This is a genomic window from Sphingobacterium sp. UGAL515B_05 (assembly GCF_033097525.1).
In the GTDB taxonomy this organism is placed as follows: domain Bacteria; phylum Bacteroidota; class Bacteroidia; order Sphingobacteriales; family Sphingobacteriaceae; genus Sphingobacterium.
On record NZ_CP109907.1, the window covers coordinates 865,073 to 1,095,758 of the forward strand.

At 39.8% G+C, this 230,686-nt stretch carries 187 protein-coding genes and 1 other RNA gene (2 of these 188 cut by a window edge); 100 read left to right on the top strand and 88 right to left on the bottom strand.

Going from position 1 to position 230,686, the window contains the following annotated elements:
• The 8 genes from OK025_RS03390 to OK025_RS03425 all read left to right on the top strand — a co-directional run.
• Nucleotides 1-36, top strand: the 3' portion of a protein-coding gene (locus OK025_RS03390; protein ID WP_317668340.1) for a beta-ketoacyl-ACP synthase III. 954 nt of this gene lie to the left of the window's left edge; only the last 36 of its 990 coding nucleotides appear in the window; the start codon falls outside the window, past its left edge; it ends in the stop codon at nt 34-36.
• 74 nt (nt 37-110) lie between these two features.
• A complete protein-coding gene (gene accB / locus OK025_RS03395) occupies nt 111-590 on the top strand; it encodes an acetyl-CoA carboxylase biotin carboxyl carrier protein (RefSeq protein ID WP_309364379.1) in 480 nt (159 codons plus the stop codon).
• Nucleotides 591-663: 73 nt separating this feature from the next.
• On the top strand, nt 664-2,019 hold the full coding sequence (gene accC / locus OK025_RS03400; RefSeq protein WP_046672273.1) for an acetyl-CoA carboxylase biotin carboxylase subunit: 1,356 nt from the start codon (nt 664-666) through the stop codon (nt 2,017-2,019).
• A 76-nt stretch (nt 2,020-2,095) separates the two neighbouring features.
• Nucleotides 2,096-2,956, top strand: a complete 861-nt coding sequence (tatC, locus tag OK025_RS03405; protein WP_317668341.1) for a twin-arginine translocase subunit TatC — start codon at nt 2,096-2,098, stop codon at nt 2,954-2,956.
• 12 nt (nt 2,957-2,968) lie between these two features.
• Complete coding sequence (rpiB, locus tag OK025_RS03410) at nt 2,969-3,415, top strand: ribose 5-phosphate isomerase B (RefSeq protein WP_088160307.1); 447 nt, start codon at nt 2,969-2,971, stop codon at nt 3,413-3,415.
• A 178-nt stretch (nt 3,416-3,593) separates the two neighbouring features.
• The gene (locus OK025_RS03415; protein WP_317668342.1) at nt 3,594-5,168 is read left to right on the top strand and encodes a M28 family peptidase; all 1,575 of its coding nucleotides are present in this window, start codon (nt 3,594-3,596) and stop codon (nt 5,166-5,168) included.
• A 154-nt stretch (nt 5,169-5,322) separates the two neighbouring features.
• The gene (locus tag OK025_RS03420) at nt 5,323-6,255 is read left to right on the top strand and encodes a J domain-containing protein (RefSeq protein ID WP_317668343.1); all 933 of its coding nucleotides are present in this window, start codon (nt 5,323-5,325) and stop codon (nt 6,253-6,255) included.
• A gap of 4 nt (nt 6,256-6,259) precedes the next feature.
• The gene (locus OK025_RS03425) at nt 6,260-6,550 is read left to right on the top strand and encodes a chaperone modulator CbpM (protein WP_317668344.1); all 291 of its coding nucleotides are present in this window, start codon (nt 6,260-6,262) and stop codon (nt 6,548-6,550) included.
• Nucleotides 6,551-6,572: 22 nt separating this feature from the next.
• Here OK025_RS03425 and OK025_RS03430 read toward each other — a convergent pair whose 3' ends face one another.
• The 5 genes from OK025_RS03430 to OK025_RS03450 form a co-directional block, all read right to left on the bottom strand.
• Nucleotides 6,573-7,463, bottom strand: coding sequence for a hypothetical protein (locus OK025_RS03430; protein WP_317668345.1), 891 nt, complete (start codon nt 7,461-7,463; stop codon nt 6,573-6,575).
• A 16-nt stretch (nt 7,464-7,479) separates the two neighbouring features.
• Nucleotides 7,480-9,213 (bottom strand): energy transducer TonB, encoded by a 1,734-nt coding sequence (locus OK025_RS03435; RefSeq protein ID WP_317668346.1) that lies wholly within the window; start codon nt 9,211-9,213, stop codon nt 7,480-7,482.
• A 30-nt stretch (nt 9,214-9,243) separates the two neighbouring features.
• Nucleotides 9,244-9,612 (bottom strand): BlaI/MecI/CopY family transcriptional regulator, encoded by a 369-nt coding sequence (locus OK025_RS03440; RefSeq protein WP_317668347.1) that lies wholly within the window; start codon nt 9,610-9,612, stop codon nt 9,244-9,246.
• 150 nt (nt 9,613-9,762) lie between these two features.
• Nucleotides 9,763-10,167 (bottom strand): alternative ribosome rescue aminoacyl-tRNA hydrolase ArfB, encoded by a 405-nt coding sequence (gene arfB, locus OK025_RS03445; protein ID WP_317668348.1) that lies wholly within the window; start codon nt 10,165-10,167, stop codon nt 9,763-9,765.
• Nucleotides 10,164-10,883 carry a DUF1003 domain-containing protein gene (locus OK025_RS03450; RefSeq protein WP_317668349.1) on the bottom strand — a complete coding sequence of 240 codons (720 nt, stop codon included), beginning with the start codon at nt 10,881-10,883 and terminating at the stop codon, nt 10,164-10,166. The genes arfB and OK025_RS03450 overlap by 4 nt, the downstream gene beginning before the upstream one ends.
• Nucleotides 10,884-11,235: 352 nt before the next feature.
• On the opposite strand from OK025_RS03450, the gene bshA reads away from it, so the two are divergent.
• The 4 genes from bshA to OK025_RS03470 all read left to right on the top strand — a co-directional run bounded on the left by bshA (nt 11,236) and on the right by OK025_RS03470 (nt 14,961).
• Nucleotides 11,236-12,378, top strand: coding sequence for an N-acetyl-alpha-D-glucosaminyl L-malate synthase BshA (bshA, locus tag OK025_RS03455; protein ID WP_317668350.1), 1,143 nt, complete (start codon nt 11,236-11,238; stop codon nt 12,376-12,378).
• A gap of 74 nt (nt 12,379-12,452) precedes the next feature.
• Nucleotides 12,453-13,157, top strand: a complete 705-nt coding sequence (gene pyrH / locus OK025_RS03460; RefSeq protein ID WP_075991132.1) for a UMP kinase — start codon at nt 12,453-12,455, stop codon at nt 13,155-13,157.
• A gap of 29 nt (nt 13,158-13,186) precedes the next feature.
• A complete protein-coding gene (gene frr / locus OK025_RS03465; RefSeq protein ID WP_317668351.1) occupies nt 13,187-13,750 on the top strand; it encodes a ribosome recycling factor in 564 nt (187 codons plus the stop codon).
• Nucleotides 13,751-13,977: 227 nt separating this feature from the next.
• Entirely contained in the window at nt 13,978-14,961 is a 984-nt protein-coding gene (locus OK025_RS03470) for a sugar phosphate isomerase/epimerase (protein WP_317668352.1), read from the top strand.
• A 44-nt stretch (nt 14,962-15,005) separates the two neighbouring features.
• Here the strand turns inward: OK025_RS03470 and purE are convergent, their stop codons facing one another.
• The 8 genes from purE to glyA form a co-directional block, all read right to left on the bottom strand.
• Nucleotides 15,006-15,515 (bottom strand): 5-(carboxyamino)imidazole ribonucleotide mutase, encoded by a 510-nt coding sequence (gene purE, locus OK025_RS03475; RefSeq protein ID WP_088160297.1) that lies wholly within the window; start codon nt 15,513-15,515, stop codon nt 15,006-15,008.
• Nucleotides 15,516-15,523: 8 nt separating this feature from the next.
• Nucleotides 15,524-16,666, bottom strand: coding sequence for a 5-(carboxyamino)imidazole ribonucleotide synthase (locus OK025_RS03480; RefSeq protein ID WP_317668353.1), 1,143 nt, complete (start codon nt 16,664-16,666; stop codon nt 15,524-15,526).
• A gap of 31 nt (nt 16,667-16,697) precedes the next feature.
• Nucleotides 16,698-17,201 (bottom strand): NADH-quinone oxidoreductase subunit B, encoded by a 504-nt coding sequence (locus tag OK025_RS03485; protein ID WP_411567689.1) that lies wholly within the window; start codon nt 17,199-17,201, stop codon nt 16,698-16,700.
• A 2-nt stretch (nt 17,202-17,203) separates the two neighbouring features.
• A complete protein-coding gene (locus tag OK025_RS03490) occupies nt 17,204-17,794 on the bottom strand; it encodes an NADH-quinone oxidoreductase subunit A (RefSeq protein ID WP_075991126.1) in 591 nt (196 codons plus the stop codon).
• Nucleotides 17,795-18,128: 334 nt separating this feature from the next.
• A complete protein-coding gene (ffh, locus tag OK025_RS03495; protein WP_317668354.1) occupies nt 18,129-19,469 on the bottom strand; it encodes a signal recognition particle protein in 1,341 nt (446 codons plus the stop codon).
• 133 nt (nt 19,470-19,602) lie between these two features.
• Nucleotides 19,603-20,298 (bottom strand): zinc metallopeptidase, encoded by a 696-nt coding sequence (locus tag OK025_RS03500; RefSeq protein WP_317668355.1) that lies wholly within the window; start codon nt 20,296-20,298, stop codon nt 19,603-19,605.
• 459 nt (nt 20,299-20,757) lie between these two features.
• Nucleotides 20,758-21,354, bottom strand: a complete 597-nt coding sequence (locus tag OK025_RS03505; protein WP_075991123.1) for an RNA polymerase sigma factor — start codon at nt 21,352-21,354, stop codon at nt 20,758-20,760.
• Between the two features lie 533 nt (nt 21,355-21,887).
• The gene (gene glyA / locus OK025_RS03510) at nt 21,888-23,159 is read right to left on the bottom strand and encodes a serine hydroxymethyltransferase (RefSeq protein ID WP_046674046.1); all 1,272 of its coding nucleotides are present in this window, start codon (nt 23,157-23,159) and stop codon (nt 21,888-21,890) included.
• A gap of 285 nt (nt 23,160-23,444) precedes the next feature.
• Between glyA and OK025_RS03515 the strand changes: the two genes are divergently transcribed.
• The 7 genes from OK025_RS03515 to OK025_RS03545 all read left to right on the top strand — a co-directional run bounded on the left by OK025_RS03515 (nt 23,445) and on the right by OK025_RS03545 (nt 31,186).
• Nucleotides 23,445-23,795 (top strand): HesB/IscA family protein, encoded by a 351-nt coding sequence (locus tag OK025_RS03515; RefSeq protein WP_046674047.1) that lies wholly within the window; start codon nt 23,445-23,447, stop codon nt 23,793-23,795.
• Nucleotides 23,796-24,008: 213 nt separating this feature from the next.
• Nucleotides 24,009-27,422 carry an isoleucine--tRNA ligase gene (ileS, locus tag OK025_RS03520; protein WP_120333468.1) on the top strand — a complete coding sequence of 1,138 codons (3,414 nt, stop codon included), beginning with the start codon at nt 24,009-24,011 and terminating at the stop codon, nt 27,420-27,422.
• Between the two features lie 3 nt (nt 27,423-27,425).
• Nucleotides 27,426-27,812, top strand: coding sequence for a TraR/DksA family transcriptional regulator (locus OK025_RS03525; RefSeq protein ID WP_046674049.1), 387 nt, complete (start codon nt 27,426-27,428; stop codon nt 27,810-27,812).
• A 55-nt stretch (nt 27,813-27,867) separates the two neighbouring features.
• On the top strand, nt 27,868-28,518 hold the full coding sequence (locus OK025_RS03530) for a lipoprotein signal peptidase (protein ID WP_294184090.1): 651 nt from the start codon (nt 27,868-27,870) through the stop codon (nt 28,516-28,518).
• A gap of 88 nt (nt 28,519-28,606) precedes the next feature.
• Entirely contained in the window at nt 28,607-29,551 is a 945-nt protein-coding gene (locus tag OK025_RS03535) for a M20/M25/M40 family metallo-hydrolase (protein ID WP_075991119.1), read from the top strand.
• A 178-nt stretch (nt 29,552-29,729) separates the two neighbouring features.
• The gene (locus tag OK025_RS03540; protein WP_317668356.1) at nt 29,730-30,644 is read left to right on the top strand and encodes an NAD(P)-dependent oxidoreductase; all 915 of its coding nucleotides are present in this window, start codon (nt 29,730-29,732) and stop codon (nt 30,642-30,644) included.
• Nucleotides 30,645-30,658: 14 nt separating this feature from the next.
• Nucleotides 30,659-31,186 carry an acyl-CoA thioesterase gene (locus OK025_RS03545; protein WP_120261652.1) on the top strand — a complete coding sequence of 176 codons (528 nt, stop codon included), beginning with the start codon at nt 30,659-30,661 and terminating at the stop codon, nt 31,184-31,186.
• A gap of 110 nt (nt 31,187-31,296) precedes the next feature.
• Here the strand turns inward: OK025_RS03545 and OK025_RS03550 are convergent, their stop codons facing one another.
• The 4 genes from OK025_RS03550 to OK025_RS03565 form a co-directional block, all read right to left on the bottom strand.
• A complete protein-coding gene (locus OK025_RS03550) occupies nt 31,297-31,704 on the bottom strand; it encodes an EVE domain-containing protein (RefSeq protein ID WP_075991117.1) in 408 nt (135 codons plus the stop codon).
• A 26-nt stretch (nt 31,705-31,730) separates the two neighbouring features.
• A complete protein-coding gene (gene gldC, locus OK025_RS03555) occupies nt 31,731-32,081 on the bottom strand; it encodes a gliding motility protein GldC (RefSeq protein ID WP_088160288.1) in 351 nt (116 codons plus the stop codon).
• Between the two features lie 104 nt (nt 32,082-32,185).
• Nucleotides 32,186-32,431, bottom strand: coding sequence for a hypothetical protein (locus tag OK025_RS03560; protein WP_075991115.1), 246 nt, complete (start codon nt 32,429-32,431; stop codon nt 32,186-32,188).
• A 6-nt stretch (nt 32,432-32,437) separates the two neighbouring features.
• Complete coding sequence (locus OK025_RS03565) at nt 32,438-33,808, bottom strand: DEAD/DEAH box helicase (RefSeq protein ID WP_286770814.1); 1,371 nt, start codon at nt 33,806-33,808, stop codon at nt 32,438-32,440.
• A gap of 176 nt (nt 33,809-33,984) precedes the next feature.
• Between OK025_RS03565 and OK025_RS03570 the strand changes: the two genes are divergently transcribed.
• Together OK025_RS03570 and OK025_RS03575 are read left to right on the top strand one after the other, a co-directional pair.
• Complete coding sequence (locus tag OK025_RS03570; protein WP_317668357.1) at nt 33,985-36,123, top strand: S46 family peptidase; 2,139 nt, start codon at nt 33,985-33,987, stop codon at nt 36,121-36,123.
• A 118-nt stretch (nt 36,124-36,241) separates the two neighbouring features.
• Nucleotides 36,242-36,421 carry a hypothetical protein gene (locus tag OK025_RS03575; RefSeq protein ID WP_046674057.1) on the top strand — a complete coding sequence of 60 codons (180 nt, stop codon included), beginning with the start codon at nt 36,242-36,244 and terminating at the stop codon, nt 36,419-36,421.
• A gap of 58 nt (nt 36,422-36,479) precedes the next feature.
• On the opposite strand, the gene OK025_RS03580 is transcribed toward OK025_RS03575, so the two are convergent.
• From OK025_RS03580 to OK025_RS03610, 7 genes are all read right to left on the bottom strand, one after another.
• Nucleotides 36,480-37,271 (bottom strand): GLPGLI family protein, encoded by a 792-nt coding sequence (locus tag OK025_RS03580; RefSeq protein WP_317668358.1) that lies wholly within the window; start codon nt 37,269-37,271, stop codon nt 36,480-36,482.
• 1 nt (nt 37,272) lies between these two features.
• Entirely contained in the window at nt 37,273-39,990 is a 2,718-nt protein-coding gene (locus OK025_RS03585; RefSeq protein ID WP_317668359.1) for an outer membrane beta-barrel protein, read from the bottom strand.
• Between the two features lie 253 nt (nt 39,991-40,243).
• Nucleotides 40,244-41,032, bottom strand: coding sequence for a GLPGLI family protein (locus OK025_RS03590; protein ID WP_317668360.1), 789 nt, complete (start codon nt 41,030-41,032; stop codon nt 40,244-40,246).
• 18 nt (nt 41,033-41,050) lie between these two features.
• Nucleotides 41,051-43,774 (bottom strand): outer membrane beta-barrel protein, encoded by a 2,724-nt coding sequence (locus OK025_RS03595; protein ID WP_317668361.1) that lies wholly within the window; start codon nt 43,772-43,774, stop codon nt 41,051-41,053.
• Between the two features lie 181 nt (nt 43,775-43,955).
• The gene (locus OK025_RS03600; protein WP_317668362.1) at nt 43,956-44,270 is read right to left on the bottom strand and encodes a hypothetical protein; all 315 of its coding nucleotides are present in this window, start codon (nt 44,268-44,270) and stop codon (nt 43,956-43,958) included.
• 31 nt (nt 44,271-44,301) lie between these two features.
• On the bottom strand, nt 44,302-44,853 hold the full coding sequence (locus OK025_RS03605; RefSeq protein WP_120333476.1) for an RNA polymerase sigma factor: 552 nt from the start codon (nt 44,851-44,853) through the stop codon (nt 44,302-44,304).
• Nucleotides 44,854-44,860: 7 nt separating this feature from the next.
• A complete protein-coding gene (locus OK025_RS03610; protein WP_317668363.1) occupies nt 44,861-45,175 on the bottom strand; it encodes a hypothetical protein in 315 nt (104 codons plus the stop codon).
• A gap of 107 nt (nt 45,176-45,282) precedes the next feature.
• Between OK025_RS03610 and OK025_RS03615 the strand changes: the two genes are divergently transcribed.
• The 16 genes from OK025_RS03615 to OK025_RS03690 all read left to right on the top strand — a co-directional run bounded on the left by OK025_RS03615 (nt 45,283) and on the right by OK025_RS03690 (nt 62,871).
• Complete coding sequence (locus tag OK025_RS03615) at nt 45,283-46,653, top strand: dipeptidase (RefSeq protein WP_317668364.1); 1,371 nt, start codon at nt 45,283-45,285, stop codon at nt 46,651-46,653.
• Between the two features lie 61 nt (nt 46,654-46,714).
• Nucleotides 46,715-47,617: a LysR family transcriptional regulator gene (locus OK025_RS03620; protein WP_075991106.1), complete on the top strand. Its 903-nt coding sequence runs from the start codon at nt 46,715-46,717 to the stop codon at nt 47,615-47,617.
• Between the two features lie 80 nt (nt 47,618-47,697).
• On the top strand, nt 47,698-48,678 hold the full coding sequence (locus OK025_RS03625) for a c-type cytochrome (protein ID WP_317668365.1): 981 nt from the start codon (nt 47,698-47,700) through the stop codon (nt 48,676-48,678).
• Nucleotides 48,679-48,709: 31 nt separating this feature from the next.
• Nucleotides 48,710-49,180: a DsrE family protein gene (locus tag OK025_RS03630; protein ID WP_317668366.1), complete on the top strand. Its 471-nt coding sequence runs from the start codon at nt 48,710-48,712 to the stop codon at nt 49,178-49,180.
• A gap of 5 nt (nt 49,181-49,185) precedes the next feature.
• Entirely contained in the window at nt 49,186-50,100 is a 915-nt protein-coding gene (locus OK025_RS03635; protein ID WP_317668367.1) for a substrate-binding domain-containing protein, read from the top strand.
• 66 nt (nt 50,101-50,166) lie between these two features.
• A complete protein-coding gene (locus OK025_RS03640; protein ID WP_317668368.1) occupies nt 50,167-50,958 on the top strand; it encodes a lysophospholipid acyltransferase family protein in 792 nt (263 codons plus the stop codon).
• A complete protein-coding gene (locus OK025_RS03645; protein WP_286896789.1) occupies nt 50,940-51,698 on the top strand; it encodes an ABC transporter ATP-binding protein in 759 nt (252 codons plus the stop codon). Before OK025_RS03640 ends, OK025_RS03645 begins: the two co-directional genes overlap by 19 nt.
• Nucleotides 51,699-51,820: 122 nt before the next feature.
• Nucleotides 51,821-52,042 (top strand): DUF2795 domain-containing protein, encoded by a 222-nt coding sequence (locus OK025_RS03650; protein ID WP_028072584.1) that lies wholly within the window; start codon nt 51,821-51,823, stop codon nt 52,040-52,042.
• Nucleotides 52,043-52,193: 151 nt separating this feature from the next.
• On the top strand, nt 52,194-52,661 hold the full coding sequence (locus OK025_RS03655) for a hypothetical protein (RefSeq protein ID WP_317668369.1): 468 nt from the start codon (nt 52,194-52,196) through the stop codon (nt 52,659-52,661).
• Between the two features lie 350 nt (nt 52,662-53,011).
• On the top strand, nt 53,012-54,001 hold the full coding sequence (gene trpD, locus OK025_RS03660; RefSeq protein WP_286896792.1) for an anthranilate phosphoribosyltransferase: 990 nt from the start codon (nt 53,012-53,014) through the stop codon (nt 53,999-54,001).
• Between the two features lies 1 nt (nt 54,002).
• Nucleotides 54,003-54,629: a phosphoribosylanthranilate isomerase gene (locus OK025_RS03665; protein ID WP_317668370.1), complete on the top strand. Its 627-nt coding sequence runs from the start codon at nt 54,003-54,005 to the stop codon at nt 54,627-54,629.
• Entirely contained in the window at nt 54,626-55,810 is a 1,185-nt protein-coding gene (gene trpB, locus OK025_RS03670) for a tryptophan synthase subunit beta (protein WP_317668371.1), read from the top strand. Before OK025_RS03665 ends, trpB begins: the two co-directional genes overlap by 4 nt.
• Nucleotides 55,811-55,813: 3 nt before the next feature.
• Nucleotides 55,814-56,575 (top strand): tryptophan synthase subunit alpha, encoded by a 762-nt coding sequence (gene trpA / locus OK025_RS03675; RefSeq protein WP_286896795.1) that lies wholly within the window; start codon nt 55,814-55,816, stop codon nt 56,573-56,575.
• A 180-nt stretch (nt 56,576-56,755) separates the two neighbouring features.
• Complete coding sequence (locus tag OK025_RS03680) at nt 56,756-59,221, top strand: phosphocholine-specific phospholipase C (RefSeq protein ID WP_317668372.1); 2,466 nt, start codon at nt 56,756-56,758, stop codon at nt 59,219-59,221.
• A gap of 378 nt (nt 59,222-59,599) precedes the next feature.
• Nucleotides 59,600-60,019 (top strand): HYC_CC_PP family protein, encoded by a 420-nt coding sequence (locus OK025_RS03685; RefSeq protein ID WP_286896798.1) that lies wholly within the window; start codon nt 59,600-59,602, stop codon nt 60,017-60,019.
• A gap of 269 nt (nt 60,020-60,288) precedes the next feature.
• Complete coding sequence (locus OK025_RS03690; RefSeq protein WP_317668373.1) at nt 60,289-62,871, top strand: TonB-dependent receptor domain-containing protein; 2,583 nt, start codon at nt 60,289-60,291, stop codon at nt 62,869-62,871.
• A gap of 54 nt (nt 62,872-62,925) precedes the next feature.
• Here the strand turns inward: OK025_RS03690 and OK025_RS03695 are convergent, their stop codons facing one another.
• Both OK025_RS03695 and OK025_RS03700 read right to left on the bottom strand, forming a co-directional pair.
• Entirely contained in the window at nt 62,926-63,504 is a 579-nt protein-coding gene (locus tag OK025_RS03695; protein ID WP_317668374.1) for a Maf family protein, read from the bottom strand.
• 2 nt (nt 63,505-63,506) lie between these two features.
• The gene (locus tag OK025_RS03700; RefSeq protein WP_286896804.1) at nt 63,507-64,025 is read right to left on the bottom strand and encodes a KdsC family phosphatase; all 519 of its coding nucleotides are present in this window, start codon (nt 64,023-64,025) and stop codon (nt 63,507-63,509) included.
• 874 nt (nt 64,026-64,899) lie between these two features.
• On the opposite strand from OK025_RS03700, the gene OK025_RS03705 reads away from it, so the two are divergent.
• The 8 genes from OK025_RS03705 (at nt 64,900) to OK025_RS03740 (ending at nt 74,142) form a co-directional block, all read left to right on the top strand.
• Nucleotides 64,900-65,463: a hypothetical protein gene (locus OK025_RS03705; RefSeq protein WP_317668375.1), complete on the top strand. Its 564-nt coding sequence runs from the start codon at nt 64,900-64,902 to the stop codon at nt 65,461-65,463.
• 59 nt (nt 65,464-65,522) lie between these two features.
• Nucleotides 65,523-68,324 carry a hybrid sensor histidine kinase/response regulator gene (locus tag OK025_RS03710; RefSeq protein WP_317668376.1) on the top strand — a complete coding sequence of 934 codons (2,802 nt, stop codon included), beginning with the start codon at nt 65,523-65,525 and terminating at the stop codon, nt 68,322-68,324.
• A gap of 17 nt (nt 68,325-68,341) precedes the next feature.
• The gene (locus OK025_RS03715) at nt 68,342-69,151 is read left to right on the top strand and encodes a CheR family methyltransferase (RefSeq protein WP_286896810.1); all 810 of its coding nucleotides are present in this window, start codon (nt 68,342-68,344) and stop codon (nt 69,149-69,151) included.
• A 6-nt stretch (nt 69,152-69,157) separates the two neighbouring features.
• Entirely contained in the window at nt 69,158-69,718 is a 561-nt protein-coding gene (locus OK025_RS03720; RefSeq protein ID WP_317668377.1) for a chemotaxis protein CheB, read from the top strand.
• A gap of 22 nt (nt 69,719-69,740) precedes the next feature.
• Entirely contained in the window at nt 69,741-71,342 is a 1,602-nt protein-coding gene (locus OK025_RS03725; RefSeq protein WP_286896815.1) for a response regulator, read from the top strand.
• A 175-nt stretch (nt 71,343-71,517) separates the two neighbouring features.
• On the top strand, nt 71,518-72,051 hold the full coding sequence (locus OK025_RS03730) for a plastocyanin/azurin family copper-binding protein (RefSeq protein ID WP_075991088.1): 534 nt from the start codon (nt 71,518-71,520) through the stop codon (nt 72,049-72,051).
• A 212-nt stretch (nt 72,052-72,263) separates the two neighbouring features.
• The gene (gene lpdA, locus OK025_RS03735; RefSeq protein WP_317668378.1) at nt 72,264-73,670 is read left to right on the top strand and encodes a dihydrolipoyl dehydrogenase; all 1,407 of its coding nucleotides are present in this window, start codon (nt 72,264-72,266) and stop codon (nt 73,668-73,670) included.
• Between the two features lie 67 nt (nt 73,671-73,737).
• Entirely contained in the window at nt 73,738-74,142 is a 405-nt protein-coding gene (locus OK025_RS03740) for an acyl-CoA thioesterase (protein WP_075991086.1), read from the top strand.
• Nucleotides 74,143-74,229: 87 nt separating this feature from the next.
• On the opposite strand, the gene OK025_RS03745 is transcribed toward OK025_RS03740, so the two are convergent.
• Entirely contained in the window at nt 74,230-74,529 is a 300-nt protein-coding gene (locus OK025_RS03745) for a DUF3817 domain-containing protein (RefSeq protein WP_046674086.1), read from the bottom strand.
• 245 nt (nt 74,530-74,774) lie between these two features.
• Here OK025_RS03745 and lpdA (OK025_RS03750) point away from each other — a divergent pair, with 245 nt between their 5' ends.
• Nucleotides 74,775-76,163, top strand: coding sequence for a dihydrolipoyl dehydrogenase (gene lpdA / locus OK025_RS03750; RefSeq protein ID WP_317668379.1), 1,389 nt, complete (start codon nt 74,775-74,777; stop codon nt 76,161-76,163).
• 81 nt (nt 76,164-76,244) lie between these two features.
• On the opposite strand, the gene OK025_RS03755 is transcribed toward lpdA (OK025_RS03750), so the two are convergent.
• From OK025_RS03755 to OK025_RS03770, 4 genes are all read right to left on the bottom strand, one after another.
• Complete coding sequence (locus tag OK025_RS03755; RefSeq protein WP_286896824.1) at nt 76,245-77,249, bottom strand: LacI family DNA-binding transcriptional regulator; 1,005 nt, start codon at nt 77,247-77,249, stop codon at nt 76,245-76,247.
• A 127-nt stretch (nt 77,250-77,376) separates the two neighbouring features.
• Nucleotides 77,377-77,907: an HAD family hydrolase gene (locus OK025_RS03760; protein WP_317668380.1), complete on the bottom strand. Its 531-nt coding sequence runs from the start codon at nt 77,905-77,907 to the stop codon at nt 77,377-77,379.
• Nucleotides 77,908-77,984: 77 nt separating this feature from the next.
• Complete coding sequence (locus OK025_RS03765; protein ID WP_317668381.1) at nt 77,985-78,464, bottom strand: hypothetical protein; 480 nt, start codon at nt 78,462-78,464, stop codon at nt 77,985-77,987.
• A 29-nt stretch (nt 78,465-78,493) separates the two neighbouring features.
• On the bottom strand, nt 78,494-79,144 hold the full coding sequence (locus OK025_RS03770) for an ABC transporter ATP-binding protein (RefSeq protein WP_317669755.1): 651 nt from the start codon (nt 79,142-79,144) through the stop codon (nt 78,494-78,496).
• Nucleotides 79,145-79,316: 172 nt separating this feature from the next.
• Here OK025_RS03770 and sucC point away from each other — a divergent pair, with 172 nt between their 5' ends.
• The 3 genes from sucC (at nt 79,317) to OK025_RS03785 (ending at nt 83,047) form a co-directional block, all read left to right on the top strand.
• Nucleotides 79,317-80,510 (top strand): ADP-forming succinate--CoA ligase subunit beta, encoded by a 1,194-nt coding sequence (sucC, locus tag OK025_RS03775; RefSeq protein WP_077437873.1) that lies wholly within the window; start codon nt 79,317-79,319, stop codon nt 80,508-80,510.
• Nucleotides 80,511-80,831: 321 nt separating this feature from the next.
• The gene (gene asnS / locus OK025_RS03780) at nt 80,832-82,277 is read left to right on the top strand and encodes an asparagine--tRNA ligase (RefSeq protein WP_317668382.1); all 1,446 of its coding nucleotides are present in this window, start codon (nt 80,832-80,834) and stop codon (nt 82,275-82,277) included.
• A 149-nt stretch (nt 82,278-82,426) separates the two neighbouring features.
• The gene (locus tag OK025_RS03785; RefSeq protein ID WP_075991081.1) at nt 82,427-83,047 is read left to right on the top strand and encodes an L-threonylcarbamoyladenylate synthase; all 621 of its coding nucleotides are present in this window, start codon (nt 82,427-82,429) and stop codon (nt 83,045-83,047) included.
• A 366-nt stretch (nt 83,048-83,413) separates the two neighbouring features.
• Here the strand turns inward: OK025_RS03785 and OK025_RS03790 are convergent, their stop codons facing one another.
• The 7 genes from OK025_RS03790 to tilS all read right to left on the bottom strand — a co-directional run bounded on the left by OK025_RS03790 (nt 83,414) and on the right by tilS (nt 88,522).
• Nucleotides 83,414-83,848 carry an SRPBCC domain-containing protein gene (locus OK025_RS03790; RefSeq protein ID WP_317668383.1) on the bottom strand — a complete coding sequence of 145 codons (435 nt, stop codon included), beginning with the start codon at nt 83,846-83,848 and terminating at the stop codon, nt 83,414-83,416.
• A 262-nt stretch (nt 83,849-84,110) separates the two neighbouring features.
• Complete coding sequence (locus OK025_RS03795; RefSeq protein WP_317668384.1) at nt 84,111-84,674, bottom strand: Crp/Fnr family transcriptional regulator; 564 nt, start codon at nt 84,672-84,674, stop codon at nt 84,111-84,113.
• A gap of 11 nt (nt 84,675-84,685) precedes the next feature.
• Nucleotides 84,686-85,012, bottom strand: a complete 327-nt coding sequence (locus OK025_RS03800) for a DUF721 domain-containing protein (protein WP_070560660.1) — start codon at nt 85,010-85,012, stop codon at nt 84,686-84,688.
• On the bottom strand, nt 85,005-86,108 hold the full coding sequence (gene recF / locus OK025_RS03805; RefSeq protein WP_317668385.1) for a DNA replication/repair protein RecF: 1,104 nt from the start codon (nt 86,106-86,108) through the stop codon (nt 85,005-85,007). Before recF ends, OK025_RS03800 begins: the two co-directional genes overlap by 8 nt.
• Nucleotides 86,109-86,141: 33 nt before the next feature.
• Nucleotides 86,142-86,462 carry a DUF4834 family protein gene (locus OK025_RS03810; RefSeq protein ID WP_088160261.1) on the bottom strand — a complete coding sequence of 107 codons (321 nt, stop codon included), beginning with the start codon at nt 86,460-86,462 and terminating at the stop codon, nt 86,142-86,144.
• A gap of 89 nt (nt 86,463-86,551) precedes the next feature.
• Complete coding sequence (locus tag OK025_RS03815; RefSeq protein ID WP_317668386.1) at nt 86,552-87,046, bottom strand: hypothetical protein; 495 nt, start codon at nt 87,044-87,046, stop codon at nt 86,552-86,554.
• Between the two features lie 144 nt (nt 87,047-87,190).
• Nucleotides 87,191-88,522, bottom strand: a complete 1,332-nt coding sequence (gene tilS / locus OK025_RS03820) for a tRNA lysidine(34) synthetase TilS (protein WP_317668387.1) — start codon at nt 88,520-88,522, stop codon at nt 87,191-87,193.
• 99 nt (nt 88,523-88,621) lie between these two features.
• Here tilS and OK025_RS03825 point away from each other — a divergent pair, with 99 nt between their 5' ends.
• Nucleotides 88,622-91,150 (top strand): OstA-like protein, encoded by a 2,529-nt coding sequence (locus tag OK025_RS03825; protein ID WP_317668388.1) that lies wholly within the window; start codon nt 88,622-88,624, stop codon nt 91,148-91,150.
• A gap of 163 nt (nt 91,151-91,313) precedes the next feature.
• Here the strand turns inward: OK025_RS03825 and OK025_RS03830 are convergent, their stop codons facing one another.
• On the bottom strand, nt 91,314-91,889 hold the full coding sequence (locus OK025_RS03830) for a non-canonical purine NTP diphosphatase (protein ID WP_317668389.1): 576 nt from the start codon (nt 91,887-91,889) through the stop codon (nt 91,314-91,316).
• Nucleotides 91,890-92,055: 166 nt separating this feature from the next.
• On the opposite strand from OK025_RS03830, the gene OK025_RS03835 reads away from it, so the two are divergent.
• On the top strand, nt 92,056-92,256 hold the full coding sequence (locus OK025_RS03835) for a hypothetical protein (protein ID WP_293956387.1): 201 nt from the start codon (nt 92,056-92,058) through the stop codon (nt 92,254-92,256).
• A gap of 72 nt (nt 92,257-92,328) precedes the next feature.
• On the opposite strand, the gene OK025_RS03840 is transcribed toward OK025_RS03835, so the two are convergent.
• The 3 genes from OK025_RS03840 to OK025_RS03850 all read right to left on the bottom strand — a co-directional run bounded on the left by OK025_RS03840 (nt 92,329) and on the right by OK025_RS03850 (nt 95,640).
• The gene (locus tag OK025_RS03840; protein WP_317668390.1) at nt 92,329-92,991 is read right to left on the bottom strand and encodes a hypothetical protein; all 663 of its coding nucleotides are present in this window, start codon (nt 92,989-92,991) and stop codon (nt 92,329-92,331) included.
• A gap of 90 nt (nt 92,992-93,081) precedes the next feature.
• On the bottom strand, nt 93,082-94,062 hold the full coding sequence (locus OK025_RS03845) for a deoxyhypusine synthase family protein (RefSeq protein ID WP_046674101.1): 981 nt from the start codon (nt 94,060-94,062) through the stop codon (nt 93,082-93,084).
• A 480-nt stretch (nt 94,063-94,542) separates the two neighbouring features.
• Nucleotides 94,543-95,640 carry a dipeptide epimerase gene (locus OK025_RS03850; protein ID WP_317668391.1) on the bottom strand — a complete coding sequence of 366 codons (1,098 nt, stop codon included), beginning with the start codon at nt 95,638-95,640 and terminating at the stop codon, nt 94,543-94,545.
• A 306-nt stretch (nt 95,641-95,946) separates the two neighbouring features.
• Here OK025_RS03850 and gltB point away from each other — a divergent pair, with 306 nt between their 5' ends.
• A complete protein-coding gene (gene gltB, locus OK025_RS03855; RefSeq protein ID WP_317668392.1) occupies nt 95,947-100,461 on the top strand; it encodes a glutamate synthase large subunit in 4,515 nt (1,504 codons plus the stop codon).
• A 17-nt stretch (nt 100,462-100,478) separates the two neighbouring features.
• The gene (locus OK025_RS03860; RefSeq protein WP_317668393.1) at nt 100,479-101,939 is read left to right on the top strand and encodes a glutamate synthase subunit beta; all 1,461 of its coding nucleotides are present in this window, start codon (nt 100,479-100,481) and stop codon (nt 101,937-101,939) included.
• A 153-nt stretch (nt 101,940-102,092) separates the two neighbouring features.
• Here OK025_RS03860 and OK025_RS03865 read toward each other — a convergent pair whose 3' ends face one another.
• Nucleotides 102,093-103,385: an esterase-like activity of phytase family protein gene (locus OK025_RS03865; RefSeq protein WP_317668394.1), complete on the bottom strand. Its 1,293-nt coding sequence runs from the start codon at nt 103,383-103,385 to the stop codon at nt 102,093-102,095.
• 339 nt (nt 103,386-103,724) lie between these two features.
• Between OK025_RS03865 and OK025_RS03870 the strand changes: the two genes are divergently transcribed.
• The gene (locus tag OK025_RS03870; protein WP_317668395.1) at nt 103,725-106,766 is read left to right on the top strand and encodes a VIT domain-containing protein; all 3,042 of its coding nucleotides are present in this window, start codon (nt 103,725-103,727) and stop codon (nt 106,764-106,766) included.
• Between the two features lie 50 nt (nt 106,767-106,816).
• On the opposite strand, the gene OK025_RS03875 is transcribed toward OK025_RS03870, so the two are convergent.
• The 3 genes from OK025_RS03875 to tgt all read right to left on the bottom strand — a co-directional run bounded on the left by OK025_RS03875 (nt 106,817) and on the right by tgt (nt 110,055).
• Nucleotides 106,817-107,728 (bottom strand): DMT family transporter, encoded by a 912-nt coding sequence (locus OK025_RS03875; RefSeq protein WP_317668396.1) that lies wholly within the window; start codon nt 107,726-107,728, stop codon nt 106,817-106,819.
• 96 nt (nt 107,729-107,824) lie between these two features.
• Nucleotides 107,825-108,901: an LptF/LptG family permease gene (locus OK025_RS03880; RefSeq protein WP_411567696.1), complete on the bottom strand. Its 1,077-nt coding sequence runs from the start codon at nt 108,899-108,901 to the stop codon at nt 107,825-107,827.
• 23 nt (nt 108,902-108,924) lie between these two features.
• Nucleotides 108,925-110,055 (bottom strand): tRNA guanosine(34) transglycosylase Tgt, encoded by a 1,131-nt coding sequence (gene tgt / locus OK025_RS03885; protein WP_075991063.1) that lies wholly within the window; start codon nt 110,053-110,055, stop codon nt 108,925-108,927.
• Between the two features lie 277 nt (nt 110,056-110,332).
• On the opposite strand from tgt, the gene OK025_RS03890 reads away from it, so the two are divergent.
• A complete protein-coding gene (locus OK025_RS03890; RefSeq protein WP_317668398.1) occupies nt 110,333-111,475 on the top strand; it encodes a glycosyltransferase in 1,143 nt (380 codons plus the stop codon).
• A gap of 22 nt (nt 111,476-111,497) precedes the next feature.
• Nucleotides 111,498-112,133, top strand: coding sequence for a 16S rRNA (guanine(527)-N(7))-methyltransferase RsmG (rsmG, locus tag OK025_RS03895; RefSeq protein ID WP_317668399.1), 636 nt, complete (start codon nt 111,498-111,500; stop codon nt 112,131-112,133).
• A 308-nt stretch (nt 112,134-112,441) separates the two neighbouring features.
• Here rsmG and OK025_RS03900 read toward each other — a convergent pair whose 3' ends face one another.
• Nucleotides 112,442-112,723 carry a hypothetical protein gene (locus tag OK025_RS03900; RefSeq protein ID WP_317668400.1) on the bottom strand — a complete coding sequence of 94 codons (282 nt, stop codon included), beginning with the start codon at nt 112,721-112,723 and terminating at the stop codon, nt 112,442-112,444.
• 76 nt (nt 112,724-112,799) lie between these two features.
• The gene (locus tag OK025_RS03905) at nt 112,800-113,033 is read right to left on the bottom strand and encodes a hypothetical protein (protein WP_293905108.1); all 234 of its coding nucleotides are present in this window, start codon (nt 113,031-113,033) and stop codon (nt 112,800-112,802) included.
• 261 nt (nt 113,034-113,294) lie between these two features.
• Between OK025_RS03905 and dprA the strand changes: the two genes are divergently transcribed.
• The 5 genes from dprA (at nt 113,295) to accD (ending at nt 117,725) form a co-directional block, all read left to right on the top strand.
• Nucleotides 113,295-114,413, top strand: a complete 1,119-nt coding sequence (gene dprA / locus OK025_RS03910) for a DNA-processing protein DprA (protein ID WP_317668401.1) — start codon at nt 113,295-113,297, stop codon at nt 114,411-114,413.
• 118 nt (nt 114,414-114,531) lie between these two features.
• The gene (locus tag OK025_RS03915) at nt 114,532-116,037 is read left to right on the top strand and encodes an MFS transporter (protein ID WP_317668402.1); all 1,506 of its coding nucleotides are present in this window, start codon (nt 114,532-114,534) and stop codon (nt 116,035-116,037) included.
• On the top strand, nt 116,030-116,257 hold the full coding sequence (locus OK025_RS03920) for a DUF6814 family protein (protein WP_201666325.1): 228 nt from the start codon (nt 116,030-116,032) through the stop codon (nt 116,255-116,257). The genes OK025_RS03915 and OK025_RS03920 overlap by 8 nt, the downstream gene beginning before the upstream one ends.
• A gap of 305 nt (nt 116,258-116,562) precedes the next feature.
• Nucleotides 116,563-116,660, top strand: an RNA gene (gene ffs, locus OK025_RS03925) — signal recognition particle sRNA small type.
• 222 nt (nt 116,661-116,882) lie between these two features.
• Nucleotides 116,883-117,725: an acetyl-CoA carboxylase, carboxyltransferase subunit beta gene (accD, locus tag OK025_RS03930; protein WP_088160245.1), complete on the top strand. Its 843-nt coding sequence runs from the start codon at nt 116,883-116,885 to the stop codon at nt 117,723-117,725.
• A 166-nt stretch (nt 117,726-117,891) separates the two neighbouring features.
• Here accD and OK025_RS03935 read toward each other — a convergent pair whose 3' ends face one another.
• Entirely contained in the window at nt 117,892-118,227 is a 336-nt protein-coding gene (locus tag OK025_RS03935; RefSeq protein ID WP_201666327.1) for a hypothetical protein, read from the bottom strand.
• Between the two features lie 187 nt (nt 118,228-118,414).
• On the opposite strand from OK025_RS03935, the gene OK025_RS03940 reads away from it, so the two are divergent.
• The gene (locus tag OK025_RS03940; RefSeq protein WP_046674120.1) at nt 118,415-118,750 is read left to right on the top strand and encodes a MerR family transcriptional regulator; all 336 of its coding nucleotides are present in this window, start codon (nt 118,415-118,417) and stop codon (nt 118,748-118,750) included.
• 299 nt (nt 118,751-119,049) lie between these two features.
• Nucleotides 119,050-119,358, top strand: coding sequence for a cupin domain-containing protein (locus OK025_RS03945; RefSeq protein WP_120333520.1), 309 nt, complete (start codon nt 119,050-119,052; stop codon nt 119,356-119,358).
• Nucleotides 119,359-119,375: 17 nt separating this feature from the next.
• Here OK025_RS03945 and OK025_RS03950 read toward each other — a convergent pair whose 3' ends face one another.
• A complete protein-coding gene (locus OK025_RS03950) occupies nt 119,376-119,870 on the bottom strand; it encodes a metallophosphoesterase family protein (protein ID WP_088160241.1) in 495 nt (164 codons plus the stop codon).
• 3 nt (nt 119,871-119,873) lie between these two features.
• Nucleotides 119,874-120,581: a tRNA1(Val) (adenine(37)-N6)-methyltransferase gene (locus OK025_RS03955; RefSeq protein WP_317668403.1), complete on the bottom strand. Its 708-nt coding sequence runs from the start codon at nt 120,579-120,581 to the stop codon at nt 119,874-119,876.
• A gap of 97 nt (nt 120,582-120,678) precedes the next feature.
• Between OK025_RS03955 and OK025_RS03960 the strand changes: the two genes are divergently transcribed.
• A complete protein-coding gene (locus tag OK025_RS03960; protein ID WP_317668404.1) occupies nt 120,679-121,836 on the top strand; it encodes a hypothetical protein in 1,158 nt (385 codons plus the stop codon).
• A gap of 204 nt (nt 121,837-122,040) precedes the next feature.
• Here the strand turns inward: OK025_RS03960 and mutS are convergent, their stop codons facing one another.
• The gene (gene mutS, locus OK025_RS03965) at nt 122,041-124,647 is read right to left on the bottom strand and encodes a DNA mismatch repair protein MutS (protein WP_317668405.1); all 2,607 of its coding nucleotides are present in this window, start codon (nt 124,645-124,647) and stop codon (nt 122,041-122,043) included.
• Nucleotides 124,648-124,784: 137 nt separating this feature from the next.
• Between mutS and mtgA the strand changes: the two genes are divergently transcribed.
• On the top strand, nt 124,785-125,549 hold the full coding sequence (mtgA, locus tag OK025_RS03970) for a monofunctional biosynthetic peptidoglycan transglycosylase (RefSeq protein WP_317668406.1): 765 nt from the start codon (nt 124,785-124,787) through the stop codon (nt 125,547-125,549).
• A 118-nt stretch (nt 125,550-125,667) separates the two neighbouring features.
• Here mtgA and OK025_RS03975 read toward each other — a convergent pair whose 3' ends face one another.
• From OK025_RS03975 to OK025_RS04050, 16 genes are all read right to left on the bottom strand, one after another.
• Nucleotides 125,668-126,123, bottom strand: a complete 456-nt coding sequence (locus tag OK025_RS03975) for an ABC transporter ATPase (RefSeq protein WP_317668407.1) — start codon at nt 126,121-126,123, stop codon at nt 125,668-125,670.
• Between the two features lie 193 nt (nt 126,124-126,316).
• Nucleotides 126,317-126,862 (bottom strand): DUF420 domain-containing protein, encoded by a 546-nt coding sequence (locus OK025_RS03980; protein ID WP_317668408.1) that lies wholly within the window; start codon nt 126,860-126,862, stop codon nt 126,317-126,319.
• Between the two features lie 7 nt (nt 126,863-126,869).
• Nucleotides 126,870-127,598 carry an SCO family protein gene (locus tag OK025_RS03985; RefSeq protein ID WP_317668409.1) on the bottom strand — a complete coding sequence of 243 codons (729 nt, stop codon included), beginning with the start codon at nt 127,596-127,598 and terminating at the stop codon, nt 126,870-126,872.
• 9 nt (nt 127,599-127,607) lie between these two features.
• Nucleotides 127,608-127,985 (bottom strand): cytochrome C oxidase subunit IV family protein, encoded by a 378-nt coding sequence (locus OK025_RS03990; protein WP_075991045.1) that lies wholly within the window; start codon nt 127,983-127,985, stop codon nt 127,608-127,610.
• A 26-nt stretch (nt 127,986-128,011) separates the two neighbouring features.
• Complete coding sequence (locus OK025_RS03995) at nt 128,012-128,746, bottom strand: cytochrome c oxidase subunit 3 (RefSeq protein ID WP_046674128.1); 735 nt, start codon at nt 128,744-128,746, stop codon at nt 128,012-128,014.
• 9 nt (nt 128,747-128,755) lie between these two features.
• A complete protein-coding gene (locus tag OK025_RS04000; RefSeq protein ID WP_075991043.1) occupies nt 128,756-129,337 on the bottom strand; it encodes a heme-copper oxidase subunit III in 582 nt (193 codons plus the stop codon).
• Complete coding sequence (gene cyoE, locus OK025_RS04005; protein WP_070563553.1) at nt 129,337-130,242, bottom strand: heme o synthase; 906 nt, start codon at nt 130,240-130,242, stop codon at nt 129,337-129,339. Before cyoE ends, OK025_RS04000 begins: the two co-directional genes overlap by 1 nt.
• 73 nt (nt 130,243-130,315) lie before the next feature.
• Nucleotides 130,316-131,359, bottom strand: a complete 1,044-nt coding sequence (locus tag OK025_RS04010) for a COX15/CtaA family protein (protein ID WP_070563550.1) — start codon at nt 131,357-131,359, stop codon at nt 130,316-130,318.
• A 77-nt stretch (nt 131,360-131,436) separates the two neighbouring features.
• A complete protein-coding gene (locus tag OK025_RS04015; RefSeq protein WP_172462307.1) occupies nt 131,437-133,308 on the bottom strand; it encodes a cbb3-type cytochrome c oxidase subunit I in 1,872 nt (623 codons plus the stop codon).
• A gap of 28 nt (nt 133,309-133,336) precedes the next feature.
• Nucleotides 133,337-134,674, bottom strand: coding sequence for a cytochrome c oxidase subunit II (locus OK025_RS04020; RefSeq protein ID WP_075991042.1), 1,338 nt, complete (start codon nt 134,672-134,674; stop codon nt 133,337-133,339).
• A gap of 43 nt (nt 134,675-134,717) precedes the next feature.
• The gene (locus OK025_RS04025; protein ID WP_070563545.1) at nt 134,718-135,953 is read right to left on the bottom strand and encodes a quinol:cytochrome C oxidoreductase; all 1,236 of its coding nucleotides are present in this window, start codon (nt 135,951-135,953) and stop codon (nt 134,718-134,720) included.
• Nucleotides 135,954-135,972: 19 nt separating this feature from the next.
• Nucleotides 135,973-136,611, bottom strand: a complete 639-nt coding sequence (locus OK025_RS04030) for a c-type cytochrome (protein ID WP_286833372.1) — start codon at nt 136,609-136,611, stop codon at nt 135,973-135,975.
• On the bottom strand, nt 136,595-137,131 hold the full coding sequence (locus OK025_RS04035) for a DUF3341 domain-containing protein (RefSeq protein WP_075991040.1): 537 nt from the start codon (nt 137,129-137,131) through the stop codon (nt 136,595-136,597). The genes OK025_RS04030 and OK025_RS04035 overlap by 17 nt, the downstream gene beginning before the upstream one ends.
• Nucleotides 137,132-137,137: 6 nt before the next feature.
• Complete coding sequence (gene nrfD, locus OK025_RS04040) at nt 137,138-138,622, bottom strand: NrfD/PsrC family molybdoenzyme membrane anchor subunit (protein WP_046674137.1); 1,485 nt, start codon at nt 138,620-138,622, stop codon at nt 137,138-137,140.
• A gap of 29 nt (nt 138,623-138,651) precedes the next feature.
• A complete protein-coding gene (locus OK025_RS04045) occupies nt 138,652-141,666 on the bottom strand; it encodes a TAT-variant-translocated molybdopterin oxidoreductase (RefSeq protein WP_317668410.1) in 3,015 nt (1,004 codons plus the stop codon).
• A gap of 37 nt (nt 141,667-141,703) precedes the next feature.
• Nucleotides 141,704-142,966, bottom strand: coding sequence for a cytochrome c3 family protein (locus OK025_RS04050; protein ID WP_286767326.1), 1,263 nt, complete (start codon nt 142,964-142,966; stop codon nt 141,704-141,706).
• A 458-nt stretch (nt 142,967-143,424) separates the two neighbouring features.
• On the opposite strand from OK025_RS04050, the gene OK025_RS04055 reads away from it, so the two are divergent.
• Nucleotides 143,425-143,868 carry a methionine-R-sulfoxide reductase gene (locus OK025_RS04055; protein WP_411567697.1) on the top strand — a complete coding sequence of 148 codons (444 nt, stop codon included), beginning with the start codon at nt 143,425-143,427 and terminating at the stop codon, nt 143,866-143,868.
• Here the strand turns inward: OK025_RS04055 and OK025_RS04060 are convergent.
• A complete protein-coding gene (locus tag OK025_RS04060) occupies nt 143,858-144,868 on the bottom strand; it encodes a LacI family DNA-binding transcriptional regulator (RefSeq protein ID WP_317668412.1) in 1,011 nt (336 codons plus the stop codon). The genes OK025_RS04055 and OK025_RS04060 overlap by 11 nt on opposite strands.
• Before the next feature lie 147 nt (nt 144,869-145,015).
• On the opposite strand from OK025_RS04060, the gene OK025_RS04065 reads away from it, so the two are divergent.
• The 4 genes from OK025_RS04065 (at nt 145,016) to OK025_RS04080 (ending at nt 150,501) form a co-directional block, all read left to right on the top strand.
• A complete protein-coding gene (locus OK025_RS04065; protein WP_317668413.1) occupies nt 145,016-147,298 on the top strand; it encodes a GH92 family glycosyl hydrolase in 2,283 nt (760 codons plus the stop codon).
• A gap of 77 nt (nt 147,299-147,375) precedes the next feature.
• Nucleotides 147,376-147,702 carry a DUF493 domain-containing protein gene (locus OK025_RS04070; RefSeq protein WP_046674143.1) on the top strand — a complete coding sequence of 109 codons (327 nt, stop codon included), beginning with the start codon at nt 147,376-147,378 and terminating at the stop codon, nt 147,700-147,702.
• A 358-nt stretch (nt 147,703-148,060) separates the two neighbouring features.
• Nucleotides 148,061-148,816, top strand: a complete 756-nt coding sequence (locus OK025_RS04075; RefSeq protein WP_317668414.1) for a hypothetical protein — start codon at nt 148,061-148,063, stop codon at nt 148,814-148,816.
• A 23-nt stretch (nt 148,817-148,839) separates the two neighbouring features.
• Entirely contained in the window at nt 148,840-150,501 is a 1,662-nt protein-coding gene (locus OK025_RS04080; RefSeq protein ID WP_317668415.1) for an IPT/TIG domain-containing protein, read from the top strand.
• Between the two features lie 118 nt (nt 150,502-150,619).
• Here the strand turns inward: OK025_RS04080 and pnp are convergent, their stop codons facing one another.
• The 3 genes from pnp to OK025_RS04095 all read right to left on the bottom strand — a co-directional run bounded on the left by pnp (nt 150,620) and on the right by OK025_RS04095 (nt 155,058).
• Entirely contained in the window at nt 150,620-152,806 is a 2,187-nt protein-coding gene (gene pnp / locus OK025_RS04085; protein WP_317668416.1) for a polyribonucleotide nucleotidyltransferase, read from the bottom strand.
• Between the two features lie 657 nt (nt 152,807-153,463).
• Complete coding sequence (gene rpsO / locus OK025_RS04090; protein ID WP_046674145.1) at nt 153,464-153,742, bottom strand: 30S ribosomal protein S15; 279 nt, start codon at nt 153,740-153,742, stop codon at nt 153,464-153,466.
• Between the two features lie 104 nt (nt 153,743-153,846).
• A complete protein-coding gene (locus OK025_RS04095; RefSeq protein ID WP_317668417.1) occupies nt 153,847-155,058 on the bottom strand; it encodes an acyltransferase family protein in 1,212 nt (403 codons plus the stop codon).
• Between the two features lie 382 nt (nt 155,059-155,440).
• On the opposite strand from OK025_RS04095, the gene OK025_RS04100 reads away from it, so the two are divergent.
• The 11 genes from OK025_RS04100 (at nt 155,441) to OK025_RS04150 (ending at nt 176,749) form a co-directional block, all read left to right on the top strand.
• Nucleotides 155,441-158,746: a SusC/RagA family TonB-linked outer membrane protein gene (locus tag OK025_RS04100; protein WP_317668418.1), complete on the top strand. Its 3,306-nt coding sequence runs from the start codon at nt 155,441-155,443 to the stop codon at nt 158,744-158,746.
• A gap of 17 nt (nt 158,747-158,763) precedes the next feature.
• Nucleotides 158,764-160,518, top strand: coding sequence for a SusD/RagB family nutrient-binding outer membrane lipoprotein (locus OK025_RS04105; protein WP_317668419.1), 1,755 nt, complete (start codon nt 158,764-158,766; stop codon nt 160,516-160,518).
• Nucleotides 160,519-160,673: 155 nt separating this feature from the next.
• A complete protein-coding gene (locus tag OK025_RS04110) occupies nt 160,674-161,837 on the top strand; it encodes an ROK family transcriptional regulator (protein ID WP_317668420.1) in 1,164 nt (387 codons plus the stop codon).
• Nucleotides 161,838-161,862: 25 nt separating this feature from the next.
• Nucleotides 161,863-165,234, top strand: a complete 3,372-nt coding sequence (locus tag OK025_RS04115) for a SusC/RagA family TonB-linked outer membrane protein (protein ID WP_317668421.1) — start codon at nt 161,863-161,865, stop codon at nt 165,232-165,234.
• Between the two features lie 12 nt (nt 165,235-165,246).
• Complete coding sequence (locus OK025_RS04120) at nt 165,247-166,848, top strand: SusD/RagB family nutrient-binding outer membrane lipoprotein (protein WP_317668422.1); 1,602 nt, start codon at nt 165,247-165,249, stop codon at nt 166,846-166,848.
• A 199-nt stretch (nt 166,849-167,047) separates the two neighbouring features.
• Nucleotides 167,048-168,223 carry an ROK family protein gene (locus OK025_RS04125; RefSeq protein ID WP_317668423.1) on the top strand — a complete coding sequence of 392 codons (1,176 nt, stop codon included), beginning with the start codon at nt 167,048-167,050 and terminating at the stop codon, nt 168,221-168,223.
• Between the two features lie 531 nt (nt 168,224-168,754).
• The gene (locus tag OK025_RS04130; protein WP_317668424.1) at nt 168,755-171,979 is read left to right on the top strand and encodes a SusC/RagA family TonB-linked outer membrane protein; all 3,225 of its coding nucleotides are present in this window, start codon (nt 168,755-168,757) and stop codon (nt 171,977-171,979) included.
• A gap of 12 nt (nt 171,980-171,991) precedes the next feature.
• Nucleotides 171,992-173,575, top strand: a complete 1,584-nt coding sequence (locus tag OK025_RS04135) for a SusD/RagB family nutrient-binding outer membrane lipoprotein (protein ID WP_317668425.1) — start codon at nt 171,992-171,994, stop codon at nt 173,573-173,575.
• A 74-nt stretch (nt 173,576-173,649) separates the two neighbouring features.
• A complete protein-coding gene (locus OK025_RS04140; protein WP_317668426.1) occupies nt 173,650-175,086 on the top strand; it encodes an alpha-L-fucosidase in 1,437 nt (478 codons plus the stop codon).
• A gap of 161 nt (nt 175,087-175,247) precedes the next feature.
• Nucleotides 175,248-176,282: a sialidase family protein gene (locus OK025_RS04145; RefSeq protein WP_317668427.1), complete on the top strand. Its 1,035-nt coding sequence runs from the start codon at nt 175,248-175,250 to the stop codon at nt 176,280-176,282.
• Nucleotides 176,283-176,347: 65 nt separating this feature from the next.
• Entirely contained in the window at nt 176,348-176,749 is a 402-nt protein-coding gene (locus OK025_RS04150; protein WP_317668428.1) for a hypothetical protein, read from the top strand.
• On the opposite strand, the gene OK025_RS04155 is transcribed toward OK025_RS04150, so the two are convergent.
• The 3 genes from OK025_RS04155 to OK025_RS04165 all read right to left on the bottom strand — a co-directional run bounded on the left by OK025_RS04155 (nt 176,750) and on the right by OK025_RS04165 (nt 180,954).
• Nucleotides 176,750-179,113 carry a glycoside hydrolase family 3 N-terminal domain-containing protein gene (locus OK025_RS04155; protein WP_317668429.1) on the bottom strand — a complete coding sequence of 788 codons (2,364 nt, stop codon included), beginning with the start codon at nt 179,111-179,113 and terminating at the stop codon, nt 176,750-176,752.
• A 404-nt stretch (nt 179,114-179,517) separates the two neighbouring features.
• A complete protein-coding gene (locus OK025_RS04160) occupies nt 179,518-180,012 on the bottom strand; it encodes a hypothetical protein (RefSeq protein ID WP_317668430.1) in 495 nt (164 codons plus the stop codon).
• A gap of 93 nt (nt 180,013-180,105) precedes the next feature.
• On the bottom strand, nt 180,106-180,954 hold the full coding sequence (locus OK025_RS04165) for a glycerophosphodiester phosphodiesterase family protein (RefSeq protein WP_317668431.1): 849 nt from the start codon (nt 180,952-180,954) through the stop codon (nt 180,106-180,108).
• Between the two features lie 558 nt (nt 180,955-181,512).
• On the opposite strand from OK025_RS04165, the gene OK025_RS04170 reads away from it, so the two are divergent.
• The 5 genes from OK025_RS04170 to OK025_RS04190 all read left to right on the top strand — a co-directional run bounded on the left by OK025_RS04170 (nt 181,513) and on the right by OK025_RS04190 (nt 192,497).
• On the top strand, nt 181,513-183,903 hold the full coding sequence (locus tag OK025_RS04170; RefSeq protein WP_317668432.1) for a TonB-dependent receptor: 2,391 nt from the start codon (nt 181,513-181,515) through the stop codon (nt 183,901-183,903).
• Between the two features lie 335 nt (nt 183,904-184,238).
• The gene (locus tag OK025_RS04175; RefSeq protein ID WP_317668433.1) at nt 184,239-187,439 is read left to right on the top strand and encodes a TonB-dependent receptor; all 3,201 of its coding nucleotides are present in this window, start codon (nt 184,239-184,241) and stop codon (nt 187,437-187,439) included.
• A 121-nt stretch (nt 187,440-187,560) separates the two neighbouring features.
• On the top strand, nt 187,561-189,264 hold the full coding sequence (locus OK025_RS04180) for a RagB/SusD family nutrient uptake outer membrane protein (protein ID WP_317668434.1): 1,704 nt from the start codon (nt 187,561-187,563) through the stop codon (nt 189,262-189,264).
• 2 nt (nt 189,265-189,266) lie between these two features.
• Nucleotides 189,267-191,195, top strand: a complete 1,929-nt coding sequence (locus tag OK025_RS04185; RefSeq protein WP_317668435.1) for a heparinase II/III family protein — start codon at nt 189,267-189,269, stop codon at nt 191,193-191,195.
• 45 nt (nt 191,196-191,240) lie between these two features.
• Nucleotides 191,241-192,497, top strand: a complete 1,257-nt coding sequence (locus OK025_RS04190) for a glycoside hydrolase family 88 protein (RefSeq protein WP_317668436.1) — start codon at nt 191,241-191,243, stop codon at nt 192,495-192,497.
• 67 nt (nt 192,498-192,564) lie between these two features.
• Here the strand turns inward: OK025_RS04190 and OK025_RS04195 are convergent, their stop codons facing one another.
• Together OK025_RS04195 and OK025_RS04200 are read right to left on the bottom strand one after the other, a co-directional pair.
• Entirely contained in the window at nt 192,565-194,667 is a 2,103-nt protein-coding gene (locus tag OK025_RS04195; protein ID WP_317668437.1) for a polysaccharide lyase 8 family protein, read from the bottom strand.
• 20 nt (nt 194,668-194,687) lie between these two features.
• Complete coding sequence (locus OK025_RS04200; protein WP_317668438.1) at nt 194,688-196,097, bottom strand: sulfatase-like hydrolase/transferase; 1,410 nt, start codon at nt 196,095-196,097, stop codon at nt 194,688-194,690.
• A gap of 110 nt (nt 196,098-196,207) precedes the next feature.
• Between OK025_RS04200 and OK025_RS04205 the strand changes: the two genes are divergently transcribed.
• Nucleotides 196,208-196,858, top strand: coding sequence for a hypothetical protein (locus tag OK025_RS04205; RefSeq protein ID WP_317668439.1), 651 nt, complete (start codon nt 196,208-196,210; stop codon nt 196,856-196,858).
• A 13-nt stretch (nt 196,859-196,871) separates the two neighbouring features.
• The gene (locus OK025_RS04210; RefSeq protein WP_317668440.1) at nt 196,872-197,954 is read left to right on the top strand and encodes a Gfo/Idh/MocA family oxidoreductase; all 1,083 of its coding nucleotides are present in this window, start codon (nt 196,872-196,874) and stop codon (nt 197,952-197,954) included.
• A gap of 108 nt (nt 197,955-198,062) precedes the next feature.
• On the opposite strand, the gene OK025_RS04215 is transcribed toward OK025_RS04210, so the two are convergent.
• The 3 genes from OK025_RS04215 to OK025_RS04225 form a co-directional block, all read right to left on the bottom strand.
• Complete coding sequence (locus OK025_RS04215; RefSeq protein ID WP_286778510.1) at nt 198,063-199,307, bottom strand: YdcF family protein; 1,245 nt, start codon at nt 199,305-199,307, stop codon at nt 198,063-198,065.
• Nucleotides 199,308-199,324: 17 nt separating this feature from the next.
• Complete coding sequence (locus OK025_RS04220; protein WP_317668441.1) at nt 199,325-200,845, bottom strand: RagB/SusD family nutrient uptake outer membrane protein; 1,521 nt, start codon at nt 200,843-200,845, stop codon at nt 199,325-199,327.
• Between the two features lie 135 nt (nt 200,846-200,980).
• Complete coding sequence (locus OK025_RS04225) at nt 200,981-204,232, bottom strand: TonB-dependent receptor (RefSeq protein ID WP_317668442.1); 3,252 nt, start codon at nt 204,230-204,232, stop codon at nt 200,981-200,983.
• A 249-nt stretch (nt 204,233-204,481) separates the two neighbouring features.
• Here OK025_RS04225 and OK025_RS04230 point away from each other — a divergent pair, with 249 nt between their 5' ends.
• On the top strand, nt 204,482-204,832 hold the full coding sequence (locus OK025_RS04230; protein ID WP_317668443.1) for a helix-turn-helix transcriptional regulator: 351 nt from the start codon (nt 204,482-204,484) through the stop codon (nt 204,830-204,832).
• A gap of 29 nt (nt 204,833-204,861) precedes the next feature.
• Here the strand turns inward: OK025_RS04230 and OK025_RS04235 are convergent, their stop codons facing one another.
• From OK025_RS04235 to OK025_RS04265, 7 genes are all read right to left on the bottom strand, one after another.
• Nucleotides 204,862-205,668: a hypothetical protein gene (locus OK025_RS04235; protein ID WP_317668444.1), complete on the bottom strand. Its 807-nt coding sequence runs from the start codon at nt 205,666-205,668 to the stop codon at nt 204,862-204,864.
• A gap of 89 nt (nt 205,669-205,757) precedes the next feature.
• Nucleotides 205,758-206,129: a hypothetical protein gene (locus OK025_RS04240; RefSeq protein ID WP_313239631.1), complete on the bottom strand. Its 372-nt coding sequence runs from the start codon at nt 206,127-206,129 to the stop codon at nt 205,758-205,760.
• Nucleotides 206,130-206,247: 118 nt separating this feature from the next.
• Complete coding sequence (locus OK025_RS04245) at nt 206,248-207,009, bottom strand: hypothetical protein (protein WP_313239632.1); 762 nt, start codon at nt 207,007-207,009, stop codon at nt 206,248-206,250.
• 14 nt (nt 207,010-207,023) lie between these two features.
• Nucleotides 207,024-207,677 carry a hypothetical protein gene (locus OK025_RS04250; protein WP_317668445.1) on the bottom strand — a complete coding sequence of 218 codons (654 nt, stop codon included), beginning with the start codon at nt 207,675-207,677 and terminating at the stop codon, nt 207,024-207,026.
• Nucleotides 207,661-207,993 carry a hypothetical protein gene (locus OK025_RS04255; RefSeq protein ID WP_317668446.1) on the bottom strand — a complete coding sequence of 111 codons (333 nt, stop codon included), beginning with the start codon at nt 207,991-207,993 and terminating at the stop codon, nt 207,661-207,663. Before OK025_RS04255 ends, OK025_RS04250 begins: the two co-directional genes overlap by 17 nt.
• A 16-nt stretch (nt 207,994-208,009) precedes the next feature.
• On the bottom strand, nt 208,010-211,507 hold the full coding sequence (locus OK025_RS04260; RefSeq protein WP_317668447.1) for a DEAD/DEAH box helicase: 3,498 nt from the start codon (nt 211,505-211,507) through the stop codon (nt 208,010-208,012).
• Nucleotides 211,504-213,246, bottom strand: a complete 1,743-nt coding sequence (locus OK025_RS04265; protein ID WP_317668448.1) for a hypothetical protein — start codon at nt 213,244-213,246, stop codon at nt 211,504-211,506. The genes OK025_RS04260 and OK025_RS04265 overlap by 4 nt, the downstream gene beginning before the upstream one ends.
• Nucleotides 213,247-213,822: 576 nt before the next feature.
• Between OK025_RS04265 and OK025_RS04270 the strand changes: the two genes are divergently transcribed.
• The 11 genes from OK025_RS04270 (at nt 213,823) to OK025_RS04320 (ending at nt 230,036) form a co-directional block, all read left to right on the top strand.
• The gene (locus tag OK025_RS04270) at nt 213,823-214,893 is read left to right on the top strand and encodes a S41 family peptidase (protein ID WP_286727321.1); all 1,071 of its coding nucleotides are present in this window, start codon (nt 213,823-213,825) and stop codon (nt 214,891-214,893) included.
• Between the two features lie 52 nt (nt 214,894-214,945).
• Complete coding sequence (locus OK025_RS04275) at nt 214,946-216,019, top strand: DKNYY domain-containing protein (RefSeq protein WP_317668449.1); 1,074 nt, start codon at nt 214,946-214,948, stop codon at nt 216,017-216,019.
• A 252-nt stretch (nt 216,020-216,271) separates the two neighbouring features.
• Nucleotides 216,272-216,751: a hypothetical protein gene (locus OK025_RS04280; protein ID WP_317668450.1), complete on the top strand. Its 480-nt coding sequence runs from the start codon at nt 216,272-216,274 to the stop codon at nt 216,749-216,751.
• A gap of 127 nt (nt 216,752-216,878) precedes the next feature.
• Entirely contained in the window at nt 216,879-217,406 is a 528-nt protein-coding gene (locus OK025_RS04285) for an RNA polymerase sigma-70 factor (RefSeq protein WP_112373850.1), read from the top strand.
• Nucleotides 217,407-217,502: 96 nt separating this feature from the next.
• Nucleotides 217,503-218,450 carry a FecR family protein gene (locus tag OK025_RS04290; RefSeq protein WP_317668451.1) on the top strand — a complete coding sequence of 316 codons (948 nt, stop codon included), beginning with the start codon at nt 217,503-217,505 and terminating at the stop codon, nt 218,448-218,450.
• Nucleotides 218,451-218,517: 67 nt separating this feature from the next.
• Entirely contained in the window at nt 218,518-221,865 is a 3,348-nt protein-coding gene (locus tag OK025_RS04295) for a TonB-dependent receptor (protein ID WP_317668452.1), read from the top strand.
• A 180-nt stretch (nt 221,866-222,045) separates the two neighbouring features.
• A complete protein-coding gene (locus tag OK025_RS04300; protein WP_317668453.1) occupies nt 222,046-223,566 on the top strand; it encodes a RagB/SusD family nutrient uptake outer membrane protein in 1,521 nt (506 codons plus the stop codon).
• Nucleotides 223,560-225,413: an alkaline phosphatase gene (locus OK025_RS04305; RefSeq protein ID WP_317668454.1), complete on the top strand. Its 1,854-nt coding sequence runs from the start codon at nt 223,560-223,562 to the stop codon at nt 225,411-225,413. The genes OK025_RS04300 and OK025_RS04305 overlap by 7 nt, the downstream gene beginning before the upstream one ends.
• A gap of 164 nt (nt 225,414-225,577) precedes the next feature.
• Nucleotides 225,578-227,371: an alpha-L-fucosidase gene (locus tag OK025_RS04310; RefSeq protein WP_317668455.1), complete on the top strand. Its 1,794-nt coding sequence runs from the start codon at nt 225,578-225,580 to the stop codon at nt 227,369-227,371.
• 212 nt (nt 227,372-227,583) lie between these two features.
• Nucleotides 227,584-229,479 carry a PAS domain S-box protein gene (locus OK025_RS04315; RefSeq protein WP_317668456.1) on the top strand — a complete coding sequence of 632 codons (1,896 nt, stop codon included), beginning with the start codon at nt 227,584-227,586 and terminating at the stop codon, nt 229,477-229,479.
• A gap of 149 nt (nt 229,480-229,628) precedes the next feature.
• The gene (locus OK025_RS04320; RefSeq protein WP_286778496.1) at nt 229,629-230,036 is read left to right on the top strand and encodes a response regulator; all 408 of its coding nucleotides are present in this window, start codon (nt 229,629-229,631) and stop codon (nt 230,034-230,036) included.
• Between the two features lie 103 nt (nt 230,037-230,139).
• Here OK025_RS04320 and OK025_RS04325 read toward each other — a convergent pair whose 3' ends face one another.
• Nucleotides 230,140-230,686: the final stretch of an aminopeptidase P family protein gene (locus OK025_RS04325; RefSeq protein ID WP_317668457.1), read on the bottom strand. The gene runs 1,229 nt beyond the window's last position; only the last 547 of its 1,776 coding nucleotides appear in the window; the start codon falls outside the window, past its right edge; the stop codon is at nt 230,140-230,142.

Consider the following 230,686-nt stretch of genomic DNA (forward strand, 5'->3'; position numbering starts at 1 on the left):
ACCTGGGGATCCATCTATTTAAAATGGGCGTATTAATTGTCCATTTTATGGTATAATTTATTACTTTTGACAGTTAGAATTTTTTAGAAACAAACAAAACCTAGAATACTATGGGTATGGATATCAAACAAATTCAGGACTTGATTAAATTCGTTTCAAAATCAGGTGTGAATGAAGTCTCAATTGAAGAGCAAGATTTTAAAATTACAATAAAAACAAATCAAGAGCCTACGTATGTGACAGCTACTGTTCCCGCTGTTGCTCCTATCGCTGCTCCTCAAGTTGCGCAAGCAGCGGCACCAGCTCCTGTGGCTAGCCCTGCAGCACCAGCGGCAAACGCTGACGCAAACTTGATAACAATCAAATCACCAATGATCGGTACATTCTACCGTTCGGCTGGACCAGGTAAACCATCTTTCATCAATATCGGTGATGATATCAATACCGGTTCTGTTTTATGTATCGTTGAAGCAATGAAATTATTCAACGAAATTGAATCTGAAGTTTCAGGTAAAATCGTTAAGATTTTGGTAGAAGATGCTCAACCTGTTGAGTTTGACCAACCATTATTCTTAGTTGAGCCTAAGTAATTTACAACTACGTAAATGAATACATGTAGCCTCCAAAGGGCTACATTTTTTGCAAACTTCATAATTCAAGACAATGTTCAAAAAAATATTAATTGCAAATAGAGGCGAGATTGCCCTGCGCATTATCCGTACCTGTCGTGAAATGGGTATTAAGAGTGTTGCAGTATATTCGACTGCTGACAGAGACAGCTTACACGTGAGATTTGCGGACGAAGCCGTTTGTATTGGTCCTCCACCGAGTAGAGACTCTTACTTAAACATTCCAAATATTATTTCTGCAGCTGAATTGACAAATGCAGATGCGATTCATCCAGGATACGGCTTCTTATCGGAAAATGCACGCTTTTCAGCAATCTGTGCAGAATATGGTATCAAATTTATTGGTGCTACTGCAGAACAGATCGAAAAAATGGGTGATAAATCCCGTGCTAAGGATACCATGAAAAAAGCTGGTGTTCCTACCGTTCCAGGATCGGATGGTTTGATTTCAAACGTAAAAGAAGGTATTACATTAGCGAATGAAATCGGCTACCCAGTAATCATCAAAGCAACTGCTGGTGGTGGTGGTCGTGGTATGCGTATCATTTGGAAAGACGAAGAGTTCGAACCAGCTTGGGATTCTGCGCGTGTTGAATCTGCTGCGGCTTTCGGTAACGATGGCATCTACCTTGAAAAATATGTAGAAGAACCGCGTCACATCGAATTCCAAATTGTGGGCGATCAGTTCGGTACAGTATGTCACTTATCGGAACGTGACTGTTCAATACAACGTCGTCACCAAAAATTGATCGAAGAATCTCCATCCCCATTTATGACCCCTGAGTTAAGAGCTGAGATGGGTGAAGCTGCTGTTAAAGGTGCCAAAGCTGTAAATTATGAAGGTGCAGGTACCATTGAATTCTTGGTTGACAAACACCGTAATTTCTATTTCATGGAAATGAACACCCGTATACAGGTAGAACACCCTGTTACGGAAGAAGTTATCAATTTTGATTTGATCAAAGAACAGATAAAAGTGGCTGCAGGGATCCCAATTTCAGGAAAAAACTACGAACCAGGAATGCATGCGATTGAATGTCGTATCAATGCGGAGGATCCTTTTAACAATTTCCGTCCATCACCAGGTAAAATCACCAACTTCCACTCTCCAGGGGGGCATGGTGTCCGTGTAGATACACATGTTTATTCAGGTTATTCAATTCCGCCTAACTATGATTCTATGATTGCTAAATTGATCACTGTTGCGCAAACACGTGAGGAAGCAATTTGTACCATGGAACGTGCATTAAGCGAATTTGTCATTGAAGGGATCAAAACAACCATTCCTTTACATTTGAGATTGATGCGCGACCCTAACTTTAGAGCCGGAAATTTCACGACAAAGTTTATGGAAACTTTCGACCTAACGGAATATCCAGCAGAAGATTAAATAAAATTATCTTTACATACATAAAAAATACCATTCTTTACAATAAGAATGGTATTTTTGTTTCCAAACAATTTTTATGAGTACACCTAATTCGAAAGATCTTATACAAGCTATTAAAGATAAAGGGAAGAATTTAGAAGCAGAAATGTCCTTTTTCGACCACCTTGAGGTTTTAAGATGGCATCTAGTGCGTTCAGCAATTGCGATCTGTATCTTTGCAGGTATTGCCTTTACATTCTACGATTTCGTATTCAACGATATCATCATGGGCCCAAAGAATCTAAATTTTTGGACGTATCGTATGATGTGTAAGGCTGCAGATGCTTTCAATTTGGCAGATTTCTGTGTGAAGAAAATTCCTTTTAATATCATCAATACTGAACTAGCAGGTCAGTTTATGCTTCAGATAAACTCCTGTTTATTGATGGCTTTGATGATGGGATTTCCCTACCTTCTTTTTGAAATTTGGTTATTTGTAAAACCAGCATTGACCGATGTAGAAAGACGCTCAGCACGTGGGTTTGTATTTTACTCGTCTTTATTGTTTATTTTAGGAGCGCTATTCGGATATTACATCGTTGTACCCTTATCCATCAACTTTCTGGCAAATGTATCCCTAAGTGATGAAATCGTCAACCAGATCACTATTGATAATTACCTTTCTACGATAGCAACATTAACATTGGGTTGTGGGATTGTTTTCCTACTTCCAATATTGGTATTTATTCTCTCTAAAATAGGCATTATGACACCTGAATTTATGCGGGCCAGCCGTCGTTATGCAACTGTAATTATTTTAGTGATAGCCGCTGTCATTACACCTTCTGCAGATATTATCACGATGTTGACCGTTGCAGCGCCAATGTTCTTATTATATGAAATCAGTATCATGGTTTCTGCGGATGTCAAAAGAAAAAAATTAGCACAAGAAAAATAAAATAACAATAAAATGAGCAGCGTAAAGAAAATTGCGATTGGAAGCGACCATGCCGGTTTTGAATATAAAACAGCTTTGGTAAGTTTTTTGAATGAACTGGGTTATGAAGTAACAGACTTTGGTACAAACTCTCCAGATTCAGTTGACTATCCAGATTTCGCACACCCAGTAGCATCAGCAGTAGAAAATAAAGAAGCTGATGCCGGAGTCTTAATTTGTGGAAGTGCAAATGGAGTTGCGATCACAGCAAATAAACACCAAAATATCCGTGCTGCTATCTGTTGGTTGGAAGAAATATCTGCTTTGGCCCGTCAGCACAACGATGCTAACGTGGTCTGTATCCCAGCACGTTTTATTGATCTTGACCTTGCTAAAAAGATCGTCAATACATTTATGAATACGGAATTCGAGGGTGGCCGTCACGCCAACCGCGTTAACAAAATAGCTTGTAGCTGTTAATAAATTAACATATTTTAAGAAGCGGATGAAAGGTAAATAACACTTTTCATCCGCTTTTTTTTATATCTTGTACAGATACCGACACCTATTAGACGAATTAGACAGTTGGCACCCGTCTGATTGGGTCGATTAAAATGATAAAATAAAGCGCTGAAAGTCGCACTAGTAAAAATAAACAATGAAGAAAATATACAACCTGCTTTGGATCGCATGCTCCCTGATGAGCTGTGCACAAGCACAGGACGTAAACAGTAAATATGCGGAGGAAATCACCGTAGAATCTACCCAAAAGCATCTACGCACTTTAGCCTCTGTCGATTTCGAAGGCAGAGGAACTGGACAAAAAGGTGGTCGCTTGGCAGCTGAATATATTGCCAATGAATTTAAAAAATATGGTCTCAGTGCGCCCGTCAATGGATCCTATTTCCAACCCCTGCAGCTTATTCGTAACAGCTTTAAGGTAAAGCAATTTAGTATTAACGATAGACCCTTCCAACATGGTAAGGACATTTTTGTCATTGGTAACAATGAGAACAAGTTCTTCGAAAGCAATGAAATTGTGTTTATTGGCTATGGGATAGATGATCCCAAGTATTCGGATATCTCAGGCATGGATCTCCATAATAAGATCGTTATGCTGATCAATGAGAATGAGCCAACAGATGAGAAAGGGAATTCATGGATTACCAGCAAAAAGACTGCTTCGGACTGGGCAACAACCCGAAATAAAAAAGTCAAGGAAATCCTTAAACACAGTCCCAAAATGGTACTAGCCATTAATAGTCAGCTGTCTCAACTTTTGGAGGATGCAGGAGACCGTGCTATTGAGGGCCGTTATAATTTGGCGGTGGATCAACCTGCGCCGGAAAAGTCACCCATGATCCCTGTGGTCAATATTACAGACCATGCAGCAAATTATATTCTAAACCTGGCGAGAACCAATCTTGCTACTGTGGTTGCAAAAATTAATCGTACGGGACAACCAAATTCCTTTGCTATTTCAACAAATTTTAAAGCTGAGTTTGGCACCAATGCGGCTCCATTAGCCGATCCTAATATTCTTGGCTACCTGGAAGGAACAGATAAAAAAGACGAAATCGTTGTGATCGGAGGCCACTATGACCACGATGGAATGGATTCCAAAGGAAATATCTTCTTTGGGGCCGATGACAATGCCTCGGGCACAACAGCCGTCCTTGAATTGGCACGCGCTTTTTCTAAAGCCAAATCGACCGGAAATGGTCCACGACGCAGTATTTTGTTCATCACCTATGCGGCAGAAGAAAAAGGTTTACTGGGTTCCAAATTCTATACAGAAAATCCCATATTTCCATTGAAAAACACCGTTGCCTGCATTAATATTGATATGATTGGCCGTGTTGACGACAAACATCTCAAAGGTAATCACGATTATATCCATGCGATCGGTTCAGATAAATTGAGCTCGGAGTTATATCAGATCAATAAAAATGAGAATGAAAAACATACGAAACTGGAGATTGACTATATGTATGACAATCCAAAGGATCCTATGCGCCTCTACTATCGCTCCGATCATTATAATTTTGCCAAGAAAGGTATACCATCTGTATTTTACTTTTCGGGCTTGCATCCGGACTACCACACACCTGCGGATACCTATGACAAGATCGACTTTCCACTGATGGTTAAACGTGAAAAGCTCGCATTTTACACCGCATGGCAAATAGCCAATCGGGAAAATCGCCTGGTGGTTGACAATAATAAAGAGTAAGATCAAATTATCGTTTGTAAAAAGGATTACTTTATACTATATAAAAAAGCAAGTAAATGATTGTTTACTTGCTTTTTTATGTATTAAAATGACCTTTAGCATAAACCTTTTATCCACAATTATTGTTATCTTTAATACAAAACAAGTATAATTTATGGCTTTTGTAGATTACTATAAAGTGCTTGGCATTGATAAAACAGCTTCAGCTGATGAGATCAAAAAAGCATATCGAAAACTAGCCCGTAAATACCACCCTGATGTCAACCCCAATGACAATGAGGCCAAACAACGATTTCAGGAGATTAATGAGGCAAATGAAGTATTATCCGATCCCGAAAAGCGCAAAAAATATGACCAATACGGTGAACATTGGCAACATGGAGAGGAGTATGAAAAAGCGCAACAACAATACCGTCAGTCCCAATCCACCGGAGGAAACCCATTCGGAGCTGGGGGAAATCCATTTGGTAGCGGCGGCTCCCACGAGTACACCGGAAACTTTGATGATGGGCAATTCTCGGATTTCTTCGAACAGATGTTTGGCAGCAGACGCGGGGGAGGTCGCCAAAGTACATTTCGTGGACAGGACTTTAATGCCGAGCTCAGCTTAACTTTACAAGAAGCTTACACGACACATCAACAGACCTTCAATATCAATGGAAAAAGTATCCGCATCACGATTCATGCTGGAGTGGAGGATGGTCAGAAAATCAAACTGAAAGGATATGGCAGTGAGGGCATCAACGGGGGGCCAAAGGGAGATCTCTATATCACAATTAATATCATACCAGATGCCCGTTTTAAACGCCAGGGGAATGACTTATACACTACACTTGATGTAGACCTCTATACAGCTATTTTAGGCGGCGAAGTGACCTTAGATACGTTCGGTGGAAAAGTTAAACTGAAAATTAAAGCCGAAAGTCAAAATGGCGCAAAAATGCGACTTAAAGGAAAAGGATTCCCCTTATACCGAAAGGAAGGTGAATTTGGCGACCTTTATGTCACATTGAATATCCAAATGCCCAATAATCTATCTGCCGAAGAAAAGGCATTGTTCCAACAGTTGAAGGATTTAAAACAATAATCTTATGGAAACGACACTCATTAAAGTCATCGACTTCTGCCAGTCCAGAAAGGTTGAAACAACGTTTCTGCAAACCATGGAGGAATATGGGCTCATACACATCGTAATTCAACAGGAAGAACAATATATCGATGAAGAAGAACTCCAAAAGTTGGAACGCTTTTCGAATCTCTATTATGACCTTGAAGTAAATCCTGCTGGAATTCAGGTGGCCAGCCATCTATTGGAGAAAGTCGAACAGCTCCAAAATGAAATTTTGCATTTAAAGAATAAATTGAAAGCCCTGGATTATTGATCCAAGGCTTTCAATTTATTCTTTAGAATTCGACATCCCGCTCTGTATTCACCTTGGTCTGCCAAACAATTTTGTCTTGCAATGTGGTATACAGAATTTCATAATCTCCTTTGCAGGTCACAAAGGACCCATAAAAATCACCGGGCTTCATCACGCGGTAAACAACCAGTTTTCGTTCTCCGTCAACTTCACCATAAGCTTTCATTAACATATAGCCTGTTTTATTCACCTTTTCTTCAGGGATTTTATAATCCAAATGCGAACGGCTACTACCATCATCAGGGCATAAAATCTCTGTGCGGCTCGGGGTAAATTTATAACGATCGCGATACATAGCAACATTCGACATGACTACATCCTTTGCCCACGCAATGTCGGTAAAATCCTCGGGTACGAGAAAGATAAGAGACACCATTTTCTCCTGCCAAAGTCGTCCATTAAAAGGAATTACAAAATGAAGCAGCTTTTGTCCCTTAAAAGTTGTAGTCGTATAAAAATATCGTCCTTCTTTATTCTGCTCCCGTTGAAAAGAACTTAGATCAAGTAAATGGTTTTTCTTTCCTTTTATATTTGGCGAGTTGTTCACTACAGCAAGCATATCATACTGATATTTTCCTTCCAGATGTCCAGAAAACAAAACCTGATACGCGGTATCTGAATAACGTAAATAACGCAATACACGACGAAATCGAAGGTCAACCTGATGTGCATTAATCGGACTCGAATTGCCCTGCCAATTTTTGCTTTCCATAATATCATCCCCGAGGAATACCGTGAGCTCTTTGTTTATATTAACAAAATACTCATCTCCTTGTACTGCAAAACCGTTGGGAACTACTTTATAGGACTTACAGGAAGAAAGCATGGCCACAACCACAATAAAATAGAAAATTTGAATGAATCTGCTCTGCATATTTATGATCTAATCTTTACTTCTTTAAATTTAAACGAATCGGCAATGTGTAAGCCACGCGTACCGGTTTACCGTTGACTAATCCCGGTTTCCATTTTTTCGCACCTTTTAGGAGCTCCAATGCCGCCTCTTTGGTTCCATAACCAAGATCTTTTTTTACATCAACATGGGATAAACTACCATCCTTTTCGACAATAAAAGCCACTTCAACAATACCAATAACCTCCCGTTTAATTGCTGCTTCAGGAAAAACAAAATTATCGCCTACCCAAATCATAAAAGATCGCATTCCCCCAATAGGTGTTGGTTGCACCTCAACTTTATCAAAAGTTACTAAATCGGACTGAAAATCCAACGAAAGATTCCAGCGGTCGCGCTCATCTTCTGTCCTTATCGATTTTACTTCCTTGAGTTGTTTTTCTGTGTCTTCACCAGGTTCAGCACCTGGGAATGAATGAGATGACATCCGAGCCTTTCTGCCCAATGTGTCGGTTTCCTCCCAATAATAAGTTGTTTTTCCGCCAACGGTAACGGGCAAGGAAAGCAGCGATCGAACGACCTTTCCATTGACGATTGCAGGTTTCCATTTCCCACTTGCTTTTACAGCATTTTCCACAGCTGATGCCAGGCCATAGCCCAAATCATTCTTAGCCTTTATATGGCTCAAATCACCGTTTTTCTCCACGATGGCTGTGATAACAATTACCCCGATCACATTATTCTTGATTGCTTCATCACTCACCTGGATTCTACTGGCCAATCCCATGACATACTTTTTCATTCCTCCAGCTGGAATAGCCAATACCTCCGGATCTTTGTAGACCTTCCTGTCTTCATTTACCTGTTCGTTTTTTAACTCCTCAGGTTGTTTCGATAATGTCTGCTCATCAATCACAGTTAACCTATTGACGCTTTCTTCAACATCTGCTACCATATCCTTGGCCCTACTCGTATTAAAGACCAACGTAGACCCCGATACCACCAATAGCATGGGCAACACAATCACATATAACAAGCGTTGTCTCTGTACAGATTTAACTTTAAATAACATCGTGATGCGCTGCTTTAAAAAAGAATGGTTGGAAAACTCATGTGAAAAAGCCAATTGATCTGTACGTAATGCATGAGCAACCAGCATTTCTGCATAAGCCACTTTATCGGTCGAGCAAATTTCATCTACAATATACTCGTGTTGAAACCTGATTTCTTTTTGAAAGAAATACACAACAGGATTGAACCAATTAAAAATTTTCAGCAGCTCAATCAACACCAAATCGTAGGAATGCCCCTGCGCAGTATGGACCTGCTCATGCCATGCAATATTCTCCTTGTTTTTAATCGATTTTCCAATCACGATCCTATTAAAAAAAGAAAAACTCAGGTATTCAGGAGAAGAGCGCAATACTCGAACAAGTTGCCTGATGCGCACCACCAGGAAAAAAAAGGCGACGCCCACTCCTATCCAATAGATCTTGGTAAGAATATCCAATAGAAAAAGAGGTTTTTCTTCGATCGGGCTCCCGATTTCGACATCCATATATGTTCCTAAATCGACCTGTGGAATATGATTGGAAATCATCTCTGTCTTGGGCAATTCAATAAAAATACCCACGGGAGCTAATAAAGAGAATGCAACCATTCCAATCAGATAGATCCGATTCCACTGAAAAAAAGTAAGTTTTCTAAAAATCAGTTTGTAGAGCACAAAACTGATAATCAATGAAATATTGACAATCAATAAGTAAATCATAATCAAAAGTTTATAAAAGAGGATTGGTTGTTATTTATTACGTTCGATGATGGACAAGATGTCATCAAGTTCTTTGATGTCCAACCTGTTCTCTTCCAAAAAATAAGAGAGCATACTTTTGGGCGAATTATCAAAATAATTGGTTAATAACTTACCTGTAATACCTTTCTTATATTCCTCTTTTGAAATCTTTGGTAAATATCGATGACTTTTCCCAAAAGATTCATGCGTTACAAAGCCCTTTGTTTCAAGAATACGAACGATGGTCGAGACCGTATTGTAAGCCGGTTTCGGTTCCGAAAGTCGATCAATAATCTCTTTGACAAAGCCACGGCCCATCTCCCAGAGCTCTTGCATAATCTGCTCCTCAGCTTTCGTTAACTCTTTAAAATCCTCCATAACTCCTCAAGAATAAAATAAATACCTGAATAATAAATCAATAGACAAGTTATAACTAAAAACATAGTTTAACAACTAATAAATTAGTTTAATAATCAATAAACTGATAATCAGTGTATTATTTTTTTTCAATACGAAATATTGTCATATTTATTCATCGAAATTCTTTTTCCTTGAAGCTTTCAATTGCGACTGTTGTTTCTTTCGATCCAGCCTTTTGAGAACACTCGAATACGGAGTTTTGGTTTTCTTACGAGGTTTTGCTGGCACAAGTGCGGCCGTCAATATACGCTTAAAGCGATCGATTGCGATTTCTTTATTGCGGATCTGCGACCGGTCAATATCGCATTCCAGTTGCAGTATTCCTTCTTTATTTATACGGTTTGTCAACACGGTGAAAATCATCGCTTTTTCTTCGACAGAAACAGCTGTCGAAAGCGCTACATCCCACTGCAGCAATACTTTGGATGACACCTTGTTTACATGTTGTCCCCCTGCTCCGCCCGACCTGGAAAACTTAAACGTAAGTTCTCCTATTACACTTTCTAAATTCATTTATCTTTAAATGCTTCTTCTATTTTTTCCATCTTTTTTAATAGGAACCCCAATTTCTCCACTTGATCCCGCTGTACCTCAACCAGTTCCTGTTCTTTGCGAATAATAAGATGATCTATTTTCTCATGCAATTCCCTAATTTCGAGTTCAGCCTTCAAATTGACGACATAATCGTTTCGAGCACGCTCACGGTCTTTGTCTTCTTGCCGATTTTGACTCATCATGATAACGGGAGCCTGTAAAGCAGCTACACAGGACAAAATAAGATTAAGCAAAATAAAAGGGTAAGGATCAAATCCTTTATTGTTCAACCAATAGATATTCGCTGCAATCCAAACAACTAAAAACAGCATAAAGGAAATAATAAAGGTCCAGCTTCCGCCAAACTCAGCTACTTTGTCTGCAACCCGTTCTCCCAGGGTTAAACATTCTTTGCTATCACCATCCAAACTTGCGCTGATTACTCTATTTTCCCTAAAACTATCGATCACTTGCTGGTCCAATTGGCTTAATTGCCCGAATTCATCTTTTAGAAATTCGGCTATATAAGCTTCTTTATATTTCATCAACTCCGTAGCTGCAATATATTTATCCTTACTAAAACTTGGATATTCCTTTTTGACCAGCTTAAAAATGGGCTGTCGAATCGAAGCGCCCAAAATACGTTGCTCTACAGGAAATTCTTGCCCTGAAATAGCACTGACGAAGTTCTCCATATAATGATTAAATATGTATTTAAAGATAATGTTTTTTAAGCATTCAAAAAATTCACAAAACTATGGCAATTGGTTTTTGTTATTTTACGCATAAATAGTCGAAATTTGCAACACAAAATTCAGGAGTAAGTATCCTAATTTTTCATGTTATCATCTTAAGAAGACAATTGTTAAGCAAAATAACATCGTCCGTGCTTCACGAACACTATAGCTTATATGCGAAAGGCATCAGATGTCTTAGACGACAACATACAGAATACTAACACGAGGTTCCTGAGAACCTTTAAACAAAATTAAACAGCGCTTCTTACGGGATGCCATTAAAAATATACGCTCAGACATAATTACGCAGATGAAAATAGGAATTGTTTGTTATCCCACCTTTGGTGGAAGTGGTGTAGTTGCAACCGAACTAGGAAAGGCTTTGGCCGCTAATGGACATGAGATCCATTTTATCACCTACCGACAACCCGCACGTCTGGATTTCTTCTCTGAAAACCTATACTACCATGAGGTAGCTGTTTCACAGTACCCCCTTTTTGATTTTCTACCCTATGAATCTGCATTAGCCAGCAAATTGGTTGATGTAGTTCGTTTCGAAAAGTTGGATTTGATCCATGTGCACTATGCCATTCCACACGCATCAGCGGCATTTATGGCAAAACAAATTTTACTCACTACGTATGGCATTAATATTCCCGTAGTGACCACCTTACATGGTACAGATATTACACTGGTTGGTAAAGACAAGAGTTTTAGTCCTGTTGTTACATTCTCCATCAATCAATCCGATGGCGTAACTGCGGTATCACAGAATCTGAAAGATCAAACGCTCCAATACTTTGACATTACCCGAGACATCAAAGTAATCCCAAACTTTATTGATCTGGATAGGTTCAGCAATAAAGATCGGTCACATTTCAAAAAAGCCATTGCACCGGGCAATGAACGTATATTGGTTCATACCTCCAACTTTAGGAAAGTTAAGAATACAGAAGATGTTATTCGTATTTTTAAGAAAGTACATGATGTAATCCCTTCCAAATTATTAATGGTAGGTGATGGTCCCGAGCGTCGAAATGCAGAGGAGCTATCCAGAGAACTTGATGTATGCAAAGACGTCCGTTTCTTGGGGAAACAAGACGCAGTGGAAGAAATATTGTCTGTATCGGATCTTTTCCTAATGCCTTCAAGCTCGGAAAGCTTCGGGCTTGCAGCCCTAGAAGCCATGGCCTGTCAAGTTCCGGTCATCTCTTCCAATACCGGAGGTTTACCTGAACTAAATGAAAACGGTGTCACTGGATTTCTGAGTGCGGTGGGTGATGTTGATGATATGGCAAAAAATTCGATTTATATCCTGGAAGATGGAGAGCGCTTAGAGAAATTTAAAGAAGCAGCTTTAAATCATGCGAAAAAATTCCAATTGTCTAATATTATGCCTTTGTATGAGCAGTATTATCAAGAAGTCATCAATCAAACAATAAAAGCACAATAAATATCACTTTAAGGCTTAAGGGATAAAAAAAATATTTTATCTTTGACCTTTGGAAAATTTCCAAAAAAACAATTATGAAATACAAACGTATCTTATTAAAACTTAGCGGTGAATCCTTAATGGGTGACCAAAGCTATGGTATCGATATTAACCGTGTATCACAATACGCTAATGATATCAAAGAAATTCACGATCAAGGTTTAGAAATTGCAATTGTTATCGGTGGCGGTAATATATACCGTGGTCTAAGCGCTGAAAAATCAGGCATGGACCGTGTTCAAGCAGACTATATGGGCATGCTTGCCACAGTCATCAACAGCATGGCTCTTCAGGATGCGCTTGAGAAAGTTGGGAAAAAGACACGTTTGCTTACTGCGATCAAAATGGAGCAAATTTGTGAACCTTTTATTCGTAGAAGAGCCGTTCGCCACCTGGAAAAAGGCCGTATTGTTATTTTCGGAGCTGGTACTGGAAATCCATATTTCACCACAGATACTGCAGCATCCTTGCGTGCAATTGAGATCAATGCCGATGCAGTATTGAAAGGAACACGTGTAGATGGTATCTATACTGCAGATCCTGAAAAAGATCCTAGTGCAACAAAATTTGAAGAAATATCATTCACAGAGGTTTATGAGAAAGGATTAAATGTCATGGATATGACTGCCTTTACCCTTTGTCAAGAAAACAAATTACCGATCATCGTATTTGATATGAACAAACCAGGCAATTTATTAAAACTTGCCAATGGTGAACATGTCGGAACTGTGGTTAAATAATTTTAAATCTGTAAAAAACGTAATCTTATATGAACGAACTAATTTCAATTGAATTGGACGATTGTAAAGACAAGATGTCCAAAGCAGTTGCTCACACCGAATCCGAATTAACTAAAATTCGTGCGGGTAAAGCTTCTCCATCTATGTTAGATGGAATTTCAGTAGACTATTATGGCAGCGCCACTCCGCTTTCACAAGTGGCCAACATCAATACAACTGATGCACGGACTATTGTTATCCAACCTTGGGAAAAATCGCTCATCAACGCAATTGAAAAAGCTATCACAGACGCTAACCTAGGAATTAACCCACAGAATGACGGCATCGTTATTCGTCTGAATATCCCTCCTTTGACAGAAGAAAGAAGACGTGATTTGGTTAAGAAAGTAAAAGAAGAAACTGAAAGAGGCCGTATTGGTATTCGTAATATCCGTAAAGATACAAACGAATCCATCAAAAAATTAAAAAATGACGGCGCTTCTGAAGATGAGATCAAAACTGCTGAAGGTGAGGTTCAAAAATTAACGGATGCATTCATTGTAAAAGTTGATAAATTGGCTGAACTGAAAGAAAAAGATATCATGACTGTTTAAGTTTTCCTACTTGAATAGAAAAAAGGTCTGAAAAATATTCAGACCTTTTTTTGGTATAAAGACCTCCCTACTCCCCTTAAAACGGGCACTTACCGACATACAATAGCTTGGCTCTCCGAAGATTTTATCGTTTATAAAATCAACATACTCTTCAAAAATATTCCTTGTTACACCATTGATTTCTGAACAAATAATTGTACATTGTACACTAACAAGTAATCAATTATATGATGAACAATTCTCGCCGTCAATTTTTAAAGCAAGCTGGAATAGGTCTTTCGGCAGCTTATCTGGTGCCCAACTTTATATCTTGTCAAAATAAAGCCGGAGCAATCAGCGACAATCCATTACAGAATATAGGCGTGCAGCTCTATTCCATTCGTGATTTAATGGATAAAGATCCGAAAGGATCTCTGGAACAAATTGCCAAAATTGGGTATAAACATGTTGAGCTCTATGGCATAGACGCCACAGCCAAACAGTTCTGGAAATTACCCTACAAAGAGTTGAAGAAAATATTGGATGATAACGGTCTAAAAACACATTCAGGCCATTATGATATGTCCAAATACCTTAGTAAAGCTCATACCGACAAAGAGGATCTTGCGGTTTATTTTGATGCAGCAAAAGAACTTGGTCAAGAATATGTAATTGCTCCTGTAACACCGATGTTTGATCTGAATGCATTGAAAAAAGACGATTATCTCTATGCTGCAGAGCAATTGAATAAGGCTGGTGAACAGGCTAAAAAATTAGGTTTAAAAGTTGCTTATCACAACCATTTCTGGGAATTTAGGGATCTAGGCAATAATACGACGGGTGAAGAGGTTATGTTAGCATTCACCGAACCCGACTTGGTCGATTTTGAATTAGACCTTTTCTGGGCAGAAAAAGCGGGTAAAAACCCGATAGCTTTGTTTGAAAAATTCCCCAACCGCTTTAAACTTTGGCACGTTAAAGATATGGATAAAACAAAATCCAATCCTATTGAATGGCCTAAAGATGGAAAATTGCCTATCGAACAAATCTTCAACGATATCAAATATACCGAAGTGGGAACCGGAAGCATCAATTTCCCTGAAATTGTTAAAGAAAAGAGCAAATCAGGACTTAAATATGCTTTTGTTGAACAAGATAATATTTATATGCCCAATAAGATGGAAAGTCTTAAAAAGAGCTACGATTATGTTCAGACAAATCTTACAAAATAAAAAAGGGAGCAATGCTCCCTTTTTTATTTTGTAAGATTGTCAGCTTAAAATTCGGTATCTTCTACCTCCACTGCGGTCTCGATTACTTTTCTCGCCAACTCTTCTTTAAATTCGATGATATTCTTGCTGATTGTTTCATCATGTGTACCAAGAATCTGAGCAGCCAATATACCTGCATTCTTCGCCGCATTTAAAGCGACAGTTGCTACAGGAATACCATTGGGCATCTGAAGAATAGAAAGTACCGAGTCCCATCCATCAATGGAATTTGATGATTTTACAGGCACGCCTATTACAGGTAAATGTGTAATAGAAGCGACCATTCCTGGCAAATGCGCCGCACCACCAGCTCCAGCAATAATAACTTTCAAACCACGAAATGCTGCATTTTTCGCATAATCAAACATACGTTGTGGTGTACGATGTGCTGAGACGATCGTTACCTCAAATTCCACTCCAAGGGCTTTGAGCACATCTATAGCATCCTGCATAACAGGAAGGTCTGATTTGCTTCCCATGATAATGCCTACCTGGGCCTTATTATTGACTGACATAGTATTGTTTAAGCTTTAACTTTTAATATTTCTTGTACTTTTCTTGCGTTGGAGATCGCTTTCTCCCGATCATCATTGATGATACAAACATGGCCCATTTTGCGGAATGGCTTTGTATATTTCTTACCATACAGATGGATATATACACCTTCCATAGCCAGCACCTCTTCAACCCCCTCATACTTAGCCAACCCTTCATAACCGGCTTCCCCCAAAAGGTTAATCATAACGGCATTCGTTCTGCATCTGGTATCACCTAACGGTAGATTGAATATAGCCCTTAAGTGTTGAGCAAATTGCGACACATAGTTACCCTCTATTGTCTGATGACCACTATTATGCGGGCGCGGAGCCAATTCGTTGACCAGAATATCACCATTTTTCGTTAGGAACATCTCTACAGCCAATATACCTACGATCTGCAAATCATCGGCAATCTTTTTTGCTATCGCCTCCGCGCGTTGTTGAATCTCTACACCATACAAAGACGGCGCAATCAAAAATTCCACCAAGTTAGCCTGAGGATTAAATTCCATCTCCACCATTGGAAATGTAGACACCTCACCCTTATCATTCCGGGCAACAATGACCGCAATTTCCTTTTCAAAATCTACCCATTCTTCAATTAAGCTAGCTTCTTCGAACGCCTCTTGTATATCCTGTTGGGTAACAATCTTCTTCACCCCTTTTCCATCATATCCATCCTTACGTAATTTCTGGATATACGGTAAGTTTAACGAGGCATTTACTAAATTATCCTTATTGGATATCAATTGAAACGCCGACGTTGGTATATCGTTTTGTTTAAAAAATTGCTTTTGTAGACCTTTATCTTGAATCAGACGAATGATACGTGATTGCGGGTACACGATTACTCCCTCGCCTTCCAGTTTCTCCAAAGCATCTACATTCACCTTCTCGATCTCGATCGTGATCATGTCCAAATCCTTACCGAAATTATAGACCGTTTCAAAATCGCCCAATGAACCACATTCAAATTTATTGCACAACTTACGACAAGGAGCATTCTTATCCGGGTCCAATACATGAACATTTACATTGTAATTAATGGCTTCCTGGATGAGCATTCTTCCCAGTTGACCACCGCCAAGAATACCCAATTGCAATTCACCATAAAAATCTTTTGCCATAATTGATTTAAAATCTTATAAAATTTATTTTTTAAGCTTTTCCGTTGAACAATTGCTCACCTAACAAGCTTTCTTTGTCTATCTTTTTTTGCAATTCAATAAAAGCACCAATTAGTGCCTCTGGACGTGGTGGACATCCCTGGACATAAACATCCACAGGGATAACGCGATCTACCCCCTTGACCACATGATAACCATGCTGCCAATAGGGACCACCACAGTTGGAACAAGAGCCCATCGAAATAACATATTTAGGATCTGGCATCTGTTCATATAGTTTCTTGATTCGATCGGCCATCTTAAAGGTAACCGTTCCAGCAATGATGATCACATCGGATTGCCTTGGAGAAGGCCTTGGAAATACGCCAATCCGATCTAAATCGTAAGTTGAAGCCATTGCCCCCATCATTTCAATGGCACAGCAAGCAATACCAAAGCTCATAGGCCACATCGAAGATAATCTTGCCCAATTCAGCAAATCATCTAATTTGGCAACAATAACACCATTATTCTGCAATTGACTATCTAAACTCATGCTTACTCAGGTTTTTTAAATCGAGGTTTAAAGGCTGGTTTCGGCGTCGACACCTGTTCATCTACCGTTGTTTTGTGCGCGACAGTTTCATCTACAACCAGTGCATAATCACGCACCTGATAAGTCTTGCTATTCAGGCTTGCATAGGCGCTATCCGGGATAGGTACAGGAACTTTAGGTAAGGACACATTCGGTTTAACCCATTCTAGATCGCCCTTTTTCCAGACAAAAACCAATCCTAGAATTAAAATACCAATGAACATAGCCATTTCTATCATGGTAAACCACCCCCACCTTCCATCTGCTGCAATATATTCGGACTGTCCAAATACAGTGGCCCATGGAAAAATAAAAATAAGCTCCACATCAAAAAGTAAAAATACGAGGGCGATCACATAAAACCGTGGATTAAACTGAACCCAAGAAGAACCAATGGGATCCTCTCCACATTCGTAGGTACCAGATTTGATGGGATTATTCTTTTTCGGAGAGATTAAACGTGCAAGAAAAATGGTCGCACAGACTAACAGCGCCCCTATCAGAAGAATGATAAGGATTTTGCCGTATTCCGATAATTGCGCGGGGTCATCCATAATAATTACAAATTTAACAAATATTTCGTTCACTCGGGTGCGGAACTTGAAATTACAAATTATTTCTTTAAAAACAGTTCGAATTTACGGAATCAACCACCAGTATCCTGTCCGCAAGAAACCTAGATTCATCATCCACAGCGCATAGTAGAACCGAAAAAATTAATCAAAAAGGCAATGCAATGATCAAAACCTGCATGGCTTCTTAGACACCAAAAACAATGAAAGCCGACTGAAGGTTCTTTCTGGCCAATAAGACCAGACACTTTCAGAAAAAAAAATAGGGCATCGTATAAAACGATGCCCTTCTTATGATGTAACTATTCTCTAAAAATTACATTTTTCCTGGCATTTTGGGCATATTACGCATCAATTTAGCTGCCATAGCTGGATTAGACATCTGCTTCATGACTTTGCGCATATCACCAAATTGTTTCAATAATTTATTCACTTCATTGATATCAGTACCTGATCCTTTCGCAATACGTAAACGACGTTTTTGATCAATAACATCCGGATTTTCGCGTTCAAAAGGTGTCATGGAATCGATAATCGCTTCAATGGGTTTGAAAGCATTGTCATCTACTTCAATATCTTTCATTGCTTTACCAACACCAGGGATCATTCCCATGAGGTCTTTCATATTACCCATTTTCTTAATTTGTTGAATCTGGGATTTAAAATCGTTGAAATCGAATTTATTCTTACGGATTTTCTTTTGGAGCTCTGCAGCTTGCTTCTCGTCAAACTGTTGCTGCGCACGTTCTACTAAGGATACGACGTCACCCATACCCAAAATACGGGATGCCATCCGATCGGGGTGGAATACATCCAATGCATCCATCTTTTCACCTGTACCAATAAACTTAATGGGCTTATTAACGACAGATTTAATCGATAATGCAGCACCACCGCGTGTATCACCATCCAACTTAGTCAATACTACACCTGTAAAGTCCAGACGGTCGTTGAACGTTTTAGCTGTATTCACGGCATCTTGACCAGTCATTGAATCCACAACAAATAGGATTTCGTCTGGTTTTGTCGCTTCTTTAACTGCAGTAATCTCTACCATTAAAGGCTCATCGATCGCCAAACGACCAGCTGTATCGATGATTACGACGTTATTTCCATTACGTTTTGCTTCTTCCACACCGGCTTTGGCAATGGCAATAGGATCGTTAGATTCACGATTCACATACACTGGTACGCCCACTTGTTCCGCGAGCACTTGCAATTGATCGATCGCTGCAGGACGGTAAACGTCACCTGCCACCAATAATGGTTTTTTATTCTTTTTATCTTTAAGGTACAAGGCCAACTTACCTGAGAAGGTTGTTTTACCAGCACCATTCAAACCCGCAATTAAAATGACTGTTGGATTTTTTCCAGTCTCAAGCTCTGTAACAGATCCGCCCATCAAAGCTGTCAACTCATCATTCATGATCTTCGTCAACAATTGGCCTGGGGAAATACTTGTCAGTACATTTTCGCCTAAAGCTTTTTGTTTAACATCGTCGGTAAAAGTTTTGGCAGTTTTATAATTCACATCGGCATCCAACAACGCTTTGCGAATTTCTTTCATCGTTTCTGCAACGTTGATCTCGGTAATACTACCTTGTCCTTTTAATACTTTAAAGGCCCTATCTAACTTATCTTGAAGATTTGAAAACATAAAATCTGAATCTTATTCTATATAAACAGCAAAGTTAAAAAAATTGTCTATAGTAACCTCATTAACACACCATAAAAAATGCGACTATAGAAAATAATCGCATTTTTGTAGGATAAAGTTACAATACCCGTATTTAATCACTTCTACGGCCACCGAATAAAATCGATGCATAGTATAAAAGTGTTACCAACGCACTTAACGCTGCTACAACATACGTCATCGCTGCCCATTTCAAAGCATCTTTTGCACCGTCATGCTCCTCACCATTATAGGTTACACCAGCATGGTTTAACCATTCCAGCGCGCGGTTCGACGCATCAAACTCGACGGGCAAGGTGATAAAAGAAAATAAGGTCGTAATAGCCAGCGCCCCAACTCCAATAGCTAAAAGCCATGGGTTACCACCTTTAGAAAAAGCAAACAGCATAACGCCCAACATCAATACCCATGATGTCAATTTGGAAGCCGCATTCACCATCGGTACCATTGCCGAACGGAATCCCAACCATTTATAGGCTTTAGCATGCTGCACAGCATGACCACATTCGTGCGCCGCTACCGCTGCCGCTGCAACACTGCGACCACTGTAAACTTCAGGACTTAAATTAACGGTTTTATCTGACGGATTATAATGATCTCCCAAACGATCTGGGATAGACAATACCTTTACATCATATATACCGTTATCATTTAACATTTTTTGCGCAATCTCAGCTCCAGACATCCCGTTGCTCAAAGGCATCTCGGAGTATTTCTTAAATTTGTTTTTGAATCTTGTTTGGACAATTAGGCTTACCACCATTATTCCAATAAATAAAATCAAGTACATAGCTATTCAATCGTTTTATAGTTATAATATGACTATCAAACCTTATTCCAATCGTTGAAAAAAGGCGTATACATAAATTTCTAAGATAAAAAAAGTCTTTGACCTGACAAAAAGAACAGATTCTTCTGATCTCCACATGACATAATTACCATAATAATTGGACAAATAACCCTGCTTTTGGCTACGCTGCAACGAAACACTTACACTGATTAACAAGAATTCAAACTGATTAACAAGAATTCAATACGTATACCCACCGGTCATTTCTGAAGGCGCGCAGTTATTTTAAGTTCGATCAGGGAGATTATTTAAAGAAATGGCTTTTGAATATAGGATGCGCAAAGGATTGTAGCATTGCCTTGTTATAAACACAGGGTGGCAAAATACAAAAACAGCGAAACTCCCTGTGATCCCATTTGAATATAAATAAAAATGGGCGTTTTGTAACGCCCATTTTTATTATAAATAGCCCATTTGCAGGGTAAGATCGGTACCTTCAATCATCTTACGTAAATTGCTCAATGCGTAACGCATTCTCCCCAGAGCAGTATTAATACTTACTTCGGTTATTTCCGCAATATCTTTAAAACTCATATCACAAAAGTGCCGCATAATGAGCACCTCTTTTTGATCGTCCGGAAGTTTTTGGATCATTTTCTTAAGATCAACATCAACCTGTTGTTTGAGCATTTTTGACTCTGCGCTTTCATCACTAAATTCGAGCACCTCAAAAATATCAAAGCCATCCGCATTCACAATATTTGGAGCACGTTTTGCTTTTCTAAAAAAGTCAACAATCATATTGTGCGCTATACGAATAGCCCAAGGTAAAAATTTACCCTCTTCATTATATTTACCGGATTTTAATGTGTTGATGATTTTAATGAAAGTCTCCTGGAAAATATCTTCAGCAAGATATTCATCTTTTACTTTCATATATATAGAAGTATATATTTTCGATTTATATCGATTCAACAATGCCTCTAGACCGGACTCTTGGCCACCGACATACATTTGGATCAACTCTTGATCGCTTTTACCTTTTAGAAGTCTCATACGTCACTTACTTTTTTAGCAGTTCGCAAATAAATTATCAGTTCTGTGTTAAAATGTAAATGTTTGCCGTATAAACTATCCTTTCTTATTGTAAAACAATCAATTAATCTAAAACCAAATTACCGCAAAATAAATGAGTAATCAAATTATTACAATTTATTTTAAGGTTTTTTAACATTTAAAAATAAGTTATCTGCCTCACATTTCCAAACCGAGCTCTTAAGGCAGTTCTCCTAATCCCTCCGAAACAAGCTGGAGCCAGCAGTTGTACATGAGAAAGACAACACGCCAATGAGGCATTATTTAATCCGAACTTTATAGGGAGTTAATAGGGACCTCATAGGGACCTCATTCGGTTGAGCCCCTATTTGAACCTTATAAAATACGGATCAGGTTATTATATAATTCCCGTGATAAGTTAAATTGGTACGGACGTATACCATACATGTTACGCTGAAAATAGCTGTAAGAAAATAAAAAAGCGGAACCACCGCATCGGTGATTCCGCTTTTTTTTATTCCTAGGGGAATTCCTTATTTATACAATGGGAACTCAGCCATCATTGCTTTTACTTTACCATGGATCAAATCCAGTTGAGCATCGTTAGATGCATTTTTCAATGCCTCATCGATCAATTCGCCGATTTGTATAATTTCATTCTCTTTAATACCACGTGTTGTAATTGCAGCAGTACCAAAACGTACACCTGAAGTCACAAAAGGAGAACGTGTGTCGAAAGGAACCATGTTTTTATTTGTTGTGATACCGGCTTTACCTAATACAGCTTCCGCTTCTTTACCAGAAATATCTTTGTTGCGAAGATCCACCAACATCAAGTGATTGTCTGTACCACCCGAGATGATCTTGTAATCTCTTTCTACAAAGAATTGTGCCAATGCAGCTGCATTTTTCTTTACCTGAACGATATATTCCATATACTCATCGGATAAAGCCTCACCGTAAGCGATTGCTTTCGCTGCAATTGTATGCTCCAAAGGACCACCTTGTGTACCTGGGAATACAGCTAAATCCAATAATTGCGTGATTGTACGGATTTCACCTTTAGGTGTTTTGATACCCCATGGATTTTCAAAATCTTTACCGACCATAATCATACCACCACGTGGACCACGAAGCGTTTTGTGTGTCGTTGTCGTAACGATATGGCAATGTGGAAGTGGATCATTCAATAAACCACGAGCGATTAAACCTGCAGGGTGAGAAATATCAGCCATTACGATAGCACCAATTTCGTCAGCAACTTTACGAATGCGCGCGTAATCCCAATCGCGAGAATAAGCCGAAGCACCACAGATGATCATCTTTGGTTTTTCACGAAGCGCTGTTTCTTCCAATTGCTCGTAGTCAATTAGGCCTGTATCTTCTTTTACACCATAAAATAATGGTTGATAGATCTTACCAGATAAGTTCGCTGGTGAACCGTGTGTCAAGTGACCACCGTGAGATAAATCAAGACCTAAAATTTTGTCGCCAGGTTTGATTGTCGCCAAAAAAACAGCCGCATTTGCTTGAGCACCAGAGTGAGGCTGAACATTTACCCATTCTGCGCCAAATAATTGTTTTGCACGATCAATTGCGATGGTTTCAATCTCATCCACAACTTCACAACCTCCATAGTAACGTTTTCCTGGGAGGCCTTCTGCATATTTATTTGTCAACACTGAACCAGCAGCTTCCATCACTTGTTTTGAAACAAAGTTTTCTGAAGCAATTAATTCAATACCTTCTTCTTGGCGTTTAAGCTCATCAGCTATTAAATTAAAAATGGCTTGATCTCTTTCCATTGTTTTTAAATGTTGTAAAGTAAATTTTGTAGTTTATTTTAATGCCTCAAAGATAGCATATTCCATAAAGAATATCGACAAAAAGTCCTATTTAATTAAATGTTCTTAGAAAAACAGCCTTATTTATGCGAATTACCTAATTAGGCCAAGATCATTTTATGGTGCTATCGGACCGAATAAGCGTACGAAGAATTGAATGTTTCGAAAATGTCAAAAAATCCCGGTCAAGCAATTTGCCATTAAAAAAATGTATTTTTGTATTGGATTGGCTAAAACACTATTACAATGAGTACAGAACATACAGCAGTTGCTCCTGTTTCTTTAACAGAAGGGGCAATCAAAGAACTAAATAAATTAAAGGATCAACAAGAAATCTCTGATGATTTTGGTTTACGTGTCGGTGTTGAAGGCGGTGGTTGTTCCGGTATGAGTTATATCTTGGGCTTTGACCAGAAAAAGGACGGCGATAACGAATACGAAATTCAAGGAATTCGCATCTTTATGAACAAAGCACATGGCCTCTATCTTGCCGGTATGGAAATCGACTTCAAATCGGGACTCGATGCAAGGGGCTTCACATTCAATAATCCCAATGCAACAAGTACCTGCGGTTGCGGAAGCAGTTTTTCAGCATAACTGAATTTCAGCACGAATGAAATAACAAAGGGACTGCCATAGGTAGTCCCTTTGTCGTAGCAGATGCTTCCATCATTTTAGCCAGTTGATCGAGTGAAGATTTCAAAAAGTTCAACCTCGATTTAATGATATAAGCACAACAAAGCCCTCTTTCATTTTCCATCATAAATCACTAAATTAGCGACCTTTAGAAAAGAAGCATACAACAGTCTGATGTACAAAGAATATAAGCAGTTAAATTTACCCGAGATAGGTAAAGAGATTTTGACCCGTTGGGAACAGGAAAAAATATTCGAAAAAAGTATCAATAATCGTCCTGAAAGCAAGACCTATACATTTTTTGAAGGTCCGCCTTCTGCAAATGGAATGCCTGGAATTCACCACGTGATGGCACGTACGATTAAGGATATTTTCTGTCGTTACAAGACTTTGAAAGGTTACCAAGTGAAACGAAAAGGCGGCTGGGATACCCATGGTCTGCCCATTGAACTTGCTGTCGAAAAAGCTCTTGGAATCACAAAAGAGGATATCGGCAAAAAGATTACCGTAGAACAATATAATGACGCTTGTCGCAAGGAGGTAATGAAATATACCGATGTATGGAATGACCTAACCACCAAAATGGGCTATTGGGTTGACCTTGAACATCCTTATATTACTTACAAGAATGAATACATCGAAACCTTATGGTATTTATTGAAAGAACTTTACAAAAAAGGTCTTTTGTACAAGGGTTATACGATACAACCTTACTCTCCGGCAGCAGGTACAGGATTGAGTTCGCATGAACTTAACCAGCCCGGCACCTATAAAGATGTTAAAGATACCACCATCGTTGCAGAATTTAGACTGATCAAAAGTCAGCTTCACCCAGCTATAGAAAAATTAGTTGACGACGATGCGGAGGATGTAGCATTCATTGCCTGGACGACCACGCCATGGACTTTGCCGTCCAACACAGCCTTGGTTGTAGGCAAGAAAATAAATTATGTTAAGATCCGAACTTTCAATAAATATACCGGTGCTCCTGTATCTGTCGTATTAGCGAAAGATTTGATCAGCAAACATTTTAAAGCGGAAGGAGAAAATGCATCCTTCCAAGACTATAAATTGGGCGACAAAGTAATTCCCTGGGAGCTGGCAGCAGAATTTGTAGGCGAAGAGCTTGTTGGCTTGCGCTATGAGCAATTGTTACCCTATATCACCAACGAGGACTTACAAGAAAATGCTTTCCGCGTTATTCCAGGCGACTTTGTTACGACTGAAGACGGTACCGGTATCGTCCACGCTGCTCCTACTTATGGTGCGGATGACTTTCGTGTAGCAAAAGAACATGGTGTACCGGGCATCTTGGTGAAAGATGAAAATGGAAAAGAGGTACCTACTGTTGACCGTACTGGACGTTTTGTAAGTGAAATCACAGATTTTGCCGGAAGATTTGTCAAAGAGGAATATTACAGCGCTGAGGAACGTTCAAAAGAAGACTTCAAACCCACAGACGTGTTGATCTCTATCAAACTAAAAGAGGACAACAAAGCTTTCGATGTCAAAAAATATGAGCATACCTATCCACATTGTTGGCGTACCGACAAACCTGTTCTATACTATCCATTAGATAGCTGGTTTATCCGCACGACAGCAGTGAAGGAAGATTTGGTTGCATTAAATAAAACCATCAACTGGAAACCTGAAGCAACCGGTACCGGCCGCTTTGGAAACTGGTTAGAAAACTTAGTAGACTGGAACCTTTCGCGTTCGCGTTACTGGGGAACTCCACTTCCTATCTGGCGTTCAGAAGACGAAAATGAAGAGGTTTGTATCGGTTCCTTACCTGAATTAAAGTCTTTATTGGAAGCTTCTTTGACCTCTGATGTTTTGTCTGACGATGAAAAAGCGAAGAATAAAGCTTACTTGGATAAATTCGACACCGAGCAACTGGATCTTCACCGTCCATATGTGGACGATATCGTTCTTGTTTCTGATGCCGGACAAAAATTATTCCGCGAACCTGATCTGATCGACGTCTGGTTTGATTCGGGGGCAATGCCTTATGCGCAATGGGGATTGGATCACGAAAAATTAGCCAAAGGTGAAGAGTTTCCTTTTAAAGCTGGATTCGATCATGCATACCCGGCAGATTTTATCGCTGAAGGAGTTGATCAAACACGGGGTTGGTTTTTCACCTTGCATGCGATTTCTACGATGATGTATAAATCGGTTTCCTTCAAAAACGTGGTTTCCAATGGCTTGGTGTTGGATAAAAATGGAAATAAGATGTCCAAACGCCTAGGCAATGGTGTTGATCCATTCTCAACGATCGATCAATACAGTGCCGATGCAACACGCTGGTATATGATCAGTAATGCCGCACCATGGGACAACCTTAAATTCAATATGGAAGGGTTGGATGAAGTCCGTCGTAAATTCTTTGGTACTTTATATAATACCTACGCTTTTTTTGCATTGTATGCCAATATCGATAAGTTCTCGTATTCAGAACCAGATATTGCTTTGGAAAAACGTCCTGAAATTGACCGCTGGATTATCTCCTTGTTAAATTCGTTGACCAAGGAAGTAGATGAATACTTAGCGGATTACGAGCCTACAAAGGCCGCGCGCGCTATTCAAAACTTTGTTGATGAACATCTCAGCAACTGGTATGTCCGTCTTTGCCGTCGTCGTTTCTGGAAAGGAGATTATACAGAAGATAAAATTTCGGCCTATCAAACACTTTATACCTGTCTTGATACGATTGCGAAATTAATGTCGCCAATATCACCTTTCTTCTCGGATAGATTATTCCTGGATTTGAATTCAGCCACGAACAAGGAACAAGTTGAATCTGTTCACCTGGCGAATTTCCCGGTTTATAATGAAAGTCTAGTCGATAAAGATCTGGAAGAACGCATGGCTTTAGCGCAGGATATCTCATCGCTGACACTTTCTTTACGGAAGAAAACTTCCATCAATGTACGTCAACCATTAAACAAAATTTTGGTTCCGGTACTGGATAGTGCTTTCCAAGAAAAGGTAGAGAAAGTAAAAGATCTGATACTTTCTGAAACCAATATCAAAGATATCGAGTTCATTACAGATACCACTGGTATTATTAAGAAAAAAATAAAACCAAATTTCAAAGCTCTTGGCGCGAAAGTTGGTAAGGATATGAAGTTAGTTTCTTCGTCTATCCAATCGTTGACTATAGATCAAATCAGCACGTTGGAATCAACAGGCGAATTGGCCCTAGCAGGCACGCCATATACGATTTTACTGAGCGATGTAGAAATTATAGCAGAAGACGTTGAAGGATGGCAGGTAGCAAATCTAGGTAAATTGACCGTAGCATTAGATGTACATATCACCGAAGAATTGAAAAAAGAAGGTTTGTCAAGAGAATTGATCAACCGCCTACAAAATCTAAGGAAGGATAAAGGATTAGAAGTCACTGATAGAATTAACGTAAAGTTAACAGCTGCTTCAGAAGTGGTCAATGCTGCCAACGAAAATTTATCGTATATTTGCACCGAAATTCTGGCCGATTCATTGGTATTTGAAGATTCACTAACTGAAGGAGAGACCATCGAGATCGATGGCAAAGAACTTAAGGCATTAATCCAAAAAAATTAAATTATGGCAAACAACAACGAGAAAACACGCTATAGCGATTCAGAATTACAAGAATTCAAAGATATTATCTTGGACAAGCTTAGAATAGCAAAAGAAGAGCTTTCCTCGTTGACCGCAACGCTCAATAACAGTAATGCTAATGGTACCGACGATACTGCTGGAACGTACAAGACATTGGAAGACGGTTCAGCTACTTTAGAGAAAGAGCAAACAAATCAATTGGCTGCTCGTCAAAAGAAATTTATCGACAACCTAGAAGCGGCGTTGGTGCGCATCGAGAACAAAACGTATGGTATCTGTAGAGAGACCGGAAAACTGATTCAAAAAGAACGTTTGAAAGCTGTTCCACATACAACGTTGAGCATCGAAGCGAAAAACAAACAATATTAATTTTAGGCATTAAATATATGGTCTTTGCTTAGGCAAAGACCATTTTTATAACACAATGAAGGGTTATACGAAACCGATCGCGCTCATTATAGCGATACTTTTAATAGATCAATTGTCAAAAATATGGGTTAAGCTCACAATGACAATTGGACAAAGCCACCATGTATTGGGCAAATTTTTCCAGATTCATTTTATTGAAAACAATGGAATGGCCTATGGAATGGAATTTGGCGGTGATTATGGAAAATTATTTTTGACGGTATTTCGTATTTTAGCCGTAGCTGGTATTGGATACGGCCTACATTACATGATCAAAAATAAATATAACCGTGGTTTCATCTTAAATGTTGCCCTAATTCTTGCCGGTGCCTTAGGAAATATCATCGATTCTGCTTTTTACGGTGTCATCTTTAGTGAAAGTACCTGGTATGATAAAGCGAGTTTATTCCCCGCAGGTGGTGGTTATTCTTCCTTCCTGCACGGAAAAGTAGTCGATATGCTTTATTTCCCATTAATTCAAGGCAACTTCCCTTCTTGGGTACCCTTTTGGGGCGGTGAAGAGTTTCTCTTCTTCCGACCCGTATTCAACATTGCCGACTCGGCAATTTCTGTTGGGGTGGTTTTGATCCTGTTATTTCAAAAACGGTATTTCAAAACAGAAAAAGAAGAGAAATCCAGCATCCACAGTGAAATCGTTGAAGATTAACGAAATATCCTTAAAAGCCTTGTTAATCCCAAGGCTTTTATTTTTTGTACATATAACCCGATACAACTATCTAAACTCTACTATTAGCATGAAAAACATTAGCCTACTTCTGACATTTTGCTGCCTACTAGGAATCCAAATAGCACAGGCACAGCAGATCGAAGTTTCCAACTTAAAGAAACATATTTATTACCTCGCTGACGACAAAATGCAGGGACGGGGAACGGGCAGTAAGGAAGTATTTAAAGCTGCAGATTATATTGAAAAGGAATTCAAAAAATACAAACTTGAGCCTAAAGGTGAAAAAGGGTACCGCCAATCCTTCAAGGCCAAAGTCTGGAAAGTAAAAGTTGCAGACAGCATTCGCAATGCCGATAATATCATTGGATTTATTGACAATGGTGCAGATTTAACAGTTGTTATAGGCGCACATTACGATCACTTGGGAACAGGTCGTCAAGGAAGCTCAAAAGATTCCTTAGGAGTAGGCAAAATCCACAATGGAGCCGACGATAATGCCTCCGGTACAGCTGGTTTATTGGAGCTCGCACGTTACTTTAGCAGCAACAATGAAAAAGAACCCTACAACTTGTTGTTTATTGCTTTCGGAGCGGAAGAATTGGGATTAGTTGGTTCCAAATATTTTACGGAACACCCTACCCTACCATTGGAGAAAATCACAGCCATGCTCAATATGGACATGATCGGCCGCTATAATCCCAGCAATGGCCTTGCTGTCATCGGCTATGGAACAAGTAGTCAATGGCCAGCTATATTCAAAGATGTTCAGGCACCTATAAAATTTAATCTTAGCAAGGATGGCAACGGCGGATCTGACCAAACTTCATTCTACAAAAAGAATATACCGGTGTTGTTTTTCCATACTGGTGGACACCCGGACTACCATATGCCGACCGATGATGCCGATAAAATTGATTATAACGCTTTAAAGTCCATTTTAGATCTAGAAAAAACAGTAGTTGAAAATATCATGAAACAATCCAGTAAAATGGATTTTATATGGACCAACTAAAACAAAAAAGGCGGGTTTGTGTCTAACAAAATGTGATCATCTAGCTTTTTATATGCTCAAATGCTATAACAGCGATTAGTAAATTAGTTTGTAGACACGAATAAACTAAACAGCACACTTAAGACCCCGCAAACGAGTCTTTATAAACAGGTGCTTGAATACCATTTAATTATTGTTGATGAAAAAAATTCTAGTGACAGGATCCAATGGATTCCTTGGCCAAAAAGTCGTTGATTTACTTGCTAAAAATGACCAATATGATGTTGTTGCCATTTCAAAGGGTCCAAATCGTAACCCGAATCAAGTGAATTATGCTTTCTTTCAGGTAGACCTATCGGATCGGGAAAAATTAACAGATTTTTTATCTGCACAAACTTTTGATGCAATTGTACATACAGCAGCCATGACCAGTGTGGAAGCTTGTGAAGCGGATCAAGCAGCATGTCAATTGCTTAACGTCGATCTCGTAGCCTATTTGGCTTCCTATTGTACCGCACATCAGACCCAACTGATCCACTTATCTACGGACTTTGTATTTGATGGCAAAAAAAATGCGCCTTATGATGAAACAGATCTCCCCAATCCACAAAGTGAATATGGGAAGAGTAAATACGCTTCCGAACAAGTGCTTGTACAATCCAACTGCAATTATGCCATCCTTCGCACGATATTAGTATATGGGATCAATGCTGACCCCAATCGTTCGAATCTAGTATTATGGGCTAAAAGTAAGTTGTCGCAAAATGAACCTATAAAAGTAGTCAATGACCAATGGAGAATGCCTACCTTTGTGGATGATTTAGCTTATGCATGCCAACTCGCGATTGACCGAAAAGCGCAGGGAATATTTCATATTTCAGGAGCAGAATTAATGTCGATCAGTGAGGCTGTCTACAAAATTGCGGACTATTGGCAGCTAGACAAAGGATTGATTTCGGAGATCAGTGCTGCCAACATTGGACAGGCGGAAAACAGGCCACGGCAGACAGGCTTTGATCTGACTAAATCTAACGCTGAATTGGGTTATGTGCCGACGTCATTTATGGATTCTTTGGCAATTATAGATAATCAATTCAAAACGTTTGGACGATAATGACAAATAATGATATGATAGAAAAATTTGCGCGAGAGTCATACACTGAGATGAACGAATTGGTATTACCCAACGACACAAATACTTTTGGGAATTTGATGGGTGGCCGTTTATTGTACTGGATGGATATTTGTTCGGCTATTGCTGCCCAAAAACACTGCAGCAATGTCGTCGTAACAGTATCAGTCGACAATGTATCTTTTAAGCGCTCCATTAAACTTGGTGAGGTCGTCACGATACAAGCTCAGGTAACGCGTGCGTTTAATAGTTCTTTGGAGGTACGCATGGAAATTTTCGCTTCTAATTTACCGGAAGGCACCCGTGTAAAAACCAACGAAGCGTATTATACCTTTGTTGCTGTTGATGCGGATAACAACCCTAAAGCTGTGCCTGTATTAATTCCGGAAACAGAGTCAGAACACAAAGCATACGAAGATGCACTACAACGAAGAGAACTGCGTCTTATTCTCGCAGGGAAATTAAAGCCTGAAAATGCAAAAAAATTAAAAGCGCTGGTCAGTCTTTTTAGCCAAAAGAACTAATGCTTGATGTTCATGACTTACATACCGTGTAAATAATCAAAAAGGGAAAACGAACGTTTTCCCTTTTTGATTTATATCCCCATACACTGGGTTGATTTATTCGCGATAGCTTACGCGTTGCCAAGCGCTAAAATCCGATCAAATTCTTCTGGCTTCAAAGGCATGACAGACAAACGTCCTTGTCTGACCAAAGCGATATCCTGCAACTGCTCATCAGCCTTAATGGTTTCCAACGTAACGGATTTCTTCAGCGTCTCAACAGGTGCCAGATCCACAACGACCCAACGCTCATCATCTGTTGTCGGATCTTGATAAAATTCCTTGACGACTTTCGCCACCCCCACAACTTCTTTTCCTTCATTGCTATGGTAGAACAGGACCAGATCCCCTTCTTTCATAGCTTTGATATTATTCCTAGCTTGATAATTACGAACGCCATCCCAAAATGTACGGCCATCTTTATTAAATTGTTCCCAGCTATATTTAAATGGTTCAGATTTTACTAAGAAGTATTGCATGGTCAAATTTCTGTTAAGCGTTAAAACTATTGTTGTGGCATTAAAACTTCCATTTTATCTGCAAAATGCGCACAGTAATCACGCAAGTCGCCAATAACTTTTTCCGCCATCGGATCACCGCCTGAAGAACGGATAAAAGAGTCGCCCAATGTTTGTAGCGTTTCATAGAAAAAACGTTTCATCTCATCGTAGGGCATATCTTTAGTCCAAAGGTCGATACGCATTGAATTTTTATAATGAGAATCCCATAGGGCTAAAAACATCGCTTTTGCAGGTAATTCCTCCGCATTATTTCCATCTGTAGAAGACCACATGATATTTTCAGGTACGTTGTTTTCATCTAACTCTACCTGTAATTTTATTTCAGCTTTTTTCATTTTAATATTATTGAGCTATTTATATTGAGCTATGTTTTTTGAAACAGGAACTATATTTGCCATCGATTCACAACCTAACTCTTCTTTATTTTTAATTTTACCTCTTACCCAAAGGTTACTTTGACAATTAAACTGGTGACACAAACGACGACCAAAAATGCCAACTGTAATAACCACATTTTTTTATTTGGCTTTACAAAGACCCTAAATACAATATCAATGACTGTCAATATCAACAACAATAGGATAAATGCGCCCCAAGTAAATAAGGCCTTTTCGTCATTGGGGTTTTCCATAACAAACCAGGCAACAAGGCATGCACTAGCGATATTTAGTGGTGTAAAGCGCACAATAAATTAACGTTTTTTAAAATTACGATTTGTTCCTCCCGATTTTCCGCCTGCAGACTTACTTTTACTTTTTGCTTTTGGTTTAAATCCGGAAGCTCGTTGTGCCTCCCGCACTTCTTTCTGTTTGATAACGTATTTTTTCTCGTGAAAAGCACCTTGAAAATCAGGATCATCTTTTCGCTTTTGATTATCAATCTCGCGCGCAATATCCTGTTTTTCATGAAAGGGTGTTTTCTCTATAAAGACATCCTCTGGGAGTGCATGGACAGGGATACTTTGTTTGATCAATTTTTCGATTTTGCGAACATAATATTTCTCGGCCTCATTACAGAACGTGATAGCATCCCCTTCATTGAAAGCTCGCCCGGTACGTCCAATGCGATGTACATAATCTTCTATCACAATAGGTACTTCAAAGTTGATCACATGGCTTACATTAGAAACGTCTAGTCCACGCGCCGCCACATCCGTTGCGACCAAAATACGAATATTCCCTTCCTTAAACGCATTGATGGAGTTGATACGTGTATTCTGACCTTTATTGGCATGAATAACACGAACCTCATCTTTACCATATTTACGTTCTAAAAAGTGAAAGACATTATCTGCTACCTGCTTTGTTTTACAGAAAACAATCAATCGACTAAACGCTTCATCATCTTTCAAGAGGTGTTGAAGTAAATTCAATTTTGTCTTTTGGTTTGGAACGACATATAGCGCCTGACTTACCGTCTTGGCTGGTGTAGCTTGTTCAGATACCTCAATAATGGTTGGAAACGCCAAGAAATCACCTGCAATTTTGCGAACAAGCTCACTCATTGTTGCTGAGAACAATAAGTTCTGACGTTTGCGTGGCACAATTTCAAGTACACGATGGATCTTACTAATAAAACCCATATCCATCATCTTATCGGCCTCATCCAAGACCAAAAATTTGAGTGATTTGACAACAATGTGCCCTTCCAGGTACAAGTCCAAAAATCGACCTGGTGTTGCAACGATAATATCCACTCCTTTTTCGAGTGCTTCTATTTGAGTTTTTGGTCCTAATCCACCATAAAGTACCACTGAACGCAAATCAAGATAAGTAGAAAACAGTTTAATATTTTCTTCGATCTGCATGGCCAATTCTCTCGTTGGTGTCAAAATCAACGCACGCGCATCATTTCCCTGAGCATATTTTAGCTTCATCAGCATCGGCAAAACGAATGCCGCTGTTTTTCCTGTTCCAGTCTGAGCGATTCCCATCACATCCTGCCCGGCCAATATTGGAGTAATTGCCTTTTCTTGGATCTCTGTCGGTTGTTGATACCCCGCCTCCGCTATCGCATTTAAGATCTGTTTATTGAATTTAAAATTTTCAAATGATTGCTGCATCTTGCAAAGATAAGGAAAAGAGTCCATTTGACTTTCCTTGACAACCAATACGGTACACATTTACTTTCAATTGACATAAAAATTGGTAAAAAGCATATTATAAAGTCTAATATTTTGGTTTTTAAGAGAATTAAAGCATTTTTGTAGGGTATAAACAAACTTTTTATCAGGTTGATATGAAAAAATTATGGATGTGTTTGTTGTTTATCACAACAAGCTTTGCTGCATTTGCCGATGAGGGAATGTGGTTTTTAATGTATCTAAAGCGTCTGAATGAGTCAGATATGCAGAAAAAAGGACTTCGCTTAAGTGCCGAAGAAATCTACAGCATTAACCACTCTAGCTTAAAGGATGCAATCGTTCAATTCAATGGTGGTTGTACTGCAGAGATCGTTTCTGATCAAGGCTTGGTATTCACCAACCATCACTGTGGATATGGTGCTATTGCTGAACTTTCGACACCAGAAAATGATCATTTAACAAATGGTTTCTGGGCCAAATCCAAAAATGAAGAGTTAAAGCCCAAATCTTTGTCGGTTCGCTTTTTCGTACGCATGGATGATGTTTCAAAAAGAATCTTAGGTTTGGTCAATAACAAAATGTCTGAAGATGAACGAAAAAAAATCATTGCTGCTGAAATTGCCAAAATTCAAAAAGAGAATAGCGAAAATGGCAAGTATGTAGTTGAAGTAAAATCATTCTACCAAGGCAATGAGTATTATTATTTTGTATACCAAGATTACAATGACGTTCGTCTGGTAGGGACTCCTCCAAACAGCATCGGAAAATTTGGCGGTGATACGGATAACTGGGAATGGCCACGTCATACCGGCGATTTCTCAATTTTCCGCGTTTACGCCGATAAAAATGGTAATCCAGCGGAGTATGCACAAGACAATGTGCCTTTGAAACCTAAACATTTCCTACCTGTCAGCTTAAAAGGTGTTCAAGAAGGAGATTTCGCGATGATCTTAGGCTATCCAGGTCGTACCAATCGTTGGATGCCTTCTGGAGGAATCAATCAGAATGTTAAATTCGCTTATCCAGCTTGGGTAGAAGCGTCTAAAACAGGTATGGATGCCATGAAAAAATTCATGGATCAAGATCAGGCTGTAAAATTGAATTACGCTTCGAAATACTCTCAGGTAGCTAATTACTGGAAAAACCGTCAAGGGATGATTGATGCGTTGACATTACATAAAACTGCGGAATCTAAAGCAAAAGATGAAGCTAAATTTGACAAATGGGCAAATAAAGGTGCCAACAAAGCAGAATACGGTGATGTCATCAAAACAATCAACGAATTTTATGCTTCGACAAATGAGAAAGCTAGACATGACAACTATTTAATGGGTATGTTGCGTTCTAGTGCAATTGCAGCTTTACCGAACACAATTGGATCAGGTTTAGAAATATATACTGCTGGAGATGAAGCCAGAAGAAATGCCATTCTTCCACGTTTGAAATCTGCCATCGATGCTGGATATGAAAAAATGTACATGCCGCTGGAAGAGCAAGTATTGATTGACGAATTGAATCTTTATGCTAAAAAAGCAGGAAATATTGCTCCTTATGTTGCAGAATTGGCGGCTAAAAATAATGGTGACTTTACGGCTTATGTCAAAGAATCTGTGAAGAACAGCATCTTCGCTTCTGCTGAACGTTTGAACAATTATCTGGAGAACCCTAACGCTGAAATTTTAGCCAATGACCCATTGTATAAACTTTCTTCAGCTTTGCTTAACAGATACCGCCAAGTAGATCCGAGCTGGAAAGCACAAGACGACAAATTTGAAGGTGCTTATCGTAAATATGTTGCTGGAGTGTTGGCTTCAAATCCAAAAGGAAAATTCTATCCAGATGCGAACAGTACGTTACGTTTAACCTACGGCTCGATCAAAGGCCTACCACAAGACCGCCGTAATGATGCGGACAAGAACTTTTACACAACGTTGAAAGGCACTATTGCGAAGTACAAAAAAGGCGACGAAGAGTTTGATTTACCACAGCGTTTGATGGATCTGTACAATAATAAGGACTATGGTCGTTATGCGGACAAAAAAGGATATTTACCTGTAAACTTCCTAAGTGACAATGACATAACAGGCGGAAACTCGGGGTCACCAGTAATAAATGGCAACGGTGAATTAATTGGCCTAGCTTTTGATGGGAATATTGAAGCTATGGCTGGTGATGTGATCTTCGACCACAAGCTACAACGTACAATTTCGGTTGATATCCGTTATGTATTATTTATCATCGATAAATTTGCTGGAGCAACTAACATTATTGACGAACTTAAGATTGTTGAATAGTTTTTTTTAAGCTTTTTCGATAAAAAAAAACGAAATTTATTTTCTATTTGATTCGTTTTTGTATATTTAAGGAGTGTTTAGGAAAAACCATAAAAACTAAAATTATAATTATAAAAAAATGGAAAACTACGTAAAATTAAAAGAGTTAGTAGCTTCTATCGAAGCTGATGCAGACAAGTTCTTCAACAATGGTAATTCTGCAGCTGGTACACGTGTACGTAAAGGATTACAAGAAATCAAAACTTTAGCACAAGAAATTCGTAACGAAGTTACTGCTAAGAAAAACGACGGAAAATAGTCTTTTCGGAGTTAACATAAAAAAGGCCTTTCATCTGAAAGGCCTTTTTTTATGTCCTTTATAGAAAGGTACAGGCCATCACCAAATTGTAAATCTTAATACCCAGGTAGTCTCCGAAAGAGGCCTTGAGTTTATCATAAACCTGCTTCCTGGTCAAGGGTTTATCTTTCTTCTTTAACAATATTGCCGATGAAGGGTTTACGGCTCCCAACTCCACCTTCGTTGCAAACATATTGTAATGCAGCTCTGGAACCGCCAAACCGAGAATCATTCCTGGCAGACCATTAAAGGCCGAGGGACCTCCTGTAACGGGGATTTGATCCGTATAAAAGGCGACAGCATAAATGGAATCCAGAACAAGTCCATTAGCCCTGCGGCAGGGGTAACCTGCGATTTCACGGTATTCATTCGTGATTTTCCACTTGATCTTTAATGTCGAATCTGCCACGACAACCCGCTCCCCGCCCAACTCAAAAACGGAATTAAATGCTTTACTTTTCAGATTCTGATAGCCGCTTATACCCGACTCAAAAATTCCAGACCGCATCAGCCCACTGACAACATCCGGATACTCTTCAGCAATATGCTCATAGAGGACCTCATCGTTCGAAAATGTCAGTTTCTTTTTCAGTACCTGATTTTCGGGAATCTGCCCGATCATTTCTTTGATGGAGTTGCGTGTATCCTCGTCTTTTGCATAGGCGGCATAGCGCTTGAGCAGGTTTCTAAGAAACACGGTCTTATCATAGGTAATTGTGCCTTGCGTAGGAAAATAAGCATATTGTCCAAATGCTGTGGCTCCCCAGAAAAAGACAAACAATAGGACGAGCAAATTTTTGATATCTTTCATTTTATTTCGATTTTACGAGCATTTTATTGATTTCCCAAGTGAGCTTAACCATATAATATCTGCTGATTGTATTATACCGACGTTCGGTCAGCAATGTTCCGTTTTGACTTCTGTCAAAACCTACATTCTGTTTGAAAAGGTCATTAACCATAAAGGTCATTTCCAGCTTTTCATCCTTTCTGAATTTTTTTGAGAGTGCTGGACTCAACACAAATCGTTCAAATTTTTCACTATAGACGGCTGTGGGAGCCTGATAACTATAGCTAAAATCTGCTCGCACAATAAATTTAGCTGGCAAAAAATACTTTAGATTCCCCTCAGATGAAAACGTGAATCCCTTACTATCTTCCATAGCCCCTATAGAATTATCTTGGATAAGATATCCTGGAGATAACTCGACACCAAAGTCCAAACCTTTCGTTGTCGATCGCTGTAGACTATAATTCATCCCATAACGCTGCACTTTAGCATTCGCCAAAACAGTATTGACATAGTTATAACTGTTACTAAAAGATACCGAGGGCCCTCCACCATGTCTGAGTTGAAACTTTTTCCACAACTTACCATAATACATTGGATTGATGCCAATTTGATTGTTGCTATTATGATTCAAATTTCCCCACACAAATGTCGTCTTACCCAGTGAATCAATCGTTGTATTTTGCACCAAAGCATTGTTTGTACGTGATGCACTTAAAAATATACCTATAAACTTATCTTCCAATACCGAATAGGTTCTATAGCTTAGATTCAAATTATTGGTGTAGGACGGTTTCAGATTTTCATTCCCTAAATACTCGTTCAAAGGATCCAAATTAGATCGTAAAGGTTGGATCTGGTTTAAGGAAGGTAAACCATTTGTACCCTGATATCTCAAATTGATTGATTTATTTTTTTGAATCTCATAAGTGACATCGACGGCTGGATTATAGACAAAAAATGAACGTGAAAGTTTCGAATTTTCCATCCGATTTAATTGCGACAGATTACTATTTTCGAATTTATTCGAGGCATTGACGACGAGCTTTTCCAGGGGCTTGTAATTAATTGCAAAATTATACGTGTTTTTTATCGTTTTATATAAGAAGTCATTGCTATACAAACTATCTAATCTATCAAAAGTACCGGTATTCTGATTTTTATCGAAAGACCTAACTGCGTTGTTATCCCTGTTAAGATTCAACCCATATTCAAAAGAAAAGATAATCTTTTTTGAAATCGGTTCGGAATACGCAATTTCACCACCTGTAGAAAATGAGCTATTTTTCACAAACTTCTTCTGGTTGAGAATTGAATCTCTTTCAGCATTCCCTTCTTTGTAAAATGTAAGTTTAGAAAATAAATCTTGCTCACCATCCTGTTTATTGCCCGATGTAAAATAGTTGAATGATAACGAACGGCCTTTCTTTTTAAAACGTCTTACATAGAGTGCAGAGGCATTATACTGTTCTGATCTAGAATCATTCTTAAACTTTCGCATGTTATCGTTGATCTTTTGATCAAATTGATTTACAGTCGTTGATTGGGTCTCCGAAGAATTGTTATCCTGTCTTTTGTTTGCACCTGCCCAAACTGTTAAATCCGACATCGAATCGACCTTAAATTCGTATTTCAAACCGATATTATGCTTTCTGTTTTCGTTTGATGCCAATGTGCTGCTATTGCTGGTCAATATCGTATCGCGTGCTGCATTGCGCGTGAACACGCTGCGATTTAGATCAACATCGGATCGGATATGCTTATAGTCGATCCGCCAAGCATGTTTTTTGTTTGCCGTTTTATCCGAATATAAAAATCCTGTATTCAGGGATTTGGGAATACCTTCGCCATTAAAATTATCACCTCCATCGTAATCTCCCCCCATACTATTCACCTCATCATAGCTGAGCCCGTTCTTCCCGGTATTGCTTGCAATAAAATAAGCTGAAGCTTTAAACGACTGATTAAAATAGTTCAAAAAACCCTGTCCAGCATAAAACTTATCAGTCCCTCCACCAACATCTACTTTCCCGAATATTCCGCGTCTAGCTTCCTCTTTTAGCTTCACATTGATTGTCTGCGTACGTTCACCATCATCAATTCCTGTTTTCTCAGCCTTATCAGACTTCTTTTCATAGACCTGAATTTTGTCGACCATGTCAGAGCGAATATTCCGGCTTACTAAAATGGGATCATCACCAAAGAACTCCTCCCCGTCAACAAGCATTTTCTTCACTATTTTTCCTTGGGCGGTAATTTTACCCGAGGCATCGACGGTAATCCCGGGTAAGACTTTTAACAAGTCTTCCACTTTGGCATTTTTTTCCACCTTAAAGCTTCCGGCATCATATTCCGTTGTATCACCCTTGATACTAATGGGCACGCGTCCCGTAACAATGACTTCCTCCAACAAGGTTGTGCTACTGGTCATTCCAATGGACATGTTATTGTAACGCTTCCCTGGCAGGATCTCCGCGTAATATTCTCCGTACTTCGGATAGGTTACAATAATAAAATAGTGTCCAGTATCAGGCCGCTCAAGAGAGAACTTGCCATTTTCATCTGAACGGGTAAAATTGGTCAAAATGGAATCTTTTGCTGTTAACAACATAATAGTTGCATTGTGCAACTTAAGTTGATCTTTTACGTCACTGATTTTTCCTTCAATTCGGGATTGAGCATGAACTATTCCGCATAAACAGAATAAAATAAGTAAAAGTAGTTGCCCAACTCTTTTCATAATATGGTTTTGGATAATATATAATTATATAAATAATAAAATTCGTGCACAAAACTAATATTTTGTTTCAGTTAATCTTAGTGTATCTCAAAAAAAATACAAGCCATAAAAAGCCACTAAAAACAAAACAAAAAAATTGATTAACAACACAATACAGGCGAAAAACCATAAAAAAAGCCCCTCAAAAGAAGAGCTTTTTTATCTAAACAGTTATAAATAAACAACAAATTGTATCAACAGCATCCTGTGATCTTTATAAATTGCCAAGTTCCATAATAAATTGAACAGTTTCTTTATTCATGTGCTGAGACAGTACACTTGTAATCTGATCTGTCATGGCCTTTCTCGTCATTCGTTTGACCTTGGTATTTTCAAATTTCTTTTTGTCCATCACAACGGTATTGCTGAGTTCGACTTTTGTTGCAAAATAGGAAACGTGCTGACTAGGTACAACTAAGCCTAAAATCATTCCCGGAAGACCATTGATGGACTCTGGGCCGCCGCTGATAGGAATTTCATTGCAATAGTATCCAATAACATAAATGGAGTCCGGAGTAATACCATTAGCTCTCCTGCAATTGTAGCCAGCGATCTCACGGTATTCATCTGTGATTTTCCATTTAATACGCTTCATGGAATCCTGAACGATAATTTTTTCACCTACAATATCATTGTATCTCAAAAAAGATCGGTTAGACATATTTGAAAGCGTCGCTGCATCAAAGTCTAGCGCAAGCATCATAATATACTGCTTAATCTCGGCGTCCAGGCTCTCGTCTTTTACCGACTCGAACAAAGTCTCCGTGGTATTGAATTTCATTGATTTCTTTAATACGGCACTTTCTGGTAATCTCGGTATTATACGCTCAAAAAACTGTTTAGAGTTATCATCGGCCTTAGCGATGAATTTTTTACTTACGATATTCTTCATATACATCGTCTTATCGTAGGAAATAGTTCCCGATCGACCAAACAATGTATACTGAGCTTTAAGACCTAAGGCTGAACAACAGAAGAAGAGAAAAAAGATATATTTTAACATTGTATTTCGCTTAATATTTTATAAAAACATTTTTGTAAAATCCCATGATAGTTTAAGCATATAATATCTGCGTATCGTATCATATCGACGTTGTGTAAAGACAGAAGTTGATGCCGAACGACTAAAGCCCTTGTTTTGGTTAAGAACATCGTTGATCATAAAATCCAATACCAACGATTCATTTTTCAGGAATTTCTTGCTTACACCCGGATGCAACAAAAACTGCTCAAACTTCTCATCAAAAGCTTTGGTGGCCGCCTCGTACGAGTAGGTATAATTGGTATAAACCTTAAATGTTTTGTTGAAAAAATACTCTACACTTCCGTTTGAAGCGAAAACAAAACCATTACTGTTGGTATTGCGTTCCAAACTTGATTTCATCAAACGATATTGTGGACTAAAGTTCAGGTCAAAATTTAAACCTGTCTTGGTATCTCTTTTGAAATTATACGTAAAATTAAAGTTCGTTGTATTTACTTTATTCAATTGGTGATTGAACATATTATAATTATCACTCATATTCACATAAAACTGTGGTGAGTTGGATAGGCCAAGTTTTTTGCTCAACTTGAAATAAACGCCAGACCATACGTTCAGGGAAGTATTTGTCTTACCATCAACATTATTCCAAGTATATGTATTGATCCCTTTTAGGGTATCAATATTCTGCGTAATCGGGTTCTTTTCTGTAGAAATATTACCACCGACATAGACATAGTTTCCGGTCAACACACGGAAGGAATTATAGTTCAGATTTAGTGAGTTCCTAAACGATGGTTTTAAATTTTCATTTCCCAAATAGCGATTAATCTGGTCTGAGTTATCTAAGATCGGTTGGATTTGACTTAATGAAGGCAATTGATTTTTACCGGTATAATTCATCCATAACCCCTTGGTTTTTGTAAAGGAATAGCCAGCACTTACATTTGGATTGTACGTAAAGTAACTTCTTGTAATACCTTCACTTGTATAATTATTAAACTGTTTCAGTTTGTCATTATTGAAATTATTGGCCACAGTGAACTTAAATTTTTCAGTTGTATGAACTACAGCCAATTTGTACCTATTGCTGCTTCTATCGAAATCATAGTTATTACTGAAGCGACGATCTAATTGCGTATAATTTCCGGCTCCATCAATATTGAAAGACTCCACGATGGAACTACTATTACTTTGCTCAATTCCCGTTCCCACAACAAGGTTCCAAATTTTGGATAAAGGTTCGGTATAGGAAATTGAAGCGCTTAGCACGTCACTGGTATTGTTACGCACCTTACTTTGATCTGTAGTTGAATCTGTTTTTAAGCTATAATTTCTCAGGTCCGACTTTAAATGACCAGTGCCTTTCATCTCATTTCTTTTCCATTGGCCATCGAATGTAAAAGAACGTCCTTTTTTCTTGAATTTGTGCGTAAAATAAGTGCTAAAATTAAATTCGTTGATATTATTTTTCACCAATTCACGCGTATTCTCAGCAATAGTTGTATCTGCATTTTGGCCAAACTGATAAGCTTCACGCTTGTTATCTGACCAAAGGTTCTTTCTTGATGCCCCGCCCCGTATGGTCAGGAGATTTAACGAATCTAATTTCAGGTCATATTTCAGATTAGCACGATGCTGGTCATTTTCAGAATCTACATTCTTCACTGATTTGTTATTGATCAAACCGGTCGTAATCGTTTCATCATTTCCATCGCTGCTCAATCTTCCATATTTATAGTTAATGTTGACTGTATGTTTATCCTTATCAAATTTATCCGAGAAGTTAACGCCCGAATTTATGGCCTTAGGTACACCAATAACTCCTTGTCCAGAAAAAGGATCCGTAAAATTAGACCAGCTCATCGATCCGTCATCACCATAGGACACACCTGAATCACCACCATACTTTTGTGCATCCTGCCAGTTCATGCTCGTAGTACCATTATTACCGAAAAGCCCATAAACTGATATTTTCTGCGATCCCTTAAACTTGTTCAACATCAATTGCCCCATATAGTAGTCGTCGGTTCCACCGCCAAGAAGCGCTTTTCCGAACATGCCATTTTTAGAGCCTTCTTTTAGCTTTACATTGATCGTTTGCTCACGCTGACCATCATCCACTCCTGTTCGCTCTGCCTGCTCGGATTTTTTCTCGTAAACCTGAACTTTATCCACCATATCCGATCGGATATTTCGTGTCACCAGTGTCGGATCATCACCGAAAAATTCTTCACCATCTACCAATACTTTTTTGACTGTTTTACCTTGTGCAGTAATCTTTCCAGATGCATCAACCGTGATGCCAGGCAAAGCTTTCAACAGGTCCTCAACCTTGGCATTCTTTTCAACTTTAAAACTGCCGGCATCATATTCTGTGGTATCACCTTTAATGGTGATTGGGATACGTCCAGTGACGATGACTTCTTGTAATAATGTGGCTGTATTTGTTAGGCCAATAGCCAATTTGGAGTAATCCACTCCAGATTGAATCTCCGTATAAAAATCGCCATACTTGGGATAGCTCACAATCAGTACATAATTTCCAGTATCAGGTCTGGCTAAGGAAAACAGACCATTTTCGTCCGATCGCGTAAAGCCTGTTAGTATGGAATCTTTAGCGGTCAACAACATGACTGTTGCGTCTGATAACTTTAGTTGGTCCTTTACATCACTTATTTTCCCAGCAATCTTGGATTGTCCCGAAGCCAAACCAGGAATAGCAAGAATGAAAAATAAGAGAATTCGTAAAACTCTTTTCATAAAATTGTTGGATAGTAAATTAATATCAATATATCATTAGTAGATAAAACCAATGTTTTGTTACAGTAAATTTAATTTTATTTCTTAAAAAAGAATTTTAACACCTAAGCCCCTCTTACAAGCAAAATAAGAGGCTCTTTTTGAGAAGCCCATTTCCTACACATGTATATAGAAAAATTCACTATGCTTGATAATGCCTCTTCTGTTGCATATTGATCAAACGCCACAACTGAAGACAGAAAAAGCATATCAAAACAGCAAAAGATAATTGGCCCCCAATTGCACTGTAATTTTTAAGATCCGGGGCTATGTCTGCAACTTGAATTTTGGCCATCAGATAATTATTGAACATCATGCCGCATACAGTCCCCAGAAGAAAAAATGTAATCGCATACTTTTTATTTACCAGGGCTTTCTCTTTATCTTTCTCGAGCGCAGCGATACCGTTCATGATACGTTGTTCAAAATCGTCAAATGGTATTTCTATTTTACTCATTTGCATAATTTTTTTGAATCTTTCCTGTTCCTTATCCATAATACTCCGCTTTTTTAATTAACTGACTTAAAATGATCTGCATATTTTTACGGGCCCGGTGCAAGATCACTTTCGTATTCGCTAATGTCCAGCCCATAATTTCTTTAATTTCATCCATCGACTGTTCTTCGAGATAGAACAGGCGTAATGCAACAGACTCGCGAGCGGGCAAAATAGTGAGTGCATCGTTTATCATTTCTTTTCTTTCGTGGTCTATTATTTCATCCAATACAGAATCTTCATGCGACATGTCATGATGGGATAGATCAAAATTGACCAGCTCCAGTTTCTTATGACGAATAGCATTAAAAGCAACATGCACAACAATTCGGTAAAACCAGGTACTAAATTTCGATTTCCCTTTAAAGGAAGACAGCGATTGATAGCATTTTATAAATGCATCCTGAACGACATCTTCTGCCAAATGCTCTTCCTTCACAATGGAAAGAGCGACAGAAAATGCCATATCCTTATACGTTTTTATAAAATAACGATAGGATTCCACATCGCCTGATAGAACTTTTCGAATATAGATTTCATCCATTGGCGGGTTAAATATCGCGTTTTTTATCCAATCGGTTAGCAATTATCATTGCAACACCCGCAGAAATAATCAAAATTGCGACGGCAAGTGAATCGGGCAAATCAGTATTCATGTAGTTGTCCAAAATTCCCACAATGAACAATCCTATGCCTATACCAAGCACCAAAATCCCGGGCTTTTGCCAATCTAGCGACTCTCTTTTCTTATGTTCACCCGGAATCTGAACAGCGACACTCCGATACCGCATAATAAAATAAACACATAAGGTGATACATGTAAATAGTCCGATTCCTAAAATGGCTCCTACTGTTTGCTTTTCCATAATGATTTGAATTAGTTTTCACATTAGTCGCAACCATTCCCGAAAAGGTTACAACAAATTGAGTTAAATGTATCGATTTGTGTAAATTTGTTTCAAACACAAACAATATGCAAAACATTAAAGAATATGTAGAAGCAAACAAGCAACGTTTTTTGGATGAGTTGTTTGATTTATTGCGTTTACCATCAGTAAGTGCCGATCCTAAATTTAAAGGAGATGTCGAAAAGACTGCTGAATTTGTTGCTCAGAAATTGCGTGAAGCCGGAGCCGACAATGTAGAAGTTTGTCCTACCGCTGGTAATCCAATCGTTTATGGAGAAAAAATCATCGATCCGGCACTTCCTACAGTGTTGACATATGGTCATTACGACGTACAACCTGCTGATCCATATGAGTTGTGGGATACCCCTCCTTTCGAACCGACAGTCCGTGATGGCAAAATCTATGCACGTGGGTCTGCCGATGATAAAGGTCAGTTTTACATGCATGTAAAAGCCTTCGAATACATGATTAAAAATGATGCATTAGCATGCAACATCAAATTTATGATTGAAGGAGAAGAGGAAGTAGGCTCGGTCAATTTGGGTACCTTCGTAAAAGAAAATACTGAAAGACTGAAAGCCGATGTTATTGTGATTTCTGATACATCGATGATCAGCATGGCCCAACCATCGTTAGAAACTGGCTTACGTGGACTTTCTTATGTTGAAGTTGAAGTCACGGGGCCTAATAGAGATTTACACTCCGGCGTATATGGTGGAGCAGTAGCCAATCCGGCGACGATATTGGCAAAACTGATTGCATCATTACATGACGAAAATAATCATATCGCTATCCCTGGGTTTTATGATGATGTTGTCGAATTGACGGCTGAAGAACGTAAAGCATTAAATGAAGCACCTTTTGACATTGAAGAATACAAAACCGACCTGGGTATCCAAAATATCTGGGGAGAAAAAGGTTACACGACATTGGAACGCACCGGTATTCGACCAACCTTAGAAGTAAATGGCATTTGGGGTGGTTATATCGGTGAAGGCGCCAAAACGGTATTACCTTCAAAAGCGAATGCAAAAATTTCAATGCGTCTTGTACCTAACCAAAACTCGCACCGTATTACGGAGCTTTTCAAAAAACATTTTGAATCTATTGCACCAGATTATGTGAAAGTAGAGGTTAAACCTCATCATGGTGGTGAGCCTGTCGTCACACCGACCGACAGTGTTGCGTACAAAGCGGCAGAAAAAGCCCTCCATGACACCTTTGGTGTTAAACCTATTCCAACGCGCGGTGGTGGTTCGATCCCAATCGTCGCTCTTTTTGAAGAAGTATTGGGTTTAAAGACTGTACTCTTGGGCTTCGGACTAGATAGTGACAACCTACATTCTCCAAATGAAAAGTATGGTATTGAAAATTACCTTATGGGCATATCAACAATTCCTTTATTTCATAAATATTACGCGGAACTAAGCAAATAATTTAGTTTTTCATTAGATAAAGGGTTATTTTTAAATTTTAGAAATAACCCTTTATCGTTTTATGGATTTTGATTTTCGTTTAATTGTATTTTACACTGCGGCTCAGCACCTTAATTTCACCAAAACGGCCTCGGCCCTTTTCATCTCACAACCAGCTGTAAGCAAAAACATCCAGGAACTAGAGAAGAAACTTGGTGTACCACTCTTCGAAAGAAAGGGCAACAATCTTAATTTAACCGATTCAGGTCAAATTCTCTATAAATATGCCCAACAGATTATCAATCTGTATAACCAGGCGGGCCAGGAAATACAGGAGTTGCAGGAAGGGCGAAAAGGAAATCTGGTCTTAGGAGCCAGCACAACCATTTCCCAATATGTTTTACCTGCTCTGCTTGCCGATTTTCTATCCCAATATCCCAACAACCGTATCCAGTCTTTTCAATCCAATAGCCGCAGTATTGAGGAACAGCTTATCGACAAAACATTGGATTTAGGTATCACGGAGGGATCTACCGACAACCGGGCGCTGAAATACATTCCTTTTATGAAGGATGAGCTAGTTCTGGTCACAAATAGCCAAAACCCACTATTAGCTCAATTAAAAAATCCAATACTATCCGATATCACACGCTTACCTTTGGTACTACGCGAGCAGGGCTCGGGTACACGAACAATTATTGAGAATGCACTAAAAGATAAAAGCATTAATCTATCCGAAGTACAGATAGAAATGATCTTGCCTTCAACAGAGAGTATCAAAGGCTACCTTGCACGTCGCAACAGCTTTGCTTTTTTATCGATTCATACAGTGCAAAAAGAAGTGTTAAATAATCTATTGACCATTGTTGATATCCCACAATTGACAATAGAACGTTATTTCTATTTTACCCATTTATATGGAGGACTTGCCGGTACGCCCAACCAGTTTCTGCAATTCTGTCTGCGGCAAAACTTCAAGTTATAACCAAATGTTATATCTCATAAACAAACTTCGTTTTAATTCCAGATTTGAGGCGGCTAGATTTGTACAAATGAATTAGCGTAATGGAATATAAAAAACTAACAGATTATTTAAAGGCACTCAGCTGGATCATTGTAGCATTGGTTATTACATGTACGACCTTATGTGTATTTCCACTAAAACATGATGAAAACAAAAAGCAAACAGATTCTCTTGAATTGCGCAATGACTCGCTTATTACGCACGTTTCCCAATTTAAGGAAATCTCATTCAAAGATAATCCTGAAGGTAAAATGGCCAGTTATGGTGAAAAGCTAATCAAAAATACATACGATTATTTCTATGATGGGGAGGTCAAAATCGGAAACAAGCTTGCCTGCAGCAGCTGCCATCTCAATGGAGGCACAAAGGCTTTTGCTGCCCCTTATGTCGGGCTCACCAATGTCTTTCCAACCTATATTGGACGAGAAAATAAGGTTGAATCACTTGAAGAGCGTATCAACGGTTGCTTTGAGAGAAGCATGAACGGCCGAGCCATTCCTGAAAATAGCAAGGAAATGAGAGCCATTATCACCTATATCAAAAACATCAGCATAAATACAGTTAATAAAGGTCGGTTGGCAGGCCAAGGATTTATAAAAATGGATATCCCCAACCGTGCCGCGGACTTGAAACATGGTCAATTGGTCTTTGAGAATAAATGTACAAGTTGTCATGGAAAGGATGGTCAGGGGCTACCACAAACAGCGGGAAAAGGATATCAATATCCACCCTTATGGGGAAAAGACAGCTACAATGATGGTGCTGGAATGGCACGATTGCTTACCGCGGCTCGTTTTATCAAAGCTAATATGCCTTTAGGCGCAACTTATGATGCACCTCTGTTGAAAGATGACGAGGCCTATGATGTCGCAGCATATATCAATTCTTTCGATAGACCTCAAAAAACAAACAAGCAATTGGACTATCCCAATCTAAGCAAAAAACCCAAAGATAGCCCCTACCCACCTTATGCCGATAACGTTAGTTTAGAACAACATAAACTCGGACCTTTTAATTTTTAAACATAAATACCCCATTAAATCAATAATAAATATGAAAAAACAATTTACAATCGCTTGCATTTTAGTAGCGATAACGACTATTCAAGCGAAAGCACAGGACAATAAATTGTTGCTCAATAACCATCAATACAGCGGTGCCGTTGCTAAGAAAAAAGCGTATAAAGCCATTTATCAGCTGGACAGCAATGATCCAAAAACAATTGAAAAAGCAATCCGTAATATTAACAATGTCTTGAAAGACCCACGGTTAAAAGGACACTTACAGATTGAATTGGTTGCATTTTCCGGTGGTACCGAAGCTTACCTAAAAAAGAACAGCCAATACGAGAAACCATTGAAAGACCTCGTCGAGAAAGGCGTTATCGTTGCACAGTGCCTGAATACGTTGGAAGAGAAACATATTGCCAAAGATGAACTATTTGATTTTATAGGCTATGTTCCTAGCGGAAATGGTGAATTAATCTTAAGAGCAAATGAAGGTTGGGTTATCGTTAAACCATAAGTATAATGAAAAATTTTCTACCGCTTGGTCTAACAATAGCATTATTGGGAGCCCAGGAAATTAAGGCACAGGAACATCGTTTTGATCCCCCCTGGAATAATCCACCAGAATCGGCTTTAAATTTTACGGTACCCGGGATAGACAATATTCCAGATCTATATGGTGATATCGAGAATCCGCAGCTTACCGTTTTTTTCGCTGGCAATCAATTTATGGTTGTCGATGATCTACTTGCATCATTCAAAAAAGAATATCCACAATACGAACGTATTTTTGTTGAAACCCTGCCGCCGGGCATTTTAGCGAAACAGATTAAAGGCGGATCAATCACGATAGGCAATCTACGCATTACGCATAAGCCCGATATTTATACAGCGAGCAAACGAGCGATCAACGAGATGGCAGATTACTTCAGCCATACACAGGTTTATTGCTACAACAATATCTGTTTGATGATCCCAAAAGGTAATCCCGCTAATATCAGAACATTGAATGATCTGGGGAATGACAAAGTTCGTATCAGCATGCCTAATCCCCAATGGGAAGGAATTGGGGAGCAGATCAAAGCATCTTATAAAAAAGCCGGGGGCGAGCAACTCGTCAAGAAAATCATGGATGATAAGGTCAAAGATGGCAGCACTTATCTGACCAAGATCCATCATAGGGAAAGCCCCATGCGTGTATTGGATGGACAGGCCGATGCGGCTCCCGTTTGGGCTTCCGAAGTCGTTTACCAAAAACTAATTGGCCATCCAGTTGAAGGGATCACCATTCCTGATGCGCAAAATACAACGGCAACTTACGTTGCTGCAAAGCTTAAAAACGCACCCCATACGCAGGCTGCAGATGACTTTTTAAAATTCATGGACTCGCCAACAGCCAAGAATATTTACAAGAAATATGGTTTCACAGTAGACTAAAAAAGAAAATGGATAATTAATTATCCATTTTCTTTCTTTACTTTAGGTCAAAATTAGTTGACTTGTATGATCCTATTGCTCAAAAAACTCCATCGGTATTGGTATTTTATCAGCGTTCTACTTGTTTTTCTTCTGTTTTTCCCTTACATCTATTTTTTAGCACGGCGTCCCGAAAAAAACTATGCTCGAATCGCCCGCATGCGACGCTGGGTTTCGGTTAGTGGTTCGGCCCTAGCTGGTGTATTTTTTAAGGTGAGCTATGAATCAAAAATAGATTGGAACCGTTCCATGGTATTGTGTCCCAATCATACTTCGGTCTTGGATATAACAGCCCTCACCTATTTGTGCCCAGCTCCTTTTTCATTTATCGGAAAAGCTTCATTGCTTAAAAATCCGGTTACACGTATTTTTTTTAAAACAATAGATATCCCGGTCACAAGAAGAAGTAAAGTATCTTCTTTCAAGGCCTTCCAACGTGCCAATGAACTCGTCAGAAATGGCAGAAGTGTGGTCATCTTTCCAGAAGGAAAAATCGACGATAGTTTTCCGCCACAGATTCACGCATTTAAATCCGGAGCCTTTCGAATCGCTATTCAAAATGACGTTCCCGCAGTACCCATTATCATAGAAAATGCCTGGGATATCTTTTTCGATGACGGTTCGAAAAGAGGATCTCGGCCGGGAATAGTTAAAATACATGTATTCAATCCCATAGAGACAAAAGATTTTAACGATGATAATGCATCAGAACTAGAAAAAGTTGTATATGACAAAATGCATTCCTATTGGATTATGAAGAATAAATCGTATTTTCATAACCTAGAGAACCTCCAAAAAATATGTCAGGAAAGATCTTAATCGAAATCAAGGATATTGCCAGAGAATACCAAATTGGTGCGGAAACAATTCATGCCTTAAGCTCTGTTACTCTCAACATCCACAAAGGAGAATTTGTTGCCTTAATGGGACCTTCAGGATCGGGCAAATCCACGTTAATGAATATTCTCGGTTGTTTGGACACGCCTAGCCGAGGAGAATACATCCTCAACGGGATTAATGTCAGTGACATGACGGAAGATGAACTCGCCGAAGTAAGGAACAAAGAAATTGGTTTTGTCTTTCAAACTTTTAACCTACTACCAAAAAATACAGCACTTGAGAACGTTGCTCTGCCCTTAATTTATGCAGGTTATGGTAAGGTTAAACGGGAGGAAAAAGCCACAGCGGCATTGGAAAGTGTTGGCCTAGGGCATCGTATGGATCATAGGCCTAACGAGCTCTCAGGAGGACAACGACAACGTGTTGCTGTTGCTAGGGCATTGATCAACGATCCTTCCATTATACTTGCCGATGAGCCGACAGGAAACCTTGACACCAAAACCTCCATTGAAATTATGGGCCTACTGGAAGAAATTCACTCCAAAGGCAATACCATTATTCTAGTGACACATGAAGAGGATATCGCATTACATGCACATCGCATTGTGCGCATGCGAGATGGCTTGATCGAAAATGATTATCCAAACCCCGACATCAAATCCGTGTCACCAAGACTGAATGCGTTAAACGAAAAGGGAAGTGACTTTGAGAATATCTAAAAATATTATAACTCTAGCAATCAACGACTTACATTAATACGGCAAAAATAACACGTGATTTACTTGCTTAAGTTAAATTAAATGATAGTTTTGCGAAAATAGAGAACTTAAATTGTTTTTATATGTATTGGACATTAGAATTAGCTTCGCATCTAGAAGATGCACCATGGCCAGCAACAAAAGATGAATTAATCGATTACGCTATTCGTTCGGGTGCACCTGTTGAGGTGATTGAAAACTTACAATCTCTTGAGGACGATGGTGAGCCATATGAAAATATCGAAGAAATTTGGCCCGACTATCCAACAAAAGACGATTTCTTCTTCAATGAAGATGAATACTAAAAAATAAAAAACGCCTTTATTCAAAAGGCGTTTTTTATTAAAGGCATCCCCCTCTTTGCGGAAACAACTCAGTACGGTTTATATCCATAAGCTCACGAAGGTTTTTATTCCAGAGTTTTAATCCATTTTGATGAAGACAAGTCTTACAGGTATGAAAATTAAATTAAAGTTAGTGTTGCTCATGTTTATTGGCTGTTTAGTCAGCCAAGGCCTATTTGCTCAGGAACAACAAACTCCCAATGACTATGTTGTTGTTTTAAAAAGATTTGTTCAACGTTTACATGATCCAGATCTAGCTACTGATATAATTCTAAGTCAAGACCTCATAACATCAAAAAAATTGGACGAAGATCTACAGGACTACTTATTGGCTAGCATCGATGAAATCAGGATAAATGTACAGAGCAAGGATATCAACCAACTGGAATATCTTAGCTTTGCTCAAGCTGGAAGAAAAGAAACCAGTGATATCGATCTCGAAGGTATCGATCCACAACAAGTCTACTTTGTCAAATACCTCAAGCGTTTTGTATTTGCGGCAGTCATTCGTGATAAGAAAATTGCATCTTTTACATTAGTCTCCAAAGGCAACAATAAAGCGCATTTTGTATTCTATTAGTTTTCATCGCCCCTATTTTATCAGACGCTTGCTCTTAGAATCCCTAAATATCACGCTTAGTCTTAAATAAATGCACGCTTATCAGGTTTTATTTTACGGTATATTTGTGAGCAATATTAAGCCAATGATGCTTTCTTAAAAATTTTTCAATAAAAACACTTGCATTTTATAATTCTATCAACCATATTTGTATTAATAAAAATAACAATGATAACAACTGTATCAAATAAAGCTTGGTGGTGGCACAACGAATAACGTTGTGGCAAACTCCTATTGCATTATTTGATTAATACGTCAAGATATGATGGGCTTGCCTAAATAAGGTAAGCCCTTTTTTTATTTAAATTACCATGAAAGAAATTTTAGCGCATTTATTTGAATACAAGACATTTTCTCGGCAAGAGGCCTACGAGATTCTAACCAACATTGCCATGGGCAAATATGACAGTCACCAAATTGCGGCATTTATGACGGCTTATGGTATGCGCAGTATTCGCGTTGAAGAGCTTGGCGGGTTTAGAGATGCGATGTATGATTTATGCCTCAAGCTGGATTTTAACGGTTATGATTTAATTGACCTTTGCGGTACAGGTGGGGATGGTAAAAATACCTTCAATATCTCGACAATAGCATCCTTTGTCACCGCTGGAGCTGGTTATCATGTCGCCAAACACGGTAATATCGGGGTATCTTCGAGCTGTGGTTCATCCAATGTCATGGAATATTTAGGCTATCAGTTCAGCAACGACAAGTCGGAACTACAACGCCAGCTTGATGAAGCCAATATCTGTTTCCTACATGCACCATTGTTTCACCCTGCCATGAAAACCGTTGCCCCGATACGTCGTGCATTGGGTGTTAAGACTTTCTTTAACATGCTGGGACCATTGACAAATCCTTCCAATCCCAGATTTCAGTCCGTTGGTGTATTTAGTTTAGAATTAGCGCGACTGTATGGTTATCTATATCAAAACACCAACAAACAATATTCCATTATTCATGCCTTGGACGGTTATGATGAAATATCCATGACCGGTGATTTTAAAGTAATCAACAACCAAGGAGAGAATTACTACAACATGGAAGAACTTGGTTTTACCCCAGTCTCAGCTCAGGAGTTGACGGGAGGTGAAACGATAGCAGATGCGGCCCAGACATTCTTATCTATATTGAACAATCAGGGTACAGATGTGCAGAACAATGTTGTTTTGACCAACGCCGCATTTGCAATTAAGACCTTTAACCCCGAAAAAACTTTTGGCGACTGTTTTTATGAAGCAGAAAGTTCATTGATGGGAGGTAAAGCTTTGCGCAGTTTCCAAAAACTAATCAAAAAATAAAATGGCGATCAAAGTAAAAGTTTGTGGCATGAAATATCCCGACAATATAACGGCTGTAGCCTCCCTGGGCATCGATTATATGGGATTTATATTTTATGATCAATCCAAACGTTATGTTGGTCAAAGCTCCTCCGCATATATTAAGGATCTTGACAGCCTAAGTAAGGTCGGAGTTTTCGTTAATGCCAGCCTTTCAGAAATTCTAGATAAAATAACTGAATTCCAATTAAATGCAATTCAACTGCATGGAAATGAATCTGCAGAATTCTGTCTTGAATTGAAAGAAAAATCAGCAGTTAGCATCGTGAAAGCCTTCGGAGTCGATCAAAACTTTGACTGGATACAGCTGGATCTTTACGCTAAAATTGTAGACTACTTTTTATTTGATACAAAAAGTAGTTCCTATGGTGGTACAGGAGTGCAATTTGACTGGTCCCTATTGGACCAATACAAACTTACCACCCCCTATTTTCTCAGCGGCGGTTTAGATCCCGAAAATATCAAAACAGCGCTAGAAAGAAATGATCCACGGCTATATGCACTGGATTTAAATTCAAAATTTGAAGTAGAACCCGGCTTAAAAGATATTGAGCTATTAAGCCAAAGTATAAATACTATTAGAAAATGAGTATATATCAAGTCAATGAAAAAGGATACTATGGTCCCTTTGGAGGAGCCTATATCCCTGAGATGCTCTATCCAAATGTGAAAGAGCTACGTGAAGAATATCTCAAAATTATCGAAGAAGAGAGCTTTCAGGAGGAATTTAACCAACTGCTCAGTGATTATGTCGGACGTCCTTCTCCATTATATCATGCCAAGCGTCTTTCTGAAAAATATGGAACTACGATTTACTTAAAACGGGAGGACCTTAACCATACCGGAGCGCATAAAATCAACAATACCATTGGCCAAATTCTATTGGCGGAACGCTTGGGTAAAAAGCGCATCATTGCGGAGACAGGCGCAGGACAGCATGGCGTTGCCACAGCTACCGTTTGTGCGCTGAAAGGTATACAATGTGCAGTGTACATGGGAGAAGTTGATATTCAACGTCAAGCTCCAAATGTAGCACGGATGAAAATGATGGGTGCCGAAGTTATTCCTGCGACATCGGGCTCCAAAACGCTAAAGGATGCCACCAATGAAGCTTTGCGAGATTGGATCAACAACCCTGTCGACACCCATTATATCATTGGGTCTGTTGTGGGACCACACCCTTATCCCGATATGGTTGCTCGCTTTCAGTCGATTATTTCTGAAGAAACGAAAAAACAGCTTTTGACAAAAACAGGAAGAGAAAATCCAGATATCGTATTGGCTTGTGTCGGAGGAGGCTCCAATGCGGCAGGTATGTTCTATCATTACTTAGATGAAGAATCGGTTCAATTGTATGCCGTAGAGGCTGCAGGCCACGGTGTTGATTCAGGCGAATCCGCTGCGACAACAGCATTAGGAAAAGAGGGGGTTTTACATGGAAGCCGATCTATACTGATGCAAACAGCGGATGGCCAGGTCATAGAACCTTACTCCATATCAGCAGGACTTGACTACCCCGGTATTGGCCCCCAACATGCTTGGTTATTCAAATCTGGCAGAGGTAACTATGTCAGTGTGACCGACGACGAAGCGATGCAGGCCGGTCTTGAGCTTACGCGACTAGAAGGTATCATACCAGCTATTGAAAGTTCTCACGCACTGGCTTATTTGGAAAAAATACCTTTTAAAGGTGATGAGACTGTCGTTGTCTGTCTTTCTGGACGTGGTGACAAGGATCTAGATAATTATATGAAATACTTTGATTTTTAAGGCATGAATACAATTGAAAAAAAAGAAGGTACTCCCCTTTTATCGATATATTTTACCGCTGGATATCCAACATTGGACAGCACAATAAGTATTGCAAAGAAATTGGAAGAAGCTGGCGCGGATTTTTTGGAAATCGGGTTTCCTTATTCCGACCCAGTGGCGGATGGACCTGTCATTCAGCACAGTTCAGAAGTTTCTTTGGCGAATGGCATGACCGTAGAAAAACTGTTTGATCAATTGATTGACCTCCGCAAACATGTCAGCATCCCCGTATTTTTGATGGGCTACTTTAATCCAGTGCTCCAATTTGGTGTTGAAAGATTCTGTGAAGCATGTAAGAATGTAGGCGTGAACGGTGTCATTATACCTGACCTACCCATGGATGAATACGAAGAACTTTACAAAGAGACGTTCGAGAAAAATGGGATTGCAAATATATTCATTGTAACACCACAGACTTCTGAAGAACGAATCAGAAAAATAGACAGCCTTTCAAGAAGCTTTATTTATTTACTTTCTTCCAATGCAACGACGGGTAAAACGCTTGATGTTGGAGACAATACAGCAGCTTACTTCAAGCGGATACATGATCTTCAATTAAAAAACCCATTGATCGTTGGTTTCGGTATCTCCGATAAACCTACCTTTCAAAAAGCAAGTAAGCATACGGCCGGTGCCATTATCGGTACAGCATTTGTCAAACGGCTAAAAGAACCGGATTATCTTGCACAGATTCCAGCATTTATTGCGTCTATCAAAGCTTAATATGTAGGCTAGAAATTAGCAAAGCGTTAATTTTTTAATAAGAGTTCGGTCTAAAGTCTTTTTTCTTGGATCGAACTCTTATTTTTAAGACAGTTTTCGAAAATATGATTTTTCGAAGAGACTTTGTTGCCTTGATCAACCAAGCAATAGGCAGCCAATCAAATCAATACTGATATAACCATGGATACGCGAAGAGATTTTTTAAAGAAAGCAGCTATGCTTGCTGGGGGAGCTTCTATCTCCCATGTTATTCCATCCGCCATTGCGAAAGCGATGGCTATTAATCCAGCATTGGGCAGCACGTTTTATGATGCCGAACACGTTGTTTTATTAATGCAGGAAAACCGTTCATTTGATCATGCCTTTGGAACATTACGTGGTGTAAGAGGCTTCAATGATCCTAGAGCTATCCGTCAACCCAATCGGAATAAAGTCTGGTTTCAGACGCAAAAATCCGGCGAAACATTTGCTCCCTTCCGATTGGATATCAAAGATTCGAAAGTCACCTGGATGGGTTGTCTTCCCCACAACTGGACCGATCAAACAGATGCACGCAATAAAGGCAAGATGAACAAATGGCTGGATGTAAAACACTCCGGATTTAAAGAATTTTCGAATCTACCGTTGACCATGGGGCATTATAGCCGCGAAGATATTCCATTTTACTATTCTCTCGCGGACTCTTTCACAATCTGTGACCAACACTTTTGTTCGAGCATCACCGGCACGAATCCGAATAGGCTTTATTTCTGGACCGCCAATATACGGGAAAATCTTACAGGAAAGGCCTTAGTTTGGAATGGTGACTCCGAGTTTAGCGGGAAAGCAACATGGACGACTTTCCCCGAACGCCTTTCGGAATTAGGCGTAGACTGGAAAATCTATCAAAATGAAATTTCTTCAAGCAGCGCTGGCTATAGTGGTGAAGCAAACAGCTGGCTCGCCAATTTTGGTTGTAATCCGATGGAATACTTCCCCCAATATCAAGTCAAATACCATCCACGCTATCGTCAGCTCCTGACATTAAAAAAAGAGGATCTCGAACGTAAAATTAGCGAAACAACAACTGGCGAAGCACTTGAAAATTTAAAGAAAAATCTCAAACATACGCTAGAAGAATTACAGCTATATACTGCCGAGAACTTTGAAAAGCTCGATGAGCGGACAAAAGATATTCATCGCCGTGCTTTTGTTAACAACAGTGCACAGCCTGATTATATGGAATTGGAAACAATGCATTATCAAGAAGGGGGGCAACAGCGCGAGTTACAGATCCCTAAAGGAGATGTCCTGTATCAATTCCGAAAAGATGTCGCGGAAGGTAAACTTCCAACCGTATCATGGCTGGCTCCACCGCAGCTTTTTTCTGACCATCCCGATTCTCCTTGGTTTGGCGCATGGTATGTTAGCGAAATCATAGACATTCTTACCCAAAATCCAGAAGTTTGGAAAAAAACAATTTTTATACTTACCTATGATGAGAATGATGGGTATTTTGATCACTTTGCACCCTTTACGGCGCCGAATCCTGATGATACAGAAAGCGGAAAAGTATCAGCGGGAATCAACCCTGGATTAGAATTTGTCCGCCGCGATGAGCAATATTATCCTGAAAGCGGAAGAGAAGGCAATATCGGTCTTGGCTATCGTGTACCGATGATCATTGCCTCTCCATGGACCAGAGGGGGTTGGGTCAATTCGCAAGTATTTGACCATACCTCCAGTTTACAATTCCTGGAGAAGTTTATTAATCACAAAACCAATAAAAATATAAAAGAAACCAACATCAGCAGTTGGCGACGTACCGTATGTGGTGACTTAACTTCGGCATTTAGGCCCTATCATGGCGAAACCATAAACAAACCTATGGTACTAGAACGGGAACCTTTTATCCAAGAGATTCACCAAGCCAAGTTCAAAGGCCTTCCCATGGGCTTCAAAGCGCTCAGCGAAATGGAGATCAAACAAATAGAGAAAGACCCCAGCAGTTCACCCTATTTCCCAAAACAAGAAAAAGGGCTCCGGGATTCCTGTATCCTTCCCTATGAACTTTATGTGCATGGCGAATACCAATCCAAAGGGGATTACTTGGTCACATTTGAAGCTTCAAATAAAATTTTTGGCAAACACGCTGCGGGCTCACCTTTTACAGTCTACCATGCTGCTAGCTACAAAGGAGAAGTTGGAACCTCAAGAAATTATGCTATTTCTCCCGGAGATCGTGTAACGGACCAATGGTCGCTAGACGCCTTCGATAAAAAAATGTACCACCTCGAGATCTATGGCCCAAATGGATTTTATCGAGCATTTAAAGGTGACACAAACAACCCTGAGTTAAAGGTCCGCTGTACCTATGAAAAAAGTAAAAATGAATCCGCGTTTACCGGGCGTTTGTCTTTTTCATGTACAAACAATGGGAAAACAACCCAGCAACTTGTTTTTGAGGACGCCAGCTATGGAAAAGAAAAAAAGAATCTGCAACTTAAGGGGGGACAATCCATTAAGATACATTTTGATTTGGCTAAGCAAAATTTTTGGTATGATTTCCGCCTCACCTGCGCTGGTTTCTCAAACTTCGAGGAACAATATGCGGGGCGTATAGAGATTGGAAATGCAGGAAAAAGTGATCCCTTATTAAGCCGATAAACAAAGTAAATGGGAGTGTCTAAATAAATACTCCCATTCTTATCATGTCTTACCTGAATAGTTAAAATTCAATGAATAATCCTTACATGCTGCTATCTTAGAAGAAACAGCACATATTCAAGCTACTAACAGTATCCGAGAATAAGGTCTAATATATTGTTTTATTCCTGTATACGACGAGCGAGATGGTAGAATCCTTTGTACAATAAAACTGCCCCGACAATCAAAAGGATAGCTAATAAATAGGAGCTGACGGGATTAATAAATAATAAATACATAACTCTGGTAATTTTTGGTTTTTCATTTGTTACTACAAGTTATAACATTTATCCAAAATATTACAAAAAAAAATTACATATTTTCTCTATTTTTGCTTCAATGAAGAAAATCGCACTATTTATCGGCTTATTTTTCTATTTGCTCGCTGCAAGTGGTGCCTCACTGCATCTTCATTTTTGCCAAGGAGAAACAAAAAGTGTATCGTTATCGGAAAGCCATAATATGGCCTGCCCTCTTTGTGCCAAGTCTGCAAAAAAACAGCAGAACCACTGTCATGAAACAGGAAGCTGTAAAGATGTTAAGATCGAAGCACAAAAAGTCGATCACTTCAGCCGAGTAACACAAAATCTTGATTTTAACACTTTTTCTCCCGCAATAATTACGCGTCATTGGATACTTAATTATTATCATTTCTCTGAGGAGGAAGACGATTTTTCTAAACTAAAGTATACCGTTTTTGCGAGCGATAATAGACAGAACCCACCTGTTTTTATTCTCAATCAAAATTTTAGGATTTAATATCACCTCTTTTCACCGAACACAGTTCAATTTCTTGAATTGACCGAAGTCCAGTATAATTTTTATATTTCGTAAGAATGGCAGACTGTCATTCCCAACATTGATCTTTCCGTCGCTTGTCACGGAACTAAAAACAGTGGATTTTAAATCATTCAGCAAAAATAGTAGTAGAACTGAAAAAATAGATCCGTTACCCATAAATGCGGTCGCGCGATATCATGAAAGTAAAAATTAAATGCTAGTTGAAGCGAATACTCTTAATTAAAACGATGAATCAAATTTTCAAAAAAATATATACGACAACCATTCTATCCTTATTTTTTCTGGCATTTGTACAGGCACAGACCGACAGTACGAGGACGCTTACAGTGGCCGGAAATTGTGCCATGTGTAAAAAACGTATTGAAACTGCCGCGAAAATGAATGGTGTAGAAATGGCTGTTTGGAATGCCAGCGACAACCTGTTACAGATCAAATATAATCCTCAGAAAGTACAACTGGAGTCTATTAAGAAAAACATTGCGCATGTTGGTCACGATGTAGACAACCTGGTTGCCGATGAAGAATCCTATGCTAAACTTCACGAATGTTGTATGTATCCACGCTTGGAAAATGGCAAAATCCCCGAAAAGAAAATTGTAACAACCGATAGCCATGACCATCCACATACTGTTACCGGTGTTGTCGTTGAAGAAAACGAAAAGGGGGATCTTAAGCCCATTATTGGCGCCAATCTACACTGGGCCAACCTTCCAACCAAAAACACAAGAACAAACGAAAATGGTGTTTTTAAATTGGACCATAAAGAAGGATTCAACAAATTGGTTGTAAGTTACGTTGGGATGAAACCTGACACCATCACCGTCAAAGATCTCCATGAAGTCATCATGATTACAGCAAAGGGAAATGTGTTGATGGAAGTCGAGGTTAAAGGAACACGACGCTCAAATTACATCGACCGTATGACACCTGCACGACTGGAAGTTCTTACAGGAAAAGAGTTATTCAAAGCCGCTTGCTGTGATTTAAGCGAGAGCTTTGAAACCAATGCCTCCGTCGATGTCGTCAGTGCTGATGCGGTAACAGGCAGCAAACAGATTCAAATGCTGGGCCTTAGTGGTATTTATACCCAATTAACCGTTGAAAATTTACCCGGACCTCGTGGGCTCGCTTCTCCTTTAGGTTTAAATTCTATTGCAGGAACATGGATTGAATCAATTCAAATCGCGAAAGGTATCGGTTCCGTAGCCAACGGTTTCGAAAACATGGCCGGACAGATCAACGTCGAATTGAAAAAACCGCAAAATTCAGAAAGATTGTTTTTTAATGCCTATGCTAACAACATGGGACGCACAGATGTCAACTTAAATCTTTCACAAAAAATTGGTCAGCATTGGTCCACCGCAGTTCTGTTGCACGACAATTTCATGTACAATAAATCCATGAACTTTAGTCACAACGGATTTAGAGATGTACCTGTTGGCAATCTATTCTCTGGTGTCAACCGTTGGTTTTATGAAAACGGAAAAGGACTTATGGTACAATTTGGGGTAAAATATCTCAATGACGACCGTACAGGTGGGCAGATTGATTTTAACGAAAAAACAGATAAGGGTACAACGAATCGCTATGGTTTAGGGTTTGATATTGAACGTGTAGAAGGTTTCGCTAAAATTGGTTACGTGTTCCCCGAAAATAAGCACCGCAGCATAGGTCTCCAGCTTGCAGGATCAAATTACAATCAAAAAAGCTATTTTGGGCTCAATAACTACAATTCGGACCAACAAAATGGATATGCTAACCTCTTATTTCAAGATATTATCGGTACAGTCGCTCACAAGTATCGCGTTGGTGCCTCCATTAATTATGACAATTACAATGAGTGGTATTTAAAAGATCAAAACTTCAAAAGGAAAGAAGTGGTTTCGGGAGCATTTGCAGAATATACCTATAGTCCATCAGAAAAATTTGATGCCATTATCGGTCTCCGCCAAGACTATAATTCCCTATATGGTTGGTTTACAACGCCACGCATCCATTTACGTTATGCACCGATTGCGGGAACAACGGTTCGAGCTAGCTCAGGAAGAGGCCAACGTACAGCAAATATATTTGCAGAGAATACGGCCGTCTTGGCAAGTAGTAGAAAATTGGTTATTCAATCGCCTAATATATACGATAAAGCTTATGGCCTACAACCTGAAGTCTCCTGGAATAGCGGAATAGCGATAGACCAAAGTATGCGAATCTTTGGACGTGAGGCTTCGGCATCCGTTGAATTTTTCCATAACAGCTTCTCTAATCAGGTCGTGGTCGATTACGAAAACCCCCGAGAGATCAATTTTTACAATTTGAATGGGAAGTCTTTCTCCAATAGCTTACAAACAGAATTTCGCTTTATGCCAGCACCACATTTTGAAACGAGATTGGCCTATCGCTTACTTGATGTCCAAACTGATTTTGAAAGTGGCAGAAAGACCAAACCGCTATTGGCCAAACACCGTGGCTTTGTCAACCTAGCATATAATCACCATTCTGGCTGGAGTGTAGACTATACGCTGAATGTAGTTGGACAAAAACGCATTCCATCAACAGCAGAGAACCCCGTTGAATATCAAATGCCTACAGCATCAAAAGCTTATGCGACCATGAATGCGCAGATTAGCAAAACTTTTGGGAAAGACAAAAACTTCACTGTATATGTGGGCGGAGAAAATCTGTCTAATTATTTCCAAAATATGCCAATACTTGCAGCGGATCAACCCTTTGGAAACTATTTTGACACTTCGATGCTTTGGGGACCATTAACAGGACGCATGTTCTACACTGGGGTTCGTTATTTCATCAAATAACAGCTCAACTAAAAAATCAAGGGATAAAAAAAAAGCGGCAAAAGCCGCTTTTTTTTACATTAACTTTTTCAATTCTTGATAAAGCTTTGCCGTTGGTAATCCGACCACATTATTATATTCTCCCTCAATTTTTTTTACGGCGATTAAGCCGATCCATTCCTGTATTCCATAAGAACCGGCTTTATCTAATGGTGAAAATTTAGTAACATAATGATCGATTTCATCCGCATCTAATTCGTAAAAATAAACAGTTGTCGTTTCGACGAAAGTACTAATCTTACCCTCCCATAAGATCGCTACGGCAGTCAATACCAAATGTTTCTTACCAGCCAAGTTTGTTAAAGTTGTCCTGGCTTCCTGTTCATCTTTGGGCTTACCTAAAATTTCGCCTTTGTCCGAAACGACAATAGTATCGGCACAGATAACCAAACAATCGTCTTTATCTCTAAATGCCTCCGCTTTACGAATAGCGATTTGGCGAACCACCTCTGCAGCCGATAAATTCGGATCCACGTATTCATCCGTCTCCCGAACGTCGACTTCAAATGTCAGCCCAAGCCCTGCTAACAGCTGTTTTCTCCGTGGAGATTGAGACCCTAATATAATTGTTCTATTTTTTAGATTTTTCAACATCCTTATATACTTTTCACTGTTTCATCCTCATACCAATTGCCTTGTACTTTCATGACCTTTTCAATCAATTCACGCACAACTCCCTTTCCACCACAAAAACCAGACACATAATGCGAAATTTTCTTGATCTCTTCTACTGCATCTGCCGGAGAAACCGCTACGCCAACAGACTTCATGCAGCTAAAATCAGGGATATCGTCACCGATGTACATCAACTGATTTAATTCAAGCTTATAATCATAAGCAAGTTCTTTCATTTTAGAAAGCTTGTCAGTAACTTTTGAATACACTTCTTTGATTCCCAAACCTTTCATCCGCTGCTCGACCCCCTTCGAACCTCCACCTGTGATGATAAAAATAGGATAGCCTTTCTTGATCGCCAACTGCATCGCATAGCCATCTTTTATATTAAATGTACGTAATTGATGCCCTTCTTCATTAACTTGTACAGTACCATCAGTCAATACACCATCTACATCCAATACAAATGCTCTTATCGCTTTAAATTCGGTCAATACCATAAAAATATATTTTTGTAAATGTAAGGCATTTCGAGTAATTATTCGCGCAGCGATACCGATCTAATTGACGAGGCTGTCAGATAATTATTCAGATAAGCCAAAATATCATTTGTGTGTCACAACATAGTTGTATTAGCAACTTATTCGAAAAAATATTTGGATACTACTGTATATTTACCGTATCTTTGTTGAAGATAATTAAAGGTTATCTCACTATGAAACACTAACAATATGCAGTCAGAGAAGTTATTTGCTCGAAACGTGCATAAGATTTAAAAAACAATCATTTTTAGTTTTCATGGAATAACACGGCAACTAATTTAGTTTAGAAGCCCTTAAAGAGTCTTTTCATAATTTAGGTTTATAATTGGTTAGTAACGAACCCTGGTGCCCATCATCAGGGTTTTGTTTTTATAAGCATTTTTTCTTCTTCTATTTAATAGACCTGACTGAACCATCTCCCTACCAATACGTAGCTAATAACAATATTCGATCAATTTTTAGACAGTGATTAGTCACTGGTTATTCAGTCTATACTGAGTGATCACTGAACAAGCACTGAACAATCACTGAACGAGCACTGAACAAGTACTGTTAAAAGACCCAATTTGATCATTACTTGATCCCAATTTATCCAGACTAAGAAATAAAGGACACACATGCCATAAGCTGCACTTACATTAACAAAAACTCGCTATTACACGCTAATCGATTATTTTGGGATACCTCCTGACTGTTTATAGGTTTGTTTCTATGCTGACTTTTGATTATTTTAGGAATAGCAAGTTTTTTTGTTATTTTACATATATCTTTTTCCCCAGGTACCATCGAAATACAATACCTACAGAAAAGTAAACGATAAACTCATTCTAACATGGATCGAAAAAATTATAGAAAGCAAATTACCATAGGAGTGATAATTTCTTTTTCGCTTATCTTCCTTTCGGCCCTATATTTTTTCATATCGCTGCATCATAACTTAAATAACGAGCGAAGTATTGTTCGTGTTGCCGAAAATAGATTCAATATCATTAATGAAATTAAATCAAGTGTCGACGAGGTAAATGATATCAAACTGGATTACCTGAATAAGAAAGACGCTTCTCTATTTATTCCTTATAAAATGGAATTAAAAAAAATGGACGAACTGTTGCGATCTTTAAGTCTGAAAGATGATTTCTATCATGTTCAACCAAACAGCACCGAAAACATCCGCAAAGATATTGTTGCATTTTATAACTTTGAGCAGGATATCGATCACACAAAGGAAACTCAATCCATATCCCATAATATTCATGAACGAAAAGCTTCGATATTAAATCAGATCGATCTCATGTCGAGAGACTTATTGGATCAACGGGCAAGACTCTTAGAAAAATCTAGAAATGAACTGCAACTGCCCAGTACATTACTTACCTTTTCATCGCTATTGGCTTAAGTGGGTTCTTCTATATTCTCGCTAAAATTTCCTCGATCTCTAGATTTCTGAGGTCTACAGTGAAAAGTCAACAAGAATCCAATAAAAGTCTCCAACTATTGCAAGAACAGACCAACAGTGATAACTGGATTTTGAATGCGATTAATGGCATCGACGAACAGTTACGCGGTGACTATACAGACAAGAAAATTGCCGAAATAAGCCTACATGTTATTGCTTCCACGACAAAAGCATTAGGTGGAACGATTTACATTTTCGATGATAACTATCAGGAGTATCAGCTTTGCCACAAAATTGGTATTTCCTCCACACAGTATATCAAACGAACGTTTAAAGAAAACGATGGCATTTTGGGCGAAGTCGCAAACAATCATGAAGTCGTTAAAATAAAAGACGTCGACCACAAGCATCTTATCTTAGAAACCTCGTTATCCGATCGCTTAGACGCTGAGATCTATATTGTTCCCTTCTCTTATGAAAGCCATTGTGTCGGTGTCATGGAAATCTGTTGCCCCATTGTCAATGAGAAAGACGAGCAACTACGATTTAACTTCCTGGATAAAGCAAAAGATAACATTGCCGTTATCATCAAAGTAGCCCAAACTCATGGAAAGCTTGCCGATCTTTATGAGGAACTTCAACAACAGACCGAGGAATTAGAGACGCAACAGGAAGAATTGAGAACAACAAATGAGGAGTTAATCCATAAGACACATTTGTTGGAAGCTTCTGAGGAAGAGCTTAGAGTACAGCAGGAAGAACTTATCCAAACCAATAACGAGCTGGACGAGAAGGCCAAATTGCTATTTGCACAAAATGAAGATCTGGAAAAAGCCCGTCAGGCCATAGCGCAAAAAATAGAGGAAGTAGAGCTGTCCAGCAAATATAAATCTGAATTTATGGCCAATATGAGCCATGAACTGCGGACACCACTTAATAGTATTCTCATTCTTGCCAAATTACTTCAGGATAATAAAAAGAAAAACCTCAGTGAGGACCAAATAAAGTATGCTTCTGTTATTCACAGTGCCGGTTCAGATCTCCTCCATTTAATTAACGAATTGTTGGATCTGGCAAAAATTGAATCCGGTAAAGTTGAAGTCCAAAAAGAACGTATCAACACAAACTACCTTGTCAATTATATTAAAGATTTTTTCAATGATACCGCAGCGTCGAAAAATATTGACTTCCTACTCGATGTCAATGTAAATGCACCGCAGGAATTCATCGGTGATGAACATCGTATACAACAAGTCCTCAAGAATTTATTATCCAATGCGTTCAAGTTTACAGGTGAAAAGGGCGAAGTCTCTTTAGCGATAGAAGCTGAAGCTGAAAATCTTCTTTTTACGGTTAAAGATAGCGGTATTGGCATTGCTCCTGAAAAACAAGAGCTAATCTTCGATGCTTTTAAACAAGAAGATGGCTCAACGAGTCGTAAATATGGTGGCACTGGTTTAGGCTTATCGATATGCCGCGAAATTGCTAGCTTATTAAAAGGGAAAATAAGCTTATCCAGTAAGGTTGGTGAAGGCAGTATCTTTACCTTCAGTATCCCGCTGGAGCAGGAAATTCCAGTCCCGAAAGTAACATCGATCGAAAAAGAAATTGATCCGCCGTCACAAATGCCGAAGGAAAATCCCATAGTCGAAAAAACGAAGTCGATCGACAACGATGGAAAACACAATAAACTTCTGATTATTGAGGATGATTTTATTTTTGCAGATATTCTAAAAGACTACGCCGAACAAAACGGCTACGATGTATACATTAGCTATGATGGGCAAGATGGGTTACAAAAAGCACAAAATTTACGACCTGCCGCAATTATCTTAGATATTATGTTGCCTAAAATGGATGGTTGGGAAGTTCTTCGTAACCTCAAAAAAATTGACAGCACCAAGGAGATTCCCGTACACATGATGTCGGCAGGAACATTTTTACATGATGAACCTATTTCTGCCGGAGCCATCGGATTTATGGCTAAACCTGTTTCAGAAGAATCTTTGGCTGAAACATTCTTAAAAATAAAAGCGTCGACTAGTCATCCATTGAAAAAAATTCTGCTGGTGGAAGATCAGGAAATCCAAAGCGATTTTATCAAACAATCTTTAGAAGAACAGCATATTCAGATATTTCAGGCCTTCAATGCGAAACAAGCCCTCGATCTATTAGATCAAGAGAAATTGTTTGACTGCATCATTATGGACCTGAATCTCCCCGATAAATCAGGCATTGAACTCCTAAATGAGATCAAATCGAACACTCAATTTAAGGATTTACCCATTATCATCAATACGGCAATGGAACTCACTACAGAGCAGACTTCCGAAATTCTGCATCATAGCCAGGCGATGGTCCTTAAATCAGCTAAATCAAATAATCGTCTGATTGATGAAGTTAATTTATTCTTAAATAAAATCCGCAGCAATAAGCACGAATACACGATGTTCAATCATTCCGGAGCCTCTGTAATTGCGGAAAACAATTTAGCTTCCAAAACCGTACTACTGGCAGATGACGATATGCGGAATATTTTTGCCCTGAGCACGGCGTTTGAAAGCTATGATATGAACATTGAAATCGCTAACAATGGTCAGGAAGCGTTGGATATTCTTGAACGAAATAAACAGATTGACCTTGTCTTAATGGATATCATGATGCCCGTTATGGATGGTTATGAGGCTATTGAAAAAATTAGGGCAAACAAGAAATTTGCAAACCTTCCTATTATTGCTGTGACAGCGAAAGCAATGAAAGGGGATAGAGAAAAAACAATTGCTGTCGGAGCAAACGATTACATTAGCAAACCGGTTGATGTCGACAAATTAATATCCCTAATGCGCGTATGGCTGAGTTAACCGATAAAAGAGTAGTAATGATAAGTTTTGAAGAGTTGGAAGAAGTTATTGATATAGTCAAAAATCTACACGGCTATGATGTATCCGGTTATACAAGAGCTTCTTTAAAAAGACGGGTGACTAGAATAATGGAACTTAACAAGCTCAATCTACAGGAGCTAAAATCCAATTTAATCAATCAACCCGGATTCAGCACCTATTTCCTGCAGGAAATTACAGTTAATGTGACTGAGATGTTTAGGGATCCCGATTTTTATAAAGCTGTAAAAACAGATGTATTTCCCTATCTCGCAACTTATCCGCATATAAAACTGTGGAGTGCCGGTTGTTCTACTGGCGAAGAAGTTTATTCGCTGGCCATCTTGTTAGAAGAAGCAAATCTTTACCCACGTGCGTTTATTTATGGCACCGACATTAACGGCAAAGTGTTAGAAAAGGCAAAACGTGGTATCTATTCTCTTGCAAAAGTGAAAGAATACTCGGAAAATTTTATTAAAACGGAGCCAAAAAACTCATTGTCGGATTATTATACAGCAATGTACAACGCCGCTACCATTAATAATAGTCTTAAAAAAAATGTCCTTTTCTCCATGCATAGCTTGGTATCCGATGGCGTTTTTAATGAATTTCAACTGATTACCTGCCGTAATGTATTGATCTATTTCGACACCGAATTGCAAAATAAAGTCCTGGATCTATTCTATCATTCACTTTGCCATTTGGGCTTTTTATGCTTGGGAGCGAAAGAATCTTTAATCAACTACAAAGACGCTGCTAAATTTAAGATCGTAAACAAGAAACAGAATATTTACCAAAAAATTGGGTAATACGTGATGGAAAGAAAAATTCTTTTGTTAGCGGGGTCTGCAGGTGGATTTAGTGTCATTCTAAATATCTTGAAGTCATTGGAACGGCCAATCCTTATACCCGTTATTGTCATTGTACATCGAAACCCCAAATATGCTTCTAGTATTGAGGACACGCTTTCCAAAGCACTTGTTCAAAAAGTAAAAACTGCAGATGATAAGGAAGCGATAGCAAATGGGACTATTTATTTTGCCCCTGCTGGCTATCACCTTTTAGTTGAACCAGATTATAGCTTTTCTTTGGATATCTCAGAACCTGTTCAATACTCAAGACCATCAATTGATGTGACTTTCGAATCCGTGGCCGAAATATATAAAGAAAATTGTACAGCTATCTTATTCTCTGGAGCGAATCAGGATGGTGCACAGGGATTATTAATGATAAAACGATACGGCGGGACGACTTTTGTACAAGACCCTGCCACGGCTGAAGTTCCCATCATGCCCGAAGCAGCTATTCAACTCGATGCACAGGAACGCATTTTGACCATTCAAGAAATAAAAGATTACATCAAGCAATTGACTTAAAATTGTATTTAGATTTGCTATAATGAAGAAGATAAATATATTGATTGTCGATGATAAAATTGAAAATATTATCAGTCTTACAGCACTGCTGGAGGATATCGAAAATATAAATATAGTGACGAGCACAGATCCCAACGAAGCTTTAAAAATCTGCTGGAAAGAGGATATTGATTTGGCGCTCGTTGACGTGCAGATGCCAGAGATCAATGGTTTTGAATTTGTTTCCTTCCTAAAGAAGAATCCGAAAACAAACCATATCATCCCCATTATGGTAACAGCGATTTCAAAAGAAGACAAATACCTCATTCAGGGACTTAATAGCGGCGCTGTGGATTATCTATATAAACCGCTTAACCCTGAAGCAACCATCGCGAAAGTAAAATCTTTTGTGCAGCAATTACTGATACAGCAGGAAATTAAAGAAAAAAACATTGCCTTAGAAGAATCAAAACAGGCTATTCTCAAAGCGAAAGAAGAGGCCGATCTTGCTCGAAAATCCAAGGAAACCTTTTTAGCCAATATGAGCCATGAGATCCGTACACCTATTAACGGTATTATGGGCATTACACAGATGCTAAAAAATTCTCAACTGACGCTAGAACAAGAAAACTGGATTAACAAGCTGGATTCTGCCTCGCAAAATCTGCTCACTATTATCAACGATATATTGGACCTATCGAAAGTCGACTCAGGTATGATGAAACTTAACATGGAGTCAACATCAGTGCACGATATTACCGATGATCTAAACAACCTCTTTATTGATAAAGCCATCTACAAAGGGCTGAATTTTTCCATTGATGTGGACGATCGGATCACAAGTTATTTTCTGACAGATCCACTACGGTTGAAACAAATATTGACCAACTTTATATCAAATAGTTTCAAATTCACCTCGGAAGGTTCTGTTGTATTAAAAATTCAGCTCCTAACTGAAGATAACCATAGCATCTGTTTACGATTTCAGGTGATAGACACAGGAATCGGCATCGTAGAAGATGCCCTGGAAAAAATATTTATTGCGTTTGAACAAGGAGAAGATAGTATAACCAAAAAATTTGGCGGTACTGGATTGGGCCTCGCAATTGTAAAACGTATTGCTGCGCTGCTCAACGGTCGGGTTTTTGCATCGAGTGAATATGGTAAAGGGAGTATTTTCTCTTTTGAATGTACTTTCGACAAAATCAAAGATAAACCCGTAGAAAAAGAAACGCAGATACTCTATACGGAATTGCCCAAGTTCAACTTCCCGATGGTGCTCATTGCTGAGGACAATGAATTAAACAGCTTTATGCTCGCGAATATCCTCAAAAGCTGGAATTGCGAAATTACTTTGGCGACGAATGGACTCATCGCACTAGAAGAAATCAATAAGAAAAAAATCGACCTGGTGTTTATGGATGCCCATATGCCGCTCATGAGTGGTTTTGAAGCGATCAAGGAAATACGTCGAAACGCGAATCCGATAATCGCAAACATGCCGATTATTTCCATTTCAGCCTCTGTGCTCCAAGCCGAACAACAGGAAGCGCTCGATGCTGGAGCCAATGAAGTTGTCGGAAAACCATTCGATCCTATCAAATTGTATAAAACAATTGATACTTTATTGTCAAAATTGAAATGATAGTTTCAATTTAGCAATGAAATCATTAATTTTAGAACATAATCAAGATGTTTGATGTTATTTCTCATGAACGTGCATACAAAAAGGAATTACGTTCGTCATAACTTCATCACTAAACCGCTAAAGGCTGCGGAAATGCCTACAATAAATAAAAGATAAACAAACAATCATTCTAATGAAAAAACTTTTTATGATACCAGCAGTTGCAGTTGCTTTATCAATTGCGTCTTGTGGTGGAAACAGTGACAAGTCTGAAAAATCAACTAGTACAGAAGCGACAACTTCAACAGAAAGCCAAGCAACAGAAACAGTGCCTGGAATTGAAAACGTGGCTATTTCCAACAGCTTATCTTTAGAAGGTAACGATCAAATGAAATATAATAAGGATTTATTCCGTGTAAAAGCGGGTGAGCCAGTAGAATTATCTTTCAAAAATGCAGGTACTATGCCAAAAGAGTCCATGGGACATAACGTAGTTATCCTAAAACCAGGTGTTGACCTGCCAACTTTTGGTGCTGAGGCTGCTGCAGCTGCTGCAGACGAATATATTCCAAAATCAGCTTTATCTTCAATTGTTTCCCACACAAAATTATTGGGACCTGGAGAAACTGATAAAATCACTTTTACACTTGAAAAAGGAGTTTATACGTTTATTTGTAGCTTTCCTGGTCACTATGGTGTCATGCAAGGAAAAATTGTTGCAGAATAACTAATAAGTAAAAAAGGATATTCAAAATATGAATATCCTTTTTTGATTTATACCCAGGCAGGCATCACTACATTTCTCCCTACGGTGCATAATTTCCCTTCTTTTATCAAAAAAATGTAAAGTAAGGCCCTTTGGCCACAAATCGTAAGTTTTGATTTCCTATCCCATTAATAATCATTAAATTTGTGGTACAAAAAAATAAAACGTAATCAATGCAATACGACGTAATTGTAATCGGAAGTGGTCCAGGCGGATATGTAGGAGCTATCCGTTGTGCCCAATTAGGATTAAAAACAGCTGTTATTGAAAAATATAGCACATTTGGTGGTACTTGTCTTAACGTTGGATGTATTCCTTCAAAAGCGCTTTTAGATTCTTCGGAGCATTACCACAATGCTGCGCATAATTTTGATGCATTTGGCATCAACTTAAAAGACCTGAAAGTAGACATGGCAAAGATGATTGCTCGTAAAGACGATGTCATTGCCCAAAATACTGCCGGTATCACCTTCTTATTCAAGAAGAATAAAATTGACAGTTTTCAGGGTGTGGGTTCATTTGTGGACAAAAACACCATCAAAATAACGAAAGCAGATGGTTCGACAGAGCAGATCACTGGTAAAAATGTAATTATCGCAACGGGATCGAAACCGACTTCATTGCCTTTCCTACCTGTAGATAAAAAAAGAATCATTACCTCAACCGAAGCACTTAACCTAAAAGAGATTCCAAAACACCTTATTGTCATTGGTGGTGGTGTGATAGGTTTGGAACTAGGTTCTGTTTATGCTCGTTTGGGTTCAAAAGTTTCTGTTGTTGAATTTGCAAAATCTATCATCGGTACAATGGATGGTGGCTTAGGAAAAGAACTACAACGTGTTTTGAAAAAATCATTGGGCATGGAGTTCTATTTAGGCCATAAAGTGACCGGAGCTTCCGCAAAAGGTAAAGTCGTAAAAGTAACTGCTGAAGATCCAAAAGGACAAGAAGTCACTTTAGAAGGCGACTATTGTATCGTAGCCGTTGGTCGTACCGCATATTCTGAAGGCTTAGGACTAGAAAATATCGGCATCACAGTAGAAGAAAGAGGCAAGAAAATCCCTGTTAATGCCCATCTGGAAACAGCTGTACAAGGAGTCTTCGCAATTGGTGATGTGATCACTGGAGCAATGTTGGCACACAAAGCTGAGGACGAAGGTGTCTATGTTGCAGAATATATTGCAGGTCAAAAACCACATATTGATTATAATTTGATTCCAGGTGTTGTTTATACCTGGCCTGAAGTTGCTTCTGTTGGAAAGACTGAAGAGCAACTTAAAGAGGCCGGTGTAAAATACAAAGCTGGATCATTCTCGTTCAAAGCTTCTGGTCGTGCAAAAGCATCGGGTGACACAGATGGTTTTGTGAAAGTCCTAGCTGACGCTACTACTGATGAGGTATTAGGCGTACATATGATTGGACCACGTGCGGCAGATATGATTGGTGAGGCTACTGTAGCTATGGAATACCGCGCATCTGCAGAGGATATCGCTCGTATTTGCCATGCACACCCAACCTATACTGAAGCAATCAAAGAAGCAGCACTTGCAGCAACCGCGAACAGAGCAATACACGCTTAGGTGATAAATATCGAATACTCAAGGGGAAAAGGAAACTTTTCCCCTTTGTCATAAATACCTATACACGATGAATTTTTATACAAGAAAATGGGTCAAACCCGAAGACCTAAATCCCAATGGAACATTATTTGGTGGAACTTTATTACGATGGATTGATGAAGAAGCGGTCATCTATGCTATCGTTCAATTAGGAAATCCCAAAGTGGTTACGAAATTTATTTCAGAAATAAACTTTGTAAGCTCAGCCAAGCAAGGCGATATTCTCGAACTGGGTATTGAAGCGATCAATTTTGGAACAACATCGTTAACGATGCGCTGCGAGGTACGTAATAAAATATCCAGGAAAACAATTCTATCGATCGATAAATTGGTCTTTGTCAACCTGGATGAAGATGGCAATCCAGCTCCTCATGGAAAAGATAGCATTACCTATGCGTATATGGGGATTGAGAAGACAGGTAGAGATGATTAAACATCTCCCCTGTCTTTATTAATTTGGTGTATCTCTCCCCTACCTAACCCTTTGCAAAAATTTATGCATTTGCGTTTTTTCAACAAACTATGATTTCTGTCTCTTTCCTTCAATTTCTTTTTTAAGATCCAATTCTACCCAAAAGCCAAAAATAGGGATCAAAGAAGCCAAGAAATATTTCACGGCCTTTAATATAGGCCACTTGTATTCTACAGTTGACATGATCAGCATAACGACGAAGATAACGACAAAGAAGCCATGAATGGAACCGGCTATTTTGACTGCTTCGGGGATTCCCGCGAAATATTTCAACGGCATGGCAATAAAAAACAAGCAAATGGTGGAGATTGCTTCCCACAGGGCGATCTGTCTGAATATTCTTAACATAATGATAAACTGTGTATTGTGAACTTCAAAAATAAGACTCTAAAAACGCTTTAACTATTATTTTTCCCCCTTTGACCAGGATGTGACATTCAGCTAGAAACAGCGACAGCGTTTTATCAGAAACCGCCAATTTTACAATAAATAGTTCATATTCATCAGAAAAAATGCGTACTTTTGAATGAATATATGCTTCACAGATTTTGTCATTTGAAGCTATAACACTCAACTACAGAATATTTATTTATATGAATTACGACATCATTGTAATCGGTAGTGGTCCAGGCGGGTATGTTGCTGCCATTAGAGCCGCTCAGTTAGGGTTCAAAACAGCGATTATTGAACGCGAATCATTAGGCGGAATCTGTCTAAACTGGGGCTGTATCCCTACAAAAGCATTATTGAAAAGTGCTCAGGTATTTGAATATTTAAACCATGCCGCTGATTACGGCATCAATGTTCAAGGTGGTGAGGCTGATTTTGACGCTATTGTCAAAAGAAGTCGCGGGGTTGCTGAAGGAATGAGTAAAGGTATTCAGTTCTTGATGAAAAAGAATAAAATCGACGTCATCAATGGAACTGCAAAAATTAAAAAAGGTGGTAAAATCGATGTAAAAGGTGCAGACGGTTCTACTAAAGAATATTCGGCAACACATACCATCCTAGCGACTGGTGCACGTTCACGTGAATTGCCTAATTTACCTCAAGATGGTAAAAAAATCATCGGCTACCGTCAAGCAATGACGCTTCCTAAACAACCAAAATCTTTAGTTGTTGTTGGCTCAGGTGCTATCGGTGTTGAGTTCGCTTATTTCTATAATGCAATCGGAACAAAAGTAACTATCGTAGAGTTTATGGATAGAATCGTTCCTGTTGAAGATGAAGAAATTTCAAAACAATTAGAGAAAAGCTTAAAGAAACAAGGTATTACCATCTTAACGAAATCTGAAGTTCAATCCGTTGACACAACAGGTGAGTTGAGCAAAGTTTCTATCAAAACAGAAAAAGGTACTGAAGTTATCGAAGCAGAGATTGTATTATCGGCTGTTGGTATCGCTCCAAATATCGAAAATATCGGCTTGGAAGAGGTTGGTGTAAAAACGGATCGCGGCCGTGTTGTTGTAGATGATTTCTACAAAACAAACATCGAAGGTGTATATGCGATCGGTGACATTGTTAAAGGCCAAGCCTTGGCTCACGTTGCCTCAGCAGAAGGAATCACTTGTGTGGAAAAAATCAAAGGTCTACATGTTGAACCTATTGACTACAATAATATCCCAGGCTGTACATATTGCTCCCCAGAAATTGCTTCTGTAGGTTATACCGAAAAAGCGGCGAAAGAAGCTGGCTATGAAATTAAAGTTGGTAAATTCCCATTCTCAGCTTCTGGAAAAGCGTCAGCTGCTGGTGCGAAAGATGGCTTTGTTAAAGTTATCTTTGATGCTAAATATGGTGAGTTCCTAGGCGCACACCTTATCGGAGCCAATGTTACAGAAATGATTGCGGAAGTTGTTGTGGCCCGCAAACTGGAAACAACAGGTCATGAAATGATTAAAACGATCCATCCTCACCCAACAATGAGTGAAGCGATTATGGAAGCTTGTGCTGATGCTTACGGTGAAGTGATCCACTTGTAGTATTAAAACAAATAAAACTAAAAAGGGGAAAATCTAACGATTTTCCCCTTTTTAGTTTTATGATCGAATGGTTAATAGCGATTACATAACCAATCGCGACTTAAAGACGATCTGCTGATCGACAATTTCGGTGTTGTCAATGCGTTCAAATAAAATTTCAGCCGCTTTACGCGCTTGCATTCCCGGAAATTGCTCTATGCGTCCCATTGGCGGATTTTCCATATATTGCCATAACGGATAGTTGGCATAACTAATAAAGAAAATATCTTGATTTAAGACAAGCCCCTTTTGTCTGGCCGCTTTCATCAAATCAAGTGTAACAAAGTCATTAAAAGATATAATTGCAGAAGGTCGCTCAGACATCGCAAATATACTATCCATAGCCTTTTCATTTCCTTCCGTACTCAGGTCTGTTTCGATGATATTCTTTTCTAGAATATCCATACCATTCCTTTTCATGGCGGATAGATAAGCTACTTTTCGATCTTCACTAGCCGGCAAGGTTTTCGGCCCATTTACAAGTGCAATAACTTTATGTCCACGCGCTACGAAAGCATCCACAGCTTCGTTCATACCCGTAGAAAGATCGCTTTGTACTTTATTGATATTGGGTAAGCTAGGTACACAGTCAAAGAAGACAATCGGTATACCAGACGCTTCCAATTTCTCAATGAATTCTAAATTGGTCGTCTTCTTCCCTATAGACATCAAAATCCCATCGACACGATGGTTTTTAAATGTTTTCAAGATCTGTTCTTCTCGATCAGGATCGTCCAATGATTGTCCCATCAAAACAGTATATCGGTGTTCTGACGCAACATTTTCAATTTCACTGATCGCAAAAGAAAAAAATGGTTCAGACAAACTCGGTAAGATAACAGCAATCGTAAAAGTTTTACGCTGCTTGAAGAATATAGCCGTTTGATTGGGTTCATAATTCAATTCTTCGGCCATTTTTTTTACGCGCATTGTTGTTACCAATCCAATACTAGGATGATCATTCAATGCTCTAGAAACCGTCGAAGGACTGATTTTCAGCTTCTTGGCAATTTCTTTAATCGTGGCAGGCTTGTTCACTTTATTCATAAATCCAAGGGCTTTATATAAAAATAGGGCTTTTATATCCCTAATCATAATTTTTTCTCAACAATATCGACAACGACTTTAATAACAATTATTGTTGGTAGATTCAACAAAGATACTGACTGTAAAGTTAGTCTACAAATTGAATTGCGGTCGTGTCTACCGTAAACTCATTGGCGAGGAACTCCAATGGATCAATTCCCCTAAAAACAAGTTCATCCTTAAAGTAAACTTTTATATCATCCCCATATTCACCCCAATCCACAAATTTGACTTTATTGAGCTGTTCTAGCGGATTTCCTTTCGTCAAAATACAAACATGTTTATCTGCGGCTTTTAACTGCCTAAACAGCGTATGAATATGATCAAACAAATGTAACCGTAGCGGCAAAATTGCATTGACATGAAGCCGCTCAAAATTCTCCTTATATTTTTGATCAAATCCAAAAGTTTGCTGCGCATGTTCGAACAATAAATTCTCACCTTGATGCTCGAGGTGATTTTTCATAAATTGAACCAAATCTGCTTGAGCCGGAACAGTCTCTGTAAATTCTATAAAATTAGCAAAAAGATAATATACTTGAAGTAAGTAATCCTTTTTAGGAAAAACAACGTCATCTAATTCAAAAACATATACCTTTTTTTCTTCTGGGAACATCATGATATGTAAAAGCTTAAAATTAAGGGCTGTGTCGACAGGGTTAAAACCTTAATGACACTAACCACAAAAATAAGATTCTATTTGGACACACAAATTAATGCTAAATCCTCCCCGGAATCCGAAGCAACAAACAATCCATCCAGTGATCTTTCGAAAGTCGCTGAGTTCAATAAATCGTTGCCCTTGGACAGAAGTCTATAAGGCAAATCAGCTGGTGGATTTTCCATAACAGGAATAGCTTCAAGCAGATCCTTATCGGGGACAAGAACTGAAATCTGATATTCCTCAAATAAAACTTTGGCTGCAGCCAATGGTTCCAGTTCAAAACCACCTAAAGGCAGCACATAATCAACCTGTTGGTCTAAGCTTAATTTGAGCACCTCGTGTGCAAAAGTTGGAAGAAGGCCTTTCGGAATTTTGGCATATTTCCCCGATGCTAAAAGCAATTCGGGAATATCTTCTGAACTTGCATATACTATTTCGAAATCAGCACCAAGTCTTTTCGCGATACGCATCGCCAAAGGTCTGGTTCCGAAAGTTATGAGTATTTTCTTCATTAAAAATATAGTTATAATCCGGATTACTGTTACACGACTAACCCATCGCGCATATGAATCGTTCGATCCGAAATTCGGGCAAGCTCCTCATTATGGGTAACGATAATAAATGTCTGCTGAAATTGATGTCTAAGATCAAAAAACAATTGATGTAAAGCGGCAGCATTTTCCGAATCGAGATTACCTGAAGGTTCATCTGCCAAAATAATGGAAGGATCATTGATCAAGGCACGGGCCACAGAAACACGTTGTTGTTCACCACCCGACATTTCAGCCGGTTTATGGTCAATACGGTGAGAAACGCCCAACAATTCCAACAATTCCTTTGCTTTAGCTTCTGCCTCAGATCTTCCTTTTCCTTGGATAAAAGCAGGAATACAGACATTTTCCAATGCGGTAAATTCGGGCAACAAATGGTGAAATTGAAAAACAAAGCCAATATGTTCATTTCGGAAGGCGCTCAGCTTTTTAGCACTCAATTTTTGAACATCAACACCATTTATGAATACCGACCCCTGATCGGCTTTATCCAATGTACCAATGATGTGTAACAGCGTACTTTTACCAGCTCCTGAGGCACCAACGATACTGACAATTTCCCCTTTTTCAACAGCGATATCAACACCTTTTAAAATTGGTAATGACCCATAAGCTTTGTGAATTCCTTTGGCATGTAACATCATAGGACAAAGATAAATAAATTTACGATACCACGCGTTTGAATAAATAAGCTGTTATTTCTCTATTCCAGCCATTTTATTTTGCCTAAATGTCAAAAAATAGATAAAAGAGCAACTTATCCCTTGTCTTATCCCCCAAAAAATTATATTTTTACGCCAAATATTTTTGCAAATGAACATTCACGAATATCAAGGAAAGCAAATACTAAAGAGCTTTGGTGTGCGCGTACAGGAAGGTATCGTAGCAGATACTCCAGAGCAAGCTGTGGAAGCGGCCAAAAAAATGAAAGAAGACTACAATTCTGATTGGGTTGTTGTTAAAGCTCAAATTCACGCTGGTGGCCGTGGTAAAGGTGGTGGTGTCAAGTTGGCTAAGAACTTAGATGAAGTCAAACAAAGAGCAACTGACATCATTGGCATGCAATTAGTTACGCCTCAAACTGGACCTGAAGGTAAAAAAGTAAACAAAGTTTTGATAGCTCAAGACGTTTATTATCCTGGCGAGAGCGAAACAAAAGAATTCTACATGTCTGTATTATTAGACCGTGCTAAAGGACGTAACATTGTTATGTACTCTACAGAGGGTGGTATGGATATCGAAGAAGTTGCAGAAAAAACACCACACTTGATTTTCAAAGAAGAAATCGATCCAAAAGTAGGCTTACAAGGATTCCAAGCACGTAAAATTGCTTTCAATCTTGGTCTTTCTGGTGCTGCGCATAAAGAAATGGTGAAATTTGTTGCCGCTCTTTACAAAGCATACGATTCTACAGACTCTTCTATGTTTGAGATCAATCCGGTATTAAAAACTTCAGACGACAAGATCTTAGCAGTTGATGCGAAAGTAAATCTTGATGAGAACGCCTTATACCGTCACCCAGATTACGCTGCTATGCGTGACGTAACGGAGGAAGATCCAACAGAAGTTGAAGCTGGTGAATCAAACCTAAACTACGTTAAATTAGATGGTAACGTAGGTTGTATGGTAAATGGTGCTGGTTTAGCAATGGCTACAATGGATATCATCAAATTAGCTGGTGGTGAACCTGCAAATTTCTTGGACGTAGGTGGTACTGCAAATGCTGAAACTGTAAAAGCTGGTTTCAATATCATTTTAAAGGACCCTAACGTAAAAGCGATCTTGATTAATATCTTCGGTGGTATTGTTCGTTGTGACCGTGTTGCTCAAGGTGTAATTGATGCTTACAGCGAAATCGGTAACATCCCTGTTCCAATCATCGTTCGCCTTCAAGGTACAAATGCTGAAGAAGCGAAAAAATTAATTGATGAGTCCGGTTTACAAGTTTATTCTGCAATCTTATTGAAAGAAGCTGCTGAATTGGTAACGAAAGTATTGAAAGGTTAATTCCTTTAATCATCATAACAAAAAACGCGGACTATAACTAGTCCGCGTTTTTTGTTTCTAATCTTCGTATCGTTCGCGACACAAACAAAAAGTTCTCTTCTTAGCAAACCTATATTCCATAGCAAAACGAGCTGTGTGCCATTTCCCAATGTTTGAGTTTTCACCTGTCTTTATTTCAAAATATATTTTCCTTATGAGGTTAACGAACCTTCATAAAGTGAATTAAATCAACATTTATAGCCAATAAACCAACAGAATAGCTTATTTTTGTATTGCTTTTTTAACAAAGCATCTTTTACAAGTCAATCTCCAAAAATTAAGATGGAACACACAAGAATAAAGGAACTATTGAATGCCACAGAATTTGGCAAAGAGGTCGTTGTTAAAGGTTGGGTAAGAACTTTCCGCAACAATCAGTTTATAGCAATCAATGACGGTTCGTCAATCAATAATATTCAAGCAGTTGTCGATTTTGAAAATACACCTGAAGATATCTTAAAACGTATCACCACTGGAGCAGCAGTCCGCGTAAAAGGTCAATTGATAGAATCATTGGGTAAAGGGCAAAAAGTTGAAGTTAAAGCTACCGAGGTAAGCATTATTGGCGACTCTGACCCCGAAAAATATCCATTACAGCCTAAAAAGCATAGCTTAGAATTTTTACGTGAAATTGCGCATTTGCGTTTCCGTACCGGAACATTCAATGCGGTATTCAAGGTGCGTAATGCTTTAGCATTTGCGGTACATAAGTTTTTTCAGGAAAACGACTTTGTCTACATGCATACACCAATCATCACAGGTTCGGATGCGGAAGGTGCTGGAGAAATGTTTCAGGTTACAACCCTGGATTTAAAAAACCCGCCACGCAAAGAAAATGGAGATATCGATTTCAAGGAAGACTTCTTTGGAAAATCGACGAACCTTACGGTATCGGGACAACTGGAAGGTGAGCTTGGTGCCATGGCATTTGGAAACATCTACACGTTCGGTCCGACATTTAGAGCGGAAAACTCAAATACAACACGTCACTTAGCCGAATTTTGGATGATCGAACCCGAAATGGCTTTCTATGAATTAGAAGACAATATGGACTTGGCCGAAGCTTTGCTGAAATATGTCATCAAATACGCTTTGGAAACTTGTCCAGAAGAAATCGAGTTCCTCAAAAATCGTTTGTTGGAAGAAGAAAAATCCAAGCCCGCTGCAGAACGCTCAGAATTAAACCTTGTTGAGAAATTAAATTTCGTATTAACAAACGATTTTGAACGCGTTACCTATACCGATGCTGTTGAAATATTAAAGCGTAGCAAACCAAACCAAAAGAAACAATTCAAATATTTAATTGATGATTGGGGGGCAGATTTACAATCGGAACACGAACGCTATTTGGTTGAAAAACACTTCAAGAAACCTGTTATCTTAACAGACTATCCACGCGAAATCAAGTCCTTCTATATGAAGCAAAATGAGCCGGATGCGCAAGGAAGAAACACCGTACGTGCCATGGATATTCTTTTCCCAGGTATTGGTGAAATGGTCGGTGGTTCGCAGCGTGAAGAAAATCTTGATCGTTTACTTGATCGTATGGCTGAAGTTGGTATTCCCGCAGAAGAAATGGAGTGGTTCTTGGATACACGCCGTTTTGGATCGGTACCGCATTCTGGATTTGGCGTAGGTTTTGAACGCCTCGTTTTATTCACGACAGGAATGACCAATATCCGCGACGTCATTCCATTCCCACGTACGCCGAAAAACGCAGAATTTTAATATAAAGAACAACAGCCAAAACAAAATATTTTGGCTGTTGTTCTTTTAGATATAGCGTATCTGAAGACAGATAGTAACCATTGCCCAATTGGCATCCTTCAATAGGGCTTGAGATCAAACCTAATTCAGGTACTTAACAACAATAGAAAATGCTTATTAAGATATATAACGACAACCCCAACCCCAAGGCAATAGAACAGGCGGTTGATATTCTTCGACGTGGTGGTGTAATCATCTACCCTACCGATACCGTATATGGTATTGGCTGTGATATCACGCAACAAAAAGCCATAGAACGAGTATGTGAAATTAGAGGGCTAAAGCCTGAAAAAGCAAATCTATCATTTATATGTTATGATTTAACAGATATTTCGCAATACACAAAATCCTTCGATACCTCCGTTTTCCGCGTATTAAAAAAAGCCTTACCTGGACCTTTTACTTTTATTTTTAATGCAACAACTAAAGTCCCTAAGCTCCTAAGTTCCAAAAAGAAGACTGTGGGTATCCGTGTCCCAGACAATAATATTGTTCGTGAAATAGTCAAACAATTAGGCAACCCTATTGTGACAGCCTCCATTCACGATGAAGATGAAATTATTGAGTATTCTACTGATCCTGAATTAATTCACGAAAAATACGAAGATCTAGTTGATGCTGTTATAGATGGCGGTTATGGCGATAATGTCGCATCTACCGTGGTCGATGTTACCGAAGGAACTTTTGATGTTATTCGTGAAGGAAAAGGTGATTTGGAGCAATTCCTATAAAAAAACCAACTTTCAATAGAAACTCCCCTTATTAACTATTTGCAAAATTCCCAGCAGCAGCATTGTTGGTAATTTGTGCATAAACCACTCCATCAACATACTTATCAACAAAATAGACTACTTATTAACACAAGAAATGTTAATAAGCAGTCTGTTGACATGGACATATTAACACAAAATGTGTATAACCGACCACTTATCAACATCGAATTGTTAATAACGCAAACCGAAAGGATTCAAAAAAGTAACAAAATGTGTAAAACTAGGGGTTATACACATAAAAATGTGTATAAGATAACATTCATCGACAAATTCGCTAAATATCGTGTTTATAAATAAACTATACTAACAGAACTCTGTGGAAAGTTAAGAACGATACTCCACCCGCCTTTTTATCGCTATGTTGAAAAGTTCAAATCCGCGCTTTGTTTCTATCAGTAGTTTTCCCAGAAAAGGAACCAGCAATCCAGAAAAAAATTCACCTTGGACAAATCTAACTTGTGAAGCTCCCACTTGTTCTAACCTAAAATAATGCTCGCCATCAAAAATACCTGGAAAGAATAAATCTCCTTTCCAGCGCAGCTCGCTATGCTGTTCAATAGACAGGAATTTTGGATTCATTTTGATCTTGAATCCGTTTGGTTGTTCTAAAAGGACTTTGCAGCGTTTTCCGACTACCGGTTGCTTTTCAAACTGTTTGATTGTTGGGCTCCATTGGGAATAAGCCTTAAATTCAATTAATACCTGCCAAACCTCTTCTGCTGTTGCATCAATGAGAATACTCGTTTCAATCTTTTTCATTTTGTTTTTTTATTGCTGAAATGACAAAATAGCTCAAGCTTCTTCACCTGTCTTCAAATAACGATAAAGCACATGTGATGCTATTCTAGTTTTATCTTAATTTCAATTATTACAACTGCAAACAAACTACTCCAAGCTTAATATGAACCATATAAATGTATAAATACACAAAATTTTGGTTACGTGTTCGATTAAGCAGGCTGTTCGTTAACAGCTACAAGACAAAACTAGAAAAAGGCAGGCAGCTCGCTCTTGACTTTTATCAAGAACTTATTTTTGTTCGAATACGACTCAAGGTTTCTGGGCTCATACCCAACACGGAGGCGATATATTGAAGGGGAACTTGTTGAAATAATAATTTATGTTGTTCAAAGTATTGGACATATCTTTCTTCCGCTGTTAGACAAATAAAATCTGAGATTCGCTGCTCCATAGTACAAAAGCATTTTGCCAAAAAAGCCTTCTCAAATTTATTCCATTCCACAATTTCGGATTCCATTCGCTGGTAATCGGACTTTGACAAACGGTATACCGTACAATCGCTAACGCATTGGAAATTCCATATGGAAGCCTTGTCAAAAATGAAAGAAGCAAGATCTGTCACAAAATGATTCCTTGTACCTATCCATTGCGTAAACTCTCCTTTTTTTGACCAAGCATATTGACGGATTAATCCGGATTCTATCACAAACAGATTGGAAGAATAATCGCCCACCTTGATCAGATATTCCCCTCGTTTTAATTCAATACGCTCGAAGTTTGAGAAAAGTTTTAAGGAACTAGCCTCAGAAATAGGAAAAAAATCTTGAAAGAGCTGATCTAACATGAAAGGAGGTTTTATAAAATCACGACTTCTTCAATAATGACGTGACCTACATATTCATTTACCCTTCCTAGAATTTGTCTTCGCATAAGCGCCAATTCATTCTTAATAACAGCAGACTCTACACGTACGAACAGTTTTTTATCACGAACATATAGCTGCTGTGTGCGATTAGCAATAGCTTTACCAATCAATTGAGGCCAAACAGATGCGATCGAAGTTTCATCAAATTTTCTTCGTAGTTTATAAGCCTCAAGAAGACGCTCAACCCCCTCCTTAATTGTCATATCGTCGCTTGACCGAATGAATTCTAGGCTTTTTTTAGTTTGCTTCTTATACATTGACTTGTCCTCCTTCAATATCAAATATACGAACAGGTCGGCTGATTTCGTCAAAGATTCGCTGAATTCTCACGGAATCCGTATCTGTCAGGAAAATCTGTCCAAAATCATCTTCTGAAACCATCTGCATCAATTTGTGTGTACGGCGATCATCAAGTTTATCAAAGATGTCATCCAAAAGAAGTAAGGGCTTAAAACCCTTTTTCTGCTGGAGATAAGAATATTGTGCAAGCTTCAAAGCAATTAGAAAAGATTTTTGTTGGCCCTGAGAACCAAACTTCTTTAAGGGCATTCCACCGTGAATGGTAAAGATCAGATCATCTTTATGTATTCCTTGCGTTGTGCGTTCCAGCATACGGTCACGTTCCAAATTCTTCTCCAAAATATTTAGAAACGAATCTGTCATTAAAGGCGATTCATAGTGTAATTGAACAGACTCTGCATCCTCGGTGAGGAACCGATAGTGTCGGTCAAACTCCGGCTGAAACTCCTCCATAAAAGACCTTCTTTTTTGAAAAATAATATTTCCAACTTCTTCAAGTTGAAAATTGAGAATTTCGATTAGGCCAAGATCCAATACACTGGTTTGACGTGCTTGTTTAAGGAGACTGTTACGTTGGGCTAAAAACTTATTATAAATAATCAGGGTATCTAAATATTTATTATCTGTTTGGGAAATCACATTATCCACAAACTTTCTACGCTCTTCACTCCCATCTGTGACAATGATGCTATCGTTTGGGGATACCATGACCAAAGGAAATAAGCCGATATGATCAGCCAGTCGGGGATAATCCTTTTTATTTTTTTTAAATTGCTTTTTCTGATTTTTTTTAAGGCTACAAGAAATGAAATCACTATTGGATTCTTTATCAAATTCACCCTGTACCATAAACCAGTCATTGCCTGATTTGATATGCTGCGAATCAATTGGATTGAAATAACTTTTACAGAGTGATAAATAGTGAATCGCATCCAAAAGATTGGTTTTACCAACACCATTATTCCCTGTAAACGCATTTACCTCGGGGAGAAATTCCAAAGATGATTCCGAGTAATTCTTGAAATTTAGAACAGAAAGTTGCTTCAGCCACATAGCACAAAGATACGCTATTTGGATTGCTAAAAATTATTTTATTTCCTCAAAATCCACAAACTCACCAGCGGTTTCAGTTCCTTTACGTTCAGGGCTTTCTTTGGGTGGAATGTAATCGACATGTACTTTACCTTCGGGCTGAGACCTTTTACTTTCCTGTTGCCCTTGACCATTAAATTCATAATAAAAGGTACCGCCTGATCCTTGGCTACCGTATGCTCCACCCTGCTGTTGCGCTTTTTTCATCAACTTTTCAGCTGCTTTACGCATTGCAAACGGTAAAAATAATCTAAATAAGAATCTTACTACAAAGTAAACAGCGAATGTAATAAGTATAAATTTTAAAAATGCCATAGTTAATTCGTTGCTATTTTCTCAAATTTAACCAATAACTCGATAAACTGTTGTCTTTAAAATGTCAGATAAGAATTTATTAACAAATTTTAAGACTTTCCTAATCGCGCTTTTGTTTCCATAATAATTCGATAAAGCTCTTCCTGGCGCTGTGTACCCAACACATAAGTAAGACCATCTTTATCCGTTAAAAAAACTGCATTTTTGCCGCCAGCAAAGAATTTAATCTTTCCCTTTGTATGCAGATTATAAACTGGATTATTGAAAAAGAATGTGCTATATGGCGCCTTCTCTATTTTTTTAATAGAAGCAAGATCGATTTTGACGACTCGAGTAGACCATAGTCCACTAATAAGTATATGGTCTTGAAATACTTCCGTACGGAATAATACCATATACATCATGACAATAGACGTGATGATAATACCTACTCCTACAATAAAGAACAATTGGCTCGATATCAAATGGTCTAAATTCAAATAAAATGCCGTAAAGCAAAAAAGTACGAGCACTAAACGCACACTGATCCAAACGCGGTCACGACCTAAATATTGATTTTCCGAATAGAGTACACCTTCTTTCATTTACTTAAGATTTAGCTATTAATTTGGAGACTTCGCACCATTGTCTCTTATTATTTGAACTCCTCATTAGTATCATTTTTGCTTCAATAGATTTTATATCATTCAGGATCATTCCATCATTTTTAGCAGCAACAATTTTTCTTGTTAATCAGTTCTGCAAACTAAAGTAAGGACTTTTTTTGTATTGGCGGTAATTTTATAACGATTGTCCATGCGATAATTGGCTACCCAAAGGATATCTCCATTTCCATTCACCACGATCGGAATATTTTCCTTTTCAAATAAGCTGATCTTTTTATTGATAAAAAAATCACTCAACTTCTTGCGCCCTTCCATACCTAAAGGATAAAAGCTATCGCCAACTTTCCACGAACGAATCGTAAGCGGAAAAACCAATACATCATAATCCAGCTTTGCAACCCCACTCGCTTTGACAATAGCTAGATCCGCAGAAACATTGGCATGAAAACAATAGTGCTTCCACTCCACAGTTGAAGTTTCGGAGGTGATCAAAGCCTCATCGGGTGAAATAAATTCCTTTTCACGAATAAAAAGTTCATTTCTATCCAGGAGCATATGGTAGGCATCGGATTGAAAAATACGCCCCGATTCTCTTGACCAAGCTTGCTGAAGATCACTTAGCACCGGCTTTGAGAAATTAAAAGCCGAAAACAGCTCATAGAGCAAAGGCAAATTATCCATATAGGGTTCCAGATCTTCTTTCCGAACTCCCCAACCCTCATCTATAGGGTAAAACAGTTTTCTCCGAATGGGCTCCACAAATTGCTGCAACAGCTGGTAAGATTCCTTAAAATGATTGATATTCTGCTCGAAGACCATTTCAAAATCTGGCTGAAGTTTTTTAAAATGTGGGATGATATCAATCCTTATTTTATTACGTGCATATTTTGTTGAAAAGTTGGATTGATCGTCTCGATAAGCAATCCCATACATATTCACAAAATGTTCAATTTCGCTTGCCTTCAGAAAAAGCAGTGGTCGGATGATACGCTCTCTGATAGGAAAAATACCCTGGAGTCCTTGGAGACCGGTTCCACGTGAAAGGTTTAGGAGTACCGTTTCGATATGATCGTTCAGATGCTGAGCTACTGCAATTCGGTCGAACTGCAGCTCATGTCGCAATTTTTCAAACCAAGCATAACGAAGTTCCCGTGCCGCCATTTGAATCGAAATCTGATGGTCCTTTGCGTAAGCTTGTGTATCAAAGTGCTTCACGTATATTGGAACATTATTTTCCGCTGCAAATTTTCTGACTAGAGCTTCATCCGCTTCCGATTCCGCCCCCCTTAATTGAAAATTGCAATGTGCAATAGCAATCGTATACCCTGCTTTTGCAAATAAATGTGCCATTAACATCGAGTCCTTCCCCCCACTCACCGTAAGCAATATTTTATCATGAGGCATCAACAAATGCTCCTTTTCAATATAGCCCATTAGTCTTTCCAGCACATTCATATAACAAAGTTACGGTATATTTTGTCCGAATGATAAATTCAAGTCTTAAAATTTGTGAAATCCAGTGAAGTAGCAATTAAAATCCATATTTTTGCCCTTGTGAAACAATACATTTATACACTTATTGTATTTATTTTAACTGGCTTGTCGGTCCAAGCGCAGAAACAGGATGAACTAAAGCTTCTTTCATCATCCCATATTATTACTGGAAAAGACGGCAATATCCTCTTTTACCGCCCAGTCTATGAACATGTAGGCTCAACACTATCATCAGATAGTGGCTATTTACACAAAGACAAAATTGGCAGACAATTTTTTGAAGCCTTTGGAAATGTAATCATTACTCAACCCGACGGTACGCAGATATTTTCCAATAAATTACACTATGAAGCGGCCATGCAGCTCGCTACACTTACGGGCGCTGTACGAATGGTCAGCACCAGTGGCTCTATACTGACAACTGATCACCTTGTCTATAATATGCGAAGTAAAATCGGTAATTATTACAGTGGCGGGCGTATTCTATCCGGAAGCGATACAATTACAAGCCAGCGAGCTACTTATTTCGAAAATACAGGGGAATCTTATTTCAATCAAAAAGTTGTGGTCCGGTCAACCAATGTAAAAGTCTACACGGACTCCATGAAATATAATGGTAATACACGTATTACTGATTTCTATGGGCCTACCAATATCAAGGGAAATAAAGGGGAAAACCTGTATACTGAAAAAGGCCGATACCATATGGCAACGGGCCAGGCTTATTTCTCTAAAAACAACCTTTATACAGAAGGGACAAAGTTTCTTAAGGGTGACAGCCTATTCTACGATAGACAAGTGGGAATCGGTAAAGCCGTAAAAAATGTGGTCTTTGTTGATACTTTAGACAAATTTTACGCCTATGGTGGATTTGGTTTGTACAACGGGAGGAATGAATCCATTACGATGACAGACAAACCACTGATCATTTCGGTTGTTAAAAAAGATTCAACACAAAAAGATTCTGTATCTTCTTTGTCTCCTGTCCAACAAAAGTCGGAGAAAGAGCTAAAAAATGAAGCTAAAGAATTAAAGAAGATTGAAAAAGAACAACGCAAAGATGACCTCAAATCAAATAAAACCAAATCACAAGTTGCTCTAGAAGAAAAGGAACATCCAGGTAAAAATATCAAAAGCGGCAATAATAAACCACTTAAGGCTGACGCACAGGTAGATTCTGTTTTTATGACAGCCGACACGCTCTTCTCACAGATGATATTTCGCCGAGATTATATTGCAAAAGATTTTAAATTGAATCGTGAAGGCGGGGCTATTGAGGACGACAATGAGGTCGATTATGGTGACCAGGATTCCAGCTCAACAACAGTTGATTCCACGGGTACATTAGAAAATATAAAAGATAACCTTCACAAGGGAATCGACAGTTTGCCTAAAAAAGACAACGGCAAACCGGTTCTTGAAAAGAGCATTAAAAAAGTACAAGATACCCTGACAAATAAGAAACCGATTGCAGCAAAGAAAACACCAGCTATTGTCGGTGATCAAAACAAGATAGAAATTGAAAAAAACCTTAAGGCTGATAGTGTATTGCGTAAAAAAGCGATCATCCCGAAAGGCGGTGAATCCGATAAACTGATGGGCGCAGCTTTAAAAAATGCCCAACAGGGTAATCGGGATTCTCTCGCCCAGGATACGGCCAAAACACGGATTATAAAGGCATATTATAATGCCCGATTATTTAAATCGGACCTGCAAGCTGTAGCAGATTCTATGTATTATGGTATGCAAGATTCCATGTTCAGACTAATGGGAAAACCAATGATGTGGGCCGAAAACTCACAAATCTCTGGAGATACCATATTCCTACAGGTAAAGAATCAAAAATTAGACAATTCACTACTTGTCGGTAACGCTTTCATGGTAAACGCAACAAGCGACTCATTAAAATTCAATCAGATTAAAGGTCGGAAGATTACCAGCTTTTTCACCAATAACCGTATGGAACGTCTGTTTGTTGATGGCAACGCTGAAAATATCTTCTACAATATTGATGAAAAGACCAATGTAACAACTGAGCTTATCCATGATCGAAGCAGCCGTTTTAAGATCTTGATGGAAGATAATAAGCTGAAGGAATATGTATCTATTCGGAAAGTGGATGGCAAAGTATATCCTATTGCTGAAGTCACGGCCGACAAGGAGTTTCTTCCGAATTTCATCTGGCGCCCCGAAGATCGACCTAAATCAAAAGATGATTTATTAAATCGAAAAAGAGATCTTTCAAAAGCATCATTTACGGTTCCGGCGGCACCAGAAGGTGAAGAATCTGGAACAATGAAGTCTATTAAGAAAGGTGATAAAACAACTACCCCTCAAAAAGGTGCCACCAATAAAGCTGGTGCGAACGAAACGCCCGAGAAAGAAAAAGAGGTAGACGCTACAAACAATAAAACAAGCGCTGCTACCAAAACAGCTAAACCATCTGAAACAACGACTAAAGCCAACGCTACAGAAACAAATGTAAAGACCGCAACCGACAAAGTTGCTGCAAAGTCCGACTCAACAACTAATAAATCGACGATAATACCTGCACAAGATAGTACACAGACAAAAGTAAAAGCTAAATAACCGGCCAATACTGAGTCGCACAAAAAAGCAGCGCAAAACAAATTGTTTTGCGCTGCTTTTTTGTGTTTAAGGCTATCTGCTGATCCTATCAGATGTGCTCATTCCCTACCTCAGATAAATGGAAATTTCTATTTTACAACCCAAATGGGTTCCTTAATATAACCTATTTTGTTTTTAGGTATTCAGCAAGTTTACCGACAGCAATCGCGCGATGGCTTATGCTGTTTTTTTCCAGGGCAGTCATCTCCGCAAAAGTTTTATCATAGCCATTCGGAATAAAAATGGGATCATAACCAAAACCATCAATACCCCTACGCTCTTCAATAATTTTCCCCTCTATACTTCCTTCAAAAAAGTGCTGCTGCTCATTCAAATATAGTGAAATAACTGTTTTGAATCGCGCTGTACGATTGGGGTTATCGCCTAAATTTTTCAGGACAAGATCAATATTCTTTTCCATATCCCTCGATCCGGAATAACGTGCTGAATAAACTCCAGGCTCGCCATTTAATGCATCAATTTCCAAGCCTGAATCATCTCCAAAACAGTAAAGACCATATTTGTTCACCAAATAGTCCGTTTTCTGCTGGGCATTTTCTTCAAAGGTCACTCCCGTCTCTGGAATATCATCGTTACAGTCAATATCATTTAAGCTCTTAATGATAAAAGCACTCCCCACGATCGCTTGGACCTCTTCTAGTTTATGGGTATTATTGGTTGCAAACACTAGTTCTAGCATCTTCTTGAAATTTAGTTTTTGTTTGTTATTTCGCTTTATCGACCGTGCTCCTCACTCTGCAGTGGGCTACGATTTTTCCATGAAGTTACACCTCAAAAATAAGCATTACGATATATATATTCTGTAATAAAACTTATATTTGGCAACTATTAACCCAATAAAAATAATGAAAAAGTTTTCTTTAGCAGTTTATCTACTGCTGACCTTAGTGATGGTGTCGCCATGCAGTACATTTGCACAAAAAATGAAAGTTCTTTCTGGAGATTTTGATTTCGTCGGGATACCCAATACTAATGACAGAATAGCCGAGGGTTACGCTAAAACTGCAAAGTCCCTTGCCAAATTAATAACAAAGAAGATTAAATAATAGATGGGGTTTAGGAGCTCACATTCCCTCTTAAATCCCAATTTTATTCATAACAAGTTTCTGATAAAAAAATCAAGAAACAATAAAGGTCTTAAATTCATTCCAGAACAGCTTCTTTTTATTCACATCAACAAACATCTCTTCAAAACTGAACGTATTAAAAACCGTCGCAATACGGCCTTTCATGTAGGAATTATGTTCAATAAATGGAAGTTTCAAAGACGCGGGTTCCACACCCAACAATATAATCTTAGTTGGTTGGAAAAACTGCATAATACGCTTAAAATCATTCGGGTTATGGGGATTTGCCAAATTGAGTACCGCAACGGTCTCTTTGGTCAATTTCAAAGCACCAATTGTTTTTTCAAAAGCGTCTAATGCGGCGGGAGAAAAGTAAGGGTATTGCTCGTAACGCAAAATAAAAAGTACTCCTTGATCCTTATTTCCCTGATATATAAACTCACCACCCAATACCTCCAGATGGTTAACAGTATCGCCGCCCCTGCCGGACTCAATAGCTACAGCGGCTTTCTCTGCACCTAAGCCCACGGCCACATACGAGGTATCCTTCATTTCCGATGATGCTTGTACAACAGCTACTTGCGCATGAGCACCGTTCTCCTCCTGCATAGGATGTGGAGACAGATCTGCTTGAAAATCAAAACCATTTCCAAAGATTGTTTCATCCATTAAGGTCTGAAGTGCAACGGGATTATCTGTTGTAAGATTGCTCATCGGGAAAAGAAATATTAGACAGTAAAGATAAAGAAGAAAAGGGAAAAGAAAAAGGAGCGAAGAATCGCTCCTTTCTGTATGTCAAAAAGATTAATGACCTAAGATATAGGAGAAGATTAATGGCGCAACGATCGTCGCATCAGATTCTACGATAAATTTAGGCGTATCAATATCTAATTTGCCCCAAGTGATTTTCTCGTTTGGAACAGCACCAGAATAAGAACCATACGAAGTTGTTGAATCCGAAATTTGACAGAAATAAGCCCAGAAAGGTACTTCTTCCCATTCAAGATCTTGATACATCATCGGAACTACACAGATTGGGAAGTCACCAGAAATACCACCTGCGATTTGGAAAAATCCAACACCTTTACCTGCTGAGTTGTTACGGTACCACTCTGTCAAGTAAATCATGTACTCAATACCAGATTTAACCGTACTCGCTTTCAATTTTCCTTTGATCACATTGGAAGCAAAGATATTACCCGTCGTTGAATCTTCCCATCCTGGACATACAATCGGTAAATTTTTCTCAGCAGCAGCAACAATCCAAGAATCTTTTGGGTCGATTTCATAATATTGCTCCAACACACCAGAGTTAACAACCTGATAAAGAAACTCATGTGGTAAGTAACGCTCACCTTTAGCCTCAGCAGCATGCCAAACATCTTCAAGATGTTTCTGCAAACGACGGAAAGCTTCCTCTTCCGGAATACAAGTATCTGTAACACGATTATAGTGGTTATCCAATAACTCTCTTTCTTGCTCAGCTGTCAAATCTCTATAATTCGGGATTCTTTTGTAGTGTGAGTGTGCCACAAGGTTCATCACATCCTCTTCCAAATTAGCACCAGTACAAGAAATAAAGTGTACTTTATCTTGACGGATCATTTCTGCCAAAGAAACACCCAATTCAGCAGTAGACATTGCACCTCCCAAAGAGATCAACATTTTTCCACCATCCAATAGATGTTCCTCGTAACCTTTTGCAGCATCTACTAATGCAGCTGCGTTAAAGTGACGGTAATTATGCTCAATAAATTGAGAAATAGGTCCTTTTTGAGTACTCATGATATTTTCTAACTTTTATAAAATAATAAGTATCGCAAAGGTACTGAATATAATCTATTTTCGTCCCAATAGAGATTCAAAACGCGTATAGACCACATTTTTTTTTAACAAATGTAAAAAAAATGGTATTCCTAGGCTGCGATTATAAACGTGACGCTTCTTCCTCGATCGAAGTCTGTTTGATCTTTTGCTTTTTATATACACCAAATGTCTTCCCCAGCAAAATCATAGTGAAGATTTATACTATTTCTTTGCAGCGGATTTCTCAGGTTACTCGTTGAAGTACCCGATTAAGTTATAAAACTGAAAAATAAGTTAGCAGAAGATATTCAATCAAAAAAAAGAATCTAAAACCTATTTTTTCAACAACTTATAGAAAAACAAATAGGCCGCTATCAAAAAGATAACGATAATAATCAGGACAATAATCTCTTGTGTCCCTATTCCCCAGTTCATACTATTCATAATTTTTTTCCCAATTTAAATGATCCATTTCTCGCATTGATCTAAAAAAGTTTGGTCTATATCTGCCCCGATTCCAATTTGGTCTGAGATATGTATTTTGTATCCGTCATATTGAATACCACCGATAACAGGATCTTCCAGATGGCCAACCATACATGTGTCCAGATCAAAAAACTTGACATTTGGGGCAGCATACGCGAAATGTACCTTAGCAGCCAAAGCCAAGCGAGATTCCAGCATTCCTCCTATCATACAAGTAATGCCGTATTCCGCGGCAATATGATTTATTTTTAAGGCCTCTTGAATACCTCCTGATTTCGAAAATTTAATATTGATATAATCGCAAGCATCAGCTTTACAGAGACGCTCTGCGTCATGGTGAGAATAAACAGATTCATCTGCCATCACGGGAACTATAGTTTCTGTGCGCAATTGGGGTAAATATTCGTCATCCCAGGTACGCATTGGTTGTTCACAAAATTGTATCTTAAAAGGTTCCAGCCCCTGCAAAGCTTCTATTGCCCCCGCATAAGACCAGCCTTGATTTGCATCCACACGAATAGGCATTTCGAATCCAACAGCCTTACGTATTTCACGGATACGCGCAATATCCGTTTTTGGATCCTTCCCCAGTTTAACTTTCAACATAACCGCACCTTCGTCCTGTAAACGCTTTGCCTTCAGCACCATCTCTTCCGGAGATGCAATTCCTAAAGTGATATCTGTCGTAATCTCTCGTTTCGTTCCCTTTAGAAACTGATAAAGCGGTAGACCAGCATGCTTGGCGGCCAAATCATACAAGGCCATATCAAAAGCCGATTTGATCGTTTTGTTACCGGCAATATACAAATCCAATTCAGCCAAACGCTCTTCTATGGCCAAAGGATCGCGCCCCTTCCAGATCTTTGCAAAATCTCTTGCCAGAACTAAGCAAGTATCTTGTGTTTCTCCAACGATCATCGGAAAGGCAGAACATTCGCCCACACCATATATATTGGCATCGGTATATATACGTATAAAAGTATTTTGCGCATAGTCCATTGTCCCTGTCGCAATGACAAAAGGTTCCATAGGAATGCTTAATCGATAAATTTCAATTTCAGTTATTTTCATCTCATTCTCTTTAGTTAAGTCATGTCGATACAGCATAAAAGGATATGCAATACTTTGCCTAATTTATATATATTCTCGCATTCTTGGGATGCTTTTTCCATATTCCACAAAAAATATTGCCAAATGATGCATTATTCAGCTACGCATCAAACTGTATTAACAGTCACGAATACCAAATACAATATCAGCAACAAAACCTATTAAAAGAAATGATAAAATCAAATTAAATACATTTTCATTATAATATTTATAATATTTACGATTTTTATTCCTATATTAGCAATCATAATTATTTGAAAAGGAAAGATGATCGAACAGAGACCGAAAACGGAGGGCCTTTACGACCCTAATTTTGAGCATGACGCCTGTGGGGTAGGCTTTGTCGCCCATATCAAAGGAAATAAATCACACGCACAAGTCAAGGATGCATTGACCATGTTGGAAAATATGGAACACCGCGGTGCTTGTGGCTGTGACCCAGAAAGCGGTGACGGAGCAGGTATCATGATCCAGCTTCCCCATGAATTTTTATGGGAAGAATGTATCAACTTGGGTATACAACTGGAGGAGCCAGGTTATTATGGCACAGGTATGGTCTTTCTTCCTAAAGAAGAAGACATGAACAAAATATGTCGGGACTTGATTGAGGAAGCGGCAGCAGAAAGGGGTATGAAATTCCTTGGCTACCGTCCAGTACCAGTCAATCGTGAAGGTATTGGACCAACAGCGCTCAGTGCAGAACCTGAAATTGTCCAATTTTTTGTCAGCAGACCGGACGGCGTTTCAAACACTGAAGAATTTGAACGCAAACTTTTTGTACTACGTCGCCTGATCATTCAAAAAGTTAAACAACAACAAGAATATCCTCTCCCGCTTTACTTTGCATCGCTTTCTTGCAAAACAATTATTTACAAAGGTCAATTAACAACATACCAGGTCGGAACTTATTATCTTGACTTACGCGATCCTCGTGTGGTATCTGCTTTTGGCTTAGTTCACTCGCGCTTTTCCACCAATACCTTCCCTTCATGGTCCCTCGCACAGCCATTCCGCATGCTGGCACACAATGGCGAGATCAACACGTTGACAGGTAACCTGAATTGGTTTTATGCAGGTATGCGCGCTTTATCATCGCCCTATTTTACGGAAGAAGAGATGGAAATCTTACTTCCAATCGTTGACCGTGGTCAGTCCGATTCGGCCTGCCTCGACAATGTAGCGGAACTTCTTTTACACAGTGGTCGTAGCCTCACCCATGTTATGTTGATGTTGGTCCCTGAAGCTTGGGATGGCAATACACAAATGGATCCTTTAAAACGTGCTTTCTACGAATACCACGCGACGTTGATGGAGCCTTGGGATGGTCCTGCAGCACTCTGCTTCACCGATGGTAAACATATTGGTGCTACACTAGACCGCAACGGTTTACGTCCTCTTCGTTATGCCGTAACCTCAGACGACCGCGTCGTTGTTGCTTCTGAAGCGGGAGCGCTTCCGATCGAGGAGTCTACCATCATCAAAAAAGGCCGCCAACAAGCAGGCAAGATTTTTCTTGTCGACATGGAACAGGGACGTATTCTTACCGATAAAGAAGTAAAAGATCAGCTGATCAACCAGCAGCCCTACAGCGATTGGTTGGACAATTACAAAATCAAACTGGAAGAACTGGAAGAACCTCGTGTAACCTACACCTATCTTTCCAAAGATTCCGTTTTCAAATATCAAAAGACATTTGGTTTCTCCCGCGAGGATCTGGAAACCATCCTGACCCCAATGGCATTGACAGGGTACGAACCGACAGGTTCAATGGGGTCCGATGTTCCGCTGGCTATTCTTTCCGATCAACCACAACATATCTCAAGTTACTTTAAGCAATTTTTTGCTCAAGTAACCAACCCACCAATCGATCCGATTCGTGAACGCTTGGTCATGAGTTTAGCAACATTCATCGGTAATGCAGGCAATATCCTGATCGAAGACAAGAAATTCTGTCACTGTGTGACTTTGCCGCATCCAATCTTGACCTCCAAAGAACTGGAGAAATTGCGTTCGATCGATACAGGATTATTCCAAGCAAAAACCATTCAGTCTTATTTCCGCTCGGATGGTAAACCTGGATCATTGGAAGCAGGTCTGGAACGTTTGTGCCGCTATGCGGATGATGCCGTACGTGATGGTTTTGAAGTCTTAATTCTTTCAGATCGTGCGATTGACTCTAAACACGCAGCTATACCTTCATTACTTGCTGTTTCGGCCGTCCATCACCACTTGATCAAAACAGGTAACCGTGGCGCTGTAGGTCTCGTGGTCGAAGCAGGTGATGCTTGGGAAGTACACCATTTTGCCTGCCTATTAGCATTCGGTGCCACTGCGATCAACCCTTATATGGCATTGGCGAGCATCCGTACGATGAAGGAACAAAATACCTTAGATACAGAGCTCACTTGGCCAGAATTATCGAAAAACTACGTCAAGGCTGTCAATAATGGCTTGTTGAAAATTTTCTCCAAAATGGGGATCTCCACATTGCAATCCTACCACGGAGCACAGATCTTCGAGGTACTTGGCATCGACAAATCTGTCGTCGATAAATTTTTCTGTGGAGCAGTCTCACGTATCGGTGGCATGACATTAGATGATCTTGCCAAAGAAGCCCTCTCAAAACACTGGCGTGGATTTGAAAAAAGCCGCACACCGCAAAATCTATTGCCAGAAGGCGGTATTTACCAATGGAAACGCCGCGGTGAAGGCCACCTTTGGAATCCCGACACGATTCACCTATTGCAACAGGCCTGTCGCACAGGAGACTACGCAACCTATAAAAAATATGCACAGAAAATCAACGAGCAGAAGGAACATATGTTTACCCTTCGTGGATTGTTGGACTTTGCAAAACATCGCAACTCTATTCCGTTGGAGCAAGTAGAACCTGCTAGTGAAATTCTAAAACGTTTCGCAACCGGGGCGATGTCCTTTGGGTCAATTTCCCACGAAGCGCATAGTACCCTTGCCATCGCTATGAACCGCATCGGTGCAAAATCGAACACCGGTGAAGGTGGAGAAGATGAATTGCGTTATCAACCGCTTCCAAATGGAGATTCGATGCGCTCGGCAATTAAACAGGTTGCCTCGGCCCGTTTTGGTGTCACGTCCAATTATCTGACACAAGCGGACGAACTACAAATAAAAATGGCCCAAGGTGCCAAACCGGGAGAAGGAGGTCAATTACCGGGTCCCAAAGTGGATGCCTGGATTGCAAAAACCAGACACTCGACACCGGGTGTCGGTCTGATTTCACCACCACCCCATCACGATATTTACTCCATCGAAGATTTAGCCCAGCTGATCTTTGACCTAAAAAATGCTAACCGTCAAGCAAGAATCAACGTAAAATTGGTCTCTAAAGCTGGTGTTGGTACCATTGCTGCCGGAGTTGCAAAAGCCCATGCCGACGTCATTCTTATTGCAGGTTTTGATGGTGGTACAGGTGCATCTCCAATCAGTTCAATTAAACACGCCGGACTACCTTGGGAATTAGGCCTTGCAGAAGCGCATCAGACACTTGTTAAAAACAAATTGCGCAGTCGCGTCGTTTTACAAGCGGACGGCCAGGTAAAAACAGGTCGCGACATCATCATCGCTACACTATTGGGTGCTGAGGAATGGGGCGTATCGACAGCAGCATTGGTTGCCGGCGGCTGTATCATGATGCGTAAATGCCATCTTAATACATGTCCTGTAGGTGTTGCAACCCAAGATCCAGAACTGCGTAAATTATTCTCTGGAAAACCAGAAGATATTGTCAACTTATTTACCTTCCTCGCAGAGGAGGTCCGTGAAACAATGGCTTATCTAGGCTTCCGCACCATCAACGAAATGGTGGGAAGAGCTCAATTCTTGAAAAAACGCGAAAATATAGATCATTGGAAAGCAAAGAAAATTGACTTTACCGACATCTTGCACGTGGAACGCAACGAGCCTGGACAATCGTTATACAATACCGAAGAGCAGGATCACGGTATGGCCATGATCTTGGATTGGGGCTTATTAAAACAGTCTAAATTAGCTCTTGAGAGCAAAACTCCTGTGTTTGGCACATTTAAGGTCAAAAATACAGACCGTACGATCGGAACAATGTTATCCAATGAAATTTCAAAACTCTACGGTTCTGAAGGCCTGCCTGATAATACCATCAATTTCAAATTTGAAGGTTCGGCCGGACAAAGTTTCGGTGCATTTTCAACAAAGGGTCTTTCATTTGAATTACAAGGTGAAGCCAATGATTATGTTGGAAAAGGGCTATCAGGAGCTCAGCTAGCAATCTATCCAGTTGCAGAAAGTGCTCTCGTACCGGAAGATAATATCATTATCGGCAACGTTGCACTATTTGGAGCAACATCCGGCCATCTATTCGTCAACGGACAGGCCGGCGAACGCTTCGCTGTACGTAACTCAGGTGCAACAGCTGTAGTTGAGGGTGTTGGTGACCATGGCTGTGAGTACATGACTGGAGGTCGTGCACTGATCTTAGGGGCAACGGGTCGTAACTTTGCTGCCGGAATGAGCGGTGGTATCGCATGGATCTACGACATTAACGAAGATTTCCGCGAAAACTGTAATCAGGAAATGGTTGATCTGGATCCATTGGAAAGTGAAGACGAAACCGCAATTATCGCTTTGCTGAAACGTCATATTTTGCTTACCAATAGCCGCAGAGCAGATTTCATCCTGCAAAACTGGTCAAGAGAAAAAAATAAATTCATTAAGGTATTCCCTAGAGAATACAAAAATGTCATTCGTCAAAAATTAGTGGAAGCATAATATAGGAAGCACAGATCATGGGAAAAATTACAGGTTTTAAAGAATTTGAGCGCGTGCTTCCGACAAAAGAAGCTGTGGAAGGTCGCGTAAAGCACTTTAAGGAATTCAATAAAGGATATTCAGAGAATGAGCTCAATAAGCAAGCTGCACGCTGTATGGATTGCGGCATTCCATTTTGCCATTCAGGTTGCCCACTGGGCAATGTTATCCCTGAATTTAACGATGCCGTATACGATGGAAAATGGGAAGAGGCCTATCAGATTTTGTCCTCCACCAATAACTTCCCCGAATTTACAGGCAGGATATGTCCGGCACCTTGCGAATCGGCATGTGTATTAGGTATACATAGCAGTCCGATTACTATTGAAGAGATTGAGAAACATATTATTGAGATCGCATTCAAAAAAGGCTATGTCAAAGCACATAAAAGCTATTTAAAAACAGGCAAACGCGTCGCTGTCGTGGGCTCTGGTCCAGCAGGACTAGCGGCTGCCGCTCAGCTCAATAAGGCTGGACACGATGTTATCGTCTTCGAACGTGATGACCAGGTTGGAGGTTTACTCCGCTACGGTATTCCGGATTTTAAATTAGAAAAATCGGTGATCGATCGCCGTGTCAATCTCATGAAAGAATCGGGAATAGAATTCAAGGTTAATACAGAAGTTGGCAAAGATATCAGCTTTTATGAATTAAAAGCTTATGATGCAGTTATATTGGCCACCGGCTCAACCGTTCCTTGGCATATGCAATTGCCGGGACATGAAGCTAAAGGAATACATTTCGCTATAGACTTTTTGACCCAACAGAATAAAGAAGTAAGCGGAATAGCTATCGAACAAGACCGCATCTTGGCAACAGACAAACATGTTGTTGTCATCGGTGACGGTGATACCGGATCAGACTGTATTGGTACATCCAATCGTCATCGTGCAAAAAGTATTACACAGATTGCCCGCAAACCTACACCATCTAAACATCGCCTAAAGAACAATCCTTGGCCGATGGACAAGCTCACATTCGGAACCTCCTCTTCCCAAGAAGAAGGCTGTGAAAGACTTTGGGCTACAGAAACCCAGGAATTTGTCCAAGACGAAAATGGTCATATTAAGGGAGTAAAAATCAAGGAAGTTCAATACGAAGTTGATGAATTTGGAAAAAGAACCCGCTTAGGAGAATCCGAGATCCGTGAAATACCGGCAGACCTCGTATTACTGGCTATTGGTTATCAACATACTGAACATACGCTCTTAGAACAGTTAGGTGTTCGTGTAGATGAAAAGGGAAATATCCTCGCAAATGACAAAGACTACCAAACGACAATTGATAATATCTTCACTGCCGGAGACTGCCGTAAAGGCCAATCGCTTGTTGTTTGGGCCATCTCCGAAGGACGCGAATGTGCTCGAAAAGTCGATGAATACCTAATGGGTTATTCAGAGCTTGAAAGCAAAGACTTCCTGACCACAATAAATGCTTAAAAGTAGGCCGCGCTCAACAGAGAGGTCATACTAATGATACGCCAAGCCACCGTTTAATCTTTAGCAATAAGGACAAAAGCTTGGAAAGTATAAAATCATAAAAAATGTCCGTTGAGAATTCAACGGACATTTTTTATGATCAGTAATTAGTCCCTATTTCAATGGGTCCTTAAGCTTAACAAAATAAATGCTGTTTTTATCTACAGTCTTTATGTAAGGCAATATTTTCGACTCATAGAAACCTTTTCCGGTTACCCCAAAATCATCATCATTACATACCGCAATCAGGGATGGATTAATAACAGCCAAGCCTTCTGCTTTATCATGCGGATACAATTCCTTGATGTCAGTCATTAAATCGGCAACCAACGTTTTATTGACTGGTTTAATATTATATTTAGCCAATGTAGCCGCGTCTTTGAGTTCCTCGACAGTTTTACCGTCAAATAATTTCCCGTTTGCGGTATTATTCGCATCTGAGATATCTGTTGCGCCAGAAAGATCTATTTTATAAATTCTCTTAAATACAGTAGAACGAGTTGCTTCTGTCGCGTATTCCCCATCACGTTCCAAGACAATAAATGTTGAATTGCTCACGGCAGCGATTTCACTCACAGCCTGCAAATCGGTACGCTCCATCATATAGACATATTGTTTCGTGACGCCGCTCGCAATATCCAGCGTAACAATACGGATTGCCAACGAATTTTTAATCGCATCTTTAGATGGATTATACAGTGGAAATTGCATGATTCCGACCAGTGTTTTACCGTCTGGTGTAAGCGTCAATCCTTCCATTCCGCGATTAGGACGACGTTTGGCAAATACCAAAGGCAACTTTTTGCCCGTAGACCAAGGATTAATCCGTTCGATTTCTTTTCCCGAAACGTCAAAGTGAACAATATGTGGTCCATATTCGTCACTGACCCACCAAGTACCATCCGCAGCCCTTGCTAGTCCCTCGGAATCGATTCCATCCTCACTTTTCCCTAGATCTTTACCATCAACCCCCAATGCTTTTTCCCCAGAACCACCCTTTCCTTCAGGATTTGGCAGACCATTCAATTTCACGCCATCTTTATTTTTTAATTCGATAACAGACTCCAATGTCAGCGTATTATCCTTTAACCTAAATTTACCGATCTGTGGTGCAAATGCTGGAGTAGCAAATACTTTGCTATCACTTTCAGTTCCATCAATATTCGGTCCCCGATCAGTTAAAAGATAAAATATGGATTTATCAGTAGGATCTTGAACCATCGATGACCCATAGCCTCCATTATACACTTTTACACCATTAATATCACTTAATACTTTTGGATCTGTTGCTATTGCCTTTTGGGGATAGGTCAATTCCACAATCGGGTCAATAATCTGCGACACATCATCTTTACTACATGAAGCACACAATAGGGCCATCCCCAGTACACTGTATATTTTTTTCATCTGTTCAAATTTTTAAATAATGCTTACTGCTGTTCAGGTTTATTCGAATAACCAAATTTTATTCCTCTAACCTTGCATGCCTGATAAAACAGTACGGTTAATCTAAACGATCTATGCTTGGCCGGCTGTCCGAATACTGATGCAAACATAATTGCCAGATATTAGCCAATCATTAACATAAGTTTAAATAAACTGCATCTATCGCAAAAAGCACCCTATAAAAATTAAATACCCGCGGTTATGGAATTTTGAATTTTCGTGCATCACTAAAAAAATAACAGCTAATTGTGCCGCGAACCATCGATGTATTCACGGACCTCACCTACTAAACATAGAAAGATGAAAAAAATCATAATTGCCCTTTTCATAATTTTGGTATTTTCCAATGTGGATACGAAATCTCAGATCAGAACTACACGCGAAATACCCAGCTTAAAAATTAAAAATGACAATGGCCAGCAAAACAAGGTGATGTTGGCAGATCTCAAAGTAGATGTCGTCATCTTTGGAAATATTGCCAAAACGACGATGACAATGATCTTCGACAATAAGACCAATCGCGATCTCGAGGGCGAACTGACATTCCCTATGCCGGAAGGCGTCTCCGTGAGCGGCTACGCCCTAGATATCAACGGTAAATTACGCCAGGCAGTTCCAGTCGATAAAAATAAAGGTACCGAAGTATTTGAAAGTATAGAAACACGTAGGGTCGATCCAGGACTATTGGAAAAAGTCGAGGGAAATAATTTTCGAACTCGAATTTACCCATTACCAGCGAATGGGAAGCGCACCGTTCAGATCAGCTATTCGGAAAATCTGACAACAGCATCCGATCAGGCTCGTTACTACCATCTACCCTTAAACTATACGTCCCCCATTGAAAATTTCGCCTTGGATATTCATGTCTTTCAGGATACACATAAGCCAGATTTCACAGAAAAACCAGATGGTTCTTTGGCATTCTCACAACAAAATAAAAATTATTCAGCTTCTTTACATAAACAACAGTTTAAATCCCAGCGAAATTTAGCCATTCAACTGCCGACAGACAACAGGGAAACATTAGGTCTATTTCAGGCAAATAATGACAATACCTTTTATTTTCTTGCCAATGCAAGCGTCAACTCCGTAAAACCTGCTGAGAAAAAATGGGGGCACAGCATTGGAATTATATGGGACCGTTCGCTCAGCAGTAAAAATAGAAATATCGAAAAGGAACTCGCGTTATTGGATCTTTTCTTTAAAGAAAACCCCAATATGACTGTTGATCTGGGCTTATTGGACATCCGCTTTGTAAAAGGGCATACGTTTCAGGTAAATCAAGGTAATTGGAATGATCTCAAAAACTACATCAAAGGAATTGATTACGATGGCGGTACAGATTATAGCCAAATAAAGGCCGGTGTAATACAGGCCAGCAATTACCTGCTGTTTAGCGACGGACTTTCTACATTCGGTCAAAGTAAAATGAGCCTTGACAATCCAGTCTATTGCATTACTTCATCCAGTGGATCGGACTATGGTGTCCTAAAACAAATCGCCCAGAAACATATTGGAAAGATGATCAATTTAGTCAATACCTCAATAACTGAAGCGTATCATAATCTAAATACAATAGACCTTATTTACCTTGGGATAAAAGAAAAAAATGATTTTGAGGAAGTTTATCCTCAAAAAGGCGCCCCGATACAAACCAATTTTTCTATCGCAGGCATAGGGAAACGTCCAGGACTGAAGCAGCTCACAGTACTTGTAGGAGATGGGCAGCAAGCACCACAAGAAATTAGTATAGCGCTGCAACCTGACCATGGTGAAATTGATCTACAGCAAATCTGGGCACAAAAGAAAATTGAAGCGCTGGATCTTCAGTACGAAGACAATCGTGAAGAAATTGAAACCCTTGGTAAACAGTTCGGTATTGTTACCCGAAATACCAGCTTAATTGTACTGGAAACTGCAGAAGATTACATACGTTATGCAATAACTCCACCTGCCGAATTGCTTTCCGAATTTAATCGGCTCATAAAAGAAGAACGTATAGCAAAGGAAGAACGTGTAGCAGACTTGTTGGATCAGGCTCAAGACATTACCAAACAGCTTCGGTCCTGGTGGAATACCGATTTTCAGCAAAAAAAGAAATATCCAGAGCGTAAAAAATTGATTCGAATTCCAGAACCTGCCGTTGCTGAAGAGATGGCTACCGGTGTTGCTCCAGTTACACCCAGTCCGTCGCGTCCCGCAGCTAGTCCTGCAGCTCCTACACTAGTCTTAGAATCGCGTTCATCTGACGGAACCTCAGCGAAAAGCATCTCGGCAACCGGCAATGCAAGCACTGCCCATGCAACAACCGGCGAACTGGCGAGGGCGGCCGCATCTGAGGACGTTCTTCAGGAATTCGCTGTTTTTCAATCCTTAGAAGGACGTGTAGCTGGCCTACAAACGCCAAGCACCATGAACAACATACGTGGAAAAATCAGCATCCCCGAAATTAAAGAAGACCAAGCTTATTTACAGGACCTTATTCAATCCAAAGATCCTTACAAAAGCTATCTCCAACTTCGGAATCAGTATATGGGAACGCCAACTTTTTATTTTGATGTCGCAAACTTCTTTTTCAAAAGAGGAGATCGAGACAAAGCCTTACTCATCTTAAGTGCACTCGCAGACTTACAAATTGAAAATGCAGATCTCTACAAAACCATCTCCTATAAGTTACGGGAATGGGGAGATTACGACAATGCACTGTTCATTACAGCTAAGGTATTAAAATGGCGTCCAATGGATCCACAAAGCCACCGTGATTATGCCCTTGCATTACAAGACAAAGGTATGTTCAAGGAAGCACTAGAACAATTATATGGGATTTTGACCCAGAGCTACTCCCCGGAAGCTGCCGACCGCGATGACGGTATTGAAGAAACATTGGTTATGGAAATCAATAATCTCATTAAGACAAACAAATCGGCAGGCTCTACCCTAGGAGTGGACAAAAAATTGATTGCAGACCTACCGGTTGACATTCGAGTTGTCATCAACTGGAATTCACAAAACACGGATATCGACCTTTGGGTAACTGATCCAAATCAAGAAAAATGCTTTTATAGTAATCCTGCCACAGCCATTGGAGGAAGGCTCAGCAATGACTTTACTGGCGGCTATGGCCCTGAACAGTTTTTATTGAAAAAAGCATTGAAGGGAAAATACAAAATTGAAGTTGATTTCTTTAACGATGGTTCCCTGACCCTTGCAGGTCCAGCAGCGGTCATGGCTGAAATATATACCTACTATAGCAGTGGAAAGCAGGAACGAAAAATTGTTACGATCTATCTGGACCGCAATAAAGAACGCAGTGTGGGGATTGGCGAGTTTTCATTTCAATAACCTATAGTCAACGAAGTAGGCAAGCCAGTCATTTGACTTGCCTATTTTGTTTAATGCAATTTCCGGACGATAAGATCTTTTTGTCTATTTTCCAATTTGGTCTTTACATAAGGGTAAGTGAATACAGCCCCCAGAACAATACAGGCTCCAAGATAAAAGCCGCCGCTCATGGTCTCCTTCTGTCCAAAGATCAACATCGCCAATAGAATACCGTAAACAGGCTCCAGGTTGGTTGTCAGCGCAACGGTAAAGGCTGACAACTCCTTCATGACGGCAACGCCCATGACATAGGCCACAGCAGTACAAACAACCCCTAACAACAAAAGATAGATTAAATCTTGCTGTCCCAAGCGCATTTCAGCATTGAACTCTCCTGTAAACAACATCAATATACTGATCCAGAAGCATGCTCCCATCATCTCATAGAACGTAATCAGGGTTGGGCTCGATTTTTTAACCATACGCGCGTTGGCGATTGAAAATATACTCGCGCAAAACGCACACCCAAGTCCCGCCAACAGACCAATGAGGTAATGTGTTTCAAAAGAAAAGATGGTATAAATACCGATAATAATTACCATACCAACAACAATATCCAACAGCGCAATGCGCTTTTTATTCACAATAGGCTCCAATATTGCCGTAAATAAAGTCACAGAGGATAGCGTAACCAATGTCACTGATACCGTAGATACTTTGATCGAATAAAAAAATAATACCCAATGCAGTCCAACAACAGCCCCCACCATAAAAAATTGAAGAAATTGTTTCCGCGAAACTACAATCGATTGTTTGGTTAGCAAGAAATAGATCAACAGCGCGATAGACGCTATGGCAACACGATACCACACTAAATGAAGAGCAGATACGGAAATCAAGCTACCCAAAATTCCGGTAAATCCCCAAATAAGTATTGTTAAATGCAGAATTAGAATATTCCGATTTAATTTAATTTTAGTCATATTCGCTAGAATAGATGTATATAGAAATGATGAGCAATACCTATTATTTCCCTTTATAAGGCAAGCTCACTGATTTATTGAAAACTGAACAAAAAATTATTTTGGCGCTTTTATCGCCAGGTATATTGCTACGATTAAGAAGGTAACATTCGGAATTAATACGGCTATCAACGGTGGCAGTCCCCCTTTCAAAGAAAACATGTTTGCAAACTGTATAAAGACGATGTACGTAAAACTTAGCGCGATACCGATACCAAGACTCAATCCTATTCCCCCACGCACTTTCTTGGATGACAGAGCCACGCCCATCAAGGTCAGTACAAAAGCTGAAAATGGATACACATAACGTTTGTATTTCTCAAGTAATAAATCGTTCATGACTCCGGTTCCTCTGATCTCCTCCTTATGGATACGAATATTTAATTCGCGTGTATCCATGGCTGTAAACATATTATCACGTACCTCAAAATCCGAAGGTTTCATATCCAAGGTTGTGTCTTTAACGGCACCTTTGTCCATGCGTTCATGTAGTCCATTGATAATACGATTGGTATACCCTTCGATCTTCCACTTTGTGGCCACCGAGTCCCAGGTAATACGGTCGGCCATCATTTTTTCCTTGAGGGTATCCCCTTTAAAAATTTCAAGGACAAAGCCGTATCCAGTTTTGGTTGTATTATCAAAATTATCTATATAAACATAGCTGTTTTTGTCCAACTGCATGTGGGTAGAAACCCTCGAGTTGTCTTTGGGTGGTTTTACATAGATATTTTCAAAATCAACCTTCATCTTATTGGTATTTGGAATAATAAAAATATTGAATACCAGAGAAACGATAAAGATTAAAGTTGCAGCGATCATGTAAGGACGAAGCAAACGGTTGAAGCTATACCCGGCGCTTAGAATCGGGACAATTTCAGTTTGGTCCGCCATCTTCGATGTAAAGAAAATAACCGCAATAAAGTTGATCAGCGGACAAAGAAAATTTAGGTAAAAAGGAATAAATCCAGCATAATACTCAAAAATAATCTTATCGAGAGGAGCATGATATTTTAAAAAATCATCCAATCGTTCGGACACGTCAAAAACCACCATGACAACAGTAAATATGGCCATAGTGAATAAAAAAGTACTTAGATACTTTTTGATAATGTAACGATCGATTAACGACAGCATTTTTTAGTTGAGCTTTAGTTCTACAAACGTTGATCCAATATTTTCACCATTTTGTTTTTCCAATCGTAGAACGTTCCATCAATGATTCGCTCCCTAGCCTGATTAACCAACCAAAGGTAAAAATGTAAATTATGTAAAGAAGCAATTTGTGCCCCAAGAATTTCCTGCGACTTAATCAAATGCCTTAGATAAGCCTTCGAATAAAATTGATCCGCATGCAGATCACTCTCCGCTTCTATTGGAGAAAAATCGTCTTTCCACTTTTCATTTTTGATATTGATAATACCATTTTGTGTGAAAAGCATGCCATTTCTAGCATTACGGGTTGGCATAACGCAATCGAACATATCCACCCCTAAGGCAATATTTTCAAGAATATTTACCGGTGTTCCCACCCCCATGAGATAACGTGGCTTGTCATGTGGTAAGATATCACAGACAACTTCGGTCATAGCATACATTTCTTCCGCAGGCTCGCCTACCGATAATCCACCAATCGCATTTCCTTCGCGGTTAAACGAAGCAATAGTCTCCGCAGATTTTATCCTCAAATCTTTGTAAACAGATCCTTGAACGATGGGAAACAAAGTCTGATCATATCCATAAAGTGGATCTGTGCTATCGAAACGATCCACACAACGTTTCAGCCAACGATGGGTCATATCCAAAGAACGACGTGCATACCCATAATCACATGGATAAGGCGTACACTCATCAAATGCCATAATGATGTCTGCACCGATAATACGCTGCGTATCCATTACATTTTCCGGTGTAAATAGATGTTTTGATCCATCGATATGGGAACGAAAGGTAACCCCTTCTTCTTTGATCTTACGTACTTCCGTCAACGAATACACCTGATAACCACCAGAATCCGTTAAAATAGGTCGATCCCAACCATTAAATTTATGCAATCCGCCCGCCTTATTCAATACATTCAACCCTGGACGTAAATAGAGGTGGTACGTATTACCCAGAATAATCTGTGCTTCAATATCGTTCTTCAATTCATGTTGATGAATTGCTTTCACTGTACCTGCCGTACCAACAGGCATAAAAATAGGTGTTTGAATGGGACCGTGTGCAGTTTCGACAACACCTGCACGTGCTTTTGACAACTTATCTTGTGCTTGTAGCGTAAATTTCATTAATATTTTTCCTCTGAGACTATTTCTATTTTAAAGGATGATTTGCCATGGATATGGCGCTATCGGCAATTTGAGTAAAAAAAATTAAAAACTCATTTTCAACTAGTTGAAACTTAAAAAGTCGTTATAGCTTTCCTAATTTCCACCCAAGCTCGGATTCATCCCTAGAATACGTTGCAAAAATACTATAAAAAGATTTGCAAACAGGATGTTTCAAAAATAAATTATCATTTTTCCCCTATAAAAAAGTTGCGGAAAGCACTTATCTTTGTGAGCTATGCTTGACCTTCACGTATTTTTGGCCAATCTTCCATATATTGCTTTCGGAGTATTGGGTCTTTTCCTATTGATACAATTGTACTACATCTTATTTGTATATAGTAAATTGACTAGTTATCAACTTGAACCTGTACAAGAAGGAACTGAATTCCCACCGCTATCCGTTATTATTTGTGCACACAATGAACAGGATAATATTCCTGAATTCCTCCCAAGTATACTGAATCAAGACTATCCCAATTTTGAAGTAATTGTTGTCAATGACTTCTCGACAGACAATACGCCTTGGATATTGCATGAGTTTGAAGCAAAATATCCCCATTTAAAAATTGTGGATATCAAAGAGCATATTCGCTTGAAACATGGTAAAAAGTTTGCAGTCAGTATGGGGATCAAAGCATCAAAGCACCAGACACTGGTGTTTACCGATGCGGATTGTGCGCCACAATCTGATCAATGGCTCAAAGAAATTGCAGCAGCTTTCAGACCAGAAACAGAAATTGTACTGGGCTATTCTCCCTATTTTAAGAAAAAAAGCTTACTAAATTTATTGATTCGATTTGAAACCAGCCATACCGCCATGAGTTACTTCTCCTATGCATTAAAGGGAGATGCCTATATGGGAGTAGGGCGTAACATGGCTTACAAAAAAGACCTTTTCTTTCGTAACAAAGGATTCGCTGCCCATATGCATATTAAATCGGGCGATGATGATCTTTTTGTCAACCAAAATGCAAATCCGACCAACGTTAATATTGCACTGGCAGCCGAATCCATTGTCTATTCAGAACCCAAAGCGACCTGGAAGAGCTATTACAAGCAAAAAGCAAGACACTCAGGCGCCTCTACTATTTACAAAAAGCGACATCAGCGCATGCTGGGCACCCAGCTGGTATCGGCAGTCTGCTTTTACATAGCACTTATCGCAACAGCAATTGCCTTTCCAATGTACTGGTATGTTCCTGTTACAGCCTACCTCCTAAGGCTAATTGCACAATGGATAATATTTGCCAACATCTATAAAAAACTAGAAGTAAAGGAACTGATTTGGTGGCTGCCTTTGGTAGACTTCATCTACTATTTCTATATTTGCATCAATGGCATCTTCAGCAGAAAAAAGAAAAAAATAAGCTGGAAATAATTTACTTTTAAAATACGAAGCTTTGAATCCAACAGTTGATATCATCTATAACTATTTTCCAAAATTAACGGATATTCAAAAAGAACAGTTTGCAAAACTTGCCGACCTCTATACATTTTGGAATAGCCAAATCAATGTCATTTCGCGTAAAGACATCGATAGCCTCTACCTGCACCATGTGTTACACTCGCTAGGTATTGCCAAATTTGTCCAAGAGCTCGCGCCAGGAACACAAATTTTGGATGTGGGGACCGGAGGAGGCTTTCCAGGTATCCCAATGGCCATTATGTTTCCTGAAGTCAAATTCCATTTGGTCGATTCTATCGGCAAAAAAATTAAGGTCGTACGTGAAGTTGCAGCTGGACTCGGTCTCCAGAATGTTGAAGCAGATCATATTCGCGCAGAACAACTCGACGACAAATATGATTTTGTCATATCACGTGCCGTGACAAGACTTGGCGAATTTACGCCGTGGATACAGAATAAATTCGCAAAAAAAGATAAAAACGGGATTCCTAATGGAATTCTTTACTTGAAAGGCGGAGATCTCACCGAAGAGATCAAAGAATCTAAGCTCAAAGCAGAATTACACCCGCTTTCAGATTACTTTAAAGAAGATTTCTTTGATACAAAATATCTGGTCTACGTACCGATGTAATTAAAGTTTGGCATTACCCATAGGAAACTGAAGTCGCCTATGGATAATGTCTACAGAATCGAGGTAGTTTGTTAAACACTTATGGATATAAGCAATCTTCTCATAACGATCATTCTCACGAAGCCATTTTAAGGAAGGCTCATAATATATCCTAAATTTACGCAACGAATCTCCCGACAACTTACTGTATTCCTGTGTCAATGGATACCATTCCTCGCGAATCAGATCCTGCTGATATTCTTTTTCAAACTGACGCTGAAGCTTTCTCGAATTTCGTCCCTTTCGACTGAATTTATTGTAAAGCTTGTTCAGATTGACAGCAATTCCCCCTGGTGAGGCAAGGTCACCATATTTTTCGTATCGCCCCAGAAAAAGATCGACTTATACTCCCCCTTTTTTTCTTCCCATTTATCCCCCGCTGATTTGCGTTTGATCGAAACAGTATCCAAACGTAAAGTATCTTTTGGACTTCCTTTTTTCCCAATGGTATCCTCATGGTAATATTCCGCTGGATAGGCAAAAAGTCCCGGCCGATAAAATGAAAAGTAGACACAGAAAAACAATAAAGATAGAAAGCCAATACGTACCATATTTATAATTGATAAACTAAAATAACCAACTATAAATAAAGTTAAAAAGGCTTTAACTATCTTTAACTAAAACAAGCTAAAGACCTAACTCTTTTTTAATTTCTAGGCCAATTAGATTAATTTCCTCATCCATACCGAACATAGGAAGCTCCGTTTCTGGATTCAGTTTCAGCCAGTTTGTATCATTGTCTTTAATAATCTTTACGTATTCTACGCCATCTTTAAAAATAACATATGTATCTTCTTCCTCAGGGAAAACAGAATAAACTACATCCCCCAATTCGATATCAAAAGGTTCTTTCATTTCCATAGTTAAAATATCATTAATCAATCAAAGTTACCAATTCCTCCTCTTTCTTTCTAAAATAGGCCAACATTTCGTCTCATAGTGTATCATCCAGGCCATAGGAATTCTGCTGGATTCAACAGCAATACATAAGCTTTTCAACAAAGAGCATATATCTGCTCAATGGGGTTGGCTGATTCTATTAAAACTACAGCGTCCGAGAGCAATTCTAACAAAAAGTACGACAGCTAGTTATATTTTTCTTATCTTTAAATAAACCCAATTATGAAACTAATTTATCCCATAGCTTTGACAAAAATCAAGGGCATTGGCCCTAGAACAGCGCGTAACATCCTTGAAAAAGGTTACAAGTTAGCAGACTTGTTCACCTATTCAAAAAAAGATTTGATGCAAGTCCTTGGGATACGAGAGTCGATAGCAGAAGCAATATCCAATAAAAGTTATATGCCAGCCTGCGAAAAAGAACTCGCCTTTATAGAAAAACACCAAATACAAGCACTGTTTTTGGAAGACGAAAATTATCCCCATCGGCTTCGGCAATGTGAAGATGCCCCTATCGTTTTATATTATAAGGGAAATCAGCCCCTTAACAAAACAAAGGTAATTAGTATCGTTGGCACAAGGCATGCCACCCACTATGGTCAGAAAATATGTGAAGATTTGCTGGAGGCGATGCATGAATCCAAAGACACCTTAATCGTTAGTGGTCTCGCATATGGAATTGACGCACTAGCACATCGCAATGCGCTAAAAAATAATCTGTCTACCGTTGCCGTACTTGGACATGGCTTAGATCGAATCTATCCAAATTCCCATCGTGAGCTTGCCGCAAGAATGGTAGACCATGGCGGTCTACTGACGGAGTTCACATCCAACACTTTACCCGAACGCAGTAACTTCCCCATGCGTAATCGCATCATAGCAGGAATGGCAGATGTCACCATTGTCGTGGAGGCGGCCATTAAAGGTGGTGCTTTAATTACTGCAGAAATAGCCAACAGCTACAACCGTGATGTATGTGCCTTCCCCGGCTCCATTTATGAAAAAAGTTCCGAAGGCACCAACTACCTCATCAAAACCAACCGTGCTCATATGATTCGAGGGCTTCAGGATCTCGAATACCTCATGAATTGGGAAATCAGCACAAAAACCGTTGACCAACAGCTTAGCCTTCCGTTAACGCTGACGAAAGACCAGCAACTCCTTTTCACACTCATTCAGCAAAAAGGACAATTAGAAATAGACCACATGATTGAACTTACAAAATGGCCACAAAGTAAATTGGCACTGATCCTATTGGAGCTCGAAATGCAGTCATTCATTCACGCCCTGCCCGGTAAACGATATAGAACAGTCGGACTGGCCGAAGTTCAAAAAAATTAAATCTTGTCAAAGGACCAAGGCCCCTCGCATTCTAATGGCCCCTCTGTGGTAAAATAGCATATGCTACCTCTAAAATAAGTGAACTAAACCATAAACCAACAACAAAAACCAACAATTAATGAACGAAAACAATACAAAAAGTATCTGGAAAGTCATCGGAGCATCTTCCATGGGAACACTGATTGAATGGTACGACTTTTTTATCTTTGGCAGCCTTTCCATTGTCATCTCCACTAAATTTTTTCCTGCAGACAATCCAACTGCGGCTTTTCTTTCCACCCTAGCTACATTTGCTGCAGGATTTGTTGTCCGGCCATTTGGCGCCCTATTTTTTGGGCGACTAGGTGATATTATCGGTCGAAAATATACATTTATGGTTACTTTAATGCTCATGGGCGGAGCAACATTTCTCATAGGTTGTATCCCCAGCTATGCGAGTATTGGGTTTTGGGCCCCGCTGCTGGTGCTGATCCTTCGTCTCTTGCAAGGTCTTGCCCTAGGAGGAGAATATGGCGGTGCGGCAACTTACGTCGCCGAACATGCCCCATTGGGCCAGCGGGGCTATTGGACATCATGGATACAAACAACTGCTACTTTTGGCCTTTTTATATCACTCGTTGTCATCCTCCTGACCAAAGGATTTCTCAGCGAATCACAATTTGATTCTTGGGGATGGCGGGTTCCCTTCCTCCTATCTTTAGTCATGGTATACGTTTCCTATCTTATTCGTAAGAAGATGAAGGAATCACCCGAATTTAGCAAGGCCAAAGCGGAAGGAAAAACAAGTGCAAATCCACTAAAAGAAAGCTTTGGCAACCGCTATAACCTCAAATTTGTCCTGCTCGCACTTTTTGGCGCAGCCATGGGACAGGGCGTTGTTTGGTATACCGGACAGTTTTACTCGATGAGTTTCATGAAGACGGTCATGCATCTTCAATCTGACCAGGCCGATACGATTCTTGGTATCGCATTACTTTTGGGAACTCCTTTTTTTGTCGTATTTGGGTGGCTTAGTGACAAAGTTGGACGAAAATGGATCATGCTCGGTGGGATGTTACTTGCCGTATTGACTTATCGACCTATATACGAATCCATGTACCAACTGTCCAATGCAGAACAGAAAGTCAAGGTGAACGAAACAACGGAGGCCCCCAGCGGGCCGCAATCAACGGAAACTATTTCGATCACCAAGACTCAATATGAGGACCAGACAGAAGTTACAAGAACCAGCATGATACATCAGTCAGGAAAACTCAAGGGACAGCCAATGACCAAAACCACAGTCCATCTTGCAGGGAAGAACTATATGCTGCTCGTCCTGCTGATCTTTATACAAGTGATTTATATTACAATGGTGTACGGGCCCATTGCGGCATTTCTTGTTGAACTATTTCCTGTAAAGATCCGCTACACCTCCATGTCCTTGCCCTATCATGTTGGAAATGGAATATTCGGCGGGCTCCTACCAGCTGTATCGACGTACTTAACGACAAATGCCGAAGCATCCGCTACTCCGCAATTCTATCTTGCAGGTTTATGGTACCCTATTATCATTGCCATTGTATGTTTTATCATTGGCAGTATCTATATCAACAACAAATCAACTCCCCCAACACATGAATAATCTCAAAAAATTCCTCGGCATAATTTGGATCGTTTTAGCATTGTTTACTGCCTATTTCTCCATTTTTGAACTGGCCCTGCCAAAGATTTCAACGGGACATCAGGAAGATCTGGTATTTGGTATCATTATCCTGTGCATTTTAACTCCCATAATCTCCATAGGACTCGGCTTATTTGGCTATTATTCCCTATTGGGCGAATACAATCAAGAAAAAATGTAGTCCAAAAAATGAGATCGATTTTGAATAAGGGAAACTAGACTATTCAGCCTATTCAAAGTCGATCTCCTATACACTAGATTATACTACTTCCGACGTTTTCAAAAGAACAATTACAACCAATGGACTTCGTCAAGCACTTATTTTACACCATTTTTAGCGGATTTACACGGATACCCACTATTTTCCATCATAAAAAAGCGCTAAGAGCAGCTCCTAAATATAATTTATTGCAATGATAATCAGCAGCATAAGATAAAATAGCATTTTTTCTTTCCTAAAACTGTTTTTTTTTCTACTTTTGTGGCGGGTAAGTCTTCTACGACCAGCTCCCATTGACTCCCCCAGGTTGGGAACAAAGCAAGGGTATTTGGTTGAGCGGTGCGATAGGAGTAGCTTACCCTTTTTTTATGCCCATTTTTTTGACTAATCCTCCGGTCCAAAATTCAATTCTAACCTAATAATCAGCTAAATATCTTATATATCCCAATTGTTACCCGCATTTCCCCTATTTATAGAAGCCCTGCTACACAAGGAGTTTTAATCGCTTGGCATGTACATTCAACACAATTATAATTGTATATAAAAGCAAATTTATATAAGTTTGTAATCGAATAAGAACTATCGTATGAGTTGGTTTAAAAGAGAAAAAGCTGGTATTAGCACAGCTACCGCTAATAAAAAAGAAGCACCTGATGGTATGTGGAACAAATGTCCCACATGTAAAAAACCATTGTTGCATCTTGAACAAGTAGAAAACGACTATGTTTGTCAATATTGTGGCCACCACTTAAGAATTGGCTCCAAAGAATATTTTTCAATTTTATTTGACAATAACGAATTTACAGAACTATTCCCTAATCTAAATTCTGGTGATCCATTAGAATTTTTCGATTCAAAGCCATACCCTGAACGTTTAAAGGAAAGTCAAGCCAAAACAGGCCTGAAAGATGCTTTACGTTCTGGCCATGGAAAAATGAATGGTCAAGACATTGTTATTGCTTGTATGGACTTTAGTTTCATCGGCGGATCAATGGGATCTGTCGTTGGTGAAAAAATCGCACGTTCAATAGATTACTGTATTGAGCATAAAATTCCATTTATGCTAATCTCCAAATCAGGAGGTGCACGTATGATGGAAGCCGCATTTTCATTGATGCAAATGGCTAAAACTTCGGCTAAATTAGCATTATTGGCAAAGGCAGGACTTCCTTACGTTTGTTTATTGACAGACCCTACCACAGGAGGAGTTACAGCATCTTACGCAATGTTAGGTGATGTGAATATCGCAGAACCGGGAGCATTAATCGGATTTGCAGGACCACGTGTCATTAAAGAAACAATCAAAAAGGATCTTCCAAAAGGATTCCAGACTTCAGAATTTGTTCTTGAGCATGGATTTTTGGATTTCATTGTCGACCGTAGACAGTTAAAAAACAAAGTAGCTACTTATCTTAAATTAGTGGGATAATCATCCTCAAAATAAAAAAGAAAGCGGTGCCAAGAATACTCTTGGCACCGCTTTCTTTTCTGAAGGTATCTCTTTTATCCGCTAGAAAGCGGCTTCAATTCAGCTCATAACTGTTGAGCCTGTGACCTTATGAGGCTTTTATGGCAGGGTTGAATAGACCATTCTTTTAAAGATATCGCCAAAAAGCCCATATTTTTCTTTTGGACAAATAATCTGTTTCGCCCTCCCTGTCATACGCTTCCCGCTCGAAAGAAATACGCCGGTAAGCTTTATCAAAATCTCTAAATTGAATAAAATGAACGGCAAATTCTATGAGATACCATACATAGAAAAAGAGAATACCTAATTCAAGCGCCTGTCGCAAATGTATACGCTCATGACGAATCAAGTCGTCCTGCTGTTTAAAAAAGGTACTTTTCAGAAAGATAAAAGGATAAATAGTAATTGCATTGGCTTTTCCAAAAGAGAAGAAATTCGTCCAAAATTTGCTAACTATAATCATATAGGATGTCAAGACCGTTTTCAAACTAGTCAAACTTAGAAAAATTTACCTTTATACACAATTATTATTGGCTTCTCAGAATTGTACGATACCCCTCCCGGTCAGTACCTGATCAGATAAGAGATCGCAAAAATTTCTTTTTGAATTGGAATTTTTATTAAGTTTGCTATAGATTAATCGTGAAGATATGCCGTACAAAGAGCGTGAAATAAATAAATTGTATTATACAATGGGAGAAGTTACAGAAATGTTTGATGTAAATGCGTCCCAAATACGTTTTTATGAGCGTGAATTTGACATTCTACAACCTAAGAAAAACAAAAAAGGCAATCGCTTATTTACGCAAGAAGATATTGCCAATTTAAAGATCATCTTCAATTTGGTTAAAGATAAAGGTTATACACTACAGGGTGCACGTGATTACCTGCGTGACAACAAATCTGAGGCAAAAGAAAATCAACGTGTTGTAGATTCATTGGAGCGGTTGAAGAACTTTCTGCTTGAAGTTCGTGATTCACTATAGTACCTGTGAACTTGTTTTTAAAACTCCTGCAATAGGAAACTTTCCATCGTTTTGACCAACTTCTTCCCGTCTATCCGAGAGGGAAATTCGTTCGATTATAGAACAAATAAGATAACGAGCTGACACATTTTACAGCTGAAAATCATATATTTATTTTAATATCAGTAATAGCGTTATTTTATAAATATAGCCATGAAAGCCCCCCATCACCATCCATACCCACGCCCTGATCTTACAGACCTATTTACAGGACCTTTATCAACAATATATTAGCAACAACAGATAATAGCAAAACGACCATGCAGACAGCATCTATTTTTCAAAACGTCACATTTCAGGACAAAAAACCCAAAATGGACCTCCTGCTAGAAACAAATGGCAGCAAAGAATATCGCTTGGCTTTTGCAGAAGGGCAATATCTAAAGGAGCATAAAACAGCTGCATCAATTATTGTAGAAATTGTCGAAGGCAATATTGATTTTGGCGTTAACGGAAGCAAAATCAGTCTAACAAAAGGCATGTTAGTAACATTAGAGCCGAATGTACCGCACGATCTCTTTGCCATTACCCAAAGTATCGTCCGGCTGTCTATTCATAAAAAAGACTAAAGAAGAGTCTGGGTGACTTAACGATCTTTGAGTTCAATAACCTCCAGGTTCTCAATTTTATCTTTATTGATCTCAAACCGCATTAATGTCCTTACTTTGTGCCAGCCCTGCTTACCTGCTGCCCCAGGGTTGAGATGGAGACAATGGATCTTGGGGTCGAAGATAACCTTTAGGATATGTGAATGTCCAGTGATAAATAATTTAGGTGGATTTTTCATCAATTCCCCTTTTATGCGTGCGGCATATTTCCCTGGATAACCACCAATATGTGTCATAAAGACGTCCACTTCCTCACACCTAAACCTCAAATCTTCTGGAAATTGTAAACGAATTTCTTGACCATCAATGTTTCCGTATACTCCGCGAAGTGGTTTAAAAGCTGCTAACCGATCCGCAACATCAGGATCACCAAAATCGCCCACATGCCATATCTCGTCGCAGGCTGCAAAATGAGTAAATACAGCTTCATCTAAAAAAGAATGTGTATCTGAGAGTAATCCGATCTTTGTCATCACTTAAAAAGCTAAAAAATAAGGTGCCAAGGCATTTCGATAAGCTTCTGAATAAATACCCTTGGCGGCATAAATAACAAACGTACGTTGAGCGAGCCGTTCGACACGTAAGCGTTCAAAGGTAACGATTTTCCGAATGGCCGATTCCCCTTCAAAAGAGCTTATTTGCACTTCATTGGAACAATATAATCCCCTTTCCGCTGAAATTTTAGTCAACGTTTCCGCTAATGCTGTTGGAACGATCAGCACTAATTTTCCCCGATCCGATAAGCGTAAAGCGGCGAAATCAAGCAGTTCAGCAAAAAAATCCAGATCGGTATGACGCGCCAGCTTTTTGCGTTCATCCGGATTATGTAAGGAATCTGTATAAAAAGGTGGATTTGATACGATCAGATCGTAATGCCCTTGTACATCCATTTGTTGAAAGGAGGAAGCATGCAGCACTAAACGTTCCTGGAAAATGGAATTACGGAAGTTTCTGTCAGCCATCGCAGCAGCCAAAGGGTCAATTTCGACAGCCTCTACCCTGCTGTCTACGAGCCGTTGAGCCAACATCAATGCAATGACTCCCGTACCTGTACCTACGTCCAGTACACGATCCACAACTTCTACTTCCAGCAAGGAAGCCAGCAGTACGCCATCTGTGTTAATTTTCATTGCACAGTCAGACTGATCAACCTCAAACTGTTTAAACCGAAATATCGACGCCATACGTCAAAGATAAAACTTTTAGAACCTTTGGTACAAACAAACCAGTGTATCCTGCAATTTATTTGCTAATTTAGTCAGCAACAAATCTATATAAGCCATGAATATCCGTCAGCTTGCTCTAATAATATTGATCATCATTGGTGTGCTTCCTACAAAACTATTGCATGCACAAGAGAATTGTGACCGGCATACAGCTGAAATACTTCCCTTATTGACAAAAACATTGAACAACAATGACTTTGACAAAATTGATCCTTTACTCAATAGTATACAAGCTAGCTGTGGTACCAACGAGTTTGTACAGCGTTTACGTATTCTTATATACATCATTGAAAAAAAGAATACCACAACAGAGATCAAACATTATATAGACAATCAATTCGATAAAAATTTTCTACAAAGACTGGATGCGGCAGACCAGGACGATTTTTCAACACAATACGAACAGCATAAGGAAAAATACAATTTCGTGCCATTAAGGCATCCCCTGGACGGCTTGATAAAAGTAAGAGCCAAAGCCCTGCTTGCTTCCGATAGTTATACGTTAACCGATCAGGAAAAAGATATTTTACAGCTTTTTTCAGATACTGAAGTTGCCAGTGCCGTACAAGACCGACAAGCTAACGAACAAGATAATCAACAGCGGTTTCCAACCCCCAAAGTGTACAGAGATAGACAGAAAGCCAAAATGGGCTATGTTCCTTCAATCGGCGTAGTCACCCCGCTAGGCGGAGCCAACAAAATTTTCGGAACCAACATAAACTTTGGATTTATGCTGATGAGCTCGCTGGAAAGAAAATTTATTTTCGAAGGTGGCTTCAAGGTACGCATCAACTCAAACGACCGCAATATTGATTACAATTACGAGGGCTCCAATGTTTCGGTCAATTCTTCAGCGACCGCATTTATGGGCGGTACTGTAGGTTACAAAGTTTTTGACAACGACAAATTTATACTGATTCCAAAAGGTATCCTTGGCATAGATATTACAGATACCGGCATCACAGAAAGCGCTTATTCTTCCGGTTATTATGATCCGGATGGTTATTATTATGATGGTGGATACACCGATCGTATGGTAACCATCAATAATGTGCACTTAGGACTTGGTCTCGCATCCCTATTTCGCATGAAAAACCAAAAGTACATCGGTTTCGAACTCGGCTATCATTACACGCCTTATGATGCAAGCAGTAAGGTATTGATCCCGATACAGGCAAATTACGGAAGCTTGGAGCTATTCTTCAGGTTTTAAACAAATAGCCTTCAAAAACCTGATGACTTCGCTGACACCAACAGGAACAAAAGCGAGCCGAAGGTTCTTTCTGGCCAATAAGATCAGACACTTTCAGAAAAAAAATACGCCAGATGATGTTTGTATTAAAAAACATCATCTGGCGTATGTAAATCGAAAAAACAAATTCCGCTTGAGAGCAAGTGTCCAAGCCCAAAGGAAGATTTAATTCTTTAAAAGGCGTTGTATCTCATCCAATTTCATTAATGCTTCAACCGGAGTAAGCGAATTAACATCCAGATTATTCAGCATATCCCTGATCTTATTCAAGACAGGATCATCAATAGAAAACATCTGCAATTGGTAGGCCTGTTTTTGGATTTTGCGCATGCTATCTTTAATCTGCTCACCACCTGTGCGCTCCTGCTCCAGCCTTTTCAAGATTTGGTTAGCCCGATTAAGCAACTTTTGCGGCATTCCAGCGAGCTTTGCCACATGGATTCCGAAACTATGCTCTGATCCTCCTGGAACAAGTTTACGCAAGAAAATAACTTTGTTATTAACCTCCTTCACCGTTACATTATAGTTTTTTATACGATCCAGCGAAGTAGTCAGCTCGTTTAATTCATGGTAATGCGTGGCAAACAAGGTTTTTGCCTTAGCAGCAGGATGATTATGTAAAAACTCGGCAATAGCCCAAGCAATAGAAATACCGTCATAAGTGCTTGTACCACGACCGATTTCATCCAAAAGAATAAGACTGCGGTCCGATAGATTATTCATGATGCTCGCGGTTTCATTCATCTCCACCATAAACGTAGATTCACCTGAAGAAAGATTGTCCGAAGCACCTACACGGGTGAAAATTTTGTCAACCAGGCCAATCTTAGCCTCTTTTGCTGGAACGAAGCAACCAATTTGCGCCATTAGCACGATCAATCCAGTCTGACGGAGCAACGCCGATTTACCCGCCATGTTAGGGCCCGTAATAATAATAATCTGCTGTGTTTTCGGATCTAAAAAAGTATCATTGGTAATATAATCCTCACCTATTGGCAGGTTTCTTTCAATGACAGGGTGTCTTCCACCTTTAATATCCAAAATCTTGCTCTCGCTGACTTCGGGTTTTACATAATAGTTTTTCTCCGCTACAACAGCAAAGTTAAGCAGTACATCCAACTTAGCTATGAGCTGGGCGTTGAGCTGAATAGGTTTAATGTATTCTGCAATGGCAACCAATAGCTCAGCATATAATCTATTCTCAAGCGCTTGGATCTTCTCCTCAGCACCGAGAATCTGTTCTTCATATTCTTTAAGTTCCTCCGTAACGTAACGTTCTGCATTCACCAGTGTCTGTTTACGGATCCACGTCGTCGGAACCTTATCTTTGTGTGTATTAGTGACCTCCAGATAATAACCGAAAACATTATTGAACGCTATTTTTAAAGAAGGAATCCCTGTGAGTTCCGCTTCCCTTTTTTGGATCTCAAGCAGATAATCTTTGCCACCAAAAGCGATCTTGCGCAATCGATCCAATTCAGGGTCCACCCCTTCCGCGATTACACTCCCTTTATTGATTGCGACAGGAGGTTCCGCCTGAACCTGTTCCTCTATTTTTTCACGTATAACAGCACAAGCATCTAACTGATCTGAGATTGTCCGAAGAGCATCAGCATCTTTACGATCTGTAAGTTCCTTCAATTTCTCAATAGCATATAATGCGCGCTTCAATTGCACAATTTCCCGCGGATTTGCTTTTTGCAGTCCGATCTTGGAAATTAAACGTTCCAGATCGCCCACCTGTTTGATCTGAACAATCAGTTCATCCCGTAAGTCACGGTTAGTGAAAAAGAAATCGACCACATTCAATCGCTCCTGAATACTCTTTCTGTCTTTGAGCGGCATCACGATCCAGCGCTTGAGCAGACGCGCTCCCATTGGACTGGATGTATGATCCAGTACATCGGATAGCGTAACCGCATTTTCATTCAACGACCCGATTAATTCCAAATTGCGAATCGTAAAACGATCCAGCCACATAAAACGGTCCTCTTCAATACGGGAAAGCGTAGAAATGTGCTGCAGGTTACGATGCTCGGTTTCATTGAGGTAATGCAATGCTACACCAGCAGCAACAACCCCTACGGTCATGCGATCCACGCCAAATCCTTTCATCGACGAGACTTCAAAATGCTTTAATAACGTTTCAGTAGCATAGTCTCCCGTATAAGGCCATTCGTCAAGAAAATAGGTATAATAATGTGATCCGAATTGTTCGATAAAATCCTTACTCTGTTTTTTGGAAAGAATAATTTCTCTCGGTTTAAAGCCTTGAAGCAATTTATCAATATAGGCCACACTACCTTGAGCAACCAGAAATTCGCCTGTTGAAATATCGAGGAAAGAAATACCGATCCGCTCCTTTTCGATAAAAATTGATGCTAAATAATTATTCGATTTCTGTTGAACAATATTGTCACTGTAGGAGACTCCAGGGGTCACCAGCTCGGTCACACCGCGCTTAACGATTGTTTTTGTCGTCTTCGGGTCCTCCAACTGATCACAGATCGCCACCCGTTGGCCAGCACGCACCAGTTTCGGAAGATAGGTTTCCAAGGAATGATGGGGAAAACCAGCCAATGCAGTCTCCGATTCCGAGCCATTGCCACGCTTTGTCAAAACGATGCCCAAAATCTGGGCAGCTTTGATCGCATCCTCACCAAAGGTCTCGTAAAAATCGCCAACACGGAACAACAACAACGCTCCAGGATACTTAATCTTGATCGCATTGTACTGTTGCATCAATGGGGTTACTTTCTTTTCTTTTGCCAACTTTTAAAATCAATTTTTATGAAGCGTAAAAATAGGATAATATCGTCGCTTTGGCAAACGATACACTCAACTTCTCGACAAAATCATTTCCATTAAACAAGAATATAAGCTAAGTTTGTATCCGAAAAAAATTAGTCATGGCCATCAAAAGATCTGGTAAACAAAATACGTCCAGCAAACAACAAAATACCTTCAAAAAAAAATCCTTCACCCCATTGAAGTCCATAAAATCCCCTATCCTGCGCATTGTGACACGGGTAGTCCTTTATTTTATTGGTATTTCACTCTTTTGGGTCATTAGCCTGCGGTTTATTAACCCTCCCATCACTTGGTTGATGATTCAACGTGGGTTTGAGCTAAAAGAACAGGGCAAGGGATTTAAACTGGAAAAAAACTGGCTGGATTACGATGAACTTTCGGACAACCTAAAGTTAGCAGCCATTGCAGGAGAAGATGCTCACTTTATGACACACTGGGGATTCGACATGCAAGGCATTCAGAATGCCATTAAAAAAAATGCACAGGGAAAGAAATTACGCGGCGGAAGTACTATCAGTCAGCAGGTCGCCAAAAATGTCTTTCTATGGCCGGGGCGCTCCTGGTTAAGAAAAGGCTTCGAGACCTACTTTACTATTCTTATCGAAACATTCTGGAGCAAGAAACGCATCCTTGAAGTTTATCTCAATGTGATTGAAATGGGACAGGGAGTTTATGGTGCTGATGCGGCAGCTTCCTATTATTTTAGCAAAACAGGCAGCAATCTTTCCAAAAAACAAGCCGCATTGATTATAGCCATATTACCTAACCCCAGAGAATGGGATGCACGTAACCCATCTGCTTATGTCAATAGACGCGCAAATGCGATAGCAAAATATATGCATCATTACACTATTCCTGAATAAGCGAAACTAAAATATCGCTATTCGACGGATGGATCTGAAGAGAAGCAATACAGATCTATAGATCAAAAAGAAAGGCCATATTAACATATGGCCTTTCTTATATAACTTGTTTTACAACTTACCTAAAAAGTCGTTTATGCCAGCTTTTATGGAAGGGTATTACCCAAGCGTCTTCCATTTGATGCTCATGGGTAATGGTATTATCAAATACTAAGGTATTATCGTTGATGGTACCGTCTGCCAGCAGCTGCTCAAATCCGTCACGGTTAACCACGCCTATGCCCTGATCCGCTTTATAAGCAAATTGCATGCGATCAAATAGTTGAATACCGTACTTGGATTCAAGTCCTTTTAAAAATCGAACCGAACTATCAATAGAACAACCCGATGCAGCGGCGACTTCCTCGTCCACTTTAAGAATAATAAAAAGATTATCCCGCAATTCTGCGGAAGCCGAAAGTGGTTTTCCATGTACTTTCCACTGTTCGGCAAAAGCTTCCAGGTCAGTAACAATCTCCTGCCCCTCTGTCGCCGTTAACAGGCGATCTGCCTGATAAATCCAGATACGCTTCATATGCGAATGATTTTTACAGATCCATCTAGCCGATACGAATCAACTGATTAATCCGATACTGTTTATACTCCCGGATATATGGAGTATAGTCTCCATCCATCCGATTTCATTTAAATATTAAACCAGATTCAACAAGTCGAATCCGGCGTGCCATTGTATTTCATCACAATACCGTGACCCTCAACCCTTATCACTAACCAATATAATACGGAGAGATCATCAAATAAACGATCACGCCAGTAACAGCTACATAAAGCCACATTGGATAAGTAATACGGGCAAGCTTTTTATGACGCTCATAAGAACCCGATATGCCTCTAACAAATGTAAAGAGTACGAAAGGGATAATGATAATGGAAAGCAAAATATGCGTGATCAGGATAAAGAAATAGATCGGTCTCAAAATTCCCTCGCCACCATATTTTGTTTCGATTGAAGTCATGTGATAAGCGACATACATCGCCAGAAAAGCTAAGGAGCAAGCAATACACATTTTGATCAAACGCTCGTGCAAAGGCTTATTGCCCTTTTTTATCGCAGCCACTGCCCAAAAAAGCAGTATAGCCGTAATCCCATTGATAGCCGCGTAGATGGGAGGCAAAAATGTTAGCGGCTTTACATCATACCCCAGCTTTTGTAAATTCACTGTGAAAAGGATAGCAACCACTATCGGGATAGCAATAGATAGCACCCAAATCCATTTACTATACTTTTTCTCCTTGTTAAGACTCTCTTCCATGATATAATTATCTCTTTTGTTCTATTGTAGCTGGATGGTTTCGGACTTCCTCGACCAATAATAATTTGATTTCATCCTCAAGGCGGTCAACATCCGTTTTGACATTAATGTCATAAATACCTCTTATACGTCCTTTTGTATCAAGTAAAAGATAATTAGAACCAATAATAAATGGTTTGCTGCCTTCGTTATTGACAAGTGCATCCTGCAGCAAACTTTCCTTGGCAAATTTAAAGATATCAACAGAAGGATCTGTCACAAAAAACCAAGATTTGGTCCAAGGTTTGTAAACTTTTGCGTATTTGGTTAACACTTCTGGCGTATCGTATGCTGTATCAACTGTAATTGAATATAAGCGGACCTTCTTATTCTGAATAAATCGATTAGCGATTTGATCCAAACGCTTAATCATCGTCCGCGATAATGAAGCATCTCTAGAGTACATCAGATGGACGACAGAAAGTGTTGTATCATTATCCAATAGATGCACTTTCTTGCCATCAAAATTCACAAAATCAACTGGGGGTACAGTATGATAGATGGTATCTGGAATATCACGTCCCCATTTACGATGGGTAGTTCCCGGAACCTCTTTCTTCCCAAAAATTGGCAAAGAAGCGTAGCTATTCGAGCCACTTTTATTTAGTATAAAATATAAAAATCCTGGCAATAAAAGAATTACTGCCAGGATCAATATAGTTTTAATACCTTTCTTTTGTCCAGTATTATTATCCATTCACTTTACCTATTTATTTGGAAACAATTGATGTTCTTGAAAAGCAGATGCCAAGTGCCCTCCTTCAACAAGCATCAAAACAATAAAATAAATAATAAAAATAAACACAATTGCAACGGTAACAATGAAACTTGACTTTTCGAATTTCAAGTGCATAAAGAATGCAACGATATAATAAGCTTTAACTAAAGTAAGCACGATATAAATAGTATTTACTAACGCACCTTTAGCTAAAATTTGCCAGTGGTGTACAAAGCCCAATGCAATTAAAAACTCTAGACAAGTAAGGGCCAAAAGTACACCAAATACTCTCCAGATGGCTTTCTTATCCATTCCACCTTCGTGAGCGTGCTCGCCATGAGCGATATTATCTTGATATTGTGACATAGCTATCTAAATTTATTATTTCGGAATTAGATTAAGTAGAAGAACGTAAAGACGAATACCCACACTAAATCCACAAAGTGCCAATATAAACCTACTTTCTCGATCATAAGGTAAGAACCACGATTTTCGAATGTATTATTTAATGTCATACATAGAATAATGATATTCAAAATAATTCCCACAGTAACGTGGAAACCGTGAAAACCAGTAATTGTAAAGAACAAGTTAGCAAACTGCAAGGCCGAAGTATAAGAAATGTCATGTGTGAAATATGGCATTAATGCTGTTTTGATGGCATCACCTTCCAAACCTGTTGCTGGATTTTTACCAAACCAGAAACCCATGTGGTGTAAGTGAGTCCACTCGATAGCCTGACAACCAACGAAACAGATACCTCCCAAAATAGTCCAAAGCATCCATTTAACAACTTCATTTTTTTGATTACGATGACCAGCTTCCACGGCCAAAACCATCGTTACAGATGACATAATCAAAATGAAGGTCATCAAACCGACAAATACCAACGGTTGACCATGTTCTGCAATTCCTGGGATAGATTGGAAGATCTTATCGGGATCAGGCCATGTTGGATGAGAAAAGCGTTGTGCGCCATAATAAACCAAAAATGCAGAAAATGTGAAGGCATCCCCTACCAAGAAAAACCACATCATGATTTTTCCATACTCTAAGTTCCAAGGTGATTTTCCACCATTCCATGGACCAGTTTTTACCTTATCCAATTGCGATACTGTTGTACTCATTGTTTACTATTATTGATTCAAAAGTAAGAAAACATATATATAAATCCATAAAAGATCGAGAAAATGCCAAAAAATACTGGCAAGATCCATGCGGAAAAGATTGCCGTCTTTAGGAAGTTTATTAATTCCTATAATCGCGCCAATCAAAACGATCAACCCCGCAATAATATGCGCCAAGTGCATCCATATAAAAACGTAAATAAAAGATTGTGATGCATTGTTATTCACAAAATAAACACCCCTATCGATCAATACATTCCAAGCATGAACTTGCAAGGCAAAAAATACAACTCCCAAAATAAAAGTTGCTATCAAAAACAACCGCTGTTTGGAAGACTCGCCATTTTTAGCCGCTTTATGTGCTAAAAACATCGTTAGACTACTAACCACAATCACCAAGGTACTATATAAAAGTGCATTTGGCAATAGGGTCTTAATCCCTTTGTCCACGCCGCTCGCTGTATATACAATGAAACCACTGGATAACGCCGCAAACATCATGAACATACCCAACATACCCAACCATAGGTTGAACTTTTGGGCTTTTCTCTGTACTAACTTCTCGTCAGTTTGTGCCTGTATATCTAACATTATTTCAACGGAATAAAGTTAAGCAATAATACGAGTTGTGTCACAGGTAAATAAATAAATGAGGTAAACATCACTTTCTTCGCTGAAGGAATATCACAATTCTTAAACAGCAAATAACCGTAATAACCAAACATTATTCCTCCGACCACGGATACAATCGTAAACCAAATTCCACCAAAGCCAAAATGATAAGGTATAAAACCTGCAGGTATCATAAACAAACCTGAAATGAATACCATAAACGCAGATATCTTATCACGTTTTGTCGTCGGCAATAAGCGAAAGCCCGCTAACTTATAGTCATCATCCACAACCCAGGCAATTGCCCAGAAATGCGGAAACTGCCATAAAAACTGAATAGCAAACAACACAAAGGGAATAATAATAATTGCCGCTTCATTATGTCCACTATAGTAGGCTAAATCGTCCTGCGAAAAGGCTGCATAATATCCAATTAATGGCGGAAATGCACCCGGAAACGCGCCGACAAACACTGCTATTGGTGATTTTCTTTTTAATGGTGTATAGATAAAGGCGTAAAGAAGGATACAGAAAACCGACAGCAGACCAGCGACAAAATTTAAACGAACAAGCACCAAGGTTCCTAAGATGCCCATAAAGACACTCAATACCAAAGCCTGTCCTGTTGTCATGCGGCCTGATGGCAACGGTCTGTCCTCCGTACGTTTCATCAGTTTATCCAAATCCTTTTCAATGATCTCATTAAAACCATTAGCGGAACCTGTCACCAGAAAACCACCTATAGTCAACAATAACCAATTGAACCAGAATATATCACCCTGTTGTTTTGATCCTATCAGAAAAGCAATTGACGCAGAAAATACAACCGTCAACGTAAGTCTCAACTTAACAAGCTTTTTGAAATCTGAAATAAATTCTTTCATAACTAAAAGAGACCTCCTACTATCAGTGTAATTAAACACGTACTTTTAAACATAAACATCCCGAATTCCAAGATTAGTGCCTTTGCTTGTTTAACAATAACAACAGGTAGAACTGCGCGCCAAATAACAGCGTAGCGACCACCAAATGCGTTGTTTGTGCAAATGCAGGTATTGCAAATCGAGCTAAGATAATTCCTGATAGCATTTGGATACCCACTAGAATCAATGCGATTAAAGCAAATTTATATTGCTTAGAACCCGTATTAAAACTTGTGCGGACCAAAAAGAATAATACAATAACTAAAATCAAAGAACAATATGCCAACCAGCGATGTAACTCAAACTGTTGGCCAATAGTTGTTATAAAATCAGTCCGGGCTATCGTTGAACCGGTTAATAAATCAACCTCCTCTCGAACTCCCGTTCCGACAATTACCTGTGTTAGCATCAATAAAATTGAAGCAATAGCAAGTCCTTTTAATATACCCAAAGAACGATTGACCAGTAAGGTCTTGTTTCGCAAAGTAACTGCTTTGAAATATGTATAAATACTAATACAAACAATTACAATGGCTAAGAGCATATGTACCGTAATAATCCAGGGCATCAGATTTGTCGATACAACGATCGATCCCAACCAGGCCTGAAGTACGACAACAAAAAGATTAATCACTGACCAAACAACGATCGAGCTTTTTGATTTTAAATAAGTGAAAGAATAAATAGCTGTAAATAACAAACAGAATCCGGAAACAACGCCTACCAACCGATTGATATATTCCGTCCAAGTTTTCGCAACATTAAACTCTTCATGCTGCAAAATACTCTTATCGGTACGGAGCTTGTAAGCCATTTCCTTATCCCCGAAAAATTCTACAATTTTCGCGAAACGTTCGTTCTTCTTTGCTCTTCCTTCAATATAATGCTGTTCATATCCTTGCGGTAATTGGGAGATATCTGTTGGAGGAATAATACGGTTAAAACATCTTGGCCAATCTGGGCATCCCATTCCTGACCCTGTACTCCGAACAACTCCGCCAGCAATAATGACCAAAAACAACACAATGATCGTTATAAAATTGGTCTTTATAAATCGCTTCTCAGCTGCTGGAAACATAATACTACCCCTACCTCTTAAAATACAAACTTCTATAAAATAGAGTAGGAATCCCTACTCTATTTTATAAGATTTTATTAGTCTTTTCTACCATTTTGAGCATTCCATTCTGCCTGGATACGCTCAGCTTCCTCGTCTCCTTCGAAATCATGAGGCAAATTAGAGCTCATTGTTTCAGAGAAAGGAACACTTTGAGGAATAAAATCCTCACCGTGACCTGGCTTACTGTAATCGTAAGGCCAACGGTGTACAGTTGGAATTTCTCCTGGCCAGTTACCATGGATATGCTCTACCGGAGTAGTCCATTCCAATGTATTTGACTGCCAAGGGTTTTGTGGTGCTTTTTTACCGAAGAAAATCGATGTAAAGAAGTTCCATAAGAAAGCTACCTGACCTAAAGCAGCGATGATTGCAGCCCAAGTTACCAATTTGTTTACAGAAACCCATTTCGCCATGAAAGCAAACTCTGTAAATGCATAGTAACGGCGAGGCACACCATCGATACCCATAAAGTGCATTGGGAAGAATACCATGTAAGCACCAATGAAAGTCAACCAGAAGTGTAAATAACCCAATTTTGTGTTCATCATACGACCGAACATCTTAGGATACCAGTGGTAAACACCACAAAGCATACCGAAGATTGACGCCGATCCCATTACCAAGTGGAAGTGGGCAACAACAAAATACGTATCGTGTAAGTTGATATCTAACGCTGCATTACCTAGGAACAATCCTGTCAAACCACCAGAGATAAAGAACGATACCAAACCGATCGCAAACATCATCGCTGGAGTGAAACGGATATTACCTTTCCACAACGTTGCAAGATAGTTAAACGCTTTTACCGCTGAAGGAACCGCGATAATCAATGTTGTAATCATAAAGACACCACCCAAGAACGGGTTCATACCTGTTACAAACATGTGGTGACCCCATACGATAAACGATAACACGGTGATACCGATCAACGAATAAACCATCGCATGGTAACCAAAGATTGGTTTACGTGAGTTGGTTGCAATAACCTCAGAAGTTAAACCTAAAGCAGGCATAACAACGATATATACCTCAGGGTGACCTAAGAACCAGAACAAGTGTTGGAACAAAATTGGTGAACCACCTTCGTTCGGTAAAATTTGTCCTTGAACAACAAGATCCGACAAATAGAATGACGTACCAGCAGCACGGTCAAAAATCAGAAGAACAACCGCCGAAACCAATACTGGGAATGACAACATACCTACGATAGCAGTTAAGAAGAACGCCCAGATTGTCAAAGGCATTTTCCATAAGTCCATTCCTTTTGTACGCATGTTCAAAATTGTACTTACATAGTTAATACCACCGATCAACTGCGAAGCTACAAATAGAACCATACTCACCAACCACAAAGTCATACCAGTTGCAGATCCTGCGATTGCAGTAGGAACAGCCGATAGTGGCGGGTAGATTGTCCAACCAGCAGAAGCAGGTCCACTTTCTACGAAGAACGATGCAACCATAATCACTGATGCTACAAAGAACAACCAGTAAGATAACATGTTCATAAAAGGAGATGCCATATCGCGTGCTCCGATTTGATATGGAATCAATAAGTTACTAAAAGTACCCGATAGACCAGCCGTTAACACGAAGAATACCATAACGGTACCGTGAATGGTTACCAAGGAAAGGAAAAACTCCGGTTTTATACGACCGCCTTCAGCCCATTTACCCAAGAATACTTCTAATATAGGGAACTCTTTATCCGGCCATGCTAATTGGATACGGAATAATACTGATAAAAGCATCGCAAAAACTGCCATGATGATACCAGTGATCAAGAATTGCTTAGCAATCATCTTGTGGTCACCCGAGAAGATATACTTTCTGATGAACGACTCCTCGTGATGATGGCCGTGCGAATCGTGATGTTCAGCGCTATGCGATATTACTGTACTTGACATATTCGATTTTATATTCAAAAATTCTTAATTAGTTCAAAGATGCTGTAACTTGTACGCTATCCTTTTTCACGTTAGCTGTTTTACCACTGAACTCTTTTTGCAAATCCTCAGTAAAATATTTATTTTGTTTAGCTAACCACTCTTTATATTTCTCTTCAGTTACGACAACCACTTTCTTTTGCATGTTGTAGTGACCAGATCCACAGATCTTGTTACACAACATCACGAAGTCATAGTTATAATCACCCAAACGATCACGCATTTCTTCTGTTGTTACAGTAGGTGTGAATTGGAAATAGTTGGTCATCCCTGGTACCGCATTGATTTGAACACGGAAATCAGGAATATAGAAAGAGTGAATAATATCTTTTGAAACGATATGGAAACGAACAGGTTTGTTTACAGGCAACCAAATTTCAGATCCCTGAATATCATCCCAAGAATTTTTATCATTAAAGTCAATACCGTAAGGGTTGGTTGGTGTCGTCATTTTATAATTACGTTTACCAATAATCCCATCTGAACCAGCATAACGGACATTCCATTGGAATTGCTCGCCCAATACCTCAACTTGTAATGCTGATTTTTGAAGATCTTCAGGAATATTTGTGATCGATCTCCATGTAAAGAAACCGAACAATACCAATACTGTCAAAACAACAGCTGGAACAATTGTCCACAATTTCTCGATTGCATTGTTATGAGGATAATAATAAGCCTGACGTTTTGCACGCATGCGGTACAAGAATGTAAATGTCATCAACAAGATGTGTGTGATAACCAATACAAATGTTGTAATTGCTGTCGTAATGATAAACATCGTATCAATACGCTCACCGTGCTCAGTTACTGCCGATCTCCAATAAGCAGCTCCCCAGTGTACATATGACCAATATACACCATAAAGGAATACAACCAAGAAAATGAATAACAATGCCGATTGAAATGTGTTATTCGCAAACGGATTGTATTTACCGTTCATCTTTCTTGTCAATTCATAGATCGAAAGTACTTTACCGATAACGGCAACAACTGTACATATAACCAAGAATAACAAGACATAATATGTGAAGTTTTTATAAACCTGAGGGTCTATTTGCTTCACTTCTTCAACAGCAGGAGCAGCAGCACTAGCTTCTGTAGAAGAACTAGCAGATGCAACAGCAGCAGTACCTGCTGCCGCTGTTGTATCTTTTGCAACCGAATCCGTTGCTGCAGGGGCAGCTACTGCTGTAGTTGCCGCTTTAGCAGAATCAGATGCTACTGTATCTTGTTGACTTGCTAGGATAGGAGTCGCAAAAAGCAATCCTAGTGCAAGCACAAAACCCGAGATGGATTTGAATCTATTATTTAATTTAAAGCTCATTTCTTTTATAACGTTTTTACGTAACCTTCCTTTAAAAGTGAAACTATATCTGGTGATGCAAACTCTCATCCAAGAAAGGATGATTTTTAGGCACCAATGCTTGTTTACTCAATTTACTCATCACTAAGAAGATGAACAAACCTAAGAAACCAAGTGCAGTTCCGATTTCAATGATACCAAATCCTCTATGTTCAGCAACAGTACCAGGCATGATCATGATATAATAATCTAGCCAGTGACCAGCCAATAATAGAATCGCTACGAACAACATTACATTTTGTTTACGTTTAGCATCGCGATCCACTAATAGTAACAATGGTGCCACAAAGTTAATGATAATACTCAACCAAAACCAAGGTTTGTATTCAGGTTCCCAACGTTTGTAGAAATAAACTGTTTCCTCTGGCATGTTTGAATACCAAATCAACATGAATTGTGCAAACCAAACGTAAGTCCAGAAGATCGAGAAACCGAACATCAATTTACCCAAATCGTGTAAATGATTTTCGTTTACCCAGTTCATATAACCAGCTTTCTTCAATACAACAACGATGATCGTGATACATGAAATACCACTAACCCACATTGCTGCAAAGTTATACCAACCGAACATTGTCGAAAACCAGTGTGCCTCTAAAGACATTACTGTATCGAAAGACCAGATAGGTGTAGTAAAACCGAAGATAACTAAGAAGATTGCCGACAATTTGAATGACTTTTTATAAGAAGCCAATCCGCCTTCCAAATCTTCTTTATAAGAAAGTTTCGCAAAAATAACAGCAAAAATGCTATATGTTCCCAAAAATACCACCTGACGGATCAAGAAGAATGGAACATTTAAATAAGCAGATTTACCTGCGATAATAGGGTCAAAATTTGTACTATGCGGATCAGTGATACCATCTGCATTCCAGTGGTGATATAAGTTATGTGTGGTTAAACCTAAACCTACAATAACTAATAAAACTAATGATGCAATTGGTAAAACACTCGCCATAGCCTGAGGTATACGTACCAAACCTGCAGACCATGCAGATTGTGTTACATATTGCAAGGCAACAAAGAATGTTCCAGCTGCGCATACACATGTAAAGTAATAACCCATCAATAACAAGTTGGCATAAGTACGCTCTACAGTAACGTGATCGCCCGAAAGCAACCCGAAAGCTACAGCAGCTACGCCTAGTACAACAGCGACAATACTGAACATTTTAGCTTTGCCAGCAAACTCGTATCGCTCGTTGAAATTATAATCGTGATGATGACTGTGAGTTCCCATTTATATATCTGATGTTAGATTATTTCTTTTGTAATTCGTGAACATACATAACAACTTTCCATCGCTCCTCTGGAGACAATTGAGATGCATGTGATCCCATGGAGTTGTGTCCGTAATAAATTGTATGGTAAATTTTACCATCAGTCAAGTCAGCCATCAAACCACCCCGTGAAGAGCTCGCCGCATCTGTTCTGTGATAAGATGGTGGCGGAGGAAAGTTCTCTAATTGACGAGTACCTCTTGAATCAGTCACGCTACGGTCTTTTGTGATAGGACCATCACCTTTACCTTCTACTCCATGACATATAGAGCAGTAAGTGGTGAACAAAGCTTTACCTTTTTCAAGATTTTCGGCATTTACGACCAAAGGACTTTTTACTTCTCTTCCTGCACGTTCATAATCCTCTAATGTATTGGCGTATTCAAAACGAGTGAAACCAATTGGATCTGTACCTTTAGGAGGTGTTTGTGCTGTTTTTCCATCAGCAAAATTCGCATTAGGTTGATCCGGATTGAAAGCAAGCGGATCGTACATGTTACGAGAAAACTCTAAACCTGTACTACGAGTTGTTTTGTCACCACAAGAAGAAACAAGTGCTGTCAATGCCACAGCTGCGCATAGCGTTCCAAGTAAATTCTTCTTATTCATAGCTAACATATTTTCTATCATTGTACTTAACTTCAACAGCTCCAGCTTCTTTCAATAAGCTATCGATCAAAGCGTGATCTGTATTTTCTTTGGCATCTACTGCAAGGATGAAACGATCATCTGTTGCTCTCAAGTCCATTACACGAGGTGCACGTCCCGGAAATAAGTGGTTACGGAAGAAAAACGTGGCAACCATACCCAAGGCACACAATAAGATCGTAACCTCAAATGTAACTGGAACAAAGTTTGGCATACCAAAAGATGGTTTACCACCGATATTCATCGGCCAATCATATGCCATTGTATAATACAACAAACTAAAACCTAATGTCGTTCCTAATGCTCCAAAGCAAAATGCTGCGATAGGCAAGCGAGAAGGTTTCACACCCAGCTTTGCTTCGATGCCGTGAATAGGCATCGGAGTAAAGCAGTCGTAAATACTTATATTGTTTGCTTGCAATTTGTCGATCCCATGCATCATTTCATCGGGATCCGCAAAACTACCTAATATATATTTTGTATTGCTCATTGCTGATTATTTTCTAACTGATAATTCTTTAATCTCTTCTTCTGTCACTGAATCATATTTCTCTAATGACTCTTGGAAGTACTTCACTTGTTCCTCAGGGAATGCGCCTTCTTGAGCCAATTTAGTTTTATGTTGTAATGAAGATGATTTCAACAACAATTTCACTTCGGCGATAGCGATACCTGGTAAGAATCGTAAGAACAACAAGAATAATGTAAAGAATAATCCGATTGAACCTACAAAGATACCTACGTCTGTCCAAGTTGGGTAGAACATTGCCCAAGATGAAGGCAAGTAATCACGGTGCAATGAAGTCACGATAATTACAAAACGCTCAAACCACATACCGATATTTACAACAATCGATAAGATCCATGAGATAGGAATACTTGTACGGATTTTTTTGAACCAGAATAACTGTGGAGAAATTACGTTACAAGTCATCATTGACCAGTAAGCCCAAGCGTATGGACCCAACATACGGTTCTCGAAAGCATACATTTCGTATTCTGAACGAGAGTACATTGCGATAAACAACTCAGTCAAGTAAGCCACACCCACGATAGAACCAGTTGTCATGATGATGATATTCATCGACTCAATGTGGAACATCGTGATGTAGTTCTCAAAGTTCATTACTTTACGTAAGATCAACAATAACGTCTGTACCATTGCGAAACCAGAGAAGATCGCACCCGCCACGAAGTATGGAGGGAAGATCGTTGTATGCCATCCAGGGATAACCGAAGTGGCAAAGTCCATGGATACGATCGTGTGTACAGAAAGTACAAGCGGCGTAGAGATACCTGCCAAGATCAATGACACGATTTCAAAACGTTGCCAAGTCTTAACTGAACCATTCCATCCGAATGATAATACAGAATAGATTTTTTGTTTTAATCCAGTAGCACGGTCACGAATTGTTGCAATATCCGGCAACAAACCACAGTACCAGAATACCAAGGATACTGTAAAGTAAGTCGAGATCGCAAACGCATCCCATACCAAAGGAGAGTTGAAGTTTACCCAAAGTGATCCAAATTGATTTGGAAGTGGGAAAATCCAATAAGCCAACCAAGGACGACCCATGTGAGCTACAACGTATGTAGCCGCACAGATTACCGCAAAGATCGTCATCGCCTCTGCAGAACGGTTGATTGAATTACGCCAGTTCTGGCGGAAGATTAATAATACAGCTGAAATCAACGTACCCGCGTGACCGATACCTACCCACCATACGAAGTCGGTGATATCCCAAGCCCAGCCTACAGTTTTATTCAGACCCCAAGCGCCGATACCTGTCCAAAAGGTATAACTAACGCTAACTACCCATAATAAAGCACCTAATACAGCAACGGTAAAACCAATCCACCATGCTTTATTCGGTTTATTTTCAACCGGTAGTAAGATATCATCCGTAATTTTTGCATACGTAATGTCCTTACCGGTCATTAATGGTTCTCTTAATATTGATTCGTTATGCGATGACATAGTATTTTTATTTCAAATATTGTACAAGATTACGCCTCAAAAGTGTTTCTAACTTTTGTCATATAACCGATACCCGGTTGAACATTGATTTCCTCAAGTACGTAATAAACACGCTCGTTGCGTAATGCTTTAGATACTTCTGATTCTGGATCATTTGCATCACCAAAGATAATTGCATTTGCAGAACATGCTTGTTGACAAGCCATTTGGATATCGCCATCTTTAACTTTGCGATTTTGAATCTTAGCTTGTAATTTACCTGCTTGAATACGTTGGATACACATTGAACATTTCTCCATTACCCCACGTGAACGAGTAACAACATCTGGATTCAATACCAATTGTGTGAACTCATTGTTCAAGTAGTTGTCAAAACGTGAATCATTCCAGTATGCAAACCAGTTGAAACGACGAACTTTGAAAGGACAGTTGTTCGCACAGTAACGTGTACCAAAACAACGGTTATATGCCATATGGTTCAAACCTTCTGAAGAGTGTACTGTTGCCAATACCGGACAAACCGTTTCACAAGGTGCGTGACCACAGTGTTGACACAACATCGGTTGGTGAACAACAGTGATATCTTCGAAATCTAAATCAGCCGAAGCTCTCGCAATTTCTTTCTCTTTTGTAAGATCTTGATCTTTTCCTTCGATTGTATAGTAACGGTCAATACGTAACCAGTGCATTTCACGACGACGACGAACCTCATCACGACCTACTACAGGAATATTATTTTCAACGTTACAAGCAACGATACAAGCACCACAACCCGTACATGCGTTCAAGTCGATCGCCATCACCCATTTGTGACCAGGTTGCTCATATTTGTTCCACAAATCGTATGTTTTGTGATTATCGGTAAAGCGGCCTGCCTCAGAGTTAGGATCTTTCAGATATTTCGCAAATGTCGTTTCACGAATAACGTTACGACCTTCGATCGTGTGGTGTGTTTGTGTTTGTGCCAATTGGTAAGTACCAGACGCTTTCGCTACAGTTGCTTTAGCAACACCTTGTACTGTACCATTGATGATAGAAGCAAAAGGGAATGCGTTTTTACCAACTTCATTACCTGCTTTACCAACTTTTGTACGGCCATAACCTACAGCAACTGAAACTGTTCCTTGTGCTTGACCTGGTTGTTGTACAACTGGCAATTCCAATTCAACACCATTTGCTTTTACAGTTACTTTACCATCTTCACCCAAACCTAATTTCTCAGCATCTTTCGGGTTAAGAGCAGCGTAGTTATCCCAAGTTACTTTAGAAACCGGATCAGGCAATTCTTGTAAATAAGCGTTGTTTGCGTAGCGACCGTCACGAAGACCAGCAGGCTCATAAAGTTTCAATTCAAACTCACCTGTAATCGCTTTGCTTGATGCCTCAATTGCCGAAGCTGCTGCTGCAGCATTTCCTGTAAATGCAGGAGCTGTTGCCGCTTTAGCACCTTTATATTCAAAACCAGTTTGCAATACAGCATCCCAGTTTTTCGTAGAACCTGCTAAAATTTGTGTAGACCACAAGTTCTTAACGAAGTTGTACATATCGGTATCATTTCCTGCCCAAGTCAATAAGCTTTGCTCAGCTTGACGTGTTTTGAAAACAGGATTGATTGTTGGTTGAACGATAGAGAACAAACCTTCTTTTGGATTCGCATCACCCCAAGATTCCAAGAACGTACTTGCTGGAGCAATCGCTGTCAATTCAGAAGCTGTTTCATCCGCACGTTGCGAAAATGATAAGGTGAAAGGAATTTGCTTCAACGCTGCTTTTACATCATCTGCTTTGAAGTAGTCATACACTGGGTTGCTATTCAAGAAGAACGCAACACCAACTTGACCTGATTTCGCTGCTGCTAAGAAAGCTTGGAACGAAGAATCCGAACCTTGGTATTGTTTAGAATAGTTATCCAAATCGATGATTGTACCGTAAGCACCTAAAGCAACGTTGATTGCATTCACTAATACCTGTACATTGACATCGTTAGATCCAGCAACAACAACTGCTGCGCCTTTGCTGTTCACCAATTCTTTCGCCGCTAGAGCGACACCTTTTTGTGCTTTTTTGTTCGCAGTAGCACCAGCCAGAGACTGACCAGTGATTGCATTATATAAAGCAACCAATGTAGCACCTTCTTCCGAAGGTTTGATTGCGATACGTGCATCCGCATTTGTACCCGTCATGGAAAGACCAGACTCAAATTGCACGTGACGTGACATTTTGCCGTTTTTCAACGATTTATAATCACGGTTTTTAGCGTATTGTTGTGTATGCTCCTCACCTGCCAACCAAGTTCCTAAGAAATCAGCTGCAACAGAAACAATCACATTTGCCTTTTCAAAATTGTATGAAGGAACAACAGCTTTACCAAATGAAGCTTTATTCGCCTCGATAATACCGCTGTAAGAAACAGCATCGTATTGTACATGGTTAACTGTTGGGAATTTCGTTGCGAAAGCAGCGATAGCTGCCAACGTTGAAGGGCTGTTTACGGTGTTAGAAACGATCGTAATTTGTTTACCAGAAGATGCTGCTGCATTCAAAGCTTTAACAACTTCCCCATCCAATTTAGACCACTCAACATCTTGACCTTTCAATTGCGCCTGTTTCAATTTGGACTCATCATATAAATCCAATACAGAAGCAGCAGTCGTTGAATCCAAACCTTGGTTCAAACCAATTGCATTCGGGTTAGGCTCAACATTGATCGGACGACCTTCACGAGTTTTAACCAAGATGCTTTGACCGTTGAACGTCGAAGCATAATAGTTAGGGATACCTGGAGTTACCTCTTCAGGTTTAATCAAATAAGGAACTGCCTTATGCACAGGAGTACGGTTACAAGCCGCTAAAGAAACAGCACCCAAACCAAATCCTAATGCTTTCAAGAAGTCACGGCGAGGAGTTTTAGTACTCAAGCCAGCTTCGTTTAATACATCTTCTACAGGAATAGATTCGGCAAACTCACCCTTGCTTCCTTCAACGAAAGCAGGAGTTTGATTTAACTCTTCCAAACCTTTCCAATATTTTTTATTGCTATCCATTTAAGCTGTATATAAGATTGCGTATTTCAAATAATTATTAATAGTGACACTTACCACACTCAAGACCACCGATCATGGCTGCAGTCATTTTCTCACCTTTCTTAATTCTTTCGTGTGCTTTAATCAAATCTTCATAGTATTTGTTATCCGATTTGATATCTGTCTTTTTGTGACAATCAACACACCATTTCATCGTCAATGGAGAGTATTGGTATACTTCTTCCATATTTTGGATTGGACCGTGACAAGTTTGACACTCAACACCAGCTACCACAACGTGTTGTGAGTGGTTGAAGTAAGCAAAGTCAGGTAAGTTGTGGATACGAACCCATTGAATTGGTTTCGGATTGTTACCGTAAGTACGCGTATCAGGATTCCAATCCAATGCACGATAGATTTTAGCAATTTCCGGAGAAATCTCACCATCATAATGCTCTGAAGCAGTGATTGTATTGTGACAGTTCATACATACGTTGGCCGATGGAATAGACGCATTTTTAGATTTAAATGCTCCACCGTGACAGTATTGACACTCAATTTTGTTAACACCTGCGTGGATTTGGTGCGAGAACTTAATTGGTTGAACCGGCTGATAGCCTTGGTGAACACCAACGTTCCACATTGTTTTCCAACCACCCACAGCTAATAATGCAACCAACATCAAGACGGTAAAGCCTACCAACTTCTTGTTTTTAACGAATGCTTTCGCAAACTTCACAAAGCGTTGGCTATCTTCTGGCTCTTGTTGCGCAGCAATAGCTTCTTGGTTTTTAGCAATTACATTTTCTAAGGTACGGATCACACGATTCAACACCACGATAACCACTACAGCCAAAACAACAACTGCGATCAAGCCCAAAATCATGAACATGGACGCGTTATCATCTTTAGCTCCAGCACCACCAGGAGTTTCAGTTTTCGGTTTCTCCTTAGAAGCATCTGTGATATACGCTAATACCGACTTGATCTGATCGTCAGATAAATCAGTAAAAGAAGTCATCACAAGCTTGTTGTTCTCTTCGAAGATTTTAACTGCATCAGCATCGCCAGACGCAATTAAAGCCTGAGAGTTCTTGATCCACTTGATTAACCAAGCTTCGTCTTTCGTCTCTGGAATCCCCTTTAAAGCAGGACCAACCACTTTTCTGTCAATGGCGTGACAGGATGTACACTTAGATTTGAAGATTTTTTCACCTTCCTTGACATCTTGCGCATGCAACGTCGTAACGGCAAATAATAGCATCAAACTCGTTGACACCACCCTCGCAAGGCTTCCCAAAACGGATGAGATAGTTCTCATATTTAGCACTTTATACTATTTATTTGTGAATGTAAAAAATTAACTCCCATGGTTAAAGGAGCCACTACCCCCCTAACAATGCCACAAAAGTATGATTTATTAACAAATCGCTGACAATTTTGTGACCTTTAATATCAATTTATAATCATTCTAAACAAATGCGTTTAAACAAGGATAAAAACAGCATTAAGCTATTAAAGTGGTTCCATCGCTACAACTTTTCATTTGGATAGCCACTCAAATATAAGACAATTCCATGACAATTTAAAATACTCAAAATAGTGGATCGCAGAAGACACAAAAAGTTTTTTTTCGTCCTAATTTCCGTACCTTTATAAGACGAATCGAGAACTTTATCAAGATGAATGGAGATCTGGTCAGGGTCAGGTCCCGAGCTAACAATAAAAAAATCTGGATGATGTCTTTATATAGAAGGAATAGCTCATTATATCGAAAGAATAACGCATTCCTATTGGGTAGTTCCTAGTAAAGCCAGCTTCAAGACTAAACACAAGAAAACAATGGAAACAAACAAAAAATACAACCCGTTAAGTAAAGAAGAGGAATACATTATTATACATAAGGGAACTGAACGGCCTTTTACCGGCGAACTTTTAGACAATAAGCTCAAAGGAACGTATATCTGCCGTCGTTGTGACAGCCCACTATACCGCTCGGAGTCAAAATTTGAATCTGGCTGTGGCTGGCCAAGTTTTGATGATGAAATTCCTGGGGCAATTACAAGGATCACCGATGCAGATGGCCGCCGCACTGAAATCCTGTGTAGTAACTGTGGCGCGCATTTAGGCCACGTATTCCTCGGAGAAGGCTTTACGACAAAAAACACGCGTCACTGCGTTAATTCTATTTCAATGAAATTTGTAGCCGATACTAAGAAGTAACTTTCACTTTAGTCGACTCACGAACTTTCAGTTCACAAGGCAACACCATTCTACGTGTTGCTTTTATTTTGCCCTGAAGACGCAGCAACAAAATATTGATCAGGTTCTCCGCAATGTCCTTGATCGGCTGCGATACAACCGTGATAGAAGGTTCCACTAATTTAAAAACCGTATGGTCGTCAAAAGCAATCACCGCCGGCATCGTAAAATCAAATTTTTTGGAAGCCTTCAAGCCTGAAATCGCCAAATAGTTTGTTGAGAACAAAACGGCATCCAGCCTGTTTTCACAGATAAATTCCCGCAATAGTTCCATTGCTTCCTCATCCGAAGCATCCATCTGAATCTTTTGAATAAAACTTTGTTGCTTATTATTATCCATAGCCTTCATATAGCCATCTGAACGCTCTTTCATTTGGGTCTGATCCGAATAGAGCGATACAAATCCGATACGTCTATAACCTTGTTGACACAAATGGTTACTGGCATCAAAGGCCCCCTGAAAATTGTCTGCACCAACATAGTCTGTTTCAAGACCCGGAAAATAACGGTCAAAGAGCACAACCGGAATATTATTCTGCTGCAACTGTTTTACGGTATCTTCCAAACCATCGGAAGGCGTAATAATAAAACCATCTACCTGACGATCGTAAAACATCTGGATTAACTCTTTCGCTTTTTCTACATCATTGTTGGTACTACAATAAATAATACGATAGCCCTGCTCATAGACCTTACTTTCGATCAGACGAGCAATATTCCCAAAAAAGGGATTGGAAATATCTTCGATAATTAAACCCAAAATCTTTGTCTTCCCTGTGCGCAGACTTTTCGCCAATTCGTTGGGCTTATAGCCGACCTTTTTGACATAGTCCAAAACCCGCTTAGTCAAAGCCTCACTAATACGCTTTTCTTTTGCCTTATCATTCAAAATAAAGGACACAGTAGTTACAGAAATCCCCAACGCCTTTGCGATATCACTGATCAGAATACGTTTCTTCATGTAGTAGTAGTAGGTTTGTTAAGTTTTTTATTACGAAGCTTACTAAAGTAAAAAATTTAACGACAATTTACTAAAATAATAATAAAATTGCGCTAAAAGGTTTTATTTACTAATTTTAAGCAGTTTTCAAATACCCGAACAAAACCTATGACAGGAAATAAACTATTCAAAACAGTGTTGGGCACACTAATTTTGCCATTTTGTGCGCAAGCCCAGCAAAATCTTACACAATATGTCAACCCCTTTATTGGTTCCGCGGATCATGGCCACGTGTTTGTTGGTGCCAACGTACCTTTAGGTGCAGTACAATTGGGGCCTACCCAAATTCCACAGATTTGGGACAAGTTCAACGGATGGGACTGGTGCAGTGGATACAATTACAAAAGCCAGGAAATTTTGGGTTTTACCCATACCCATCTGAGCGGAACAGGTATCGGTGACCTCAACGACCTCATGATCGTTCCAGCCAACGGAAAATTACAATTAACGCCAGCGGAATTCAATAAAATGAATACAGGTTATGGCTCTTCCTTCAAAAAGGAAAATGAGGTTGCCAAACCCGGATTCTATAGCGCTTATTTAGATGACTATCAGGTACAGGCCAACCTGACAGCAACCGAACGTGTTGGCTATCATCAATATCGCTATGAAAAAACAGACAATGCGCATATTTTGGTCGACTTAGGTTACCATATCAATTGGGATAAACCGACAGACACCTACATCAAACAGGTGAACGACTCAACCTTTGTTGGTTACCGCTTTTCAACAGGATGGGCAACTGACCAAAAATTGTATTTTGCGATCAGAACTTCCCAGCCGATACAAAAAGTAAGATTTTTCGACGGTAAAGAAGAAAAATTAGGCCAAACAACATTTAAAGGACAGGCAATCAAAGCAGCTTTATTCTTTGATGCTGTTAAAAACAAAACCATCGAGCTTAAAGTCGGTATTTCTCCCGTAAGCTCGACCAATGCCCTGAACAATATCAATGCGGAGATTCCAAACTGGAATTTTGAAAAAGTAAAACAAGAAGCCGATCAACGTTGGAACAAAACCTTAAATAAGATTCAATTTGAAGCCGACAAAGATACGAAGACAATCTTTTATACCGCATTATACCATACCTACTTCGCTCCTACCATCTTCAACGATGCCAATGGCGATTATTTAGGAACTGACAAACAAGTATACGAGAAGCAGGATTTTGTCAACCATACGGTATTTTCGCTTTGGGATACTTACCGTGGCCTTCATCCTTTGATGACGATCTTGGAAGACCGTAAAATCAACCAAGATTTTATCAAAACCATGTTGGCGATCTACCAACAACAAGGTAAATTGCCAATGTGGCACTTACAAGGTAATGAAACCAATACAATGGTTGGATTACCTGCGATTCCAGTCATTGCCGATGCCTTCTTAAAAGGGATCATTGACGAGAAAGATTATTCTTTGGTCTGGGAGGCTGTTAAGACAACAGCCATGGGCAACGATCATGGCCTGAAATATGCACGTGAACTGACTTACATTCCGATCGACAGCATGCCGAATGAGTCTGTAGCATGGGCATTAGAGTATGCGATTGCCGACTTTGGTGCGTATAAAATTGCTGAAAAGCTAGGTAAAACAGAAGACGCTGCCTATTTCAAAAAACGCTACAAACTGTACGAGCAGTATTTTGACAAAGAAGTAGGTCATTTCGTCGGTAAAAAAGCCAATGGCGAGTTCCGCAGACCTTTCGACCCATTGATGGCCAAACACCGTGAGAATGATTATTGCGAAGGAAATGCATGGCAATATACCTGGTTAGTACCTCAAGATGTCAAAGGTCTGATCAATCTTTTCGGTGGCGAGGAGAAATTTTTGAAAAAACTGGATTATTTTACGACCATGTCATCTGATCTTGGTGGTGAAGCTTCTCCAGATATTTCAGGACTAATCGGCCAATATGCGCAAGGGAACGAACCAAATCACCATATCCCTTACTTATATGCTTACGCTGGACAACCTTGGAAAGGTGCAGCTTTAGCCCGTAAAGCGATGACGGAGTTTTACACAAACAGTCCAGCTGGTCTATGTGGCAATGATGACGTCGGACAAATGAGTGCCTGGTATGTGTTCTCAGCAATGGGCTTCTATCCACTGAATGCAATGAGTGGTGTTTATGTCTTCGGATCACCGATGATGCAACATGCGAACATCAATTTACCAAATGGCAAAACGTTAGCGATCGATGTTAAAAATCAAGGTAAATCAAATCAATACATTAAATCGATCAAATTGAATGGTAAACCTTATGCGAAGTCGTTCATTACACATGCACAGCTTTTAGAAGGCGGACAGATGGAAATCGAGATGAGTGCCACGCCAAACAAAAACTTTGGTAAAAACAAAGCCGATTGGCCTTCAAGTATTGACAATAATTAACTGAAAAATTGTCAGTAAAACATTACTGGATTAATATTTGTTAATACCTTAACAACATATTTAAGGAGAAATAAAACATGGCAGATTACAAAAACATCAATATACAAGATATCCCTGACGGAGGTGATAATCCAAAAGACTTCTATGAAACTTTCAAAGAGCGCTTAGAAGACTTAGAAACATTTCCAAAGGACTATACGTATAAATTTATCTTACCAAAAGATCAGGACCACTTCAATCAGATCCAGAGCGTATTTGATGACACAGGTGCTCAATTTGACTTCAAGGACTCCAAAACAGGTAAGTATACTTCAATTACGGTAAACTTGAACGTAAAAGATGCCGATCAGGTCATCTACTACTACAAAGAAGTAGCGAAGATAAAAGGTGTTATCATGTTATAAAAGAACAAATCAGGCTGTCGAATTGACAGCCTGATTTGTTTTGTACCCCTCTCAAGATTAATTCAGACTCTATTATACAAATATTTACTTTTTAGAATAGAGAGACTCTCTAAGAATTATTTCTACAGTTCTCCCCTCAATACAGATCTTTATCTTCAAAAAATCACGCCGATTGTTCAAGCCACTATGATATAAATCATCGGCTTCTTGTAAAAGATCAACCTAGCAGTATTATATGCTTGGCCCCCTAATAAACTGTATATAACCGATTCTCTTTATCTTATTCAATTAACTTTAATAAAAAATTTGTGAAACGCCCACAAAGCAGTATATTTATCCTCTTAGTTTATTATATTTTATGAAAAGAATTTTATCGGCTATCCTATTATTGGGAGCAGCTCGAATTGCCTATGCGCAGACCTCACTTGACAAAGACATCGAAGGCGTTAAATCTAGAAAAGGTAGTTTTGTTACTGAATTGAACTTCAATCCATTTAAAGGAAATCTGAGCTTAAACAATGCTCTAAATCAGATCAAAGGGCGGTATTTTGTTCAGGATGACCTTGCTTTACGTTTGGGAATTGGAATCAATGTGCTCGATTCTGCAGCAAATTATGGAAATCCCTACGGCACAAATGGTTATTTTAACTCCAATACCAAAAAGAGTACAGGATTTGATCTCAATATTGGTATTGAAAAACATTTTAAAGGAAGCTCCAGACTGTCTCCTTACATTGGATTTGACCTCTCCATCGGCTCTAAAAGTAGTAAACAGGAACTATCTACCAGCGCATATACGATGAATCTAAAGAATGCCTGGATGGAAGTTATCTATCAGCAGACCAACAATGGCTATTATTCGTCCATGCAATTAGTCCCAAATGCTTATACAAGATTTGGTGCCTATGCCGTTGCCGGATTTGACTTTTATGTTTCCAAAGGCCTGTTTGTTGGCTATGAGTTTAATTTAGGTTATTTACAGACAAAGTATAAAAAACCTGATATCACAGTAACGGGAACTGACCCTGGTTATGGCTCTTATATCTCGGAAAACAAAACCAAGACGTTTAAGAGCTCATTGGTGAATGGTCTGAGAGTAGGATACGCATTTTAAAAACAATAAACTTATTGATCATTATGAAAGGGATTAAAATACTGTGTATTGTTTTTATTTCATTATTTGGACTATTTTCATCGTGTAAGAAGGATGACTTTACGCCACCAGCAATTCAGACACTGTCAGTTAAAGCTCAATCGTCGACTTCATTTGAAGTTGTTGGTAATATCGCTAAAAGGGGGAGTGAAGGGATAGAGGATTATGGATTTATTTATAATACTAGCCAGGAAATAGGAGAAAACAAGGGCATAAAAGTTTCCTTGGGAAAAGATGCTAAGGAAGGAGAGTTTCGTAAACAGATTAGGGTTGACGGGACATTACCGTACTCCTACAACAATACGGTTTGGGTACGCTCCTACTTACGAGACTCCAGGGGCACTGTTTTTGGCACAATGCTTAGTGTCAACCTTCCTAGTCCTTCTATGGGAGACATTACACCAAAAATGGCCATGTCGGGCGAAGTCGTAAAAATCACAGGTACTTTTTTCGATGCGACAGCAAACAATACCGTTGTTACAATTGGTAATATCAAAGCAAAGACTGTTTCAGTAAGTCCAACTGAAATAAGTGCAGAGGTACCAAGTGGTATACAAGCCAGCCATGGAAATTCTGTCAATGTTTCTATTCAGATCGGATCTACTCCAGCCGGCAATAGTTCTTTCCAGATACTCGCGAATTTTAAGGATTTTTCTCCTAAATCCGGGCCTGTGGGCTCAGAATTAAAATTCACTGGCGATAATTTACCTGATTATTTTGGCAGTTCAAATATCCAGGTTGAAATGGGAAATCAACTCATTAATCCTTCGTACTATTACGGAACCATAAATGTCCCCTTCACAGCCAAGGAAAGTTCAGATCTTGCGATAACCATTAATGGAAAGAAAAAAGTGCTGGGAACGTTTAAAGTAACTCCGCCGGTAATCAGCGAAATATCACCCGAATCCGTTTATCCAGGACAATCTATCATGCTTCGTGGGACGAACTTCCCGCCGATTAATGATGGCGGTGAGGGCCGCCCTTTAGTGAAATTAGGTACAGGAAGCTATGGTGATGCATATTTCTATGATAAAGGAACATACACTTACAATGTTCCGGATAATATAGCAGAAGGAGATTATTCCCTTTACCTAAAGGTTGGGCCACATGAAGTACAAGCTCCTAAAAAGTTGAAAATTTTGGGCTATTCAGCCTCGAATTTTTCTCCTAAGTCTGGAAGTTCACTTCAGCTGATCAATATCTCCGGAAGTTTTATCGCCGGAAATTGGTATACAGTGTATTTCGGTTCTGTACAAGGCGGTGGAACTGCAACTTCGCCGACGAATCTACAGGTAACCGTTCCTTATGGAATGAGCGAAGGTAATGTTAAGATTAGCGTTGAATTCCCAAATAAAAAAGTAACCATTCCCGGCGACTTTGAGGTCGTTGGCCCTTCGTTTACGTCCTTTAGTCCGACATCTGCGGTACCGGGAACAGTGTTAACGATCAAAGGTTCAGGCTTTGTTCAAGGTTACGACACTATCGTGAAATTCGGTTCAATTGCCGTAGCTCCTAATAGCGTAACGTCGAATACAATCTTAGTTACCGTACCTTCAAATGTATCTCCAGGTGCAATGAAGCTAACGGTAGTGACAGCAGGGCAATCTGTTGCACATAAAGATAATTTTACGCTATTGGACAAATAGCATTCGATTTAGGACTTCCCTCCTATTAACTCGGATCATTCTAAAAACATCAAATTTAATTTAGGTTACAAAAAAAGCCCGCTTTACGCGGGCTTTTCGTATCATTTGAAAGATAACCTTATTCTTGGCCAGCGCCAGCTACAGGAGCTTCGCCAGCAGGTTTATCCTGCTTTGGTTTGTCTTCTTTCGGAGGACGAGGCAATAACGCTTTACGCGAAAGCTTCATTTTACCTTGTTTGTCGATATCCAACAATTTAACCGTTACTTTATCACCTTCTTTGAAGATACCGTCCATTGTTTCAAGACGTTTCCAGTCGATTTCAGAGATGTGCAATAAACCATCTTTACCAGGCATGATTTCAACGAAAGCACCGAATGGCATAATTGATTTCACTTTACCTTCGTAAGTTTCACCAATTTCAGGTTTAGAAGCGATTGCTTTAATACGACCTACGGCATCATCGATAGCGGCTTTATTATCTGCGAATACTTGAACAACACCTTTGTTATCAACTTCTTCGATCGAAATTGTAGCACCGGTCTCACGTTGCATCTCTTGGATAATTTTACCACCTGGTCCGATTACAGCACCAATAAATTCTTTATCGATCAACAATTGAACGATACGAGGTGCATGTGGTTTGTAGTCTTCACGTGGAGCAGAAATTGTTTTCTTCATTTCACCTAAGATGTGTAAACGCGCTTCTTTTGCTTGATCCAAAGCTTGCGTCAACACTTCCCATTTCAAACCATTGATTTTTAAGTCCATTTGACAAGCAACGATACCTTTTTCTGTACCAGTTACTTTAAAGTCCATATCACCTAAATGATCTTCATCACCTAAGATATCCGATAAGATCGCGTATTTACCAGTTTTCTCATCAGAAATCAATCCCATGGCAATACCTGAAACTGGCGCTTTCAATTTCACACCGGCATCCAAAAGTGCTAATGTACCAGCGCATACCGTAGCCATTGAAGAAGATCCATTTGATTCCAGGATATCAGAAACAACACGGATCGTATATGGATTTTCACTGTCTGCAGGAAGTACCTGTTTCAATGAACGCATAGCCAAGTTACCGTGACCAACTTCACGACGGCCAGGACCTCTATTAGGTCTTACCTCACCTGTAGAGAATGCAGGGAAGTTGTAGTGAAGAATAAATTTATTATAACCGTTGATAAAAGCACCATCGATCATTTGCTCATCGTCTTTAGCGCCTAAAGTAACCGAAGTCAATGATTGTGTTTCACCACGTGTGAATACAGCCGAACCGTGTGCAGCAGGCAAGTAATCTACTTCAGACCAGATCGGACGTACAGTACGTACATCACGGCCATCTAAACGTATACCTTCATCCAAAACTAGGTTACGGACAGCATCATACTGAACATCGTGGAAATATTTTTTAAATAAGAATGCGGTATCATCATCCAATTCCTCAGGCATTGTCGCTCTGTACTCTTCCGCGATTTTTGCGAAGTTCTCAGAACGGTCATGTTTGGCAGAAGCAGATTTTGCAATAGCGTAAACTTTATCGTAAGTAGCTGCAAAAATAGCATCTCTCAATTCAAGGTTTTCAGGCTCGTGGTTATACTCACGCTTCACAGTTTTACCAACTAAGTTAGCCAGTTCTACCTGAGCAGCAACTTGTTTTTTGATAGCTTCATGAGCAAAAGCAATTGCTTCTACCATTTCAGCTTCAGAAATTTCTTTCGCTTCACCTTCAACCATACCGATATCCTGTGCCGAACCAGCAACAATAAACTCTAAAGTTGCATTTTCAAGCTCAGACAATTTTGGGTTGATCACCAACTGACCGTCAATTTTCGCAACACGAACTTCAGAAATTGGTCCATTGAAAGGAATATCAGAAACAGCAATAGCTGCAGAAGCTGCCAAGCCCGCTAGAGCGTCAGGCATAATATCTTTATCTGCCGAAATCAAGCTGATTGCAACTTGTGTATCTGCGTGATAATTTTCAGGGAACAAAGGACGTAATGCACGGTCTACCAAACGTGAGATCAATACCTCATAATCCGATAATCTAGCCTCACGACGTAAGAAACCTCCTGGAATACGGCCAGTTGCCGCATATTTTTCTTGATAATCTACAGAAAGGGGTAAAAAATCAACGCCAGATTTCGCTTCTTTAGCTGAAACAACTGTTGCAAGCAACATCGTATCACCTTGTTTTAATACTACAGCCCCATCAGCCTGTTTTGCCAATTTCCCTGTAGACAATTCGATCTGGGTGCCATTACCCATATCGATGGTCGTTTTAATTTCGTTGTAATTCATTTAATCTTGTTTGCGACATGCTTTTCATCTTGTTGGCAGCATGCCAATATTTTAAATACATTAGATTTCAGCACAAAGGTAAATTAAAATATTAAGATTAATGCAATTCACAGCAGGCTAAATCATCAAACCCTCGGAATACGGTAGCAATTGCCCCAGTCTGTCAGCCAATGAATCGATTGAAGTCTTCTCAAGTTCTCTTATTTCTCGAAAAGGCTTCCAAAGGCTTATCAATTATAACGAGGAATCTAGCCTATTGCGCAGTATAAGACAAAATGTAAACTTTTCTCAGGATGGGGTAATATGTAAACCTATTTCAGTATAAGACATGGCTATCATCTTCGGAGATTCTTCGGTGCTTCTTCGGTACTTGTTCGGAGCTTGTTCGGTACTTCTTCGGTTGGAAGCGAAGAAACAACGAATAAGCTCCGAGGAAAAAGCGATGAAATAACGACTAAATAGCGAAACTGAAGTAAAGGACAAGTAGGCCAATCTCGTCCGCTAATCTCAGGACGTCTTGAACAACTGCAAAAGCCATGACGAACAGAAAACAACCATGCTGACGCGAAAAGTCCTATAAAAATTCGGTCACGATAAGCACAATAAAAAAAGCCATCCAAAAATTGGATGGCTTTCTTAACACCTTTGTATTAAAGCTTATTTGATAATATCACGTAAACCTAGACCTTTAATGATCGCACGGTAACGGTTGATATCTTTTTTGTAAAGATAAGCTAATAATGAACGACGTTTACCTACTAACATTTGTAGGGCACGTTGTGTACCGAAATCTTTTCTGTTTTTTTTCAAGTGCTCAGTTAAGTGAGCAATTCTCTTAGTGAATAAAGCAACTTGACCTTCAGTAGATCCTGTGTTTGTAGCTGATCCAGCAAATTCTGCGAAGATATCAGCTTTGTACTCTTTACTTAAATACATTTCCTGAATAATATTAAAGCGTTAAAAATTTTATTAATTGGCTGCAAAGATAGCAAAAATCTTTGAGTGCCAAAATAATTTAATAAGCAAAGGTTCAGCTACGACTAAACCTTTACGTAGATTTTCTTCTTGTCCAACCAATAGCAGATTACCCACATCAACGTTAAGAAACATAGTGAATAGACAAAAGAACCAACTTCTGGTATCCCAGGGACTTTCGCGCAAACGTATTTATAGAACCAGGCAAAAGCGTCGACATATTTTTGCGTACCATCTTCTTTTACACCATCAGGAATACGGAACAATCCCAAAAAGCGTGGTAGAATACCGCTCAATACAAAGATGAATAACGGATTTTTACCAAAAACATCAAAAAACTGGGTCAATTTATTTTTGATACCCTGCACTTCAATAAACCAGATCATACCACCTAGTGTCATGGTTGCCAAACCTGTTGTATAGAGCACATAGGAACTCGTCCATATTTTTTTATTGATCGGAAAACCCAAGGCCCATATCCAAGCCAATACGACCAAAATAAATCCGGTCACAAACATCCCCGCCAGCAATTTAAAATGGGGCTCATTAGAGGCCGGTACTTTGGACCACAGCCAATCCACCTGACCTTGCTTTTTAATAAATACACCAACTAAATAGCCAAAGACGACCTGAACAATTGTCGGCAAGGTACTCATCAGCCCTTCAGGATCAAATGGCACCCCCTCCCCTTTGTAGACATGCGGCAAACCCAGGATTGCTATATCATATTGTGTACCGAACCAGCCTTCTAAGCTATAGGGATCTGCTCCTCCGGCTATTGCACAAATTGCCCAATACAACAACAGTATGATTGCCGAGATCCAGATAATCATTTTTTCTTTAAAATAATAAGCGAGAATCGACGCAAAGCAGTAGGCCACAGCAATACGTTGCAGTACACCAAAAATACGAATTCCCCGGCTCGGATCCGTTCCGTCCACCCATTGCTTAAACACCAATGCTGCACCATCCCATTTCACAAAAGGCCACCAATTGATGAAAAGTCCAATCGCAAAAATGAGGACCGTCCGTTTGATTACCTTTTGCCAAAATACTGCCGGTCCCGCCTCTTGCAAACGAGGTATAACAAAAGACATGGCATTACCTACTGCGAAAAGAAAAAAAGGAAAAACCAGGTCTGTAGGCGAGCATCCATGCCATTCTGCATGTTTTAGCGGTGCAAACATATGAGCCCATGTCCCTGGATTATTCACCATAATCATCAGTGCCACAGTAGCCCCACGAAAGACATCCAAGGAGTAATAGCGTTGTTTCATAATCAGATTGTATAATTAAAAGGTAAATATAAGCTATTTGACATTCATTTTTATGCCTAATCTACAATTTAATTGCATAAACAGGAAAGTCAAATCATAACATTGTTACAATAACAAACGTTTGCATGCATTTAATGACTAAGAATCAAATACTTTTTAAAAATATTTAAAAAGTATTTGGAACTTAACAGTAATTGACTAATTTTAGCCAACAACTTTTATACTAACCATATTTTGTTGTTTAAATAACAGCTTCAGAAATAACCGTCTGATCAGTAAAAAAATTATTAACAAAAGTACCTTAGATTAACAGTGAACATGATGGGTAATCCCATGGATTTGCCAATCTCTAAACAACTTTATTAACCTTAAATAATAGAAAATGAGTGTCTTTTACAAAAAAAGTGCGGGCTTAGCCCTATGCACGCTGTTTAGCGCAACATCCCTCTATGCGCAACAAACGGTCTCCGGAAAAGTCTCGGACAAAACAGGCCCTTTGGCGGGAGCTACAGTAGCAGTCAAGGGATCTATTGTCAAAACGCTTACCAATGAACACGGATCATTTAAAATTGATGCCGAAAAAGGGCAGACAATCCGAATTTCAATGATAGGCTACAAAACCCAGGAAATTGTTGTCGGCTCCTCCACCACCCTCAAAATCGAATTAGAAAGCGATGAATCTTCTTTAGATGAAGTCGTTGTTACAGCCCTGGGGATCAAAAGAGATAAGAAATCTTTAGGTTATGCGACCGCAACTATTTCTTCTGATGATCTTTTAAAAGCCGGAGCAACAGAAAACCCTTTTTTGGCTATGTACGGAAAAGCAGCAGGTGTTGGTATTAATATTGGTTCAGCTGGTCCAACAGGCGGTGTGAATATTCGTATCCGCGGTGCAGCGGGTTTAGAATCTGGTACAAATACTCGTCCATTATTCGTTGTTGACGGTGTACCACTTTACGATGAAAGCACATCCATGGAATCTAGGGGATATGATCCATTGAATTCTTTTGATATGGGATCAGGCATCAACGATCTGAATGCCGAAGATATCGAGTCCATTGAGATCTTAAAAGGCGCAAAAGCAACAGTTCTCTACGGAAGTCAAGCTTTAAACGGTGTTGTGTTAGTCACAACAAAAAGCGGTAGAAAAACGAGAGGTTTAGGAATCCAGGTCAACCAACAAATTAGTATTGACAAACCGTTTACCTACATCGATTTCCAAAACGATTATGGATCAGGGGCTTCTACCAATGATCTTCAATATGCAACAGTCAACGGTAAAGAAGTTCGAAAGCTTCCTTTAAGCCGATTTAGCTTCGGTCCTAAGTTTGACAATTCAGACATTATGCTCTATGATAGCACAATGGGCAAATACACCGCATATCCTAATAACTTTATCGATTTTTTTCAAACCGCAGTTAATAATAGAACAAATATTGCTGTAGCTGGCGGGGGTGAGATTGGTAGTGCTCGTGCATCATACACCACAAACACATACAACGATATTTTACCAGGTTTCAAGCAGAAACAAAATACCTTTAGTTTCAACGGAAACTTCATGCCCTCAAAATTTGCCAGTTTTGAATTTGTCAACAATTTATACAGCATAAATACCACCAACAGGCGCCCAAATATTCAACAATGGGTGGCTACAGGCTTAAATAGAGATTATGATTACAATTGGATCAAAGGATTTTATCATGATGCAGATGGTTTTCGAAAAGATTTAGAGCCATATGGTCTATCAGGAAGTTCTCCTGGATATTGGCCAAATGCAACATCTAATATCTTATGGGAACAAAATGACAATAAGGACGAAGATAAAAAATTCCACTTGGTCAGCTCCATAAAGACCACCTTGCGGTTTAGCCCGCATGTTTCTTTCATAGGCCAAGCTTCCATTGATTATACCAATACGGATTTCATTACAGAAGATAAAATCATACGATTGACACCAAACAGAATAGGCGGTGGATATAAATGGACCAAAAGAAATACCACCGTCCAAAACTACCAAGGTCTCATGAAATATGAAAATACCTTCAATAAGGATTGGAATCTATTCGGTTTCGTCGGTGGAGCATATCAAAAAATTACCGACAACAACATGTATACCTCAACGGGTAATATGGGATTACTCTATCCAGATTGGTTCTCATTAAACAACGCAAACATTGCTAATTGGCCATCTGCGGGATCTAGGGGGCAAGTAATGAACAATGGTCGAGGATCTGACGTTTTATACAGCGTCCTAGGATCAGCTACATTATCCTATAAAGAAAGTCATTATCTAGAAATTCAAGCTCGGAACGATTGGAATTCGACGTTACGTTCCCCTAAAAATTCATATTTCTACCCTGGTCTTTCCTATACCTGGAATTTCTCCAATGATTTTAAAATTCCTAAATTACAGTACGGAAAACTTCGACTAGCCTGGGCAAATGTCGGCGGAGGACCTTTTACCGCAACAGGAAACCGCTATTTTGCAGATAATTCATTCAGAGTCAGCCAAATACCATATTCGTATGGCCCAATTTCAGTTACACCTCCAGAATCTCTCTTCTTAGAAGAAATAAAACCATTCCGAAAAAGAGAAATAGAACTAGGCTTTAATACAAGATGGTTTCAAAATAACCGTTTAGAGATTGATTACGCATTTTATAACAACAATACCTACAACCAGATCATTCAACAGACGATATCCCCCACAACAGGCTATCCTATGGCAAGCATCAACACAGGTGACCTACGAAACTGGGGACATGAACTATTTATCAAAGCTGCACCGATTGCCAACGAAAAATTCAGATGGGATTTAACATTAACAGCCGCAAATCAATTTTCAAAAATCGTAGCACTTTATCCGGGGCTCAAGCAAAAATACATTACAGGAAATAGTGGTTTCCAAGTCTGGGGTAAAGAGGGTGAACGGATTGGTGAAATCAGAGCATACGACTATAAACGCGATGAGAGTGGAAATAAAATTGTTGGTCCAAACGGATTATACCAATTATCTGATGCGGTCTCTTACATTGGAAAAAATGTCAATCCAGATATTTTCGGAGGATTTATGAATGACTTCTTTTTCAAGGGATTTAATTTCCACCTTGGATTGGATTACAAGTTTGGCGGATCCGTATTTTCGTATACAAACAATTATTTAATGGGGACTGGTGTTATTAAACAAAGTTTACCAGGTCGCGACGAAGAACATGGTGGAGTTGCTTATTATATCGACAAAAACAACAAATTTATTCAAACTCAACATAACGCAGCAGCTCCATCGGATTCCAAAGATGGAATCATTTATCACGATGGTATAATTTTGGACGGTGTCATGGAAGCAAACGGCTCTTATGTAAAAAATAGCCAAATTGTTAGCGCGCCAACCTATTATGGCACATACATAAACGACCTCGGTACATCATGGCCACCAGATCGTTTGTATAAAAACGATTACATTAAATTTAGAGAAATATCTGTTTCATACACTATTCCTCAACGATGGGCAAACAATCTCAAACTTCAGAAGTTAACCTTGACAGCAGCGGCGAGAAATCTTGGTTACCTTTATAAGAGCATTCCAAACATTGACGCAGAAGCTGCACTAGGCGCGCAGTCTTACATCGAAAATTCATTCTATCCTTCTATTAGAACTTTTACTTTTGGAGTTAATGTTAGTTTTTAACCAGAAAAAAATCAATTATGAAAAAAATATCAGTATTACTAGCCTCCGCTTGTATCCTATTTAGTGGATGCAAAAAGACATTAGATAAAGAGTTTTATAATCCAGAAAATTACAACAAAACTGGGAATCTATTTAGCGGTTTATTCTCTTCAACACTCTATAAATGGAAAACTTATGTCCAAGATTATGGCGAATGGTGGTGGGAAATTGCTGGTACGGGCGCTTTGGGGGTATCCGGATATTCCCAAGTATCACAACGTTACATTACCGATCGCTATGCTTGGTTTGGATTATACGATGATCTCTCGGGTGCAAATGCTTTCGGTAGCGAAAATCAATTATGGCAAAATAGATTTGGGAGCTTTTATAAAAACGCGAATGCTTGGCCAGTTATTCAAGACAACCTAAGTAAGGTTTCAGGACAAGAATTAGATAATAATATTATCTATTATCATCTAATAACCGTTATCAAGGACTATGCTGCATTAATGACTGTTGATTTTTACAATGCAATTCCTTATTCAGAAGCATTTCGCGGAAAAGAACGCGTATTTTTCCCAAAGTATGACGACCCCAAAGATATATATATCAGCGTCTTAAACGATTTAAAGAAAATCTCGGAAGAACTGCCAGCGGTCCAGTCGAAAATGACTCCTTCGGCTATTGCTGTTTTCCAAAATCAGGATATCGCCTTCCATGGGGATATTAATAAATGGATCCAATATATGAACGCTCTACGTTTGAAATATGCGCTTCGCATTTCTGGTGTAGATGAAGCTACTGCTAAGACACATATTAACGATGTATTGTCCAAAAACAATTTACCACAGACTGACATGGTTTGGCAAATGCCTTATAAATTGGATGTAAAAGGAGGTGGAGAATGGACAAGAGGATTGTTCGAAGCTTGGCCTGGAACTTTTATTACCGATATCATAATGAAACGAATGAATTATGGTACTACGAAATACGAAGCCGGAACAGATGATCCTAGGTTACCTGTTATAGCATTTCCGACCAAATACAGTGATTTCGCAAATAGTATTGGCGATTATAGAGGGGTCAGCATGAATGCGGACGCTCAAAAAGCACCGTATACCGCTGGAGATAAATACTATACTGGAGGATTGGACGGAGATATTAATGAGCATTTCAAACAAAATTCCAAATCGTTTTATAATTTTGCGACGATTACGATGAATAATGTATTTCCTGTGTATATGATGACCAAAGCGGAAGTCGATTTGGTACTTGCTGAAATCTCATTAAAAAACTTAGGTAATACAGGAAAAACCGCAAGTGAGCACATCAAAAATGCAATCGGCAACTCTACAGATTTTTGGTATGCGCGCAACGCAGAAAGTTCTTTCGCAACAAGCCAAAAGATATTACACCCGACAAAACCAGACGCAGGAACAGTTTCGAGCTATGCCAATATTGTTGCCACCAAATACAATGCGAAAACAAGCACAGATGATAAACTCGAAATTATTATGCAGCAAAAGTATATTCACCTGAATATCATGTGCCCTTACGAATTATGGACCGAACTGCGTCGTACGAGACATCCAAAATTGGAACCGATGACCTTCAACGGAAAAGTGATGAAACCACTTCCTGAACGTCTTAGATACCCCACAGGGGAGCAAGAAACAAATCCAGACAATTATGCAAAAGTCAAATCGGATGATAATTTCACAAACCCGATCTTTTGGGTACCGCAAAATTTAAGAAATGTCAACCCTTATTGGAGCAATTCCAATTTCGAATAGCACATCATCTTATAGAGTAAACGGAAGCCTAGATCAAAACTCTAGGCTTTCTACTTTTTAAACTATTTTAAAAAGTATTTTGAACTTACAATAAAAATTATTTATCTTTATAATACAATTATAACCATTTCTTTCACAAGCCAATTATACCGACGATGAAAGCTGACATATTACGATTATTATATTATAATGAGATGCAATCTATTGCTGAAATCTCAAAAAATCTTTCCAAAAGCACCCCAATTGTTACAAAAACGATTAACGAGCTTGTTAAAGAAGGCCTTATCCTTGACAACGGTCTTGGAGAATCCACAGGAGGAAGACGAGCGTCACAATATGGTTTAAATAAGCAGCTCCCGCATTTAATTGCAAGTATTGCAATTGACCAGTACTACAGTTCCTTCACGATATCCGACCTGAGCCACAATATCATCGCGCAACACAAAGATGTCGCTATCAACCTGAAAGAACAGAATGCCGGAGAATTGATTCTCCAACATTTAGAGCAGCTCATAGCAACAAATCAAATCGACGTAAAACATATCATCGGTGTAGGCATCAGCATGCCCGGGTTCGTGAATCCTGAAGAAAAAATAAACGACTCCTATCCAAAAAATTCTTCACTCCATCATCTTTACAAACAGATTGAAGAAAGGCTAAATATCACCACCGTCATTGATAACGATTCACGGTGTATCGCGTGGGCCGAAAAAGAATTTGGCCATGGTGTTGATATTGCACATACACTGGTCATCAATCTCAACTGGGGTGTCGGTCTTGGGATCATCATAAATGGTGAAATTTTTAAAGGAGCAACTGGTTTTGCCGGCGAATTCAGCCACATCCCGCTTTCGGACAAAAACACCCTATGTTCCTGTGGCAAACGAGGCTGTTTGGAAGTTGAAGCCTCGTTAAATGCAGCAATACAAAATACAGAATCTGATATCGAAAATGGGGAGTATTCCATCTACTCCACGTTCGCAAAAGCAGGTCAAAATAAATCTGATGCTTTAATTGAAGCTGCAAAACTTGGGGATCAAATTGCCATCAATAACCTCGGAAAAATAGGTTACATGTTAGGCAAAGGGATTTCAACATTATTGCATATCCTCAATCCGAACAAAATAATAATCAGTGGACGCGGTGCTGAAGTGGGAGATATCATAGCGCCTCAAATACAGGTTGCCATTAACGAATTCAGTATCCCAAAAATAGCGAAGATGACAACCATTGAAATATCTTCACTTCATAAAGATGCACAGCAAATGGGAACTGCGGCGCTGGTTGCGGATCATCTGATCGATAACATTATAAACTAAATCAATTTCATATAACACCTATTCTATGAGTCTATTTCAAAAAAAAGCTGCAGGAATAGCACTGTGCACTGTCTTTAGTGTTACATCGCTATACGCACAGCAATCTCTCACCGGTACGGTAAGGGATGCAAACGGACCTATCGCTGGAGTCTCTGTTTCAGTAAAGGGATCAAACCGGGCAACACAAACCAGCGATAACGGAACTTTCTCCATCCGAGCTAGTCAAGGTGAAACGTTACGGATCTCAATTGTAGGCTATAAACCACAGGAAATCCAGGTAACAAACACGACAAATTATGATGTCATCCTCTCCAACGATGACTCTACCCTGGATGAAGTTGTTGTTACCGCACTGGGAATCAAACGCGAAGCCAAATCGCTCGGCTATTCCGTCCAAAAAGTCGGTGGAAAAGAACTGACACAAACCAATGCACCTACCGTGGCTACTGGACTCATGGGAAAAGTATCCGGTATGAACATCAGTTTGTCAAATGGGGTTGAGGGTGGATCACAACGTGTTGTGATACGCGGTGCAGCTTCGCTTACAGGAGCAAACCAACCGTTATACGTTATTGACGGAATGCCGATAGATAACAATCAAATTACTAGCAAAGGAAATGATATCACCAAAGCAAATGGTTCTTATCAGGATTGGGGATCCATACTAAACTTCATAAATGCAGATGATATTGAAGAAGTCAGTGTCCTTAAAGGGCCTACTGCCGCTGCTTTATATGGTGCACGTGGTGGTAATGGTGTAGTCCTGATCACGACAAAGAAAGGAAAGCTAAAAGAGGGGCTCGGAATTGATTATAACTATTCCTTCCGTTCGAATGATCCCTATCGCTACCAAGACATGCAGAATAAATATGGTTACGGCGGCGCAATTGCACTCTATTCAGCCGTACCTACTCTGCCAGTGGATGCTAAAGGCCAAGTGAGATATCCAGGCGCAGACCCTTGGTCGGGCACCAATATTACGGATCAAAAATGGTTAAGCCATGGTGCGGTACCCGGTGGTAAAAACACCTGGGATTATTTTAGCTGGTATGGTACAGGCGCCTCCTGGGGAGCTGAAATGAAAGGTCAAGAAATCCTATGGTGGGATGGAACAAAACGGAACTATTCTCCTCAGCCCGATAATATCAAATCATTTTACCGGTCAGGAAATACCCAAACCCATAATGTTGCCTTCAGTGGTGCGAATGACCTCGGAAGTGTCCGTCTATCCTACACCCGCCAAAATAACACCTCCATTATTCCCAATAGTAACTTTAATAACAACACCTTCAACTTAGGAACCAACGTCAAAATATCTAAAAAAGTTACCGCGGATGTTTCTGCTAGTTACATTAATTACTACCGCCTGAATTCTCCAGATGTAGGGAATAGCAACAACTCATGGGGTAAATTTTCGACATACGGTATGTCTAGAGATTATAAAAATCTTGAAAAGGATATTTACCGCAATGCTGACGGCAGCAAGAACTTATTGGATGGATCAGTTTACAATATGGGATACCCCTATGGCGGCTATGGAAAAGATTTATACTGGAATATCTTCATGAATAATACAGAGTTAAATCGCGACCAGCTCTTAGGAACCGTCAAGTTAAATGCAGAATTAACAGACTGGCTGACCTTAATGGGTAGAGCTTCCGGAAATTTCTCTTCGGATGAATTTGACAAGAAATACTATCCTACTGATAAAGAAGGACTGCAAGGGCAATATGGGCATGAACTCTATAAATCCACCGATCGTAACCTCGATTTCCTAGCGACGGCACATAAAGATAATTTAAATGGATCTAAATTCAGTGGAAGTATTTCGGCAGGTGCCAGTTCATGGAAATCAAATTACCGCGGAATACAGGGATTCAACGCAGGCCCATTCAATGATCCGTTTTTATTTTATCTTGCCAATATAAACAAAACGGGTTCCATATCCGGATTTATCCCTGTTGAGGAGCGAATGGAACAACAGATTAACTCTCTTTTCGGTATTGCCAACATATCGTATGACAACTTCCTCTTCTTCGAAGGAACATTTAGAAATGACTGGGCTTCAACGTTACCGAGCAAAACAAGGAGTTATAACTACCCGGCAGCATCTTTGAGTTATGTCTTCACAGAGAAGTGGAACAACAAACCCAGCTGGTTAGATTATGGTAAATTGCGTGCTGCATTCGCAAAAAGTGCAATCGGAACCAAACCTTATCAAACATCCTATATCTACGCAACCGGAACATTCAATGGTCAAGCCCTGAGAAAAATTTCCAACAATCTACTTCCTGTAGATCTATTGAAACCCCAACGCTCTACATCCTATGAGATCGGAACAGACCTGAGCTTCTTGAAAAACCGTTTGGGATTAACATTTACCTATTACAAAGTTAATTCAACCGATCAGATTATCGACCTAAATGTCGCTCCATCATCCGGTGTGACAGGGGTACGGACAAATTCTGGAGAGCTTCAAAACCAAGGTTATGAATTTACTTTAAGAGCCACTCCGATCAAAACACAGGATTTCTCCTGGGATTTAACGCTTAACGGTGCACACAACAGAAATAAACTCGTTAAGTTGGCTCCAGGTATTGACGAATACTACTTAGATGAAATGTTCGGAAATGAGGGTGTTACGATGAAAGTTAAAGTTGGAGACAATTTTGGAACTATCTATGGAACAGACTTTGCATACCATGAGAAAACTGGTCAGCCAATTGTTGAGCGTGTGTTGGACGGACAGGGTAACCCTACGGGTACGCGCTACAAAGTGACGACCAATCAAGTACCCATTGGAAATGCGAATCCAAAATTAACGGGCGGGTTAGGCACAAACCTTCGTTACAAAGATTTCTCACTCTATGCACTTGTTGACTTCAAATGGGGTGGAGATATCTGGAGTGGAAGCTATTCCACTGCGATGGGTAATGGATTAGCTCCGGAAACCTTATTGGAAAGAGATGGCGGTGGTTTAGCATATACTTATCCCGACGGAACCAAAGCAAATCATGGTGTTATTCTTAATGGTGTTTTTGAAGATGGTTCCGAGAACAAGGATGTTGTCCACTACATGTGGAAATACGCCGGTTCTTATGCAGCATGGTCTAATATACCGATGCCACGTAGTCTGGCTGTGTTAGAAAACTCATGGGCCAAATTACGTGAGGTTAGATTGACCTATCAAATTCCAAAATCGGTCGTTCAAAAAACAAAATTCTTCCAAGGAATGTCCGCCTCGTTGATCGGTCGCGATTTATTCTATCTATACACCAGCCTACCGGATAATTTAAATCCAGAAGCTGTCAATGGTATTGGTAATGCGCAAGGTATTGAATTTGGCGCTCTTCCAGGAGTCCGTTCTTTAGGATTTAGCATAAGTGCATCATTTTAACATTCGGAAATCATGAAAAGAAATTATTTTAAATCAATCGTATATAGTTCATTAATCCTTGGAACGGCAATGGTATCGTCATGTACCAAAGACTTCGACGAAATGAACGCACCATGGAAGGATGCACAGACAGCAGATGTCAAAAGTCTCTTTAACGGTGTGGTAGCCAGCATCGAGCTTGGTGCACAAGAGCAGGCAACAGCCAATACCTGGATCTATCCGGTAACACAACTGGGCACAACGGTAGGTAATTCGGGCTATTCCATGCAAAATGCCTCGAACGAATTGTGGGAAAATTACTATAGAGCATTGATCTCGATTCGTCTGACCGATCGTATGATTAATGAATCCCCTGACAAATCGAAATATCAAAATGTACAAGCCATGTTAACAATTTTGAAGGCTTATAAGACTTTCAAAATGACTGATATATTTGGTGACATCCCCTACTCAGAAGCCGGCATGGCAGATCAAGGCCCAACAAATTACAGACCCGTTTTTGATAGCCAAAAAAGCATTTATGAAAATTTGTTGAATGACTTAAAAACTGCAGTAGCCACACTAAGTACTTCCGCCGATCAAATTAATATTGGCTCCTCAGAGTCCATGCTCAACAACGATATTGCACTTTGGAAAAAGTTTGGTAACTCCCTACGCTTACGCTATGCGCTCCGTATGAATGATGCCAATGCTACAGTGGCAGCAACGCATATCAAAGAAGCGCTGACATTACCTCTCCTGGAAAACACAGAGAACATAGGCTTGACCCCCGCTGTCCAAAATTTTACCGGCGAATGGCGCGAGTGGTCATTCCATGCCGGGATCTATTTACGTATGGGTAGTACCGCCTGGAATATGCTTAGCGACAATAATAATGTAAATGGTTCTGGCATTTTTGACCCACGTGCAAAAATCTATTTTGAAACAAATGCAAAAAATGAGTGGGTGGCCAAACCACAAAATCAAGCAATGTCAGACGGAGGTGAGCCATACAATAGAAGAAGAGATGATGATTGGTCAAATAAGGGAGCCGGGAACCTGATTTCTAACTTCAATTATTATTTCGGCCGTGATAAAAATATCCCAGAATTGATTATCACAGCTGCCGAAGTTTATTTCCTAAAAGCCGAAGCGGCAGTAAAAGGTATCGGCAATGCGAACGGCATGGCCGCAGCCAAAACAGAATACGAAAATGGTGTTAAATCATCAATCAATTTCTGGACCTCAATGGCCATGAAAAGCGTAGTATGGAAAGAAAATAAACCTACTTCCCTACCGACTAACGCGCAGCTAAATACTATTCTGTCGAATCCAAAAGTAGCATTTTCAGCAAGTTTAAGCAGTACAAATGCATTGAAATTAATTTATGCACAACGGTGGTTAGATAATTTTAGGCAACCTTACGAAGCTTGGGCACTTGCACGACAAACAGATGCAACGCCAAAATCTACAGTTGACAACAATTTTTATGAAAATGAATTCGGTTATATTCACAGACTTAATTATGCAGATAAAGAGTATCAATACAACCGAGATAATACATTAGAGGCTACCAAAGGGCAAACGTTCGCCAAAGAATGGCAAACTACAAAAATGTGGTGGGATGTCAATTAATTGATAAAATTTTCGCTTAAAAGCGCTCCCGATTAATGGGGGCGCTTTTTTTTGCTTCCAGCAATGAAAACTATTTAAAAACACTTATTAAAAACATTAAACTTTTTAAAAATTTTAAAAAGTTATTTTTTCTTAATCTAAAAATAACATATCTTTAGCACACTCTAAGGGAGTCTCACTAACAAACACTCATTATTATATGGAATTAAGGGAGAAAATCCTGATCTGTCTGTATTATTTAAAAGAACAGTCCATTGCTGGCTTATCCAAAAGTCTCGCAAAAAGCACACCTATTGTTACAAAGGCTATCAATGAATTACTGGAACAAAATATCATTGTTGACAGGGGACTGGCGGCATCAACGGGAGGGCGACGGGCGGCATTATATTCCCTAAATGACGACTTGGACAATTTCATTGTTAGTATTTCAATAGACCAATTCTATACATCGATCTTTCTAAGTAATTTACAGCAGGAGATTTTACAGGAAGAGATAGATATTCAACTGGATCTTGTTGATCCACTAGCCGGAATCAATATTCTCACACAGTTAAAGAGTTTTATTGAAAAACATCATATCGATAGTAAAAAGATTATAGGTATTGGTATCAGCATGCCAGGATTTGTGAACATGAATACAGGTGTTAACAATTCATATGCCGAAGAAAACCCACTGCACTACCTCAAAAAAACTATTGAGACAGCACTAGAAATACCTACCGTTATTGATAATGATTCGCGAAGTGTCGCTTGGGCTGAAAAAGAATTCGGCGGTGGAATTGATAGTACGCATACCTTGGTGATCAACCTCAATTGGGGAGTAGGATTGGGTATAATCATCAATGGAGAAATATTTACAGGAGCAACGGGTTTCGCCGGTGAATTTAGCCATATCCCATTATCCAATACAAATAGTTTGTGCTCCTGCGGCAAAAGAGGATGCCTTGAAGTCGAAGCCTCTTTAAAATCGGCTATCGATCAAACTGAAATTGCGATCCAACAAGGTGAATACTCAATTTATAGCACGTTGATAAAAACAATGAGCAATAAGAGTGACGCCTTGATAGAAGCTGCAAAGATTGGTGATCAATTAGTTATTTACCAAATTGGGAAAATCGGATTTATGATTGGAAAGGGAATATCTACTTTATTACATATACTCAATCCAAACAAGATCATTATAAGCGGAAGAGGAGCTGAGATCGGAAATATATTAATGCCACAGATCCAAAACGCAGTTAATGAGTTCAGCATTCCAAGGATTGCCAGGATGACCAAAATCGAAATCTCAACGCTACATAAGACAGCTCAACAACGAGGAACAACGGCCTTGGTTGTTGAACATCACATCAATCGCTTATTAGATACTATTTAACTACCTGAAAAAGATGCCAGCGCTAAAATAACCATATAATCTGCTATAGGAACAATCTCTGATTTATTCAGTAAAAACTGAGTTTTAATCATATTCTTTGTTACAATTAACATTGATATTAAAAAAGATATACCAACATTATAGCTAAAAATAAATATCTGAGTAATACTTTTTAAAAAATTTAAAAAGAATTTTGAACTTAACAGAAAGACTACATATCTTTAACATCATAAACGCTAATACTGAATGTCATTAAGAAAAGTACCTTCATGAAAATTCAGGAGAAAAACATACTAACGATGATATTATAACATATCATTAAAAATACCGAGGAATAACTTTTAAATGCAATCATAAGATATTATACAAAGAATAAATACACGAAATGCGCAACCGATTGCGAAACATAAATTATATAAACTTTTACATCTATTAAAAATAAACACGTCAAGTTTAAAGCACACTGCATTAAGCCATGATAAATTAATAAACAGTACAATTAACTGACACATTTACACAAATACCTAAAACATGAGTCTATTTTACAAAAGAACTGCAGGATTAGCGTTATGTACACTCTTTAGTGCTACATCACTCTACGCGCAGCAAAGCATTACTGGAAAAGTTTCAGATGCCAATGGACCTATTTCTGGCGCAACCGTTACTGTAAAAGGAACAACAAGAGGTACTCAGACAGGAACTAACGGATCATTTACTATCCAGGCCGCACAAGGTGAAACTCTACGGATTTCTATCGTAGGTTACAAACCACAGGAAATTGTAGTTGGTCAAACTAAAACGATTAATGTATCCTTATCTCCAGACGCTTCTGCCTTGGAAGAAGTTGTCGTAACCGCAATGGGTATTAAGCGTGAATCAAAAGCACTCGGATACGCTGTGAGTACGATTAAAGCTGATGAGATTACAAAAGCTGGAAATACAAATTTTGGATCTGCATTATATGGTAAAGCTTCTGGGGTAAAGATAACAACTGCTCCAGGAGGATCCTCTAGTGCTGTGAATGTTCAAATACGCGGAATTAACTCACTTAATTATCAGCGTCAGCCATTGTATGTCGTTGACGGTGTAATTATCCGGAATGATGAACAATATGGAAGCAAGGGTTCCAATAACAACAACTATTGGGATGATCAACGTATACGTGGTAATGGTATGTTAGATATCAACCCGGCCGACATTGAAAGTATGTCAATATTAAAAGGATCTGCGGCTAGTGCACTTTATGGCTCTGACGCGGCTAGTGGGGTTATAGTAATCACTACAAAAAAAGGAATTAAAGGTCGAGGCTTAGGAGTCGATTTCAATTATACTGGATCTTTGGAGCGCGCAGCTTTCTTACCTAAATTTCAAAACATTTATGGCCCCGGTTATGATGCCGCAACCAATTTAGCAAATGGTGCCACTGAAGAAGGCTGGATTGCGGATGCGAATTCACCATCGGGAAGACGTCCATACTTTCGTTCATACGGTAACTTTGGTCCAAAATTTACTGGCGAAGAGGTAAGCTGGTGGGATGGTTCAACTAAAAAATACGAAGCACGCGAAAACAACTATAGAGATATTTTTGATACTGGTTACAATTCTAATATCAACTTTGCGATTTCCAATCAAACCGAAAAAGTGAACTATCGTTTGAGCGGCACAAGGATGGACTATAAAAGCACAAGCCCCGGTTCGAAGCAAAATAGAAATACCTTTAACCTAAATAGCTCTGTAAAAATGCACGATAACCTCTCGTTGGATGTCGTAGCAAATTACACCAATACCAATACACATAATCGTTCACAATTATTGGGACAGGTATTAGGTAATTTTGGGGGATTTTTCAGCCGCACTGAAGACATGTCTGTCCTTAAGGAGAAATACCAAACAACAGATGGATATAAGTATTCCGCATTCGGAACGGGACGTGATGAGGATTTTAAATATACGATTCGTCCATACAATTTGCTGGATTATTTCTGGTCTCAATACAAAAATAGTTACGACGAAACGGAAAATCGTTTGTTGACTAGTGCAACCCTGAATTGGAATATTGTTGATCATTTGAAACTTAGAGGTAGAATAGGAAACGATTTTACATCCGCGGCGATTACGAACAAAAAATATAACGAATATGCTACTCGTTATAACTCCTCAGGCAGTAGTTCCGGAGGATTTGAGACATCAAAAGGGAACTATTCTATATTGTACGGTGATATCTTGATGACCTATGCAAATAAGATTAACACCGATTGGGATTATAGTGTGAGTGCCGGATTTCAATCTCGACAAGAGAATTACGACGACCAATCTTCAGCCACTGCTGGTGGTTTAGTTACAGAAAACTGGTTCAGTCTAAATAATAGCTATGGACAATTAACAACCTCGAACGAGCGAAAAGAGAAATTAAAGTACGCTTACTTTGGAATGGCCAATATCGGCTATAAAGGCTTTGCTTACCTTGACGGAACATTTAGGTCCGAATATTCTTCAACTTTACCAACAGCTAACAACAACTATCAATATGGGTCTGTTAGTGGAAGTTTTATTTTCAGCGACGCTTTCGGCTTAAAGTCTGAAAAATTCAATTTTGGAAAACTAAGAGCTTCATATGGAATAGTAGGTAATGATGCACCTATTTATGCCGCTAATATTGCAAACTCCCAATCTGCCATTGCATCAATTAATGGATCCGTTCCTTCCTTAACTTATGGTGCTGCCTACGGTAACTTGGGATTAATGCCAGAAACTAAATATGAATGGGAGTTCGGATTAGAGCTCAAATTCCTAAAAAATAGATTAGGGTTAGATATCAGTTATTACGACAATTACATCAAAAACCAAATCCTAGGGTTAACAACACCAGCCTCTACCGGTGCGACAACACAAATCGTTAACGTCGGTCGTGTAGCCAATAATGGTTTAGAGGTATCGCTTACAGGAACACCTATACAACGTGAAAACTTCACTTGGAATACACGATTAAATTACTCGTTCAACAAATCTGTTTTAGAGAAATTGACACCTGGAGTTAATGAACTTACTTTCTACAGTGCTGACGAAAATTCACTACGAATTGTTGCTAAAGAAGGAGAAAAATTAGGCAATATTTACGTTTATGATATTGCAAAAGATGAGCATGGCAATAATCTAATTTCTAACGAAGGTTACTACGTTATTGATAAAACAAAGTACAAACAAGTCGGCAATATATTACCGAAAGCGATTGGCGGTATGACCAATACCTTTAATTATAAAAATTGGGCTTTAGATTTCACAGTCGATTATCGTTTCGGTGGAAAAATGGTTTCTGAAAACCAAAAATATGCAATGGGAACTGGTGCCTATGAAAACACGCTTGACTATAGAGAAACAGGAATTACCTTGGATGGAGTAAACCAAAATACAGGAGCAAAAAATGATGTTCATCTAAGTGCAGCAGAGTACTATATGAATACCTTTGCTTGGGGAGCAGATTCGTGGACAGAGAAGGGCGCTGTATATGACAATTCATACATAAAAATGCGTGAACTATCAGTTAGCTACCGTATTCCGTCTTCAGTCACTCAAAAACTTAAACTGAATAACGTAAGAGTGTCATTGTTGGGCAGAAACTTATTTTACTTCTACAGAACCCTTGAAAATATAGATCCAGAATCTCCAGTTGGAAACCAATGGTGGTCACAGGGCGTAGACGTTGGATCGAATGCAGCAACAAGAAGTTTTGGTATTTCACTGAACGCTAATTTTTAATTGTTATTAATCATGAATAAATCACTTTATATACTATTATTCTTAACGCTTTCTACTTTGGGTTTTACAGGATGTAAATCCCAATTAGAGAATGCTTTTGAAAATCCGGATCAAACAACAGAGGCAAGTATTCCTGGTTTTTTTACCGACATACTAAATAATGATCGAGTTAGACCATCATATTGGCATTATAGGACTTTTCTGCTATCAAGGCAGTCTATATATACGCAAACCTCTTCTTTTATTCCTTCAAATAACATGTATCAGCCTAATGATAGCTATTCATACGATTATTGGAAAGATTTTTATTCACCAGGCGTATTAGGTGTTTATAGAAAAATGGAAGTCGCATATACTGCATTACCTGCTACTGAAAAAGCTAATCAAGAAATTTTTCTACAAGCGGCAAAAGTAGTCCTCTATGATGAGGCATCCAAATTAATCGATAATTTTGGTGATATTCCATTCTCAGAAGCAGGTAGCCTTCCCACAAATGGGACCATTAAAAAAGCTAAGTTTGATGATCAAAAAGAACTTTACTACGCCTTTATCCAAGATTTAAAAGCAATAAACACCTATTTTTCCACTGCGAAAACTACGTCCTATTTTGGCAAGTATGATATCTTAAGTAAAGGGTCTACAGATAAATGGAGACGCTACGCAAACTCTTTACGATTACGCCTATTAATGCGAATTTCTAATGTGGATGAAAGTAAAGCAAAAACAGAGGTTTTAGAAATGCTTAACGACCCAAAGAATTACCCGTTAGTGGATGGCGATAATAATGCTAATTACAGTGCAGTAAATTCAGACATTCTTCTACAGCCTCTTACAACAAATACAACAACATTAAGAGACGCTCTGACAGAAGGTAATAATCAATATGCAACTGATTACATGTTGAATAAGGTGATGAAACCTGCCAACGACCCTAGAATCCCTGTATTCTATGACAAGTTCGGTGTAACAAAAGATAATGTATTTACACCAAACAAGGAGTACAATGCAATGCCAATCACATTTACAGAAAATGAGATCTTGACAAATTATCAGAAATATGCTGTCTTGGATTCTGCTACATTTTTCGACAACAAGTTTCTTCCAGGTATCGTGATGACAGCTTCAGAAACAAATTTCAACAAAGCGGAAGCTTACCTGCGGTGGGGAAATGATGCGACTGCGCAAGATGCTTACAAAATCGCTATTAAACAATCTGTATCATTTTATTACTATCTGAATAATTTAATGGCAAATGAGGGGTTGAAAGCTGAAACGAAACCAACTGATGAAGTAATCAATAACTTTGTTGAAACTTCCACAATTAAATATACAGGAACTTCTACGGCTAAACTGGAATTGATTCTCACACAGAAATGGCTGCATTACGGATTTTTACAAGCCCAACATGCTTGGTCAGAATATAGAAGAACTGGTTATCCTAAAATTACGGTGTTAACTGCTGGCCTAGCTAATTACGCAACACCTCCGTTAAGATTCTTATATCCAACAGGTGAAATTTCGAACAACTCCGAAAACTACGAAGCTGTTCGCTCAAAAGACACCAGAACAACAAAAATCTTCTGGGACGTTAATTAACGCATAAACTACATCTATCTTTAAGAAGGCCACCTAAGGTGGCCTTCTTTTTGTCATTTTCATTATCTTTATCTATGCAAAAACTAAAAACCATTATATCCTCCGCATTGATCGCTTCAAGCGCAACACTTGCGTTCGGCCAGGCGCACAACGTATCCGCTGGCTATCATAAACCGACTGACCCCTTAGTGATTGAAAATCTTGAACAATGGCAAGATATGAAGTTTGGTCTTTTCATGCACTGGGGTACCTATAGTCAATGGGGAATCGTCGAAAGCTGGAGTATCTGTCCCGAAGATGAAGGCTGGACGCAACGTAAACCCGAACATGGTAAAACCTATTTTGAATACCTCAAGAACTACGAAAATCTACAGACCACCTTTAATCCTACTGATTTCAATCCACAAAAATGGGCTAATGCCGCAAAAGCTGCCGGCATGAAATATGTCGTCTTTACAACAAAACATCACGATGGATTTGCCATGTTCGATACCAAAGAGTCGGATTATAAAATCACTTCTTCCAAAACGCCATTTTCCACAAACCCAAAGGCAAATGTGACCAAAGAAATCTTCAATACCTTCCGCAATGACGGTTTTAAAATTGGTGCTTACTTCTCCAAACCGGACTGGCACTCGGATTACTACTGGTGGTCCTACTTTCCACCAAAAGACAGAAATGTAAATTATGACCCTAAAAAATATCCGGACCGTTGGCAAAAATTCAAAGATTTCACCTACAATCAAATCAACGAACTGACCTCAGAATACGGCAAAGTTGATATCCTTTGGCTGGATGGTGGCCAGGTACGCCCTTTAGAAACTGTCGATAAATCTGTTGACTGGCAACAGACGATCAAAATGGATCAGAATATTGACATGGACCGCATTGGTGGCATGGCAAGAAAAAATCAACCTGGCATTATCGTTGTCGACCGTACAGTACCTGGAAACTGGGAAAATTATGTCACACCCGAACAAGCCATTCCTGAACATCCCTTGGATATTCCATGGGAAAGTTGCATCACTATGGGAAATTCGTTCAGCTATGTGCCCAACGACCAATACAAACCGACCAAAAAGATTGTTGAAACATTGGTAAAAATCATTTCCCGCGGTGGAAACTACCTTTTAAACATAGCCCCTGGTCCTACAGGAGATTATGACCAGGCAGCATACGATCGCTTGAACGAACTGGCAGCCTGGATGAAAATCAATCAAACTGCTGTGTTTGCAACACGTACCATTGCTCCATATCACCAAGGTGACTATTACTACACTAGAAGCAAAGACAGTAAAGTGGTCAATGTATTCCATCTTTCTGAAGGCGATACTTACCAACAGCCCAATGAATACGTCTTTCAAGTACCTGATAATTTTAGCGTAAAGAAAATCGCTATTTTGGGTCATAAAGGTAAATTGGACTGGTCTCAACGTGGTAACCAAATTACCTTGAGAAGCCCTAGTACACGATTTAGTTATGCGACTGCAATTCAATTGCAAAGCAAATAATATAAAATTCCGTTGGATATAATCCAACGGAATTTTATCCGTTAACAAGGTCATTGTTTACCGATCACCGCCTGAACATCTCAATATTCCCAAAGCCTCTGCTCAGGAATAAGAAAATAAGTCATCAACAAACTATGGGGTTTTTAGAACCTTAAATTCCAATGAAAAAAATCAACCTATTTCCACTATTTATCCTTCTTTTTCTATCCTCATGTGCAACGTATAAACCTCAGATCCTGGTGTCAGAGCAAATTTTTAAAACAGGTCAGGTGCCATTCCAACAATGCCATGCCTCCACGATTCAAGTCATCGGAAAAGACAGTTTATTGGCGGCCTGGTTTGGCGGTACGCACGAATCTAACCCCGATGTTGTTATCTGGAGTTCCCTGTATAGCCATGGGCAGTGGCAGCGTCCTGTACAGATTGCAGATGGAATCCTTGCTGACAACCGCTTTCCTACATGGAATCCTGTCTTCTATCAATACCCGCACAGTGACACCTTATCTTTGTATTATAAAATAGGGCCCAACCCCAGAGAATGGAAAGGCTATGTCAAACATTCGCTGGATAAAGGAACGAGCTGGTCTGCACCGCAGCGATTGCCTGAAGGTATATTGGGGCCTATCAAGAATAAACCGCTCACCTTAACAAACGGACTGCTCCTCTCCCCTTCCAGCACAGAGTCCAAGGAAGAAATCTGGAAAGCACACCTGGAAATCAGTCACGATCATGGTCGTTCCTGGTCCATCAGTACGATACGTCCCGATACCAGTATTCAGGTTATTCAGCCAAGTGTGATCCAACACGCGGATGGACGCATTCAGGTGCTCTGTCGAAGTAAAGAAAATAAGGTGATGGCCGCATTCTCAGCAGATGAAGGCCTTATCTGGGGCCCCTGGCAAGCCACAAACCTGCTCAATCCCAATTCAGCCACCGACGCCATCCGTTTAAATAATGGTTTATTTATGATTGTCTTCAATCCGGCCATCGCTGGCAACGACTGGTGGGAAGGACGCACAAAACTGCATGTCGCCATCTCAAAGGATGGCTTACAATGGAAAGATGTCCTAACTCTTGAAGATGGGGTAAAGAACGATGAGTATTCTTATCCGACAATTATTCAGGACACAAACGGTCTTATCCACATCACCTATACCTGGAATAGGAAAAGTATCAAGCATATTGTGCTCAAATAAGTATGCTAGTTGTAACAAAAATGGCAGTAACTTCGTTGTATGCTAAAAACCAAGTTATGAGATCAATGTCAAAAATATTAACATCATTAGCATGTATCGTATGCGTAGGTTGCTCAAAGGAAGCTGCTAATCAAAACCTGTATCTCGAGGGAAGTTATTCCGGAAAATTTATAGTCAACTATAAAAATCAGGACCAAACCTTTACTGGAGACGTAACTGTACGGTTTAAAGCGGACAGTTTCTTTTGTACAGCAAACAAAAACAGATTTCCCGCAGGTGGCTCAGGTACATATGAGATTAATGGCAACCAAATTATTTTCAAAGATAAAAATTTTTGGACAGCAGATTTTGACTGGGCTTTAATATTGAATCACAATTACACCTATTTAGTGGATGGAAACGATCTAACTTTAACAAAAGCTCCCTATCAAAATAACAGCTATATCTATAAATTAACGAAGGATTAATTAATAATCCTTCGTTAATTCCAATGCTCCCTTCAACCGGATATCATCGGAAGATGCGCCGACCAAAAGTTTAAACCTGCCTTTTTCTGTCTTCCATTCATTACCTGCATTCCAAAGTTTGAGGTCCTCCTTGGTCAATTGAAAAGAATAACGTTCTTTCTTTCCTGCGGCAATGTTTTTACGCTCAAACCGCTTCAACTGCATAACAGGTGTCACGACAGAACTTACTTCATCCACAACATACAACTGAGCGACTTCATCGCCCGCCAATTTGCCATTATTTGCCACGTCGAAGGACACCGTACACGCAAAATCATTGCCAGCTTCCTTCAATGAGACCTGTAAATTGGAGTAATCAAAACTACTGTAGCTCAACCCATAACCAAAAGCATACAATGGTTTGGCCGACATTTCCACATAATCGTGATGCTTAGGTTTTGTATGGTTGTAATGTACAGGAAGCTGGCCGACCGAACGAGGTACCGAAATCGGTAATCTTCCAGCCGGATTATAGTCACCGAACAATACATCGGCAATAGCCAAGCCGCCCTCCTGTCCCGGATACCAGGCATTCACGATCGCAGGAACATGTTCAGCTGCCCAATTTAAGTTCAATGGCCTTCCCATAATCGTAACAAGTACAATTGGTTTTTCGGTTGCCTGTATCGCTTTCAGCAACTTGATCTGATCGCCCATCATATCCAGAGAAACGCGATCAAATCCTTCTCCGCTCTCCATATCACTTACCGTATTGGGATCCACATTGGCCGCTCCAGTTGCTTGATACGACGTTTTAAAATCACGTGCACTCGAACCACCCAGGACTAAAACCACCGCATCGGCCTGCTTTGCAGCTGCGACGGCGGCAGCAATATCGGAATTGCTTGTATCACGGATCGCACAACCTTTCACATAATCGACCTTGGTACTGTTACCAACTGCCGCCCGTATTCCCGTCAAGAGGGTCTGAACTTTTCCTTCAGCCTGTGGAGCAGTATAATCGCCCAGCTGATTATAGGCATTGTCGGCATTCGGTCCTATAACGGCTATTCGTTTCAACGATTTGCTTAAGGGTAAGATATGCTGATCGTTTTTAAGCAAAACAATCGACTCGCGTGCCACTTGTCTTGCCACCGTCTTATTTTGTACCGTAGCGACTTTTTGGGCTACCAACTTTTCATCCACATAGGGATGATCAAAAAGCCCCAGATTGAACTTCATTCGCAGTACACGGGCCACTGCTGTATCGAGAACAGCAGGTTCAACGAGCCCCTGTTGGACAGCCTTAAGCAAATTTGAACCATAACCAGTCCCGCTTAGATCGACATCCAATCCGGCATGTATACTTTGTGAAGCCGCTTCTTCTGCAGTCGCTGCTGTTGCATGCCCTCCATTGAGCCCCGATATACTCAGTAGATCCGATACGACAAACCCCGTAAATCCCCAGTCTTTACGTAGAATGTCTTTTAGCAACCAAGGGTTGGCTGAACAAGGAATACCATCAATGCTATTGTATGCCGTCATAACCGACCCTGCTCCTGATTTTACAGCACGCTCAAAAGGTGGCAGAAAATATTGTCTGAGGCTTCGTTCTCCAAACGATACGGACTCACCATTGTGACCGCCATCTGGAGCAGCATAGGCTACAAAATGCTTTAAAGTTCCTATTATTTTATCACGCTCACCTAGCTTCTCACCCTGAAAACCACGGATCATTGCAGTTCCCATCTGACCGATCAGATAGGGATCCTCCCCATAGGTCTCTTCAGTGCGCGACCAACGTGGATCTCGTGCTAAATCTAATACAGGACCGTAGCCGTTTTTACCACCCACAGCATAAGTCTCCATGGCGATTGTTGATGCCATATCCTGAATCAACCGTGGGTTCCATGTACTCGCCTGTCCGATCGCGGTAGGGAACACTGTTGCACCAATCGCCATATGTCCATGTGGCGCCTCCTCAGACAACAACAATGGAATCCCTAGTCGAGTACTATCCACCATATAACGTTGGATCGCATTTGTAGCGCGCGCAGCTTCTACAGGGCTCAGGCCATTCAGCAAGGTTTTCTGTGTCCAAGGATCGGCACGTAAGGTTGCCCATAATAATCCGATATGCTGTTCTTTTACTGCCTTCCGCAATTTATTGCTGATTGTAACCTGCTTTCCGTTTTTGCTATACATTTCCCAGCCCAGCAATTTACTCAATTGCCCGACTTTCTCTTCCACAGTCATCCTTCCCAATAGATCACTTACCCGTTTTTCAATTGGTAACGTACTGTTCTTATAGGGCAATTGCTGGGCTTGAAGTTGTGGGCAGAGCAATGTCGCCATTGCCGCCATAAGTAATATACGGACTTTCATAAGTGGATTATTATTTATCTAGTTTTCTTCATTAATTGGATCCGGTTTTATTATTTCACATTACCTATGCAACCGGTTTCCAAACCACTAAATTAACGATTTAGCCTAAATAATCAAGTTAAATTTTGATTCCTAATTCTTTTAATAATCATAGGGCGGCAGCATTGGTTTGAACAGCGTTCATCTAAGCAACCTAACATAGGTTCTACTTTATGTACTGAAGTAGAGGAGAGCAAATGGCAAACATCCACGAAATTCATTCTTGCACGTTGGGCAACAACAAAACAGGTAGACAAAGAAAAATTAATGTGAAATATTCAATTGCAACTTCATCAAAATAGAATTGAAAAAAAAATAAAGACGGCAAGCCGTCTTTATTTTGAGTGTTAAAGGAAATATACTACTTATTTTGTTGAAGCAACTCGCTTACCTTGGAAATAGTATTCAACTGGTGCCGCGTATGCTGCAGGATTATTATTGCGCGAAATTAATATGAGCAGATCACCATCAAGCTGTACCTCATAACTTTGGTAAGGATCACTATCAGCAAACTTGATACTTTTCTTCCCTTTATCATAGGTAAATGCGCGATGCTGTCCTTCAGCAAAAATCGAACGTTCAAATGTCAACTTATCATCCCCACATAGTTCTTTACCACGATTGACAGTGAACTTATTCGCTGATTCAGCAAATGTAAATGTATACACATTATCCTTTTCACAATCTTTCGGTTTGTGCTTCAATTGCTCGTTTGTCGTCCCTTTCGCAGACACGATAGGGCTCCATTCAAAACTTTCCAGCTGTTTTTGAACATTCATAGGTACAGTCACTTCATTTTCTTTACTACAGCTCGTCAGTAAAAAGAGGATAGCAAAACTTCCAGTAAATAATTTATTCATTACGGTTTCCATTAGTTATATCTTGATGACGATCATTTTACCAATATTGCTACAATAAAATCAAGCATTTTTAACTAAACAGATAAAAATAGACTATGAGCCGGAGAGCACTTCGCGCCACAAACTAGGATGATCTGTTTGAATAAGACGTACAAAAGGATATTTCTCCAAAAAAGATCGATAAGCTTTCTTTCCCTCCTGTTCTGTTTTGTCGTCATATTCCCCCAAACTATTCATCCAAAAATAAATGCCCTTTTGGCGCAATGCATTAAGTTTTTCGGTATCAATAAATGATTCATCAAGATGGACAATTGAGGTTAATTTCATCTTTAGTATGGCCGCTAAATCTTTCATGCTGCGTGCCCTCGGAAAAAGTGTAATCGTTGGATTGAGTTTGTAAATCTTGGGCATGTCTTTGTAATCGTAAAGAAAAAATAGTACCTGGTCTTCCATCCCCTCCTGTTCAACAAGCGCATAGGTTTTCTTAATAAACTCTTTGCGATCTTCTTTAAAATCGAGATCAACAAGGATTTTTCCCTTTGCAACGCGCAAAGCTTCCGATAGGGTTGGTATAACATGATCCGAAGCTTCACCATTCGACTTTTTGCGTAAGTGAAGCTGTTGAAGCTCGGCATAGGTCTGTTTGGCGACCTCTCCTTGCCCCGTTGTCGTCCGATTGACTGTTTTATCGTGCATCAGTACAAGTACACCATCTTTGGTGGCCCGCACATCTACCTCTACCACGGAAGCCCCCTGCCGAATAGCCTCCTCGATAGCAGCAATTGAATTTTCCGGTTGCTCCAGATGAGCTCCCCGGTGTGCGGCAACGTGTAAACTTTTTTGATCTAATTTTTTTATTAAATCGTTCGACTGAGCATATAAGTGGGTTGTAGAACTTACTATCATACTCAACAAGATAGTAGAAAATATAATCTTTTTCATTGCTGTATAGCTATTTTTTTGCAATCTCTATTTGTTATACCTTTGAAACTGGCGATCTCGCCACAGTTACATCTCAATCGCATCATGGATTGAATCCTGCACCTATATTAACGGAAAGTAATCCGGTTTGAATGGATTACCTTCCGTGTATGTCGTTCTATTTTTTCGACAACTCGAATGAATCAAGTTAATTTTTCGGGAAGCTTTGCACTCCGCCTGGCACTTGTAAAAAAACGCCCCAAAAATTGTTAATAAACATGTTAACTTTCTAGTACAGAGCAGATCTTTTGTTAAAAACGTAGCGGACTTCCTATTTTTTTACAATTAGGCATTTAGGGCAAAAACAGTTCAGCTAAAATGTTAATAACAATGTTAATTAACTTGTAATCAACAATCTTTATGTTAACAACTACTTATCAGCAAAACCTATAAAATTTCACGTAATGACAGTAAACTTAAGTTGAATCATGCATATTCGCGGCGTGAAAAACAAAAAATTAGGTAAAAGCTAAGGGTAAATTGAAAGCCGGCTGTCATAAAGATAAAAACTAATCTTTTATGAAACTATCGCCAATCTTACTTATTGGATTATCGCTTCAAGCAGGGCTTACATTCGCCCAGCAACCAGCATCGCCAAAGCAAAAAAATCAGGTTGTGACCGAAACTGTCAAAGGAACCGTGATAGATAAAAATACCAGATTACCACTTACAGGTGCCACAATTGTTATTTCATCCAGTGATGGGACAAAGTCTGTAGGTACAGACGCACAGGGCATATTTCGGCTGCAGCAAGTTCCGGTTGGGCGTCAACAGCTTCAAGTTCGCATGGCCGGATATAAACCAGAAGAATTTACGGAATTACTGATCACCAGTGGACGGGAGAATATGGTCAATGTGGAAATGGAGCCGCAAATAAATGCATTAACCGAAGCTGTCGTCTATGCCAATGCCGGAAAACAACCGCTCAACCAGATGGCAATGACGAGTGGACGCTCTTTTTCGCCGGAAGAGACCAACCGCTATGCTGGCGCCTTTTTTGATCCCGCCCGTATGGCACAGAGTTTCCCGGGTGTTGCTGCCGGCGGCGATGACAATGAAATTATTGTTCGCGGAAATTCCCCCAAAAGCTTGCAATGGCGGCTTGAAGGTATCGAAATTGTAAATCCCAATCATTTTGGAGCCGAAGGCGCTGCAGGCGGCGCAATCAGTATGCTCAATACCATGGTATTGGGAAAATCTGATTTCTATACCGGTGGACTTGCCGCGGAATACAGCAATGCAACAGCAGGTGTTTTTGATCTTAGGTTCCGTAAAGGAAATACCGACAAACGCGAATACACATTCAACGTCGGAGTACTGGGCGTAGGAGCAACGTTAGAAGGGCCTTTCAAAAAAGGAAGTGACGCTTCCTATTTGATTAGTTACCGCTATTCTTCATTGAGTCTACTGGAAAAAGTAGGCGTAAAAGTTTCAGACACTGGCGTCCCAAAATATCAGGACCTTTCTTTTAATTTTGTATTTCCCACAAAAAAAGCCGGAACCTTTTCCTTATTCGGTATAGGTGGCTTGGGGAAACTTCAACAAACTGCCGAGCGTAATTACGAAAAATGGGAGGAACGAACAGATGCCCAAGATCTAAATTTAAAGTTCAACGCAGGGAGTGCTGGACTAAAACATCAATACATTGCAAACGAAAGATTATATTTCACCAATATTGTTTCCATGTCCCTTAGCCGCAATTCCAATAGCACCGATACATTAACACGGGACTATATTTCCAGCCTCTATCACAAGGACAAATTTACGAATACGGCTCTTCGCTATGCGGGTACGCTAAACTATCGCGCCAACAGTAAAAACACGATTAGAGCGGGCTTAAATGCAAGTTTATTACACTATGACCTCTATGCGCTGTCCTACGACACCGAGCTAGCGGCATTGAAAGAGCGGATTAATGAGACTGGGAATACAAGTACTTATGATGCTTTTGCACAGGTAAAAACAGTTTTGAACGATAAATTAACACTAAACACAGGAGTTCATGCGAACTACTTTGCGTTGAGCAAGAGCTGGTCTATCGAGCCAAGGCTTGGCCTAAACTGGCGTGTAGCCGCAGATCAAACGATATCCTTTGGGACTGGTCTATATAACCGACTGGAGCCCTTGGTCTACTATTTTGCCAAAAGTAGCGATCAAACAAGCCTTGAGCCAAACAAGCCTCTTTCGCCAACGAAATCTGCTCAGGCTGTTATTGGCTATGAAAAGAACCTAAGCAGAACACTCCGGTTTAAGACAGAAATCTATTATCAGCATCTGTATGATGTCCCGGTATCTACAGATTCCGACATCAACTTCTCCCTACTCAATGTATCGGATATTGCAGCCATTGGTACATCAAACTACCGTCAGCTTGTCAATAAAGGAACCGGCAAAAATTACGGCATTGAGCTAACGCTTGAGAAGTCGTTAAGTAAGGGGTATTACTTCATGGCAACGACGTCCTTCTTTGATTCCAAGTTCAAAGCACGCAATGGCAAAGAATACAATACCACATTCAATACACGTTATGTAGGAAATTTATTGATGGGGAAAGAATGGACCGTGGGAAAGAGTAAAAATAATCTGTTCGGTCTTAATGCCAAATTAATTTATGCCGGCGGAAGAAAGTACGCTCCTGTTCTGGAAGAAGAATCGCTTCGTTTAGACGAAGAAGTTATAGACCAAGATCGCATCAATACCCTGACTGCCGATCCCTACGTCCGTGTTGATTTCTCATCAAGCTATCGGGTTAACCGCAAAAAAGTAAGCCATCTATTTATTTTGGATATTCAGAATCTCCTGAATAGAGAGAACACTGTGGGTATGCACTATAATTTCAGCAAACGCATCATTGAACCTCAAAAATGGACCGGGATTATTCCGACCATTAACTACCGGATTGAATTCTAATACCTAATAGCAACACATAGGACTTAAAGGTCTGTCTCCATTCGTATGTCTCCAAAACCCAAATTTGGAGACATACGATGCTATTTCCTTAAAATAGCTCATTCGTTTACTTGTGAATATGCAGCTAAAATCTATAGCTGACAGAAATACCCAAGAAGAGGCACTACATAATCTAATATTATCCTTTCTAAACAAATATTATCCAAAAATCTTTCGGTTTTTAGTCGGACTGTTACGAAAACGATTGCGAAAAAACGCCGTTATTGTTCTCTTTCAATACTGTAAATTCACTTCACAGAAAATTCATTTTTCAGACCAATTAAATCTAAAAGCCTATGATCAAGATCAAGAACACATCCGTTTCGACGAATCGTTGGATGTACCCGGCAATACCATTATCCTGCTTGTTGCTCGTATCCAATCTGGCAACACAAGCTACTCCCTTTACCTTCGCAATAACCAACAGCAAGCTTTCACTGGCCATGCAGCAGACAACCATTCGGGGTAAGGTTGTAGACAAAGATGGCAAAGGCATCGCCAATGTCACCGTTCAGATTAAAGGAACCAATCTAGCAACATCGACCAATGCAAGTGGTTCATTCGAAATCAAAAGTCAACAGAACGACGCAACATTGGTTTTCACGAGCATCGGTTATAAAAGTATCGAAACGAAGGCACAAGCTGGCAGCCCGCTTACGATTACCTTGGAGAATGAGTCCAAGGGACTCGACGAGGTTGTTGTTGTCGGTTTTGGTACACAGAAAAAAGAAAATGTAACCGGTTCGGTCTCTTCCATCCAGATGTCCGAGGTTGTGGAAAGCAGACCTGTAACCTCCTTGTCGGCCGGTCTAGCTGGACAGGCGCCGGGATTATATGTTAATCAGGGCTCAGGCAGACCGGGCAGTGATGGGGGAACACTACGTGTTCGTGGACAGGGAACGCTCAATAATGCCAATCCACTTGTCGTGATCGACGGTGTTATTGGCGACATGAACCTGATCAACCCGCAAGATGTTGAAAGCATATCGGTTTTAAAAGATGCTGCTTCAGCGTCAATTTATGGTTCAAGAGCCGCAAATGGCGTTATCCTCATTACAACGAAAAAGGGTAAATCGGAGCAGTTTAAAGTTATTTACAACAATTATTTCTCGAGTCAAAAACCATCCAATACTATTGGAATGGTTTCCAACTATGCCAACTATATGGAGCTGATCAATGAAGGTTATCGCAATGGCGATCCAAATGCTAAGCCCATATTTTCGCAGGAAAAAATCGACCTTTGGCGCCAGGACGCTGGACAGGACCCATTGAAATATCCCAATACGGACTGGGTTTCCGACCTTTTCCAGAACAAAATCAGCCAAAACCACAACCTTTCCTTTACCGGAGGTAGTGACAAAATCAAATTCTTTGGCTCCTATGGTCTCCTCAACAACCCTGGGATCATTGAACAGGCAACCTATAAACGTCATACCGGGCGTATCAACCTTGAAGCTGATGTAAAACCCTGGTTAACGTTGGGAGCCAATATCAATGGTGTCGTTTCCAAAACAGATATTGGTACCAACATCATCGATGATGTCTTTACTTTTGCCGCAGCAAGTACTCCGGGCATGGTACTGCGTGCGCCAGATGGAAGATTTGGTTCGCCAAACAATCCGGAAGATGACCCGCAGTCTAACAACGTGCTACATCGCCTTTATGCGCAGAAAGGTAACATCAACAAAAACCGCTTCGTGTCGCGCTTCTACGGAAAACTGAAACCCATCGAGGGACTTTCCATCGAAGGATCATACACCTATACCTATGACGATGATTTCGTGTACTCTCAACCCGTGTTCAATGACCGTTGGAACTTTTTGACAAATACAATTGCCTCAGCGGGTACAGGCCGTTCGTCGGTAACCAACGAATCGATCAAATCCTACCGCTATTACATGGATGGAATTGCCAAATACAAAAACAAGCTCTTTGAGAAACTGAACTATGAAGTCATGGTAGGTGCCAGCCAGGAGTATTTTAAAGATGGCTGGTTTGCGGCATCCAAACTCGATCTTGTAGATCCGTCCCTGACCGTTCTGAATGCGGCGACTATGGATGCCTCAGCTTCCGGCAATATCACCGATTGGGCTATGCGTTCATTTTTTGGTCGAATCAACCTATCCTGGGATGACAAATATTTGTTGGAAGCCAATCTACGGACGGACGGTTCATCACGCTTTATGAGCGGAAAAAGTAGATGGGGTACTTTTCCTTCAGCTTCCTTTGGCTGGAAAGTTTCCTCAGAAGACTTTTATGACATCAAATGGATGCCTAGCCTGAAATTCCGTGCATCGTATGGCGCCTTGGGTAACAATGGAACAACCGATGAGTCTTTCCGCAAAAACGCCAACATTAACAATTATGAATATCAAGCGCTTTATAATCCGACAAACTATGTGTTAAACAACCAGCTATATGTAGGTTTTGCACAGACCGTATTGAGTAATGCGCTTCTGACTTGGGAAAACACATATATCCTGAATGCTGGTTTAGATTTTGACCTTTTCAATTACAAACTAGGGGGCTCGATCGATGTCTTCAACAAAGTAACAGACAACATCTTAATCAACCTACCCGCTCCTCTGGTTGTCGGAAATGCGACAATACCACGCACCAATGCAGCGAAAGTACGTAATAATGGTGTCGAGCTGAATTTGACTTACCGCGATAAAATTGGCGATAATTTTAAATTCAACATTGGCGGCAACTTTACTTTCATTGACAATAAAGTGGTCAAGTTCAAAGGCAACGACAAGTCTATCATTGCTGCTAATTTGATACAGGAAGGTTACGCCATCAATACCCAATATATCCTGTTGACCGATCGTATATTACAGACGGATGCTGATATGCAGCTCGTGCAACAGATGATCGATAATGCGCCAATCGATCCGAATACCAATCAAAAAGTCAATCCATTCGCATCCTATGGTACACCTAAAAAAGGAGATCTCTTGTATAAAGACACCAATGGCGACGGCGTCATCAACGACAATGACCGGGTACCGGTAGGTCATGGTACAGCGCCACGGATGACCTATGGCTTTAACATGGGATTCGATTATAAAGGATTTGATTTCTCGGTCTTCTTGCAAGGTAATGCAGGCAACAAAGTCGTCTGGACGGATGGTTATTACACACCTACTGTTCGCTGGGGCTATCAAATCAATCAGGAAATTGCTGATGGCCGATGGACAGAAGGTGCAACAGATGCAAAATTTCCGCGATTGTTGCCTTATACCGATACAAGAAACACCAAAAACAGTGATTTCTGGTTACAGAACAAGGCATTTATCCGCGTAAAAAATATCCAGCTGGGCTATACAATTCCGAACGATATCACCAAGCGGATACAGGTGCAAAATCTACGCGTATTTGCATCACTGGAAAATTTCTGGACCATTACCAAATATAAAGGTTTCGATCCGGAGATCAGCGGTACCAACTATCCAACAATGAAACAGGCCGTTTTTGGTGTTAGTTTATCCTTTTAAGAAGAAGGGTATGCAACAGGGAATGTGTTCCCTGCCTGAAACGTAAATTATGAACAAAAGTTGAGGAGGTGATTTAACACCTTTGAACATAAAACATATCATGAATAATTAATTAAACCTCATGAAAAAGATTTCACTACTCATAGCCGGATGCATTGCTTTATCATCTTGTTATAAGCTTGATACCAACCCCTACAGTCAGGTAAGTGCTAGCACATTCTGGCAGAATGAAGACCAGGCCTTAGCTGGCGTACTGGGCTGTTATAACGACTTAAAAAAAGAAGCCACCTTTGGCTTGCAATTTTCTTACGATGGACTTACCGATATTGGTCTGGGCTATGATCCTCCGGGTTTGGGCGAAGTGATCAGCGGTACTTTTACGGACCGTTCGCCCATTATTGTGGATAGATGGCAGGCAGGTTACGATCTTATCCAACGTTGTAATCATGCAATCGCGCATATCCAGCCCATGACCATAGACAAGGCCAAACAGGAGGGTTTTATTGCGGAAGCGAAGTTCTTACGTGCGCTCATGTACTTCCAGCTCACCAATCTATATGGCGCCTTGCCGATATACGATGAAACGGTCGACTTGAATAAAGATTTTGCTGATCTTAAAAATAGTCGGTCTTCGGTAGAAGATGTCAATAAGTTTATCCTCAATGACCTGAACTATGCGATTGAGAAATTGCCGGTAAGCTATGATGCAAAGTATTATGGCCGGGTCACCAAAGGAGCTGCGTATGCTTTGAGAGGGAAAGTAGCCCTTTACAATAAAGATTGGGCTGGAGCAATCCGGGATTTTGAAGAGATTGTTTACAACAAGACCAACACGTATGGCTATAGTTTAAACACAAGCTACTCGGCCTTATTCACCATGGATGGCGATCAATCGCCGGAGATGATTTTTGCCATTCAGAATATGGGTGGTACCGGATTCCCTTATGGTATGCCGATGGCCTTCTATATGGGAACGCGCTCAACCTTTGGTAGTGACTGGAACAACTGTATGCCGAGCACACGTCTTGCTGATCGCTACGAAAACCGCGATGGCAGTCCATTCAACTGGAATGATTATTTCCCCAACTATACAACCGATAATGCGGTCAAAAAACAGGCGATGGAGTCTACGCAATCTGGCGGAACGCTTACCAAAGTACCAGATACAGCAAAACTACGTCAGATCTATGCCAATCGCGATCCTCGGATGAATCAAACCTTGATCGTACCTTATTCGCATTATTTAGGATGGAATGCCAACAAAGAAAGAGATATGCAGCTGATATTGGCAACCGGTGTAAACGAAAACTTTGGTCAGATCCGCAACAATCGGGGCTGGTACACCTATCTATGGCGAAAATTTGTTCCTGAAGGGAACCTAAAAGGCGCCATTACCGATCGTGCACATACACCGATCAATTTCCCTATCATACGTTTGGGCGATGTACTGTTGATGCTTTCCGAAGCGTACAACGAGTCCAATCAATTGGACAAAGCGATTACTGAGCTTAACAAAGTGCGTACACGCTCTAAAATGCCGGCACTAAATAGTGGCAGTTCATTTTTAGTTGTCGGTAGCAAAGCGGATATGAGCAAACGTATTCAGCACGAACGCGCCGTAGAACTAGCAGGTGAAGGATGGCGTTATTTTGATCTTAAGCGCTGGAACCTTTTGGAAAGCGTCTCCAAAGACTACATCGAAAAAAGTATTACCGGAGACAATCTCGTAACCCGGGGTTACCAAAGCCGTCATAAGCTTTGGCCAATACCAGGGCAAGAGATTGAAATGAACCCGGCATTACTACCACAAAATCAAGATTGGTAATTATGAGAATTTATTTAATCTTACTATTTTTCCTTAGCAGTTTTTCTTTCCAAAGACTGCTAGGGAAAGATTTGAACCTGCTAACAGGAGCTTTTAAACAGGAGAACCTGAAAGCCAGCTTAGGTAAGGACAAATCTTGGGTTCCCTACCCGGCTTATTCCGACCGTTTAGCCTGGGATAAGCTGATGGCTCCCTTTAAAGAGCGTATTATAGAAAAGGGAAACGAGGCCCTGAACTACCAATGGCAGGTCGTCAAAGCAACCGACTACCTTGAATATGAGCGTTCAGGCAACCGCAGCATAATGGAAAAGCCAATGAACGAAAATTGTACTGCGCTGACCAACCTACTGTTGGCGGAGCTTGCAGAAGGACAGGGGCGCTTTGTTGACCAAATCCTAAACGGCAGTTGGCAATTGACGGAAATGGCAACATGGTCTCTCTCGGCACACCTGGGGGCCTTTCAGTCCAGTAAGCGATCATTGCCGCAACAGCGCATACAAGTAGTCGATCTGATGGCCGGTGATGTAGGCTCGCTGCTCTCCTGGGTTCATTATTTCTTCAGCGATACATTCAATACAATAAACCCCGAAATCAGTACCCGTCTAAAACAACAGATCCAACAACGCATTATACAGCCCTATTTGGATCGTAACGACATGTGGTGGCAGGCATTTGAACTCAAGGAAACACAGGTCGTCAATAACTGGAATCCATGGTGTAACTTTAATGTTCTTACGGCCTTGCTTTTGGTTGAGGACAATCCCGATATACAACTGGCGGGAATTTATAAGACAATGTCTTCCGTGGATCGCTTTATCAATTATGTCAAAACAGACGGTGCCTGCGAAGAGGGTCCCTCCTATTGGGGCCATGCTGCGGGCAAACTGTACGATTATCTAAAAATACTTGCGCTGGCCACCAAGGGCAAGATCAATATTTTTGATAAACCTGTAATTCGCGATATGGGTGAGTACATTGCACAATCCTATATTGGCGGAGATAAATGGGTCGTTAATTTTGCCGATGCTTCGGCAAAAGGTGGCGGCGATCCACTATTGATCTACCGTTATGGACAGGATGTCAATAGTAGCGAGATGATGCAATTTGCCCGATATATGGAAAATACCGGCGACAAAACTGCAAATTTCAAACCTTCAAGGGATATTTTTCGCGCCTTCGAAGACCTGAGATGCTATCCACAACTAGAGCGTGTTACCGCTGCACTCCCTCAAAATAATGCGAAGTGGTATCCGGAAACACAATTTATATACCTAAAAAAGGGTCCGTTTTTCTTCGCTGCCAAAGGTGGTTTCAATAATGAAAGTCACAACCATAACGATGTCGGGAGTTTTATCTTATACGAGGATCAACAACCACTGTTCATTGACGCCGGTGTCGGCACCTATACCAAAAAGACCTTTAGCGATGACAGATACAGTATCTGGACGATGCAGAGTGCTTACCATAATGTTCCGATGATCAATGGAGCCGACCAATCTTTTGGAAAGGAATATAAAGCTGAAAATGTAGCATTTCTGCCTGCACAAAATAGATTCCAACTTGATATTGGAAAAGCATATCCGAAGTCGGCGAATGTTGAACACTGGAATAGAAGTTACACCCTCGTACAAAATGGGCTGGACATTCAGGATGAGTTTAAAATCACAGGTCCTAAGCAGGCCAATATCATCCATTTTCTGGTTGCTCAGGAACCAAAAATTGGCAAAGGAGAAATCCGCCTCAATAATGGGCATGCAACCTTGTACTTTGATACCGGACAGTTCACAGCGAGCTACGATGTCATTCCTCAGGACGACTCCCGTTTGAGTCAGGTATGGGGTAAGGAACTCTATCGTATCAAACTCACCGCTAAAAGCATCAAATCCGCTGGAAAATACACCTTCACGATTCGCAAAGAGGCTATAAAATAAAAAGAATCGAGATTATTATGTAACTTACTAAGAATATAAGCCGTTATGAAAAAAAGAAAACCTGGTCTAAAAGCACTTTTTGTGATCACATCCAGTCTGATTGCACTGAGTTTTACAGATCAAAAACCAAGCTTTATTGACACAAGTTTTAAAGCTGCAGAAAAACAATATCAATTTTTAGAACAAGCAGCAGAAAAGCAGCACAAATTTCCACGCACATTGAGTCCTGCAGGAAAACTGGTAGGGACAGACGAATGGGATTGGACCGGCGGTTTCTTCCCAGGCTCACTGTGGTATATCTACAACCATACCCATAATAAAGAGACCGAAGCTGCGGCGATCAAATGGACAGAGGCGCTTGAAAAAGCCAAAGACCTGGATCAACATCATGATATTGGTTTTGTGATGTATTGTTCCTATGGCAATGCCATTAAATACCTCAAAGATCCCAAAAAGGTTGCCGCTTACAAGGATATCCTCATCCACTCGGCCAATACTGCGCTTAAACGTTATAATCCGCAGGTGGGCGTCATCAAATCATGGAACGAGAAGAAGTCCTGGGACGGCAAGACCCTATGGAAATATCCAGTTATTATCGACAACATGATGAACCTGGAAATGCTGTGTTATGTGTCCGACTTGACTGGAGATACCAAATATAAGGATGTGGCCATCAGTCATGCCACCCAAACCATGAAAAACCATTTTCGTAAAGACTACAGTACTTACCATGTTGTCGATTACGATGGCAATGGCCATGCTATCCACCAACAAACGAACCAAGGCTATGCCGACAATTCAACCTGGGCACGCGGTCAAGCCTGGGCTATTTATGGATTTACCATGATGTACCGGGAGACCAAAAAACCAGAATTTCTTAAAACGGCAAAAGCGGCGGCAAAGTTTTACATGACCCATCCGAATCTTCCAAAAGATAAAATTCCGTATTGGGATTTTAATGCCGGAAAGCCGGGGTATAAATCGGATGCTGATTTTTCTTCCTTGAAATTAAATTTTGTACCGCGCGATGCCTCAGCTGCAGCCATTGTTGCTTCTGCACTGATTGAACTCTCAACAATGACCACTGGCACCGAAAGCAAATCCTATTTGACATTTGCTCAAGAAAGTCTGCAAACACTATCAGGAAGTAGCTATTTTGCCAAATATGCAAGCAATGGCGGTTTCTTACTGCAGCATAGTGTCGGTAGCTTACCCCATCATTCGGAAATCGATGTTCCGCTGACCTATGCAGATTATTATTATCTGGAAGGCTTGACACGGTTGGAGCAGCTCAAAAAATAAAAATGCAAAGGGGAGATATTAAATATCTCCCCTTTGCATTTTTAAAAGTTTTCAAATTGTATTCGGGTTATTTCTTCCCGATCGTGACTGGGTAACTTACGGTACTCCCGGCGTATTCGCCCTGTGGAAGCGAAACCTCCAGCGATTGATTTACACGAAGCCGTTTATTGACGAGCTGAACCTTCACTGTTTTGGCTCTTTGCAGCGGATCTGCCACATCAAGCTGCATGCTCGTTGCTTCTCGTAGGTTCAATTGCATGATAGCAGGTTGATCGAGCTTTATAGACCAATCGCCCACTTGGTAGGTTCCTGCTTGATAACAAACAATTTGTAGAATCCGGCTCCCTTTATGCTCCACGGCCTGTATATCCGATGTATTCTGCCAAATTTTTAGCTGCTGCATTGCTTTTGTATCAACAGTTTTGGTACCAGGCACAACAATATACGCATAGCTCGCATTGTTTGGAGCAACAGCATGATCAAACCAAAGCTTGAAGACCTTTCCATGTACAACATCTTTGGAACGGGAACGGTTGATCCGGTACCAGGAACCAACCTGATCTTTGGTTGTCAATCCAACATTCATAGCTGCTGGAAAATAATACAGAACATTGTTATGGGTTATAAAATCGCCTACTTTGACAGATCTCTGTACTGAATCGAGTGCAGGCATTTCCTTTCCATTCCAGACAACGGGTCCATTCAGCCAGGTTTGGTTTAAGGTTGTTACCACAGCTTCTGGCGCAGCACAATGAATCCCAGCACCCAAACAAACAATTTCCCGATCGAAAAAGAACCAGGCTTTTTGAGCCCTGACCCCGTCGTACTGGACCGACATAGCTGAAGCCCCTGTCTTATCGTTGCTTACGCCGCCCGCAAAGTTATTTGCAGCAAGTGCTCCCCATTGTTCTTTCAATTCCAGGTCGCCCGGATAATCGCGTGTTGTCGTTCCAGGAATTTTATCCCATTCCCATACGGGCATAATATTATAATATTCGGGTCCAAATACCTGAATATTGGTCACACCATCAGACATATTGCGACCAAGAACGTTTTCTCCATTTCCAGACTCCGATTTATTGGTACGGCTACTGGCCAACCGAACATTAAAATGGAATTGCTTACGCAGATGAGTCGTGTAGTCTCCTTTCCAATAATGGCGGTGAGCCTCGATATGCTCAGCGTCAAAAGGCTGGAGGCTATCTAGTTTTGCTAGCGCTTTATTCCAAATAGTATCTTTGGCGGGATCAATCAACTTCATTTGTTGTAATATGGCGGTTTCCTGTGTTTTTCCCAAGATATTGGGGCGTGAGATCCCGCGACCATGTACATTAAAATCGATATAGCGCGAACGAATAATTGGCAGGTAGGTTTCTGTAAGAAAATGTTCAAAAAGGCCGAGTCTCTTCATGTCTACAGCATAAGGTGTCTCGCGCACATAGGCCATAACTTTTGAGATCCCCTTCAGAAATTCCTCCCCATAGCCTGCAATATATAATTGAGGGCCATGTTGTAAGTAAGAGAAATCGTATTGCAGTCCTTCCTTGCCATTCACGAGCTGTATTGGAAAAAGCAGCTGCTCCATAGCAGCAGCTAAAAGATTTTCATCTTCCAAGATCAATGCACGATAAAAATAGTGCATGGCAATATCACTTTTATTCGCCCCTGTTTTTGTGTAAGGATCGCCATGCTTCATCAGCTCAACAAGTGGAGTCTCTAGTGTAGTAGGAATTTTTTCCTTTCCAAATTTCATCAGGATAAGACAGACACCGATGGCTTTTGGCGAAGCGATCTCGTTATGCCACCAATTTGAAGACTCAAAACGATTATTTGCCCAATATTGTGCGGCAAGCAGGATTTTATCGTAAAGTGATTTTTGCTGATAAGATGCACTTTGTGGGGACACATAGGCAACAATAAGTGTCCTTAACCGATCCAAGTGTTCTCCCGGAGGCCAAAGCGATATTGACTTACTGCTGTAATCGATATCTGCCCAAGTACCGTCAGCACGCAGTTGATTACATAGACTTAACGTTTTATCTGCATCTGGCAATGGGCCACTTAACTCATCATCGTATACATGCTTTTTAATACGCACAAACGTATCGCTGTTCTGCGCCTTTGCCGTAACCAAGGCAAAGGACAATAAAAATAGGATTAGTCCTTTCATCTTTTTTTAGTATTCTTTACTTAAGGATATTGTCGTTCTGCGGCTCGTCCGACGACATCCATCCGGTGTTTCATCAGTTGATTTTGATCATTGTCCAATACAGAACTTAGCCATTTTGGATTCTCCAGTCCCTTTTCCCATTCCGTCAGTTTATGCAGCATCTCCCTTACACGCTCAGGATACTTCGTGGCCAGATTGTGTTGTTCACGAAGGTCATCCTTAAGATTGAACAATAATATTGGATCATCTTTAACCACAATCAGTTTCCACTCTCTGTGTCGCACAGCACGTGCAATCCCTCTACGCCAGAATAAATAGTCGTGTCCATTTTTCACATCCTTATAGGAAGAGAGCAAACTGATGCCATCGATTTGCTGACCCTGGATTTTCTTCCCTTTTATAGCGTCGATGCTGGTGGGTAAAATATCCATTCCCGATACCATGGCATCTGATGTTATCCCTTTCGGTAGCTTGGCAGGCCATTGCATGATAAGGGGAACCCGAATTCCACCCTCCCATTTCGATCCCTTTAAACCACGCAATTGCCCATTGTCTGCGCCATTATTTGTTGCCGCTCCATTATCATTCATAAAAATAATTAAGGTGTTTTCATAAAGTCCTTCTTGCTTTAAATGTTCGATCAGACGTCCAATATTTTCATCCATATTATCCAGCATAGCCAAGTAAGCACGTCGCAAAGGATCCGCTACATCTTTATACTTATCAATGGTCTTCAGGGGCGCTTCGACGGGTGTATGCACAGCATTGAAAGCTAAATACATAAAAAAAGGCTGGCTTCGATACTGTTGAATATACGCAATTGCTTTATTGGTCAATGTTTCAGTCAAATAATGAATAGAGTCTTCAGGGACGACACGTCGATCGTCATAAAGCAGCTGCGTTGGCTTCACGGCTCCATGGATTGGGAAGTAAGGCCGGTCACCACCAATAAAACCATAGAAATGGTCAAACCCACGTTTCAATGGATTAAATTGTGGACCATCCCCCTGATGCCATTTGCCAATCGCTACAGTTTTATAGCCGTTATACTTCATGAAGTCAGCAATGGTGGCTACCTGCGTATCCATTCCGATATCTTCCGGTGCGACACCCGCAGTCGGGCGTTTCGAAATATTATGTTCAAAACCAAAGCGCTGCTGGTAGCGGCCAGAAAGTAAGCCCGCCCGGGAAGGAGCGCATACTGAAGCTGAGGCATAGGCCGACTGAAAACGCACGCCATTTTTCGCAAGTGCATCAATATTTGGAGTGTAGACCTCCCTACCGCCGTAACAACCAAAATCATCATAACCTCCATCGTCGCTCAGGATGACAATAACGTTAGGATGTTGCTGTCCGAATACAGGAATCCCAAACCTAAAGAGTATATTCACAAGAGTTAATATACTATAGCAAGTAAATCGGTAGATCATAACATTAGATTTATCCTTAAATGTATCGTTAAATGTATAGGATTTTTTGTTAAAAAACCGCAAACGATTTCGTTAGGCTATTTTTAGACAATTAAAAATAAAGGTCAGAGATGAAAACAGATGAAAAAAAATTGGTCGGTACACTTGCTCATTTTTTGGTCAGTGATTCGGATGGCACTGCATTAAGGTCATTTTTGTATTCATTGACCTATCAGCCCAGTACCATTAGAACCGAACTCGTTCAATTGTTGAACAAATGGCAAAACAAAGCTACTGAAACAGTATTTCCTGGGGAGGACCTCTGGACGGATTTTAAACAACTTGTGGAGAGCAATCCCGATCTCGGCGTGGCTATGATTGATGGCTGTAGCATCAACGATATTGCAAGTTTTTACGAAGAAATCAATGCCGTCTACATGTCCAGCGAAAGCTGGAAGATAGGAAGCCTAGACGGCTTTGACGATTTGCTTTACGGTGGATTTGGGACCTTCAAAGACGCCAATTCACATTGTATTGTTTGGAAGGATATTGCACACAGCAGGGCATCATTGGGCGTTGAAACAACTTTGGCCTATTATTGGGGGAAACTTGGAGCAGAATCACCGTTCAATCAAACGCATTTTCAAAAGAAATTCGATGAGCTAAAAGCTGGTCGTGGAGAAACCTATTTTGACATTGTTGCCGATATCATCCAATCGCACCGCAAAGTAACCTGGATTTACAACGGGTATCCTCAGCACAAATCGGTATATTTATACTAACTAAACTTAACATATGAAGCATCTTATCCGCCTAGTTTTCCTGCTCCTATTCTTCCAACAAGTTGCACTGGCCAGTGAGCGACTTAAAGTTGCTGTTGCAGGGCTCAACCATGACCACGTATTCTTGCTTTTAAATTTATATAAGGATAAAAAAGTCGATATTATCGGTATTGCCGAACCGAATCAAACCTTATCAAACAAAATACGGTCACAGTATAATTTACCTGACGCAATCTTCTACCATGACTTACCCAGCTTATTGAAACAGGTCAAGCCGGATGCGGTACTGGCCTACAATCCAACCAATGAGCATATCGACGTCGCAGAGACCTGTCTCCCGCTTAAGATCCCAGTAATGGTAGAGAAACCTCTTGCGACGACTCTTTCTGACGCAAAACGTATTGCATTTTTGTCCAAACAGTTCGAAACACCCTTTTTGGTAAATTACGAAACGACCTGGTATAAAAGCAATCAACAACTGAAGCAGCTGGTCGACCAGGGTGAAATTGGAAAAATCACACGTATACTTGTAAAAGACGGGCACGAAGGACCTAAAGAAATTGGCTGTAGCAATTACTTCCTCGACTGGCTTACTGATCCGAAAAAAAATGGGGGCGGTGCAGTGATGGATTTTGGCTGTTATGGCGCCAATCTGATGACCTGGCTCAAAAATGGAGAAAGGCCAATTTCAGTGACAGCCTTTACACAACAGCTCAAGCCTGAGGTTTATCCAAAAGTCGATGACAACGCTACAATCATACTAAGCTACCGTGACGGCAGCACGGGCATTATTCAAGCTTCTTGGGCTTGGCCATACAGTGTTAAAGATCTGCAGGTTTTTGGCACAAAAGCTCAGCTCTACGCTAAAAACGATAAAGAGCTTCTAAAATACAAACAGCAGAATGATCCACCTACACCTGTACCGACTACGATCCCCTATTTTGAGAACCATATTGCCTATCTGGAACAGGTTCTGAAAGATGCCATGCCACCAGAAAATGATCTCGGATCGATCAATAATAATATCACTGTGGTCGAAATCCTGGAAGCGGCAAAACGCTCGGCTAAAGAAGGAAAATCCATTGTTTTAAAATAAAAAGGTCCGTAGCTTGCAATGCTGCGGACCTTTTTCATGCCCTCCCATAAGCCATAGACAAAGCCGATCTGCTCAGTTAATAGATTAGCAATCGGCCTAGTTAGTTGGCTAAGGGTCTAAGGGTTCATCAGGATCGATCGTATAGGCCTCTTCTTTTGCCTTGAACTCGATGATCACATCTGAAATTCGTTTACCCAATATATAGGGAATATACCCCAATTCACGCATACAACGATCGCCCATCTTTTCCACCGCATCAATATGCACTTTACTACTGTTAACGATGGCGTATTTATCTTTCGGAAAACCATAATTTAACAGGATACGTGCTGTATTACGCAAATTTGTGGTCGTATGTCGCGCATGTGGATCAATCAATATTGCCGCTTCAGGTACTCCCATAACCTCGATCAGATACTTTTTCATTTCTATTGCCTCAATAAAGTGAGTCTTATAGGGATGTACTTTACCGCCAGACAACACAATAAAAGGGGCCAATTTTTCAAAGTAGCTTCGGGCTGCCATCCGCGCACGTAACATTCCACCTGGACTAATAGGCTGTCCATACACCTCGGGGCCTGCACCTAAGGTCAGCAACAGACTATAGGGATAGCTTGCGAAATCGGTATTTTTGACCGCTTCGTAAGCTTTCTTGTTTTCGAGTTCAATCAGCGGCTCTAGTTGTGCCGCGTCCCATCGCTCATTAATTTCCAACAAGCGTACCGCAGTCATCATGGTCAAAAAAAATGCCGTTTTATGTGTTGGAATATCCTTGCGGATGTCTTGGCGAACATCGTCCAAAAGATGAAGGTAGGCCGCACGTTTTACATCGAAAGAGATCGAATCTATTTTGGGGTAATTGGGACTTTTACCTCCTCCATAGACGTCCACCACATAATTCATTGCCTTTAAATCCTGTTTCAAGGCTTTCGTAAAATAGGCCTTTGCCGTCTCATGATGCAACACACCATAGGTCATTGATGGAATAAGATTAGCCTGAACAAGCTGGTCCAATTTCTTGTTATGACCAATTTGCTCCGCCAATTGTTCTGCCAACAGGTCAATTTCGTTATCCTGCCATTTGAAGGCATTCAAATAGCACATGAGATCAGGACAACTGGCGCTGTTGTTAAAACGTTCGAACCGTTTTTCCAACACCTGTGCGATCGGCTTGGAGTTCACGAGCTCCTGTATAAGGACTGGATCTTTTAAGAGCAAATAGGATGCATAATAATTCTTCTTGATCAGCCAATCCTGTGGACCAACAGGCATATTGTTTACTTGACCTTTGGAAATATGCAGGCAGCATATTCCCAAGGTAAGTAACAAGATCTTTCTGATATTTTTTATCATAGCTATTCAATTGCAGATTAATATCCAGGGTTTTGATACATACGTGCCGGATCCAGCTTATATTCATCAAAAGGAATTGGATAGTATCGATCTTTTGTCGAGATATTGGAGATTTTAGCATTTCCATAATCAGCCTGGCTCTTCGTTTTGAAATAAGTTACCAGTTCTTGTGCATTATAATTACGGATCAAATCAAACCAACGTTGGTTTTCAAATGCCAGTTCTACACGGCGTTCATGCAATATGGCCTCCTTTAAGGTTGGATATTTACTACGATAAGCCGTATTCAACATGGAAGTAGCATACGAAGGCAATCCTGCACGTTCACGTACCTGATCCAAAAGCGCAATAGCTTCCCCATCTTTGCCCAAGTGATATTTTGCTTCTGCCAACAACAGCATCACATCGGCGTAACGGATCAATATCCAGTCGTTTCCGCCCCAACCATTGGTACCCGCAGCGTCACTATTATCTCTAAATTTGGTTACAAACCAATCGTTAACTTGCGTATTGGCGGCAAACTTTACAGAGAATCCTTTTCGGATATCGTCTTGCTCATAATCTTTAATCAGATCTAGTTTTGCTACCTCACCAGCACCTGTAGAGTTATAGCGTGAGTTGATGGTCTCTCCTCTCGCCTGGTAATTACGGGCAATACTCGAGCTATAGTTTTGGTCACCTTGTTTGTACTGAATCTGAAAAACAAGTTCTTTACAGCTATTTTTCTTGGTCACATCGAAAACATCCGCATAGGGGATTTCGTTCAGTTTGCCAAAAGTTCGCATTTGGTAGGCCGCATTGAGGTACTGTTCTGCCTTCGCAAAATTTTCTGCACTCCCCGACGTCTGCGTCGCTCCCAACGTTAAGTATACTTGTCCCAAAATTGCATTAATAGCCGATTTAGATGCTCTGCCAATGACGTAATCTTTCTGTGTATTGGGAAGATTGCTGGACAATGCCTCTGTCAAATCCTTAATGATCTGTTCGTACACAACCGACTCTTTTTGCCGAAAAGCCAATTCATTTGCTTGCTCTTTACTGGTCACCTGTACCGTAGATAATGGAATATCTCCGAATTTACGTACCATATGGAAATATAACAATGCACGAACGAATTTCGCTTCCGAAATATAACGGCCTTTTAATTCTGCACTTGTAAAGCTCACATCGTCGACATGTGACAGAACCACATTACAGCGGCTGATTGCCGCATACATAGCCGACCAATGAGTCTTTAGATAGGTATTGCTTGGCAGCAACGAAAAGTCATTGAATTGGAATGGCTCCCCGGCGTTGGATTGGTTATCATTACGTCCACTATTATCCGAACGTTCCTCATTATACATTGTACTGGATTCACCGATCGTACTTCCCGAACGAAGGGACTGGTAAAGACCGTTAACCGCCAAGAGCACATCATTTTCTGACTTGAAGTAATCATCGATCGTAACGGCATTGGGATTTTTCTGATTTAAAAAATCTTTGGTACATGAAGACAATGCCAACAAAACAAAGGGTAATATATATCTTTTTTTCATCCTGTTATTTTTTTATTTTTCATCAGCCCACGAAACTGCAAAGAGCAGTCTGTAGGACTATTTTTACAATACTGGAGCTATTAACACGGGGCTGTCCTTGATATTCCTACGCACAACAGCTCCTCGATCCTGCTATTAAAACGTTACTTTCACACCAAGGTTATATGATCTCACCAATGGATAAAGCCCATAATCCACCCCTGGAGTCAGGTTGCCGCGTTGATTATAATCCGGTTCCGGATTGTAGCCTTTGTATTTAGAAATCGTAAATGGATTGTCCACGGTCGCGTAGACCCTTACACCAGAAAGTGTTAGTTTTTCTGCTAGACTTTTGGGAAGATTGTAACCCAAAGCAATATTTGTCATACGCAAGAATGAACCGTCCTGCAGATAAAAATCGGAAAGACGTGTACTGTTACTTTGCGTACCGCCACGCGATGCACGGTAGACTTTACCATTTCCCGGATTTTGAGCCGAACGGTAGCGTTGTGCGACATCCGCATATTGGTTACCGGAACCTTCCATATTGTAGAGGTAATAATCATAGCCATCCAGCACTTTATTCCCTTGGGAGCCATTAAATGATGCCCGTAGATCAAATGCCTTATAGCGTGCATTGACGGCAAAGCCATAGGTGAAATTAGGATGCGGATTGCCGATCACACGTTTATCGGCATCATTGACGATACCATTGCCGTCAACATCTTCAAAATAAAGATCTCCAGGCTGTAGCGGAGTTGTTGAAGCCGCAGAAGGTGCGACAGTTTTATAGTTTTCCTCTGTTGCAACCCCCAGAACTTTAAAACCATAGAACATACCAATTGGACTTCCTTCTTGTGTAATATGCGTTAAGTAGGAGCGTTCAGCACCATTTGTCAAGATGGTAGAGGCCCCACCAAGATCGAGCACTTTATTTCTGTTGACATTGATATTTCCACTGAATCCTAATTCAAATTCATTTTTGCGAATCAGTGTGGCATCAACCTGCACATCAAAACCTTTGTTCTGCACCTTCGAATTTGGCAGATTGGTCAAGATTGTTGTTGATCCAGATACAGCGGAGAGTGGCTGATTGAATAATAAATTGAAGGAACGGCTCAGGTAGAAGTTGGTCATAATGTTGAGGCGGCCTTTTAACAAACCGAGATCAAGACCGGCGTTGTATTGCGAGGTTGATTCCCAACCCAATTTTGGATCGAACAGATCACCTGCAGTATAGGAAGTCTCCACTTTATCACCAAGAATAACTCCTGCTGGCGAGTTGATAACGGATAACGCGCGATAATCACCAATATTATTATTTCCACTACGTCCCCAGCTCGCTCTTAGTTTGACCGTTGACTGTTGTCCTAACCAATCCGTATAAAACTCCTCCTTGGAGAGGGTCCAACCACCTGAAACCGATGGGAAGGTTCCCCATTTATTATTTGGCCCGAAACGTGATGATCCATCGGTACGAATGGAAGCTGAAAGGAAATATTTGGAATCAAAGCTATAGCTTACACGGCTAAAATATGACTGGAGCGTTGTAATGCGTTTGAACGTATCGTCTTTTAGCAATTGGAAATTAGAAGGATCGGCTCCTTTATCTGTAATTTCCCCAATTGCATTATTATTAAAACCGTTGGCTCTCACACCTTGATAATCGTAATCTGTTCGTTGAGCCGAATAGCCCAATAAAGCGGATACCTGATGTTTACCACCAAAAGTCTTGTTATAGTTTAACGTTGCTTCCAGCAATTTGTCCAATTCATTTTTTGTCTTGGCATCTGCATAGGCTGCAGATACCGCTTGCGGTGAAAACGGTTTGTTATTCCCATCAGAAAGACTTGTAGGACGGAAATAATCATACTTCTCGTCGTAAGTAGACAATCCACCGTTTATTTTCAGATTTAGGCCATCCATAATGGAAAAATCAGCAAAGGCATTGTATACCCCCCTTTTTCCACGACGGTTGTTTTTAATCTCAGTGACATAAGCCAGTGGATTTTCAGGGTTCTGGATACCGTAATTGTTCGCCGAAAGATCAGCCATCAGGTATTTGGCATAGGTTCCATCTTCGTTAAAAACAGGGAGGGTAGGCAAATAAATTAACGCGGCCATTGATGGGCTTCTGTCGTAACGGCCTGTCGTCACCTCGTTGTTGTCATTATATGTAAATGAAACATTTGCACCAACGGTCAATCTCTTGCTGACTTTGCTATCGATATTGGCGCGGAAATTAAAGACCTTTTGATCCGTCCCGAGCATGATCCCTTGTTGATTCTGATAAGATCCACTTAGGAAATAGCGGTTTTTTTCGTTACCGCCATAGGTTGATAGATTATGACGTTGGAAAGGAGCATTACGGTATAAGGCATCTTGCCAATCCGTATCATATTTCGCTTTTTTTGCCGTACCGGACGCAAAGTCATAGTAGTCTTCAGGAATACTTACTGAACCGGCATTTCCGACATTGGCGATACGCGTTTTATTATCATCAAAGCGTCTACTATCGCTCCAAGCAATCCCTTTCGTAGCCAGCAGGTCTTTATAGGAATTGTTACGACCATCAATCAAGAGATCAATAAACTGTTCCGAATTTAAAACATCGATTTTCTTGGAAAGCTGACCAAAGCCCCCCAATACTTCGTAGTCCACATTACTCTTACCTTCCTTGCCACGCTTGGTTGTAATCAATACAACACCGCCAGCACCACGAGATCCATAGATCGCTGCAGAAGCGGCATCCTTTAACACATCGATAGACTCAATATCATTGGGGTTGATATTTAAATTGTTTCCTGCTGGATATCCATCGATAACGTACAATGGATCCGAACCAGCATTGATCGATCCCATTCCGCGGACGCGCATTTTGGTACCATCGTATGGAGCGCCACTTGTCTGCATCACCTGTACACCTGCTACTTTACCAACCAATGCCTGGGATAATTTTGGTGCGCTCAGATTGAGTTCCTCGGCCTTAACGCTAGCGATTGCGCCAGTGACATCCGACTTTCTGATCCGCTGATAACCGATAGAGATGGTCACTTCTTCCAATGTGTTTTCATCGGTCTTTAGAGAAAAGATCTGCCCATTGGATTGGGTAATAGCTTGCACAAGTCTGCTATACCCAATAAAAGAAATACTCAGGTTATCACCCATTTCGGCTTCGATCTGAAAATTTCCTTTTTCGTCAGACTGAACAGATTTTTTACTTTTCAAATTTTGAACGGTTGCTCCTGCGACAGCATTTCCTTGGGCGTCGACGACACGGCCTTTAACGATCCCCTGTGCATACGTAAATTGTGACGTGGTTAGTGTGAGCGATTTGGCTTGAACAGCGGGTGAGCTCGCTGCAATGGCACATAACAACCAAAAGACATTGTTGGCTTTAAATTTCATAAGTAGCGCATTTGATTTATGGGTACAAGATTACAAATGCTATATGAAGGCAGGGTCAATAAAACATTAACAGTTTTTAACTAAACCGAGTTAGCAAGCTACGAAAGCTTAACAAAAAGGTAATACTAAAAAGGCGACTGTGTACTCAGCCGCCGTCCTTTTAATGGATTATAAGATTTTATTTTTTTGCCAGGTAATTAGATCCCCTGTTCAAACCCTCTCTTCACATTAATTTGAATTCGACTAACCATGTGCAATGTAACATCACAAGAAATTATTAAAGCCGTTAAAGAGCGTAGGAAATATCTCAAGATATCACAACGGGCAATGGCTGAACAGCTATATATTTCCTTAAAAGCCTACCAGAACTTCGAGATTGGAACGACGAAGATAGACATTGAACGTCTACAGCAAATTGCGGATATATTACAAACGGATATGAATAGTTTGATCAATCCTCCGACAGCTCAGATAAAGGGAGAAAAATTACCCTTATCAAATGAAAAGCAGCTTTTGCGGGACAAAGAAAGTTATATTTCTTATTTGGAGGAAAGTTTACAGTTTTACAGAAACCTCATTAAGGAGAATAATCTGATGTAGCCAAAGAGCTTCAAATTAGTATACATACACTAATTACTAGCTGGTTCAAAATGCAGATCGGAAAAACTACGTTTGGTAAGATTTATCCCTAATTCACCATAAGCTCCTTCAAAGGCCGATCTCAATGAAATTGATGACCGATAAATCGTTGGTCGAAAATAGAAATCTTTGTCAAGATCTTTATCAGGAAATAGATACACAATAATCCATACACTATCGGCATTCGCATAAACGTTCAATTGTTTTCCATATGCTTGATTTCCAAGAGATGACTTTAAACGTACTAGTTGAGATGTCAGCGCTGAATCTATAAACAACAGGTCGTTTTGTTTAATTTCATAAGTTTGATCCGAAATAGAGTCTTTTGGACCGTCAAAAATTGCGTAATCAGAAAAACGTGACTTATTATAATATTGCGGAATGGGAATACTTGCCTGCTCTATTAATAACCTTCGTACAAAGTTACTGTCTACATAAAGATCCAAGTAACCATTTCTTAATACGGCCCTATTAAAATTTTTACAGGCAGCATCAAAGAATAAAACATTTCCCTTGATTTTCACAGGGCCATGCAATGCCTCTCTCTCCAACTGTCTTGGATTTTTTTTAGGATCTATTAATGTAAGATTAATTGTATCTATGACCATTGAATAATCTATTATCCGATAAGTTGAATCACTGAACACCTCAATTGAATAATCACTCGCTCCATACATATCATTATTTACAGTAATCGCCTTTACGATTAAATTCTTGTTATTTTTTTGCTCACATGCATTAACAATAATTAGCACAACGATAAAACCCAAGGCTCGTAGAGCTATTAGAAAATTCATATAGACACTTTTGTTTATCATATATACTTTTTGTTTTTGCTACATTTTGATCGACGTAATATATTACGTCGATCAAATTTAACATAAAATTATACTGTATCCTCCCCTTCATCTTCTTTCATAATACTATGAATACGATCCTCTAAAACCTTTTTGTGCCAGGCATCCAACAGTAGTCTTGTATTTCCGATCAGATCATCTCCACCAGTATCCATCATTTTCACCCACTCTTCTGCAAATTCCCTATATTCAACAATACTGTTTTCGGACTGTGTATATTGGATCAAATATTCCATCGCAAATAGATTAGCCCAGCGATCGGGTTGCATTGGATCACACATATACTCTGCAATGTCAATTTTATCAATAAATTCCTGTACAACTTCTTCCGGTGTGAAATTGAACAGATCGCAGAACTGTTTAAATGCTGTTGTCAATTTAATATTTTCGAATGTTTCCATTATTTATTTAATTTAAGAAGTCATCATTTTTTCACCCTAGTTACCTCTATTTAACCGTTCTAAGATTACGCCATCTTCATCAAAAGACAGGTTGTTTCCCAAACTTTCCAAAGGTTGTTTATAACTCAAATTCGTCCTCCTTAGTTTCCAAAAGATTATCTAGCCAGACGTGATAAAGTGCAACTCTTTGATCAAGATCCCGATAGAAAAAATAGCGTTTATTAAGCTCTTGCAAATCCATTATAAATCGTTTAAAAAAAGATGTATTACGATATTCCCAATCAATAAGGCCGCCGTAACCGTCAAGGACACGATGAATAAATCCCAAAACAGGATTATAAATAGCTTTATCGAGGTGCATTGCTGCTAAAAAATCAGGTGTTGATGCCTGCAGCATCATGGTATTGATATAATGCGATGGATGAACGGAATTCATAATGCAAGTCAGCAGAAAATCCTTACTCAATTTAAAGTATATGTTTTCATCTAAATAGATTCGATCTTTAAGCATTACCTTTTTAGCAAAAAGATCATAAAGCTGCGCAGTAATAATACGCCCTCTATTTCTGCGTTCGCCGGTACTATAATTTCTATTGACTGCTAATTTTACCTGACGTCGCAATAATTTTATCCCCACATCCCTGTCATTATCTTTGAATTCGATCTTCAAACGATTATGGTCTTTAGGAATTTTATCATTGATAAAACGTATGGCCCTGGTCGCAATATTATAGCTCGAATTATCTTTAAAATTCTGATCTATAAAAGAGTAATGATCCAAAAACAATTGGATAAAGGCTGGTACAGCGATACCAAAAAGCTCACATATTAACCGAAAATTTCGTGGTACCTCTAAAGGTACGCCTATTATATCTTCCATATTTTTAATATCTTTTATTTATGTGCGATATAGCGGAAGCCAAAACTCTTGGCTTTAGTTTTCCGCAGCGGTGCACTCCCTTTCTTTCCTACGAACACGCCAATTTCATGCATCAAGCTTTTTATGCAAATTTTTTCCCCCAGATACTTTTCCGCATAACGCCATAGTTCAAGCGGTGTTCTATATTTCTTAAAATAATCCATATCGATAAGCTTACCCAAAACGATTTCCACTACCATGCAATCGCATGCGAACTGTTCAGCTTGGTCTGAATCTTCTACCCTGATTTCCTCCATTAATCGAAAAAAAGTCATGGTTTCAACGGAATTGATAAAATATTCCATTTGATAGTATCGAATAGCCTTTTCTTCCCAAATCGTCAACTCAAACTGATAGCTAGATTTATTGTCAAATCTACTGATATCTATAGCCCTACGATTAAATACCCAACTGAGATGCACCATAACTTCAAGATTTCCGGCCGGTATTTTAAGTTCTTCCATTTCCTTAATATAGGTTTGCTCTTGTCCCATTAAGAAAGCCATTTCTTCACGGGTAAAACCGAAGCTGATCCGATTTAATATCAGGAGATAAACAATACCCGCATAATACATGGAAAATTCTGCGCGAAATCTCTCTCGGCCAATATCATTAATTAAATTTTGCATGCTCCTCCTTTCTATCAACCGTGTAAAAAGAATACCTTCCTTCCACATTTCTGACGACTAACCTATTTTGCTGAATGAGTCCATACAGCACATTTTTCAAATGCCTTGGATAAATCTGGAGATGAACCTGCCCCGTTTCCTCAACTTTCCGGAACAATTGCCAAGGAGCTGTGCCACCAGTTACAAACTTCAGATTCGATAGTCCGCCAATCTTTTGTTGCACATGCAATCTGGCATAAGTGTACCCAAGCTGAAAGTCGTGCGAAAACATCATTCCCCCATAGGATGCTTTTTTTGTAGATACTTTTTTGATCATTATAGTGTACAATTGGTTATTCAAATAATTTAAGCAGTTCATCTTTACTGATCGATTTCATTAGATTGGTCTCATCTAAAATCAGTCCTTCGGATATTCGTTTTTTACGTTCTTGAAGGGCTAAGATGTGCTCCTCTACGGAGTTCCGACAAACAATCTTATAAGCCATCACATGCTTTCCCTGTCCTATTCGATAACAACGATCTATTGCCTGTGCTTCGGCAGCAGGATTCCACCAGGGATCCAAAATATAAACATAATCGGCAGCCGTTAGATTTAATCCTGTTCCTCCCGCTTTAAGGCTGATGAGAAATACACGGCATTCGTCCTCGTTTTGAAATCTTTCGACCGCATTTTGCCGCTGATCTTGATTCATCTTACCATCAAGGTAGGCATAAGCTATTCCTTTATTTTCGATTCGTTGAGCCACCAGCTTAAGCATGGAAGTATACGCCGAAAAGAGAAGAATCTTATGATTTGGAGCGACTTCATCCATGATTTCATCAATAAAATCCAATTTAATAGATTCTTGACCGAAGCCGCCATCTTTCATCAGAATGGGCGAGTTGCAAAGCTGCCGTAGTTTTTGCAGCGCCTCGATCGCCAAAAATTTGGATTTCGTGGAGTCAGCGCTATTCAGATTATTTTCAATCTCTCCCTTGAATATTTTTCTGACCTTATCGTATATTTTTCTTTGCTCCGGAAGCATATCCATATACAGTATTGTTTCGGTCTTTTCAGGAAGGTCCAAAGCAACCTGTTTTTTTGTACGTCGAAGAATAAAAGGTTGGATCATCTTTTGGAGGCCAAGGACAGTTTCTTGCGCTGTATTTTCATCTTTGATCCCCTTATAGGCCTTGTTAAAATTTCGATAATCCCCAAAGAAACCAGGATTAACTAAAGACATTTGAGCATAAATATCTTGGATACCGTTTTCAACTGGCGTTCCTGTCACCGCTACACGGTAATCGGCCTTAACCATTGACAGCACTTCAAAACGCTTCGAATTACGGTTCTTGACGGCTTGGGATTCGTCCATAATCAGATAGCTAAAGTCTAAACTGGTTAAATACGCCGCATCAGTCAGCATCGTTCCATATGTCGTAAGAACTACAGTGCCTTCCTCTTCAAAAATAAATGCTTCCCGGTGTTTCCCATAATAGATTTCTATTTTTCGATAGGGGGCGAACTTTTTATATTCATTTTCCCAATTGAACAAAAGAGAGTTCGGGACAACCACTAAAGCAGATTTTCCTGTAGAATGCTGTTGATAAAAGTATTCCAGCACTGTTATAATCTGCAATGTTTTCCCTAAACCCATATCATCAGCCAAAAGGCCACCCCACTGAAATTCATTCAAAAAAGTGAGCCAGCTGAAACCTACCTGCTGATAAGGTCGTAATTGCGCTTTTAAGCTTCTAGGGATTTCCAAAAGAGGGATTTCATCCAAAGCTGCGAGTTTTTCACGACGTTCCCGAATACTGTCCTGAATAATTTTTTTATCTATTTTATCCAAAACCTTCTGCATAGACACAAGTTGAATTGTATTTAAAACAAAACAATCTTCTTCTCTTCTTCCTCCTAAAAACAGTGGCCTGAAGATTTCTCGGTCAGCGCGGCGTATAACGCCAAAAGTCCCATCAGTAAGAGTAAAAACTTTATCTGTTCCCATAATCAAATCCTCAAATTCATCCATTGAAATTGTTTGTCTTCCAAATTTCGGCCCCAGTAGAATTGAACATAAATTATTTTCCAGACGGATGTTACGTACAGTACAATTTAGAGGGAAAGGATAGTATGCGCTACCTTGCTGAAGATGGTCAATTTCTAACGAAATTTCATTGAGAGAACAGCTGTCCATGAAATCAAATAGCCAAGTGGTATTTTCAATTTCTTTCAAAGGAATCAACCAGTTATTTTCTAATGTTGTCTCCTTAAGAATCGGATGTTGTGTTTTAACAAATTCCTGAAAAACCTGTTCTTCGAGCTTATTCCTTTCAAAATACGCCAATTGATTCTGTCTCTCCTCTAAAATCAAATTGCTACTGGAGTTCAACAAAAACCTACCCTCTTTCTCATATTCGACAAAAGCCTCTATACAAAGGAATTGGTCAATTACAGAAATAGTAGCTATTTTTTTAAACGGCTTAAAGACTTGAGGAATTGTCATATTTTCCCCTAGCCTGTTTAAGATGACAAGCTCCGCTATTTTTGATAGGGGTATCAGATAATCGTTCAAGAAGGTATGATAATTCTCTTTAAAGACAGTCAATCTATATTTCCATTGTTTAAACTTTTGCAATACTCCAGCCTGGGTCGGGTTATCAATAAATAAAATTTCCTCGTTAGATATTTTCAGAAAGAAACAATTTTCATCCCCCAAAAACTCAGGACAATCTATTAGCTGGTTTCTGTAATAGAGACAAATTCGCATTTTCAGATATTGATCCTGATCATCAATTTCGACTTTGAGCTGCAAATTCCCCTGTGCTTTATTTAATGTCGCGGCACCCAGCACGCTCGAATTTTTCAAATTAATCTGATGTGCAAATCGATAGCGTTTAAATGTTTCGGCAAAACGTAATTTAACTGGAAACGGAGGATCCTCCAGTAAATCACGCCATATCTGTATAATTTCCCATTGTTTCCGCTCGAAGTAGTTGATATCTTCACTGATTAGATCCTTCTTCTCTTCCCGAAGTATTTTATCTTCATTAAGGAGGGCGGCAAATCGACGACTGAACAATTCCAGATACTGATCATAAGAATTTAAAGACATTTTCAAGTTACTTTCGTCCAATAGATAAGAGTGCGAAAAGGAACGAGAGCGTTTAAATTTATAATGAAAAGGGAAAAAAACAGGCAGACCAAAAGCGGAAAAATTTATTGTAACAAAAAAATACACTTCATCGTTTCGCTGTAAATCGAGATATCCTTCCAAGTTACGTGCAGGCAGACGAAGTCCACTCTCATAATCATTAGGAGCTAAACGATAAAATCGTCCATATTCATTATTCATTTCTACAGTTAACTCCGCATAAGAATAATTCTCACAGACCTTAAATGGCACGATCTTTTTCTTCCATGGTGGCAAATTATTGATTTCAGCCCGATATAGGCCCTTTAAATAATTGGGGTAACTATCCAGTAATTTATTCGATAGCAGGGTTGCTTCGTGTACGCAAAGCCCTGTTACATCGTCGCTACAAGAACAATTAATGCCGAGGTGTTCCGTAGTCAGCTCGATTTTAACCGTAGTACCCGAGAACTTTTTTAACTTAAGTTCATATTTCGGTGGATACGGTCGGACCTGAATAACAATATTCTCTCGTTCCATAAATGGAATCTCATCATCAGCATAATATTTGCTCAGGTAGCGCGGAGTCATTCTCCCTATAAATCCATCTTCCCAAGGAATTACAAGAGGTTCACTAGAATTTCTTTTTGGAAGTATTTTTTCGACTGAATGGATCTTAGCATCCGTCGTAATGCAGTTAAAGCCAATTCCTATCATATCACTTCGTTTAATTTAACCTCCGATTTCAGCTCCATATACCGTATGCTCTGATCACAGAGATCGACAAAGAAATCTGTAATTTCTCTCGCTTTTGACCTGAAGTAGTCCATATCAAGCTGAGCTAATTGTGAAGGAAGCTCATAGACCCGCCCTTTCATCTGTTTTAATAACTCTGCATTCAATATTTCCTCTACATCACCTCTGGCTGTAAAAAACTCCTGCACCTTTTTATCACAGATACAGGTCCAGTCCACAAGATTGGCTATAGTCACATTCATTGGGGCATACCCTATTCGTAGGTAGAGGTAACTGTATAGTCCAATTGACGTCAATTGATTTAAAAATAATACAGCCAATTGCGGACTAGCAAGTCCTTCAAAAGCAAATACACCTAGCAGATCTTGCATGAGTTTTGAATTGCGTGTCCATGAAATCGATGTCTTCAATAGTGTATCGTGCCAATTGACCGGGTTAACCGAATACGTCGGTTTATAACTCGGACGACGGTAAACAACAACAGATTCATTCCAGATCGTATGGGAGAAACGGCTGCCCATATCCAGTTTTGTTGCCAGGAAATCTGTGCTCATAAAAGCTACAACTGCAGTAACTCGACCATAAACGATTTTTCGAAAGTGACAGTGACCTATTTTCTTTTTTATTACGACAAGGTAGATTTCTGCCTTTTCATTTTCCACTGCAGGAAAATGAAAAAGTCCTTTTCCATGCGCATCGCTGACGTAATAATTGAGCAGCATCATTTGTTCGGGATTATTCTCCTGACGAATCTGAGCCAGCACATGAAGTATATCTTCCTCATACCGTTCCGGCCAAGGAAATGCACGAAACTGCGAGGCCGCGGCATTCGATAATGTAGTCTCCTTCGCCACCAGATTACTTGCTGCAACTTCGACGTTTTTATTTGCGACTTTTTGTTCCGCTATTACCAACAATTTTTCATAGCCCGCTTTAAGGCCTTCCATAAAACTCAAGTACAGCTGTTCAATCGTATGAAGAACAAACTTGCAATGCTCATAAAGCCAGGAGGCATCAAAGGCGGAGATTTCGAGGTCCTTGTTTTGTTTCACCGCATCAAAGGCACTGTCCAATAATCTAAAACGTTTCTTTTCTTCCTCATCCTTTCCGACAAGAGATTCTCTTAACATTGAAAAATGTTCATTGAGGCTTTTAATTCTGTTGCTAACATGATGTACGTTATTGGCTTTTCCGTCAATCATTAGCTGTAAAAAACGCAAATGATTTTCCATACTTTGATGTAACATAAATACAGCCCTTTGATAGTTCCCCTGCTGACCAAATGTTTCAGCCCCCTGTAGGAATCCCGCTGAAATAGGCAAGAGCTTCTGGTAATATTCATCAGCGATTTCTAGGACACTTTTTAGTTCTTTCGCTTGAAGGGGTGGGTTCTTTTTGCTACTAGCCTGATGAACGGTATTTTCAGGTAGGGAGGCATAGGAATAATACAGGCTGCCCACTTTGACTTTACTGAGCATTTCAGCAATTGGCACCAGCTCAAAGGAAATATTCTTCTGGTCCATTAAACATAATTCCGCAATAGGTTTTAATACCTTCGCTGAAAGCCCGCTCACATGCTTGAGCGCAAGAAGCAAATGATAATGCTCCTGACCGAGAAACTGATATTTAAAAAGATAGGCACGATCGAGATCCATACGCTGAGAAAGCCGATCGATAATTAATTGGCTATTGATTTCCATACTAAATGATTTAAGATTAAAAATTTGGCACAATAAATTAACCCCAAACAGATCAGACCGTTACAGTTTATTATTGTAAATAATAAATACTTTATTGTAAAAAAACAGTATTACAACCAAGGAGACTAAAGAGGGTTAACACATTACTACATATAGACGTTCGCCCCTTGGCTTTTCAGGAAATACCAGCATTTAAATCAACATGTATTCAAATCATTCATTTAGCGAAAAAGTGTTTCACCGTCGCTGGCAATAAAGACGGAGAAAACACTTTGTTTTTCGATTATAAGAAAAACAAAATAGAATACATTAATATAGTTTATACATACAAATATATAAATAAACAAAACCAAATCAAAATATTATTTATCATTAAAGTTTTAAATGAAGGATGCCGGCCTGTACATAAACAGATGACTATTTATTTCTGGCTTTTACAAATTATAAATATATGCTACGAATTGTAAACACCTCACGAAACAATTCTATATTTCTACTATTTTTAGGCTATTCAATTTTTAAGCTATCAGAAAATACGCTATTTCTTAAATTGCATTAATTTTAACAACCATATCCATGACCAATACCAAATTATTCCTCATCTTTTGTCTTGTTTTCTTTGTTCGACCAATATATGGTCAAACCACCTGCAACTGCTCACAGGCACTTAAGCAATTAATTGTAAAAATAGAGAGCGAGTACCCTGGTTTTCCAGAAAAAACCAAGCAGAATAAGGACCTGTATCAAGCTAAAAAAAATATATTGACGAAGAAAAGCTTGCTGGTTTCAAATGGGACCTGTATGCAACTTTTGCAGGAATATCTTGACTTCTTCCACGATGAACACATTGTCTTAGATGATCTTTCCAAAAGGAAAAATGCTCCACAGACAAGTACCGAAACCCCAAAGGCAGAACCAGAAGAGGAAATAAGTTCAAAATCGATCAGTCCCGATATATTTTATATTAAGATCTCAAGCTTCGGGTACGAAAACATAGCCCCTTTCAAAGAGCTGATTGAAAAAAACAAAGAAAAGATCGAAAGCAGTAAAGGACTTATTATAGATGTACGAAACAACGGTGGTGGGACGGACGATGTATACCAGCCGCTGTTGCCTTACATCTTAACTAATCCCATCCGGATTATGAGTGTTGAGTTTTTTGCGACACAAACCTTAGTCGATGGGTTGCGTGATTATGCCATCAAAAATATCAAGCAGGATTCACTGAATGAAGTAAAAAGAATTGACGAAGATCTTCGGGAATACAGGGAGAATATCGGAAAATTTGTATTGTATGGTGACAAGAAGGTGATCATAGATACGATTGCTATTAATAAAAAAAGTCCGCAACAGGTCATTATCCTAGCCAATAGAAATGTAGCCAGTGCTGCCGAGAATTTTTTATTCAGTTCCCGCCAGAGCAAAAAAGTAAAAATCATGGGAACGCCGAGTATGGGCGCCCTTGACTATGGCTCTATACGTGAGTTCAAATTTGGTTGCGACAACTACCAGCTCCTTTTGCCAACCTATCGATCTACTCGACTACCACAATATCCGATTGACAATATAGGGATACAGCCCGATATCTACCTGGATGAATCCATTACAGACTGGATCGATTTTGCGGTGCGTTACATCAATGAATAATCAATAATTGCGATAAGGTATATCGTTGGCGAGTATGAAAAATATCTTAAAAATGGGAATAATAAGTGCTTTGATAGGTCTGCTCTTTTCCTGCAAAGAGCAAGTGAGTCCTTTGTCTGAAGATTACTACAAAAAGAGCGGTGCGATTTATTTTATACCGAGCGGAAACGGTTTTGAACGAGGTTCGAGAAAGATGGTTGCCGATGTGGCAAGTTTTGCTGTGATCAAAGAGGTCTATGCCCGCGATAAAGATCACGTCTATTTTATGGGATGCCCGCAAGAGCTGGTCGATATAAAGACCTTTCAACTGAAAAACAACATTCCAATCGATCAGGAGCATGTATTCAAGTTTGAAGGTTTTGCTTCGGCTACTTCATCGTGTAGCCAAAATCAGCTCACCATTATCGAAGGTGCCGATCCTGCGACTTATACAACGTTATATCATCAACTTCCAGCACTAGCTAAAGATAAAGCACATTACTTTTATAGGTATCAACCGCTGAACGTCGACTATGCTTCATTCAACGTAGTTAACAGTAATTTTGTAAAAGATAAAAATCAGCTTTTCGTAGTAACAGACAAAGCGATTCTTCCGCTCCACTATAAAACAGAGAACGTTAAGGCTCTCAATAAAGCCTATCTACTACTGAATGACCGAATACTGCTCTACTACGAGCCTTATCAAAACATCGGTATCCTGGAGATCGAACTTCCTTCGTCAAACAACATAAAATTCCTTAATGATAAGACAGTAATCATTGACCAATTGGTGATTATCTCGGGTAAGCAATTTGAATATGCAGCGGTTGATGCCGAAAGTTTCGAGCTATTGGAAGGGGCAAATGGAAAAGTTCTTTGGTCGCGCGACAAAAATCATGTCTATTACGAACAACGATTATTTGCTGAAGCAGATCCGAAAACCTTCGAGGTTCTCAAGTTCGCTGTAGCAAAAGACGCGAACCACATTTTCATTGGAAATAAAATATTCAATGGCCCTGATGTAAAAAGCTTCAGAAAGGTTGATAAGCCGCGGGTAAACCATGATTTCGAAGATGACCTGGGCAACAAATACTGGTATCAAACCAACAAAGGGGAGGTTATTTTGGTTCCGGTTACTAAAAAGTGATCACACTAATCGGCTCAACAATAAGCAAAATTTGAGCCGATTAACCAATTTAATCGGCTCAACTCCAAAATTAGCGCTGCTCCTTCCTGATATCATCTGTCCAATCAACGGTTAATATTACACGCCAACAGGCTATAACTTACAATATACGGTATTGAAATATCCTTAGTTTATTCGGTGACTAATTCGCCCTATTTTATTCTAGGCAGATTTAACTACAATCATGCGATTTGGGCTTATGATTGGCTATATATGGATAAAGATGGCAACTTATTAGACACCATCAAAGCCCCGAATTTCTATATCCTGGATCAGGTGGGTAATTTGGTCTGGCCAGACAAACACATGTTACTCACCTCGAATGCCATGAAGAAGAATTGGAAGACCGGAAAAATAAAATATGTCGATTCATCAGAAGATCTTTATTTAATTGATGTGAAACGAGGCGATCTGGAACCTACAAAAGGCCTATGGAATTCAAGTGCAAAAACTTGGGATATAAATCCCGATTTCGAACATATTGAAACCTTAGATGGTAAACGACAAATCTTCGCATTACAGGAGCATAAAGATGGTTGCTATACTTTATACAACAATAAGACAAAACAACGAATCGGCAACAAAAGCTACATGACCATCAATCCCAACGGTTGGGTACAACCTAGAAATGAGCAGAATCGGGACGAGGGCTATTTTATTGACATTGCTACGGGCAAGGAATATAAAGAATAAAAATATACCGTTCAATTTCAGCTGAAATTCCCAAGATTAATTTATAACAGACAAAATATACTCTTTAAGATTTATTAACTTTAAAGGAATACTGAGTTATTAGCTTTGTCCAATTAAAACTGATCTTGTGAGCGAATTATTGATAGCATCATTAAAGCAGGGTGACCACTTTGCCATGGAACAGATTTTTAATCTGTATTGGGAAGCCATATTTGATGCAGCTTTTAAGAAAATAGGTGACGAAAATGTTGCTCAGGACATTACCCAGGAAATTTTTATTTCGCTGTGGGAAAACCGTGAACAGGTCATCATATCTGGTGGCCTCGCAGCCTATCTACATGGGGCTGTAAAATTCAAAGTAATCAACCATTTTCGGAATACGACAGTTAAAGATGGGCACAAAGCCGAACTAGCGACTTTAATGAACCAACAATATGCGGATTCAGCGGACGATTTGCTGATCTTAAAAGATGCGCAACAAAAAGTTGAAGAAGCGTTGATGCAGCTTCCCGAACGTATGCGGCTGGTCGTCACAATGAGCCGCAAGCAAGAAAAATCAATCAAGGAAATTGCGAGCGAGCTGAATGTATCGGTACAAACGGTCAAGAATCAAATTACCTCGGCCATGAAACTGCTCAAAAAAAGCCTCTCTTAGGCAGTTCCTACATTTTTTTGAGTGTTAACAATAATTTAATATACTCCTAATATTTTCGACTAGTACCATTTCCCATTTGAAGTGACATGTATTCAAATGATGGAAGAAAAAGCAAAGCAGCTACTGCAAAAATATTTAAATGGAGAGGCCAGCGCCACCGAGATTAAACAAGTCGAAGATTGGTACGCCCAACTGGATAACGCATCAAAAAAAATTCCGCAGGAACGCAAAGCGGCCTTGCGCGAACAATTATTGGCCAATATCCAGTCCGGTATTTCAGAAAAGGAAAGTAAACGACCTTCCCTGCTGTATTCACCTGTATTCAAAATAGCGGCCGCTATTTTAATGATTGCGTCCATAGGACTTCTTTATTGGAAAGTAAATAATCAACCTATCGCACCATCTGCGCAGATCGTCACAACAACCCTTGCAGGTGAACATAAAAAGATTGTATTGGCAGATGGTTCGGAAATTATCATGGAACCATCTTCAAAAATCAGCTATCCAAGTACATTCAAGGGAAATATCCGTGAAATAGCACTTACCGAGGGGGAAGCCTTCTTTGCTATTGCCCACGACGAACAACACCCATTTCAGGTACAGCTTGCATCCAAGCTAGTGGTTAAAGTATTGGGTACCTCCTTTCGGATAAAAGCTTATCAGGCTTCCGACCAAGTCGAAGTCACCGTTGCTACCGGTAAGGTGGCGGTACAGCAACAAGATAAAATCTTGGGTATATTAACCAAAAACCAAAGTCTACGTTACAGCAAAGAAACCGCACAATCTTCGCGTAGCGTGGTCGAAAAAAACACAGCTGTCGCCATAGCGTTTGATGGAACAAACCTCCAAGAGGTCGCAAAAAAACTGGAATATATCTACAACATTGAAATTATCTTAAAGGATACATCGCTTTCGGCCCTAAAAACAACAGCCACATTCAATAGCACACAAAATCCAGCCGAAATACTGGATATTATCTGCAGCCTGCATCACCTTAAGTACAGGACGATTGAAAAGGATAAAATATTTAAAATCCAAAAATAATGTCTAAAAATTTACCTAAAACATCTTAGTCACCATGCGCAATTCATTACCTAATCATTACAAAAAAATGAAAACACCTGCATTCAAAAGAGAATTCTCTTTTTATCGGATCATGAAGTATCCCTGCATTGCATTTTCGATTACGTCGGTATTTTGCAGTTCACTAATGGCCTCACCCGGTATGGCCCAACGTTTGGACAAAAGCAGCGTAAACATCAAAATAAGCAAGGGCGAAAAACTCGATGTCATCCTCCACAAAATCGAGAGTCTTTCGGGCCTTCATTTTGTTTACAACCCTGATCTATTGCAAGAACGCAACACCGTCTTAAGCGGTAGCTTTAAAACCGAGCCTGTTCGCTCACTGTTGAATAAACTCGGAATCAATGCGGTAGAAAAGGAGGACTATGTGATCTTGAACACGCAAGCAAACCTCAAGGCAGACCGCATCGTGACAGGTTTTGTAAGAGATACAACAGGGGCTGCAATTGTAGGTGTTTCTGTAAAAGTAGTGGGTACGCAGGTAGGAACCACAACAGATACAAAGGGTGCATTTCGAATTGAGGCTGGACCACAAGCCGTCCTTTCTTTTTCGATGGTCGGATTTCATTCTAAAGATGTTTCTGTTGGTGAAAATGAAGTTATTAATGTAACGCTAAGCGAAGAACGTTCGACCCTATCCGAAGTTGTTGTTGTTGGTTATGGAACCCAGAAAAAAGAAACATTAACAGGAGCTATAGGTGTGGTATCCCTTGATAAATTATCCTCACGCTCGGTAAACAGTGTCGGTGAAGTATTAGCCGGAAAATCTCCGGGTGTCATTGTGACAAACGAAGGTGGCGATCCGACATCGCCCCCACGTATCAATATTCGGGGTGCCGGTGGTATCAATGGTGAAAATGTACTCTACGTTATTGACGGTTCGATTTTCTTAGGTACTCCACAATTAAATCCCAACGACATTGAGTCTATTTCCGTATTAAAGGATGCTTCAGCAGCTATCTATGGTGCGAGAGCTTCTGGTGGTGTGGTATTGATCACCACAAAAAAAGGAAAAAAAGGACAGATGCAAATTAATGTTGATGCCAAGATCGGCCAGCAAAGTGCATGGCGTAAATTAAAACCTTTAAACGCCGAACAACGTGCCGAGGTCGCCGCAACAGCTGCAAAAAATGGTGGGACAACCATTTTACCAGCTTTCGATCCGGCTAAATATCCAGAAGGTTTAGTGACCAAAACAAACTGGATGGATGAGGTATTTAGAAACGCGACATTGCAAGATTACAATGGTGCAATTAATGGCGGAAATGAAAAATCAAATTTTTACCTAAGTTTCAATTACCGCAAAGCAGAAGGTATTGTACTCAATACGAAAACGCAGCGTTACAACTTCAGGATAAACTCAGAGCATCAAGTTACACCATGGTTAAAAATAGGTGAAAATCTTTCCTATAGCAGTACCAATGGAAATGGTGCTAATACAAGCAGCGACTATACAGGAGCGCTATTGTCGGCCATTTATTATCCCACCAATGGAACACCTTATAATGCCGATGGTAGTTTTGCGGGTCTTCCAGGTCCTTTCCCTGGTGACTATGGTGATATCATCAACCCGGTTGCAGAATTAATGCGCATCGATATAAACAATCCGGTCAATGTCCTGGTTGTGAATCCATACGCCAACATCCAGTTGGCAAAAGGCTTAACTTTTAGATCCAACTTAAGCATTACAAAATCGAACATTAGATATAAAAGCTTTACACCAAAACGTCCTGAAATAGGTAAACCCGTTTTGAGCAATAGTCTGGTGGAAAGAGCGAGTGACGCAAATGATATCCTTGCCGAACAAGTCCTAAATTATAAAACCAAATTTGACCATCATCAACTTGATTTGACCGGAGGTTATAGTTTTCAAAAGACCAAAAGTAGTTATTTGAATGCTTCAGGAACGGGCTTTGACGACGAATCCAAGCAATACAGATACCTGAATAACGCGAACACAATACAACCGTCGGAAAGTGGTTATGGAGCCACAGCGCTTTCGTCTCTTTTCTTACGGGCAAACTATAATTACAATGAAAAATACTTACTATCCTTAATTGGTCGAAGAGATGCTTCATCCATCATTCCATTAAAAGAAAATAGAGCGCGCTACTATTATTCAACATCTGCCGGATGGGCTCTACACAAAGAAGATTTTTTGAAATCTGTAGAATGGTTAAACGAGCTTAAAATAAGAGCAAGTTACGGTAAATTGGGTGGTCTAGCCAACCTAAATCCACTGGATGTTAACCCTCTTCTTATTCGCGCCGATGCCTATTTCGGTGAAAATCCAAAATTACAAAATGGATATGCTCAAAATGTATTACCCAATATGGATATGCGATGGGCTGAAAGTAAACAAACAAATATAGGTTTAGATCTTGGAATTTTGAATGGATTGAGCTTGGTAGCGGATTATTTTGTCAAAGAAACCAATAAGATGATCTTAACCAAACCTCTTCCGGGAACAGCGGGTTTGAGCACACAAACGATTAACGGTGGTATAGTAAAAGATAAAGGTATTGAACTAGGACTAACGTATAGTAGTGCTAAAAATAAAGATTTTTCGTACTCTATTAATGCAACCCTAACCAAATTGACCAACAACGTTCAAGAATTGGCCCCTGGATTGAACAATATCGCAGTAGGTACTAATTTTAGAAATGAGCTAGCTCCGTTGACAATTACTGTTGGCCAACCTCTTTACAGTTACTACGTATTAAAGACCGATGGTATCTTCCAGAGTCAGGCAGAAGCTGATAACTACAAAAATGCCAATGGACAAAAAATTCAACCCAATGCAAAAGCGGGCGATTTCAAATTTGTAGACATCGATGGGAATGGTTCGATCGGACCTGAAGATCGCTATTACGCCGGAAGTGCTTATCCTGATTTTTCTTACGGTCTGAGCTTCAATGCGAATTACAAAAACTTTGATCTCAATATTTTTGCACAAGGTGTACAAGGAAACAAATTGTTTAATGCCATCAAAAGAACAACCTACAGTGCGAGCGGTCCTTCGTACAACAAATTAGCAGGAATCCTCGATGCATGGTCACCAGAAAACCCGAATGGGAAAGTGCCTATTATCTCAAGCTCAGACGCCAATGGAAACTTTAATGCATCAGATTTCTATATCGAAGATGGTTCTTTCCTTCGTATCCGAAATGTCACATTAGGTTATACACTTCCAAAATCTTTGACTGACAGATATAAACTTGGAAACGTGAGAGTCTATGCGACTACGAACAACTTATTTACGTTTACAAAATACACTGGTTTTGATCCGGAAATTGGTATGGACAACAATGGACTTGATGTCGGACGCTACCCACAAGCCCGAAGCTTTATTTTCGGTCTAAATGTCAATTTTTAATCTTAGCAGAATGCCAATGGGATCTAAACGAAGGTGACCTCATACAAGGATTATTGAGTTTAAGATCTTATCGATTATTAAAACGAGAAAAATAAAAAGGATGAAACCGAAAAATAAAAGTTGTCATTCACAGACGGGCGATTTTAAGCAGGTTTTATCAGTCATTAAAAAAATAAAACGATGAAAACGAATATCAAATACCTTGCAATAGCAGCAGTAGCACTTTTTGCATCGTGCGAAAAACAGTTGGATATATCGCCTGAAGGTTCTCCTTCCGCGCAGAATTTTTGGAAAACCGAACAGGATGCCATCAAAGCAGAGGCTGGTATGTATGAAAAATACAATGAAGAGGATTATTATGGCCGCGGAATGTTTTGGTTTATTAATGCCAGTGACGACATGGTAACAGGGCGTAACAAACCGGAAGCCGATAATATCAAAAATTTCAACCGCAATTATATCGGTGGTGGTTATACCGAATCGCAATGGAGCATGCGCTATGCGATTATAAAAAGAGCTAACGATATTATTATCAATGTTCCCAATATAACCATGGATGAAGCGCGAAAAAAACAGATCATTGGCGATGCCTATTTCAATGCAGGTCTGGTTTATTTTCAATTGGCTGCAAACTATGGTAATGACAAAGCTGGAATTCCGATCGTTAAACCTGAAACTGATGCAACCGTACCCGTACCCCGTGCTAACAATGTCAACGAGAACTATGATTACATTGCTTCTTTATTTCTAAAAGCTGCGGAGAACCTTCCCTATTTCTCAGACATGAATACCTCAGATTACGGTAAAGCGCACAAAACTGCGGCATGGGCCTATTTATCAAAAGTATACCTGTACAAAAAGGACTATACCAATGCGGCCAAATATGCAGATATGGTGATCAATTCGGGCAAACATGATTTACTGCCTAATTTTGTCGATGTATTTAAAGCTGCCAACAACTGGTCCAAAGAATATATCTGGTCGGTGGTCTGTACGCCAAATGGTGGCGGTACTGGATGGGGAAGTAAGCTTCCTGGAGTTATGCTCACCAACAAGGCCTGGGGAATCTACAATGGCTGGGGCTATTATCTACCGACAAAAGAACTGTATGATTCTTTTGAATCTGGCGATCTACGCCGTGAAGCAACAATCTTGAAACCTGGAGACAAATTTCAGTTTTTCGGCAATGAACGCACTTTCACAAAAGACGGCGGCGCTACATCCAATTACCAATTCAAGAAATACATGGAGCCGTTTTCTTATAAAGACCCTATTCCAACACATGTCAATCCAAATGGAGATAACGGCACTACAGATCTAAATGTTCCATTGATGCGCTATGCCGAAGTACTATTGATCAAGGCTGAAGCCGCCATTAACTTAAATGGTTCCGGTGCTGGCGATACTGAATTAAATAAGATTAGGAAGCGGGCCGGTTTAGTCACAAAAAGCGGAATGACCCTTGTAGATTTAAAACGTGAGCGCCGCAATGAGCTTGCTGGGGAATGGGCAGACCGTCACCGTGATTTAGTTAGATGGGGTGATGCACAAGCTACCTATGCCAAACCTTTACACGATTTCGATGGTACGGTCATTTGGCCAGCTAGAAATTTCAATCCGCAAGTACATGACGTGTGGGCTGTTCCACAACGCGAGATCGACAACAGTTCCGGTGTCATTAAACAAAATCCAGGATGGTAAAAAACAATAAATTAATGTGGCTGCTATTTGCCGGCCTAAGCATTCAGTCAGTTTCTGCACAACAGAAACTGACTGCAAATGCAGGTCACAGCCACAATGATTACAAACAACAAATCCCGCTGTTGGAGGCTTACTATGCTGGAATGGGTTCTATCGAAGCGGACGTCTTCTATCGCAATGGAGAGCTTTACGTTGCCCATGAAAGCAGTGAGATCAAACCAGGGAAAACACTAAAAAAACTTTACATCGACCCTTTAATTGCTTTCTTTAAGGAAAACGGCAATAAACCTTATGCCAAACCAGAGCAGACCTTGCAGCTCGTGATTGACATCAAAGAAAATTACGAACAGGTACTGTCTAAATTGTTGGCCGATTTGAAGGGAAACGAATCTATATTCGACCAGCAGAAAAATCCTTCCGCCATTAAAATTGTCGTCAGCGGTGAAATCCCGCCGCCCGAAAAGTTCGACAATTACCCATCGATGATTTATTTTGATGGCCGGCCGGAAAAAGATTATACACCGGCACAGCTCAAACATATTGGGATGATCAGTCAGGATATTAAGCAGTATTCTGTCTGGAATGGCAAAGGGACCCCTACTCCACCCGACCTTGAAAAGATGAAATCTGTGATAGACAAGGCGCATAAATTGGGTAAACCTTTTCGTTTCTGGGCAACAAAAGACAGCCCCAATAGTTGGAAAGAGCTTGGTCACATGGGGGTAGACTGGATCAATACAGACCATCCTACTGCGCTTAAGAATTTCTATTTAAACAACGCCAAAGTCGAATATGCAAATCCAAAGGCCTACGTTCCCTATCAGCCAACCTATAAAAATGATGGTGCAACGAGCAAGGTCAAGAACGTTATTTTACTCATTGGTGATGGCATGGGATTGGCCCAAATACAAGCGGGTTTAAGTGCCAATTTTGGTCAGTCCAATATTATCAATATGAAACATATTGGCCTTTCACGCACCGAAGCATCCAATTCGGATTTTACCGACTCCGCTGCGGGTGGGACAGCTTTGGCTACTGGACATAAAACCAATAACCGTTACATTGGCGTGGATGCCGACGGTAAATTGTTGAGCGCTATTCCCGACACACTTGCTCAACACGGGATCAAAAGTGGGATCATCAGTGCAGGAGATATTACAGATGCTACTCCGGCTGCATTTTACGCACATCAGATCGATCGAACAATGTCGCAGGAAATTGCGGCAGATTTCAAGAATAGCCACGTGGATATCCTAGTTGGATCCCGTCGCGAAAGCTTCCTCAACAACAAGGATAACACGCTGATGAAGCAACTGACCGAAAAAGGGTATCAGCTTCAGCAAAATTTAGACGACTTTGAAAAAGCGACATCGGGCAAACAGTTGGTACTCCTCGCTGATTCGGCGACAAGGAGAATACTCGATGGACGCGGAGAAATGTTAAAAAATTCGCTCTCAAAAACGATTCAGCTTTTGTCTAAAAATAAAAATGGCTTCTTTATCATGGCCGAGGGTGCACAAATTGACTATGGAGCCCATGCCAACGATCTTCCCTATGTTGTTACCGAGCAACATGACTTTGACCGGCTTGTCGGGGAAGCCCTAAAATTTGCGGACCAAGATGGTGAAACACTAGTCATTGTCACGGCAGATCACGAAACTGGCGGACTCTCCCTATTGGATGCCAATTATAAAAAGGGAACCGTTAGGGGCAATTTCAGTAGCGATGACCACACCAATATTATGGTACCTGTCTTTGCTTATGGACCGGGTGCGCAAAATTTCATGGGCATTTACAACAATACAGCCGTTTTTAAAAAGATTATCCAAGCCTATAACTTGAAATAATCGTTTTAAAGTTTTCACAACATGAAACCCCTTAGTTTAAATACGAGGGGTTTTCACTTTTTCACCGACTACATTCCATAGTTTACAACCACTCCAAAATCCAATTTAAGGATCGATATTCGATTTTTTGCCTATCTTGTAAGTCAAAAAACAGAACAACCTTTATGATACCATCAATCAAGCGACTACTGATTTTGTCATTATTGCTATTCAGTATTTCGGCCAAACTATTTGCACAAACTTCTGAAAAAGCCTCTTGGTTTAAAGATGCCCGCTTTGGCATGTTCATTCATTGGGGACTATACAGTGCGGCAGAAGGCATGTGGAAGGGTGAGCCTTTACGTTATATGAATAACTATGCCGAGTGGTTAAGATATCGCAACCGCGTTTCCAAAGAAGAGTACGGTACCTTGGCAAAACGTTTCGACTGGAGTAAAATAGATCCTGAGCAATGGGTTCTTCTAGCAAAAGAGGCTGGGATGAAATATATCATCATCACCGCCAAACATCATGATGGTGTTGCCCTTTGGGACACAAAAGTTGGTGATTATAGTCTCCCAAAATTGAGTGGTTCCAATCGGGATGTCATCAAAGATATCGCAGAGGCCTGTAGAAAACACGGCATGAAATTAGGTTTCTATTATTCCCATTGGATTGACTGGGAACATCCATACGGCTGGAATCATCAACAGGAGCTGTCGGGACATGTTACCGATGCCCAATACAATCAATATTGGCAGGAAAAAGTTATCCCTCAACTTCGCGAACTGATGACCAACTATGGCGACATTGCCTTGATATGGTTCGACATGTGGATCCCTTATCAAAAGTCGATCATTAAAAAAGAACAATTACTACAGGTTGTCAAACTGATCCGTGAACTACAGCCTAGTTGCCTGATTAATTCACGTCTAGGTCTTCCTACGGATGCGGAGAATGTGGATTTTGAGACATTAGGAGATAACCAATTTGGCAGCAATTACATTAACCATCCATGGGAGACACCGGGCACCATCGCGCATTCATGGGGTTACAACGGTCAGGAGAATGAATGGAAATCGACCAGTCAAATTTTCCAGTCATTAATCTCCAATGTAAGTCTCAACGGGGGCTTCACCTTAAATATCGGGCCACGCGCCAACGGAACAGTTCCCTACGAAAGTGTCAGTCGTCTGCACGAAGTTGGAAATTGGCTAAACAGCTATGGAGCGGGCATCTATGGCAGTACCGGACTTGATCTCAAAAACAACCATTTCGATTGGGGTTACCTCACGACCAAAAAAGAAGGGCAAAAAACAGTCGTATATGCGCACGTCTTTAATTGGCCCTTAGATCATACACTTCGGATTACAGGAATCAAATCGACCCCAGAACAGGTTTCACTGATGAAGGGAAGTGTATCTACGGCGCTAAAATTTGATCAAAGCCTCAGTCTAATCCATATCCAATTACCCGACGCGCAACCTGATCATTATGTTTCAGAAGTTAAATTGATTTTTAACGGTCCGCTGGAATTGGACAAAAATACAGTCCCGGAATCGACCTTTGGTGGCTTTTCCCTGAAATCAACCAATAGCCTCAACCAAGGACTCAAAATTGTACGCTATAACGGGAAAAATCCAACGCATGCGATCCTGACGGGTGATACGAAGATTGATTGGGAGGTAACCATCCCTGAAGCGGGCGTCTACTCACTCGATCTCTCAGCGCATAATCCCAATAAACAAAACAGTGTTTTTGAAGTCAGTACTGCCAACCAGCAGTTGAAAGGAAGCTTTGCCCCTACAAACAAAATGGTGGTTGAGCCCAATGAAAACAACTATACAGAAGAATTTGTCGAAAACCGTATCGGTAAATTTAAATTCGATAAGCCCGGAAAATATGTCGTAACCTTTAAAAGTAAAGAATTACAGCCACTTTGGTTTAACTGGATTTGGCTCGAAAAAAGTAAGAATTAAACATAAGTTCCTAGGTACAGAAGATGTAAAATACCAGCAAGCAGATTACTATGCACACATAACAATCTGCTTGCTAGTAATTTATACAAAAAGTTACATATTTTAATATTTATTTATTATTTTGGGGTAAAAGTTACCAATTTTGCAAATAGGGGCTAACAAGCCACTTAATGCTTATAAATGAGAAAATTAACCCTAAACATTGTTGGATAATGCATCTGCAACGGGACTCCTTATCTGTGCTTTCTGACCAAACTGTAAATACAAGGTTGGAAGGATTAATCACGACCGCAGAAGACGGTACTATTCTACAGTTTAACAAACGTGCGCAGGAGCTTTTTGCCCTTAAAACCACAAAAGAGATCAATAAGATACATGAGCTAACAACATTTTATACCGCAGATGATCTTTCGATACTACCGCCCACAGAAACACCATTTTTCATCGCCCTTTCAAAAAACCAAAACCAAGACGAAATTATCCTAGGACGAAAAGAAGACCAAGGATTCAGCTGGTACCAATTCAATATACATTTTATTGTCGAAGACAATAAAAAAGGTCTTCTGATTTCGTTTATCGATGTATCCAAACTGGTCAATAAAATTCACATACTGAAGGATAAACAGGAACAACTTCAACTACTTGTCGCCTCATTAAATGACATCGTATTTGAGGTAACAGATACGGGGATATTTAAAAACTATTGGACCAATAATCCCGAACTCCTGTTTTATAGGCCAGAAGAATTTTTGAACAAGAGTCTAACTGAACTTTTTCCTCCTGATCTAGCTATCCCTACCGTCCAATTGATACAAAATTCATTAAAATTGGACCGCGAACTTAAAATGGACTTTCAATCCAACTTAAAAGAGCACAAAGACAAATGGTACCGTCTACAGATAAAGCCGATACATAGGGCGCAAAACCGCGTAGCCTTGGTTATCTCGGATATTACAAAACAAGTCGAGTCCAATGAAAAGAGTAAATTCAATGAACACAAGTTTAATCAAGCATTTTATTTATCTGGCCTGGGAATCTCTTTGACGAGCCTCGAAGGTTATTGTATAGAATCTAATAAGATGTTAACCAAAATTCTTGGTTATTCTCATGAAGAAATGTCCAAAACAAAGTTTACGGATAGAACACACCCAGACGATATAGACAAAGACGTTGAACTTAGAGCAAAACTTGTCAGGGGTGAAATCGAAGCATTTACGCTTCAAAAACGCTATCTACATAAATTAGGGCATTTTGTATGGTGTTCTGTAACGGTTGCTGCAGTTTTTGATAATGCCAATGCCGCACAATTTCTGATCGTCCAGGTTCAGGATATCTCAGAATCAAAAAAGAATATCGAAATCCTAAAAAGACAAAAGATTGAATCGGATCTAGTCAAAATAGATCTTGAAACCAAAATACGACAACTGGAAGAATTTGCGAACATCCTCGCTCATGATCTCAAGGGCCCGCTCAGCAATATACAGATGCTTATTGACGAAATCAAGGTAACGGATGATGAAAAAATAAAGGCTAATTTTATGAACCTTTTGCATGTGAGCAGTAATGACCTGAATGAAACATTGCATGATCTTGGCGGAATACTTGATATCAGGTCAAACGATTCACTGATTTACGAAAAATGCGATTTTTTAGACATATTCAAAAAGGTACAACAGCAATTTATTGAGGAAATACAGCAAAAAAATGCGACTATTTCGGTTGAATTTAATGTGAAAGATATCTATTATCCTAAGATCTATCTAGAAAGTATCTTAAGTAATCTGCTGAGTAATGCACTTCGATTTACAGCAACAAATAGAGCCCCAAAAATCGAAATACATACCCATCTTGAGCCAGAAGGAACATTATTAACGGTGAAAGACAATGGGTTGGGCATTAACCTGCCAAAGTACAAATCTGAGTTATTTATGTTCAAAAAGGTTTTCCACCGTGGATTTGAGAGTAAAGGTGTCGGACTGTTTCTCATTAGATATCAGATCGAATCATTGGGTGGAAAGATCGATGTACAAAGTGAAATCAATACTGGAAGCACATTTTATGTCAAGTTCCTGGAAAAAATATATACCAATACGCTGATACAACAATAAAGAAGAATAGTGCTCGAAATTTTCGGCTGAAATTGGCCGTTTGGAATTCTGACCGGAGGACCTCATAAGTGCAAGAAAACAGCACTGTCAATCAACAGCGAAAACGGATTTATTGGCACGATGAAAAACAAACATAAATCTGAAAGACCATGAACCTTGAAACTAAAAGAACGATCATTCTTATTGATGATAATGCTATTTTACGTACCATTTTCGGCCATATGCTACAGGGGTTTACCGAATATGAAATTGCCTTTCATGCTTTTAAAAATGCCTTGGACGCATTAGACTTTTTAGACAAAAATGATATTACACAATCGCCGATAAAACCCATACTGTTTGTGGATATCAATATGCCTTTCATGACGGGCTGGGAATTAATGGATACACTTGAAAACCGCACCGACTTTATCAAGCACACCAAGATCTTTATTGTCAGTTCCTCAACGAGTAAAAGCGACCAGGAGCAACTTGCAAACTACCCTTTTATCAGTGGCTTCATCCTGAAACCTTTTGGGAAAGAGTCTATCTATCAGATCTTGAAAGAAAACGATTAAAAAAGCCCTCAAAAAGAATTTCACTTATTATTGAGGGCCATTTATTTTGACAACTTATTGTTGTGGAAAGCGGGTGTCCGCTTTCGTTATACTTTTTGAACGATTAAATCGCCTGACACTTGTCTGCCAACCAATTCTTTTCCTCAACCGTAAGATGAGTCGATAATTGATCAAATACCCACTGGTTATAGTTATTTAGCCAGGCAATATGTTTCTTATCCAATAAGGATTTTTCGATTAGATCGGTTGCGATATAACATACGGTTAACGTCTCAAAGTCAAGGAAGTCTCCAAATTCGGAAGAACCTGCTTTACGGGTCAACACGAGGTTCTCAATGCGAATACCATGTTTACCTACGCGGTATAATCCAGGTTCTATTGATGTAATCATACCTGGCTCAACAGCAACATCTATTGCAGCAGCATTGAACACTTGCGGACCTTCGTGTACGTTCAAGAAAAAACCAACACCATGTCCGGTGCCATGTCCGTAATTGCGTAATGTTTCCCACAATGGACGACGCGTAATCGCATCGATCTGATAACCACGTGTTCCGGTAGGGAATACAGCTTGCGAGCCTTCTATTGTTCCCTTAAGCACAAGTGTGTAATCCTCTTTCTCCTCCTGCGTCAGCCCCCCAAGCGTTACG

What these genes read in the sequence shown, in the direction of transcription:
- accB (WP_309364379.1), top strand. Translation starts at nt 111, where the DNA reads ATGGGTATGGATATCAAACAAATTCAGGACTTGATTAAATTCGTTTCA.
- accC (WP_046672273.1), top strand. Translation starts at nt 664, where the DNA reads ATGTTCAAAAAAATATTAATTGCAAATAGAGGCGAGATTGCCCTGCGC.
- tatC (WP_317668341.1), top strand. Translation starts at nt 2,096, where the DNA reads ATGAGTACACCTAATTCGAAAGATCTTATACAAGCTATTAAAGATAAA.
- rpiB (WP_088160307.1), top strand. Translation starts at nt 2,969, where the DNA reads ATGAGCAGCGTAAAGAAAATTGCGATTGGAAGCGACCATGCCGGTTTT.
- OK025_RS03415 (WP_317668342.1), top strand. Translation starts at nt 3,594, where the DNA reads ATGAAGAAAATATACAACCTGCTTTGGATCGCATGCTCCCTGATGAGC.
- OK025_RS03420 (WP_317668343.1), top strand. Translation starts at nt 5,323, where the DNA reads ATGGCTTTTGTAGATTACTATAAAGTGCTTGGCATTGATAAAACAGCT.
- OK025_RS03425 (WP_317668344.1), top strand. Translation starts at nt 6,260, where the DNA reads ATGGAAACGACACTCATTAAAGTCATCGACTTCTGCCAGTCCAGAAAG.
- OK025_RS03430 (WP_317668345.1), bottom strand. Translation starts at nt 7,463, where the DNA reads ATGCAGAGCAGATTCATTCAAATTTTCTATTTTATTGTGGTTGTGGCC.
- OK025_RS03435 (WP_317668346.1), bottom strand. Translation starts at nt 9,213, where the DNA reads ATGATTTACTTATTGATTGTCAATATTTCATTGATTATCAGTTTTGTG.
- OK025_RS03440 (WP_317668347.1), bottom strand. Translation starts at nt 9,612, where the DNA reads ATGGAGGATTTTAAAGAGTTAACGAAAGCTGAGGAGCAGATTATGCAA.
- arfB (WP_317668348.1), bottom strand. Translation starts at nt 10,167, where the DNA reads ATGAATTTAGAAAGTGTAATAGGAGAACTTACGTTTAAGTTTTCCAGG.
- OK025_RS03450 (WP_317668349.1), bottom strand. Translation starts at nt 10,883, where the DNA reads ATGGAGAACTTCGTCAGTGCTATTTCAGGGCAAGAATTTCCTGTAGAG.
- bshA (WP_317668350.1), top strand. Translation starts at nt 11,236, where the DNA reads ATGAAAATAGGAATTGTTTGTTATCCCACCTTTGGTGGAAGTGGTGTA.
- pyrH (WP_075991132.1), top strand. Translation starts at nt 12,453, where the DNA reads ATGAAATACAAACGTATCTTATTAAAACTTAGCGGTGAATCCTTAATG.
- frr (WP_317668351.1), top strand. Translation starts at nt 13,187, where the DNA reads ATGAACGAACTAATTTCAATTGAATTGGACGATTGTAAAGACAAGATG.
- OK025_RS03470 (WP_317668352.1), top strand. Translation starts at nt 13,978, where the DNA reads ATGATGAACAATTCTCGCCGTCAATTTTTAAAGCAAGCTGGAATAGGT.
- purE (WP_088160297.1), bottom strand. Translation starts at nt 15,515, where the DNA reads ATGTCAGTCAATAATAAGGCCCAGGTAGGCATTATCATGGGAAGCAAA.
- OK025_RS03480 (WP_317668353.1), bottom strand. Translation starts at nt 16,666, where the DNA reads ATGGCAAAAGATTTTTATGGTGAATTGCAATTGGGTATTCTTGGCGGT.
- OK025_RS03485 (WP_411567689.1), bottom strand. Translation starts at nt 17,201, where the DNA reads ATGAGTTTAGATAGTCAATTGCAGAATAATGGTGTTATTGTTGCCAAA.
- OK025_RS03490 (WP_075991126.1), bottom strand. Translation starts at nt 17,794, where the DNA reads ATGGATGACCCCGCGCAATTATCGGAATACGGCAAAATCCTTATCATT.
- ffh (WP_317668354.1), bottom strand. Translation starts at nt 19,469, where the DNA reads ATGTTTTCAAATCTTCAAGATAAGTTAGATAGGGCCTTTAAAGTATTA.
- OK025_RS03500 (WP_317668355.1), bottom strand. Translation starts at nt 20,298, where the DNA reads ATGTACTTGATTTTATTTATTGGAATAATGGTGGTAAGCCTAATTGTC.
- OK025_RS03505 (WP_075991123.1), bottom strand. Translation starts at nt 21,354, where the DNA reads ATGAGACTTCTAAAAGGTAAAAGCGATCAAGAGTTGATCCAAATGTAT.
- glyA (WP_046674046.1), bottom strand. Translation starts at nt 23,159, where the DNA reads ATGGAAAGAGATCAAGCCATTTTTAATTTAATAGCTGATGAGCTTAAA.
- OK025_RS03515 (WP_046674047.1), top strand. Translation starts at nt 23,445, where the DNA reads ATGAGTACAGAACATACAGCAGTTGCTCCTGTTTCTTTAACAGAAGGG.
- ileS (WP_120333468.1), top strand. Translation starts at nt 24,009, where the DNA reads ATGTACAAAGAATATAAGCAGTTAAATTTACCCGAGATAGGTAAAGAG.
- OK025_RS03525 (WP_046674049.1), top strand. Translation starts at nt 27,426, where the DNA reads ATGGCAAACAACAACGAGAAAACACGCTATAGCGATTCAGAATTACAA.
- OK025_RS03530 (WP_294184090.1), top strand. Translation starts at nt 27,868, where the DNA reads ATGAAGGGTTATACGAAACCGATCGCGCTCATTATAGCGATACTTTTA.
- OK025_RS03535 (WP_075991119.1), top strand. Translation starts at nt 28,607, where the DNA reads ATGAAAAACATTAGCCTACTTCTGACATTTTGCTGCCTACTAGGAATC.
- OK025_RS03540 (WP_317668356.1), top strand. Translation starts at nt 29,730, where the DNA reads ATGAAAAAAATTCTAGTGACAGGATCCAATGGATTCCTTGGCCAAAAA.
- OK025_RS03545 (WP_120261652.1), top strand. Translation starts at nt 30,659, where the DNA reads ATGATAGAAAAATTTGCGCGAGAGTCATACACTGAGATGAACGAATTG.
- OK025_RS03550 (WP_075991117.1), bottom strand. Translation starts at nt 31,704, where the DNA reads ATGCAATACTTCTTAGTAAAATCTGAACCATTTAAATATAGCTGGGAA.
- gldC (WP_088160288.1), bottom strand. Translation starts at nt 32,081, where the DNA reads ATGAAAAAAGCTGAAATAAAATTACAGGTAGAGTTAGATGAAAACAAC.
- OK025_RS03565 (WP_286770814.1), bottom strand. Translation starts at nt 33,808, where the DNA reads ATGCAGCAATCATTTGAAAATTTTAAATTCAATAAACAGATCTTAAAT.
- OK025_RS03570 (WP_317668357.1), top strand. Translation starts at nt 33,985, where the DNA reads ATGAAAAAATTATGGATGTGTTTGTTGTTTATCACAACAAGCTTTGCT.
- OK025_RS03575 (WP_046674057.1), top strand. Translation starts at nt 36,242, where the DNA reads ATGGAAAACTACGTAAAATTAAAAGAGTTAGTAGCTTCTATCGAAGCT.
- OK025_RS03580 (WP_317668358.1), bottom strand. Translation starts at nt 37,271, where the DNA reads ATGAAAGATATCAAAAATTTGCTCGTCCTATTGTTTGTCTTTTTCTGG.
- OK025_RS03585 (WP_317668359.1), bottom strand. Translation starts at nt 39,990, where the DNA reads ATGAAAAGAGTTGGGCAACTACTTTTACTTATTTTATTCTGTTTATGC.
- OK025_RS03590 (WP_317668360.1), bottom strand. Translation starts at nt 41,032, where the DNA reads ATGTTAAAATATATCTTTTTTCTCTTCTTCTGTTGTTCAGCCTTAGGT.
- OK025_RS03595 (WP_317668361.1), bottom strand. Translation starts at nt 43,774, where the DNA reads ATGAAAAGAGTTTTACGAATTCTCTTATTTTTCATTCTTGCTATTCCT.
- OK025_RS03600 (WP_317668362.1), bottom strand. Translation starts at nt 44,270, where the DNA reads ATGAGTAAAATAGAAATACCATTTGACGATTTTGAACAACGTATCATG.
- OK025_RS03605 (WP_120333476.1), bottom strand. Translation starts at nt 44,853, where the DNA reads ATGGATGAAATCTATATTCGAAAAGTTCTATCAGGCGATGTGGAATCC.
- OK025_RS03610 (WP_317668363.1), bottom strand. Translation starts at nt 45,175, where the DNA reads ATGGAAAAGCAAACAGTAGGAGCCATTTTAGGAATCGGACTATTTACA.
- OK025_RS03615 (WP_317668364.1), top strand. Translation starts at nt 45,283, where the DNA reads ATGCAAAACATTAAAGAATATGTAGAAGCAAACAAGCAACGTTTTTTG.
- OK025_RS03620 (WP_075991106.1), top strand. Translation starts at nt 46,715, where the DNA reads ATGGATTTTGATTTTCGTTTAATTGTATTTTACACTGCGGCTCAGCAC.
- OK025_RS03625 (WP_317668365.1), top strand. Translation starts at nt 47,698, where the DNA reads ATGGAATATAAAAAACTAACAGATTATTTAAAGGCACTCAGCTGGATC.
- OK025_RS03630 (WP_317668366.1), top strand. Translation starts at nt 48,710, where the DNA reads ATGAAAAAACAATTTACAATCGCTTGCATTTTAGTAGCGATAACGACT.
- OK025_RS03635 (WP_317668367.1), top strand. Translation starts at nt 49,186, where the DNA reads ATGAAAAATTTTCTACCGCTTGGTCTAACAATAGCATTATTGGGAGCC.
- OK025_RS03640 (WP_317668368.1), top strand. Translation starts at nt 50,167, where the DNA reads ATGATCCTATTGCTCAAAAAACTCCATCGGTATTGGTATTTTATCAGC.
- OK025_RS03645 (WP_286896789.1), top strand. Translation starts at nt 50,940, where the DNA reads ATGTCAGGAAAGATCTTAATCGAAATCAAGGATATTGCCAGAGAATAC.
- OK025_RS03650 (WP_028072584.1), top strand. Translation starts at nt 51,821, where the DNA reads ATGTATTGGACATTAGAATTAGCTTCGCATCTAGAAGATGCACCATGG.
- OK025_RS03655 (WP_317668369.1), top strand. Translation starts at nt 52,194, where the DNA reads ATGAAAATTAAATTAAAGTTAGTGTTGCTCATGTTTATTGGCTGTTTA.
- trpD (WP_286896792.1), top strand. Translation starts at nt 53,012, where the DNA reads ATGAAAGAAATTTTAGCGCATTTATTTGAATACAAGACATTTTCTCGG.
- OK025_RS03665 (WP_317668370.1), top strand. Translation starts at nt 54,003, where the DNA reads ATGGCGATCAAAGTAAAAGTTTGTGGCATGAAATATCCCGACAATATA.
- trpB (WP_317668371.1), top strand. Translation starts at nt 54,626, where the DNA reads ATGAGTATATATCAAGTCAATGAAAAAGGATACTATGGTCCCTTTGGA.
- trpA (WP_286896795.1), top strand. Translation starts at nt 55,814, where the DNA reads ATGAATACAATTGAAAAAAAAGAAGGTACTCCCCTTTTATCGATATAT.
- OK025_RS03680 (WP_317668372.1), top strand. Translation starts at nt 56,756, where the DNA reads ATGGATACGCGAAGAGATTTTTTAAAGAAAGCAGCTATGCTTGCTGGG.
- OK025_RS03685 (WP_286896798.1), top strand. Translation starts at nt 59,600, where the DNA reads ATGAAGAAAATCGCACTATTTATCGGCTTATTTTTCTATTTGCTCGCT.
- OK025_RS03690 (WP_317668373.1), top strand. Translation starts at nt 60,289, where the DNA reads ATGAATCAAATTTTCAAAAAAATATATACGACAACCATTCTATCCTTA.
- OK025_RS03695 (WP_317668374.1), bottom strand. Translation starts at nt 63,504, where the DNA reads ATGTTGAAAAATCTAAAAAATAGAACAATTATATTAGGGTCTCAATCT.
- OK025_RS03700 (WP_286896804.1), bottom strand. Translation starts at nt 64,025, where the DNA reads ATGGTATTGACCGAATTTAAAGCGATAAGAGCATTTGTATTGGATGTA.
- OK025_RS03705 (WP_317668375.1), top strand. Translation starts at nt 64,900, where the DNA reads ATGGATCGAAAAAATTATAGAAAGCAAATTACCATAGGAGTGATAATT.
- OK025_RS03715 (WP_286896810.1), top strand. Translation starts at nt 68,342, where the DNA reads ATGATAAGTTTTGAAGAGTTGGAAGAAGTTATTGATATAGTCAAAAAT.
- OK025_RS03720 (WP_317668377.1), top strand. Translation starts at nt 69,158, where the DNA reads ATGGAAAGAAAAATTCTTTTGTTAGCGGGGTCTGCAGGTGGATTTAGT.
- OK025_RS03725 (WP_286896815.1), top strand. Translation starts at nt 69,741, where the DNA reads ATGAAGAAGATAAATATATTGATTGTCGATGATAAAATTGAAAATATT.
- OK025_RS03730 (WP_075991088.1), top strand. Translation starts at nt 71,518, where the DNA reads ATGAAAAAACTTTTTATGATACCAGCAGTTGCAGTTGCTTTATCAATT.
- lpdA (WP_317668378.1), top strand. Translation starts at nt 72,264, where the DNA reads ATGCAATACGACGTAATTGTAATCGGAAGTGGTCCAGGCGGATATGTA.
- OK025_RS03740 (WP_075991086.1), top strand. Translation starts at nt 73,738, where the DNA reads ATGAATTTTTATACAAGAAAATGGGTCAAACCCGAAGACCTAAATCCC.
- OK025_RS03745 (WP_046674086.1), bottom strand. Translation starts at nt 74,529, where the DNA reads ATGTTAAGAATATTCAGACAGATCGCCCTGTGGGAAGCAATCTCCACC.
- lpdA (WP_317668379.1), top strand. Translation starts at nt 74,775, where the DNA reads ATGAATTACGACATCATTGTAATCGGTAGTGGTCCAGGCGGGTATGTT.
- OK025_RS03755 (WP_286896824.1), bottom strand. Translation starts at nt 77,249, where the DNA reads ATGAATAAAGTGAACAAGCCTGCCACGATTAAAGAAATTGCCAAGAAG.
- OK025_RS03760 (WP_317668380.1), bottom strand. Translation starts at nt 77,907, where the DNA reads ATGATGTTCCCAGAAGAAAAAAAGGTATATGTTTTTGAATTAGATGAC.
- OK025_RS03765 (WP_317668381.1), bottom strand. Translation starts at nt 78,464, where the DNA reads ATGAAGAAAATACTCATAACTTTCGGAACCAGACCTTTGGCGATGCGT.
- OK025_RS03770 (WP_317669755.1), bottom strand. Translation starts at nt 79,144, where the DNA reads ATGTTACATGCCAAAGGAATTCACAAAGCTTATGGGTCATTACCAATT.
- sucC (WP_077437873.1), top strand. Translation starts at nt 79,317, where the DNA reads ATGAACATTCACGAATATCAAGGAAAGCAAATACTAAAGAGCTTTGGT.
- asnS (WP_317668382.1), top strand. Translation starts at nt 80,832, where the DNA reads ATGGAACACACAAGAATAAAGGAACTATTGAATGCCACAGAATTTGGC.
- OK025_RS03785 (WP_075991081.1), top strand. Translation starts at nt 82,427, where the DNA reads ATGCTTATTAAGATATATAACGACAACCCCAACCCCAAGGCAATAGAA.
- OK025_RS03790 (WP_317668383.1), bottom strand. Translation starts at nt 83,848, where the DNA reads ATGAAAAAGATTGAAACGAGTATTCTCATTGATGCAACAGCAGAAGAG.
- OK025_RS03795 (WP_317668384.1), bottom strand. Translation starts at nt 84,674, where the DNA reads ATGTTAGATCAGCTCTTTCAAGATTTTTTTCCTATTTCTGAGGCTAGT.
- OK025_RS03800 (WP_070560660.1), bottom strand. Translation starts at nt 85,012, where the DNA reads ATGTATAAGAAGCAAACTAAAAAAAGCCTAGAATTCATTCGGTCAAGC.
- recF (WP_317668385.1), bottom strand. Translation starts at nt 86,108, where the DNA reads ATGTGGCTGAAGCAACTTTCTGTTCTAAATTTCAAGAATTACTCGGAA.
- OK025_RS03810 (WP_088160261.1), bottom strand. Translation starts at nt 86,462, where the DNA reads ATGGCATTTTTAAAATTTATACTTATTACATTCGCTGTTTACTTTGTA.
- OK025_RS03815 (WP_317668386.1), bottom strand. Translation starts at nt 87,046, where the DNA reads ATGAAAGAAGGTGTACTCTATTCGGAAAATCAATATTTAGGTCGTGAC.
- tilS (WP_317668387.1), bottom strand. Translation starts at nt 88,522, where the DNA reads ATGAATGTGCTGGAAAGACTAATGGGCTATATTGAAAAGGAGCATTTG.
- OK025_RS03830 (WP_317668389.1), bottom strand. Translation starts at nt 91,889, where the DNA reads ATGCTAGAACTAGTGTTTGCAACCAATAATACCCATAAACTAGAAGAG.
- OK025_RS03835 (WP_293956387.1), top strand. Translation starts at nt 92,056, where the DNA reads ATGAAAAAGTTTTCTTTAGCAGTTTATCTACTGCTGACCTTAGTGATG.
- OK025_RS03840 (WP_317668390.1), bottom strand. Translation starts at nt 92,991, where the DNA reads ATGAGCAATCTTACAACAGATAATCCCGTTGCACTTCAGACCTTAATG.
- OK025_RS03845 (WP_046674101.1), bottom strand. Translation starts at nt 94,062, where the DNA reads ATGAGTACTCAAAAAGGACCTATTTCTCAATTTATTGAGCATAATTAC.
- OK025_RS03850 (WP_317668391.1), bottom strand. Translation starts at nt 95,640, where the DNA reads ATGAAAATAACTGAAATTGAAATTTATCGATTAAGCATTCCTATGGAA.
- gltB (WP_317668392.1), top strand. Translation starts at nt 95,947, where the DNA reads ATGATCGAACAGAGACCGAAAACGGAGGGCCTTTACGACCCTAATTTT.
- OK025_RS03860 (WP_317668393.1), top strand. Translation starts at nt 100,479, where the DNA reads ATGGGAAAAATTACAGGTTTTAAAGAATTTGAGCGCGTGCTTCCGACA.
- OK025_RS03865 (WP_317668394.1), bottom strand. Translation starts at nt 103,385, where the DNA reads ATGAAAAAAATATACAGTGTACTGGGGATGGCCCTATTGTGTGCTTCA.
- OK025_RS03870 (WP_317668395.1), top strand. Translation starts at nt 103,725, where the DNA reads ATGAAAAAAATCATAATTGCCCTTTTCATAATTTTGGTATTTTCCAAT.
- OK025_RS03875 (WP_317668396.1), bottom strand. Translation starts at nt 107,728, where the DNA reads ATGACTAAAATTAAATTAAATCGGAATATTCTAATTCTGCATTTAACA.
- tgt (WP_075991063.1), bottom strand. Translation starts at nt 110,055, where the DNA reads ATGAAATTTACGCTACAAGCACAAGATAAGTTGTCAAAAGCACGTGCA.
- OK025_RS03890 (WP_317668398.1), top strand. Translation starts at nt 110,333, where the DNA reads ATGCTTGACCTTCACGTATTTTTGGCCAATCTTCCATATATTGCTTTC.
- OK025_RS03900 (WP_317668400.1), bottom strand. Translation starts at nt 112,723, where the DNA reads ATGGTACGTATTGGCTTTCTATCTTTATTGTTTTTCTGTGTCTACTTT.
- OK025_RS03905 (WP_293905108.1), bottom strand. Translation starts at nt 113,033, where the DNA reads ATGGAAATGAAAGAACCTTTTGATATCGAATTGGGGGATGTAGTTTAT.
- dprA (WP_317668401.1), top strand. Translation starts at nt 113,295, where the DNA reads ATGAAACTAATTTATCCCATAGCTTTGACAAAAATCAAGGGCATTGGC.
- OK025_RS03915 (WP_317668402.1), top strand. Translation starts at nt 114,532, where the DNA reads ATGAACGAAAACAATACAAAAAGTATCTGGAAAGTCATCGGAGCATCT.
- OK025_RS03920 (WP_201666325.1), top strand. Translation starts at nt 116,030, where the DNA reads ATGAATAATCTCAAAAAATTCCTCGGCATAATTTGGATCGTTTTAGCA.
- accD (WP_088160245.1), top strand. Translation starts at nt 116,883, where the DNA reads ATGAGTTGGTTTAAAAGAGAAAAAGCTGGTATTAGCACAGCTACCGCT.
- OK025_RS03935 (WP_201666327.1), bottom strand. Translation starts at nt 118,227, where the DNA reads ATGATTATAGTTAGCAAATTTTGGACGAATTTCTTCTCTTTTGGAAAA.
- OK025_RS03940 (WP_046674120.1), top strand. Translation starts at nt 118,415, where the DNA reads ATGCCGTACAAAGAGCGTGAAATAAATAAATTGTATTATACAATGGGA.
- OK025_RS03945 (WP_120333520.1), top strand. Translation starts at nt 119,050, where the DNA reads ATGCAGACAGCATCTATTTTTCAAAACGTCACATTTCAGGACAAAAAA.
- OK025_RS03950 (WP_088160241.1), bottom strand. Translation starts at nt 119,870, where the DNA reads ATGACAAAGATCGGATTACTCTCAGATACACATTCTTTTTTAGATGAA.
- OK025_RS03955 (WP_317668403.1), bottom strand. Translation starts at nt 120,581, where the DNA reads ATGGCGTCGATATTTCGGTTTAAACAGTTTGAGGTTGATCAGTCTGAC.
- OK025_RS03960 (WP_317668404.1), top strand. Translation starts at nt 120,679, where the DNA reads ATGAATATCCGTCAGCTTGCTCTAATAATATTGATCATCATTGGTGTG.
- mtgA (WP_317668406.1), top strand. Translation starts at nt 124,785, where the DNA reads ATGGCCATCAAAAGATCTGGTAAACAAAATACGTCCAGCAAACAACAA.
- OK025_RS03975 (WP_317668407.1), bottom strand. Translation starts at nt 126,123, where the DNA reads ATGAAGCGTATCTGGATTTATCAGGCAGATCGCCTGTTAACGGCGACA.
- OK025_RS03980 (WP_317668408.1), bottom strand. Translation starts at nt 126,862, where the DNA reads ATGGAAGAGAGTCTTAACAAGGAGAAAAAGTATAGTAAATGGATTTGG.
- OK025_RS03985 (WP_317668409.1), bottom strand. Translation starts at nt 127,598, where the DNA reads ATGGATAATAATACTGGACAAAAGAAAGGTATTAAAACTATATTGATC.
- OK025_RS03990 (WP_075991045.1), bottom strand. Translation starts at nt 127,985, where the DNA reads ATGTCACAATATCAAGATAATATCGCTCATGGCGAGCACGCTCACGAA.
- OK025_RS03995 (WP_046674128.1), bottom strand. Translation starts at nt 128,746, where the DNA reads ATGAGTACAACAGTATCGCAATTGGATAAGGTAAAAACTGGTCCATGG.
- OK025_RS04000 (WP_075991043.1), bottom strand. Translation starts at nt 129,337, where the DNA reads ATGTTAGATATACAGGCACAAACTGACGAGAAGTTAGTACAGAGAAAA.
- cyoE (WP_070563553.1), bottom strand. Translation starts at nt 130,242, where the DNA reads ATGAAAGAATTTATTTCAGATTTCAAAAAGCTTGTTAAGTTGAGACTT.
- OK025_RS04010 (WP_070563550.1), bottom strand. Translation starts at nt 131,359, where the DNA reads ATGTTTCCAGCAGCTGAGAAGCGATTTATAAAGACCAATTTTATAACG.
- OK025_RS04015 (WP_172462307.1), bottom strand. Translation starts at nt 133,308, where the DNA reads ATGTCAAGTACAGTAATATCGCATAGCGCTGAACATCACGATTCGCAC.
- OK025_RS04020 (WP_075991042.1), bottom strand. Translation starts at nt 134,674, where the DNA reads ATGAGCTTTAAATTAAATAATAGATTCAAATCCATCTCGGGTTTTGTG.
- OK025_RS04025 (WP_070563545.1), bottom strand. Translation starts at nt 135,953, where the DNA reads ATGGGAACTCACAGTCATCATCACGATTATAATTTCAACGAGCGATAC.
- OK025_RS04030 (WP_286833372.1), bottom strand. Translation starts at nt 136,611, where the DNA reads ATGTTAGCTATGAATAAGAAGAATTTACTTGGAACGCTATGCGCAGCT.
- OK025_RS04035 (WP_075991040.1), bottom strand. Translation starts at nt 137,131, where the DNA reads ATGAGCAATACAAAATATATATTAGGTAGTTTTGCGGATCCCGATGAA.
- nrfD (WP_046674137.1), bottom strand. Translation starts at nt 138,622, where the DNA reads ATGTCATCGCATAACGAATCAATATTAAGAGAACCATTAATGACCGGT.
- OK025_RS04045 (WP_317668410.1), bottom strand. Translation starts at nt 141,666, where the DNA reads ATGGATAGCAATAAAAAATATTGGAAAGGTTTGGAAGAGTTAAATCAA.
- OK025_RS04050 (WP_286767326.1), bottom strand. Translation starts at nt 142,966, where the DNA reads ATGAGAACTATCTCATCCGTTTTGGGAAGCCTTGCGAGGGTGGTGTCA.
- OK025_RS04060 (WP_317668412.1), bottom strand. Translation starts at nt 144,868, where the DNA reads ATGAAGAAACGTATTCTGATCAGTGATATCGCAAAGGCGTTGGGGATT.
- OK025_RS04065 (WP_317668413.1), top strand. Translation starts at nt 145,016, where the DNA reads ATGACAGGAAATAAACTATTCAAAACAGTGTTGGGCACACTAATTTTG.
- OK025_RS04070 (WP_046674143.1), top strand. Translation starts at nt 147,376, where the DNA reads ATGGCAGATTACAAAAACATCAATATACAAGATATCCCTGACGGAGGT.
- OK025_RS04075 (WP_317668414.1), top strand. Translation starts at nt 148,061, where the DNA reads ATGAAAAGAATTTTATCGGCTATCCTATTATTGGGAGCAGCTCGAATT.
- OK025_RS04080 (WP_317668415.1), top strand. Translation starts at nt 148,840, where the DNA reads ATGAAAGGGATTAAAATACTGTGTATTGTTTTTATTTCATTATTTGGA.
- pnp (WP_317668416.1), bottom strand. Translation starts at nt 152,806, where the DNA reads ATGAATTACAACGAAATTAAAACGACCATCGATATGGGTAATGGCACC.
- rpsO (WP_046674145.1), bottom strand. Translation starts at nt 153,742, where the DNA reads ATGTATTTAAGTAAAGAGTACAAAGCTGATATCTTCGCAGAATTTGCT.
- OK025_RS04095 (WP_317668417.1), bottom strand. Translation starts at nt 155,058, where the DNA reads ATGAAACAACGCTATTACTCCTTGGATGTCTTTCGTGGGGCTACTGTG.
- OK025_RS04100 (WP_317668418.1), top strand. Translation starts at nt 155,441, where the DNA reads ATGAGTGTCTTTTACAAAAAAAGTGCGGGCTTAGCCCTATGCACGCTG.
- OK025_RS04105 (WP_317668419.1), top strand. Translation starts at nt 158,764, where the DNA reads ATGAAAAAAATATCAGTATTACTAGCCTCCGCTTGTATCCTATTTAGT.
- OK025_RS04110 (WP_317668420.1), top strand. Translation starts at nt 160,674, where the DNA reads ATGAAAGCTGACATATTACGATTATTATATTATAATGAGATGCAATCT.
- OK025_RS04115 (WP_317668421.1), top strand. Translation starts at nt 161,863, where the DNA reads ATGAGTCTATTTCAAAAAAAAGCTGCAGGAATAGCACTGTGCACTGTC.
- OK025_RS04120 (WP_317668422.1), top strand. Translation starts at nt 165,247, where the DNA reads ATGAAAAGAAATTATTTTAAATCAATCGTATATAGTTCATTAATCCTT.
- OK025_RS04125 (WP_317668423.1), top strand. Translation starts at nt 167,048, where the DNA reads ATGGAATTAAGGGAGAAAATCCTGATCTGTCTGTATTATTTAAAAGAA.
- OK025_RS04130 (WP_317668424.1), top strand. Translation starts at nt 168,755, where the DNA reads ATGAGTCTATTTTACAAAAGAACTGCAGGATTAGCGTTATGTACACTC.
- OK025_RS04135 (WP_317668425.1), top strand. Translation starts at nt 171,992, where the DNA reads ATGAATAAATCACTTTATATACTATTATTCTTAACGCTTTCTACTTTG.
- OK025_RS04140 (WP_317668426.1), top strand. Translation starts at nt 173,650, where the DNA reads ATGCAAAAACTAAAAACCATTATATCCTCCGCATTGATCGCTTCAAGC.
- OK025_RS04145 (WP_317668427.1), top strand. Translation starts at nt 175,248, where the DNA reads ATGAAAAAAATCAACCTATTTCCACTATTTATCCTTCTTTTTCTATCC.
- OK025_RS04150 (WP_317668428.1), top strand. Translation starts at nt 176,348, where the DNA reads ATGTCAAAAATATTAACATCATTAGCATGTATCGTATGCGTAGGTTGC.
- OK025_RS04155 (WP_317668429.1), bottom strand. Translation starts at nt 179,113, where the DNA reads ATGAAAGTCCGTATATTACTTATGGCGGCAATGGCGACATTGCTCTGC.
- OK025_RS04160 (WP_317668430.1), bottom strand. Translation starts at nt 180,012, where the DNA reads ATGAATAAATTATTTACTGGAAGTTTTGCTATCCTCTTTTTACTGACG.
- OK025_RS04165 (WP_317668431.1), bottom strand. Translation starts at nt 180,954, where the DNA reads ATGAAAAAGATTATATTTTCTACTATCTTGTTGAGTATGATAGTAAGT.
- OK025_RS04170 (WP_317668432.1), top strand. Translation starts at nt 181,513, where the DNA reads ATGAAACTATCGCCAATCTTACTTATTGGATTATCGCTTCAAGCAGGG.
- OK025_RS04175 (WP_317668433.1), top strand. Translation starts at nt 184,239, where the DNA reads ATGATCAAGATCAAGAACACATCCGTTTCGACGAATCGTTGGATGTAC.
- OK025_RS04180 (WP_317668434.1), top strand. Translation starts at nt 187,561, where the DNA reads ATGAAAAAGATTTCACTACTCATAGCCGGATGCATTGCTTTATCATCT.
- OK025_RS04185 (WP_317668435.1), top strand. Translation starts at nt 189,267, where the DNA reads ATGAGAATTTATTTAATCTTACTATTTTTCCTTAGCAGTTTTTCTTTC.
- OK025_RS04190 (WP_317668436.1), top strand. Translation starts at nt 191,241, where the DNA reads ATGAAAAAAAGAAAACCTGGTCTAAAAGCACTTTTTGTGATCACATCC.
- OK025_RS04195 (WP_317668437.1), bottom strand. Translation starts at nt 194,667, where the DNA reads ATGAAAGGACTAATCCTATTTTTATTGTCCTTTGCCTTGGTTACGGCA.
- OK025_RS04200 (WP_317668438.1), bottom strand. Translation starts at nt 196,097, where the DNA reads ATGATCTACCGATTTACTTGCTATAGTATATTAACTCTTGTGAATATA.
- OK025_RS04205 (WP_317668439.1), top strand. Translation starts at nt 196,208, where the DNA reads ATGAAAACAGATGAAAAAAAATTGGTCGGTACACTTGCTCATTTTTTG.
- OK025_RS04210 (WP_317668440.1), top strand. Translation starts at nt 196,872, where the DNA reads ATGAAGCATCTTATCCGCCTAGTTTTCCTGCTCCTATTCTTCCAACAA.
- OK025_RS04215 (WP_286778510.1), bottom strand. Translation starts at nt 199,307, where the DNA reads ATGATAAAAAATATCAGAAAGATCTTGTTACTTACCTTGGGAATATGC.
- OK025_RS04220 (WP_317668441.1), bottom strand. Translation starts at nt 200,845, where the DNA reads ATGAAAAAAAGATATATATTACCCTTTGTTTTGTTGGCATTGTCTTCA.
- OK025_RS04225 (WP_317668442.1), bottom strand. Translation starts at nt 204,232, where the DNA reads ATGAAATTTAAAGCCAACAATGTCTTTTGGTTGTTATGTGCCATTGCA.
- OK025_RS04230 (WP_317668443.1), top strand. Translation starts at nt 204,482, where the DNA reads ATGTGCAATGTAACATCACAAGAAATTATTAAAGCCGTTAAAGAGCGT.
- OK025_RS04235 (WP_317668444.1), bottom strand. Translation starts at nt 205,668, where the DNA reads ATGAATTTTCTAATAGCTCTACGAGCCTTGGGTTTTATCGTTGTGCTA.
- OK025_RS04240 (WP_313239631.1), bottom strand. Translation starts at nt 206,129, where the DNA reads ATGGAAACATTCGAAAATATTAAATTGACAACAGCATTTAAACAGTTC.
- OK025_RS04245 (WP_313239632.1), bottom strand. Translation starts at nt 207,009, where the DNA reads ATGGAAGATATAATAGGCGTACCTTTAGAGGTACCACGAAATTTTCGG.
- OK025_RS04250 (WP_317668445.1), bottom strand. Translation starts at nt 207,677, where the DNA reads ATGCAAAATTTAATTAATGATATTGGCCGAGAGAGATTTCGCGCAGAA.
- OK025_RS04255 (WP_317668446.1), bottom strand. Translation starts at nt 207,993, where the DNA reads ATGATCAAAAAAGTATCTACAAAAAAAGCATCCTATGGGGGAATGATG.
- OK025_RS04260 (WP_317668447.1), bottom strand. Translation starts at nt 211,507, where the DNA reads ATGATAGGAATTGGCTTTAACTGCATTACGACGGATGCTAAGATCCAT.
- OK025_RS04265 (WP_317668448.1), bottom strand. Translation starts at nt 213,246, where the DNA reads ATGGAAATCAATAGCCAATTAATTATCGATCGGCTTTCTCAGCGTATG.
- OK025_RS04270 (WP_286727321.1), top strand. Translation starts at nt 213,823, where the DNA reads ATGACCAATACCAAATTATTCCTCATCTTTTGTCTTGTTTTCTTTGTT.
- OK025_RS04275 (WP_317668449.1), top strand. Translation starts at nt 214,946, where the DNA reads ATGGGAATAATAAGTGCTTTGATAGGTCTGCTCTTTTCCTGCAAAGAG.
- OK025_RS04280 (WP_317668450.1), top strand. Translation starts at nt 216,272, where the DNA reads ATGGATAAAGATGGCAACTTATTAGACACCATCAAAGCCCCGAATTTC.
- OK025_RS04290 (WP_317668451.1), top strand. Translation starts at nt 217,503, where the DNA reads ATGATGGAAGAAAAAGCAAAGCAGCTACTGCAAAAATATTTAAATGGA.
- OK025_RS04295 (WP_317668452.1), top strand. Translation starts at nt 218,518, where the DNA reads ATGAAAACACCTGCATTCAAAAGAGAATTCTCTTTTTATCGGATCATG.
- OK025_RS04300 (WP_317668453.1), top strand. Translation starts at nt 222,046, where the DNA reads ATGAAAACGAATATCAAATACCTTGCAATAGCAGCAGTAGCACTTTTT.
- OK025_RS04305 (WP_317668454.1), top strand. Translation starts at nt 223,560, where the DNA reads ATGGTAAAAAACAATAAATTAATGTGGCTGCTATTTGCCGGCCTAAGC.
- OK025_RS04310 (WP_317668455.1), top strand. Translation starts at nt 225,578, where the DNA reads ATGATACCATCAATCAAGCGACTACTGATTTTGTCATTATTGCTATTC.
- OK025_RS04315 (WP_317668456.1), top strand. Translation starts at nt 227,584, where the DNA reads ATGCATCTGCAACGGGACTCCTTATCTGTGCTTTCTGACCAAACTGTA.
- OK025_RS04320 (WP_286778496.1), top strand. Translation starts at nt 229,629, where the DNA reads ATGAACCTTGAAACTAAAAGAACGATCATTCTTATTGATGATAATGCT.